Origin of the sequence: Lactobacillus sp. ESL0230 (assembly GCF_003692805.1) — a bacterium.
GTDB classification, from domain to species: Bacteria; Bacillota; Bacilli; order Lactobacillales; family Lactobacillaceae; genus Lactobacillus; species Lactobacillus bombicola.
Map to the genome: position 1 here is coordinate 628,313 of NZ_REHI01000006.1, position 230,686 is coordinate 858,998.

Consider the following 230,686-nt stretch of genomic DNA (forward strand, 5'->3'; position numbering starts at 1 on the left):
ACTGGAATGCGAATTGGCGAAATCATGGCTCTTGAATGGACTGATATTAATTTTAAGAAAAATACCATTTCAATCACTAAGACTTACGATTATATCAATAACAAACTTAAAGAACCCAAAACCCCTTCTTCTATTAGAACGATTAGAGTCAATGATAGTTTGCTAAATTTATTGCAACAGCTTAACACTAATAATCAAAAATTTGTCTTTGCAGACAAAAATGGTAAGCTTCCATCACCCGCTGGCATAAATAAAGTTTTGCGCATCCACTTAAAAGAATGCGATATTAATCGAAGTGGTTTCCATTTTCATAGTCTAAGACACACGCATGTGGCTATGCTTCTTTTTAAAGGAATTGATCTATATGCTATTTCTAAGCGTTTAGGACACTCAAATATGACTATAACAGCCAAAGCATATGCTTACATGTTAGAAGAATATAAGGCTCAGCAAGATGACAAAATTGAGAACATACTTAATGAGATATAAAAATGACCTATCTATTAATTTAGATAAGTCATTTTTATTACTTCGGCGAGCATTTGGCGAACATTTATATTTTAAATGCTGTTATATCAATGCTTTCAAGCACTGTATTAAGGAGAGTACAGGATTTGAACCTGCGCGCCAAGGAATACTTGGTTCGCCGGATTTCGAGTCCGGTGCATTACCACTCTGCCAACTCTCCACAACAACCATAATTATACATGATATTGGCAAAACTGCAAAATTAATTTTACAATTTTGCCAAATTTGTTCTTATAATTGTTGTCCATTTTAACTATGACTTCTTTGATTTTTGCCAAAATGGCTTACTATCGTTTTGCAACATTAACCGTTTATATGATTTGCCAACAAAAAATACTAGTAAACCAATGCATCCAATTAAAATAAGCAAAGAAAAGGCACTCTCCCAATTATTAGCCGTTTTAGTAATTAAGCGTAAGGGCATGAAAAACGATGAGAATCCAGGAATAAAGGATAAAAAAATTATAATAGGATTCTTTAGTGTACTGATATTGCTTGATGTTAATCCAATAAATAAGATAACAAATGAGAAGTAAGTAACTGGCTGTGCAGCTTTTGAAGCATCTTCTGTCCGTTTGACCACTGCTCCACAATATGCCGCTAAAATCATGAATAGAATTATTCCCAATAAAAGATATAATAGTTTAATTCCTAAAAGACTTTGGACAATAGCTCGGGCGTAAGCTAATAAATTAGTTTGCGCCATAAAAGGAGCAACTTGCGGTATATGTTTAATCATTTCTAGCCCAGTAGCTCCAATGATTAAATAAATCAATAATTGAAAAACTACCAGCCCTAAAATACCAGTAATTTTTCCAGTGAAATATTTAACGGCAGAAATGCTTGAAAAAATAACCTCAATTATCTTTGTCCCTTTATCAGCAGCAATTTCTTGTGCGGTAATATTAGTATAAATACCAACGATAACAAACATAATTCCAAATATAGTTGATAAAAATAGATAAGGATCTTCACCGAGATTAATGGTCATCTTCTGCAAGTGCTCGCTTAATACTGGAGTCAGATGAGTCTGAGATGAGTTTAGTTTAGAATCTTTCTTGCTACGCTCATTTTGAAGTTGTTTCAGGTATTTTACTAATCTCTTTTTAAACTTTGAATCAATTTTCTTAGTACCAAAGTAATCGGCTTGAATTTGACCACGTTTAACTTCAATATCAACATAACCGTCAATATCAACATTTTGTAAACTCTTTTTAGCAATTGAAACTGTTTTGATAGTGTCATCAACGTAATCTTCAACATTAGCTTTTACAAAAGGTTTACTTATCTCCGGATTATTGCTGACAACAGCATAAGTGTCACCCATGCTGTTAATAATGAAGTATTCGGTTCCAAATGTAACAGCTAAGAGCAAAAGTGGTACTGAAAATAACATCACGAAAGACCATGATTTTACTTGTTTGCAAAATGTGTGCCAAACAACAATAGCAAATTTACGCATTCTTCTCACTCGCTTTCATCCGAAAAATTTCAGCTAAAGTTGGTGCTTGCTGCTGATATTCTTCAATATACTGATCTTTTGTCAAAGCTGCAAAGACTTCTGGACCGCTTTTTTCGTCATCTATTCTTAATAAATAGCGATTATTTTTCCTCTGCTCAACAGTTTGAACATGTGGCAATTTAATTAGTTCTGCTAGCGGTGTAGCTGTTTTGACAAGAATTTCATTTTTAGAAAACGAATTTCGAATTTCTTCAACCGGACCTTTTAAAACTACCTGGCCTTTTCTGAGCATCAAAAGTGAATCGCAAATTTCCTCAACATTCACCATATCATGACTTGAATAAATAATAATAGCTCCATTATTCTTGGCGTCTAGAATTGCTGTTTTTAGTAATTCCGCATTAATTGGATCAAGCCCACTAAATGGTTCGTCTAAGATAATTAATTTTGGTTGATGAATTAAAGTACAAATCAGCTGTACTTTCTGCTGATTACCCTTTGATAAAGTCTTTATTTTGTCAGATTTATTTCCATTGACCTCAAAGCGATCTAGCCAAGCATCGATTTTACTTAAAATATCTTGCTTTTTCATCCCTTTGAGTTGAGCATAATAAATAATTTGATTTTGAAGCGTCAACTCTTTCATCAAACTGCGCTCTTCAGGTAAATAACCAATTTGATCAAAATTATCTTCATTTATCTGTTTATTTTCCCAGGAAATCTTACCGTCATAGCTAATAAAGTTCAAAATACTATGAAAAGTTGTAGTTTTACCAGCACCATTTTGACCAATTAGTCCTAAAATTTTACCTGGTTCAGCTACAAAACCAATATCATCTAGTGCGACCTTGTCGCCAAACTTTTTACTAAGATGTTCAATTTTCAGCATATACAACCGCCTTTTTAATTTTTTTCTAAATAATTGATTTATAAAATAAGATAGAGCGTTTTCTTTTTTTATTAGAATTGCTGCATCACCCTTCATGCCGTAGCGAATTATTTTCGCCTGCTTAGCTGATAATTTGGTTTGAGCCTCAACTAAATAAAGATTGTATTCATTGTAGCTATATAAATTAAAACTTCCTTTTAAATAGTCATTAATTTTAAAAATGTATCTCTTATTCCAGTTTGGTCAGAATTTTGGTTTTCCCATTTTAAAATGTGAGAAAATATATCTTTCAGAACTCCTATGATGCAATCTTAGTTTGTAATGAAAACACTTTACGCCAAATATTTTATGCTTGAAGCAAGTATTTTTTCAAGCTAAGTTTCTAAGACATAGTTCAAAAGACTCTATTTAGAAGGATTTTTTGATCATTTATAGTTAAGCAACATCTATTAACAATTTAAAGTAGACCTAACAACAGTCTATGAATAATTGGTAGTTAGTGCTAGGTACAAATTATTAAGACCAAATTGATTTTTAAATTTAGTTAAAAAATGGTTTAATATATATTTATATGTATATGAAATTTTGAAAAGGTGGTTTAAAAATGAAAATAGGTTTAAAAATTAAGTTTTATCGTACCAAAAACAGGCTTACTCAAGAGCAACTAGGCAATCAACTACTTGTATCAAGAAAAACAATTTCAAGCTGGGAAAATGATCGTAGTGTGCCTGATCTCGAAACCTTATTAAAATTAAGCGCCATTTTTAATATTACCTTGGATTACTTACTGCACCAAGATATTACTAAAACTCAAAATATTAAGACACAGTATTATATTGGTATATCCTCCACTCATTAACATAGCTTTGTCTGTCATCTATTTACTATTATTCAATGACTGGGCTCGTTTTCAGCAAAAAAAGAAACTAGTTTTATTACTAGTTTCTTTTTTCTTACTTTTTAATTCTGTCATTATAATATCCAATAATTATCTTATTGCCTCTTCCTCAAATATACCTTCACATAACCTGGAAACCTTATTTGATGCGAGGACCCTTGCCCTCACCCAGTCGAAAAGCAAGATGTCGACCCTTTAGATGCCGCCTAGATATGTTAGAATTAAGCAAGTTCTATGGTAACTTTTTATTTTCTAATCAGGGCAAATGTCCAACTTCATTCTATAATTTAGGAAAAAACATTTTGAAGATTTCTAATTAATTTTCCAATAGTAATTAAAAATCTATAGCATCATTGTCGCTCTTTTAACCCCACTATTAATTTTACCTAAATCTTTGTTATTGCAAATGTAAAATTTACTTTTATTTAACTTGTTCATTATTTGTTTCTCTCATATTCAATTTTTTACATACTTATCAAAAAACTAAGAATGGTGGTTAATAAACAATTTTTGAAGGCCGACACCTATCGCACTTGCTACAATCGCCAGCAGAACTACTAACCCTACATTTATTTTAACTTTTGCGAAAGACTGAATTACTTCTATTCCAGCTATTGCAATAACTAGTCCTCTTAAACCAGATACTATCATACTTGAATGTTTAATTTGTTGGGTATACATACCATTATCAATACTTTTTTTCAATAAGTGCTGATAAATAAAAATATCAGCAGAAGCTATAATTAGAGATACTAGGGCAATTAAACCACTTCTAAAATCATTTTTTTGTAAAAAAATTGCGTTTGGAATTGGAAAACAAAAAATTACAATCGCCAGTGGCAAGAGATTACCCTTTTTTAAAGCAGAGCTAGGATCTGACCATTCTTTCAGATGATGATAAATATCTTTTAACGCCTCAAAAACTGTTTCTTGTTTTTTCATCCTCTAATTCCTCCTAGTTTGAACTTCTAAGATTATAATATCTTATAATCAAAGTTGGCATTTTTTCAAGCTAAGTTTCTAAGATATGCATTAGAGCTTGATTTATTAAGTCATGTAGAAATTGCTTAATAAATTTTTTGAAAAACGGATTATTATTTGATGCAAAAGAATTTAAGCAAAGACAAACAATTATTATTAACATTTTTCTCGCGATTTTTGAAACTTATTCGAAAATTCAAAGTAACATTAATTTTCCCAACAGTTTTTCTTTATTAAAAAACAAACTTGAAGTCCATCTCCTATTAAGCTAGCTATTATTGAAAATATTAATACTGACCAAAGATTAAATTTCATTTTAGTATAAGTACAAATTGAAAGCATGATACTAACAATAATCAAGCTCATTCTTATAGATGTATTAATTAAAATCCATCTTTTCATTGAATCGTTGATATTATTAGCGTTAATTTCTTTAATGATAGCACATTGATAACAAAAGCCAGTCCATATTTCTGCAAATACATCAAAAACAAAAAGTGGGCCCATAACACTTACAGATTCGTTACCCCCATAATTAAAATTTAAATCTTGCAATACCATGAAAACACAGAACCATAAACGGGAATCGAATTTTAAAAAAGTATTTTTTTCTCTAATTTATCCATATTTAATCTTTTACTTAATGACATTGAACCCTTGTTTTGTCTAATTATACGTTGAAACGATAGATTGCCCCTCATCCGGAATTAATGTTTTGATGGCCCGACTAATCTTTTTACCTACTTGCTTTTGTTTAACAAAAATGTATTTTGAATCATTAGTAAGATTAAAATCTGAAAAAGCTACTGTCATGTCATGAGAATTTGTTTTATTCATTCTAGTTGTATAAATTTTCTTCCCATTATAATAAAAAATAAGAGTACTATTTTCATTGACATTCACGTCAAAATAAATTGCACCATTTTTTCGTTCAATCTCATTGATCATCGGTTTAGGTGAAGCATAATTTTTACTGCTTAGTTTTCGTCTAGTTACTATTTCTTTACCAGACTTATTTAAACCACATAAGATAACATCTTTATAGCCACTAAATTTCAAATTTGAAGAAAAGCGTCCTTTTTTACTAATATTAACTGTTTTAATTACATTTCTATTATATAGCACCTTTAACTTTTTAATACCTTTAGCTTTACCTTTTAGTTTAGCTTCATTGTCCTTCTTATTGAAAGTCAAAGTCGTTTTACTTATTTGAGGAACTGTTTTTGCATGAGATATTTGACTCCCAAAAATGCATAACCCTAATAATATTATACATCCTAATACTAATTTTTCTTTGCTCAGTCGCATATTATTTTCAACTCCCTTCTGAAACCAACATAAATTTACAACTTTAAAAATGTCCCTTAGTTAAATGCTTAATTAAGGGACAACGTGTGTAAAAGTAATTAAAAATCAATTAATCCATTACACTTACACTAACGATTGCTCTTTGGGACAATTTTCATATAAGTAGTAACAGTTATAATATCTCCTGAATCTCTCACGGAGAATAGGGCAGGTGTAGAATAGATTGCATTCATACCACGAACATCACAATCTTGAATACTATAAGATCTGTTAGCAGGGTTCATAACTGATATGCTGTCGGGCTCATTATGAGCAAGTCCAAGTGCATGTCCTAATTCATGTTCAGCGACATTAACACGTTCACTCTTTGAATAACCATAAGCTGTAAGTGCAGCTCTATTTAAAAGAACTTGATTACTAATGATTTGTCCAGTACTTTTATTATATTGCGTATTTGTTTTTCCGGCTATACTCAAATTATCGGATCCATCATAACTACTTAAAGTAGTTTTCGAACTATTTGAAGCTTCCTGCCAATAAAATCCGTTACTAATCCACGAATTAATCGCACTATTCCAAACATCTTGATAATAACTCGAAGTTGACAAGTCATAGTAATAAGCAGAATTATATTTGTACCTCCATGGCTCAGAAGGTGTAATGTAGTCAGTATCTGCCTTAATTTGATTTGCTTGAATAAAATTTGAGCCAGTAATTCCTACTCCAAATATAAGCAAGCTAATACATGCCAAAAGTTTTTTAAAAGTTTTCATACTATAGGCCTCTTTTTTGATCTGAAATTATTTTCAAATTACTTTTACAATCATCTTTTAACACACTTATTATTATGCAAGGAAAAATACTTATTTGTTGTTACTATTCACAGCCAAGCTCAAAAAACCCAGTATCTTTGTTCAATACTGGGTTTTCTGTACGTTAAATAAGCCTACTTTTGCAGTAGCTCTTTAACTTGATACGATTTGCTGGCCATTAATTTCTCTAAGGACTTAGTAGGATTCTTCTCATTGCGATAACTTGTTTCAATGTAACTGCGGATCGTCGCGTAATTCTTACTGCTGGTGATATTTTCAAACTGCCCAGCTACCTTCATTTTGCTCTTGACGCCGCGCAGACTTCGCTCACTCAAATTGTTGGAAAACGGTAAGGCAAAATTGGTTACCCAGGCAAAATATTGCGGGGTATAAGTCACTATTCGTTTGATTAAAGTATGTTCCATCAGTGCATAGTAAGAATTACCTGGCTGCTGCCATTCTTGATAACCTGGTAGCGACTGTGGAATACCGTATGCACCACTTTGGAGGTTGGTTGCTCTAGGGTTCCAACCTGACTCATGGCTGACTATGTAATTGATATAGCCGAAATCAGACGGTTTAAAACCTGCTTCCCCTAACCAATCTTTGTGTCCACCTGACGGTTGAGTGGTGTTATCTTCACTGGCACCAAACATTGAGCCAAGTTTTGAAATGAATTTGAAGAAACCAGTCCCGACTTCATTTTTGACAAAGTTCTGTAAGCCATTAGTTGCCTTGGTATCGTCCGTTGACTGGTGTAATCCTTTAACTCGCCCAAATTTAGGCGCTCCATATCCAACAACACTATCAAGTGTGTTCATATGGAAGCCTTGTGATGGTGATTCTGCTGAGAAATACTTTTTTCCCCCGCATATACACCAACGTGTTCACTACCCACCAGCACCCCAAAAGACTAGGTCACCTGAATGTGCCTGTGATTTCGAAATATGCTGACTCATCGCATATTGTGAACCAGAGAAGTGAGGGTAATTAATACCAAAAGCCTTTTTGAGTGCGTACATTACCAGTCCTGAACAGTCGAAACTGTCTGCACCAGTAGCACCCCAGACATGTGGCTTGCCTTCTCCGTACTTCTCAACCGCCTTGAGTAATGCTGAACTAGCTCCACCACCGTCTAAGTTGTTTGACGCCATACTCCACAGTGCTGACCTCCAGTTTTTGACGTTGTTCTCGACTTTTCCAAATGCGTCTTTACCAAGAGTAGCCATGGCACCAGCTACACCCTTAGGGTTTGACCAAGAAAACAGTGATTCAACATACTTGATTGGGTGAATAACAATTTTAGTCGCTAAGTCATAGTATTTTTTGAGATTTCCAGCGGTCTGTTTAACCCAATTGACTGCACCATTGAAAGCGGAGCCAACATTATTAGCAATACTGCCGAAAATGTTGCCAATTGTGCCACCTGCAAAGTGGTAATTACCCATCATGCCCATTAATAGCGCTGTATCACGGTCGTTAATAACATTGTCACCAGACATAAGCACGGCTTGAGTGTTTCTGCCCTGGATAATACCAGCTGAACCATCGGCATGGATTAGCATTTCTTTATTATCGGTCTGTGGTGAGTCATTACCGTCGTTTAGAGTTGCCATGATTGGTTTAGTTATTGGACTAGACAAGTTTTTAAATATGTCTGTGGTACCAGTAGCTAACTTGACATGACCTAACAGGCTAATGGTGTGTTCTTTACCACCGAAAGCGTGAATTACAGAATCGACTGCCTTTAATGCTTGAATGTCACTATGTATGTACACATGATTTAAATTTTTTAATAGAAAGTCATAAAGATGGAATTAGGAGACAAAATTAAACATTATCGTATTAAATATGGTCTTACACAAGAACAATTGGCTAAAAAATTACTAGTTTCTCGTAAAACAGTATCAAGCTGGGAAAATGATCGTAGTACACCAAATATTGAAATGCTTTCTAAACTTTGTAGTATATTTGAAATTTCACTTGATGAACTAGGTAGTATACAAGATACAAAATTAAAAAAAGACAATAATGTAAAAAAGAAAAATAAGCCGTTAACCGTTATACTATATTTATTATTATGTGCATTTGCCGTAATGACTTATCTGAGATTTTTTGGATTTAAATTGATTATTAAATATACTCCATTTATAGCTTTTATAATCAATATTGTTTATCTTAATTTTTATTCTGAATGGAGTAAATTTTCTAAACCAAAAGCACTTGTCTTTCTTTTATGTTCTATTTTTGTTTTTCTTATACTAAATTGCTGTTTATTATTTAAAAACAACTACCTTTTTTCTTCTTATTCGACAGATTATATAAATAATATTTTAGTTACTCTAGCTTCAATTACATATGTTTTGATTACCACATTTATTATTACAACAATAGTTTTTTTTAGTCCTTTTAATATAAAAAAACTCACAAAAAATAATTTCTAGCCTACTTCTCTCTTAGATTAATCAACTTTTTCATTAGACAATCTTTGCTATAAGTCTATAGATAGCAGTAATATGTTTTTATTAATTTTAAGTAGAACAAAATTATTTTTGATTATAATAAAAACCCTTTAGCTTTAATTTCTTTAGTCTTTGAGACTTCTGAAAAAACCCATGTATTTATGTATGTATTTATTTAATAAATTTGTTTCAGAATGTTTGCCTCCGCGTATTTCAATTAAATCCGCATTTTTTAGCAAATAAAATTGTATTTTTTTTGTTGCATTTTTCATAATTAATTCCTCTCTTAGATTAATATTATTTAAAAAAAGTTAACTAAATAATCTAAAAAATCGTACTTTCACAAAACTAAACAAAAACAAGTTAGAGTAATTCAGTAAAACTGTTTCTTGTTTTTTCATCCTCTAATTTCTCCTATGTTAAACTTTTAAGATTGTAATATCTTATTATTAAAGCTGGCACTTTTTCAAGCTAAGTTTCTAAGACATGTATTAGAGCTTGATTTAATAAGTCATGCAGAAATATTTTAATGAAGCAAAAAATATTTTTGCCTAGGAATATTCAATTAAATTTGACAAATTTTTAAAATTAATTGTTTATAATTCTAACTAAACCAATAACAAGTTAGTGACAAAAAGCATTTATAATTAGCAATTTTCTTAATTTTTACTCAAGAGTGTACTTTAAAGTATATTGAAACCTTGGTAACTGTTAAAATACAGTCAAATAAAGTTAAACTTTGATAGGTAGGGATTTATCTTGTATTTAAACATCTGGGTTGCAATTATGTCCGCTCTAATACTGGTACTACTTATTTTTAATGTTAGAAACTCACGTCGATTTAACCTGTTTGACCATTGGCTCCATCACAAATTAGTTGGGCAACATGATGGTTTTAGCTGGCAAATAATTACTTTCATCAATGATCCAAAACTCTTAGTAGTTTGGGATATTTTTTTGGCTAGTTTCTTAATTAATGAACAAAAGAATTTAGCCGCACTTTGGGTTTTATTTACTCTTGGTTTTACCGATTTAAGTGGGCTTCTATTAAAAAAGTGGATGCACCGCAAGCGTCCACTCATGCACTCCAGTCTTGAAGAAGGTTATAGTTTTCCTAGTGGTCATGTCTTAGGAACTACTAGTATGATCTTAATTATTTGGGAAATTTTTGGAACAAAATTTGGTAATGGGTTAATAATTACACTAGCTGTCATTTGGATAATGGTAGTGATATCAAGGATTAGTTTGAAAGCCCACTATCCTTCAGACGTTATTGGTGCAACTTCTTTAGCTGTCTTCTGTTTTACCTTATCACAGCAAATTTTTCTTGCTTTTTTATAAATACTAAATTATTAGAACAATAATACTATCTTAGCTAAATAGCATAAGACATATTTCATAGTATCGGATACGATTTATGGTTTACTTCTTAAGGTTTTACTCAAATTGGTCTTTTACTAATCGCCAAAATTACTATCAATGTATCTTAACCGTCATTTTTTTAAAGTGTAATAAAATAATTACCAAAAAAGCAGTTCACATCATCGTTATGTTGAACTGCTTTTCGCTATTTAAAAATTACTGCTCATCAAAACCAACCATTAAACTACCAGCTTCTGCGTAAAAAGCGCATAGGCCATGCATTGGTCGAATTATTATTTCTGCTTGCGGATATGATATGAGAATTTTTTCTTTAAGTACTTGCGCATCCTTTTCATTATTACACTGATCAATGATTACTCGCCCACCTTGATAGTTCATTTCATTCATCAATTTTAATATTTCATTTAAAGAACGCTTCATACCACGTACTTTAGCAATTGGTTCCAATTTCCCTTGCTCACTAGCTGTCCCAACAAGATTGATTTTTAACATTTTAGCTACTTTAGCTACTGCCATACTTACACGACCGTTTAAAGCTAAATTATGTAGGGATTGTAGCACAAACAATAAGTGCGTATGCGTTTTGTATTCCGAAATTTTTTGTTCTATATCTACAAACCTAGTTTGATCATCAACCAAGCGTTCAATTTCACGTTGAATCATTGAAACCTCTGGTCCAGCAGTTCTAGAATCAATAACGATGACCCGACTATTAGGATTATCTTTTTCATATATCTGCTTTGCTTGATAAGCTGAAGAAAAACTACCACTAAGTCCACTAGTAATTGTTAACATAATTGCTCGGCTACTACCTTCTAAGGCTTTAAGCCACTCATCGATACTTGGACAAGATGTCCTTCCCTCTTCGGTATTTTTCGCCATTGAATCAAGAAAATCAGCCATATTTAAATGTTCATCATCTATAAAGTCTTTACCTGAAATTGATATTGTTAAAGGAACGACTATCAGTCTTTCACTTATCTTTTCATTAGCACTAGAATCGATTATTAATTTTACTTCTTCCATTTATTGAATATCCTTATCAAAAATAAACCAATCAAAGTTAAGATTGTATAGTTAAATAATAATGCAAATCGACTAAAAAAGCGAATAAATGCTTATAAAATTTTTAATACTAGAAAACGGTTACAAATGTTTACATAATCACAAACTTAGGCTAAAATTTGTCATGTAGACTTGGAGCTCTGCTCCACTAATGTATGTACTAATTAGTACAGCATTTATTATTTAGGAGGTTTTTAGATGTTAAAATCAGTCATTGAAAATGTTCATGCACTGGAAATCTATGATTCACGTGGTAATCCAACTGTTGAGGCATTTGTTACGCTTTCAAATGGTGTTGTAGGCAAGGCCGAAGTTCCATCTGGTGCTTCAACAGGTGAAAACGAAGCTGTTGAATTGCGTGATGGTGATAATCGTGTTGGCGGTAAAGGTGTTGCCAAAGCCGTTGAAAACGTTAATACTAAGATTGCCGAAGCTTTAAAGGGTTTAGATCCTCACGATCAAGCAAATATTGACCGTGTTATGATTGAATTAGATGGTACCCCTAACAAGGCTAAGCTTGGTGCTAATGCAATTTTGGGTGTATCAATGGCTACTGCTGCTGCTGCTGCTAAAGATACTCATCAACCTTTATACCGTTACCTTGGTGGAACTGACCTTGAAATGCCTCAAACTTTCCACAACGTTATTAACGGTGGAGAGCACGCTGACAACGGTATCGATGTTCAAGAATTCATGATTACCCCAGTTAAAAAGACTTCATTCCGTGACGGTTTTGAAAAGATTGTTAACACTTACCACACATTAAAGAAGGTTCTTGAAGACATGGGTTACGAAACTGGTCTTGGTGACGAAGGTGGTTTCGCTCCTAACATGAAGAACTCTGAAGAAGCTTTGCAAGCTTTACACGATGCTATTGTTAAGGCCGGTTATAAGCCTGGTGAAGATATTGCAATTGCTTGTGACTGTGCTGCTTCATACTTCTACAACAAAGAAGATGGTAAGTACCACTTTGAAGGTAAAGTCTTTGACGACGATCAATTAGCTGAATACTACGACAAGTTACTTGATGAATTCCCTGAATTAATTTCAATTGAAGATCCATACGATGAAAATGATGTTGAAGGGATGATTAAATTTACTCAAACTCACAAAGACAGAATTCAAATCGTTTTAGATGACTTCATTTGTACTAATCCTCAACTTTTAGCTAAAGCTATTAAGGAAGGTGCTGGTAATGCATCATTAATTAAGTTGAATCAAATTGGTACTGTTACTGAAACTTTGGAAACTATTCGTCTTTCACGTAAGAATGGTTACAACACCATGATTTCTCACCGTTCAGGTGAAACTGGTGATACTTTCATTGCTGACTTCGCTGTTGCAATTAATGGTGGCCAATTGAAGACTGGTGCTCCAGCTCGTTCAGAACGTGTTGAGAAGTACAACCGTTTACTTGAAATCGAAGAAGAACTTGGTGCAGGTGAACGTTTAGCTACTTTCCCAGATAACGTTAACAAGGACTAATTAGTCTTATCATAAAAAGGCTTGCTTAATAAGCAAGCTTTTTTTTTGTGCCCTATTTGTTGTAAGTAAAACCATTCCGTTTTATTTGCTAGAAAACGGGGCATATTTATGCTAACTTAAATAAAGAATTACTTGTTAAGGAAGGAAAATTATGTCTGAAAAAATTGCTAGCTTAAGTCAAGCCGAAGCAGATGAATTACTAACAAAAAATGGGTTAAACGAAGTACCCGAACCTCAATTTAACTTTTTTAAAGAATTTTTAGCTAAATTATGGAATCTATCCGCCTGGATTTTAGAAGCTGCCTTACTTCTTGAGTGTCTCTTAGGCAAATGGATCCAATCTTTTTTCGTTTTATTAATGTTACTATTTGCTGCTTGGAATGGTGCTTCAAAGAAAAAACAATCTCGCCGTGTTTTAAACACTATTTCTCATAAATTAACCCCGCTGGTATCAGTTCAACGCGATGGAATTTGGAAAACTATTGATTCCAAATATTTAGTTCCAGGCGATTTGATTAGTATCCAATCTGGCGATGTGCTAGCGGCAGATGTTCAAATACTTGATAATCCAGTTTCTTTTGATGAAAGTTCTATTACGGGTGAAGCAAAAACCGTAAAAAAGAACATTACAGATATCGCCTTTGCGGGTACCACTGTAACCGAAGGAAGTTCCCTAGCTCGTGTAACCGCAACTGGGGCAAATTCACGTTCTGGGAAAACCATTAATTTAATTAATAATTCAGCTGCTCCAGGTCACTTGCAACAACTATTAACTAAAATTATTTATTATCTCTGTATCCTTGATGGAATTTTAACTTTAGTAATCGTGATTGCTTCCTTCTTTAAAGGTGGTGATTTGAAGAATTTAATTGATATGCTACCATTTTTGGCAATGATGTTTATTGCCTCCATACCTGTTGCGATGCCTTCAACCTTTGCCCTCTCCAATTCCTTTGAAGCTACTAGATTAAGCAAAGAGGGGGTTTTGACATCTGATTTAACCGGTATTCAAGATGCAGCTAATTTAAATTTGATTTTATTAGATAAAACTGGAACAATTACCGAAAATAAAACAGCTGTTTCTCAATGGACTAATTTTAGTGAGATGAGCAATGATACGGTATTAGAACTTGCTTCTGCCGCCATTGATCAAAGAAATAAAAAAATTATTGATACTGCGATTACCGATTATATTTCCAACTGCAACTTACAGATTAAAACTAGTAAGGACTTTACTCCTTTTACCTCTGCAAGAGGCTATTCAATGGCCAATGTTGATAACCATAATGTTAAATTAGGGTCATTCAAGCAATTATCTTTAATTGATTCAACTGCCCTAACCAAAGTTAAAGATGTTGATTTTAGTTCAGGACGGTCAGTTGCTGTGTTAATTGATGATATTTTAGCGGGAGTATTTATTTTAGAAGATAAAGTAAGATCTGACTCAAAAGCTGCTCTAGCTGAACTTAAAAAACGTGGTGTTCTGCCAATTATGCTAACTGGTGATAACCAAAAAACCGCTCAGTCTGTTGCAAAACAAGTTAACTTAAGCGGAAAAGTTATTTCTATTCATGATTTTAATGATCAAACTGATATTCAACATCTTGCTGGAATTGCTGACGTTTTACCAGAAGATAAATTACGAATGGTCAAATTTTTTCAAAAAAAAGGTTATATTGTAGGAATGACTGGGGATGGTGTCAATGATTCTCCTGCATTAAAACAAGCCGAGGTTGGAATCGCTGTTTCAAATGCAGCCGACGTTGCCAAACGATCCAGTAAGATGGTTCTTCTTGATGATGGCTTAACATCCATTGTTAAAATTCTAGACGCTGGACATCGGGTATATCAGCGAATGACTACCTGGTCGTTAACAAAATTAGCTAGAACTGCTCAACTCACTATGCTACTTACTTTTGGCTATTTATTTTTCGATTATATCCCTATGGCCTTAAATGCAATGGTTATTTATACCATTATGAATAACATGGTTACAATGATGATTGGTACTGATCGCACCCACATCACTTACCAACCAGAAAATTGGGATATGGCTAAGTTAGCTAAAATTGCTTTTTCACTAGCATTCGGCTGGACCCTAATTGGCATAGCAGGTATATGGTACTTAAATAACCATAACTTTAGTCATGGTACTATTTCAACTATGGTCTATGTATATCTAGTTTTAAGTGCAATGTTTATTATTTTAATAACTCGAACAAAGCATTACTTTTGGCAAGACTATCCTTCTAAAGCCGTTGGATTAACGCAAATGGGAGATATTATTCTAACAATTGTGCTTGCATTGAGCGGAATTGCGATGACTCAGATTAATTGGATAAATTTGCTAATTACTATTTTTATTAGTTTAATAGCAGCAATCTTAATTGATTTATTTTATCAACCAATTATGAAAAATAAATAACTAAAATTGAAGTAGATCGCTCCAAATATCTCTTGTGATAAGTTTGGGAGCGATTTTTATTGTCTCTCAAATATGAGCTGCTTCTTGTTGCCTCTTTAATAATTAAAAAAGCTGAGCACGCTATTTTGACGTACTCAGCTTTTAAAGATTATCAGGCGTTCCTGACTATCCTCGCCTAATAAAATATGTTTGTATATGTGTTTGTATATGTGTTTGGTTATAAAAATTAAAAATAGGAAAAAATATTTAATTAATCAGGAAATTTAATTAGTTTATTTAAAATTTGAATCATTAACATAAATCATAATATATCAATGACCCTCTAACCACCCCCTTAAAATTGTTGATTTTATCGAGTTATACGGTTTTAATTTAATAAGCTTTAACTGTTTTGTTTTTTGCAATAAATCAATATATAATTTGTGTTTTAGTAGTTATTGTTTAAACAGTTTATTTAAATATACTACAAAACTAGCTAAAAAAACAACAATAAATTAAAAAAGATTCCCAAAGTTAACGGAACCTTTTATTAATTATTGCTCTTTAATTCATACACATAAGATGTTTCATTTGATCTATATACACCATGCAAAGTACCTACTCGAGTAAAGCCCATCTTATTAATTAAATGTTGCATTGCCTTATTATCTTCGTGAGTATCAATGCGAATTGAATCAATATCTGTTCTATTATCGAGAATATAATTAATAACAGAACTTAATAATTCTGTTGCATAGCCCTTCCCTGCATAATTTGAATGGATTGCTACTCGATGAATGACTACATATTTACCAGTATTACATAACCACTGACCAACTAACTTATCGTAAGCATGATCAGGAGCGTTTACAATAGAAATTGCCCCAATTGTTTCATTATCTGCTGAAGAAGCTAGGTATGCTGAACCATGTTCAATATCCTCTTTAATTTGAGCTTTAGAAGGATAATCTCCTTGCCATTGATCAACTCCTCTTTCAGCTAACTGGTTAGCGCCATCTTTCAAAATCGTCATAATTTGGTCAAAATCAGCCATGGTTGCTTTTCTTAATTTCAAATTATTTATGCTCCTTTTTTTGAGATACCGTACCATTATAAATACTTGAACACTATTTGTAAAAAGATTTCGTTCTAAAATTAAAAAAAGTTTGCGATGATTACGTTCTGTTTAAGAAAATTAAGTTGATCCCTACTTTTAAATACCAGAGTCCTATAAATAAAAGGCTTGATACACTTGTGCATCAAGCCTTTTTTATTGTTCTTAAGCTCCATGATACTGAACAAGAGAAAAGACATCTAAGCCTGGCAACTTCTCTTTACCCTTTAAATCAGGTAGTTCAATATAAAAAGCAGCTCCTACTAGTTCGCCACCTAGTTCTTCAACAAGTTCCTTACATGCTCTTAAAGTTCCAGCCGTAGCAAGCAAATCATCACAGATGACTACTCGTTGTCCGGGTTTAATTGCATCTTTATGCATTTCCAAAATATTGGAACCATATTCTAAATCATAGGATGCGCGCTCAACTTCACGTGGTAGTTTCTGTGGCTTCCTGGCGGGAACAAAACCTAAGCCCAATTCAGTTGCTACTGGACAGCCAACAATAAAACCGCGTGCCTCAGGGCCTACAATTACATCAGCCGCTCTACTTTTAGCGTATTCCGCCAATTGGTGAGTAGCTTCTCGAAATAACTTCCCATCTTGCAAGATGGGTGTAATGTCGCGGAAAGTAATTCCTTTATTCGGGAAATCCTTGACACTTGCAATATGATCTTCAAAAACGTTTGCCATAAGAAGAAAAAAACCTCCAAATTCAATTGCTTGCTACAGCTTCTTTGACTTATCTATTCTACCAGACTTTTATCTTAAAAGCATTAAATGCTATTAATTATTGTTCTTTAATTGCTGATTAACATACATTAGCAACTTTTCACTTGGCATTTGTCGTAATTGTTGAATAAAATTAAGCTGTGATTGAATAGCACAAAAATACTTTGAAGCAGTCAAGGCTTTTTTTTCTGGATTTTTAATACCCCAAATTTTATTTTGCTTAATTGTAATAAATTTTAATTCATAAAAAACACGCATAATAAATAGTATATTCTGATAATCAATACCTAAAAATGGTGCCACCTGTCGATATTCATTAATTTCTAATCCTGGATGCTGGTATACATATTTAAGAAGCACTTCAAAATATTTCTTTGCCGGCATTAATTTAATTGGTAATTGATCTAGCAGAAAGCGTAAATAAAGCTGTTTATAATTTTTAGTCAAGGCTTGATCCAATTCAGCCTGATTATGAGGTGTATCAAGAAAGACCACAACTTCACGATCACTGTCATTATCATATTCATCAATTAGGGTGATTTTTTTAGAATCAATATCAAAACTATTATTTGCCACTTCTAAGTTTTGTTTGTCAAATAAAAGATAGCGATCAGCAAAGCCCATTACATGCTTTTCTTGACGCAAATCAATTACTGGAGTTGAAAACAAAAATTTAGGCGCTGAAAAAACAATTCCTTCGATTATTCCCTGTAATTTAACTTGATTACGATAATTATTTTCACCAAGTTGGATAAACAATTGGTTTATATATGGTAATAAACCTTTAGTTATGTATTTTTTATTAAAGCCCACTACCTCTAATTTATTATTTTTTTGGCTTAATGTTAATTTAATATGGTTCTTATCCTTACCCATAAAAAAGCAACTGCTGATTTCTAAATTAGAAATACTGAAAATTGGCTTTACATTGTCAGTTCCATAGGGTCCAACTTGATTAATTTGGTGCATAATATCAAGAGAAAGATGCGTAAATGGTAATTCAAAATCATAATACTTAACTATTGTACTTTCATGAATATCGTAACTAGCTTCAAATTCGGTTCTAAGGGTAGCAATTTTGCTTTCTTCCATTGATAGCCCACAAGCAAAGTCATGACCACCAAATTTAAGAAATAAATTTTGTTTTAAGCTATCTAACGCATTAAAAATATTAAAATTTGCAACTGAACGCCCTGAACCTTTGATAATTCCTGCTTTATTTTTAGTTAAAATAATTGTTGGTTTATGTAACTCTTCGGCAATTTTATTAGCTACCAGTCCTAAGACACCTTCGTGAAAGTCAGCTGAATAGATAACAAGTGTTTTTCTTGATTGCCAATTATTGACTTTTACTTGCTGTAAGCATGCCTTATATACTTTAGCTGTTAAATCTTTACGCTGTTCATTAAGGTTTTCAATCTTATCGGCTATTTTTTGCGCTTCAGCTTCACTTTCACACAACAATAGTTCAACTGCCAAACTAGCATTATCGAGTCTTCCCACTGCATTTAATCTGGGAGTAATATTAAAACCAACATCATTCTCATCAATTTGACCACTTTGCAATCCTGAATTTTTAATTAGTGCCTTCAGCCCAGGTCTATCGGTTTGATTTAGTACTTCTAAACCACGTTTGACAACAATGTGCCCCTCACCTGAAATTTTCACCATGTCGCCAATTGTGCCAATCATCGCAAGCTCTAATAATTCAGGCATCGGATCTTGCATCAATTCACGACAAATTGTATAAGCAACTCCCGCGCCACAATAATCATCAAACGGATATTTTTGTCCCGGATAGTTGCAGTGCACTAGGGCATAACAATCGGGTACATTTTCTTGCATTTTGTGATGATCCGTAATTATTGTATCAACACCCTTGTGCTTGGCATAAGCTACTTCTTCTACTCCAGTAATACCATTGTCAACGGTAATAATTAAATTAGTACCATTAGCAACTATTTTCTTATATGCCGCTAAATTGGGCCCATAACCATCTTCAAAACGATTAGGAATAAAATAGTGCACATCAGCCCCTAAAATTTCCAGTGTTTCCATCATAATAGCAGTAGCTGTTATTCCATCTGCATCATAATCGCCATAAATAGTTATTTTTTCATTATGCTCAATAGCTAAATTAATACGTGCGACTGCTTTAGCCATATCATGCATTAAATTAGGATCAGCTAAATCTTCTTCGGTAGCATTTAACCAATATTCTAATTTCTCTGCTGTATTTAGATTGCGTAATGCAAACAATTTTGCAGCAATGGGTTTTAGCTGATATTTTTCAACTAATTCAGGAGCTAATTCTTTACTAGTGCGCTCTTTCCACTTTATCATTTACTTAATTATGCCTTCTCTAAAATAGTAAAATTCCAAAGTTAAATATTGAGATGCTGGAACTTAAAAATTGTCACAGTACTATATTAAATCTTTGGAATTAAAATATCTTGTTAAAATTTATTTTGAGTTTAAATCATCGTCATTCATTCTTAAAACTGCCATAAACGCATCTTGGGGAACTTCAACTTGTCCAACAGCCTTCATTCTCTTTTTACCACGTTTTTGTTTTTCAAGTAACTTTGCCCGACGATCAGGGTCACCTGTATGAATTTTCCAAGTAACATCTTTACGATACGGCTTAATTGTTGCTCGCGAAATTATTTTTGCTCCAATTGCTCCTTGAATATCAACTTCAAAGTTTTGCCTTGGAATCAGCTTCTTTAGCATTGAAGTCATTTGTCTTGCTCTATTTTGTGATTCATCGCGATGAGCAATAAAGCTCAAGGCATCGATAACTTGTTTATTTAGCAAAATATCAATCTTGACTAAATCGGTTGCACGATAGCCAGTAATTTCATAGTCCAGTGAAGCGTATCCTTTAGTAGACGATTTTAAATCATCGAAGAAATCATAGATTATTTCCGCTAAAGGCATATTATAAATTACATTAACCCGGTATTTATCTAAATAATCCATTGTGACAAATTCACCGCGTTTACGTTGACAAAGTTCCATTACCGGACCTACAAAGTCATTTGGTACCATTACTTCTGCTTTAACATAAGGTTCTTGAACTTCACGATATTCTCCAGCTGAAGGCAAATCAGATGGATTGTCAATCACTTTTGTAGAGCCATCGTTCATAATTGCATGATAATCGACTGAAGGGGCTGTCATAATTAGATCTAAATTAAATTCTTGCTCTAATCTTTCTTGAACCACATCCATATGCAATAGACCTAAAAAGCCACAACGGAAACCAAATCCTAATGCAGTAGAAGTTTCTGGTTCAAATTCCAGTGCAGCATCATTTAATTGTAATTTTTGAAGTGCCTCTTTCAAATCGTCATATTTTGAGTTATCAACTGGATACATACCCGAATAAACCATTGGTGGGATTTGACGATAGCCAGGAAGTGGTTCAGCTGTCGCATTTTCGCTTGAAGTAATTGTATCTCCCACCCCAGTTTCACGAACTGACTTAATATTAGCTGTTAGATAGCCAACATCTCCAGCAATTAAAAGATCTTTTTTCACGGGATGCGGACTAGAAACACCAACCTCAGTTACTTCATACTCTTTTCCCGTATTCATGATTTTAATATGGTCACCAGGTTTAACCATTCCATCTTCGACTCTAATTGATAAGACGACTCCGCGATAGTCGTCATATTTTGAATCAAAAATCAAAGCCTTAAGTGGTGCCTCTAAATCACCATCCGGAGCAGGAATATCTTGTACAATTCTTTCTAATAAATCACCAATACCTTGCCCAGTTTTACCTGAAACTTCAGCCGCATTAGACGCATCTAATCCTAACATCTCGGTAATCTCTTCTTTTGCTTGCTCGGGATTTGCTGATGGTAAATCAATTTTATTAATAACCGGTAAAATTTCTAAATCATCATCAATAGCTAAATATGTATTGGCTAAGGTTTGTGCCTGTACACCTTGAGAAGCATCAACGACCAAAAGCGCTCCTTCACAAGCAGCTAGTGACCTTGAAACTTCATAAGAAAAATCAACATGACCTGGTGTATCAATAAGATGAAAAATATAATCTTCACCATTTTGAGCATGATATTTAATTTCAACTGAGTTCATTTTAATTGTAATTCCTCGTTGACGCTCAAGTGGCATATCATCTAGCATTTGATTCTTTAACTGCCGCTCTGAAACCGTATCGGTTAACTCTAAAATTCGATCAGCAATCGTTGATTTACCATGATCAATATGAGCAACAATTGAAAAGTTGCGAATATGTTTTTTATAATCTTCTAATTTTGTTAGATCCATAAATCATTTGCATCCTTTTGTTTTTTCTGTCATTGACCAATCAACGTTTTAATGCTGATTGATGCAATTTTTATTTCTTAATTACTTTCAGATTAATAATTATTTACTATATTATTGTGAAGACTACTTTCTTCTTTCTGTGTAAGACAATTATACCATACCCCCATATTGAAAAAATAACTGCACGTTAGACCTATGTTTCAGAATAAAGTCTTAACATTAACTTTTAAGTAATTATTACTACTAAAATCAATTAAATTAATTATCTAGCAAACATTTTTAAATGCTATGATTTTCATTGACAGTTTAGCAGAATAAAAAAACGCAATAACTAAATTGCGTTTTCTTAATTATTGCAGTTTTTCTTTTAATCTTTCAAAGAAACCTTTTTCTTGTGGGTTAATGGATCCCCCGCCAGCCTTAACAAAGTCAACCAAGGCTGCTCTTTGTTTTTCGTTAAGAGTTTTAGGAATTTGTACTTCGACTGTCGTTATCTGGTCACCACATGCATTACCACGTAAATATGGAACTCCCTCACCTCTTAATGTGAATTTTTTATTAGGCTGGGTACCAGCAGGAATTTTTAATTTTTGCTCCCCATGAACAGTTTTAACTGTAATTTCATCCCCAAGAGTAGCCTGAGCAAATGAAATTGGCACCGTTGTATAAATTGTATTGCCTTCTCGTTTAAAGTCCTTGGACTGTTTTATTCGATATGAAATATACAAATCACCATAAGGCCCACCGTTTTTACCAGCTTCCCCTTGACCTTCATAGCGTAACTGCTGACCATTGTCAATTCCGGCTGGAATATTAACTTCTATAGTGTTTTTACCATCTACAACACCATTTCCATGACACGTACCACAAGGATGTTCAATAATAATCCCTCGTCCATTACATTTGTCACAAACTGTTTGCCGTCGAATCATCCCAATCATCGATTTCTGTGTAACCGTCATATAACCTGTTCCATTACATTTGTCACAAGTAATTGGATGGGTACCCTTTTCAGCACCACTTCCCTTACATGTCCCACAAATTTCACTACGAGTATATGAAACTTGCGTTTTTTTACCAGTAATAGAATCCATGAAATCAATAGTTAGGGTATAGTCTAAATCTTCGCCGCGTGTTGGTGCAGTCGGATCTGCTCGTCGCTGTCCACTAGAAGCGCCACCAAAGAAATCGTTAAAAATATCACCAAAATCACCGAAACCACTAAAGTCACCGTAGCCTTGACCTGCACCACCAAAGCCAGCTTGGCCATTCACACCAGCTGCACCAAATTGATCGTACTGACTCTTCTTTTGTGGGTCATGAAGAACTTCATAAGCTTCATTTATTTTTTTGTATTTTTCCTCTGCACCTGGTTCATGATTGATATCAGGATGGTATTTCTTAGCTAATTTACGATAAGCAGAATTAATTTCTTTATCACTGGCATTTCGATCAACACCTAGCACACTATAATAATCTTCTTGTGCCATCTAAAAGCTCCTTACTTTCCAAAAGAAAAGAACTACTTTCATGGCAGTTCTTTTCTAATTTATTCAATTATAAACCCATTACTTGTCAGGGTCTACTTTATGAAATTCGCCATCGCTAGCTGAACCATCACCTGCATTGCCATTTTGACCATCAGCTTCAGCACCAGGTTGTCCTTGAGCTCCACCATTAGCTTGGTATAACTTAACCGCTAAGTCTTGAGCAACTTTTGATAGTGCATCTTTCTTAGTCTTCATTTCTTCCAAGTTATTGTCCTTTTGTGCCTGCTTCAATTCATCAAGCGCATCTTGAACCTTCTTAATGTCGTCTTCAGAAACTTTATCCTTAACTTCACCCAAAGTCTTTTCAGTTGAGAAAATTAATTGGTCAACTTCATTGCGTAAGTCAACTTCTTCTTTCTTCTTTTTATCTTCTTCGGCATGCTCTTCAGCTTCTTTTTGCATCTTTTGAATTTCTTCATCGGATAAACCAGATGAACTCTTAATGGTAATCTTTTGTTCTTTACCTGTACCCATATCTTTAGCCGAAACGTTTACAATTCCATTCTTATCGATATCAAAGGTTACTTGAATTTGTGGAACACCACGAGGTGCAGCAGGAATATCAGTCAGTTCAAAACGACCCAAGGTCTTATCATCAGCAGCCATTGGACGTTCACCTTGCAAAACGTGGACATCAACAGCAGGTTGATTATCAGCAGCAGTTGAAAAGATTTGACTCTTAGACGTTGGAATTGTGGTATTCTTTTCAATTAATTTAGTGAAGACACCACCCATGGTTTCAATACCAAGTGAAAGTGGAGTAACATCGAGTAAAACGACATCCTTAACATCACCTGAAATAACACCACCTTGAATAGCAGCACCTAAGGCAACAGCTTCATCAGGATTGATTGAGTGGTCAGGTTCTTTTCCAGACCACTTCTTAACTGCTTCTTGAACCGCTGGAATTCTAGTCGATCCACCATTTAAAATAACCTTATCAATATCATTAACAGTTAAGTCTGCATCTTTTAGTGCATTATCAAATGGAATCTTAGTTCGATCAACAAGATCAGCCGTTAATTCATCAAACTTCGCACGAGTCAAATCAGCTTCTAAGTGTAATGGACCGGCTTCACCAGCAGAAATAAATGGAAGTGAAATGTGAGTTGAAGATACACCAGATAGATCTTTCTTAGCTTTTTCAGCAGCATCTTTTAATCTCTGTAGTGCCATCTTATCAGTTGATAAGTCCACACCATTTTCATCTTTAAAGCCTTTAACAAGCCAGTCAATAATCTTATTATCAAAGTCATCACCACCAAGACGTGTATCACCATTAGTGGATAATACCTGAAAGACACCATCACCTAGTTGCAAAACAGAAACATCGAAAGTTCCACCACCAAGGTCATACACTAAAACTTTTTCATCTTCAGCATCTTTATCCAAACCATAAGCAAGTGATGAAGCGGTTGGTTCGTTAATAATCCGTTTTACTTCTAAACCAGCAATTTTACCAGCATCTTTAGTAGCTTGACGTTGAGCATCATTAAAGTAAGCTGGAACCGTAATAACTGCTTCAGTAACCTTCTCACCTAAATAGTCTTCTGAAAATTTCTTAATATATTGTAAAATCATTGCAGAAATTTCTTGTGGTGTATAGGCCTTATCCCCAATTTTGACTTTATAACCAGCCTCACCAATGTGACGCTTAATTGAAGAAATAGTATTAGGATTAGTAATTGCTTGCCGTTTAGCTACTTCACCAACTTGAATTTCACCATCCTTAAAGGCAACTACTGAAGGAGTAGTTCTGTTACCTTCTGGATTAGTAATAATTTTTGGTTCCTTACCTTCAAGAACTGCAACTGCAGAGTTAGTTGTTCCAAGATCAATACCGATAACTTTTGACATTAATAAAACTTCCTTTCAATTATTGTGCAACAACAACCATTGCTGGTCTTAATGTGCGATCCTTATATAAATAACCCTTTTGTAAAACCTGAACGATATAATTCTTCTGCTCATTATTTTCAGCAGCAACCGTTTGAACTGCCTGATGTAAGTTTGGATCAAATTCTACACCTTCAGCATCGATTTCACTAATTCCATGATCTTTCATCGCCTTAATTAAGGAGTCAAGAGTCATTTGAACACCCTTTTTAAGCTGCTTTGAAGCTTCATCATCTACTTCAATTGCTAAAGCTCTTTCTAAATTATCCATTGCCGGTAAAATGTCTTTAGCTAAAGACTGAGATTCATACTTAATCAATTGTGCACGTTCATTATTATAACGATTTTGCATATTTTGCATTTCTGCTTGACTACGTAAATATTTATCTTCTAAATCTTTATTTTGTTCCTGCACCCTAGTTAACTCTGATTTGATTTTATCTTTTTCAGATTCAGATGCTTGTTGATCATCTACTTGAGCTTCAAAATCTTTCGTTTCATCCGTTGCCGGTTGATTTTCTATAAAATCTTTTTCATTAGTCTGTTTTTCTTTACTCACAGTTAACCTCCTTTATTTAAATCTGCCATAATATTCCAGTAGCTTTTTAGCTAATTCATTTCTAAAATATTCTAGTAGGCCAATCACTTGCGAATACGGCATATTATTAGGACCAAGTAAAGCAATAATACCTTTACCATATGACCCTACACTGTACTCTGCAGTAAGAAGACTATAATCCTTCAATAAATCATTAGATAATTCCGAACCTAAACTAACTCTTATGGGTGAGTGACTATCACTTGAGTTCACTACATTAGTCATTAAATTCGAAACTAAATCTTCATGACCCAGTAATTCATAGAGCGATTTCAAACTTGAAGCATCGCTTAGTGAACTGTTATTTAAAAGATTTAGCTGCCCGTCAACATACATTTGCTCACTAGTAGCCTCTTTAACCACATCTTCAACCAATTCAATTAATTCAGTGATATGATGAAGACCAAATTTTTCACTTAAATCTTGACTCAATGAACTCGGGTTTATTTTGTTTAAAGTCTTACCTACCAATTCATTGTTTAGCATTCGCACAGCTTTTTCAACTTCATCGCCACCAATATTATAGGGTAAACGATAAACTTGACTGTGAACATTCCCATCACTGGTAACCAAAATAGCCATAACTTGCCTATTCACTAATGGAACAATTCGAAAACCAGTAATAGTTAAAGAATTACTCTCTGGTCCTTCAGCAAAAGCAGTATAATTAGTCAAATCAGATAAAATTTTGGCCGCCTCTTGAACAATTTCATTAACTTGATGAAATGGCTGGCTAAATTGTAGCATAATTCTATCATATACTGATGCTGGCAAACGTAATGGCTCAACTAAATTATCTAAATAGTACCGATAGCCATCAGTTGATGGTAAACGGCCACTAGATAAATGAGTTTTTTCAATTAAGCCCTTGTCTTCTAAAAGAGCCATTTCATTACGAATAGTTGCACTGGAAACTTTAATTGGCAGTTGGTTCATTACAGTTTTTGAACCGACAGGATCATGTGTCTGTGTAAAATTATTAATAATTGTTTTTAAAATTAATTCTTGACGTTCGGTCAACATAAATATCGCCCTCACTTTTAGCACTCTTATTTGCTTTGTGCTAACAATTATTATGATACTAGTATTTAGCAGAATGTCAAGCTGAGTGCTAATTATTTTAAAATAAATTTTTGCAACAATTTTAACTTATCTGTACTGCTCAAAATAGTCTGTAATCTTTAATTTATCCTGTTTCATTTGCTCTTTTAGTTGATTTAAATTAGCAAACTTTATTTCTCCGCGTGTATACTTATACCACTTAATTATTATCTTTTGGTCATAAGCCTCTTCACTAAAACCAAATAAGTTAGATTCAATATATATTTTTTGGGCACTGTTAATTGTTACATTATAGCCTACACTAGTCATTGATTCATACCACTTACCATTAATCATTGTCCTCGTAGCATAAACGCCAACTTTAGGAATCACCTTATTCTCATCCCAAACTAAATTAGCAGTTGGAAAGCCCAACTTGTGACCATTACGCAGTCCGTGCCCAATATAACCGGACATGACATAAGGTGTGCCAAGTAAGTCTTTAACTAAGTCCATTTTTCCATTTTTAATAGCTCTTTTAATCTCTGTTGAGCCAATTTTTTGGTCATTGTATGTTTGTTCCGGAACCGTAATAATCTCAAATCTGTTTTGCGCAAATTTAGGTAAATTCTGCATATTGGCAATATTTTTAGGTCCATAGGTATAATCAAAACCAGCAACAACAGTCTCAGTATTAAGTTTAACAATAATATTATCTACAAATTCTTGAGCACTTACTTTGCTAAATTGCTCATTAAAATGCATCACCAACAAATAATCTACTCCAAGCTGCCGCATTTTATATATCTTTTCATCTAGGGTATCAATATAACTCACTACTTGGTTTTGATAGACCTCCTTAGGATGCCGATCAAATGTCATTAGCACTAAGGGTAAGCCCTTACTATTGGCAGTGTTCTTTGCGACCTTTATTAACTGCTGATGTCCACGATGAACACCATCAAAAAAGCCGAGAGCCAATACAATTTTACCCGGGACAATATTCTTTTTAACTGGATAAGATAAATGAATAATTTGCACTGTTGAACCTTCATTTCATCTAATTATTTTGCAAAAGCATTAATTCAGGACGGTACATTGTACCTCTGGCTTGATAAATCGCCTTAACTTTATTATTGTACCTTAATGCAACTTTTTTTGCATTCGTTTTCAAAGCAATTGCTGCCCCATTTTTTACCTTCAGCCATTGATTTTCGTTCAAGTCAATTGTCTGATAATCTTTGAAAAATACTTCGATTGGTTGTATTGCTTTTTCAACTATAGCTGGATTGCCAATAATTTCATCTAGTTTAACAGCTTGACTGAGATTAAAGCCTGAGCTTGCTGTCCTTCGTAAGGTTTGCATTACTGCCGGAACACCTATATTTTCGCCTAGGTCATTGACAAGTGAACGCACATATGTGCCTTTACTACATTCAATTTCAAAATTAAAAGTTTCCTGTCCCTTTTCTAAGTCAAATTGAGGCTCATCAACCGCGTTGTATGCAAAAATTTTAACTGATCGCTTTGGTCGTTCAACCGCAATACCTTCGCGTGCATATTCATAAAGGTGCCTGCCATTTAAACGTACAGCTGAGTAAATTGGTGGAACCTGTTCTATTTTTCCAATAAACTCTTGCATCCTTGTTTGCAGAGTATCTTTACTAATTTTCGTTGTTAAACGTTTAGTTTCGAGCACTTTACCAGATGTGTCATAACTATCCGTGGCATAACCTAACAGGCCTGCACCACAATATTTTTTATTTTTTTGATGCATTAATTCAATCAATTTTGTTGCTTGTCCAATTGCAATCGGTAAAACTCCAGTTACATCAGGGTCTAAAGTTCCCGCATGGCCAATTTTTTTAATATGAAGTACTTTACGCAAATGGTAAACAACATCTGCACTCGTCATACCCTTTTCTTTATCAATTACTAATATTCCGTTAATCATTTCCCTACCTACTAAAAAAGCGCTAACCAGCGCTTTTCTTAATTATTGCGATCTGCATCTTGCTTTTTTACTTCTGCAATTAAACGATCAATCTTACTACCATATTTAACTGAATTATCCCGTTTAAAAATTAATTCTGGAACTTTATAAACAGTTAAAATTTGTCCTAAGAGATGACGCATCATTCCCTTAGCTTTTTCCAAACCAATAGCCGTTTCTTCTTCCTTTTTTGGATTTTCAGAAAGAATGCTGTAATAAACAGTAGCATAAGACAAATCATTGGTACATTCAACTGCTGTAATCGTTACATCTTTAACACGTGCATCACGAATATCTTTTCGTAAAATTTTAGTTAATTCACGCAGAATTTCGCCTTCAACACGACCAATTCTATGTTTCATACTTTGCTCCTAATCACACTATTTTTGTGGCTTAACTTCCTGTTGTTCAACTGCTTCCAGCTCATCGCCAATTTTAATGTCATTATAACCTTCGATTGTTAAACCACAGTCAAAGCCCTGCTTAACAATTTTGGTATCATCTTTAAACCGTTTTAATGAACCAACTTTACCAGTATAGATTACAACACCATTACGAATCAAATTAACATCCGCATCACGTGAGATATAGCCTGAATCAACAAAAGCTCCAGCAATAGTGCCGACTTTAGAAACTTTCCATGTCTCACGCACGGTCAAATTCCCGACAACTTTATCTTCATATGTTGGCTCAAGCATTCCTTGCATAGCGGCTTTAACATCATCAATTGCTTTATAAATAACACTATATAAACGTATGTCGACTCCGCCATCTGTTTCCGCCTGCGACTTAGCGGTTACAGTCGGACGAACATTAAAACCAATAATAAATGCGTTCGATGCGGCAGCTAATGTTACATCGGATTCATTAACTGCACCAACACCAGCGTGAATAATATTAACCCGGACACCCTCAACGTCAATTTTTTCAAATGATTGTTGTAAAGCTTCAACAGATCCTTGAACATCAGCTTTTAAGACAACACCAACTTCTTTCATATTCTCTTTCTTCATTGTATCGAAAAGATTATCAAGGGTTACATGTTGTACATTTTCCCTGGATTGCTGTAATGCTTGTTGCGCCCTCTGTTCGCCGACACTACGTGCTGTCTTTTCATCATCAAAGACAACTATCTTATCAGCAGATTCTGGCACATCATTTAGCCCAGTAATTTCAACTGGCATCGATGGGGTAGCTTTTTCAACTTGACGTCCACGATCATTGGTCATTACCCGAACGCGTCCAAAACGATTCCCCACAACAATCGGATCTCCAGTATGCAACGTACCTTGCTGAATTAATAAATCAGCAACTGGACCACGTCCCCGAGATAACCGAGCTTCAATTACTGTACCAATAGCCTTTTGCTTAGGATCAGCCTTTAGTTCCATTAAATCAGCTTGAAGTAAAATCATCTGCAAAAGCTCATCAACATTTTCACCAGTTTTAGCAGATATTTGAACATAAATGGTATCTCCACCATAATCTTCTGGTATTAAATTATATTTCATTAATTGTTCGGTAACATGTTCCGGATTAGCACCAGGCACATCCATTTTGTTAATTGCAACAATTATTGGTACTTTTGCACTTTTAGCATGATCAATTGCTTCAATAGTTTGTGGCATTACTCCATCGTCAGCTGCAACAACTAAAACAACAATATCTGTTATTTCTGCACCACGTTCACGCATATTTGAAAATGCCGCATGACCTGGAGTATCCAAAAACGTTATTGGCTTATTATCTATTTTAACTTGATAAGCTCCAATTTTTTGAGTAATACCACCAGCTTCGTGTGCTGAAACTTGTGTATGGCGTAAGCGATCTAATAAAGTTGTCTTACCGTGATCAACGTGTCCCATAATTGTAACGACTGGTGGGCGTTTAACTTGTAATTTCGAATTTTGCGAAGCTTCCATTTGTTTTTCATAAAGAGTATCAATGTCGGAAATATCTTCATGAATTTTTTCTTCAGCGTTAATCCCATATTCAGCCGCAATCAACTCAATTGCATCTTTATCTAATGATTGATTTTGATTGGTCATCACTCCAAGCATAAATAATTTTTTAACAATTTCTGCTGGCTCACGATGCAATAATTTACCCAAATCTTGAGCATTCATCCCGACTTCATAAACTAAAGTTTCTGGCAATGGGCGCTCTTTGCGTTGAGTTGGTTGTTTTTTAGGTAATTGTTCAAATTGCCGCTTTTTACCCTTATTTTTGCGTTTTTCTTGATGCTTTGAAAAATTATTGCCAGCGTAATTTTGGCTTTTTCCCTTACGGCCAGGCTTACCAGAATTGCGAGTATGACCATTACCACGCCGATTCTCATCTTTCACAGGCTCTATCGCGGTATTATCTTCAATAACTCGGTGCTTATTAACCGAAGAAGACGCCTGATTTTGTTTCATTCTTGCTGGCGAAGGCTTAATTATTTTAGGACCGACTGTCTTAGGAGTAACTGCTACTTTTTTAACAGTTTGCTTTTCATTTGAACTTATTTTTTTCACTTCTTCTATTTTTTTAGTTGGCTTTTCTTCATTTGACTTTTCAAAATCATGCCGACTAACCTGTTTTGTTTGCTGATTTAATGAATTTTCTTCAACTCGCTGTTTTTGCTTTAATTGCTTTAGCAAGTCTTGTGCTGCCGGCTTAGACGCTTTTTCATTATGATTTGTTTTGATCTTTTGCTTTTTGTTTGCTTGATCACGATGAACCTGATCATTTACACGATTAGTATTCCGCTTTTTGGTAGTCTTTTTTTCATCAACCTTTTTTTCGTTTTTACGAATTGAAGTTACAGAAACTTTGATTTTACTATTTTTCAAAGCGGATTTCTCTTCCTTTTTAGTGGGAGCGGGATTTTGAAAACTACCCTTTATCTGATTCACTTCTGAATCTTCCAATGATGACATATGATTCTTTACATCGAAGCCGAGTTCTTTCGCTTTATTAACCACAACTTTATTCTCGATGCCTAACTCTTTTGCAATTTCATAAATTCTTGTTCTAGTCATCCAATCACACTCCTTCATTAATCTTTTGTACTAATGCTTTATAAAAACCAATATCAGTAATACCTAATACTTTACGCTTTTTGCCAATTGCATGTGAAATTTCATCACTATTAAAAGCAGAAATAATACTTATCCCACTTTTGGTAGTAATTCTATTGATCTTTTCACTTGTACCTTCATGGCAGTCATTAGCCAAAATAACAACTTTGATTTTCTTTGCTTTGAGCCCCACAAGAACAAGTTCCTGACCTGAAATTATTTTCCCAGCTCGCTCCGCAAGACCTAGCAAATTCAACGCTTTTTGTCTACTTTGCAAATCTAACTATCACCAAATAATTCTTTTCTTGCCTTTTGATGATCGACATAAGCATATAACTCGTCATAGAATGCTGCTGAAATTTTAGTTCCGAGACTGCGATCTAACACGCCTTTTTCTTGTGCAGACTTAATTTTAGTAGGATCTAATGAAACATAAGCACCACGACCTGGCTTTTTACCAGTTGGGTCAACAAAAACATTTTTTTCTTTATCAATTACAATGCGAACTAACTCTTTTTTAGGTTGCATACTATTAGTTAATAAATCTTTTCGCATTGGAATCTTTCTTTTTTTCAAAAAAATTCCTCCTTGCCTTATTCATTATCAATATGCTCATTTATTTCTAAATTTTGCTTAGTCTCTTGTATATCACTCAATTGGTCTTCATGGTCAGTACCTGATTGCTTCTCATTTGATACAGAGTCAGTGCTTTCTTCTGTATTGTCATTTACTTCATCAACAAACTCAACTTCAGATTCTGGTCTAATGTCAATTTTATAGCCAGTTAAGCGTGCAGCTAAGCGAACATTCTGCCCCTTCTTACCAATAGCAAGTGATAATTGATAATCAGGTACAATTACCAATGCACTTTTTTCATCTGCTTCATCGCTAAATTGAACTGCAATAACTTCTGCAGGATTTAGGGCATTAGCAATAAAGTCTGACGGATCTTGCTCGTAATTGACAATATCAATATTTTCACCATCAAGTTCATTAACAACATTTTGCACACGTGTACCACGTTGACCAACACAGGTTCCAACAGGATCAATATTAGGATCATTTGATTTTACCGCGATTTTAGTTCTATCACCAGCTTCACGCGCAATAGAAATGATTTCAACCGTACCATCAAAAATTTCTGGGACTTCCTGTTCAAATAATCTTTTAACCATATCTGGTGCAGTTCGTGAAACTGTAATTTGAGCTCCTTTGGAATCAGAACCAACATGAGTTACTAGTACACGAATTTGATCTTGAGGATTATAAATTTCATTTGGCATTTGATCATTGCGCGGCATAACAGCTTCTACATTACCAATTTTAACATAGACAAAGCGATTATCACGTCTTTCAACTGTTCCAGTAATTAATTCATCTTCGTACTTTGAATATTCACTAATTATCTGATTTCTTTCAGCCTCACGTAAATGTTGCATGATAACTTGTTTGGCTGTTTGAGCTGCAATGCGACCGAAGTTCTTTGGTGCAACTTCAAAGCGAATTGTATCCCCTAATTCATATGCACGGTTGATTGCTAAAGCATCTTTTAAACTAATCTCTAGTCGATCATCATGAACTTCTTCCACAACAACCTTCTCAGTCATTAACCTAAAGTCGCCCTTACGTTCATCAAATTTAACTACAACATTAGTTGCTTGGTTATAATTCTTTTTATATGCTGCAACGAGGGCTGCTTCAATTGCTTCAACAATCACCTCTTGCTTAATACCTTTTGTTTCTTCTAAAGTAGCAAACGCCTCTAGCATTTCTTTAGACATAAGTTTTAATCAACCTTTCTAAAATTCAATTGCAAATCGAACATTTGCAACTAGTTTACGGGGAATAGTTAACTGCTTCCGCCTTGTTTTAATTTTAATTTCCAATTTTATCTCGTCATTAGTATACGACTTTAAAATACCTTCATATTCTTTTTGGTTATCGATTTTTTGATAAAGTGCAATGTGAATGTAATTATTCAAAGCCTTTTGCCAATCATTACTAGTTTTTATTGGTCGCTCAATACCAGGAGAAGAAACTTCTAAAATATAGGGGTCAGGAAATGGATCAGGCCTTAATTCATCTAACTTAGTAGAAATCAGCTCACTAAGACCAGCAATTTCATCCATATCAATTCCATCATCTCGATCCACATATATGCGTAAATAACTTTGTCCTTTTTCTTTCACGTATTCACTATCTACCAATTCATCTCCACGTGACTTTATAATTGGGATAATTTCTGCAAGAACAGCTTCTTTAACTTTCGCCAAGTACTTTCCTCCGTAATAAAAAGAGTGAGCAATCAATGCTCACTCCGAATCACTTATTCGAACTTCTTTGTTAATTATATCATATTTATACTAATACTGCAAAAATCAAAATAGTGATAGTTGATTTTGATCAGGCAAGCCCTCCAAAACACCATTTTCTTCTAAATAGTCCATGATTGTCTGCGATACTTTGCCTCTTTTTGCCAAATCTTCTTTTGATAAAAATTCTTGTTCTGCTCGTGCAGCAACAATTTGTTTTGCAGCATTTATCCCTAAGCCAGGAACGGCATTAAATGGCGCTAAAATTGTGTGTTGGTCAACAATTGTAAAATTAGTTGCTTCAGATTTATTAATATCAACCATTTTTATACTAATGCCACGTTCAAGACACTCATTGGCAATTTCTAACACAGTTAATAGACTTTTATCTTTAGCAGAAGCATCATTACCTTTGGCTTGAAGGTCACTCATTGCCTTTTTAACAGTATTTTTACCATGACTCATTGCTACTAAATCAAACAGATCAGCCCGAACTGAAAAATAAGCAGTGTAATATATTTCAGGATAGTAAACTTTAAACCAAGCAATTCTTAAGGCCATTAAAATATAAGCAGTAGCGTGGGCCTTCGGAAACATATATTTTATTTTCAAACAAGACTGAATATACCAACTAGGAATTTTATTATTTTCTTGTAAAACAGCCATGTCTTCCTCACTGATACCACGACCATGCCGAACCGATTCCATAGTCGAAAAGGCAACTTCAGGTTTAACACCCCAGTGAATAAGATCTGTCATAATATTATCACGACAACCAATTACATTTTTTAGTTTGCAAGTACCATTATTAATTAGTTCTTCTGCATTACCTAACCAGACATCCGTCCCATGAGAAAGACCAGAAATCTGTAATAGTTCGGAAAAAGTAGTTGGCTTAGTTTCTTCAAGCATACCACGAACAAATCTCGTCCCAAATTCTGGTACTCCTAAAGTTCCAGTTTTAGATTGTATTTGCTCTGGTGTCACTCCTAAGATATCAGGACTAGAAAATAATGACATAACACCGGGATCATCAGGTGGAATAGACAGTGGGTCTACTCCTGATAAGTCTTGAAGCATTCTAATCATCGTTGGATCATCATGCCCTAAAATATCAAATTTCAATATATTGTCATGAATCGAATGAAAATCAAAATGAGTTGTTTTCCATGTTGCATTAACATCATCTGCTGGGTATTGTACTGGAGTAAAATCATAAATATCCATATCATCCGGAACTACAACAATACCAGCTGGATGTTGCCCAGTTGTTCGTTTTACTCCGCTGACTCCTGCTGCTAAACGATCTAATTCTGCTCTTCGCAGATTTAACTCTTTTTCATCATCGTAATGTTTAGCATAACCATATGCTGTTTTATCTGCAACTGTCGCAATTGTCCCAGCTCGATAAGAATTTACGGGGCCAAACATCACCCGAATAAAATTATGTGCCACTGGTTGATAGTCACCAGAAAAGTTCAAATCAATATCTGGAACTTTATCTCCGTGAAAACCTAAAAAAGTGGCAAAAGGTATATCCTGGCCGTCTTTGACCAAATCTGTATCACATTTGGGACACTTTTTATCAGGTAAATCATAGCCAGAACCATATTCACCATTCTCAAAAAATTGGGAATATTTACATTTCGGACAACGATAATGCGGCGCTAGTGGATTAACTTCCGTAATTCCAGACATTGTTGCAACAAGACTAGAACCAACTGAACCACGTGAACCAACTAAATAGCCGTCTTTATTTGACTTAGCAACTAATCGTTGTGATATTAAGTAAATGACTGCATAGCCATTCGAAATAATCGAATGCAATTCCATATCAACACGATCTTGGACTAGCTTGGGTAGTGGATTGCCATAAAGCTCATGTGCTTTATCATACGTCAGCTTTTTCATTTCTTCATCAGCATTTTCAATATGTGGCGGATAAAGTCCATCTTTAATTGGTGCAATTTCTTCAACTGACTCAGCAATTTTATTTGGATTTGTAATAACAATTTCTTGAGCCGCTTCTTCACCTAAAAAGCTAAAAGCATCTAGCATTTCTTGAGTAGTATAAAAATGCAAATCAGGTTGTTTTTTATTTCGATCAGGGTTACCCCTTTGCGCAGAAATTAAAATTGTCCTGTAAATAGCGTCATGCGGTTCAACGTAATGGGCATCTCCAGTTGCAACAACGGGCTTATTTAATTCTTGCCCTAATTGATATATATTACTTAAAATTTCTTCTAATTCTGCTTCATCAGCAATTAAGTGATTGTCAATCATTGCGGCGTAATTTGCAGGTGGTTGAATTTCCAAATAATCATAAAATTCTGCCTTCTTGCGTGCTTCATCATAGCCTTTTTGCATCATTGCAGTAAAAACTTCACCTTCACCGCAGCCAGATCCATAAAGCAAGCCTTCATGGTTTTCAATTAAATCAGATTTAGGGGTACGTGGAATACGATAAAAGTCTTCAGTGCTCGCAATAGAAACTAAACGATACATATTTTTTAAGCCAGCTTGAGTTTGAGCCAATATAGACATATGTTGCGGTCGTGCTCTTTTAAACACTCGACCATGGGCAGCATAATCATTCATTTTTCCCAAATCGGCCTCACCAAATTTTTCAGTAAAGGCAGTAAGTAGTTTAAACATTAAATAACCCGTTGCTTCTGCATCTTGATTTGCTCTGTGATGATGTTCAAGTACAACATTGTATTTTTTAGCTAATGAATCGAGGGTGTGTCGCGTTTGTTCTGGATGAAGGAGCCTTGAAATTTCAAGGGTATCAACTACTGGCTGTGTAATTTCACTCAAATTTGCTCTTTTTAAAGCAGCATTTACAAAACCGACATCAAATTGAACATTATGACCACAAAGCGGCCTTGCACCATAAAAATCCTGAAACTGTTTAATTACAACGTCTTCATCATCAGCAGCCTTTACCATTTCATCAGTAATAGAAGTTAAGTTAATCGTTTGTTCACTTAGAGGGTGATGCGGATTTATAAATTTATCAAACCGATCAATTACTTCGCCATTTTTCATTTTTACGGCACCAATTTCGATAATAGTGTCATAAACTGACGATAATCCAGTTGTTTCAACATCAAAAATTACGAATTCTTGATCTTCATATTTCATTGGCGCAGGATTAAGGATCAATAACGCACGATCATCAATCATATTTGCTTCAAGACCATAAACAATCTTTATACCATTCTTCTTGCCAGCATTATAAGCTTCAGGAAAGGCCTGTACATCTGCATGATCTGTAATAGCAATCGCCTTTTGCCCAAATCGTTTAGCTGCTAAAACAAAATCAGTCGCTGTATTAGTTGCATCAAGCTGACTCATATTAGTATGCAAATGCAATTCAATACGCTTCTCTTCACCTTTATACTTTTCAATTCTCTCAGTATGTTCAACTACTTCAAAAGAAGAAATATTAAAAACAACGTCGTGGCTCCATTGATCTTCAGCTGCAGTACCCTGCATCTTAGCCCAAGTTCCCCGTTTCAATTTACTAATATTTTCTAGTTGATCATCATCCGAAATAAACTTTTTGAATGAAATTGAATCAGTATAATCAGTAATTTCTCCCATATAAATATGAGAGCCGTTTTTAAGTTCCCGTACATCAGTATTAAAAATGTTGCCCTCAATAACCACATTTCTGGTTCCGGCAATAACATCCTTAATTTGAGTTACCGTCATTTTTTTATCAAGTGTTCGGTTACCATAGCGCGTTTTTTTAGTTTGATAACTCGGTTTTTTAGAGTATTCCTTTGGTGGGGTTGCTAAATAAGCCTCTTGCATATTTTGCTCATGCTGTTCCTGTAATTGCTGTAAACTTGCCAAATTACTTTGTGAGCTGGCCTCATCGATTTCCGTTACAAACTTTAAATTGAAAAAGCCGTAATCTCTCATTTCAATTGCTAACTGGTCTAATACCTTTTGTTCCAATAACCCATCTACCACTAAATTGTCAACCGGAATAATCCACCGTCCATTTTCTTTTCGCGGTTGATGGCTTGCAATGAACTCTCGTGCAACTGGTTGCAATAGTTGCGAGGTTTGGACTGCATATTGCCAATAGTCAGTTAAATAATTATCATCTCCGTTTTCTGATCGCACAAACAAATGTGTTTTAACAAATGAAGAAAAGCTTGCCGTAATTGCCTTATTTAGAGCATCATAAGTGGCAAACTTTAACGGTGTAGCAAAAAGAACATGGATATCCCATCTATGCTCTTTAGCGTAAACATCCACGTTCTCAATTTGGCCCTTTTGCAGTATATCCTCATCTTCAAATTGTTTAGGGAAATTAATCTGCTCTAACAGGCGTAAGAAAAGTTCGTTTTTATTCGTCACGAAAATTATCCTAACTCTTTATTTACAAAATCTGCTAGTTCAGTAGTTGTCATCTCAGTAGCCACTTCATCACTTGGTCGCTTAACTTCAATAATTCCTTCACTAGCCTTTTTACCAATTGTAATACGAACGGTAGCACCAATCAAATCAGCATCAGCAAATTTAACACCGGGACGTTCATTGCGGTCATCGTATAAAACATCATAATTTTTACTGAACTCTGCTTCAAGTTGCTCAGCTAATCTAGTCTGTGCTTCATCTTTCATTTTCATTTGGACTATGTGCAAATTGAATGGAGCAATTTCTTTTGGCCATGCAATACCAAATTTCGTCAAATGCTGCTCAATTACAGCTGATAAAACACGTGTAACGCCAATACCGTATGAACCCATAATTACTGGTTGTGATTTTCCATTTTGATCTAAAAAATCAGCTCCCATTTTTTCAGTATAATATGTGCCAAGTTTAAAAATATGTCCTACTTCAATTGAAGTAGTAAATTTAAGCGGTAAATGATCGATTGGATCAGGTTCACCTTCATTGGCAACACGCAGATCACTGACTTGATCAATTTTAAGATCACGATCAAAATTAACGTTCTTTAATTGGTAACCATTTTGATTTGCGCCAACAACAGTATTGACTAAATTCTTAATTGTTTCATCAGCAATAATTTGATCAGCCCAGGTAGCATTTATTGGACCTACGCTTCCCTTTTTCAAGCCAGTAAGTTGGTATAGTTCATCATCACTAGCGACTCTTACTGAATCTGCATCAAGTAGATGAGTAAGCTTTACTTCATTAACTTGCTTATCACCACGAATTAAAACCAGTACATGATCTTTTTCATTAACTATATAAAGGATGCTTTTTACAATTTTAGTTGCTGGCACATTTAAAAATTTCGTTAAATCAGCAATGGTTTCTTGTCCTGGAGTGGCAACCTTAACAATTGCTTCTTCCTTTTCTTGACTAGGCTTGAAAGTATCAACACTAACCGCCATTTCTAAATTAGCAGAGTATGTATTAGTTTCGTTAGTGGCAATTGTATCTTCTCCAATAGCTGCCGGAGCTTGGAATTCAGTAGAATTTTTACCACCCATGGTACCAGAATCGGCAATTACTGCTGTCACATTAACTCCACAACGTTTGAAAATAGCTTCAAATGCCTTCTTTTCATCATTAAATTGTTCATCCAATTGTTCTCTAGTAGCAGCGAAACTATAGGCATCCAGCATAATGAATTCACGCGTTCTTAATAAACCAAACCGTGGCCGATTTTCATCACGAAATTTATTTTGAATTTGGTATAAAGCAATTGGCATTTGCTTATAGCTTTTGATGCTTTTAGCAACAATTTGCGTAAATGTTTCCTCATGAGTCGGTCCTAGTAAACTTTGCCGACCATGCCGATCATTTAATCTAAACATTTCTAAACCGTATTTTTGCCAACGCCCTGATTCTTCCCATAATGAAGCAGGTAGTAATTCTGGCATAGCCATTTCCGGCACATTGATTTGGGCCATTTCTTCTTTTATTATCTGTTCAACTTTGGTTAAGACGCGATAACCTAATGGTAAATATGCATAAACACCAGCAGTTACTTGCCGAACATAACCACCCCGAAGCATCAGCTTGTGACTAGCCGCAACTGCATCAGCTGGAGCCTCCTTTAAAGTAGGTATAAATAATTTAGATTGACGCATTAATTTCTCCCCCAAAATAACTTTTTAAAAAATTCTATTTAATAAAATAGCGATATATGTCATTGCCAGTCACTGCAATAATCAAAATAAGTAACAGTCCAAAACCGATTAGTTCTACTAACGACTCATGATCTTCTGAAATTGGTTTACCACGAACAATTTCAATTAAATTAAGCAAAAACTTTCCTCCATCTAAACCAGGAATTGGAATCATGTTTACAATCCCCAAGTTTATTGAAATCATCGCTAAAAATGCCAAAATATACGGTAACCCTAATTGTGATACTTGTGATGTTTGTGAATATATTCCAACTGGACCTGATAGTTTATTTAAACTAAAATGTCTGAACAATCCACCAACAGCATTAAAAATCATTCCAGTTGTTGATACGGCCATCTCCCATCCTCTTTGAGCCTTGGCCGAAATATGCTCATCACCTTGTGCATGGATTCCGATTTGATAGATAGTTTGACCTTGAACTTTAATTGATTTTGGCTTAACACTAGCTGTCCTTGTTTGACCATCTTTATTAATAAAGGAAACTTTAATATTTTTTCCCTTACTATGATTAATAAAGTCAGAAACCTCTTGAAAAGTAGTAATCTTGTAATTGTTAATTTTAATTAGTCTAGAGCCTGGTTCGATTTTCGCCAATTTAGCAGGTGAATTAGTATCGACATGACTAACAGTTGTTGTAGCTGGACCTGGAATTGTAAAGGTCCAAATCATAAAAACAACAAAGCCCAAAATAATATTCATTAATGGACCAGCGATATTAGTCGCTAATTTTTGCCAAACATTGGCTTCTTGAAATTGAGTATCACGCGGAGCAATAATTAATTCGGTTTTTGTTTGATCGATTATAGTAGCATCATGATTAACATGATAGGTTACTCGATCTGCCTCATTGCCATTTTCATATCCTGAAATAAATAACTCATCAACCAAATCAGCTTTTGTAATTAAGACTGGGATGCCCTCAATTGGCACATCTGATTTAGAAGCATCAATTTTGATAACTTCGTTTTGCTCATTTAACTGTAGAATCACTGTCATCCCGGGTTCAAGTGCTGTGTCGTCATCTTTACCTGCTAAACGAACATAGCCACCTAATGGCAACCAACGGATGGTATACGTGGTTGGATTACGACGCACTTGAAAAAGTTTTGGCCCCATTCCAATTGAAAATTCACGTACCAAAATACCACATTTTTTAGCAACAATGAAGTGCCCGAATTCATGGACAAAAACTAACAACCCAAATACAATTAAAAAAATTAGTATACCTTTCAAAAGAAATCTCCTAGTGGACAATACCTAATAAAGCAGCAAAAACTGGCAAAACAAACAGCATACTGTCGAATCTGTCTAAAATTCCACCATGACCAGGCAAAATTTTACCAGAATCTTTTACATTATAAAAACGCTTGTAGGCAGATTCAACTAGGTCCCCCATCTGGCCAACAATTGATAAGATTAAAGCAAAAATCACCAATTCAATTAAAGAATAACCTAATGGAACAAAATAGGCATAAATTGTTGCACAAATAACTGCGCAAATTGTTCCTCCAATTGAACCTTCCCAAGTTTTATTGGGACTAATCACTGGCCATAATTTATGTCGACCAATTTTTCGACCGATCATATAAGCCCCTGTGTCTGTTAACCAAACCACTACAAATACATAGCAAAGTAAAGCTAGTCCATGCGAACTATTTCTAATTCCTGCCATATAGTGAAAGCCAGTGCCAATATACAGTGATCCCAAAGTATAAACACCAATATCATCAAAATTTGTTTTATTCTTTGATAAAACAGTCCATGTTAACATTAACATGATTAACGCAAAATAGATGCCATACTTAGTCCAGTTAAATGGCATTGCCTTAATAAAGGTATCTGGAATTGCCCAAGTTATCGTTGCTAATAATGCTAATACAAAATTAACTGATACTAAAATTTGCTTTTTCATTAAAAATATTTCACTGATTCCAATTGCCGCAAAAGCTACAGTAAGCCAGTCCATCCAAAGCCCACCTGCCCAAACAATCGGAATAAACAAAATTAAAGCAATAATTGCTGTGATTACACGTTGTTTCATATATTTACCTAACTACCTTATTCATCAAGTTTACCAAATCGACGATGACGATTTTCAAAGTCGCTGACAAATTCTTGTAAATCATTTTTATTAAAATCCGGCCAATTTTTCGAACTAAAAGCTAATTCAGAATAAGCAAGTTGCCAAAGCATAAAATTAGAAATTCTTTGTTCGCCAGAAGTTCTAATTAACAAGTCTGGTTCTTGAAATTTACCAAAATTAGCGGTCATTAAATGTTGAGCAATCATTTTTTCATCAATCTGTGCACTAGATAATTGCCCCATTTCAATTAGAGACCCTAATTCTTGCATAGCTGTTAGAATCTCTCTTCTTGAGCCGTAATTAAAAGCAAAATTCAAGATTAATCCGGTATTATCAGCTGTTTCAGCCATTGCCTGTTGTACAACATCGTATGTTTTACTTGGCAATTCGTCAAGATAGCCCATAATGTTAACCTTAACATTATTTTCCATTAGCGTAGGCATAAACTTATCAAAAAAGCGTACTGGTAAATTCATTAAATACGCAACTTCTTCTTTGGGACGAGCCCAATTTTCAGTTGAGAAGGCGTACAATGATAGAACTCTAATTCCCAGTTCATTAGCGGCTAAGGTAATACGTTCGACATTATACATTCCTTCTCGATGCCCCATAATGCGTTTCTTACCTTGTTGTGTAGCCCATCGCCCGTTGCCATCCATAATAATGGCAAGATGGTTTAACTGATTCCTTTTTTCTACCATTACTTATCCTTGAGTAATTTCTTTTCGTTTTTTATCTGCTAACACATCGATGTTTTTAGTTGCTTCATCAGTAACCTTCTGAACCTGCTTTTCTAAGTTTCGCTGTTCATCTTCAGTTATTTCATCATCTTTTTGCAATTTTTTCAAACTATTCATTGCATCGCGACGCACATTTCTAACCGCAATCTTACCTTCTTCAGCCATCTTATTTACTTCTTTAGCAATTTCTTGACGCCTTTCTCCAGTCAACTGCGGAATTACTAACCGAATAACTTTACCATCATTGGCTGGGGTTAGCCCCAAGTTAGAGGCTAACAAAGCATGTTCGATATTATCAATACTAGTTTGATCATATGGTGTAATCAGTAGCACACGTGGTTCGGGAATTGTTACGCTAGACATTTGCGTTAAAGGCGTTGGGGCACCATAATAGTCAACTTTAATTCCATCTAAAATCGCTGCATTGGCAACCCCAGCTCTAACCGTGCCAAGATTCTTCTCAAAAACATGAATCGATTTATCCATATTTTCCTTTGCCTTATTAATAACTTCGTTACTCATTTTTTCCTCCTTCAATCATTGTACCAATATTTTCTCCCATGACAGCTCGCTTAATATTGCCTGCAGTATTAACGTTAAATACAATTAGAGGTATATTTGTATCCATTGAAAGTGAGCTTGCCGTTCGGTCCATAACTTTTAAGTTCTTTGAAATAACATCAAGTTGGGTCAACTCAGTATATTTAGTGGCATTAGGATCAATTTTGGGATCAGCAGTATAAACGCCATCAACACCGTTTTTGGCCATTAAAATTACATCTGCACCAATTTCTGCTGCCCGAAGTGCTGCCGTTGTATCAGTTGAAAAATATGGGTTACCAGTACCTCCACCCATAATAATTACGCGTCCTTTTTCTAAATGACGAATTGCTTTTCTTCTAATATATGGCTCAGCAATTTGTCTCATCTCAATTGAAGTTTGCAATCTAGTAGGAACACCTACATGTTCTAATCCATCTTGAAGCGCTAGACCGTTCATTATGGTAGCTAACATCCCCATATAATCAGCTTGAGAGCGTTCCATTCCTAGCTTAGCACCAGTTTCACCGCGCCACATATTGCCACCACCACAAACAATGCCAATTTCGACGCCTAAGTCGTGAACCGCCTTTATTTCTTGTGCTAAATGACTGATAACAGTAGGATCAATTCCCGTACCTTTAGTTCCAGCTAATGCTTCACCGGAAATTTTTAAAACGACTCGCTTATATTTAACTTCAGTCATGACAACCTCCTCTATTAACTTAAATTATTCTACCATATAAAGCATACAAATGTAGTACATCAAAACAGCCGGATTCAGTAACCAACCTTAACTAACTTATTTTAACAAAAAATCCATTCCTAAAGAATGGACTTTCACAATATTATTTTTCATTATTGACTTGCAACAATAGATTATAAAGCGCCCCATAAAGATTTGAATCATTTCTAAACTTGGCAGAAACGATATTAGGTTTGACCAAAGTTTGACCAATAATTGGGTTATCTATTGTAGTAAAACGGTCGTAGGCTGCATTAATTCCCTCGATTAAAATTGATTGTGCACTAATACCACCACCAATTGCTACTTTATTAATATCAATAACCGTTTGCAGATTTAAAATTAGAATTGCAATTTTTAAACAATACTCATTAAAAATTGCCACAGCTTCTGGAACTTGATTTTTTATTGCGGCAAAAGCATACTTACCATCAGTTTCATCTTGATAGTGCAGCACCTGGTTAACTTTTCTAACAAACTGCACAGCTGAGCCGCGATATGCCATACTACCCAGCATTGTCTTTGCCTGCGAACTATCACAAATCATAAAGCTCAATTCTCCAGCTTGTGCATGTACCCCAGATAATAAATGACCATCAATCATGATGCCTCCACCAACTGCCGTACCCAAAGTAATAGCGGCACAATTCTTTTCTCCTTTTAGATTGCCTAACCAACTTTCTGCTAAAATACTTGCTTTTCCATCGTTAATTACTGCTACTGGGAAATCATATTTATCGCCATATACTTGTGCAAAATCAATGCCATCTAAAAAGGGTAGCGCCCCACCAAAGCAAATTTTTGTTTTATCAATTTTACCAGGAGCGCAAACTCCCAGCCCCTTCAGGTTAGCTACATCTTGTTGGATTATCTTATCAAGACTGTTAAGAAAATCAACTTTATTTTTTAACGTTGCCATCTTACCCTTATCAATAATTTTCCCAGATGAACTTAAATGGGCGTACTTAACTTCAGTACCGCCGATATCAATGCTTAAATAGTTTTTCATAATTTTCTTTCATTTATAACTTTCTAACATCTTAATTAGATTCTATATTTTACAATAAAAAAAGTAAAAATAACAACTGAAAGAATAAACTTAATGGTAAAACTTTTCATGTTTCTTACCTTATAATTAGCTGTTTTCTTCAATTTTAACCATCCATTCAATGATTAACTCGACAAAAAGAGAAACTAACGACTGGATATCGAATTAAGCGTTATAGACAAATGACTTACCTGGCAAAACAATTAAATGCCTAAAGTGTTTTCTAAGACTAGCATCTGGATTAAAGGTAACTAAATAAGTTATGGCCAGACTTAGATTTTCACTTAGAGATATTACCAAAACAAATAAAAATGCTTTAGAAGATATTGATAAAATTCTAGTTGTTGTGTGTGCAGGTAAGCAATACATGATAATTTTAGGGTCAAACTTACTTCCAACTTATAGTGCAGTCGTTAAAGACTTTGACTTAACTACAGAAAAAACTGTCAATGAAAATCTTGATAACCCAGCAAATAATAAGTTAACCTAGCGAAACATTGGTAGTAAAACCATAGGGTTTATTCAAGCAGCCGTTACTCCAATGATTCCAGGACTTATTGCAGGGGGAATGTTCAAAGTAATTTTGATCTTAATTACTACATTTGTTAATCCAAATTTTGTTAAAACCTCTAGTTATATGCTACTTTCTGCTATCGGAGATGCCCCGTTTTACTTCATGCCAATTGTAGTCGCATATGGTGCTGCACCCAAATTAGGTGGAACGCCAACACTTTTTGGCCTACCGGTAATAATTTTGAATTATGGGATTTCCTTATGGAATTAGTGGGCTAAACAAGATTAAAGCTGAAGATATAACTACACTTAAAAATGGTCAATTGGATTTTATTGCCTTTAGCTATTACCGTTCGACCATTTCAAAAGCCGGTGATTCTTGGTTTAATGTCGGTGGATTACCTAATCCATATTTAAAAGTAACCAAATGGGGGTGGGGACTCGATCCTCTTGGCTTACGCTATACAATGAACATGATTTATGATCGAATTCAAAAACCAATCTTTATTGTAGAAAATGGCTTAGGATCTATTGATCAGCCAGACGAAAATAATTATGTAGAAGATAATTATCGAATTGACTACTTACAGAAACATCTTTCAGCAATGGCTGATGCAATTAATATTGACAAAGTTCCATGTATTGGCTATACCATGTGGGCTCCAATTGATTTGATTTCACTTTCAACCGGAGAAATGAAAAAAAGATATGGCTTTGTATATGTAGATATGGATGACTTAGGAAATGGTAGTTTAAAAAGAATTCCGAAAAAATCGTTTAAAAAATCGTTTAAATGGATAAAAAACATAATCAAAACTAATGGAAAAGCATTAGATAATTAGTTTAAATTAACCAATAATTGTAATAAATAAAAAGGGGGGTCTCTTTTAGAGACATCCCCTTTTTATTTATATCCGACTTACTTCATTTGTTCTTGTACTTCAGCCGCAAAATCTTCTTGTTTCTTTTCAATACCTTCGCCCACTTCGTAGCGAGTAAATGCAGCTACTTCACAACCTACTGATTTAGCGTACTCAGCAACTGTCATATCGCCATCTTTAACGTAAGGTTGATCAACCAAGCAAATTTCACTTAAGTACTTATTAACCCGACCTTCAACAATCTTAGGAATAATGTTAGCAGGCTTGCCTTCATTTTCAGTTTCCTTAGTAAAGACTTCTTTTTGACGATCAAAGTCAGCCTTTGGCACTGATTCTTTATTCAAATATTCAGGATTTATTGCTGCTACGTGCATTGCAATATTCTTAGCTGCTTCTTCGTTATCACCCTTTAAAGTAACAACAGCAACAATTGCACCACCGTTATGCTTGTATGCGCCAAAGACTTCATCATCATTCTTAGAAATCAAGTCAAATCTTCTTAAAGTAATCTTTTCACCAATAACAGCCGTTAAGTTAGTAATCTCATCACCAATAGTTGAGTCACCCATAGGTGCCTTCAATGCTTCTTCGACATTTGCTGGTTTAGCACTTAAAATTGCCTTAGTAACATCATCAACTAATTTAATAAACTTATCGTTTGATGAAACAAAATCAGTTTCGGAGTTAATCTCAACTAAAACAGCATCGTTGCCTTCAAATGCAAATTCAGCTAGACCTTCAGCTGCGATACGACCACTCTTTTTAGCAGCTTTAGCAACACCATTTTCTCTTAAGATATCAATTGCCTTTTCCACATCTCCGTTAGCTTCAACTAAAGCCTTCTTGGAGTCCATCATACCGGCACCAGTACGATCACGTAACTCTTTAACTTGTTTAGCAGTAATGTTAGCCATTAAAGTTTCCTTCCAAATAAAAACTAATTTTCATCTGAAACTTCTTCAGTTTCAGTAACTTCTTCGCTACTCTCAGTCAATTCAGTTTCAACTTTTTCTTCGTTATCATCTTGACCTTGCTTACCTTCAATAACAGCATCAGCCATTGCGCCTGAAATTAGACGGATAGCACGGATAGCATCATCATTTGAAGGGATAACAACATCGACTGGATCCGGATCAGTATTAGTATCAACCATAGCAACAACCGGAATACCTAAAATATTAGCTTCATGAACTGCAATCTTTTCCTTCTTAGGATCAACTACAAATAATACATCAGGAATTCTTGGCATATCTTCAATACCACCTAAGAATCTCTCTAATTTATCCATTTCTTTAGTAAGAAGTGAAGCTTCCTTCTTTGGTAATCTGTCAAAAGTACCATCTTCTGACATCTTCTTTAAGTCTTTAAGTCTTTGTACTCGGCTTTGGATTGTCTTCCAGTTAGTTAAAGTACCACCTAGCCAACGTTGGTTAACATAATATTGACCAGCACGAGTGGCTTCTTCAGCAATTGAATCTTGCGCTTGCTTCTTAGTACCAACAAATAAAATAACACCATTATTTTGAGCAACAGCTCTAATAAAGTCATGCGCATCATCTAGCATCTTGATTGTCTTTTGCAAATCAATAATGTAGATGCCATTTCTTTGCGTGAAGATGTATGGAGCCATCTTAGGATCCCATCTTCTAGTTTGGTGTCCAAAGTGAACACCAGCTTCAAGTAATTGTTTCATTGAAACTACTGACATAATAAATTCCTCCTATGGTTTTGTTCCTCTCAAGCGGTCATTTTAACGATTCACCAATGTCTGGCACCAAAACGTTAATCGCCCTTGATGTTTTATCCATGTACTTATAGCACACTAGAAAATGATACTAAATTTTTATTAAAGATGCAAGACTAAAAGTCAACACGGTGTTCCCTTAAAAAATCTTCCTTCCATTGTCTGGAGTGGTGTTTAAACCAGTATTCACGTTTAAGAGCCAACTTTTTATCAGCAAACTTTTCGTGGTAAATCAGCTTGACTGGTCGACGTGCCTTGGTATATTTAGCACCCTTACCATCATTATGTGCTGTTAAGCGTTTTTGTAAATCATCAGTAAACCCGCCATAAAAACTATTGTCATTACATAATAGAACATAAAAGTAATATTTTTTTTGTGCTCGCTTATCCTCTGAATTGGGATTTGGCTCATGAATAATATACTGGATTGCAGGCAAATAATTTCCTTGCTCATCATGTACCTCAATTGCATCTTTTAAAATCAACCCATCTGTCCCTGTATGTTTAACCGCTTCAATAACAATCAAGTTACTATTTTCACCGCGGTGAGAAACATATGGCTGAACCACTTTTATACTAAGGTCGTGTTTCATACAAAAATAAGCAATTTCATTTAAGCGCTCTGGGCGATGCACCATAAATAATTTGCCCTTCATTTTAAGCAAACTGCTAGCAGAAGAAATTATTTCTTCTAAATTAATTAATATCTCATGGCGAGCAATTGCCTTCTGTCGCTCAGGATTAATTTTATGATTTTCGACAACTTTAAAATAAGGTGGATTAACGACCACCAGATCATAAGAATCTTTAGGCAAGAAAACAGCTACATCTTTAACATTTTTTTGATAAACGGTTATGCGGTTTTCCATATGATTCAACTCAATTGAACGTCTAGCTTGAGAAACAATTTCAGGTTGAATTTCTACTGCATCGTATTTAGCTCGATTAAAATATGCCATATACATTGTTGCTGCACAATTACCAGCACAAAGATCGGCCACCTTAGATCGATCACGAATTGATTCTTTTGCCATTGCAGCTAATAATAACGTATCAAGTGAAAAACTAAAGGAACTTTTGTCCTGAATAATCTTTAAATTGTCACTATACATATAATCTATGCGCTCATTTTTTTCCAAATTTACCATAAAATTTTATCCTCTTCAAAAGCTTTGTTATAATATTTTACATCAAATGGAGGAAATTATGTTTTATCATTTTATTCGCGCCGTTGCCCGGTTTATTGTTTGGGTAATTAACGGTCACTTACACGTTAACCATAAAAATCGCATTCCTGAAGGAAACTATATTTTAGCTGCACCCCATCGAACATGGTGGGAACCAATTTTATTTGCTTTAGCTGCAAGCCCTGCGGAATTTATGTTCATGGCCAAAATTGAACTATTTAAATTCCCACCATTGCGCTTCATCCTTAAGCATGCTCACGCTTTTGCAGTAGATCGACAAAATCCCGGTCCCTCTGCAATCAAAACACCTATTAAGGGATTAAAAGAAAAAAATTATTCATTAATTATTTTTCCATCTGGTACACGCCATTCTTCCGAACTAAAAGGTGGCACAATTGCAATCGCCAAATTATCTGGTAAACCAATTGTTCCCGTCGTTTATCAAGGACCATTGACCTTTATAGGGGTATTGAAGCGGCAACCACTTGAAATTTGCTTTGGTGATCCTATTCGAATTGATCGTAAAATCAAATTAACTCATGAAAATGAAAAAATTTTAGATAACCAGTTACAAACTGCTTGGGAAAAGTTAGATTATGAACAAGATCCAGCTTTTCATTATCAACCAAAATAAAAGATAAAAGAGATCGAGTTCATAATGAATTCGATCTCTTTTTTTAGTGTTAGAATAAAAATAGTGACAACGAAATGGAGGTATTCGAAAATTGTTAGAAAAAACATTTTATCGAACAATGTTGAGCAAGTCTTTTCCCTTCCCTGTAAAAGTAACTTATTGGGACGGAAAAAGTGAAATTTATGGAAATGGCACGCCAAATATTGAAATTATTTTCAATGAAAAAATTCCTGTGTCTTCTATTACTAATAATGCTTCACTGGCTTTGGGTGAAGCCTATATGAATAAAAAAATTGAAATCAAAGGTAATATCCAACACTTGATTTGGGGAGCTTATGAAAGTGCTGGTAGTTTTATGCGTTCAAGTAAATTTCGTAAATTTTTACCACATGAAAAGCATACGGAAGCTCAAAGTGAAAAAGATGTTCAAAGCCATTATGATATTGGGAATGACTTTTATAAATTATGGTTAGATCCTACCCTTACTTATTCTTGTGCATATTTTGATGAAGACAATAAAGATGATTTAGAAAAAGCCCAAATAGCTAAAATCAATCATATTCTTGAAAAGTTACATCCCCAAAAAGGTAAAACGTTACTTGATATTGGCTGCGGCTGGGGAACCTTAATGCTGACCGCTGCTAAAAAATATGGTCTTAAGGTAACGGGAGTAACCTTAAGTGAAGAGCAATATAAATTCGTACAAAAGAAAATTTATGATCAAAATATGCAAGACATGGCTGAAGTTAAACTAGAAGATTATCGCGAATTAGGTAACCAAGAATGGGACTATATTACCTCCGTAGGTATGTTTGAACATGTTGGGCAAGAAAACTTAGGTCAATATTTTAACGATGTCGCTAAATATCTTAAAAAAGATGGCATTGCCTTAATTCATGGTATTACCCGTCAACAAGGTGGGGCAAAAAATGCTTGGATTAACAAATATATCTTTCCTGGTGGCTACGTTCCAGGTTTAGGCGAAAATATCAATCATATTGTGGCTAGTGGTTTACAAATTGATGACTTAGAAATGCTGCGCCGTCACTACCAACGAACATTAGAGATATGGGATGAAAATTTTAATAAACAACGTGATCTTATTCAAAAGAAAATGGGTGAGCGGTTTACTAGAATGTGGGATTTATACTTGCAAGCCTGTGCAGCCTCTTTTGAATCTGGCAATATTGATGTAGTCCAATATCTACTAACCAAAGGACCATCAGGTGAAAATCTACCGATGACTAGGAGATACATGATTAAATAACATTTATTTAAAAAAGGTATGGCTTAACCATACCTTTTTTGGTCTTTTCAAAGATTAAAAATCTTAGCTGGATTTAAAACGTTTTTCGGATCAAATAAGTTTTTAATTTGTCGTAATAAGTCAGTATATTCTTTACCATAAAAGTCTTCATAGTTATTAGCACGGGCAAAGCCGATACCATGTTCGCCGGACATATTACCATCATAAGATTTAGCAGTTTTATAAAGTTCAGAAATAACTTTAGCGTTTATTTTTTTATATTCATTATCGGTTAAGTTATCTGAACAAAGATAAATATGTAAGTTGCCATCACCTGCGTGACCGAAATTAGGGATACGAATTTTTAATTCACTTTCTAGCTCGGCGATTCGTTTTAAAACATCTGGAATATGATTAATTGGCACACAAATATCAATTTCATCCATTTTGGGAGTCGATTTTTGGATTGCAAGCAAAAGTTGTTCCCGACATTGCCAAATTTTTTGAGCTTCTTTTGAATCAGCTGCTAAAATTATTGCATCCTCAGCCTTAAAGTCTTTTACTACTGTTAGTGTTTGCTTTAATTGAGCTTGCCATTCTTCATCAGTAAATGAATCTAGACCGATAATAAGGAAGCCATCTCCATTTGAAATTGGAAATTGATCATTAGAATATTCCTCCCATAATTCTATTACTTTCCGCCCCATGAATTCAACTGTTGTCGGCACGACGCCTGATGCTAAAATTGCCGGAACGGACTTGATTGCATCATTTAATGTAGGATATGGAATGATGGCATTAATCGACTTACGTGGTTTAGGATAAAGTCTCATCGTAATTTCAGTTATAACACCCAACGTGCCTTCAGCACCAATAATTAAGTCTTTTAATGAATAACCCGATGAAGACTTTACTGCTTTTGAACCAAATTTATATAGCTGACCATTAGTTAAAACAACTTTTAACTCCCGAATATGTTCCCTAGTAACACCATACTTAATTGCTTTAAGTCCCCCAGCATTTGTCGATACATTACCTCCGAGTGTTGCCCAATGCATCGCTGGCGCTGGCATGTAAGTAAATGGCTTATCTGCAAGGTATTCTTCAATATCTTTTAGTCTAATACCAGCTTGAACTGTCATAGTCAATCCTTTCGGATCATATTCTAGAACCCGATTCATTTTAACCATATCTAAAGATATGCCACCCTTAACAGTTAAGTTGGCTCCCATTAAGCCAGTGGAGTTTCCCCTAGCTACAATAGGAATATTATTATCATTAGCATATTTAACAACGTTTATTACTTCTTCATTATTTACTGGCTGAATAACTAAATCAGGCATAGCCGTAATTGTTTTGAATTGATCATGATCCCAGTGCTGCGTTGGATTAGTAATAAATCGATCTGCTTCTGAGATAAATCTAGATAAATTAGCGCAATCAGCTTGAGTAATTTCATGGTACTTCATGGTATATTCCTTTTCATTTCTAAATTTACAAATTAACTTACCTAGTAAATTTATCTTTTTATGTAAGCGGTGTCAATAATAAAGAAATAAATTAAAATAGCCAATCTTATTTTTGCGTAAAGGTAAATACTATTTCATGACTTTTTGTTGTATTTGCTGGCAAAACAATATTACCAAAATCGTCATTATTAATTGCGTCAGGCAATGTTTGTGCTTCTAATGCCACTGCTTCACTAGGTTGAGCAAATTTACCTCCATCACGTATAAATTTAACCCCCGGTTGATTTTGCGACATAGTATATACAACTAAGCAATTACTATCGCTAGATATTGTTATTGCTCGACCACTTGTCTGTTCACTTAAAACTGCAACTGGTCGTAAATTAGTGCTTGCTTCATCAATGACAAAGGCATCGTCAAAGCCATTATTCTTACTTATGGCAGATTCAAGATTTTGAAAGTCACGAAAATCATAGGGAGTATTTTCAACCGCAAGCATATTTCCTGTTGGGATTAATTCCGTATCTAATTCTAAATATTGTGTACTATTAATTTTTAATTTATGTGAAGCTAAATTGGGCTGGTCACTCAAGTTAAAATACGCATGGCAAGTTGGGTTGAATAATGTCGATTCCGAACCACATTTAGCCGTATACAAAATCATTACTTGATTTTGATTATTTAGTGTATATTTAATCTCTACATCAAGATCTCCAGGAAACCCATCAATCTTTTCGCTGATTTTATTGCTAAAAATCGCGCTAACACTATTATGCTCTTTTTGGGTAGTTATCTTCCAATTCAAAAAACGGAAGCCATGATTACCACCATGTAAAGTATTGCCATTCTCATTAGGTAGCAATTGAACCTCTTGCTGATTTAACTTAAAATGTCCTTTTTTTATTCGCCCAGCGACCCGTCCAATTGATTGACAGCAACACAAGCCATTTGAATAATAGTCAGCACAGTGTGCAAAATTCATTATCAAATTGTGCTTATTTCCATCTTTGTCTGGTACTAAAAATTCATACCAAGTTGCCCCCATTGATAAACACGAAATTGCCACACCGCAATCGTTTTTTAGAGTAACTTTTTTAATTTCTTGAGCTTGATATTTTTCAAATTTTTGTGTAATAATTTCCATTTTTCTTCCTTACTAGCAAAATACACTACTCCAAAAAACATTGAAATAGTGTATTTATTTTTAATAATTGTCCTTACTTTATGCTACATAAATCAATACCATACATTGTAGCCAGATCACTAACTTGCTCTTCAGTTGCCGCAAATGAAAAGACTGTATGGTGTCCACCACCTGCTTGAATCCACTGCTTAGATCCCTTTTCTAAGCCGACTTTTGGTGTCCACATTTGTTTAGCAACTGGTAAATGTGGCGTTTCTTTTTCAGCTTTATGCGCATCAACTTCATAAGTAACTAACTTGAAGTTATTTCTAAAATCTGCCAGAGTAACATCAATTGCGTCACCTTCTGAACCTGAAAATACTAAACGGGCTGGGTCGGCTTTTCCACCAATATCTAGCGGATGAACTTCAACACGTGGTTTTTCTGAAGCAATAGAAGGATCTACTTCTAACATATGTGAACCCAGAATTGCTTTATGGCCCTCACGTAAATCAAGTGTATAGTCTTCCATGAAGGCCGTCTTTTGATTATGGGTCATAATCTTAAATGTTCTAAGTAAAGCTGCTGTTTTCCAATCACCTTCACCAGCAAAGCCATAACCATCACGCATTAACAGCTGAGCTGACAATCCTTCCAATTGCTCTAAACCATGAAGATCTTCAAAGTTACTAGTAAATGCAGTATAACCACCCCGTTCTAAGAACCGTTTTAAAGCAATGTATTGCTTCAACTGATAGCGAACCGTTTTTTCATATTCAGCTTCAGCCATATCGCCAGGAACTAAAGTATACTCATTTTTTAATTCAGCAAATTGCTCATCAATTTCTGATTCTTTCACCTTGTCCATCTCAGCAACTAAGTCACCGACACCATAATAGTCAACAGTCCAGCCCAATTGAATTTGAGCTTGAACTTTGTCTCCTTCAGTAACCCCAACGTCACGCATTGTATCCCCAAAGCGACAAACCTTTAGTTTGAATGATTCGTCATATGCTACTGCTACATCTTCCCAATCAGCAATTTGCTTCATCACTTTAGGGTCTTGCCAATAACCATAAATTATTTTATTGTGCTTTTGTAAACGGGCATTAATATAACCATATTCCCGATCACCATGGGCACTTTGATTTAAGTTCATATAATCAAAATCGATAGTGTCGTAAGGAATATAGTCTAAATATTGTGTTGCAAAATGTAATAACGGTTTTTGCAATAATTTTGTGCCCCGAATCCAGTTCTTTGCAGGTGAAAAAGTATGCATCCAAGTAATTACACCAGCAACATTATCCTGATAATTAGCTTCTTTCATAAACTTAGTAACTTCGTCAGCTGTAGTTAAAACAGCTTTAAAGACTATTTTATATGGAAGATTACCTTTTTCATTTAAACCTGCAACAATTTTCTTTGAATTTTCAGCTACTTCTTTTAATGTTTCTTCACCATACAAGTGTTGACTTCCAGCTGCAAACCAAAATTCATATTTAGGTACTTCTAACATTTTAAAAAATCTCCTTAATTTTAATAACTACTTCTTAATTTTTATTTTCTTTTCGCATGGGTCTGCGACTGGGCATTATTTTGCCCGTAATACGCTCCTTGACCATGTTTTCGATAGTAATGCTTATCTAATAAATACTGGGGCACATGACTATCTGCTCTAGTTAACATAAGGGTGTGGTAGTCTTCTTCTGCCACTACCTCTAAAACCTTAGCGTTATAGACTGCCTGGGCGGCCGTTTTCCCCCAACAAAATGGCCCATGTTGGCTTACTAGACTCCCGGGCGTTGCTTCATAATCTAAGTGCCGCTTTGCAAAGGTCTGCACAATGGTCTTGCCCGTATTGCCCTCATAGTCGGCTGTAATTTCGGCTTCAGTTAAAGCAGCCGCTGCTGGTATATCGGTATAAAAGGTATCGGCATGCGTTGTATTCAAAGCTGGTATGTCCATCTTAGCTGCCGCAAAGGCCACCGCCCAAGGTGAATGAGTATGGACAATCCCGCCAATCTTAGGAAAATGGTTGTACAAATAGGTGTGGGTAGGAGTATCGGAAGAAGGGTTTAACTGACCTTCAACTACTTCACCCTTAAGATTGACGACTACTAAGTCCGCTGGCGTTAATTCTTCATAACTAACACCTGACGGTTTAATCACATATAAGCCTTGCTGGCGGTCAATTCCAGAAACATTACCCCAGGTGAAGGTTACCAAGCCCAATTGGGGTAACTGCATATTTGCTTCATAAACTTCTTGTTTTAATTGTTCTAGCATTACTCATTCCTCATCTTTCAAGACAGTTGCTTGATTTTCCAAAGACAATGCCTTTCGAAAACGTGCAAGATATTTTTCAGCACCCTTTACACCTTCAGTTTCTGGGCTCAATGTCATAATTTCAGATTTAACAAATACTTTTGTATCCAAATAATCTGCAAGCGATTCCTGTGCACCAGATAACACATATTGAGCTAAAACTGCCATACCCCAAGGACCACCAGCACTAGCATTAGTCATAATCGAAATTGGTAAATTCAACATATTAGATAAGACTTGTTGCCCCACAACTGGTGTTTTAAAAAGACCACCTTGAGCAATCATCACATCAGTCGTGATTCCTTCTTCCTTAGTAAGAATATCCATGCCAATTCTAAGTGGAGCAAATGCTGAATACAGTTGAGCCAACATCAAATTTGCTAGAGTAAAATTACTACTTGGCGTTCTAAGCAAGAGCGGTCTGCCCTCTTGCGTTTGCGTAATTGGTTCACCTGAAAGATAACTGTAATTTACAAGACCACCAGCATCAGCATCAGCTTTGGTAGTATCTAAAAATAATTTACTATATAGCTGGTCTGCAGTGATATTTTTACCCAATCGAGCCGCAAATTCACTAAAGACCTGTGCCCAAGCATTAATATCAGATGAGCAATTATTAATATGGACCATAGCAACAGGTGCGCCAGTTGGTGTATTCACAATATCAATATCACGGTGTACTTTTTTCAGTGGCTTTTCCAAAACAACCATTGAAAATTCTGATGTTCCAACTGATATATTACCCGTTCGTAAGCGAACACTATTGGTACTAATCATCCCAGTTCCAGCGTCACCTTCTGGTGGTGCCATGACGCTACCAGGCTGCAAAGTCCCTGTTGGATCAAGCAGGTGAGCACCTTCATCACTCAAATGTCCAGCAATCTCACCGGCTTTTAAAACATGTGGTAGAATTTCTTCAATTTTCCATGGGTATTTTTGAACTTTTTTCAAAGTATTAAATTTTTTTAAGCAACTTTGATCAAATTGTCCAGCTGCATCAATTGGAAACATTCCAGAAGCATCGCCTACACCAATATTTTTTTCACCTGATAACTGCCAATGGACATAACCAGCTAATGTTGTTAAATATGCAATCTGCTTAACATGTTCTTCATCATGTAAAATTGCATGATATAAATGTGCAATACTCCAACGTAAAGGAATATTAAAATCAAATAAGTCAGTTAGTTCAGTAGCAGCATCGCTAGTGATTGTATTCCGCCATGTTCTAAACGGAACTAATAACTTACCTGCTTGATCAAATGGTAAATAGCCATGCATCATGGCACTAATTCCAATTGAAGCAAGCTTTTTAATCGGAACATGATATTTACTACTTACATTAGCAGCTAATTGTGCATAACTTTGCTTTAGCCCTGTTAAAATTTCTGTTTGCGAATATGTCCATATGCCATCTTGTAAACTGTTTTCCCATAAAAAACTACCAGAAGCGATTGGCTGAAAGTCTGGTGTAATTAACACAGCTTTAATCTGAGTTGAGCCAAATTCAACCCCTAACGTTGTTTGGCCACTTTCAATTAGTTGTGCTATTTTAGCAATATTCACTTCTATTTCACCTCTTAATTATTTTTGGCATGATTCATACCAATTGCTTCAATTTGTTCCAAGGTATATCCTTTTGTTTCTGGAACAAAGAATCGAACAAATAACACACCTAAAATACAAATAATTCCAAAAATTCCAAAAACCATTTCTTGTGACATAGAAGCCGTCATCATTGGAAAAAGTAAGCCCACAGCCCATGAACCAATCCAATTAAGAGAAGATGCTAAGCCAGATGCGCGACCACGAATTGCCAATGGAAAAATTTCGCCAACCAAAACCCAAGTCAATGGGGCCCATGTAAATGAATAAAATGCAACATAGATACATAAAAAAATTACAATCATTATTGGGTTAGTATGTGGAGCTACACTATTAATTACTGATGGTAGTAGAAATGAAAATCCCATAATTGTGCCACCAAGCATTAATAAAGTTCGTCGCTTACATTTTTCTGCAATTGCAATATAGATTAGCGACCCAATTACAAGAATTATTCCTTGTACAATTGGCCACATTAAAGCTGAACTTGCAGCACTACCTGTTGCTTTTTGAACTATTAAAGGAATATAGTAAAAAATTGCATTTGCGCCTTGAAACTGCTGAAAGGCTGCTACGCCTACCCCCGCAATTACCAAATACCGATATTTACCACTAAAAAGTGAGCCCCAAGTGGTTTTCTCAGCTGCAGTATTTTCCTTTTGTGAAGCTAGATTAATTTCATTAATTTCATTAGTTACATCTTGGTCACTTTTGCGTATACATGAAAGAACTTGCCTTGCTTGCTCTTCATCATTATTTTTAATTAAAAAACGAGGTGATTCTGGTAACCGAAGTACACCACAAAACAATATAATTGCTGGGACAGCTGCTAATCCTAGCATAATCCTCCATCCCCATGCTTGCGGCAAACCTTTCAATACATAATCCATGATATATGATAAAAGCATACCCGAAACAATCATTGTTTGGTTTAAACCTGAGAGACTCCCCCGAGCATTCGCTGGTGCCATTTCCGACATATATGCTGGCACTAATGCAGAAGCTGCACCTACTGCTAACCCTAGCAAAATACGTATAATAATTAAATATAAGGCTCCATTAGTAGGAGCTACCATCGAAAGTAATGAAAAAACTGCAAAAACAATTGCTGAAACTAAAATCATTTTACGACGACCAAATCGATCAGATAATTGTCCAGCAGCCGCACCACCAAAAATTGCCCCAAACATTACCGCTGATGTAATCCAGCCAACAATAGATGCATTAGTTAGGTTCCAGTCTTTTTGAAGAAATGGTAAGGCACCAGTCATGACACCAATGTCATAACCAAACAAAATTCCGCCAAATGAACCAAAAAAATAAATAAAACTACTAGGAATTTTCTTTCTGTCCTTTGTCACTAAAAATACCTCCCTTTATTTAAATTTTTCAAAAATCTATTGCCTTCTAGAAAGCACTTTCATAATATATTTTTTATTAATCGTATTCAATACCCTTAAAAATTCATTCGCATAATTTTTAACTATTGTATAGGTTATAATTATTGATATTACTTAATTTTTACTTCAGAAAATTTTTTATATGTTTTTTTCTAAAATATTAAAAAAAATTCATTGTTTACCCCAGTATGTCAATTAACTTAATTTTTACTTATATATCAGTATTTTGAGGTGAAAAATTTTGCGGTTTTTATTTATTCATGATATTATCTTAGTTAAAAAATAAAGATTATCTATTATTATCAAATATTTATTCGAATAAATATTGGGAGAATCAGTGTGAAAAGTGATTATATCGCTATTACGGAAACCCTCAGGAATGAAATAACTTTAGGGGGCTTCAAAACCAATCAAAAATTACCAACTGAAAATGAATTAATGCAACGTTTCCAATCCACACGTTATTCAGTACGGAAGGCTTTAATTGAACTACAAAACGAACATTTAATTTATAAAGTTCAAGGTAGCGGAATGTATATCCAAGATTGGAACAAAAAATGGCAAGCTAATCCAAAAAGTAAAATAATTGGGTTAATTTGCACCCATATAGCAGATTACATTTTTCCCAAAATCATCTCGCAAATTGATGCTGTAATTGAGCCTGCTGGTTATTCTTTGCTACTAGCTAATACTCATAATTATCCAGATAAAGAACGATTTAATTTAATAAAAATGCTCGATTCCCAAGTAGCTGGACTAATAGTTGAACCAAGTGAGAGTGCCAAACCTTGCCCAAATTCAGATATTTATAGACGAATTGCTAAAAGTAAAATCCCATTATTATTTATTAATGCTAAATATGCTGAGTTCGATTTTCCTGCCATTACTAATTCTGATCGAGCATCAGAAAAAGAGTTAATTACTTATTTACTTAAAAAGGGACACGAAAACATCCTTGGAATATTTCAAATTGATGATTGCCAAGGAGTTGAACGCATGCAAGGTTTTATTGCAGCATACCAATCTAGTAATATCAATTTAACTAATAGTAATCTAATTATGTATAACTCCCACGATTCCTTTTCAGTTATTAGTCAAAAAATTGATGTTTATCTTAAAAGTAAGCAAGTGCCAACAGCAATTGCCTGTTATAACGACGAACTTGCTGTCTTAGTTATTGATAAGTTAAAAAACAAAAATATCAAGATTCCGCAAGATATATCTGTTGTTGGTTTTGATAATTTCGATTCTGCAACTTATTTATCTCCTAGTTTAACCACCATGAATTATCAAAGAACTCTTGTCGGAAAAGAAGCTGGTAAGGGAATACTAACATTAATTAAAGGTAAAAAATTTTCCTCAATTGTGCATCAGCCACAATTACAAATACGTGATTCAGTTTGCACTCCTAAAAATAAGAAATCAAAAAGGCACTGATAAATTATCAGTGCCTTTTTGATTTTGAAACAGTTATTTAGTTTTGCTTATGTCTATTTTGTAACGTGTACAGATTATAATAGTAACCATGTTGATTAATTAATTCATCATGAGTACCACGTTCAACAATTTTGCCGTCGTCAAGTACAATTATTTGATTAGCATCAACAATTGTAGACAATCTATGAGCAATTGCTAAAGTAGTACGTCCTTGGCGTAAGCTTTTCAATCCCTTCTGAATCAAAGTTTCAGTTTCAGTATCAACATTTGCCGTTGCTTCATCCAAAACCAGAATTTTGGGATCTGTAACTAAAGTCCTAGCAAAAGATATTAGTTGTCTCTGCCCTTGACTAAATTCACTACCGCCTTCACCAACTTCTGCATGATATTCTCCACTTAATTTTTTAATAAAATCATCTGCTTGTACGGTTTTAGCCGCCTTTTTTATTTGGTCGTCTGTAATTTTATCATTATATAATCTAATATTTGAACTTATGTCACCATAAAACATGAACGGCTCTTGTAAAACAAGTCCAAGTTTCTGGCGAAGTTCGGCTTTAGGATACCTTCTAATATCTACACCATCAATTAAAATTTCACCTTGATAAAATTCATAAAAACGCATCATTACATTAATAATTGAACTTTTTCCTGATCCAGTATGCCCAACAATTCCTAAAGTTTCTCCGGGATTAACTGTGAAAGAAATATCATGTAAAATTTCATTTTGACCATCATAAGAAAAACTAACATGTTTAAATTCAATTTTCCCCTGCCTAATAGTCAGTCCTGATTGTTCATTTTGCGCAGGTTCATAATTAATATTATCTAAAATTTTGAAAATTCGTTTACCAGCAACTATTCCATCCTGAAAAAAGGTCATTTGATCCATTAAAGTTGCTATTGGATTGAAAAACTGTGAAATATATTGCGAAAATGCATAAACGACTCCCGCTGGAACAAAAGTCTCCCGCAATGGAAAGCCAAAATACATTAACGTCAATGCCAAGGCTAGTGAATATAATAAACTAGTCAATGGTGAAAGTAAGATTGAATTAAGAGTAATCATACTGAACCTAGTTCTCATCAAATTAGAATTTTCTTGTTCAAAATGATGGCTCATTCTCTCTTCCTGTTTGAACTGTTGAATAAGAGAAACACCTTCAATTGATTCATTTAAATTTGTATTAATCCTGCTTAAGCGTTCCCGATAATTACGATACAGCTTGGAACTTCTTTTTGAATACTGCCAAATGATCAATAATAAAATTGGTAGAAAAGCAAGGACAATAAAACCAGCTAATGTATTCGTCGAAAACATGGCAATTAAAGCAGAAATAATTGAAAAAAATGAAAGAACCACACTAGCTAAAACTGTCAGAAAGTTGCTCAAAGTCATTGTATCATTGGTTACGCGTGACACAATGGAGCCTGCAGGAGTTTGATCAAAATAACGCATTCCTAAAGTATGCAATTTTTGATAAAGATCTGTTCGTAAAGCTTCTAATGATTTTTCTGACCCTAAAGCAAAAAAATATTCATAAGTAAACTGCAATATTGCCTTAATGATAGAGCCTAAAGCGTATAATATACCAGCAAAAATAATCACCTGTGTTGTAACATCTGCTTTTACTAGATAGTTATCCAGAAAGAACTGTAATCCATAGGGTAACAACATATTAATTGCACTAACTAAAAAAGCACCAATCCCAGCAACAATAATTTCATTTTTAAAACGCCAAACAAAACCAAGTAATCGTTTTAATATTTTTAACTGTTCTTTAACCGGAATTTCTTGAGCCCAAACAGATTGATTCGTCTCTTGTTCGTCCACACTATTCACCAACCTTTTCTTCTAATTCTTGTTTTTGCCACATATCTGCATACCAACCATGAGCAGCTAATAACTGGTCATGAGTTCCACGCTCAACAATTTGACCATCTTTTAATACTAAAATCAGGTTAGCATGCATTACTGAAGTTAAGCGATGAGTTGCAATCACTGTTGTCTTGTCTTTGCGTTCTTGATTTAAAGACTTTAAAATTGCCATCTCAGTTCTGGCATCAACGGCCGATAAAGCATCATCCAAAATTAATATTTGACTTTTTTTAACCAAAGCACGTGCAATTGACATTCGTTGCTTTTGTCCTCCAGAAAGCGAAATACCATTTTCCCCTACCAAAGTTTGATAATCTCTTGGCATTTGCATAATATCTTCATGTAAATCACTCTTTTTTGCAGCCGAAATAATTTCTGCTTTTTGTGCGTTCGTTTTTGCAAAAGAAATATTATTTTTAATATTAGTTGAAAACAAATAATTATTCTGTGGAACGTAAGAAATTTGTTTTAATAAAAGTTCTAACGGAATTTGCCGAATATCTAAACCATTCAATGTAATTTGACCATCGTACTTATCAAAATCCCGTAAAAGCAGTTGAATGATTGAAGTTTTACCAGCTCCAACTTTACCGACTAAACCTAATGTTTGCCCAGTCTTTAAAGTGAAATTAATATGATGTAGTATGGGGAGATTAGGTTCATCAGGATAGGCAAAAGAATTAATATGATATACTAAATCGCCAGTAATATCAGTCGCAGATAAATTTGGGTCAGCCTTATCATCTGTAATCTCAGGCTTTTCAGCTAGTAATTTTTCAATCCGATCATAACTAGCACTGCCACGTTCTAAAATATTAAAAAGGTAGCCAATTGCAAACATGGGCCAAACCATATTGCCAATATAAGCAATAAAGGAAACTAGCTGACCAACTGATAATGAATGATTAACCACCATTAGTCCACCATAAATGATAGTTATGGCATAAGTTAAGCCAATCAATAAGGTACTTAAGGGATCAAACATTGAATCCCACTTAAATACTTGTTTATTAATTTGAATTGTATCAGCAACCATAGCATTAAATGCTGCCGCATCAGCTTTTCCTTGACCGAAAGTTTTTATTACTTTTATTCCAGAAACTGATTCTTGCGTCTTATTATTTAAACGGGAAAAAGCTGCTTGAGATTTATCAAACGAGTCATGTAGTTTATCACCTAACTTCCAAGCCCCGACAGCTAAAAATGGTAAGGGTAATAAAGCAACTATTGTCAAACGCCAGTTTACAAAAATCACCATAGCAACTATAGTAGATAAGCCCATGACCAAAGAATCGACTAGGGTCAGTACCCCCTCACCTGCTACTTCTTGCACTGCCGAAACATCATTAGTAGCATGAGCCATCAAATCACCAGTTCGATGTCTTTGATAAAAAGTCCGATCCATTTCCATAAAATGACGAAATAGCTTTGACCGTAATTGTAACTCGAGTTCTGCAGCACCACCCCAGATCTGCTTTCGCCAAAAGTAGCGAAAACTATATAATAATAAAGCAGCAATAATAATTGTCAAAATCAGTAAGGTATATTCACTCCAAGAAATATGTCCTTGATTTAATTGATCAGCCATTAAGCCTAAAATACGTGGTGGGACTAAATTGACAAAAGATGTTAGTATTAAAAATGTGATACCGATGAGATACCTTTTTTTCTCCTGTTTAAAGAACCAACTTAATTTATAAAATATACTCATTATTCACCTAACTTTATTTATACAAAAAGACGGAGATAAACCCCGTCTTTTTCAATCTAGTAAAATTATTTATTTTTGATGTTTCATCATGTTCATTACTTGGTTGACCTTCTTAGCCGAAGGTTTCTGTCCCATTTGTGACATCATGGCAACAATCATATCTTCACTGATTGGTGGATTATCTTTAAAATATTTCTTCATATAAGTTCTTGCACCATAGAAGCCTCCTACAAGACCAATTAGTAGTGCAATAATAATTAAAAAAATTTCTAACCCTAAATTCATAAAACAGTCACCTCAATTTGTCCAATAAATATATCTTACCTAAAAATCATTTAAAATTAAAGGCTAAAGTTAATTTTTTCTTAAAGCTTTTTTCCGTTGAATCGCTTTAGCTTTTTCAGAAGTAATTTCTTTACCATCTTTATCAAGTATTACCAAATTTTCAACATCTTGCTTAAAACTGGCCCGAAAGTTTTTGATAAATTCTTGGTGTAATTTTTCTCGTTCTTTTTCTTCCTCAGCAGTTAGACCCTCAGCCTTTTTCTTATGATAAAGTTCATTGATTCGGTCAACCATCTTTTTTTCTTTGTCTTTTGTCATTCTTTGCACCTCTCAATAAAAAAGTCTACCTTATTTTTAACTATAAAAAAAGTCTAAGCTTTTAGAACGTTTGTTTGCATATAGCTATAATATCTGCTAAAATAAACTTAACTTAAGATAATTGTCATTACTATAGGAGCGTATTTATGACTACCAAGCAAAATCCTAAACAACTGCAAATTCTCCAATATATCTATGATACTGTACAAAAGCGTGGCTTCCCACCTACTGTGCGCGAAATTTGCCATGAAGTAGGACTATCATCTACTTCAACTGTTCATGGTCACTTAACACGACTTGAACGAAAAGGACTTCTGCTTAAAGATGCTACTAAACCACGTGCCTTAGAAGTAACCGCTCAAGGCAAAAAAGTTTTGGGCATTAAATCTACTGAAATTCCAATAGTTGGTGTGGTAACCGCTGGTGAACCAATTTTAGCAGTTGAAGATATCGAAGATTATTTTCCTCTTCCGCCAGATTTGGCTAATGATTCAGATAACCTATTTATGCTAAAAATTCATGGTGAAAGTATGATTAATGCTGGCATTTTAAACGGTGACAATGTTATTGTTCGCAAGCAAAGTTCAGCAATTAATGGTGAAATAGTAGTTGCTATGACCGATGAAAATGAAGCAACCGTTAAACGCTTTTATAAAGAAAAAGATCATTATCGTCTTCAACCTGAAAATGACAATATGGCACCAATTATTTTAGATAAAGTGCAAATATTAGGTAAAGTGGTTGGACTTTATCGCAATAACATTTTCTAAATTGGCTAAAAAAGCCTGATTAATAACTTTTAACTACAAATATCTAACTGCAATTAAATTGATATTTGTAGTTTTTTTATAAAAAAGTCCGATAACAAAAAGCAATGCTAATTTTCCACATCTATTAGATTTATTCCATTCACAAAGTTTTGGCGTTATTTTTTTGATAAATGCTTTAATATCAACTTATTTATTTTATTTTGTGAAATACGTCAATGTTTCATATAGGTTTCACAACCATATTTTTCACAAAGTATGTTTAAACTTCAGCAATTATTTTAGCCGCTAAGGTGAGGGCGGTTTCATGAGTATCCAGCCCCCAGCCCCTATCATTGTGACATTCAATATTACTTAATGAATCTGCCGTAAATAAGATTTGCGCAAAATCAACTCGGCGAAATTGTGCACATGCAGCCATGGCTGCACACTCCATTTCAACACAAGCAGCACCAAGTTTTCTAAATTGTTGAACTTTTTGAGCAGTTTCTCTGAAAAAACCATCAGTTGTCCAGGTTAAAACTTTCTTAGCTTTTAAACCATTTCGTTTCATTAAAAATTCAATTCGGCTTAAATAAGCTGAGTTTAAGTCAACAAAGTTGCTGGCTTTTATATAATGAAATGAAGTACCTTCATCTCTAATTGCCTTAGTTGGTAATAAAAAATAACCTTCTGGCAGGTCAACCAATGTTCCAGCCGAGCCAATCGTTAATATTTGCTTAACCCCATAACTAATTAGCCAATCAAGTAATTCAGTGGCAGCTGCAGCACCAAGTTTGGCTTGACAAAATGTGATTTTCTCTTGACCAATTTCAACTTCATAAATGGGGGTTTTACCTTCAAAGCAATCAAATTGTCCTATTAAACGATGCGGATATACTATTAAAAATCGTTTTATTGCATCATTTGTAATAAATGCAAATAACAATTTTCGGTGAAAGTGATAATTCACTTTACTTCTTTCATGGTCTGGCTCTAATACTGCGTTTCGATTTGCGTCAAAATCTAATAAAAAAGGCCGTTGCACTTTAAAACCTCCTAGCTAAAATAAGATTGCTGGTATTTTAACATAAAAAAATAGAACTGTCCTTATTAAAAAGATAGTTCTACTTTTTATTTGTTTAACGACGCTTCTCAGCAATTCTTGCAGACTTACCATGACGTTCACGTAAGTAGTAAAGCTTAGCACGACGTACACGACCATGACGCAATACCTCAACTTTAGCCACACGTGGATCATTAACTGGGAAGGTACGTTCAACACCAACACCAGAAGCAATCTTACGAACAGTGTAAGCAGCTGCAATACCAGCGCCTTTACGCTTAATTACAACGCCTTCAAACATCTGAATACGTTCATGACTACCTTCAACAACACGTACATGAACACGGATAGTGTCACCTGCACGAAAATCAGGAATATCATCACGTAATTGCTCTTTAGTTAATTCTTGAATTAATGGATCCATTGTTTTTCTCCTTCTTCGGCATTCATTAACGTTACTTCCGCCAGCGGAACACCCCTAATTATTAGTGCCCGTATAGCACCTGAACTATCTTAGCAAATTCTTGATTGCAAATCAAGCTTTGTTAATTTCAGCTTTAATTTCACTTAACATCTTTTTTTCAGCTGTAGTCATAACATATTTTTCAAGCAAGTCCGGCCTTTTAAGATATGTCACTTTCAACGCTTCTTTATGCCGCCATTCAGCAATTTTTTGATGGTTACCAGAAGTTAAAACTGCCGGTACTTTCATGCCTTCAAAATTTTCAGGTCTGGTATATTGTGGGTACTCCAATAATCCATGAGAAAAACTTTCATCAATAGGTGAAGCAGCATTACCTAAAATACCAGGTAACAAGCGAATAGTTGCATCAATCATACTCATCGTTGGCAGTTCCCCACCAGTTAAAACATAGTCACCAATTGAAACAACTTCATCAGCCATATCATAAACCCGTTGATCAAAACCTTCATAATGACCACAAATAAAGGTCAAATTTTCTTCACGTGCCCAATTTTGAGCAACTTGTTGATTAAAAATCTTTCCTTGCGGAGCTGTAATGATTACTTTCCCTTTGTTTTTTAAGGAATCAAGTGCCCTTTTAATTGGCATAATCTGTAGGACCATTCCGGCGCCACCACCATATGGTGCATCATCAACATGATGGTGAACATCAGCTGTAAAATCACGAAAATTGACTAAATTTAATTGCCACTTATTGTCCTCAAGTCCGCGACCAAGCATCGAAGTTTGTAAAGGCGTGAACATATCTGGAAAAAGAGTCAATACGTTAATCTGCATCGCGCAAACCCTCCAGTAACTCAACATAAACTCTTTTATTGGTAATATCGACTTGTTTAACTACTTCATCAATATAAGGAAGCAGGTATTCATTCCCAGAATCTTCAGTAACTTCCCACACATCATTAGCACCAGGGGCTTCAATGCCAGTAATTTGCCCCAAATCATTACCAGTTAAATTATCAAGCACACGGCAACCTAAAATATCACGATAATAATATGTACCTGGAGGTAGTTGATGCTGATTAAGCTCACTCACTACCAATATTTTACCCATTAACTGCTTTGCGACTTCAATTGTATCAATTTCGGTAAATTGAACTAGCCAAAATTGCTTAAATGGTCTGGCAGTTTTAACAGTTAAAGTTCTATCAGTGTCATTTTTTAGGGATAATTTATTGCCCGCAACAAAACGTTCCTGCGGAAAATCGGTAATTAAAGCGATTTTAAGTTCTCCCGCTAAGCCATGGGTAGTTAAAATTTTTGCAACATCGTAAAATTGCATTTTTTCTCCTAACTCAAAAGAAAAAAGTTTGAAGCATAAGGGGCCTCAAACTTTTAACCGGCAAATTCATTACTTATTGAATTTTGAATCATGCAACTTCTTCATTAAACCGGCACTTGAAAGTAGTGAACGAACTGTGTCAGAAGGTTGTGCACCCTTCTTTAGCCATTCAAAAATCTTATCCTCGTCAAGTTTCAATTCTTTTGGTTCTGAAACAGGATTGTAGTAACCTACTTCTTCAATAAAACGGCCATCACGTGGCATTCTTGAATCTGCAACAACTATTCTATAAAAAGGCTTTCTTTTAGCACCCATACGGCGCATACGAATTTTAACTGACATAAATTTATTCCTCCTAAAAGTTACGGATTATAATATAGCACTTTTTTGAAAAAGTGTAAAGTGTTTTCCCTTAACATATTGATTAAGAATGGTAGCGCTTAACTTTCATTCGTTTCTTTTTATTTTTTTTAAACTTTTTACCCATGTGTCTCATAGCCATGCGTCCCATCGGTGAATTCATCCCAGGTAAATTTTCCATCCCTTTAAAATTACCATTAGTAATTTTACTCATCATCTCGCGAGCTTGTTTGAATTGCTTAATCATTCGATTTACTTCTACAATCGGACGACCAGAGCCGGCAGCAATTCTTCTTCTGCGACTGGGGTTAAGTAATTCTGGATTTTCACGTTCTGCTTGAGTCATTGAAGAAATAATTGCTTTAACATAAACAATTTGCTTCTTATCAAAATTCATATTCTTTAATTGCGGATTATTAGCCATTCCTGGAATCATTTTGACTATTTGATCAAGCGGCCCCATCTTTTCAACTTGCTCCAATTGATCAACAAAATCATTGAAATCAAAAGTATTTTCTTTCATTTTTGCTGCAACAGCTGCTGCTTTTTTGGCATCATAGTCTTGCTGGGCTTTCTCAATTAAAGTGAGCATATCACCCATTCCCAAGATTCGTGAGGCCATCCGATCTGGATAAAACTGTTCTAAATCAGTTAATTTTTCACCCTGTCCAGTATAAATAATCGGCTTACCAGTCACCGCTCTGATTGAAAGCGCCGCTCCACCTCGGGTATCTCCATCAAGCTTAGTTAAAATAATGCCGGTAATATCAAGCCGATTATCAAATCCGGCTGCCACATCAGTAGCAACTTGCCCCGTCATTGCATCGACAACTAGCAAAATATTATCTGGTTGGGCAATTTCTTTTACTTGTTCAAGCTCCTCCATTAAGGGCTCATCAATTTCCAACCTACCAGCAGTATCGATAATCACATAGTCGTTCTTGTTTTGCTCTGCTTGTTTCAATCCATTTGCGACAATTTGTGCTACATCTGATTGATCCTGTTCACTATAAACTGGTACTTTTAAATCAGCACCAATTTGTTGCAATTGTTCGATAGCTGCTGGACGGTAAATATCACCAGCAATGAGTAATGGCCGCGCTTTTTCTTTTTCAATTAGTTGATTAGCTAATTTACCAACCGTAGTTGTTTTACCAGTACCCTGTAAACCAACCATCATAATTATTGTAGGAATATGCTTTGATTTATTCAGAATAGTTGCACTTGAACCCATCATCTTGGTCAATTCATCATTAACTATTTTTATGACTTGTTGCCCTGGATTTAGACTCTCTTGAACTTCTTTACCTAGCGCTTCTTTTTTGATTTTTTTAATAAAATCTTTTACTACTTTAAAATTAACATCAGCTTCAAGTAAAGCTAGTCTAATCTCTCTACTCGCTGCATTAATGTCTTCTTCTGAAATTTTACCTTTACCGGTTAAATTACGTAATGCTTTTTGAATTCGTTCGCTTAAATTTTCAAAGGCCATGAATTATTCTCCTCTCATTTTTGCTAATAAATCATTGATTAAACTTAAAGCTTGGTCCTGCTTTTTTTGCTTAACAATCTCACTAAGATTAGCTAATGCCTGCTCAATTTCATTATATTCTTTTTGCATTTGCAATTTTTCTTCATAGTTAAACAAAAGCTTGCGACATCGCCGCAAATTATCATAAACTGCCTGGCGCGAAACCTGGTGGTTAGCCGCAATTTCACTCAAAGAAAGATCATTGTAATAATAATCTTCAAAATAATTCTGCTGACTTTTTGTTAAAAGCTTACCATAATAGGCATATAAATCACCTATTGTTTCGTTTTTTTCTAGTTCATCCATTACTTTTTCACCTTGAATTAGTATAGCAAAAATGCCGTTAAATGACGATCTTGAAAGTTATATTTAGTAAAGTCAAACTTGGCAAAACTTGATTTTCAAGCTAAATATAGGTATGATTACCACTAGTATAATTAGAGATTAATTTATTGATGGTGCTTAGTCATGCTGAACTTAGTACCCTTTTTTATTTATACAATTTGCAGTGCTAATACGCTTATTTCACTCGTAATAGTGCAGATATTGTTTTATTAAAATCAAGGAGAAATGAAATTGAATTTATGGAAAACAATGAACCGAAAAGAAGATCCTAGTATCTATCAACAAAAAGATGGCCAACTAGTTAGAACTTTAAAGGTACGCGATTTTCTTGCTCTTGGGGTAGGAACAATCGTATCAACTTCTATTTTTACTTTACCAGGAGAAGTAGCTGCTCTACATACAGGACCTGCTGTTGCTATTTCTTGCTTGTTAGCAGCCATTGTTGCTGGTTTAGTCGCTTTTGCTTACGCGGAAATGGCAGCAGCAATGCCTTTTGCAGGTTCTGTTTATTCATGGATTAATGTCATTTTTGGGGAATTCTGGGGGTGGATCTCAGGCTGGGCGCTCTTAGCAGAATACTTAATCGGTATGGCTTTTATTAGCTCGGGCCTATCAGCTAATTTACGCGCACTGGTTACTCCACTGGGCTGGAAATTACCTACTGCCTTAGCCAATCCACTAGGAGTTAAGGGTGGAATATTTGACTTAGTGGCTTTGGTTGCCATTTTGCTATCGGCTATTTTAGTTAGTTTTGGGGTATCAAAAGCATCAAAAGTCGAAAATGTCTTAGTAGTGGTTAAAGTACTGGCAATTTTATTATTTGTTTTTGTCGGTTTAACTGTGGTTAGAAAAGCTAATTTTATGCCATTTATTCCACATTATCGTATGACAGCTCATGGCCCATTTGGAGGTTGGCAAGGAATTTATGCTGGAGTATCAATGATCTATATATCTTTTTTGGGCTTTGATGCTATCGCTTCAAATTCCGCCGAAGCTGTTAATCCTCAAAAGACTATGCCTCGGGGTATCATTGGCTCCTTATTAATAGCAGTCGGGTTATTTATTGCTGTAAGTCTAGTATTAGTAGGAATGGTACCTTATCAGAAGTACTTAAACTCGGCCGAACCAGTCGGTTATGCCTTACGTCAAACTGGTCATACGACAATTGCCCTTATTGTGCAATCAATTGCAATTCTAGGGATGTTTACAGCTTTAATTGGTCTTTGCATGGCAAGTTCGCGGTTAGTATACTCTTTTGGCCGGGATGGAATGTTACCTAAAAAATTAGGAAAATTAAACAAAGATCATCGCCCTGCCAGTTCACTCTGGGTAGTATCGCTAGTAGCAATTATTATTTCTGCATTTATCCCATTTTCATTTTTAACACAGTTAGTTTCCGCTGGTACGTTAATTGCCTTTATGTTTGTTTCAATTGGTATCTATAAATTGCGACCAAGAGAAGGTCAAGATATTGCTGAACCATCTTTTAAGATGCCATTTTATCCCGTACTACCTTTTTTAGCATTTAGTGGCTCACTCGTTGTATTTTTGGGCTTAGATAATGAAGCAAAGCAATATATGCTGATTTGGACAGTTGTTGGTATATTAATCTACTACCTATATGGTATTCATCATTCAACTATTACCGCAAGAAAATAATTAGTAGCTCTAATCGTAAAGGTTAGAGCTTTTTTTAAATAAAAAAATAACCCAGAATAATCCTGGATTATTTAAATATCGTACTTAAGTTAGCAACAGCAGACTATTATAATTATTAAATTTCACCAATCTAATAAATCAATTATAAATTAGCATCCATATTAAAAGTCAATTTTGACATATTGATGGAATCAATCATCATTTGACCCCATAATTTTTCTGATTGCTTTCGCGTATAGGCAACTGTTTCTTGATTAGCCTTAGTCAAATAATCAGTTAATTCTACACCCTTTTTATTAGCTGCACCAATAATAACTTCATTAACACGACTGCGATAGTATTGATTCAATTCCTTCAAATAGTCAGTATCTAATTGAACAAATTGCGGATAGTGACTTTCTACTAATACTGCTAGAGATTTGTAATACCACCATGCATCATTCATGTTATATTCCATTGAAGTATTGCTATATGATGGATCCGTGTCATTCATATTCGCAAAGAATGGCACAAATGGTGTGAAAGTTGGTCCACCAATACATAGCCACATAATTGCTGCTTTATCAGCTGGGACATCATTTCTTATTTGTAAAATATGCGCGTTTTGGGTTCTATTTAACCCAATTGGACGAAAACGATGCTTTTCTTCTTCTGTTCCCTTACCAAAAGGATCAAAAGGTGTATTTTGATAATGACTCCCCAAAACAAATTCAATATCTTCACGCGTAATCTTTTTCGTAGCGCGACGAATAAATGGCAAATCACCATCTGTTGGATCTTGCTCAATTTCAGGATTAAAATACTTCTGTCCATACCAAACGCGGTTAGTGTTATAGTAGCGATCTTGTTGGCTGTATGTACCAAATATATGGCGGAAATTCCAACCCTCGTGATCAACATTTAAGTGGTATTTAGTAACAAAATCTTGGATGCCTTCACTCCACATAAAATTATCGGAATCATTAAAATCAACTTGTTCAATCGAAACACGGTTAGCAGCAACTGCATAAGCATCATCTGGAATTCTTTGGGCTACCCAATGGTGACCAGTAACAATTTCCATATACCAGATTTCATCTTTGTCACCAAATAAAACTGAGTTACCGGCTGGTGAGCCGTATTTTTTAATTAATTTACCTAAATATTCAACTCCATTTCTAGCAGAATGAATATAAGGTAAAACAACCGTTTGCATACAGTCTTCATCAAGACCATCCTTCACTAATGGATCAAAGGCTAGTGCGCGTTCGTTACCATAGGTTGATTCGGTACATGACATTGCCACATTTTCTTGGTTAATACCACTTTCATCATAATAGCCACGATTTTTATAATCCACGTTAGGAACTGCCGGAACAGCTTGAGCATCTTCTGGCAAATCCATTGCAAAATTATTAAGCCATGACTTAATCTTGCGTCCCTTTTCTTTTTTAGCAGCTGGTTCAATGATAAATTTCTGAGGGGTAATTGGCCTAAAAGTATCATCATTTCTAGCAATCATGGTTGATCCATCAACAGATGCCTTTTTACCAACTAAAATTGTTGTACAAGCGCTATATTCTTTCATAAAATATCTCCTTTTTTATTCTATCTTAAACTAAGTCATGGAAAAGTCCAACCGCATAATTAGCGGCATCAAAATCTGCTAAGTCACTAGCTTTTTCTCCTAGGCCAACTAGTTTAACCGGTAATTTCATTTCATTTCTAATTGCTAACACTACTCCCCCTTTAGATGAACCATCTAACTTAGTTAAAACTAAACCTGTTAATTTAGTCGTTTTATCAAAATCTTTTGCCTGCAAAAGTGCATTTTGTCCAGTTGAGCCATCTAAAACTAGTAAAGTTTCAGTTGGTTCATTAGGCGCCAACTTTTTTATAGTCCGTTCAATTTTTTCTAGCTCATTCATCAAATTTTTCTTATTTTGTAGACGACCAGCCGTATCAACCAACAAATAGTCTGCTTGCTCTTTAATTGCTTTTGCAGTTGCGTCAAAGACTACCGAAGCAGGATCAGCTTGCTCTTTACCAGTTACAACTGGCGCATCAACTCGTTTGCCCCATTCGACAAGTTGCTCAACAGCACCTGCCCTAAAAGTATCAGCAGCAGCTAGTACAACTGTTTTGCCCTCGTCTTTGAAGCGCTTAGCTAATTTACCAATGGTAGTAGTTTTTCCTGCACCATTTACACCAACAAAAAGATAAATGTTAAGTTGTCCATCATCGTGTACACGTAACTGCTCATTTTCGCTATCACCATTTTGGTCATAAAGATCGACTAACTTCTCAACAATTACTTTCTTTAAATCATCACGTGATTTAGCTTTTTGTAATTTTGCTTCATCACGCAACTCATTTGTTAGATTTTCAGCTGTTTCATAGCCCACATCCGATTCGATTAATAGTTCTTCTAAATCATCAAAAAAATCTTCATCTACAGTTCGAAATTGAGCAAAAAATTTATTTAACCGCGCACCAAAACCTTTGTTAGTCTTTTCAAGTCCCTTTTCGTATAAGTCAGCATTATTAGCAGCGTTATATTCACTTGCTGGTGCTTGTGCCGCGCTCGAATCAATATTTGCTTCAGCATCCGTTTTTGTTGTGATTGTACTCTCTTTTGCCGCTGAGTCTGAAATAGCAGTAGCTGTTTTAAAATCAGCTTCTTTTTTGGCATTTGCCTTTTTCTTTTCGTTATCAAGAGCTTGTTTAGCTTGATCATCATTCACAGATGACAAAGCATCATCAGCTTCAACATCTACTACCGTATTAGTCAGCTTTTCTTTATTTTTTTCGTCATCATTATTACCAAACAGTGACTTTTTGATTTTATTGAATAATCCCAATCCTAATTTACCTCATTTTTTAATTCTTTTAATGAAACTGACAAAACTTGTGAAACGCCAGATTCTTGCATTACAACTCCATATAATTGATCAGCACGTTCCATGGTACCACGCCGATGAGTAATAACAATAAATTGCGTGTGCATATCGTATTTTTCTAAAAACTGCGCAAAACGGGTCACATTGGCATCATCAAGTGCTGCTTCAACTTCATCTAATACACAAAAAGGAACCGGTTTAACCTTTAACATTGCAAATAGCAACGTAATAGCTGTTAAAGCTCGTTCTCCACCAGATAATAAGCTAAGTTGCTGTAATTTCTTACCTGGCGGCTGGGCTACTATTTCAACTCCAGTAGTTAATAAATCATCTGGGTTGGTTAAAACAAGCTTAGCATTTCCTCCCCCAAACACAACCGGAAAAAGAGTAGCAAAACTTTTAGCAACTGCTGTAAAGGTCTGATTAAACCTAGTTGAAACTTCTTGATCTAGTTCCGCCATTGATTGGCGCAAATTATCACGGCCCTTTAACAAATCATTTTGCTGATTATTAAGAAAATCATAACGTTTTTTAACTTCATCATATTCCTCAATAGATTTTAAATTAACTGGACCAATTTCTGCAATTGACATTTGATGAAGTTTAACACTTTTTTGCAGTTGTTCCCTAGTAGTTGCATCATTTTCACCTTCAGCTTGAGCCAATGCTGCTTCATAAGTTAAAGCATAATCCTCACTAAGCTGACTAAGACGCTGATCAATTTTACTATTTAATTGAGCGATTTGAACCGAAAGATCTTCTTGCTCTCCTGCCGCGTCTTTACGTAAGTCATAATTTCGGCTAGCTACTTGATCAAGTTGGTTAATTTTTGCATCAAATTGCCCCAAATGAGAACTCAAACTATTTAATTGCTCTTGCAGTTTAGTTTGCTGCAGAGTGCTCTGTTCCTTTTCAATTTTCATTTGCTGCTTTTTATCTTGATCTACTGCGCCACTTTGAATGATTGTCTCTAACTTTTTAGTTAATACGCTAATTTGCTTTTGGTGATGGGTTAAATCATGCTGCTTTTCTTCTTGTTGTTTAGATAAATTTTCTAACTTATTGCTAAAAACAGCGATTTGTGGATCTACTTCGGCTAGCTTAGCTTGAACTTCTTGATTTAATTCGGTAAAGTTTTTTATCTTGTCCTGAGTTTTTTCAATTTCAACTTTTTGTTGATCGATTTTTTTAATTAATTTTACCTTTTGCTTTTCGGCAATATTAAGCTTTTCTTTAATATCTATTCTTTGCTGTGCTCGTTCTTCTTGACGAGCTTCAAATAATTTTTTAGCCGCTTTAAGCCGCTTTACTTCCTTTTCTTGATTTTGATATGAAAGTACTGCTTCATTCAAGTCTTGACTACATTTTTGCTTTTGGGCCTCTAGCTGACTAATTTCTTGAGCTAAAGATTCATTTGTTACCGATAATACTGCAAAATCAGCTTGATTTTTTGCTAATTGCTCCTTCAACATATCCATTGTTACTTTTAACTGATTAAGTTCAGTAACCGTTTGTAAGGGGGAATTGCTTTTTTGATTGCGGGCTCCCCCAGTCATTGACCCACCAGGAGAAATCACATCTCCATCAAGGGTCACTATGCGATACCGCGAGATTTGTTGCCGCAATTGCATTGCGTGATCAATTGTATCTACAATTATTGTACTTGCTAAAAGATAATTAATTGCTGCACTAATATCTTGCTTGGTAGTACTTGTTACTAGCTCACTTGCTATTCCTTGAAAGCCAGTATATGATTCCATCAGCCTGACGGTTGAAGTTGGGATTGCATGATTATTTAGTCCGTCTAAAGGCAAAAATGTCGCCCGTCCCGCATGACTTCTTTTTAATTGATTAATTGCATCTCTTGCACTAACACTGGTCGTAGTCACAAGGTCCTGAACACCTCCCCCTAGAGCAGTTGCCATTGCTGCTTCTAATTCAGTTGGAAAAGAGATTAACTCACCTACTGCGCCAATAACACCAGGATACTTGTCTAAATTATTTAAAACATTTTTGACTCCAAAGTAATACCCTTCATGACGTTTACGAATATTTTCTAAAGCTTCATAGCGAGCACAAACTTGGCTGTATCGCTGACTGTTATCATTTAATACCTGGCGTAAACGCTCTAATTTACTTTTACTCTCAGCCTGTTGATCATTTAAAGCAGATAGTTGCTTTTGCGCCGCTTGAAGTTTTTCTTTTAAAGCTTTTCCTTCACTACTGAGTCTTTCTAGCTCACTTGTTCCCTTTATTAATTGATCAGTCACATCATCATTTTGATATGTACTATCATCGCTAGTTCTTTTTAATTCTGAATTAAGATAAACAATTTCATTATTATTTGAGGTTTGCTCTTGTAACAATTGAATGTATTGCGCACGCAATTGCTCTAAATCTTTATTCATTTGAGCTGGATCTTGCTGCAAGCGATATGTTAGTTCGGTCCTTTTAGCATTTAATTCCTTTAATTGTTGTTTCAAATCCTGTTCTGTTTTGCTTAAGTTCGCATAATCTACCTGACAACTTTTAACTGATTTTTTTAAATTTGCTAATTCAGACTGATATTCCTTTTTCGTTGCTTCAGTGTATTGTTTACTCTGTTCAGCCACTTGTAAATTAGTATTAATATCAGAAAGTTTCTTTGTCAAAGCCAGTAATTCATTTTGAATTTGTTCACGTTGATCATTAATTTGCTTATATTCATTTCTTTTAGCAGCTACAGCATTCTGAGATTCTTTTACTTCTCGGTCAAGCTTTGACAAAAGAACTTGATTTTGTTTAGCCTTTTTCTGAAGTAGATGTTTTTGACTATCGATATTTTCAATTTCAAAAGCTAGTAATGTTTTTAGTTCTTTATCGAGACCATTCTTTTGAAACTGATATTCTTTTGCAAGAGAACTTTGCTCTTCTAAAGGCTCAATTCTTTGCTCTAGCTCTTTAACCAAATCATTAATTCTAATTAAATTATCAGTTGTTTGCTCTAATTGAAGATTCGCTTGCTCTTTTTGCTTTTTAAAAGATAAAATACCAGCTGCTTCTTCAAACAAGCCACGCCGATTTTCGGGGCGCGAATTTAAAATTTGATCAACTCGTCCTTGAGAAATAATGGCTAAACTGTCTTGTGACACACCTAAGTCCATAAATAAATCACGGATATCGTGTTGACGTACATTACGTTTATTAATTAAATATTCACTATCACCTGAACGCAAAATTCTTCTGGTAACGATCACCCTATTTGCTTCAAAATTCAAATCATGCTGTTGATTATCAAAAATCAAGGAAACTTGAGCATAACTAGCTGATTTGCGAAACTCACTACCAGCAAAAATAACATCTTTCATATTAGAACCACGTAGTGATTTTGCACTTGTTTCACCCATTACCCAACGGATGGCCTCAGTAATATTACTTTTCCCACTGCCGTTAGGACCAACAATGCCAGTAATTCCCGTATCGAATTTAATCGTTGTTTTTTCGGCAAATGATTTAAAACCATCAATAATAAGTTCCGTTAATGGCACAAATTTATCCCCCTAATTAAGTCTAGCTAAAGCAACTCTTGCTGCATCCTGCTCGGCTGTTTTCTTATTATGCCCTTGCCCTTGCGATAAAATATGACCATCAGCTTTTAATTGAACAGTAAAGCGTGAGGGAGTTTGCTCTTCTCTTAGTACTGTATATTCAATTTTAACTGGTCCATCCTGTTGTAAAAATTCTTGCAAATCAGTTTTGTAATCGCGAGAAGCATCAAATTTGCCTGCATCAATTAACGGATAAACAGTTAAACTTAGAAAATGTTCTACAGCATCCATTCCTTGATCAAGAAAAAGTGCCCCATTAAAAGCTTCAAAAACATCTTCTAACAAGGTTTTGCGTGATCTGGCACCCGCTTTTTCTTCACCACGACCCAGATTTATTTCAGCAGGAAAGCCGAATTTATAGGCAAATTCAGCAAAGCCCTCGGTGTCTACAATGTTTGAACGCATTCGTGTTAATTCGCCCTCATTTAAACTTGTAAAATTACAATATAAGTAATTGGAAATAGCTAATTCTAATACTGCATCCCCTAAAAATTCTAATTTTTCATAATCCCGAATTCCACTTTCAGGATGCTCATTGGCATAGGATGAGTGTGTGAAAGCTTCTTCTAATAATTTTTTATTATCAAACTTAATTTTATATTTTTCTGCTAATTGATTAATAAATTTCGAACTGACCATCTTATAAATTCCTTTCTTTATAAATTATACCAGTTTTTAATACCTAAAATAAAAAAGAAAACTATTACAACATTTATGCAATAGTTTTCTTAATTAATAAATCGCTTTTTTAAATTAAAAAAATGCCCCAACTTTATTTACTTAACAAAACCTACATTGAACCACATTGGATGATCATAATTAATTTTTGACGGCTTTAATGAGTAACCTGTTAACTTGTTGTTTACTGCATCAATATTATATTGATTATAAGTTGGTACAACATAAGCTTGATCAACCATGTATTTTTGCCATTCATGGAATTTTTCCACCCGATATTTATGGTCGAAGGCCTTTTGTGAATCCATTTCTGCAATTAACTTGTTATTTTCCGGTGTAACAAATCTAGAATAATTTTGCATAGTTCCTTCACTATACAGCTGAGCCTGCGATGGTTCATCTGATAAAGTCCAACCCGCCATGTAAACATCAATTCCTGGGGCATCATGCTGTACTTTATCGTAGAAGGAATTGAACTCAGTTAAACGACCACCAACCAACTTAACATTCAAGCCAATCTTATTCCATTGTTGGATATAATTTTGCACAATTGGCTCTTGAATTGCATCACCAGACTTAGCTGCAAAATTAATAGTCAACGCTTTGCCATTTGGCATTGTGCGCCATTTGCCTTTCTTCTTATATCCAGCTTTATCTAAGATTTCATTAGCTTTCTTAATGTTATAAGTATAACCTTTATTATTTTTATCAAAGTAATCACCAAATTGGGCTGGTATTAAGGTAGGAATTTGGAAACTCAACCCATCTGTATAATGCTTATATACTTGATCCGTATTCATCGCATAAGCCATGGCCTGACGCAAGTTCTTATCACACATCTTGGCCTTTGGATTCATAACGTTCTTAGAATTTTTCGCATCCCATTTACCAACTTTAAAACCCAAATAGTAATATGCTAAAGGAATTTTGGCAATAAAGTTTACCTCTTTAGTATCTTTAACTTGCTTCCACTGGTTATTTACCACCCGCGCAATATCAAATTTATGACTTTTAATTGCTTGTGAAGCTGAATTAGGTGACACTACTTGATAGATAATCTTATCTAGCTTTGGTTTACCACGCCAATAGTACTTGTTCGGTACCCAAGTTACTGATTGACCACGCACAACTTTTTGGACTTGAAATGGCCCAAAAAGTAAAGGCCTTTTGCGAACTTCGTCGGAAGACTCTAATTTAGTAAATGGAATATCCTTTAAATAGTGATACGGGGCTGCATTTTCCCAGATATATCCATTACCTACATATGCCATTCCTGGTTTTAATTCCTTGCAATGAATAATAACAGTTCTTCCATTTTCACCATCAGGCATTTCAATTCCGGAAATTGTCTTTACCTTACCTTCGTGGTATTCTTTCAAGCCTTCAATTATATTAAATTGTGATGAGTACCTTTCAGATTTTGTACCCTTATTTGCAATAATCTCATAAGCATATTCAATGTCCTTAGCAGTAACTTGCTTGCCATCTGACCATTTTACGCCCTTTTTAACGGTGATTGTTACTGTCTTAGCTTTACGGTTCAGTCTTAAAGTCGCTGCTCCTTTGTCATTGATTTTATAATGATCATCAGTGTCAAACAAGGACTCTTGACCAGGACTCATTACATCAGCATCAGGCTGACTCATTTGTAATTCTTCATTAAAAATACCGGTAAATGGGGTGTCCATTTCCTCAGCCACTTTTAAGGTACCACCTTGCTTAGCATCCTTAATCGGTGTTTCTACCGGAAACTTACTCGCCGTTTTGGCCCCCTCACTATTAGTACCATTGCCCTTGCCACAAGCTACCAGAGTTAAGGTAGCAGTACTGATAAGTCCAATTGAACCTAATATTTTTATTTTGTTCATAATTGAAGTTACTCCTTAATTATTTAATATTTTATAACCTTTTAATTTAATATTATCACCTAATGTTAATTTTTCAACTTTTTATTATAATTTTGTAAACAAAAAAACTCGAGCATTGCTCGAGTTTCCTTTATTAATCGTAAATTACTTAGTATAAGCAACTTGGTACCATAATGGATGACCATTATTAGATTTTGATGGTTTCAGTGAGTAACCAGTTAATTTATTGTTTACTGCATCTATCTGGTATTCATTATAAGTTGGCACGACATAAGCTTGATCAACCATGTATTTTTGCCATTCATGGAATTTTTCCACCCGATATTTATGGTCGAAGGCCTTTTGTGAATCCATTTCTGCAATTAACTTGTTATTTTCCGGTGTAACAAATCTAGAATAGTTTGACATAGTTCCTTCACTATACATTTGATTTTGTGATGGTTCACTTGATAGACCCCAGCCAGCCATAAACATATCAACCTTAGGATCATCATGATGTACTTTATCGTAGAAGGAATTGAACTCAGTTAAACGACCACCAACTAACTTAACATTCAAGCCAATCTTATTCCATTGTTGGATATAATTTTGCACAATTGGCTCTTGAATTGCATTACCCGACATTGCCATAAAGTTAATGGTTAATGGTTTACCATTTGGCGTTGTACGCCATTTACCCTTCTTCTTATATCCAGCTTTATCCAAGATTTCATTGGCTTTCTTAAGGTTATAAGTATAACCTTTGTTACTCTTATCAAAGTAATCACCAAATTGGGCTGGTATTAAGGTTGGAATTTGGAAACTTAACCCATCTGTATAATGCTTATATACTTGATCCGTATTCATCGCATAAGCCATGGCCTGACGCAAGTTCTTATCACCCATCTTCGCCTTTGGATTCATAATGTTTTTAGATTTTTTAGCATCCCATTTACCAACTTTAAAAGCCACATACCGGTAGCCTAGCGGAACTTGGGCTACAAAATCTACGTCCTTAGTGTCTTTGACTTGTTTCCATTGACTGTTCACAACACGTGCTACATCAAATTTATGACTTTTAATTGCTTGTGAAGCTGAATTAGGTGACACTACTTGATAGATAATTTTATCTAGCTTTGGTTTACCACGCCAATAGTACTTGTTCGGTACCCAAGTTACTGATTGACCACGCACAATTTTTTGGACTTGAAATGGGCCGAAAAATAGTGGATTTTTTCTAATCTTATCAGAAGATTCTAATTTATCGAAAGGAATGTCTTTTAAATAGTGATATGGCGCTGCCGCTTCCCAAATAAAACCATTACCACTGTTAGTCATACCCGGTTTTAATTCTTTACAATGTAAAACTACAGTTCTTCCATTTTCACCATCAGGCATTTCAATTCCAGAAATTGTTTTTGCCTTACCTTCATGGTATTCAGCCATTCCATTGATAATATTAAATTGTGATGAATAACGCTGTGATTTAGTGCCCTTATTTGCAATAATCTCATAAGCATATTCAATGTCCTTAGCAGTAACTTGCTTGCCGTCTGACCATTTTACACCCTTTTTAACGGTAATTGTTACTGTCTTGGCTTGGCGGTTAAGTTTTAAAGTCGCTGCTCCTTTGTCATTGATTTTATAATGGTCATCAGTATCAAAGAGAGTTTCCGATCCAGGACTCATTACATCGGCATCAGGCTGACTCATTTGTAATTCTTCATTAAAAATTCCAGTAAATGGCGTATCCGTTTCTTCAGCTACCTTTAATGTGCCACCTTGCTTAGCATCCTTAACAGCCGTTTCTGCAGGAAACTTACTTGCTGTTTTAGCGCCTTCATTACTAGTATTATTGCCGCCTTTGCCACAAGCTACTAAAGTCAAAGCAGCGGCACTAACAAGTCCAATTGAACTTAAAATATTTCTTTTTTTCATAATAGACAACTCCTTCACATATAAAGTGATTGAAGTTTCTAGAACAAGTTAACGACTGAATTTTAACATTTTTACTTTAATATGCAAAGAAATATTTTATAAATTATTCATTAATCTATGAATTAAATCAAAATTTATTTTACATAACCAACATTATACCAAGCAGAATTGCCTTTTGAAGGTCTTAAAGAATAACCAGTTAACTTTTTATTTACAGCTGAAATATTATAAGAATTATTAGTTGGAATTACATAGGCTTGGTCAAACATGTATTTTTGCCATTCATGGAATTTCTCCACCCGATATTTGTGGTCAAAGGACTTTTGCGAATCAATCTCTTTCAATAATTTCGTATTTTCAGGAGTCACAAATCTTTCATTATTAAACGCTGCTCCTTCATCATAAAGTCCCGCAGGAGATGGTTCACTTGATAATGACCACCCGGCCATAAACATATCAACTGAAGGATCATCATGTTGAATTTTATCAAAGAATGAATTTGCTTCAGCCAAACGTCCACCTACTAGCCCAACATTTAAGCCAATTTTATGCCATTGTTGAATGTAATTTAAAATAATCGGTTCTCTTGAAGAATCACCTTGAGCTGCTAATAATTTGATTTTTAATGGCTTACCATTTGGTTGTACACGCCACTTACCTTTTTTCTTATAACCAGCCTTATCTAAAATCTGATTGGCTTTCTTTAAATCATATGAAAAGCCTTTAACATCTTTATTAAAGTAATCACCAAATTGAGCTGGAATTAAAGTTGGTACTTGGAAAGTCAAGCCACTTGTGTATCGTTTGTTGACTGCTTCAATATTCATAGCATAACCAATTGCTTGACGCAATGCCTTATTGTTCATTTTACTCTTAGGATTCATAACATTTTTACTGGTTTTAGCATCCCATTTACCAACTTTAAATCCTAAATAACTATAACTTAATGGCACCTTAGCAATAAAAGTTACATCCTTAGTATCTTTAACTTGCTTCCACTGTGTATTTATTACTTCTGCTATATCAAATTTATGACTCTTAATTGCTTGAGAAGTAGAATTGGTTGAAACTACTTGAGAAACAATTTTATCTAATTTGGGTTTGCCACGCCAATAATATTTATTTGGTACCCAAGTTACTGATTGACCACGCACAATTTTTTGAACTTGATATGGTCCAAAAAAGAGAGGATCTTTTCTAACTTTATCTGAAGATTCTAAATTTTTAAAAGGTACATCTTTTAAATAGTGATATGGTTCTGCGCATTCCCAAAAATAACCATTTCCACTATTATACATACCAGGCTTTAATTCAGTATAATGGATTACTACCTTAAGACCATTTTCACCATCTGGCATTTCAATACCTGAAATTGACTTTGCCTTGCCTTCGTGATATTCTTTCATGCCCTTAATAAATTCAAATTGACTGGTATATCTTTGCGATTTAGTAGCTTTATTACCCATAATTTCATAAGGATATTCAACGTCTTTAGCAATAACTTGCTTGCCATCTGACCATTTAACCCCCTTTTTAATGGTAATCGAAACTGTCTTATTTTTCTTATCAATTTTTAGTGAGGCAGGTCCCTTGTTAGTAATTTGGTAATTGTCATCGGTATCAAATAGTGACTCATTACCTGGCTCCATAACTTTAGCATCTGTGGCAGTTGTATATAATTCATTTGAAAAAATCCCTGTAAATGGTGAATCTGTTTCAATAGCATATTTCACAACTCCACCTTGTTTTGCTTCTTTTTCAGGCATTTCCTGCGGAAACTTGCTTGCTGTCTTAGCATCATTAGTGTCAGCATTATTACTATTTTTACCACAAGCAACCAAAGTTAGTGCCGCAGCACTTACAACCCCAATTGAACTAAATAATTTTGATTTTTTCATAAATAAACTCCTTAAAAATAAAGTAAATTTCAATTACAAATTAATAAAGAACAAGTTAATAAAGAGATTTTAACATTTATATTTTTAAAATCAAGATATTTGTTAATAAATAATTAATAAAAACAGCGCATTAATTTATTAATCTAATTAAACCATAATTTTTTGCAAATAAAAAAGCTCAGTTTTAAACTGAGCTTTTTCACATATTTTTATTTACTAAAGCCAACTTTGCCCCATAATTGGTGCCCATTTGAATTATCGACTGGCTTAGTTGAATAACCTGTCAATTTTTGATTAACAGCTGTTAGTATGTATGAATTATCCATTGGAACTACGTAAGCCTGATTATTCATATAATCTTGCCATTCATGAATTTTTTGAACACGATATTCATGATTAAATGACTTTTCAGAATCAATTTGGTTTAGTAGTTTATTGTTTTCTGAAGTAACAAATCGCGTATAATTCATTGGCGAAGATTCACCGTATAAGGAGGCAGGTGATGGTTCACTTGCTAAACTCCAGCCGGCTATAAAAACATCTACTTCTGGATCATCATTTTGAATTTTATCAGAAAATGAATTAAATTCAGTTAGTCTGCCACTCACTAATTTGACATTTAAGCCAATCTTTTGCCACTGTTGGAGATAGTTTTGGATTGTTGGTTCTTGAACAGAACTTCCTGTCTTTGCTAAAAGATGAATTGTTAATGGTTTACCATTAGGCTGAACTCGCCATTTACCCTTCTTTTTATAACCAGCTTTATCTAATAGAGTATTTGCCTTTTTAAGATTATAATCATATTTTTGAGAATTTTTATTGAAATAATCACCAAATTGTTGCGGAATAAGAGTAGGAATAGGAAAACTTAATCCCGAGGTATATTGTTGATCAACAGAACCAATGTTCATAGCAAAAGCCATTGCTTGACGTAAAGACTTATTATTCATTTTTGCCTGTGCATTCATGACATTTTTGCCCTCCTTATTATCCCACTTACCAACTTTAAAACCCAAATAATTATATGAAAGTGGAATTTGCGCTACAAAGTTAACTCCCTTTGTATCCTTTACTTGATTCCATTGTGAATTAATTACTTGTGCTACATCAAACTTTTGATTTTTAATTGCTTCTGAAGTTGAGTTAGGTGAAATTACTTGAGCGGTAATTTTATCTAGCTTTGGTTTACCGCGCCAGTAATATTTATTAGGCACCCAAGTTACTGCTTCCCCCCGAACAATTTTTTGAACTTGAAATGGACCAAAAAATAATGGTTTTTTTCTAATTTCATCAGCCGATTGTAATTTATCAAATGCAATATTTTTTAAATAGTGATAAGGGGCAGCACTTTCCCAAAAATATCCATTTCCGCTATATAACATTCCTGGCTTCAACGCTTTAAAGTGAATTATCACTGTACGTCCATTATCACCATCAGGCATTTCAATTCCTGAAATTGTATTAGCCTTGCCTTCATGATATTCCTTCATACCAACGATTTCTTCAAATTGACTACTATATCTTTGTGACTTAGTTTTTTTATTGGCTAAAATCTCGTAAGGGTATTCTATATCTTTGGCATTAACCTGCTTACCATCTGACCATTTAACCCCTTCTTTGACCGTAATCGTTATTGTTTTAGTCGTGCGATTAATTTTTAGAATTGCTGGGCCTTTATCAGTAATTTTAAAATTGTTATCTGTATCAAATAGTGCTTCTTCACCTGGTGCTGCTACAGCACCATCAATTGAAGTTGTAGAAAGCTCATCAGAAAAAATTCCTGTAAATGGTGTATCAGTTTCTACTGCATATTTTACCGTACCGCCTTGCCTGGTTTTTTTAACTGGAACAGCTTGCGGAAATTTACTTACTAGCTTTGCATTTTCATTATTGATAGAATTACTATCACTTTTGCCACACGCAGCTAAGGTTAAGGCAACAGTTGCGATGAGACCTGTAAAGCTAATAATTCTTGTTTTGTACATATTATAGAACTCCTATCTAGTCTGGCTAATTATAATTTTTTATATTTGTTATAATAAGACATTGTTTATATTCTAACACAGCGCCCAATAACTGACTAATCACAGGTTTCACTATAAAAAGCAATATAAAAAAGCCTTGCCAAAGCAAAGCTTTTTTATAGTTTATTTAATTTTCTCTTTGTCTTGCGTCACCTGCACGTTGGAGTGCTCGACCTACATAGTTAATGCTTAATGATATTGCTAATAACATAACAGTAGCTGGTAACCACAACCAAGGACGGTTAACGACATTAACCGGATCGTTGGCAAAACCAATTAAAGTTCCTAGAGAAGGCGTTGTTGGTGGTAAACCATAACCAATAAATGACAAAGTAGTTTCAATACCGATATTACCAGCAATTGTTAACACAACATCAATAATTAACATTGACGTAATATTCGGTAATACTTCACGAAACATAATTTTTAGATCTGATGAACCAGAAGTCTTAGATGCAAGAACATAGTCGCGATCGCGTTGTGATAAAACAAAGGCCCTAAAATATCTTGCAGTATTGGTCCATCCAAATACCGAAATAATCCAAACCAAACTCCACGCACTGTAATGCGGAATAACTGTAACTAAAACAATTTCAATTGGCATTCTCGGTAAAACTTGCACAAAGTCAACAATTCTCATAATAATGGCATCAATGTAACCACCATAATAGCCAGATACTAATCCAACCACTAGCCCCACTAGTTCACAGACAGCAGTAACACCGAGTCCAATTAAAATTGAATTGCGGCCACCCATAATTAAGAGATTAACAATGTCACGGCCACCATCATCTGTACCAAATAAGTGACCATTAACTCCCCAACCGTTATAGGCATCGATAATGTTAATCTCAGTAACTTTGCTAGAATCTAAGAATAAAGATCCACCAAAAGTAAACAACAAAATTAAAACAATAATAATAAATGCAGTTAAAGCAACTTTGTCTTTAACAATTTCCCGCACAACCACTTTAAAACTTGAGGCAGGAGAAGAAATTTTTGCTTTTTTTACTTCTGTTTTTGAAGCATTCTTTTTCTTATCAGACATTCCTCTTCCTCCTTACTTAATTCTTATTCTTGGATCAACAATACTCATAATGATATCGGACAATAAATTACCAAGTAAAGTTAAAGTACCAAAAATTAAAATTAATGCCGTTAAAGTAGTATAATCACGCTGACCAATCGAATCTAGGAATAATTTTCCCATTCCTGGGTAACTGAAAACCATTTCAACCACCATTGAGCCACTCAATAACCCAGTAATTACTGTACCGAATGAAGATGCAATTGGTAGTAATGAGTTACGCAAAATATGTTTATTAAAAACAACATTATCCGGAACACCTTTACTGTGTGCTGTACGAACATAATCTTCAACTTTATTGTCAACAATACCAGTTCTAAGGTATTGCACAATCGAGGTTGTAGTAATTAATGCTGATAAAATTGCTGGTAAGAGGATATGATACAGTTGACTACCCAAAGTGCCCCAAAATCCTGAAGCATTTGGTGAGACTGAACCTGAAATAGGGAACCAACCCAAAGTAAAACCAAACAACCAAATTCCTAAAATGAAAAATACAAACGCTGGCACAGCAAAAGTTATATAGTTAAAAATTTGAACTGTTTGATCTTGCCACTCATCTTGATGACGACCAGCAGTCACACCTAAAGGAATAGATATTGCATAACAAATAATTGTCGTTAATAGTGATAGCCAAAATGTATTTACAGCTCGATCAGCAATTAGTGAAGTTACAGGAACATGCTGGATATAACTGGTACCCATATCACCCTTGAACAAATTACCCACCCAACGAGCATATTGTACTGGAGCTGGATCATTCAAACCTGCTGCTTGCTTTAAAGCGGCAAGTTGCTTGGGATCCGTATTAGGATTTATTTGTCCACTAAACGGGTCACCGGGCATCATTTTAGCCAAGAAGAAGACTAAAATACTCAAAATGATCAATTGTGGGATCATGATTAATATACGTCTTAAGACTGTTTTCCACATGATTAGTCTCTCCCCTTTTCATTTAATTCTTCTTGTATTACTTCATCTTTAGGCAAGGCTACCCAGTGATTACCAGAAACTTGTTGTAAAGGATAGACACAACCATTTTTGTCATACCACTTACTTTGATCGTTTTGAAATTCCAATTCAACTTCTTGCCGATGCTTTTTATGTTCTGTTCTATTTTCAACATCAACCACTGGAATCGCCGATAATAGTCGCTTGGTATAAATGTGCATTGGATGATTATAAATATCTGCTCTACTGCCAATCTCTACCAAACGTCCACGGTGCATAATTGCTAAGTTTTCAGACATATGCTTAACAACACCCAGGTCGTGTGAAATAAACAAATAAGCAATGTTATATTGTTGTTGAATATGCTTCATAAAATTCAATACTTGAGCTTGAACCGATAAGTCTAAGGCACTAGTTGGTTCATCCGCAACAATTAATCTTGGATTAGTTGCAACTGCGCGCGCAACACCAATTCTTTGTCTTTGACCGCCCGAAAATTCATGTGGAAACTTATAAATTGCGTCACTAGGCATCCCAACAATATCTAATAACTCTTGTACTCGAGTACGTTCTTGATCAGTAGTCAGATTTTCAAAATTGCGAATTGGCTCGGCAATAATATCTTCAATTCTTTTTCGTGGATTCAAACTTGACATTGAATCTTGAAAGATCATTTGAACGTCTTTATTGTAGTTAAGTTTACGCCGATTACTTGGCTTTGTCACATCAACATCTTTATAAATAATTTGTCCACTAGTAACTGGTTCAACGCCAACAATTGCTTTACCAGTCGTTGATTTACCTGAACCGGATTCACCAATTAAACCGTATGTTTCACCTTCGTTAATTGTAAGACTCACATCATCAACAGCACGAACATAATCTGTTATACGATTCCAAAAACCTGATCTAATCGGATAATGAACCTTTAAATTCTTAACTTGAATAATTTCTTTAGCCATAAAACTACTCCCCACCTACTTCATCTTGAAAGTGGAACGTTTTCCAGCAAGTACATCTTACCCAGTGATTAGGTCCAACTTCATGCATTATTGGCTCTTGTTCATGAGCACTTGCAGGAATCCAAGGAATTCTTGCGGCAAAGCGGTCACCTTCATGAGGCATATTTTGTAATGATGGAACTGTTCCTTGAATAACATGTAAATCTTCATCTTCATCTTCAGATTGCGGCATTGAATTCAAAAGAGAACGAGTATAAGGATGCAAAGGATTTTCAAAAATAGTTTTTACATCTGCTTTTTCGACTACCTGTCCAGCATACATGACAGCAACTTGGTCAGCTGTTTCGGCAACAACGCCTAAGTCATGTGTAATTAGGATAATACCAGAATGAGATTGACGCTGAATATCTTCTAGTAAATCTAAAATTTGGGCTTGGATAGTAACATCTAAAGCAGTTGTTGGCTCATCAGCAATAATTACTTCTGGTTTGCAGGCAATTGCCATTGCAATAACAATTCGCTGACGCAAACCACCTGAAAGCTCAAAGGGATACATGGCATAAGTTGACTCGGGTTTTGGCATCCCTACTTGATTGAACAACTCAATTACACGATTGTGCCGCTCTTGTTCATTCATATCAGTATGATAATAGAGTGTTTCAGCTACTTGGTCTCCAACTCTCATTAACGGATTAAGACTTGCAAGCGGATCTTGAAAAATCATTCCAATTTTATTTCCTCGAATCTTATCAAATAAGGATTCGTTCAAACCTACAAGATTTAATTCATTGTACATAATATCGCCAGTTACTTTTGTATTTTTATGGTCATATAAACCAATAATACTTGCAGCAATTGTACTCTTACCACAACCAGATTCACCTACAACTGATAAAATCTCATCACGCTTCAATGTTATATTAATATCATCAGCAGCATCATAAAATTTTCCTTGTAAACGGTAAGCAGTATGCAAATGCTGGATGTCTAGCAAGAGATCACTTTGTTTTTCCAAAGGTCATTTCCCCTCTCAAATTTTCAAAGAATTTATTAAAGATATTTAATAAATTTATTTAATTTCTAATTATATACATTAAATCGACTACATGCAAATTACAAGACGACTTTTTTAAAATTATTTTTGATGAGAAGTAATGTAATTGACTGCATCACCAACAGTTTTGATTTTTTCTGCATCCTCATCAGAAATTTCTGAGCCAAACTCATCTTCTAATTGCAAAATAAACTCAACTAAGTCTATAGAATCAGCATCAAGATCATTAGTAAAATCAGTATTTAAGGTGATTTTATCTTTATCAACCTCTAAGTTATCAGCTAAAATATCACGAATTTTGATAAAAATTTCTTCTTCAGTCATCATTTTCTCCTTTTTACCCTAACTTTAAATTATTTTTTATGATCAAATTCCTGTCTAAATTGATCAATTATTTTTTCACTTAAAATTTTATCTATTTGCTTAATCGTATAATAAACTGCACGCTTATCAGAACGACCATGCGTTTTAACTACTGGCGCATCTGTTCCCAGTAAAACTGCCCCACCATATTTATCAACATCGAATTTTGATATAAGTCCTTTTAAAGCACTTTTAATCATTAATGCACCTATTTTGGTGATTGGTCCATTGTTTAGCAGACTATCCTTTAACAAATGAATTAAAACGCTTGAAGTTCCTTCAATGTTTTTAAGAACTGCATTCCCAGTAAAGCCATCAGTTGCAACAACATCTGCTTTACCGTCCAGCAACTCGTTGCCTTCAATATTACCAATAAAGTTAAGATTACTTTTACGTAATAACTCGTATGCCTGCTGATGCAGGTCATCGCCTTTATCACTTTCAGCCCCATTATTCAGCAGAGCAACTTTAGGATTTTTAATTCCTCTGATTTTTTCAGCATAATATGCAGCCATTTTTGCCCAATCAAGGAGATACTCCGGGCGGCTCTTAGCATTCGCTCCTACATCAATCATATTGAATCCATCATCAGAATTTTTAACCGGTAATGTTGGCATAAATCCAGGGCGCGCTACTCCCTTAATTCGTCCAATAATAAAAATCCCACAGGCTAAGATTGAGCCTGTATTTCCTAAGGAAAGAAGTGCATCTGCTTTTTTTTGTTTAACATACTGTGCAGCGACCACTAGGGAAGAATCTTTCATAGTACGAATTGCTTTAACCGGCTCATCTTCATCCTTAATCACCTGAGTGGTTGCCACAATTGCTATTCTTTCTTTATCCTGGCCAATTAAATTAGTTATTTTTTCTTCGTCACCAAAAAGAATAAACCTTGTATTCTTTAGTTCAGCTTTTGCTTGTAAAACAGCTTGGACGATTGCCTCTGGGGCATTTTCTCCGCCCATTGCATCAATTGCAATTGTTTTCATTTTTACCAATCTTTTCTAAGTTCTTTCTTGCTGTAATTGTTTATATTCTAGTACCTGCTTAAGGTTTTTATGTATTGACTGTTGTAAATCTGGATCCTGTGTTATGACATCTCTAGCTACTTGTTGTGCCACTACTAGTGTCTCATAGTTATTAACGACATTGCCAACTTGAAACTCGGGTAAACCTGACTGTGCTTTACCAAATAAATCACCTGCACCCCGCATTTTCAAATCTGCCTTTGCAAGTTTAAAGCCATCTGTTGTTGCTGAGACTGTCTGCATCCTTGTTTTACCAATTTCTGTTTTCGGATCAGCTAAAAAAACACAATAGCTTTGAGTTTTTCCTCTACCAATCCTACCACGTAATTGATGCAACTGGCTCATACCAAAGCGATCAGCATTATAGATTATCATCATATTAGCATTAGCCACATCTACGCCAACTTCAATTACACTAGTTGCTACTAAAATATCAATTTCTCCTGTAGCAAAAGCCATCATAATTTCGTCTTTTTTAGCTCCGGGCATTTGTCCATGTAATAAAACTACCTTTTGTTTAGGAAAATCATGAGATAGTTTCTCAAAAAGTTGTTCAGAAGTTTTTAAATCTAACGATTCAGATTCTGTAATTAATGGTGTCACTGCATAAATTTGGAAACCCTGGTTTAATTGTTTCTGCATCAATTTGTACACATCATTTATTTGACTACTAGTTTTCCAAACAGAAATAATCTGTTTTCGGCCCGCTGGCAGATGTCGTATTTCAGAAATTGCGGTATTCCCGTATATTGTTAAAGCAAGAGTACGCGGGATAGGCGTAGCTGTCATCGTCAATACATCTGGCCGATCACCCTTATTAATTAAGGTTTGCCTTTGACCTACACCAAAGCGATGCTGCTCATCAATAATTACTAAACCTAATTTTTTAAAAATAACTTTAGCTTGAATTATAGCATGGGTACCAACCACAATATTAAGTGTCCCATCAGCCAATTCCTTATATATTTCTCGTCGTTCCAGTGTTTTGGTTGTACCCGTTAAGAGAGCTGTTTTTATCCCAAATGGACTTAGTAATTCATCAATTTTTTTAAAATGTTGCGTAGCCAAAATTTCTGTAGGTACCATTAAAGCCACTTGATAACCAGCTGTAACTGCTGCAAACATTACATAAACAGCAACAATTGTTTTTCCCGATCCAACATCTCCTTGTAATAAACGATTCATTTGTCGATTAGAATGTAAATCAGCAAAAATCTCATTAATCACTTGCTTTTGATCCGCCGAAAGTTCAAATGGCAACATGCTATTTAATTTTGTTACTTCAGTTAAATCATATTTTTTAGCAAATCCAATACTTTTAGCATTAAAGTTATTTAAAAATGCCAGTTCAATTTCAAAAATAAAAAATTCACGAAAAATTGCACTTCTTTTAGCAATCATAGCTTCTTTACCATTTTTAGGATGATGCATCTTTACTATTATCTCTTGTTCATCTAATAGTCGATACTTCTTACGTATAGCAGAGGGTACCACGTCACCTATTTCTGGTAAAAAATCTGCTATAGCCAGGTCAATTAAATCCGTCAATTTTTTCTGTCTAAGATGCCGATTAACTGAATAAATTGGTGCCATACCGCTATCATTTGCTTTTGCTGCTACAAATTTAAAAGCTGACAAACTTTGCTTGGCCAAATTATATTTACCATATATTGCTACTTCTTGACCAATTACAATTTTTTCTTTAAGCCAAGGTTGATTAAAAAAATTGACCATGACAACATCATGGTCAATCATTAATTTGAAACTCAAACGGCTTTTTTTATAGCCAAATCTACTTACAAAAGCTTCCGTAGCAACGATTCCCTTTAGCATTACTTTTTGACCATCCATGATCTGATCAAGAGGAATTGTTTGTAATTCATCATAGCGAAAAGGAAAATAAAAAAGTAAATCGTAAATACTATAAATTCCAAGGCTTCCAAGTATTGCAGCAGTTTTTGTCCCTACTCCTTTTAAATCAGTTACGGGAGCAAATACCTTACTTGCATCCATTTTTATTCCACAGAAATTAAGAAATTATACACTGGTTGACCACCATCATGAACTTCAAATTCCAAGTCATCATGCTTTGCTTCAAGAGCGGCTATAATTTGATCTGCTTGCTCTTTATTGGAATCACGGCCATACATTACCGTAATAATTTCTGAATCTTCATCTAACATCTTCTCAATCATATTTACAGTTGAGTTAATTAAATCAACTGTTGCCACTTGAATGTCACCATCAATAATACCAAGATAGTCATCTTTATGGATATCAATCCCATTAATGTTAGTATCCCGGTTAGCCTGAGTAACTTCGCCAGAAACAACTGTTTCAAGTGCCATTGTCATGCTTTCAATATTGTCTTCAAGACTAGCATCTTGATCAAACGATAACATTGCTGTTAATCCTTGAGAAATCGTCTTAGTTGGAACAATTCCAACTGGAATATCACTAACTTCTGCTGCCTGCTTAGCTGCCATCACAATGTTGCCATTATTTGGCAATACAATCGCTTGCTTAGCACCAGATTTTTTAATTGCATCAATAATATCCTGAGTTGAAGGATTCATTGTTTGTCCACCAGAAATAATTCGGTTGACTCCTTCACTTTCAAACAGCTTTCTAATCCCATTTCCAGACGCAACTGCAATCACAGCAAAATCAACACTTTCCTGATTTTCTTCATTACTGTTGACAATTGTTTCATGTTGTATCCGCATGTTATCAATTTTTATTTTGCCTAATTGACCAAATTGACTACCATAAGTAAAGATTTCACCCGGATGCTCTGTATGAATATGTACTTTAGCAACTTCATCGTCTGAAACGGCTAGTAATGAATCACCTAATTTTGAAAGATAACTTCTAAACTCTTCCAGATTAAAGGCTTTTTTATTAGGAATATCGGCAGTTAAATCAACCATAATTTCCGTACAATAACCATGATCTATATCCTGAGTAGAAAGCTGGGATTGAACTGATTGATGATGCATTGCATTAATCATTTCATCCATTTCACCTTCATCTGGTTGATAGCGATCGGCAAAGCTTTCTCCTAAAAGTCCTTCTAAAAAGCCCTCATAAATAAATAGTAAGCCTTGACCACCAGAATCAACTACACCTACTTGCTTTAATACCGGTAATAAGTCGGGGGTTGTTTTTAATGCTCTTTTTGCACCTTCAACAATGGCCTTCATTACTTCTTCAACATCATCAGTTTCATTAGCTTTATTAACACCATCTTGAGCTGCCACGCGAGCAACCGTTAAAATAGTACCTTCAACTGGTTTCATTACAGCTTTATATGCTGTAGCTACACCATTAGAAAAAGCATTAGCCAATTCTTGTGCATTTAAAGTCTGCATCCCCTGGGTAGCTTTATAAATACCTCTAAATAATTGTGAAGAAATAACACCACTATTTCCCCGTGCCCCCATTAACATACCTTTAGCTAGACTTTCAGTCAAATCACCAACGCTTGAGCTAGTGTTTTCACTAACAGCTTTAGCTCCGCTTTCAATAGTCAAATTCATATTTGTGCCAGTGTCACCATCTGGTACAGGAAAAACATTCAACGAGTTAATAAACTCTGCATTACGACCTAATCTATGGGTTGCAACACGAACCATATCCCTAAATTTTTTACTATCTATTTCCTTTAAAACCAATATCCTAAACCTCCGCTTGAATTATTCGTCAAGCACTTTAACACTTTGAACGATGACATTAACAGCCTTAGTATCAATTCCAAGCTGATTTTTCAAGTTAAATTTTACGCTGTCTTGTACATTACGACTTACTTCTGAAATTTTCAATCCATAACCTACAATAATATAAACATCAACTGTAATCATATTATCTTCTGACTTGACAACTACACCACGTTTATAATTTGCACGGTTAAGAATTCCATCAAATCCATCACGAATTGCATTCTTTGATGCCATTCCAACAACTCCGTAGTTGGATGTAGCTGCGCTACCAACGACAGTTGCAATTACTCCGTTTGAAATATCAATCAAACCATCTTTTGTTTTGATTTTTACAGCCATATTTATCCTCCATATCATTGTTCTCGATATTATGAATCTATTTTATCATAGTAATCAAGTATTAAGGGAAAATCCTATTCATAAAAAATACTTTTTAGAGTTGCAATGATTTTTAAATTATGCTATCTTAATTGAGTATGAAAACACAAATAAAGGAGGTTTAGCAAATGGCAAAAGATTATTTAACTGGTAAAAAGACCACTTTTGGTAATACACGTTCACACGCATTGAATTCGTCACGTCGTACATGGAAGCCAAACCTTCAAAAAGTTCGCATTCTTGTTGATGGTAAACCAAAACGTGTTTGGATTTCAACTAAGACTTTAAAGTCTGGTAAAGTTACTCGCGTATAATAAAAAAGCTGACGACTAATAATTGCCGCCAGTTTTTTTTATTTTAAATTAAAACCATTTTCTGTCTAATTATTATAGAAAATGGTTTTTTAAATTTTCTGAAATCGATTGATATCTTTCGACTGTATCACAGCAACAACGCCTTCATTGAAAGATAAATTGACTAAGTTATGTTGTACAAATTCATTTGAGCTAAAAGATATTGGGTATGAATTAAAGTAACTAGATAAATTATATTTTGCGCCATTAATATTTAAATTTTTTACTTCTGATAGTGTAACTATTCCAAAATATGTATAACCTGGCCGTCTTTTTATTGTATGATTACCAGGATTATAAAATTTAACTAGATTTTGCCGATCAATAATTTCTATTTTTTCAGCCCAAGCATTAAACTCAGGTTTAAGCATCATTAACATGTTCGTCATAAAGTGATCAAGTCGCCCGCCAGTAGCTCCTAAAAGTGTTAAAAAATTTATCTGATAATCTTCAAAAGCATATTTTAACATCAATTCAGTATCAGTTAAATCTTTTTCTGGTACCGAATAGCGCATGTCAGGAATATATTGTTCAATAATATTTAATTCATTTTTTTTAAGCGAATCAAAGTCGCCCACAGCTAAATCTGGTACTAATCCTAATTCCGCTAAAAGTATACTCCCTCGGTCAACACCAATTAGTAAGGAGTCTCTTTTTTTTGCCGCAAAAATTGGTTTTTTCATAAAGGCTGGCCACTGTGATTTAGGACCGCCTAATAATGCAACAGCCTTCATTTTAAGATCCTATCCAATTCGTTAATTTGCGCTACAACACTTTCTTGACAAAATAAATATGACCCCGCAACAAAAATCTCTGCCCCGGCTTCCTGGGCTAATTTTGCAGTTTGCCTATTTATTCCACCATCGACCTCAACTGGAATCTTGCTTGCTAACATAACTTTGGCTTGGCGAATTTTTTCACACGATTCAGCAATAAATTTCTGCCCGCCAAAGCCGGGATAAACTGTCATAATTAATAATTGATCAATTTTTGGTATAAAGGGGGGTAAAACCGTTAAAGGGGTATCAGGATTAAGTACAAGACCGACTCTAACTTGATGTTGCTTTAAGTAGTCAATCCATTTATTCAATTCAGCAGTATCCATTGCTTCATAATGCAACAACATTAAATCAGCCCCCGCTTTAACAAAAGCTGGAACCATTATTTCTGGTTTATTACTCATTAAGTGTACTTCAGCTTCAAGCTTAGGAAAAGTCTTCTTAAAATCACTTACTACTTGTGGTCCAAAAGATAGATTAGGAACAAAATGTCCATCCATAATATCAATATGGAATCTTTTGATTCCTGCTTGAGCTGCTACTTGAATATCATTTTTTAAATCTAGATTATTAATATTTAAAATTGAAGGTGCTATCATCATTTTTTCTTTCTTCTTACTTTAAGTATTCTGGAAGCCGCCCATGTTCAATTTCTGTTCTCATAAGCAAGTAATTATCATAGCGACTTTGCTTTATTTGTTTTTTTTCAATTAAATTTTTAACTTCGCACTTAGGCTCTTTAAGGTGTTGACAACCACGAAATTTACAACTACCACTCACTCGTTTAAATTCGACAAAGTAATTACACAACTCGTTTATTTTAATTGGTGTAAAGTCAATTGCAGAAAAGCCGGGCGTATCAGCTAAATATCCATGACCTATGCGGAAAAGTTGGACCATTCTTGTTGTATGCTTGCCTCGATTTAAACTAGAAGATATGGCCGCCGTTTTTTGCTTTAAGCTCTTTTTAAGATGATTAATTAATGTCGACTTTCCTGCCCCCGATTGCCCAGCCAGGGTCCAAATCTGGTTGGGCTTAATAATAGTAGCCAAATTTTGCGCAAAATCTTCCCAATTATAAATAACTTGATAACCAAGTTGGGTATAATAATTGAGATTTTGCTTAATTTCAGTCAATTGTGGTGCACTAACTAAATCAGTCTTAGAAAGATAAATACTAACTGCAACCTTTTGCCAAGAAAAAAATGTTAAATAGCGATCAAGTAATTGCAAAGAAAATTCGGGTTCCACAGCAGAAATAACCAATAAAACTTGATCAACATTTGCGACTGCAGGTCGTCCGATTAAATTTGTTCGCGCATAAACTTCAACTAAATAATTCATTCCATGTTCATCAAGTTGTATTTTTACTCGATCACCTACGGTCGGCTTTTGTTTATTTTTACGAAAAATTCCGCGCGCTCTTGTACGCTCAATCCCGTTGCTTGTTTGAACATCATAAAATCCTGCAATTGAACTGACAATAATTCCTTCTACCTGCTTATTCATTTATGAACCTTTTCATTTAAAATCGTTTGTCCATCACGAACAACCTTTAATATACCCGAATTATTTTTTAGTACAAAAGGTATTGAAAAATTGACATCTCGTTTAATATACAAATCACGATAAATATTTTTTACGGAGTGACTATCATCACTTATATATATTTGAACATGGTTTTGCTTGCTATCAGTAGCTCCCTCATTGTTTTCATAATTGACAGTGAAAGTCTTGATAACCGTAAAGTCTTGTTCCTTTTTGGGGCCTTCAGAAACACTAACGATAACAGTACTACCACGTTGAACTGCTGTTCCAGCGGAAGGACTCATAGAAATAATCATACCTTTTTTGACCTTATTTGAATAAGTTGGACTAACTTGCAAAATCAAATTATGCCTATGTGCATATATCTGCGCACTCTTCAAAGAATATGTACTTAAATCAGGTAATTTAACCAGATTATGATCAATATGATCATTTCGACCTTTAGAAACACTAAGTGTAATCGTTGTTTGGGCCGGCTTAACCTCTACATCTGCTGCAATACTTTGAGAAATAACATTCTCTGGCGCAACACTATTTGAAAATTGATTTGCTCGTAGAACTTGAAAACCCATGCTTTCAAGTTTATTTACTGCCACTTGATAATTTTCACCTGTTACATCGGGAACACGAATCATTTTTGCACCATCAGAAACATAGAGATTAACATAGCGCCCTTGCTTAATATTTTTTCCAGCAGGTGGTGAGGTTTTAATAATCTTACCTTCTTCAACGCTATTAGAATTTTTATGCTTTATGCTACCTATTTTTAATCCTAAATTCTCCAGACGACTACGTGCCCTACTTTCAGTTAAATTCGTTACATTAGGAACACGAACTTCATTATTGTTCCTACCAAAAAGCACAAAAAACATTAAACCAACTACTGTTATGGCTGCTAATCCAACAAAAATCCACCACCATTTATATTTACGCAAATTCTGAAAAAAAATAGGACTTTTCTTTTGCTTACCTTTAGCTATACTTTTTTTTGCTTGTTCTGTTGTCGCATTCGTTCTATTCGCTTTAAAGTTTGGTAATACAATTGTTTCATCATTATTTAAACCATTACTAGCTGAAAATGGGGGTTCATTTGCCCGCTGTTTTTCTAAACTTGTATCTAAATCAACTTGCATTTCATAAGCTGACGCGTATCTAAGACGTGGATCCTTAGCTGTTGCCCTTAAAACCACATTTTCTAAAGACTGCGGCACTTTTTCATCTTTTTCTTTAATTGAAGGAATCGGCTCTTGAGCATGTTTTAATGCAATAGCAACGGCCGAGTCACCATTAAAGGGCACTGAACCTGTAATTAATTCATAAAGAATTATGCCTAAAGAATAAATATCGGATTGCTTAGTAACTAAGCCACCTCGAGTTTGCTCGGGTGACATATAGTGAACAGAACCAACAGCTGAGTTAGTTTGTGTAACAGAATTTTGATTTAAGGCAACGGCAATGCCAAAATCAGCAATCTTAATATTGCCTCTTTTATCCATTAAAATATTTTGTGGTTTTAAATCACGATGGATCACATTATGTTTATGAGCTAGTGTCATTGCACTTAAAATTTGATCCATTATACGGATCACATCATGTAAATCAAGAGGCGTATTTTTTCTAATATAATCTTTTAAATCTGGTCCATCAACATATTCCATGACCATGTATGGTAAGCCATAGTCCGTGCCTACATCTAAAACCATAACGATATTGGGATGACTAAGTTCACTAGTAGCTAACGCTTCACGCTGAAAACGAGCTAAAATTTGCGGTTCTTTTTGTAAATCCATGCGTAGAATCTTAACAGCAACTTTTCGTTGTAAAATAATATCCTCAGCCAGATATACATTAGACATTCCGCCTTCGCCTAGAGTATCTATAATACGATAACGATCACCTAGCAAATAGCCCCTATTTATCATTATTTTTCACCGCCTTCATCCAAAATTAGGCAAACAGTGATATTATCTCCCCCACCTAAGCGATTTGCTTCATCAATTAATTTTTGACACCGCTCTTTAAGGGACAAGTCTTTAGTTGCTAAAACTTGTTGGATTTGCGGATCACTCAAGGAATTAGTTAAACCGTCGGTACATAATAAAATAAGATCATGCTTTTTTAAATTGATTTGACAAAATTCTGGATCAATTGTGCTAGAAACACCTAATGATTGCGTAATAATATTTTTTTGCGGATGGTTTTTCGCCTGCTGCTTAGTAATTTGTCCCATTTTTACTAACTCATTAACGAGGGAGTGATCTTCTACTAATTGAGTAAATTTACCTTCCGTGTAGCCATATGCACGTGAATCACCTAAATGTGCAATTATTGCTTCAGTGTTAAAGACAATTGCTAAAACAATCGTAGTACCCATACCATTAAGATCTGGAAATCGATCTGCAGTATGTAAGATTGTATCATTTTCTACTTTAAGCTGAACATCTAGCCACTTATGGGCACTAGAGCAATCATTAAAGTCAGTCATACTGAAGCTATGCCCTAAATGGCTTACAGCCATTGTTGAAGCAACATCCCCACCTTGATGACCACCCATTCCATCACAAACAATGGCCATTACTGCATTATTCTTATTTTTAAAAACCTGTACAAAATCTTGATTACTTTTTCGTATTTTTCCAATACTCGAAGCAAAAGCTGTTCTTATCAAAACGTTAACCTCGTACTACAAATTTAGAAATGAAAAATCCATCGCTACCATAACCATCTGGCAAAATTTTTAGCATCCCATTAGGTGCTTGCATTTTAGCTGCTTTAAATGGTTTTAATTCAAATTCCGGATGTTTTTTAAGAAAAATTTTTACCACATCTTCATCTTCTTCTTGTGTAATTGTACAAGTAGAATATACTAATTCGCCACCACTTCTTAGCAATGAACACACATGATCCAGTATTTGCAATTGGATTTTTTGCAAGTCAGTTAAATCAGTCAACTTCTTATTATAACGAATTTCCGGCTTGCGGCGAATTAAACCTAATCCTGAACATGGTGCATCAACTAAAACTTTATCAAATTTACCGGCTGCAAAAGTTTGATCAGCATTTCTAGCATCTAGAGCCTTAGTTGTTACTCGCTTACTGACTTTCATCCTTTGACAATTTTGTTCAACTAAATGCAATTTATTTTCATGAATATCTAACGCAATAACATTCCCCTGTGGAATATTTTCTGCTATTTGCACTGTTTTTCCACCAGGAGCACTACAAGCGTCTAATACTTGCTCATTACCAACAAAATCAAAAGCTTGTACTGCTAAACTAGCTGCCTCATCTTGAATAGTTATTTCACCATTTTTAAATAAACTAGTTTTACTAATTCCACCATGACTTACAATTAATTCATTCAAATTTAATATCGATTCTTGTGGATTAAAACCCAATTGATTCATCTCTGAAATCACATTAGCCAAATTAGTAGTTTGCGAAACACGGACTATATTTTTAGCAGGTTCATTAATGCTAGAAAGAATACTCGCTGTACGTTCTGCTCCCCAATGTTTTAACAAATATTCAACTAACCATTCAGGTACGCTCTCTTTTACACTTAAATAAAATGGCAAATTATCTATAGTAGGTAAAATTGGCTGACGACGAATTAAAGCACGCAAAACACCATTAACTATTCTAAAACCGTTAGAATTAACTTTGCCAAATTGCTTAGCTAATTTATTTGCTTCATTTAAAACCGCCCGATTTGGTACCTTATCCATAAAGATAATCTGATAAGCAGACATCAATAATAGCGGTCTTAAATAAATTTCTTTTAACTTAGTTTTTATTAAATCGTGTAATTGATATTCTAAATAAATTTTATATTGAATAGTACCATAAACTATACGCGTAGCAAAATTTGAATCATTCGCAGATAAATGTGCTTTTTGCAACTCATTATTCAAACTAATATTTGAATATGAATCCTTCTCTAAAACACGAATCAATGTATCTAAGGCAACTGCACGGGCACTTCTATTCGTCAATAATCTTTTCTCCCACTTTAAATTTATCACCTTGACCATTTAAAAAGTTCTTGATGGGCATTCTTTTCTTGCCTGCAGGCTGTACCTCTGTCAAATCTAACACACTTCCACTCGCCATAGTAATAGCAAAGCGACCTTTGTTATTAGCTAAACTTCCTGCTGGTAAAACTGATTTTTCTGAGCTAACTCGTGCTTGCCAAACTTTAAAGCGCTTGCCATTTACCTTTAAGTACGCTCCAGGATTGGGATTAAGACCACGAATTAAATTATTTGCTTCTTGTGCAGTCATATTGAGCTTAATTTGCTCTTGTTCCTTACTAATATTAGGTGAAAAAGTAACCCCAGCAGAGTCTTGTGGCGCTTTTATATTCGGATGAGCAATGATTTGAGGTAAAGTTTTAAGTAATAAATCACGCCCAACAATTGCTAATTTATTAAAAACTGTACCCGCAGTATCTGTAGCAGCTATTTTTATTGCTTCTTGCGCATAGATGTCGCCGGCATCCATTTCTTTTACCATTTCCATAATGGTTACACCAGTTTCAGTATCACCATTAATTATTGAATATTGAATTGGTGCTCCTCCGCGATATTTAGGTAAAAGTGAGCCATGAACATTAACAGCTGCTATTTTTACTGAATTTAAAAATTTACTTGGTAAAAATTGACCATAAGCTGCAGTTATAATTAAATCAGCATGTAAATTAATTAAAGCTTCTAATTCTTGTGACTTTGGTAATTTAATTGGTTGAAAAATAGGTAAATTAAGCTCTTCGGCTACTATTTTTACTGGCGTTTTTTTAAGGCTTTGTTTACGACCAACTTTTTTATCAGGTTGAGTTACCACAGCCTTAATTTCATAACCGTTTTCAACCAGGCCTTTCAAAATTGGCACTCCAAAATTAGGCGTACCCATAAAAATTACAGATGTCATTTACATATCCCCTTTATATAATGTGTTCAGGCTCGTTATCAATATATATATTTAAACCATATTTTTTTATTTTTTGTGCAGAATCTTGAATTTGATGTAACAACTGATTTAAATTAGCCTCTTTTTTATATTTTACCAGTATTTGATAATAATACTGATTTTTTAGACGTGAAACTGCACTGGGCGCAGGTCCTAAAATAATAGTAGTGCGTTGCAGACGTTGTTGCAACCAATTTTTTATTTTAAATGCTTCTCTAGCAACATTTTGTTCATTCTTAGCAGCTATAGAAATTAATACTGTATAAAAGTAGGGTGAATAATTTCCTGCATGTCGCATACGCATTTCATACGCATAAAAACGTTCATAATCTTGAGTCTGAGCAAATTTTATTGCATAGTGATCAGGATTAAAAGTTTGAATAATAACTTCGCCCTTTTTCTCTGCCCGACCTGCCCGACCTGCAACTTGTGTCAACAATTCAAACGTCCGTTCAGACGCATTATAGTCAGGTAACCAAAGTCCTGTATCAGCATTAATGACACCCACTAAAGTGACATTGGGAAAATCTAGTCCCTTGGCAATCATTTGTGTACCCAATAAAATATCAGCTTCATGATGACCAAATGAATCAAGAATTTTTTTAAATGCACCTTTACGTCTAGTTGTATCAACATCCATGCGCAACATTCGAGCAGCAGGTAAAAGCGTTTCTAACTCCTGCATAACTTTTTGCGTTCCTGTACCTAAAAAACGAATCTTTAAACTCTGACAATTAAGACATTTTTGCGGAATTGCGGTTGCATAGCCACAATAATGACACTGCATTTTCGCGGTATCCTTGTGCATAGTTAGAGAAAGATCACAGTTAGGACATTTCATAACATAACCGCAATCTCTACAGAGCATAAAACTTGAATAACCTCGACGATTAAGCAATAAAATAACTTGTTCTTTTTTAGCGATTCTAGTTTTTATTGCCTCAAGCAATTGAGCGGATAAATCTAGTTGATCTCCAATAAAGTTAGTTTGCTTCAAATCAATAATCTTAACTTTAGGTAAGCTCTTTTTGTTAGCCCTTTCTGGTAATTTTAAAAGCTGATAAACTCCCTTTTGAGCACGTGCTCGACTAACTAATGAAGGAGTTGCACTACCCAATATCAGAGGACAAGAATTATAATTACTGCGCCAAATAGCAACATCTCGTGCATGGTAACGCGGAGTATCTTCTTGCTTATATGAAGACTCGTGTTCTTCGTCAATAACAATCAACCCAATATTTTTTAATGGTGCAAAAATGGCACTGCGTGCTCCGACAACCACGTGCACCTCACCGCGGCGAATCCTACGCCATTCATCATAAAGTTCACCTTCTGACAATCCACTATGTAAGACAGCAATTTGCTGTCCAAAGCGTTGCTTTACCTGGGCTACCATCTGTGGCGTTAGTGAAATTTCCGGAACTAACATCAGCGCATTTTTGTCATTTGTTAACGCTTGGCTAATTGCATTTAAATATACTTCAGTTTTCCCACTACCAGTTACACCTTCTAATAAAAAGGTTTGTGCAGTTTGATTATCAATTGCACGGTTTATTTTGGCCAGAGCCTCATCTTGTGCTGGAGTCAGTTTGATACTTTGCTGTGATTTTGAAGTGGTAACATCAATTAGCGGATCACGGTATACCTCAGTAAGTTCTTTTTTTAACCACCCTTTTTTTACAGCAGAAGTCAAAGTAGCTATTTTAACTCCAGAATTCTGTTCTAAATCTACTTGCCTTTGTGGAAATTTGGTGAAATTTTTAATAATATATATTAAAAGCTGCTTTTGCTTTTGGGCATTTTGCCTAAGCGTTTCATAAATTTTGATATATTCATTTTTACTTAGTAAAAGTGAATAGTTATTCTGCATTTTAACTTGGGCGCGATTTTCGACTAAATACTCAATTTTGGCATCATGATGTCGCAGTAATTTATGGATAAAAGAAACTTCCTTAGCATCATCTATTTTAGTTAAATCAATTAATCCCCTTTTAAAAAGCGGCATTCTTTTAGCTTTATCTGAAATTGGCGTTAAGATTTTACGATAATTTGCTCGCATCACCCGAGGGAGCATTGCTTTTAAAATAGAAATTCGATAAGAAAAATTTTCATTTGCTAGTGTTTTAGATAAATCAACTAATTCAGTAGTTAGTGGTGGTTGTTCATCTACTACTAAAAGAAGGTCCTTAAGTTTCCCTTGAAACTTGCTTGTCTGACTTAACCCAACGACAAATCCTTGCAATTTGCGTGAACCAAAAGGGACGAATACTCGAGAACCTACTGCAACTTCTTTGAGCTCATTAGGAATATGATATTCAAAAATACGATCTGTCTGTTTAGCTGCTATGTCAACGATTATTTGCGCAATCATTATAACAATCACCTTCAAAAATGGCCTCCATCTCTTTATAGATGGAGGCCATAAAATTTTTAACTAAACTATTAGTTAACCTTGTGATTTAGAATCAACGGTAACCTTACCAGCTTCAATCTCTTCAAGGGCTCTACCAACGGGTTTTAATGCTTTGTAATTTTTAAGCGCTTCTGGTTCACCCGCTTCTAATTCATGTGCTCGCTTGGCAGCTAGCACAGATAATGAATAGCGTGAATCTACACGATCTAATAATTTATCGATTGATGGATATGTAACTCTCATCTTAATCCTCCCTGACCATTTTACGATATGTGTCAATAACTCGCTTTACACTAACATGCTCAGCATCAACAATTGCCTTAATATGATCTACAGCGTTGGCAACTGTATCATTAACAACGGCATAATCATAATCTTGCATGACTAATATTTCTTGACGTGCTTGATTAATTCGTCCTAGAATCACATCTTCTGACTCAGTGCCACGATTTTCCAGGCGTAAATGCAATGTATGTAAATCTGGCGGCGTCAAAAAGATAAATACACCATCGGGCATTTTTTCTCTAACAGTTTTTGCGCCATTGACATCAATTTCAAGTAAAACATCTTTACCTTCATCTAACATCTTTTTAACTGGCGCAAATGGTGTTCCGTAATAATTATTTACATATTTATTATATTCTAAAAGTTCACCCTGCTTAATAGCTTCCCCAAACTTCTCTTCGCTAACAAAATAATAATCTTGCCCGTCAACTTCACCTGGTCTCGGCTTTCTAGTTGTCATCGAAACTGAATATTCAAACGGAAAAACTTTATTTTCAACGATTGCACTTTTAACGGTTCCTTTTCCAACTCCAGAAGGTCCCGAAAGGACAAGTAACAAACCTTTTTCTGTCATGCCATACTCCCCTATAAAAAGCTATTATATCTAGTTTGCACTAAAAGAAGGATATTTTCAAGTTAAGATGTTTTTTAATTTTATGAATTAAAGACTTGTTTTTTTAAACAAATGTTCTTATAATAAATATATCAAACAAATGTTCGCATAGATGATGAGAGGAGCAAAAATGAAGAATTCACTAAAAAAAATTTATCATTACTTATTTGATTACGATAATAACAAACCCGATGGTACGAATCAGTATAGCAGTGAGATTTTAACTTTACTTACAATGGCCATGCATAATCAAAAATATGTATTAGTGACTTTTCAAGATGGACAAAGTGAAATCGGACAAGTAAACCAGCAACTTTCAGCTCAAAAATTTATTTTGCGTTCAACTAATCAAAAACTCTTACACATTGTTGACATTAATTACCTTCTAAGAGTTGATCTGGCCTAAATAATTCTTTAACTAAAAATACGGATTGATGTCCGTATTTTTAGTTAATTCTATTTTTTCAAATAAACATTTTCACTTTTTATTTCAAATCCTGCCGCTAAATATGCCTTGATGGCGGGAATATTATTAACATCTACATCAAGTACAAATTCTTTTACGCCTTTTTTTCTCAAATGGTACATTATTTCTTTAATAAAAAATGTACCAAAACCTCGATTGCAATACTTGTGCGCAATAAATAAGCCAAAAAAATAAGCATACTTACTAATATCAGCTGCACAATAACCTATAATTTGATTATGATACAGTAAAACAAAACTAAATTGATTTAGATTTCGTAATCCCTGAGTAAGGTAATTAAGTGACATTGTTAAATCATTTTCAAAGGCTGCACTGTGCAATACTGCAGTTTCTTTAACTTTATCCTTTGTTAACAAACATAGGCTTAAATCTTGCTTTAATCGACTATCACTTGCATTAGCAAGCGGATTTTGGGTCCGCATATTATATTCTTCATCCACTATTTTTAATTTTGTTTTACCTAAAAATTGGGGATGCTCATCTAAAAATCTTTGCTCAGATGCATAATTAAAATTACTGTAGCCGTATTTATTCAAAATTATTTTAGCCCGGTTAATCAAAGCCGTAGCTATTTTTCTTTGTCGAAATCTTGGCAAAACATATATATATAAATCAATTTCTTCATCCGGTTTATCATCTGCATAAATCATCAGAAAGCCCACCAGCAAATCGTTTTGATAGGCCAAAATAAAAGCAGGCATGTCTGAAAAATAATTGTATTCGTTACTTAAATACGGATCTGAATATGTATGATCATGAGTATGAATTTCATTCATTAATGTTTTAACCTGTTTAATTTCTTCATTCGCTAAAACTTTTTTCGCAATAATTTCCATAATTAATTCCGCTCTTTAAAACTTTTCAGCAAATCTTTTGCATTTTGCTTGGCAGCCTGAGTTACATTACTCCCAGCCATCATTTCAGCGATTGCAGTTACTGTTTCCTCTTGAGTAAGTGGCCCAATTTGGGTATAAGTTGCCCCGTCTTTTACTTCTTTGGCCACTAAGTATTTTTGATCACTGGCCGCTGCCACCTGAGGAGAATGAGTTATTGCAATAACCTGTTTATTTTTCCCAATTGAGTGTAATTTTTTCCCAATTGCGGCTGATACTCGGCCTGAAACTCCCGTATCGACTTCATCAAAAATCATGGTTCCGACTGGCTCTACCTGACTAAAAATTGATTTTAGCGCTAAAATCAAACGTGACTGTTCACCCCCAGAAACAATTTTAACTAATGGCATTAATTCTTCACCTGGATTAGGCGAGATTAAAAACACAACTGCATCAGTTCCTGTACTAGTGAATGTTTTAGTGGTTTTCAAGTCTATTACAAATCTAGCCTTGGCCATATAAAGATCTGCCAATTCGTGTTTAATCTTTTCTTCAAGTACATTTACAACTTTTTCTCTTAATTGATGTAATTCAGTAGCTTCTTTGGTTAATTTACGTTCAATCTCTATTACCTGTTGTTCTAGGTGATTTTCATCTAAACCACCTGTTTCAAATTGATTTAGTTCTTTTTGCACTTTTTTATAAAAAGCAAACACATTAGTCAAACTAGGACCATATTTTTTCTTTAGCGAATTTAGTAAGTCTATCCGGTTAGATACATATTGATATCTTTCTGCGTCAAAATCTAGTCCATCAAGAACATTGGAAAGCTCACTCCTTGCATCACTTAAAGCAAAAACTCCATCATCAATAGTTTTAGCAATATCTTTAAATTTAGCCCCGTATTCAGTTAATTCTTGCGCTGCATTCTGAGCATTTCCTAATAATTCTTCAATTCCATGTTCGTCATCATCAAATAATTGGATTAAATAATTGGCAGTATCAACTATTTTCTGATAATTATTCAGTTCATTATATTCTTCTTCTAATTGCTCGTCTTCATTTGGATCAGTTAAGTTTGCGGCCCTTAACTCCTCATTTTGAAAAGATAATATATCTTGCTTTTGTGCCAATTCTTGAGCATCATTACGTAAATGATTTAAGCGCGTAGTCAATTTTTGCCATGTTTTAAAATCAATTTGGTATTGAGCTAATTTTTCTTTAAAATCTGCGGAAGCATAATCATCCACTAAATCTATTTGGCGGTCTTGATTCATTAAAATTTGTTGATCATTTTGACCATGAATATCTACTAAATAATTGCCTAATTCACGTAAAACGTTAATTGTAGTCAATTGCCCATTTATCCGAACAACATTGCGCCCTTTAACAGCCAATTCACGACTAATAATTAGTTGTCCTTCTGAATCTGGCAACCCGTACTTATCACAGATTTGCGCAATTTGCCTAGATTGACCAACTTCAAATAGCCCCGTAATCACTGCCTTAGTTTCGCCACTACGCACCATCTCTTTTTGACTACGACCACCCATTAGTAGTGAAACTGCATCAATAATAATCGATTTTCCAGCACCCGTTTCACCAATTAAAGCTGTCATATTTTCTTGAAAGCGAACCTTTAAAGCCTTAATAATGGCAAAGTTTTTAATATCCAGTTCAACTAACATGCTTTTTCTCCTAAAGTCCTTTTACTGCTCGTTCAACAATCTCTGCGGGCGTATTTGGCCAAATTAATTTACCGCCATCTCTTTCATTTTTTTGTAAATGAATTAAAAACTCTATGTTTCCCTTTCCCCCTTTAATCGGTGAATAGTCAACTGCTAACACATTAAAGCCAATTGCTAAAGCTTGCTCAATCGTATGCTTTATTACCGCACAATGAACGTGATGATCATTTACTATACCATGCTTACCAACGTTTTCTGGACCAGCTTCAAATTGTGGCTTAATTAAGCAAACTGCCTCACACTGATCTTTTAAAATTTGATACATAGGTGGCATAATTAAATCAAGAGATATAAAAGATACATCGGTCATAGCAAAGTCAGGCAAACCCTTAGTAAAGTCTTCTGGTTTACTATAGCGAAAATTTTGTTTTTCCATAACTTCTACACGCAAGTCATCACGTAATTGCCAGGCTAACTGGTTATAACCAACATCAAGAGCATAGACTAATTTCGCCCTATTTTGTAATGCCACATCAGTAAAGCCGCCAGTTGAAGCACCAATATCTAGACAAATCTTATCGGTCAAATCAATATTGAAAACTTTTAAAGCTTTTTCTAACTTTAAACCACCGCGTGAGACATATTTTTTTCCTGAATCTTTAATAAAAAATTGCTCATCACTGGGAAAACTTGTACCACTTTTATCAATTCGTTGATGATTATGATCGCAAACCAGTCCGGCCATAATTGCACGTTGTGCTTGCGTTCGTGAATTAAATAATCCTTGTTTAGCTAGTAAAATATCTGCTCTTTCTTTTGTCATTTATAGTACCTTTTGATACAAATCAAGAAATCCTACTAAAACTGAATCATCGAAATTTGCTAAATTAGACTTTGCCCGTTTAATTAGTTCTTTCAATTCTTGACGACTTTTTTCAGCTCCAAGTAAAGTTAAAGTATTATTTTTACCACTTGCTTGGTCTTTATGAGTTGCTTTCCCAGCTTCTTGGGTTGTCTCAACAATATCAACTAAATCATCATAAATTTGATATGCACGACCAAAATCTTTGGCAAAAGCAACAAGTTGTTTACTACTTTGACTACTTGCCTTACCATGAATTGTTGCCATTTCAACACTTGCTTGTATTAGGCAACCTGTCTTTTGCCACTCCATTTTATCAATGAAATTAGCATCATTAGCAACACTTTTGTTATTTGTTGAATCAATGTCTAGATATTGGCCACCAACCATGCCATTTGCACCAATTGCAGCGGTAATAATTTTAACCAACTTTGGCTCATTACTGCCTTCAACAATCCACTGAATCCCCATCGGAAGTAATGCATCTCCAGCCAAAATAGCTTCAGCTTCGCCCCATCTTTTATGACTAGTTAGTTCTCCTCTACGGTAGTCATCATTATCCATTGCCGGCAAATCATCATGAATTAGCGAGTATGTATGGATTAGTTCTATTCCACAAGCAATTCTAACTTCTTTTTCAGAAATCTCTTTATTCAATGACGAATAAGTTGCTAAAAACAATAAGGGTCGTAATCTTTTACCTCCTGCCATTACTGAGTAAGCCATAATCTCGCTTAATTTTGCATTGTTTACTTCTAATTTTAAGTGACTAGCTAAATAATTATCAATTATTGGTGTCCATTTTATTTTAAAATCATTAAAAGTCATTTTTTTATTCTTCCGGTGCAGCACTACTATTAGGATCAATTTTATGTTCTGAACCGTCGCTTTCAATTAGCTTAGCGACAGTTTGCTCGGCAGCGGTCAGTTTTTGATTTAAATCTCGACTTAACTTAACACCGGTTTGAAACTCATTTAAAGCATCCTCTAGGGCCACATTACCATTTTCCAAATTAGCTACAATTTGCTGTAATTTAGCTAATTCTTCTTCAAAATTATTTTTCTTCGTTACCATTCTTAATTCTCCTTGTATATTTTATAACTGCTACTGCTTTACCGTCTTTGAAATTAAGGTTGACTTTATTATTTGGCTTAAGCTGCGTAACTGAACTGATTGTCTGCTTTTGCTCATTAACTACATAAACATAACCGCGATCAAGAGTTTTAAGTGGGCTATAATCATCTAATTGTTGCCCAATTTTAGCTAAACCATGTCTTTTTTCCTGTAAAATATTTTTTACATTAGTATCCAATTTTTGTCGATAAAAACTAGCCCTTTCTTCGTATTGTTTTACTCTATCTTTAGGGCTCTTAGCTAATAATTGTTGCCTTGTTAATTGATACTTTTGTTGCGCAAGCTCTAAGAGTCGCACCATGTTCCGCCTAAGTTGCTCTTTTAAGAAATCCAAAGTCTGAGCTTGTTCATCATAAAGTCGTGTGGGTTCACGCATAATAACCGAATTATCAATCCGCTTTAAAGCTTCTCGGCGGGCATGAATAATATTTTGCATACTGGCAAGCATACTACTTTGGAGTTGATGAATATTAGCTAATTCATTGGTCAAATTAGGAGTGGCATATTCTGCCGCCGCTGTTGGTGTTGCCGCCCGAACATCAGCTACTAAATCACATAATGTAGTATCAGTTTCATGACCTACAGAAGAAATTACTGGCACTGGCATCTCATATATTTGCCGAACAACTCGTTCTTCATTAAACGGCCATAAATCTTCAAGTGAGCCCCCACCACGACCAATAATCATTACATCATATTTATCTTTAATAGCCATTATTTGTTTCATTGCATTAACTAATGAGTCAGCCGCTTGATCTCCTTGAACTTGGGCTGGAAATAAGTCAACTTGTGCATGCGGAAAGCGGCGATTAACCGTAACCAATATATCATGAATTACAGCTCCAGATGCACTAGTAACAACCGCTATTCGATCAGGAAAATGTGGTAAAGGTTGCTTGTGTTCTTGGTTAAATAATCCCTCTTGCGCTAATTTATGTTGAAGCTGTTGCAATTGCTCATATAAGGCACCTAAGCCTGCCGGTTCCATTGTTTCGGCATAAAATTGATAAGTTCCCTGTGGTCCATAAACGCTAACATAGCCAGTAATATAAACTTTCATCCCCTCTTCAGGCTTAAAGTTAACTTTGTCAAAATAGGTCCGAAACATGACAACATTTAGTTTAGACTTCTCATCTTTTAATGAAAAGTATTGGTGTGAATTACGTCGATACCGAAAATTAGATAGTTCACCTTGTAAAAAAACTTTATGTAAATACGGATCATTTTTAAATTTTTGCGTAATATAATAATTTAAATCAGTTACGGAAAGATACTTATCATCTGCCATTTTTTCTCCTTGCTAATTTCACTACTTGTTCCATTAGTGATTCAACTGTAAGTGGACCAATCCCACCAGGTACAGGGGTAATATAACTAACTTTAGGTGCTACATTTTGGAAATCAACGTCACCAACTATCTGATTGCCAATACGATTAATCCCTACATCAATCACTATTGCATTGTCCTTAACCATTTTTTCCGTTATTAGTCCCAGTTGTCCAGCTGCAGACACCAATATATCAGCTTCTTTAGTGTATTTAGCGAGATTATTAGTTTTCGTATGCAAAACAGAAACTGTCGCATCTTGCTCTAGCATCAATGCTGCTAGTGGTTTGCCAACAATGCTACTACGCCCAATGATTACTACATGCTTACCACTAGGGTCAATCTGATAGTGCTTTAATAAAGCCAAAATACCATGAGCAGTTGCTGGTTCAACAAAATGATTACCTTGCCACAAACGGCCCACATTACTTGGTGTTAAACAATCTACATCCTTTTCCGGATCAATTAAAGAGAGAGCTTCATTTAAGTTAATCTGGCTTGGAACTGGCAACTGAATCATAATTCCATTAACCTGACTTTCAGAGTTTAATCTAGCAATCAAGCTCAATAGCTCGGCTTGACTAGTAGCAGAATCTAATTGAAAAATTTTTTGTTTAATTCCAATTTTAGTAGCTAGCTTTTTTTTACTTTTAAGATAAATTTTACTGCTAATATCATCACCAATATTAATTACGGTAAAAAAAGGTTGAACACCTTGCTTTTTTAATTCATCTACTTGCTTTTTAAGTTTAGTTGCCCGAATATTTGCTAGCTTTTGCCCATCTAAAAGTTGTGCCATCCATAATTCCTTTTCTACTAAAAATAGCCGGCTATTCAGCCGACTACTAGTTATTTTTTAATAAAATTCGCCAAAATACCATTAATAAAAGGCTTATTTTTGGGATCGGCAAATTCATCACATAAGTTTAAAGCCTCATTAATTGCTGCCCTAGGCTCTATGTCCATACTGTACTTAATCTCATATAAAGCAACTTCTAAAATAGCAAGTAAAATCTGACTAATTCGATCGATTCGCCAGTTTTCTTTTAAACAACTGGCAAGATTAGCTTTAATTTCCTCCCGCTTTTCAATCACGCCTTCAATAATATTTTTTGAATAAGCAGAAAGTTCCTTTAGATTAAGTGTAGCAACCGTTTTAGCTTCAACTTCAGAAGCAGTATACGTTGGTTCTTGGTTTGCCAAATACACTGCTTGCATTGCTACTCTACGACTCTGGTGTTGATTCATTTTTACTCTTTTCATCAATGTCAGAAAATAGCTGAGAGGTTCCCCTATTATCCTGCTGCTCTTCTGGGTCATCCGGAAATACTAAGCCCGTCACGTGAACATTAATTTCTTTCAAAACCAAGTCAGTCATTTGTAGGACTTGCTGTCTTAAAGATTTTTGCAAATCCATTGCAACTTTAGGCACATAACTGCCAGCTTCAAAACTTACATAAACGTCGGCAATCAAATTGTAATCATCGTCAAGCTTGATTGCAATTCCTTTACCTCGATTTTCTCGTCCCAAAACGCGATTGATTCCAGATTTAACATTACCGTGCATTGCGGCAACTCCGTCAACTTTTTCGGCAGCAATGCCCATGATAACTTCAAGAACACTAGAATCTATTTCGATTTCTTCACCGTTATTTTTATCATCTAAGACAATCTTTGAACTATCTGCCATTTTATTTACCTCAAAAAACTACTTATTTGCACGAGATACGTAAGTACCATCTACAGTATTAATTATTAATGCATCGCCTTCATTAATAAAGAAAGGTACGTTAACTACTAGCCCAGTTTCCATAGTTGCAGGTTTACCACCACCAGAGGAAGTATCACCTTTAATATTTGGCTCAGTCTTAGCAACTATCAATTCAACTGTGTTTGGCAATTGGATTCCTAGAGTTTTACCTTCATGCATAATTACGCTAACATCCATATTTTCCTTCAGATACTTAGCTTCTTCTTCAACTTGTGAATTAGGAATAGCTAATTGATCATAGGTTGTCGTATCCATGAAAACATAGTTTGATCCATCATTGTATAAATATTGCATTGCTTTCGTTTGAATTTCTGCTGTGTCAACCTTAGCAGTAGAACGAAATGTATATTCTTGTACTGCACCAGTATTCAGACTCTTTAACTTTGATCTAACAAATGCACTACCCTTACCAGGCTTAACATGTTGAAACTCAACAATGCGCCATAAATCATTGTTATACTTAATGGTTAAACCATTTTTAAACTCATTAACTGAAATCATTGTCATATTAACTACCTCATCTCCATAATAATATCTTACCAATTCAGACATGATTTTACTATAAATAATATTTAAAAATATTATCTTTTATAAAGAAATTAACTCAGCTTTAGGCAAGGTTGATAGTGTTTCCGGACTTTGTCCATGAATTAAAATATCGTCCTCAATCCTTACGCCACCTTTTTGAGGTAAATAAATTCCTGGTTCAACCGTATGAACCATATTATTAACCAGTTCTTGCTTACCAAACGGTAAGGCCGGCTGACATAATTCATGAATTTCTAGTCCTATGCCGTGACCAATACCATGACCAAAGTATTGACCATATCCTTGTTCATTAATATAATCGCGCGCTGCTCGATCAACATCATTTCCATGATTACCGACAATAGCTGCTGCAATACCACGACGTTGTGCCTCATAAACAATGTTATAAATTTTACTTAATTCAGTATCAACTTTCCCTACAGCCATAGTGCGTGTAATATCAGCTGCATAGCCATGATAAAAGGCGCCAAAGTCAACTACTACCAAGTCACCTTCTTCAATTGCTTTATCACTTGCTACACCATGAGCCCAGGCTGATCGAACACCCGATGCAATAATCGTAGCAAAACTGGGGCCATCGCCACCATTTAACTTAAAAAGATAGTCAAGCTTAGCACCAATATTACGTTCAATTTCACCAGGTTTAATCATCGGTAAAATTTCATTAAAACTACTCATTGAGATATTAATTGCTTGACGCAAAGTGGCAATTTCTAAATCATCTTTAACATTGCGCACACGCTCAACTAATTCTTCTACAATTTGAAACTCAATTTGTGGATTTAACTTTTGCAAATTGGCAAATTCTACTGCAGAAACAAATTCACCTTCCACTAAGACCTTATGTAAATTGGCATGTTGCAACTGCCGACTAATTTCTTCATCCTGATTACCACGTTTCATGACAACTGACATTTCACCTGGTGCCTCAGCTTTAATTTGGTTATCAAAGCGGGAATCAGACAATAAAATCCGATCACCCTGATTAGTTACTATCAATTGCGCTTCTTCACCAGTAAAATTAGTTAAATAACGATAATTAGCTTGATTAAAAATCAAAAAGCCATCCGCACCTTGATCTGTAATCAACTTACCTACTTGGGCAATCCGCTTATTTAGAAGTGTTAATAAGTCATTTGTTTCATTCATTTCAGTATCTCCAAATTCGACCATAAAATTAGTACTAATTAGCACTAGCGTTAATTAATCAGTTCCAACTAAAAATATTATCTATAGTAAAGTCATAAATATAAAAAAGACGAGAAGCACATGCTTTTCGTCTTCTTATTAAGAACTAAATTACTTAGCTTCTTCTTCGACAGGAATAACAGAAACTTGTTTTCTGTACTTGTCTTTACGCTCAAATTTAACTACACCATTTACTAATGCAAATAAAGTGTCGTCTCCACCTTGGCCAACATTCTTGCCTGGGTGAATCTTAGTACCACGTTGACGATAAATAATCGTTCCTGCGTGAATAGTTTGACCATCAGCAGCCTTGGCACCTAAACGGCGACCAGCTGAATCACGACCATTGGCAGTTGAACCTCCACCCTTGTGGTGGGCAAATAATTTAAGATTTAAAATATTCATAATCACTTCACCTCTAGCTTAATTCAATCTTTTCAACTTCAACCTTAGTATAAGGTTGACGATGACCATATTTTGAATGTGAGTGCTTCTTTGGTTTGTATTTGAAAGTTACAACTTTCTTCTCTTTACCATGTTTTTCAACTTTGGCAACAACTTTGGCACCCTTAACTAATGGTGTACCAACTTTAACGTCTTTACCATCAGAAACAAGAATTACCTCATCAAAGGTAACTTCCTTACCTTCTTCAATGTCAAGTTTTTCTACGAAAATACTGTCGCCTTCAGCAACTTTATATTGCTTACCGCCAGTCTTAATAATTGCGTACATTACTGCCCTCCAAAAAATACTTAGACTCGCCAATAAGGGTGCTTTTATAAATAAAAGTCTTCTTACCCCTATTTGTGCGGTTGCAGATGTGAAGGTCTCCACAAATACAACTACTGTATGATACTACTATTGGTAAGAATTAGCAAGATTAAAACAAGTTAGCAATCATGTTTAATTAAAATTACATTTGCCATTTTCCACCATGAACTTTAGCAATATTTTCTGTCACTATAAAAGCCTCTGGGTCAATTTCACGTGCTTTTGCTACTAACTGACCGTATTCATTAGTATCAACGATAATTACCAATTGTTGCTTATCTTTATCACTATAACCACCAATAACATTATAGACAGTTAATCCGTCATAATCGCGTTGTAACATATTTTTGATTTGCTCCAATTGTTGATTACTCATAATGCGAACTTGAAACTTCTTATCAAACCCAGTCTCAGTATAGTGCATAGTTAAGGTCGTTATAATTTGTGAAAAAGCAGCGAGTAAAAAGGCCTCAGTACCGTCAACAAAAATATTCAAAAAAATAATTGACATATCAATTATCATTAAGGATATAGCTGGATCGATAAAAAAATATTTTTTAATAATTAGTGGCGGAATTGTAGTGCCACCTGATGAAGCATTTATGCGATAGAGCATCGAGACGCCAATTCCCATAAGCACACCACCATAGATTACTGCCAGCATATTATTGGAAGTTAGTTTTAAACTTGGGGTAATTTCCATTAAAATTGGTAAAAGCAGACTACCAATTGCCACTTTTTTTAATGTTTGTCGACCTAAAAAAATTGCCGCCATAATCAGCATTAATGAATTAATAATGAAAACTGTCAGTGAGCGATTGATTCCCCAAACTGCATCAACTAAGATTGCAATTCCAGTTGATCCTCCTGCCGCAACATTGATTGGCGCATAAAACAAATTAATTGCAACGGTAATTATTTCTAATCCTGACAAGAAGAAAAGCCAATACTGCCAAGTATGTCCATGTTTTTCTTTCCCCATCTCATCTTCCTTTCATAAAAAACTTTGGTCTATATTGTACTCAAGACTGACCTGTTTATTCAATAAATATGCAAAAATACAAATAATTCTTAATTATTTGTATTTTTATTAAAAGCCTTAATTTGCTTTTTTATATTCAATTGTCTGATTGCCTTCATAAGCAGGTAAGCCCATTTCTGCTCGGTAGAGAGCACGTTCAAAAGCTTGATATCCTTTACTAGAACTAACTGCAAATTTAACATTATATTTGCTAGTAAATTCGCTGATATTCCATGTACTATCATGAGCAGCAAAAGCGGTAACAAGAATAACAATATCTAAATTTTTTATCTGCTGTTCAATTATTTTTTTCTTTCCCTGAAAGGCATCAATTGCTATGGGAATTCCATTATAGCGTTTGACGATTCCTTCAAGCAGTGCTTCATTTTGGTTATTGCCAATTGCAATGCCAACACGTTGATAATGTAAATTTAATGCCAATTTTGGCATTTCCGTAGCTTGATCTGTTTGTTTGACTTTTTTCTTTTTTAATTTAGACATGGTGGCAGGCTGATCCAGTTCATAAATCCACCGAATTTCAATAGCTTCGGTAGGATTTTTCTTTAAACGGATATCGCCATCATACCAAGCTAGATCAACAATTGAGCCATCAGTTAATGGGATATTTTTCTCTTCAAATTTGCTTTCATCAACAGATAAAGTAATGGATTTACCACGAATACGTAGCTTTTGCCCTTTAATATTATGACTGATAGTTAAATGACCGGAATTTCCTTGTACTACCGCATATTTAAATGTAGAAATTTGATCAACTTCCATTCGCGAAAGCTGACGAAAGCCTACGACCCTTAATATTTCTGCTTCGTAATTACGATTATCTTCTACTGGTAATGCTTCAACAATATCTCCACTTTTCAAATTTAAAGAATGGATTTGTGATTCTTTTAATGTAAAAACACATCGCTTACTGTCATTAATTAAGTCACAGCCTGACAGTAGTCGAACAACTACATAACGCTTACCTTTGCGATAATCCACTTTAGGCATTATCTTTTTTTGTAGTGCTTGTTCAAAAACCTTTTTGTTGATAGTTTCTTTGGTTGTTTGCGAAGCTTTAACTGCCTGGCTTAGATCGATTAAAGTTTGACGCAACCCAGGTTCAAGCTTTGGCGTTAACAATATTTGCCGAATTGCCTTCAAAGTATTATTTTTTGCGTGATTATCACCTGGATTTTTAATTAAAGCTATTAACCCCCTCAAAAAGAGGTTTACTTGTTTATAGTCAACCTGAGTACTAGTTATTTGAGCACCTAATGCCTCATCAGCCATACCCAAGATTAACTTGATTGCAGCTAGTCCATTACTTAGGCTTTTTTCATCGCCAGCTGTTTGGTTTAAAATTCTTTTTAAGTTATTACGATAATCAAACATTATTTTTCACTTTTCTAATTCAGTAAATTAAGTATAACAAGAAAAAAGCCAACTTAAAACTGAGCTTTTTCAAAAATAAATTATTAAAATGCACCTCCACCAGAGCCACCGCCAAAGCCACCTGAGGTACCGCTAGAAAAGTCGCCTGATGTACCTCCAATCGAACAAACCGATCCTAAGCTACTATTAAAACTTTCATAAAATCCTTTGCTATTGAAATTATAAATTGGCTCATGAATATAAAAGTCACTTTGTTGCCATTCATCAGTAGTAAATTCAATTTTTAACTCTTTTAAAACTTTTTTAGCTAGGTCAAAAGTCACTGCATAAGGCATAATATCTTCCCAAAGAACTAAGTCACCAACATCACGCATTTCAAAGCTACCAATGTCTTCTAGCATATGCTTAAACCCACGAATTTGATTAGTAATTTCAGCTCCTTTTTGAGAATAAAAACTAATCATATTATTACTGTGAACTAAGGCATTGATGCCAAAAAACAATAAAATAGTTTCCACAACTAACATTACAATTCTAAATTCAGAAAATTTAAAAAAGAATATTAGTGCTCCCCCAAAGCTAAGAAACAATAGGGAACAAATGATTGTTTGATTAGTATTTCTTTTATGAATCAACTTCTCTGCTAACAAGCCTTGATTTACAACTTCATTATAAGACTTTATACGCCAATCAATGTAACAATGGTTAACTTTTTGGCTAACTTTTTTTCCACGAGAATTTTTGATTTCTTCAGTCGTTACAGTTTGACCATTACCTATATCATTGAATAAAGCTGCTAAAAGTGGATCCTGACTAATTAAATGCATATCCTTTAAAGTTATTCTATAAAAAGTGGTCCCATCTTTTTGATAGTCCTCAATTAGTACTTTCTTTTTCACCGCTAGTTCCATTAAATACGCTGTAAATGCTCTAATATCTGGCATATCAACTTTGTCCATAATCTGGGCCACTACAGCGTTAACAGAGGGGCATTCATAATTATGGGGAATAAAATTAGAGTTATGGACTGTTCCACCTTGTTTTTTCACCGTAAATCCTAGCACAGTTGCACTAGTGGCACTTAACACAATTATAAGTACTAACCCAATTTCAGAAATAAAAATTTTCTTTCTCTTACGATTAGTCTCTTGGCTCAATTTTTTTTCTTGTTTCAAAACAAATGCTCGATGAGTTCGATCAACTATATTTTTATTTTTAGATGTAACACTTAACGGGAAAATTGTATGAACTTCTATTCCTACATGACCATCAAGATTACTGGCCGTCATCGTAATCTTACCCTTCTTTTTGTCAATTTTAAGATAACCATTAAGTGGTCCATGAGCCCAAGCTTTTATATTTTTCACTGGACCCGGAAAAAGTACAACTGCCTTTGCATGATCTAAATCTTTGTCCCAATTATCACCAATAATCATAAAATTCAATTCAGCTATATCACGATAATTTGTAATAGCTTGAGTAATTTTGTAAAAATAAGTTACAGTGCATCTAGAGTTAGGTTTAACATGATTATAGACTGTAAAGTGGTATCCTGAATTCACTTTTTGCAAACTAAAATTATGCGAATAACGTCCTATTTGATTTTCATTTTGAATTTTAACTTTCGCATCAACTAAACTTTGTGTAGGAGTAAGATTTTGCTGATAAAAAACTCCCTTACTTTGACTTTTGAATCTATAAGTAATTTGCTTTTTAATTGCAAGCGATCCATCTTCTTTAATAGAAGCTGTCGTTACATTATTTTCAATTCGATAGTCAACTTCTGCGCTAACATTTTTTACGTATAAAAATAATAGTAATAAAGTGGTTATGTATGGCATAACGTTCTTAAGCTTAATTTTCATAATGTAATCCTCAAAAATAATTATTTTCAATTATACATACTTTATTAAAATAATGGTATATAATTTAACAAAAAATAAATATTAAGTAATGAACAATTTAAGATTGTTGCTACCATAGTTAGATGATAACTTTACACTTTACTGTTCATTCTTTTTTGGCCCTAATTAAAAAATTGATTTTATGGTTGCAATTAGCAAAACTTTTCTCTATAATAATTAATGTTCTTGTTAGAGCAATGGTCTGGTAGCTCAGCTGGATAGAGCAACGGTCTTCTAAACCGTGGGTCGTGAGTTCGAATCTCACCCGGATCATTTATAGTAGATTAAACCTTAAGGATTGAAAACCTAAGAAGTTTAAAAGTTGGCTAACATTTTTCAATAAAAACCGCTCTAATTATAAATAGAGCGGTTTTTTTGAAGCCTTGTGTTACTAATTATTATGCTTCTGATTGCTTATTAAAAAATGGATTGCATTCAAAATCTGAATAATGGTAATTCTTTAATTGCTTAGCTAATTTTTGTGACCGGTAATAATATTCCGCCCCAAATTCCTGAATCTTTGGCTATAGTTAAAACTTGGTAATCATTGAGCTTAGAAATATTAAAGTATAAATAGCACCTGCAGTTTGATATCAGCCTCGCAAAGCAAGCCAATTACGACCATGAGCTTTTGCTTTATTTGAAAAGAAGACCCAATTTAACTTCTTTTTGTTCCTATCAAAATAATTAATTAAACAAAAAATCCTCAGAAACTTTAGATTCTGAGGATTTTTGCTTAGTTATATTATATAAAAGAGCTCAAGATTAAGCTATAACCTTAAACAACAAAGCTGCTAGCAAGCCACCTACTATGGGACCAACTACTGGTACCCAGCTATAAGCCCAATCCGACTTACCTTTATTAGCAATCGGTAAAAGCTGATGGGCTAATCTAGGACCAAAATCACGAGCAGGATTAATTGCATAACCTGTAATTCCCCCAACTGAGAAAACGCAACCAGCAATTAACAATCCTGCAAGAATTGGATTCAAATTAGCAGGAATATTAGCTTTAGTAAAAGCTAACAAGCCGTAAACAAAGATAAAAGTACCCACTACTTCCGCAAAGAAATTCCAAAAGTAATTTCTAATTGCCGGTTCAGTACTAAACGTTCCTAAAATCAATTCTTGATCAGTAGTCTCGGCCCAATGAGGATAATATGTTAACCAGACCATTACTGCACCAACAAAAGCACCTGCTACTTGGGCAATAATATAAGGCAAAACCGACGACCAAGCAAACTTACCTGCTGTAGCCATGGCAATTGTGACTGCTGGGTTAAAATGCCCTGGACTTAACCAGCTTACAAAATATACGCTAAGTGTCACAGCTAGCCCCCAGCCTAAAGCAATTGCAATCCAGCCTGCACCATTTGCTTTTGACTTTTTCAAGTTAACAGCTGCACATACTCCATCACCAAATAGTACAACAAAAGCTGTTCCTATAAACTCACCTATGAGTTGCATCATTAAACTATTATGCATAATTTTCCCTTTTCTATTTTAGAATGTGTTAATTATACCCTAAGCACGATGCAAATAACAATTTAAAGTTTTACTGATTCTTAATATTTAAAGGTGCTAATTGCTGTTCAATCTCAGTTAGCCCAACACCAGCCTGGATAAGTGAGGCTGCAGTGTATGCTCCTTCAACAAAAGCAACATCATACAAATGAATTTTTTTATTAGTCATTTCAGTAGCCATTTCTAAATTCATTTTTGCACTGCCTAAATCATAAAAAGCCAAAATTTCTTCAGCTTGATTAGTTGAAAAAGCCGTTAAAATTTTATCCATGCTTGTTCCAATTTCATCACTGCTGTTCCCACCTGCGCTTGTAATTGAAACATCACTTGCTACTTGAGCGAGTAACTTATCTAATCCTATAACAAGTTCAGGAACGTGCGAGACTAATGTAATACCTAATTTCATAATAAACCTTCAGTTTCTAATAAAGCAGTAAATAGATATGCGCTTGATTGTGCCCCTGGATCAACATGACCCTTGGCTCTTTCACCTAGATATGAGGCACGTCCCTTTTTAGCAACTAAATCTTTAGTAGCTTCAACTGCACTAGCAATTTTATTCTCCGTGAGCGTGTGCGCTTTAATTTCTGGAATTACTGCTTGCCAAACGTCCACCATCGTTTTATCACCCGGCTCAGCTCCACCACGTTTTTCAATACCATTTAAAGCAGCTGTTAGTAGATCAACTAGATCAGTGGTAGTGCTACTTTTTTTTGCCATTTCTAAAAAAGCAGTACCGTAAAGCGGACCTGAAGCACCGCCAACCGTAGAAATTAGTGTCATAGCAATAACTTTAAAGGTTTCTGGCAAACTTGATGGTTTTGTTTTTAATTTGGCCATGACGGCTTGCATCCCGCGATCCATATTAAAGCCGTGATCACTATCACCAATTGGAGTATCTAAATCGCTTAAGAATTGCTTATTAACTGCTATTTTATCAGCAAACTTAGCCATCCATATTATCAAATTATTAACCGTTAATGTCATTTTTATCTCCTATTACCAACCAATAGTTTCAACTGGCTCATTTAAATACTCTAACCACTGTTTTGCTTGTAATTCAAAAACCGTAAGCGAAATTCCTGCCATATCGATTGAGGTCATATAATTGCCAACTTTCATCCAAACTGGCTTTATCTGCTTTTGCGCTAAATTATTTAGCAAGTCATTACTAAATATATATTGTTCCATTAATGGTGTTGCTCCTAAGCCATTGACTAAAACCGCATATTGCTTTTGAGGGTCAAAATGTATTTCTTGATCAATTTTGCTAACAAGTTCAGTCACTAATGCTTGAGATGATTTTATTTTTTCCCGACGATAGCCTGGCTCTGAATGAATACCAACACCATATTCAATTTCATCGTTTTTTAATTCAAAACCTGGTTTCCCTGTTTCGGGATTAGTAGCAGCAGATAGAGCAACTGCAACAGTTTTAATATTTGGCAAAATTTCTTGCGCTAGCTGACTAATTTCTGGCAAGGAAGCTCCTGCTTGCGCAGCTGCACCCAAAACCTTATGAACTAAAATTGTTCCGGCAACTCCACGACGACCTTGCGTGTACATACTATTTTCTACTGCAATATCATCGTCAACTATAACTGAGTCAACTTTAATTCCATCCATTTCAGCCATATCTTTAGCCATTTCAAAGTTCATTACATCACCAGAGTAATTTTTTATAACTAAAAAGACCCCACGTCCTTGATCAGCTGCTTTAATTGTTTCATAAATCTGATCAGGTGTTGGAGAAGTAAAAATTTGACCACAAACTGCACCTGTGAGCATCCCCTTGCCGACAAAGCCAGCATGAGCCGGCTCATGACCTGAACCTCCACCACTGACAAGTCCAACTTTATTTACCATAGAAGCTTGATCTGAGCGTATTACAGCTGCAGTTTTTGGGATGGAGGTAATAATTTGCGGATACGCCTTAGTCAGTCCAGACAACATTTCTGAAACAACATCAGCTGGATTATTAATTATTTTTTTCATGATAAACTTTCCCTTTAATAATTTTGATTACAATACTAAGTATAGCAGAAAACGTTTTCAATATCTGTGATAATGATATATTATAAAAAAATTAATAACTTTACATTGATAGCTAAGCTATTTTTTAAATTACTTCTTAAGATTTAACTTGAAATCTTCTCTGTAATTTAGTATGATACTGATTAAATATTTATGAAAGGTTAACGATTATGACGACTAGCAACGTAACTGATCAACCACAAGTTAAATATTATTTTTGGTATTTTGTTTTTTTAAACTAAATGCCTAGTTTGTCATTTATTTGACACACTGGCCTACGGCAATTGTGTCAAAGTCTTAAGTGTTTACTTCTTAATAAAGAACTCACACAATTGTCGTCAGTTGTGTGAGTTTTATTTTTAGGAGAAATTTATGAAAACTATCAAAAAAATCACTTTTGATACATTAAATGGTTTATCAATCGGTATTGTTGTAGCCCTAATTCCAGGAGCTTTAATTGGGCAATTAATTAAAGCACTTTTACCAACTTGGCCCCAACTCAATTTTATCTTAGTATTAACCGCCTTTGCTGCAGCACTTTTACCCGTAATTAGTGCTGTGTGTGTCGGAATGACTGGTAACTTAACCCCGATTCAAACTGCTTCAATTGCCCTGGCTGCAGTCGCTGGAGCCGGTAATTTTATGATGAAAAATGGAAAGATTATGGTTATTGGTAATGGGGATGTCGTTAATACTACAATCACAATCATGCTAGCTTATGGCCTGGTTTTATTTTTAGGACAAAAACTTAAAGCTTACACCATTTTACTAGTCCCTTTAATTGTTTTAGTGGTTGCTGGTGGAATTGGGTGTTTAACTAGAGGTCCAATTGGCCAACTAACTGCGCTTATTGGCGTGGGGGTTGAACATTTAACTAATTTACAACCAATAATTATGGGTATTTTAATGGGCATTGTATTTGCTCTGTTAATTGTTTCGCCAATTTCTTCTGTCGGGATTGCTACAGCAATTAGTATTTCTGGAATTGCTGCAGGTTCTGCTAATCTAGGAATCACAGCGGCTAGTTTTGCTTTAGCCATTTTTGGCTGGAAAGCTAACTCTTTTGGTACTTCAATTGCACATTTTTTAGGTTCACCAAAAATGCAAATGGCAAATTTAATCACGCAACCTAAACTACTGGTCCCTTTAATGATTAACGCAGGAATTATGGGCGGCTTGGGCGCAATTTTCAAAATTGCTGGTACCCCAATGAGTGCAGGCTTTGGCTTTTCTGGATTGATTGGCCCGATTGCAGCAATGACAGGCAGGACAAATGATTTTGGTTCAATAATTTTAATTACGATTCTCTTCTTTATTCTACCAATTGCTCTTGGTCTAATTGCTAACTATATCTGTAATAACAGGTTGCATTTCTTTAGTAGTCAAGACTTTGAACTAGACTTTAAATAAAAACCTCTAGTCAAAAAGAGCCTCAGTGTGCTTGCTTAACATTGGTAGTTGGTAGTTGGTAATTGGTAATTGGTATAATTAATTATCATTCAAATAAAAGAAGGTTATTAAAATGATTAAGTTTTATGGTTACAAGCGTTGCTCAACATCGCGTAGTGCACAAAAATGGTTAACTGACCATCATGTCAAAATTGACTTTCAAGACTTGGTTGAACAGCCACCAACAAAAAATGAGCTGATTAAATGGCTAACTAAGTATCAAGATCGCGGTTTAAAGTATTTCTTCAATACACACGGTCAAGATTATCGGCGACTGCATCTTAAAGATAAAGTTAGTACGCTGTCGATTTCGGAAGCCGCCGAGATGATGTCCCAAAATGGCAAATTAATTAAGCGTCCGCTTGTAGTTAGCAAACAGAATTTAACATGTGGATTTAATGAAGATCTTTATCAAAAGACTTGGCTAAATGAGCAGGCATGATTGCCTGCTTTTATTTTGAAATGCTTCTTTCATAACTTAATTAGAACATGTAAAATAGATAAATAAAAAGGAGAATTATATGAAATATAATCAATACGCTTATATTGAAACTGACTATAAAACTCAAGTCAAAGAACTTCTTAAAATCAAATTCTTGCCAGCAAATTTTGAACAGCTAACTTTTAGTGAATTATTGACTACAATGGTTGCCAATGTTCTAGCTGAAGTTAATCCACAAGATGAACTCGCCCGTAAAGCTAAATTAACTGAATTTGCCGTATCGAGTAACCAAACCTTGACAGATTTTCTAACTAATAAGCCGGAAAAAATTTCCCCTACGCAATTTTACAACTTTGCATTACAATTATTGGGTTATCACGTTCAATACGATTATGATTTAGCTAACCCAGTAAAATTTATGAAAAAGCAAGCCTTACCAACTGTAAGTCAAATTGATAATTCCGTCGACTTGATTGCAGCTTTTTATCGGTTGCTAAATACTCGTACTAAAAATGGGCAAATATTACTTGATGTAATGGCTGGCAAGGGCTATTTCTTTGACCGGCGAGACGAATTACCGCAAAATGAATTTGTTTTATTCAATGGCAAAAGTCAACCAGTCTTTGATACCAGTAAAGTCATTCGCGAAGTAGTCTATGTTGAATGTGATCTCGACACAGATGATGATGGTCACCCCGACTTATTACAAACCACCATTTTTAGACCTAGTGAAAGTGCTAAAATGCCCGTCCCTGCACTTTATACTGCCGATCCTTATTTTGGTGGTGTAATTGCTAATGAAAAGCGTAACCATAGTGTTGATGAAAACTTAACTGATGCAACTATATGGTCTAATCCTCAGTACCAGCCCGCCAATCATATCAAGGCTAAAGCACCCACTAGTAGCAATACTGACGCAAATCCAGCAACTGAACGAGCATTAAATAAAGCACCTTATACTTTAAATGAATATATGCTTGCTCGCGGCTTTGCTAGCGTTGTGGCTGGAGCAATTGGTACTCGTGGTAGCGACGGCTTGCGCATTACAGGAGGGCCTGAAGAAACTGAAAGTGCTAAAGCTGTTATCGAATGGCTACACGGTGATCGAATTGCTTATACCGACCGCACTCGAAAGCACGAAACTAAAGCTAATTGGTGCAATGGTAACATCGGAATGACTGGACGGTCATACTTAGGGACTTTACAAATTGCACTAGCGACAACTGGAGTAGCTGGACTCAAAACGATTGTTTCAGAAGCCGCCATTTCTTCTTGGTACGACTACTACCGTGAACATGGTTTAGTAATTGCACCCGAAGCTTGTCAAGGAGAAGACTTAGATATGCTAGCTGAAACTTGTCAGTCTAATCTCTGGGATGCCGGTGACTATCTCAAAATCAAGCCCAAATATGACGAAATGCAAAAAACTCTGTTGGCAAAAGCCGATCGCCTAACGGGGCAATATTCTGACTTTTGGGATGTTCGTAATTACCGCCATCATACTGACCAAATTAAATGCTCATGGATTAGTGTGCACGGCTTAAATGACTGGAATGTTAAACCCAAAAATGTTTATAAAATCTGGCAAAAAGTTAAAAATTTACCAATTGAACACCACCTCTTTTTACATCAAGGCCCACACTACAATATGAATAACTTGGTTTCAATTGATTTTACTGACTTGATGAACTTATGGTTCGTGCATGAATTGTTAGGTATTGAAAATCAGGCGTATAAACAATGGCCACAGGTAATGATTCAGGATAACTTAGAAGCTGACACATGGCATCAAGAACAAGACTGGAGTAATGATTGCGGTCATGAATCAACTTACTACCCAACCGATGATGGTCAATTGCAAAAAGACGGCAATGGTCAAAAGCAGCTTGCCTTTACCGATGTTGGAGGAAAGGAATTTAAAAAGGCTAAAATTTCTGAAAGCGATTGGCAAAATCAATTTATTAGTGGTACTAAAAAGTGGGCCAAAGCCAGTTTACGTTTTACTACTGAAGAATTTATTCACCCGGTAACTATAGTGGGACGACCAACGGTAAAAATGCGAGTTTCATCTAATCTTAATAAGGGGCAATTATCAGTTGCCCTCGTAGAATTAGGCAAGCGTAAGCGATTAACTCCCACTCCCCGTTTGATTATGCCTGGAGGGCAAGAATTAGGCTATCGTTTTGGAACCGATACTTTGCAAGAATTTATGCCCGATAAAGTAACTCCCGCTAAATTAATCACTAAGGGGCACATGAACTTACAAAATTATGCTGATTTGAAAAAGCCAAGGGCGATTGAGGCAAACCAATTTTATGACTTGGAATTTCAATTGCAGCCAACTTACTACAAATTACCAGTTCAAAGTCGCTTATGTCTGATAATTTATTCAACTGATCAAGGCATGACCAAGCGGCCACTTGAAGACACAACTTACACAGTTGATTTAACGCAAACTGAAATTAGGTTTAATCAACAATCATAATAGTTCTTGATTAAATTAATTTTAATAACCGTTAGCTTTTATGGCTAACGGTTATTCTTCTTTTCTCTTATTTTTACGTGCTAGTAATGTATTTAAATTAATATTGATTAACTTTAAATTTCAGCAATACCAAAATAAATAGAGCATCTTACGTAAAGCAAAGACTAAAAACATTAACTAGTGCCACAAAAATACAAGCATTACCTGCATAACTTTAAAAAGTGCTACCAATATTTAATTGACAACTAGCAATAAATATAGCAATATAAACGCATAAAGCGCTTTAATTTTAGAAATAATTGAAAGGATAAAATTATGTATAAAGAAATTGGTTACATCGTCCTGATATTTTTACTTTATGTCCTAGCAAAAAAATTTAATAATTGGCCAATTTTTAAATTCGCTAAAAAAAACCGAGGCGGCTTAATCTTAACATTTTCGATAATAGGACTGCTTTATACTTTAATCGCGTACAAATTTAAATTCAATCATATCATGCCAAGTTTGATAAGTATTTTAGTTGTTATTATGCTAATTGGTCTATTCTACATTTTCAAAGATCATTCAGCCCAAAAATAAATAATAAAACCTCGAAGTTAAAGCAATTTCGAGGTTTTACTATTGATATCCTAAAATTTTTTAGTTAAGTTAATGAATTCATATATGCCATCATTTGATTTTTGCATTTTAGAACCTTCTTTTTTAAATCCTGCTCTCTGATAAACTTTAATGGCACGTTTATTGAAGCTAGCCACTGACAGAAGAATCATTTTATAATTGAAATTTTTTTGTACAAATGCTTCGATTTCTTTTACAAAATTTAATCCTAAGCCTTGTCCAGTTAAATCCGGTCTCAATCCTAAACCAATTTCCACCTTTTTTTCTGACAATCTTTCTAAGCAAAAATACCCCACAAGTTCATCTTTATCATCTAAAACCTGATAATACTTATTTCCTCGTAACCTTGAAGTGATTATTTCTTCAAAATCTTCTGGGTCATTTTCCATATTATAAAAATCATACTGGCCACTGTAATGCCATTTTCTAGCAATCTGGTCTGCATTTGCTTGAGTTAGTTGTGTTATTTTTTTATATTTCATTTTTTCACCTTCTGCTTTTTGTTGTAAAGTCTATTAAATATTAATAATTTTAATTATATTTTTAATTATATTATCAATAATATATAACTTACAAGCCAATAATTTTACCTTATACTAAGCTCCATCATCTACTAGTAAGATAGAAATTTTTTGCCTAACCCTGAAGTCAGGTTATTTGCCTTTAGTACCCGTGTGCAAAAAATCAAATCTCAAAGATATTCTCTGGCTTCTTGATTTAAGCCTAAATATTTCGCTAATGCTAAACTATGATATGATTGCCTATATAATAATCTCAACAGCTTTAGTAAAAAGCATTAATTTGGAATCTTGCCTTTCTATAATTTTCCTGAATTAATTAGTTCGAGTTGTTACATTTTACATATGAACTAATTTAAGAAAAAGGAAATTAAGGTATAAACGAGTTACCTATGCTTCAATTAAAGCACTTGCGTAAATTTTATCATGTAGGGGATACAGTCACTCATCCCTTGATAATGAAAACTATGAAACTGCACTCTTAGCACATTTCATCTCAAAAACGGCATAGAAATGTGATAAACAAATTGGTATTTTTGAAACTTCCAGACCGCTATTATCGTTCTTCGAATGAACAAACTGAAATTTTACAAGAAAAAGTAATTAAACGAGGATTAATATGCAAAAATCTGATTATGCTACCTTAATAGATAAAGCAGTGGCTCATCTTCCTTTTTATGTAAAAGAATTTAATATAAATAAAAATCTTTCTTTAGCTACGAAATATCAGTATCTAACTGAATTAGGAGTTTTTTGACTGGTTAGGATCTTCTGGCATAGCTAATGTCCAAACTAATAAAGATATATTATTGAACTTGCTTGAGAGATTTAAAATGTGAAGATGTTATGCTTTGTATTGATTATCTGAAGAATACTAAAAACTCACATGGTACGTATAACAACCCTACTACGATAAATCGTACTATTAATTTTTTACGTTCGTTATATACTTATCTTACAATTACAGCAGATAATAACAATGGAGAGCCGTATTTTTATCGTAATGTAATGAAAAAAATAGAATCTCTCCCCAACTACCAGACGCTTAATTACCGAGAACATGAAATTGAGCGTAAAATATATCAAGAAAATCTTAAACATGAATTTTTAGATTTCTTGAATACTAAATATGAAACTCAAGTTAATAGTTATATTAGCGGCAATTTTAAAATTCATAAAAAGCGAGATATAGCAATCATTACCCTTTTACTAGGAACAGGTATACGTATTTCAGAGGCTACCAATACTAATGTGAATGATCTCAATATTGATGATGAAATGCTTAATGTTTCTCGCAAAGGTGGCCAGAGAGATGCTGTACCAATTGCTGAATGGACAATAAAATTATATTCGTCCTTATTATGAAGATAGAATTTTTATATACAAAAAAATAGGAAAGAAAAAAGTTTGTTTCTAACTAAATATCGCGAAAATTACAAGCGTATAACGTCTGTTACCATTGAACGTTTTGTTGAAAAATATTCAACAACGTTGGGACGACCAATTACACCGCATAAGTTACGTCACACACTTGCTTCAGAATTATATCAAGAGACTAAAGATCAAGTTCTTGTATCACAGCAATTGGGGCAGAAAGGTACTAGTGCAACAGATTTATACACGCATATTGGCCAATCAAAACAAAAAGAAGCATTAAATAAAATTAAGTAGCATTAAGTTCCTTGGATTGCAAGCAAGTGTCTAATCTAACTTTCGAGTCTCATTTCAATCAGTTATTCCAAAACCCTACCTTCCTTTTCCCCGAAGCGGTAATTAGATTCTGATCATTTTGAAAGAGCAACTTACTTTCTGCCTTCCATTCTTTTGGATTACCAACAAATCGCTAAGCTATTGAATAACTTAGCGATTTGTTTCATCCTAATACTCCTAAGATGACTAGAAAAGTTAAGTTGATAGATAGGGATTATAAGATGAGCCTACCTAAATTGTTCAACGCAAATTCAACAGCTATCTGGAGAAAGCCAACTTTAAGTAAACAGAAAAAGCAGATAAAAGTATTGTCACACTTTTATCTGCCGCCTATTTTAGGATGTTTGACAAAGAATCTCAGAATCGATAATCAATTGTTCTGGAACAACAATATCTTTGGTGTACTATGAGACTGGGCTACCTATTGAATATTCTTTTATTAATTAATAAAAGCTAACTTTTTGACAAACTTTCCACCTTTTACTATATAGTACTTTTTATTTAAGTAACCTGTAATCTGTAGTCCATATGTCATTACTTTAGTGTTCTTTTTTAGCTTTTTTAATTTTCCACCATCTGGGAAAATAACATACGCATCTTTCTTTAATTTACGTCTTTTTCCTTTTAGGTTAGTAGCCACAATAAACTTACCATCTGAAATTTCATCAAAACAACGACCATTTGAAATTACAGAAGAAAGCAAATTTACTTTTGTTCCTTTTGCTACCTTTCCTTTTGTAGGCATATATGCAGCTATTTTTTCATTTGGCAAGTATATAGTAGACTTTTTTGCAACAACGGATGTATTATTATTTACTTTTGCAAACGTTGTAGTTATTGATCCAAAACTTATGCAAAATAAAAGTAAAGTGCTTAATAGCAAACTTGCATTAAATCTTTTTTGTTTCATTATTTTTCTCCTAACTATTATCAACTGAATTAAATTATTTACTAATTTAGTCGATAAGCATAACCATGTCGAACAAGGCTCTTCCTAAAATCAATTCTATTTCATCCAAAGGCGATTGCATCCAACATTTGCTCTCTGGCTCCTAATTTAGACCCAAGTATTCTAGAGATATTTTTTCCGAGGAATGGTTCAATAGTTTCATTACTAAGGCTATATTATGATGGTACTTGTTTATAAACACTATTTTCCGCATGGTGTGTGTACCAAAATAATTGATATCCAATAGCGCTCCTACTCTATGCATTATCATATAATATCTTCGCTCATTAATACGCTTATTAGAATTTCACATTGATAGAAAAAGCCATTTACTATTGAAAGCACTTTGATTTAGATAATCCTTCTCATACTCTTCTAGACCAATCATAGTAATCTTCCAAATCACGTTCAATCGGATGTAAATACAATAGGGGATACTTTTTAGCTTTTTATAAATTGGGTATGCGTTCCTTTTAACACACCATTCATGTAATTTTGGGTTACCGATTTTATTAATTATAGTTCACATTTAAGTTTACCCATATTATCTTTTAGAAATATTTAACTGGATGTTTTTTTGCTTTAGCTAAACTACGATATTCGTTCCAACTTGGACCATTCATACCTTTTACAATATGATCCCCACTCCTATTAATATACCATTCGTCTACTTGTGGGTAACCAAATACAATATGATTTCCTTGTTTAGAACCAAGCATAAATTTTTTCTCAGTCCAACCATATTTGTCAAGTAATGGGTTTAATTTAGGTGAATTTTTATAAACTTTAATACAGTTAAAAGTATGCTTGGTAAACCTATCTATACCAACTTTACCCTTTTTACTTACAAAGTACCACTTACCTCTGATGTTTTTAGGGAAGGTAAACAATGGATACTTCTTACTAGCTTGGACTTCGCATACATTTGTATTCATTGCTACTGTTCCTACAGCGGGTAATACTAACATTGTGCTTATGACTATACGTTTAATTATTCTAAATTTCACTGGAATTTCTCCTTTCTTACTAAGACTATTCAATTAGACTACAAAAAATCGATAACTACACTAGCTACTAGTTCTATTAATTACACTTTACATTTAAATATAATTAAATATCAAAAATGCTTGAAACAATTTTTCACAATTTATCCATTAGCTCACTGCCTTTACAATGACCAACTATTTCCCCATTACGATAACGATATGAATACATTAGTACCTGATTTAAAATTAAATTTCCATTTAATTTACTATCGAGATCAACAAACCGACATCGCCAAGGGATATCATCTCTATGAACATATGAAATCGCTATTGCACAAACTCTACCTGTATCATTAGTCTACCTCCTAATAATACTAAATAATGTTAACACTGTTAATACATTAGTAAATAAAATTTTTTGGTACTATTTAATTGAAAAATTCATATATTAAAGAGCGTACTTTTTTATTATATCTTCAATAATTCCATAAATTTCATTTTTACATTTAACATACTTTTCCTTCAAAAATTACAAACAAAAAGGAACACGCCAATACACGATTTAGGTAAAATAAACAATATCAAAATTCTAGTCAAGCTGAAGTCTTTTAATAATTTAAAAGCAAGACCAGCTTATTATATTCTTAAAGAAGCTATCAAGGCCGGAAATATTAATAGAGATACAATTGTTGTAGAGTCTTCATCTGGTAATTTTGCGATTTTACTAGCAGCACTTTGTAATCAAATTGGGCTCAAATTTGTGCCTGTTATTGATCCAAACATCAATCCTTCTTACGAAAATTTGCTGCATACTCTTTGTTCAACAGTAATAAAAGTATCACAACGAGATAACACTGGGGGCTTTTTAAAAACCAGATTAGCTACAATGAAAAAATTTTTAGATAAACATCCTAACTCATATTGGACAAATCAGTATAATAACCCAAATAACTTTAAAGTACATTACCTAAGTTTAGGGGAAGAAATAATAAAATCTGGCTTTAATTTTGACTACATATTTATTGCGGTAAGTGCACTAGAAACAATCACTGGCGTCTCAAAACGAATTAAGGAAAGTCAGGCAAATTGCAAAACAATTGCTGCTGACGTTAATGGAAGTTCCATATTAACTCTCCAGCCCATGCTCATTATATTCCTAGTATTGGTTCTAGCATTCATCCCGCGTTTTTGAATACAGCCCTTATTAATGATCATATTTAGGAAAGAAAAAAGTTTGTTTCTAAACTAAATATCGCGGAAATTACAAGCGTATAACGTCTGCTGCCATTGAACGTTTTGTTGAAAAATATTCAACAGCGTTTGGACGACCAATTACACCCCATAAGTTACGTCACACACTTGCTTCAGAACTATAAAGAGACTAAAGATCAAGTTCTTGTATCACAACAATTGGGACAGAAAGGTACCAGTATAACGGATTTATACACGCATATTGGTTAATCAAAGCAAAAAGAAGCATTAAATAAAATTAAGTAGGATGAAAATATAGGTAAAATAAAAAGCCAAAATTAAATAAGCTTAAAGTATGTTTTCACTTATTTTTTATAACAGTCCTTTTAAGCCGTTAACAAAAAAACTGTGTGACCAATTCTATGATCACCACAGCCTATATCATAATTTAATTATTTGGATATTAGTGCTATTTTTTCTTCTTTTGTCTTAATTCAATAAGTAAACAACTCGAAGATTTAAACGTTAAGAAAATATCATCAAAGCATAGACTTAGTCTATCTTTTTTATTTTCCCCAAATTCGACACATAAAAATAATTCTTTAAGAATTGGATAAATCAGCACTTATTAAAGATTAAACTTATTTTCCCAACATAAAACTGCCAAAATCTACTTTTGTAGCATTTGTGTAGCAAGAACAAAAAATTAAAAACACAAAAGCAACCTATTATCAAGATAGTTATAGAACCTCGACAATAAACTTTTTAAAGCTAAATTATAAAAAGTTATGCTGACTAGAAACTAATTCCGATATTTTGATAAAATTAGCGCTTATCTAAAATTTGATATGCTCTAGATAGCAAGTTATCCAAATCTTTGTCACTAACATGCCCAACAATTTTACCGTGTCGACCAAAAAAATCATAATTAGGCATGTAAAAAGTAATTACACTACCAGATATTCCACTGTTGATATCAGCAATATGATAGTATAGCTCACCATTATCTTTATTAAGATCATGCGTAAGAGGCATACAGACAACTAATCCCGTTTTTTGATTATATGCATTATTTGATATAACAATCGCTGGTCTTTGAATATTACCAGATTGGAAACTATGCCCGCCTTCTTCTCGTCCTGCATGAGGTTCAGCATCTATCCAAATAATATCTCCTTGTTTGGGGGCTACCACGGAATATTCTCCTTACCAACCTGCATAGTATCAGGATTACCTACTTTTTCAATTTCTTTTTTAAAGTCAATATCGTCATATTCGCCATTAAACCATGGATTAGAGTCAATAGTCTTATAGATTAAAGTGTCATTATCTTCTTGAATCAATTCAAATCGTTGACCAAGTTTAACACCCGCCTTACTCGGAACCGTGAGAGCTGTAGAATTACCAACTTTTCTAGCAACAAAGTTACCTAATTTCTTTTGCATTAATATCAACTCCCTAACTATGTTAGTACAAGTATACACTGTTATTAAGAAGGTTTCAATTATATCTCTCCACAATTTAGGTGATATTGATTTTAATCAGCAATCCGGTCTTAATAGTTATTTAGATGATTTATTAGAATCTATAATAGAATCTATTTGTTTATATTGTTTTTTAATTAAAGCCTTTTCTATTTTTATTTGATTTGCTCTATCTATTAGGATTAAGTCATTTTCTTTACAACAAATAATAAATTGGCATCCAACCTCTTTATCTCTATTAATATAATTACCTTCTTCATCTCTTATAAATATAGTAAAATATTCGTTATATCTCCAATTTTTTTGACGTCTTACTAGATATTTATTTTTAAATAAGTAGAATCTATAATTTCTTTGTGCTTCGTACAAACTTTTAGATGGGAATTCAGCAAGTGAACAACTCAATATTCTTGATCCCTTATTATTATTGCATTTCTCACATGTGACAAGTAAGTTATCAATTTCGCCATTGCCCCCTGCCCATATTGGAATAACGTGATCTATTTGACCGCTATTTGTAAGTTGATTATGGCAATAAGCACAGAATTTTTTTTTAAAATTATTATTATTTTTATTATCATTTTTTCTAGCATTATTTTTTATTTTATATCCAAATCTCTTACAATATGAATTAATTGAAACAAAGGCACTACTGGAAAATTTATTGATTAAGCATTTCGGATTTGATTGTAAATCGCCATTTTTTAGATCTTTAATGCTTTGTGAAAAGACAAAGATATATTTTTTATTTTGTGAATTTATTTCTTTTAATGCTTCTTTTAGCGCTTCTATCTCCGCCTCTTTTCGTCCATCAAATCTTTTTGGAGTAGTCTTTAATCGGGTATTTTTAATTTTTTGAAGGTCATTTATACTTATAAATTTATATTTTCCCTTATATTTATTATTACTGCTTTCGTTCCATATGTATATAAAAGAGTCGTATTTTGACAAATTAATATCATTAATATTCATATCAATATTAGTATTAGTATCCATATATATCTACCATTCATTGTAATAAATCACGTCATTAAAAACTATACAAATATAATTATATTATATTTATAAAGTAGTGGTCAAAAATTATTTAACTATATTTGGTAGTATCTTCCAAAATTTTACCTGCCTTGAATGCTGGAATTTTAGTTACAGGGATAATAATCTTCTCTCCTATTTGCAGATTATGCACCTTACATTCAGCATGTTGACATACTTTAAATATTTCCAAATCTTCAATGTTTGCTAAAAATGCCTTAATGGTTTCCATTAAGGCATTTTTAAAGCTATTTAAAATTTATCCATATTTATTGACTTAGGATGAAAAATAATTGTAGTTATTAGCTACATATTTTTCTTCAACCATATTTTGTGTAATTATTTGGGTTAATTGTTCTACCTGTAGTAATGCATCATATTCTTTACCAAAAACTTTCCGCAATTGCTCTAATGCAACTTTCATTTTGGTATTTTCATCAACTTCAATGTAGTCGTCCATGATTTTGCGCAGAAATGATTGACTTTTAATATCACGTCTTTTAGCAGGACGACCTTTTTTATCAATCGTGTCTACCAATGTCGCATGCGCTTCCCAAATTTTAGGTCGTCCTTCAATAAAAATTGAAATAAGACTCTTATCATTACTAATCTGATCTAATTGTATATCAATTGCTGCCATTGTTGTCTCCTTATAGGTACCTCCTCGAACTTGTGAGAGGAGGTTTTATTTTTATTTAAGCTGTAGTAACTAATTACTTTCAGTGTGATTTTATCCAAACTTCTTGCATGTACTTTTCATTAACTGTGTTATAACTATGTTTATCTAAGCGAAAAACAGGTGTTACATGTACATCTAGTTTATCTAATTGATTCGCATTTAAATTAGCTGCATTAAATACATATAACTTCTTGCTCTCTAAGCCGTGTTCTAGTAATAATTTAGGTAATACACTTTTGCAACGAGAACATCCCTGCCGGTAAATAATCGTTAAGTGGTATGGATCATTCAAAGCTTGTTGATAACTACTGGTAGTTTCTGCATATTTGAACTTTCCAAATACAAAAGCCGGATAAGCGATAGCCAATACAGCTCCTATAAGCGTGCTAATTATTACCTTTTTTATTTTTTTTATTTCTATCATTGTTTTTGATATTTATAGAATAACTCAATTAATTAAAAGCGAATTCTTTACTCATAAAGTTTGAATATCCATGTCTAAGTTTAAGGCCTTTAATTTGGCGACCCATATCTGTCAAAACACCAATAATAATTAACAAACTAGATCCACTTAATCCAATTTGCAAACTGGAAGAAATAGTATTTGCAGCAATTAATGGAATTACCGAGATAAAGACTAAGAACATAGAACCCGGCAAGCCTAAGTCAAAAAGAATATTCTTAATATACAAAGCTGTTGGATCACCTGGAATTACTTCTGGTATATATGCATCTTGTTTTCCTAAGTTAACAGCCAATTTATCAGGTTCAATTTGTACTAATGAATATAAATAAGTAAATAAAACAATGAGAAGCGCATATAAAGTAGTTCCAATAGTACTATTTAATGAAAAAATATCATTAACCATTCTATAAACAGAACTATCTTGTTTATTTTGAAAAAATAATAGGATTGTTTGCGGAATCGTCAAAATTGAACTAGCAAAAATAACTGGTACAACTCCAGGAACTAAAAGTTTGAGTGGCAAATAGCTATCAGCAGTAGTTTTATTTTCTCGTCTTGTATATTGAATTTGAATACGATATTCAGAGCAATTAAACCAAACAATTAATGTAGTTAGAGCTAATATAATCACTACAGTGAGAATAACTAAGTCCCATTTAACTTCTCCAAAAGTAGTACTTACACTTAACATGAATTGGTTAGTCAAGCTAGGTAATCTTTTAATAATACCTGCAGCAATAATAATTGAAATGCCATTACCAAGTCCGTATTGTGTAATTTGATCACCTAACCAGATTGCAATAAAACCACCAGCAGTCATTAAAAGAGCAATAACAAAGTAATTCCACCATGAATCATTAACAATAAAGCCATATTGTGACAATTCATTAATACCAGCAATAACACCAACGGCTTGAGTAAAACCTAGAATTATCGTCAAAATTCGTGTAAATTGAGTTAACTTTTCACGCCCAACTTGACCTTGCTTTCCCCATTCTGTCAACTTAGGAACAACCCCTGATTGCAGCAACTGAGTAATAATTTGTGCACTAATAAATGCACTAACTCCTAGTGATAGTAAAGATAAGTTTTGGAAACCACCTCCACTAAACGTACTCATCATAGTTAAAGTTGGATTATTTTTTAACTTAACTAATGCATTAGCATCAATACCAGGGATGGTAACATAAGTTAGCAAGTCATAAAAAAACAAAATTCCAATCGTAATACCTACCCTTTGCCAGATATTTTTACGATTTTCTTTTTTTAGCATCTTTTCTTTCATCTATCTATCTCCTCCATCACGGATTTCGGCTCTCAAGAAATATTTACTAACATCTTTTTCAATTTCCTCAATCATATTGTTGTACATAACGTGAGCTGAATTTTGATATTCAATAAGAGGATTGTATTGAGCATAACCTCGTAAGGTAATTGATTGCCTTAATTGCTCCATACGGTCGATATTATTTTTCCAATTATAGTCAATAGCCTTAAGAATCATTATCTTTTCAAACTCTCGTAAATCAGCAGGTATTTCAAGTAATTCTGCTTTAGCGTTAACTTCTTTCAGTGCTTGATTAAATAGATATTCTTTAAGTTCAACCTTTTTCAGTTGTTTAATCCTATCAATAGGGATACTATCGTAAGCCTCATTCTTTTGGATAATTCGGGTCAGATTACGTCTATACCCATCCCCACGAATAGTTGTTTCTAAGTCCTTTTTTGTTGCTTCAGGGTCAAGGTCAATATCTAATGCATCTCTTATATATGTAATCATTTTTGAATAATTAATATTTGTTGAAGTAATGTAATAATTGTCTACGATACGATTAATAGTTCGGTTAATCATTGCTTGAAGATATGGAGTTAGTGACTCGAAACTATCGATAACTTCCTGTCGTTGTGTATAAAGGGCTGTCCTTTCATCATTCATCACATCATCGTAAGCTAAAGTATCTTTACGTTGATCAAAATTATTACCTTCTACACGTTTTTGCGAAGATGTTACGCTGGAATTAAAGATGCGACTATTTTCGATAGGTTCAAACTCATTACCATTAGCAACCAGCTTATCCTTAATTTTTTGAATTTTTTTCCCGCCAAACCGCCTAATCAAATCATCTTCTAATGACATGTAAAAGACTGTAATGCCAGGATCACCTTGCCGACCAGAACGTCCACGAAGTTGATTATCAATTCTTCTTGATTCGTGCTTTTCTGTTCCTAAAACGTATAAACCACCTAATTCCTTCACCCCGGGTCCTAATTTAATATCAGTTCCACGACCAGCCATATTAGTAGCAATTGTAATAGCTCCAGCTTGACCAGCTTGTGCAATAATACCTGCTTCTTCAGCATTATTTTTAGCATTTAATGTAGAATGACCAATACCTTGTTCATCTAACATATCTGAAAGCATTTCTGAGTGTTCTACTGATGCAGTACCAACTAAAATAGGTTGATGTGTATTATGTACTTTAATAATTTTTTGAAGGACAGCTTTAAATTTTGCTCGTTCAGTTGTATATAAAATATCTGGTAAATCTTTTCTTTGACTGGGTCTGTTAGTAGGAATTGTCACTACTTGCATTCCAAAGGTTTCGTAAAATTCTTTGCTTTCAGTAGAAGCAGTACCACTCATTCCTGATAGTTTTTTATACATTCTAAAAAAATTTTGATAAGTTATACTTGCTTCTGTACGATTCGCATCATTAATAGTTACGCCTTCTTTGGTTTCTAATGCTTGATGTAAACCATCTGAAAATCTTCTACCATCCATAATACGTCCAGTAAATGTATCAACAATAAGAACCTGATCATCTTGTACGATGTAGTCCTTATCCTTTTCCATCGTGTAATTAGCTTTCATAGCTTCATCAACATAGTGGGCTAAAAGGAAAGTATCTTTTCCATATAAATTTTTAATTCCAAGCTTTTCGTTAGCCTTTTCTACCCCTGAAAGCTTTAAAGTGATAGTTTTACTTTCTTCATCGTAGTCATAATCAGCTTTAGTCATGCTTTTGGCTACTTGATCTGCTTGACGATAAAGTTCTTTATAACTATTGGCGTTATCTGAAATAATTAGTGGTGTTCTTGCTTCATCAATTAAAATAGAATCTACTTCATCTACAATCACATAATTAAGTCCTCTTTGAACTTGGTCTTGCTTAAAAAGAGCCATGTTATCTTTTAAATAATCAAAAGCTAATGAGTCATTAGTTGAGTAAGTTATATCGCAGGCATATGCCTCTTTCTTCTGTTCAAGGGATGTATCTTCACCATTTTGACCAATAGTCATCCCCATAAATTCAAAAACTGGACCCATTTCTTCAAAGTCACGTTTTGATAAATAATCATTAACTGTTACTACATGGACACCTTTACCACTTAACGCATTTAAATACACAGGCATGGTTTCTGTTAAAGTCTTACCTTCGCCTGTACGCATTTCGGCTAAATTTGCTTGATGTAATACAATACCTCCCATAAGTTGAACATCATAAGGGTATAATCCTAGAACACGCTTATCAGCTTCTCTAATGGCTGCGAATGCTTCAGGTAGTATTGCGTTCATGCTATAACCATCTACTAGCATTTGTTTTAATTTAGGTGTTTCTGCTTTCAATTCATTATCGCTCATTTGAGCGAATGTATCAGAATAATCATTAATCTGGTTAACGATTTTTTGCAATTTTTTAACTTTGTACTTATTGTTCTCAATTAGAGTTTTTAAACTCATTAGATTCGCTCCTTTATAATTTAGAAATAAAATTAGTAATTAAGAAATCAATAATCCAATACCCGCCATAGGCTCCAAACAAAACAAGCAAGATGTAAGCCATGTATTTTAGGGAAATAAGGATTTTTTCCCAATAAATATGGTTCAAGGTTTTAAAAACACGTACTAAATAGCTCATTTCTACTCCTAACTAATTCGATTCATAAGAATAAGGACTACAGCTAACATAATTGTCAAAATTTCAGTCGAACGTACTAAAAATAACGCATAACCTCTTGGTTTGGGCATACTATTTTCATCGGTTAAAGCCTTAGTCATGTCTTCTGATTTATTCGGTTGCATAAAGATAGTTGCTATTAATAGACCTGATATTAGAATTAAGATAATACCCCACCCCAAATTAATGTTTATGATATGTGTTTTAAATGGCTTCTTTTTTAAATTCTGGATATTATTCTTTGAATCACTATTCTTATTATTTTTGGTAATAGTTTTAGCTTGCATAACCGCATCATTTTGAACAATTGAAGTTACTAAGCTTTTAGTCTTTTTATCAGATTTTTCAGACGCAATTTTAATTGCTGATGTAGCGGTCTTATGATATGCCTTAGTTTGAGTTTTTACGCTCTTATCATTAATTACTGTTTTAATGTAATTCAACACATCAACACTGTAATCTTGTACATTTTCTGGATAGCCACTAAACTTTTTGCTATCTTGTAGAGTCTTAACAGATTGGTCTACTTTCTTTTGTTCTGCCTTAGCATCCCTATTAAATCTTTTTATAAAAGCTTCAGTATTTTTCTTTCCTTTAGCCTGTTCCTTCTCGGCAGCAATTTGTCTCACTTTTAATAAACTGACAGTATTATTATTAAATTCCTTAGTTAATTTTACTTCTGTAAAAGGGGTTTTAATGCTACAACCAGAAAGTACAAGAATTGCTGCGACCAAGAATGTAATAAAAAATAGGTTTGTTGATTTTTTATTCATTTACTACATCTTCCTCTTTAATAATTTGATTAAATTGTTTATCAAACTGAGTTAGAAAATCTTCCAAAATACGTTTCTGTGCTTGTATATTTCCAACAAACAATTCTGCTTCTTTATGATACCTTGGATTGCTCAAATTCTTACTATCTAATAATGCTTTTAACGTCAAGAATACTACCTCAAAGGGTGATAATACACTGCCTGTTTCTTCGTAAAAATCATTTGCAGTATCCATTAATTCATTGACTACATCACTAGTACCCTGAGTAGAATTAATGATCTTACCATTAATATGGTTAGAGATATAAAAGTCTGTAATAAAAGATCTAAAAGCTTGGGCGTGCAGTATTAATGGCAGCGATTCAAATGCTTGCCTTAAACGTTGGGTATCTGCTCCACGATGGGACTTATCTTTCATTTGCAATAAACTATTGTAGATAATCTCAACTACACTCGTTTTATTTTTTCGATCTTTTAATGCAATCTGTTTACCGTAATCAAGTAACACATGCTTCAGGACATAAACATTATTCTGTAATCTATCTAATTTCTGACTAGCCATAAGTTCCTCCGTTTCTTTTATTACATGATTAATACTAAAAAAAATAAAAGCACTTTTGTTAATTACTATTTTTTTAGAAAAATATCGCTTATCTTAAATTTGGTTATTTCGAGAAAAATGATTTTTTTATTTAACTTGGTAGATAATAAATTTGAATACAAGAGAAAGTATTTATATCGATCTGAACCTTGTATTTGATTATGTTTACTTTGACTTAAATAGAATTACGATTGTTTAACTATTTGTTCCATTGCTATTTAGCAATTCCCCCCTCTTAACATTTAAACAATTTAAATCTAATTAAAGTCACTTGTGAAATTTAAAAAGACTGAAAGGCTTAAGCTTTCACATTTTTGCAAAAATGGCTTATTGTCGTAAGACAGAAAGGATGATTCAATGAAGACCACAAGCAAGCCACATTTCAATACTATAAAACTTACACTTGCTTTAATTAGTGGTGGTGTAGCAAGTGCTGCTGTTTCTACTTCAGTTGCAAATGCTGATACTATTACCACTGTAAAAACTGGAGATACTCTTAAATCAATTTCTAAAGATAATCACATTACTGTTAAGGATTTAGCTAAAGCAAATGACTTAAGTGTCAAGGATGATTTACAAGCTAATCAAAAAATCACTATCCCTGACACTCCAAAAAAGCATACTGTTCAAGCTGGCGAGAGTGTATCTACTATTGCTCATAAATATGGCTTAGATACAGAAGATGTATTAAAATGGAATAATTTATCTTGGGATAAATCAACTATATATATTGGGGATGAACTATATCTACAAGATTCAAATGATTCTCAAGCTAAGGCTAAAATCACTGATGATAAGTTGATTGGTAATACTCAATCTGAACAAATAGTTAACCTTGCAATTAAATATGCACATATGAACATCCCTTATGTTTGGGGTGGCTCCACTCTAGCAGGATTCGATTGCTCTGGTTTAACTCAATATATATATCATCAAGTTGGTGTCCAATTAGGTAGAACTACTATTGAGCAAGAATCCAATGTAACTACTACTGATATTTCTGATGCATCTCAAGTTTCACAAATTGCTCGTCCAGGAGACTTGCTATTTTGGGGTAGTCACGGAGCTTCATACCACGTTGCTATTTATATCGGTAACAACCAATACGTTGCGGCTCCACAACCAGGACAAAACGTAGATATTGAAACTATTTCAAATTACTTTATGCCTTCATTTGTAGGACATGTAGTATGTTAAATTTATAAAAAAGGCTACTAGACCATATAATTGATCCAGTAGCCTTTTTTATAAAATTGATTTTTTTAAAAGTTGCTCCAACTTAGCATATACTTTTTCATCATATCCTTGCCATGTCTTCTTGCCAGGAAGAAGCTGCCATTTATTAATGATTTCAACTAAAAATATAAAGATACTAATAGTCCTTTGTGAATCTATTTCATACTCTATTTCATGAATATTATTTTCTATAATAAACCTAGTATTACCTTTTATTGCTCTAACTTTGAAGCTTTTTCCCTGTTGGACTTCACTTATTAGATACAATACTATATTTTGCACTAGCAAGAGATTATTAGATTTATTTAATAGCATTAAAAGATTTTTTTCGGCTTCTTGAATATTATCAATGTGTTGCCTGTTAATCAATAAGTATTTCATTATTAATCCTTTCTATAATTATTGATTAATTTTAGCTAAGCACATTATATTTTTTTAAAATCTCTATATTCTAAAAAGTATAACAAGAAATATAATGATCATCCATCAACTGAAATCTTATTAACAACTCTGGGGGGACATACATTAAACTGTTAAAATCGTTTCTAGATAAAGTCAAGTTATGCTTTTTTAATTCTGCCTTATCAAAAAGTGAAACATAAACCTTGTACAATTGATCGTCTAATTTAGCTTGTATGTTTCTATCGATAGTATTAAAATCCAAATTTTGGTCTTTTATATCGTGTTGTAAAGAATATATTTTTAATAGTTGCAGCTTTTCTGTTTGTAAAAAATCTATTAAATTAACAATCCACCGATCAAATTGTCTATCTGCTTCTTTAATTTCCTCTGTATCTACATTTGTGAAATATTTGTTTTTCTTCATTTTCCCGTTACACCCAGTATTTTTACCGTCTAGTTACCATTTTTAAATATAATTCTTTATTATTTGTTTTACTTTGAGATTTAGTTCAAAATTATTTTTTGTATTTTTTATTATTTTGATAGCAAAGAAGAAATCGTTGATATACGAGCTAATTCCTAAAATTGGAAGTTAACATTATTTCATTTTGCTGATGCGTATTCCGATATTTAATCGGGATGCGACCTTTTAACTTATGTTTAATTGTAGTATTTGATTAACTTTTCCATTGCCTTTGCAATGCCTTCTTGGTGAGATAGGATATAATCCAGTTTAACTTTCACAAACGGTATTGTCATAACAGGTGGTCCGACGCTACATGCAGTAAAGTAGTTTAGGTCACAGCTGGCCAAAACCTGTTTGAATCCGTTACTTACTTTGTTTGCGGCCGCTGGTTAATGATTTCACCATTATAAAGGTATTTTAAAAGGTGAGAAACAAATTGGTTCACTTATGCTCTTATTGCCTGGGCACTGTATCTTTTCCACCTGCCACACAGGTTATACTTTGGCTAGAAAGCTATAGTGCAGTTGCTAACAATGCTCATGCCTTAGCTTTTGGATGGTGGTCCATTCTTCTTGCATTGAACGTCTTTACACCCAACTAGGATTTCATTTTTTAGGTAGTTGTTCTCAATGTGGAGATGACAATTTTATATGCTTAGGTGCTCTAACTAAAATAACTCACTACTGGAATATTTAACTGATTTTTAGGTGATTTTTTTCATCGATGGTCGTACTCATTTGATAAGGAGTGCATCAAGTCCGCCTTCATCAAAACTTTTTTTACCAATGTAGAATTAAGCTAGGCGTAGCAATTTTAAAGTGGCCAGAAGTATTTTTGATAGGTCGCATTATGTTCTTTTCTCAAGTTTAAAACTCGCATCTTAAATTGACCATGAAAATTTTGGTGCGTGTGCTTAATTCTTAAGCCTTATATCCTCAAATATTGGTACTGCATAATTATCCCTGTCAATTATTTGAGGGATGCCCTAGCCCCAATTATCTTAGCCACATAACGGCTGACGTAACCTATTTTAAACAAGTTAAGCTCCTGTAATTTCTGTGTAATAGTAAAAACCTCTAGATTTAGGTCCAATCTAGAGGGTTAACTTCATTATTAACTATTGTCAATAATAATCTTTTCTAGCAAACTTATGTCGAACATAATATAGGCATTATTTTTTTGCAGAGATAAGATGTTTATATATACATTTCCAAGTCCATCATTGCCTCTAATATTAATAAATCTCAATATAAATAGCCATTTTGTTAGATCTAATTTATTTACCAGTAGCCAATCATCGTTATATTGTCGATAAACGTGCAGCTCCCTATAAATAGTTCCTTCAAGCACATGAAATTTAGCGCAAATAAATAGCTATACTAACAATAATTTTAGGATTAATAAAAAAAGAAAAGCAGGGTATTTCGATTAGCGACCTTTTATTAGAAACATTCATATATATTTAAAGTCAATAGGGTTCTAATATTAGAAATGAAATACCTAAAATTACTTGTAATGATGATTAGAGAGATACCGTACAATTATTGAAGAAGCATTAAGTTATCTTTTATTCCTTATTTATTAGGACATAATCTATATGTATACTAAAATAGTTTATTTCTAACTCAATATCATGAAAATTATAAACGTATAATATTTGCTGTCATTTAGCCTTTTGTTGAAAAATATTCAACAGCACTTGAACAACCAATTACATAGCATACGTTACACATATCACACAGTTATCACATTTTTTAAAGTCTGACTGTTCTATTCGGGCTAGAAAGAGCAAAAAAATCGTCAGTTATTTCCTTAACTGGCGATAACAACTATTATATATACAAGTAATAGAATATTACTATGCTAATGAAGTTTTAATAACAAACTTACGACCTTCATCTGGATTAATTATAACACCATATTTATAAATCCAATTATTCCACATAAAAGTATAACCATGCTTTATTTCTTCAATATTTTCAGTGCTCAGGTCAAGATTAGGCTTATAGCAAATACCATTTTCAGAAACCGAAATATTTCTCATAATAAGCACTCCTCCTAAACTAACGATAAAACTATGCTAAACTTGAAACAAACTCAAAATTACGTCCTATTGTAGGTGAATCTTTCCTCTCACTACCTATAATAAAATTATGTTTGTACCAACTTACCATATACCATTTATTAACACTGCCATCAGTAAAATCAATGGTTTTAATGGGAATATACATGCCCTTTGTCATCTTACTCACCTCCCTTCTATGAAGGTTTTCATATAACGCTTATAAAACGCCTACATATGTATATATACTATTTCTACTAATCCATTCTAAAATGTTTTTCTTTTTATTATTATCCTTCAGAGGATTAATTATCCCTATTGAACCGTCGTCATTCTGCATAAATGAAAGGTATTCAATAAAATCTTTACTATCATAATCTTCAGAATTCTTTTCTAATCCTAAGTTTATTAATACTGATAGAGGTATATCAGTATTCTGAGACGTGTACATAAGTAATCCTTCCAGTATAGGTGACAAAGTCTTACTATTTTCTTTATTAATAGAAGCAAGAGTATAGAAAACCTTGTCACTTACTTCATTAATATACCAAAACTTCTCTAGAGAAAAATCAAAATAGGCTATACTATTATTTAGACTATTCAAATAGCCTAAATAATAGGTCGATTCCTTATTAAAAACGCTATCATTTTTAACTATATTATATACATTCTTACTCTTGTTTTCAATATTGCAAGAAAGATTCTCTTTTAAAACAATATCTTTAAAATTAGTTTTTATCCAGTATGTTAGTTTTTCCTCAAATGACATTTTTATATTTTTCCTTGCTAATTATTAAATATTTATATTTTTAATTAAATCCATGCCAATCATATCTGAAATAGATTCTAAACTCACACATTCTTGTTTTAGACTTGAAATTAAAAAAGTAGTTGGAAAAAGTAATGTTAATATAATTGCTGTAGATAACTTTCCACATAATATTAAATAAGTCCCTATTTGATTAATTTTTTGCTTATTAATATTTGCCAAAAAATTATTATTATACATAATAAAGTTATGTAAATTCCCTGCATCTGCCCAATTTATTAACTTTATAAATCTTTCTGAGTCTCTCTTAACAAATTTTGTCCAGTTTTCTCTTTCATTTTTGGCAATATTTAAGTTTAAATTATCAATTAATGTCAATTTCATCTCTATTGGAAATTCATTGGGTAAAATAATATTGCTCTTTGCTAATTTTATGACATCTTCTCTAAAGCACAAAGCTTTTTTGTCGTTTACATCATAATCATTAATATACTTCGCAATCCATGATAGTTTTATCAATATAAAAGGATTTGTAAATACTAGATTTTCAAAAGGATATGTCATGTTACATAGAGAAGTTATCATATCTCTTACTAAAATATGATAATCATCTTTTTGTTTATTATTTATTATATTATTATCAAAACATTCTATTTCCATGGCAGAAATTGATATTTCATCAATTATTTGTTGATCAAATTTTGAATTTGATAATTTTTCTATTATTTTTTGTATATTATCTCTGCATTGCATAAGCAACCCCTAGGTTTACTAACGTGGTATGGTAATTATCAAAGAATAATTCTTCTTTTGTTAATTGTTCTTCTTTATTATCACTAGGTGAATGAATAAAGCCAGATTTACTTTGTCTATTTCTTATACAATTTAAAGCAAACAAAATCAAATTCCAGTCTTGTTCATTAAAAGTATTATTATTTCCGGTTAAATATGACATTCCTAAAACACATTCCCCCATTATATCAACATTGTTTTGCATAGAATAAAAAATTATCATTTTCCTTAATGTTCTAAAAATAAATGGATAATTAAGATACGATGGATGTTTTCTGCCCATATCTGTAGCATAAAAGATAGTATGTGTTACAGAATACGCACTATTGTCTGATAGATATAAATAATTAAAGTTTTCATTAGATAGTACTGTTAAGTTATATAGTAAATCTATATCTTCTGCATTATTATTTATTTCTGCTTTAGTCATTGAATATGCAGAGTCGAGAATTCTATAGGGAGTTTTTCTTGCTAATAATTCAAAATCGCTAGATACTATTTTTTGAAATCTTTCTCTTTCTTTATATGTTCTATTAAGATAGTTTTTGAAGAAAATAATCATTTCTTCATCACCTGCTACTAATGCTGAATTTGTAAGAAAATATTCTGTAAAATTAACCTCTTTTTCTACCTTCTCACTCAAACAGTATATTTTTTTCATCAAATTTTTTGAGAATATTTTATCTGGATAAAACATATCTACCGTAAACAGTAGTTCTATAAAAGCCTTAAACTGAAGTTCATCACTTATTACATTAGATCCTTTAGTTATATCGAAAAAGTTAAAATTATTATTCAACCATATTTCTGAGTTTTTTTTAATTTCTTTTGTAATTACATTTATCTTACTCTGTATATTCATTATTAACCCACTAGATTCATATAATTTAACTTAATAATTCTTTTCCAAAAAATCACAATCAAACTTGATATAACAGAAGTAATTATGTTCAATAAATAGCTAAAATTTGTCATTATCTTTATCGCTGTAGCCGACTCTCCAAAAAAGCTGTACGGTAAAACATTTAAGTATACAACAAATATATCTGAACTGGGTGAAGTTATCCCTAAAATAAAATGAACTATTCTAGATTTTTCTACATTCCAAAAAAGCAAAATTTCACAAACAATCACTAAAAAGGTTGCAAATATTATCAATGATTCTCCCAAGGCAGCTTTTCTCACATTTTTAAATATTGTACAAAAAGCTAGAAGCAACATATAAAAACTAAATAATGATAAAAATTTATCACCGAAATACTGAATGATATTAAATTTCACACCCGATTTATATATGTTAATCAACTGGTATATTGTGCCAAAAATCGTAGTTGCCAAGACATATATTAGTAATTCAATAAAAGTTAAAAGTTCATTAGAATACGGCAATATATTTATTAGCTCATCATTTCCGACATAATAAATCTTGATTAATTGATATGTTGTAACAAATAATATAATTGCTGCAGCTGCTGCATACCACAATCCATGAAATTCTGATGCCGTGCTGTTATGTATATTATTCATTCTAATTAAGAAAAATATTACTTCAATACCAATGGGTATAATAAATAATGGTGATATTTTTTTTAGTCTTAAATATAAATATTCTTTCATTTTCCTATCTCCTTAAAATAAGCATCTTCAAGACTATTATACTTGTTTAATAAATTAGCCTTTGAATCACTCAAAAGTATGCTACCACTTCGCATAAAAATGATACTATCAAACATACTGCCTAAGTCTCTAAGTAAATGAGTAACGATTATAACTGAACTTCCTTTTTTTCGATAATTCTTGATAGCATTTATAAAAATTTCACGATTTATTGGATCGATAGAAGACAGAGGTTCATCCATTACGTAAAAGTCTGTGTTTCTAGATAAAATTAAGGCTAGGTGAATTTCTTCATGATTACCTTTCGATCCATCATGTATTTTCATGTTTGGGTCAATAGAAAAATGTTTAAGTATTTCTAATGAGCGATCTTCATCAAAATCATCAAATGATTCTTTAAACAATTTTATTGCTTGTTTAACTCGCATATTTTCATATAAAAAAAACCTATCGGGCATATATGAAATACTTTCATTAATATCTCTTATTCCTTTAAATGTATTCAATCTGCCCAGTATCACATTCATTAAAGTGGTTTTACCTGCACCGTTCTCACCCAGAATACCAATAATTTTGCCGCTGTTTTTCAGTTCTAAATTTATATTATTTATCGAAATCTTATTACCATATCTAACTGTTAAATTGCTTAATTTCATTTTTGCTTTTCACTCTCAATCTAATATAATAATATAAAATACTAAAAATCCGCTTACATAACAAAGTAACACTTTAAATAATTTTAATCAAATAATTTTTAATGGAAGTATAGGCAAACAATGAAATTTAAGAATATTAGATCTATAGATTTTGCATTAGGCATTTTTTTATCGTTATTATCCTCTTTAATAGGTATACTTATACCTCTATTTGTAAAAGCACTTATTGATAATTTTAATGCTAGTAACATTATTAAACTTGCATTGGGGTTTATTGTAGAATGCTTACTATCTTCTATATCTATTTATACTCTATCAATTTATGGAAATAAAAAAGCTTCTATTCTTCGTTCTAATATTTACAAACATTTAATATTAGAAAATGAAGCTAATCTAAATAATTTGAATAGTGGGAAGACAGTTGGATTAATAATTAACTCAACGAATACCCTATCTGATTATTATTCATTAAGTATGCCCAGTTTTATCAGTAGTATTTTTACCATTATAGGAACTCTTACAGCATTAATAATTATGGATTGGAGATTAACCCTATTAATGTTTGTAACTCTACCATTACTTGGTATTATTATAATTCCAATTGAAAGAATATCAACTAAATATGAAGGAAGATTACAAACAACATTAAGCAAACTATCAGGTTATATGACCGAATCATTACAAAATAATGCCTTAATAAAAATATATGTAGCTGAAAAAAATTCTATAGAGAATAATGATAAGCTAATTGAAAAAACTTTTGATAATTCAAAAAACTTAAATATCATCACATCAATAACTTCTCCATTAGTATTTTTATTTATTTTTGGCATTATTTCGGTAATATTTATCTATGGTGGTCTACGCGTTGCACATGGATTTATGAAAATATCAACTTTAGTCTCTTTCTTGATATATCTCTTTCAAATTTTAAATCCAATAAGCTATTTTACTAATTATTTTTCAGAAAAAGGAAAAAAAGAAGCTGCACTAATACAAATAAACGATTTAATGAATAAAGAAATAGAAAAGAGCGGATATATAAAAATAGAAATAAAAAATAAAGATATAACCTTTCACGACTTAACTTTTGCTTATCCTGACTCCAATAATAATACATTAAATAAAATAAGCATTACATTTGAAGCAGGTAAAAAAACTGCATTAGTAGGACCAACTGGATCTGGAAAATCCACTATAGTTAATCTCATTTCAGGATTATATCAAAACTTTAATAACGGATTTATAACCATAGGTAATATACCTATTCAACAAATTGATTTAAAATATTATCGGAAGCAAATTGGTTTTGTTACACAAGATACCTATTTATTAGATGGAACTATATATGATAATTTGATTTTCGGACTATCTGAAGTACCATCTAAGCAAAAAATTTATTCTGCACTTAAAAAGGCAACATTATATAAAGAAATTTCTAACCTCAAGGATGGAATTTATACCAAAATTGGTGAACGTGGAATTAAGCTTTCTGGGGGACAACGTCAGCGACTACAAATTGCACGGATATTTTTAAGAGAACCAAAAGTTTTAATTTTAGATGAAGCAACTGCAAATCTTGATAGTGAAGCAGAATCAGAAGTGACAATAGCACTTCAAAAATTAATGAAGGATAGAACAACTATTACAATTGCCCATAGATTAGCTACAATAAAGAAAAGTGACTTAATTTATTTTATTGAAAAAGGTACAATTACTGGACAAGGAACTCATGAAGAATTATATAAAAACCACAATAAATATCGTACTTATGTTGATCAGCAGACACTTTAAAAAAATAATTAATAAGTGATTATATATTTTAAATAATAAAAACAATGACAATACAACGTCAGTCTTTATCATGTTGAGTCTTATAATACATTTAAAAATCTGCATTATTGTAACTCACTCTAACAACAGATTACTTGAGAGTTTAATGACATTTTATTTCTTAGACTCGTAGCTTACAGAGCTGTTTATTTTTCAGTATTTTATCGTCTGTTTGACATTTTTAAATATAGCTCTCTATTATTTGTTTTATTTTTTACCGTATAAATCATCTGGTAATTCTTTTATATTCAGTTTTCAAAATTATTCCATGGAATTAATTTCACTAAAAAGTTTTTCCTCATGTTTTTTAGTAGTTATACTATATTTTTATTATTTATAATTTTTTACTTTAATAGCCAAGAAAAAACATTGATATATACCATATCAATGTTTTTTACAATTACCTAATCTCTTTATTTACATTGTTTTTATCTTCGAGATATCCATCATTCTCAAGTTGCTGAGCAATAATTGTAGATAATGATTCAGCTTCTTCTTTATATGGTAAAACAGCAATATCTAGGTAATCTTTAAGTATCTTACCTACAAGTATGTCCATAGGGATACCATTTTCAGACTCTAATTTTTGTAGAGCCGGTAGCAACCCATCATTATCATCTACTAACCATCCTACCATTACTTTGGTTGCACGAGACTGTAACGTAATAGCACCATTATTTTCTCTCCTGAAATTAATTGGTGAATTAGATGTTAACTCTTTTATATCGCTTTTTAGCTGTTTTAAATCTGGATTATCATACAGTAAGCTATATTCTTTTTGACACTTTTTAGTAAAATTATTAGTAATCTTATATTCAGTTATATTAATTCTCACTGTTTCTGTTATAAGCTCAATATATGGATTTTTATAAGTGCCAGCACACCTAACTGTACAACCTACCTGATTCTTCTTAATTGTATCAATAAGGATGTTTAATGTGTGAAAATAATGAAACTTATTTGCTGAATCCTGCTCATCATTTAAAAAGTCATTTATTTTTATGGTAAAAATTATTGGCTGCTTTTCAGGGTCCCGTCTTATAAAAGGTATACTTTGCCCCTCTTTTGGAAACATTTTGACCTTTGGAACGACTTGAATTGTTCCTTTACGGTATGCAACAATAGGTAATACAGGGCTCCCTTTACGTATATAAAAGCCTACTATAATACCTTTACGCCATGTTTCGTCTTGAACAGAGTCTAATAATGTAACTCTAATGAAGTTATTTGATACTCCCTCTGATTTATCGAAAGTGGGAACTAAACTTGATGTCAACACGTTTAGAGAGATTTTATATTTCAAGAATTCACTTACAAAATCCTCTACTGCTGTTCTTCTAACACCATCACTCTCACTTTTCACAAAAATATTTGGCTCCAAAAAATGAAACCACTCGTTTCTGTCAATTTTCTTGCAAAATTTCTGTAATTCTTTTAAGTGCAGATAATTAGTAGCAGCGATTTGAGATAAAGAAACTAGATTCTTACTTGCTTCTCATTGTCCAAGTACGAAGTGATACAACTGTAATGATATAGTTTTTTCTTTTGAAAAATATTTAATTACGTCATTTACTTCTTTAATTGACACAATATTAGTATATAACGCAATGTTTCGACTTTTCAAACGAGTAAAAACAGGTTGTAATTTTCTGAAATGAACATTTATTTCATCTGCAAGATTTCCTATTGTAACCAATTTTTCATTGTTGTCGGTAGCTGATAAATTATTACTCTTTATATTCATCATTTTTTAGGATATTTGAATTACAGTAATAAATTTTCTCGTGAAAAATATGCTCAACCTGTAATTGCAGGAAGCGAGCACTCAATGGATACGATTTTGCAGATGATTAAATATATTAGACAATCTCAGGAAAATGATATATTTGTTCCCCCATTGATTGTTTACCCTACTAGAAAGCATCCTATATCAGTTATTACACTTAAGTCCTTTAAAAATCAATTTAAATTAGTAACAGATCACTGGCGGATTGATATACCTGTACTATTACAACCATTACAAGCTATTGATAACAATGTTGAATTGCATAAAGAATTGCGTTGGTTAATCAAACACAATGCTACTGGTATTTATAATTATTTTGTTTATGGAGCATTAAATAAAAGTGCTTTGAAACATCATCCTGATTATGGGAATGAATACGTGCAAAATTTAAAATGGACTGTCAATAAACAGTCACGTACATATGAAGAATTACACAAGCTGGCAACTACTATGTCTAAGGACAATTTTTTTGCTCAAATAAAAACTAATGAAGTGCCACTAGCTATATATAAAGCCCTAATCAATCGTTGGGCTAAGGGAGCTTATACTGTGCCTATAATTAATAATCTTCCATATACAAGTGATTATATAGATTACCGTAAAGAAAAATATAATATTTTAGATTATCTATATGCAACGGATGCTGTTGTGCCTGATTCACGAACTTTGTTGCGCATACCTAATAATCGATAACCAGTTATTTTTGTATGTTTTTCCGTTTCTTACGTTATTTCAACCGCCTAATTTATTTTTTGTTTTATTCAAACAAACTTAAGCCATAAAAATTTATTTAAAAAATTATTTTTTATTATAAATAGTTATAATATAACTATTAAGTCCAATAGCATCCACTTTAGGAAATGGCATCTTTACTGCCCAAATAGTACATGCAGATACTATTACAACGGTGCCAACAAAGCATTAATACCATTATCAACAAAGAAGTTTTCAATAATTTGGAAGCAAAGGGTTATAATGTTAAATCTATCTTAAGTGAAAAAGAATATCAAGCAGCTTTAATACAAGATATGTTGCGCCGGGGTGGAACTTATATTAAAACCAATAAACATGGATTCACTCTTTACATAAACAGTGCCCTTACTAAATTGATTATTGCTAGTGGCTCTGTTGCAGTAACTGTTGGATTGGGATTACTCTTAGCTAGTGCAGGTCTTGACAAGCAAGCCATTGATAATGCCAAAATTGTCATCTCTCCTTACTGCTTAAAGATAATTGATTATTTCTATATATAAGTTTAATAAATAGACAATTAGCATTATTGAAGATTCAAAAAAGACCTAACTTTTGTTAGGTCTTTTTTATACTTGTTAATGTAACAAAAACGGCTCCGAAATTACTACAAAGTTTGATTGTAATTTTTTAGGTATTCTAATGCCTTTATTATTTAACAATTTAAGTGTTGACACAGTAGCAAATTCTTTGCCTTTTTCATATCCCATATCAAAACATTCACCAGCGACGTGAGTTTGGCTACTGAGAGTGTTCCCTGGTTTTAGGACATAAAACCAAATATGACCAGGTCTTTTAACCTTATATGAACGCATAACCCGTAAATTCATAATTATCCAGATTAAGGATAAGACAGTTACCAGCGGCATGGCGGCTTGTAAAGCCTTACGCAGCTAATACTAGGAACACTGTAACGAAGTCTTTAAGACCATTCCCACCGATAATGGTTCTGAGTTTGCGAATTTAGCCCAACCCCTACACCCCGTGTGAGCAGTACGGGGGTGAACGCCACAACCGCTTAATTCGGTGCTTCATCCTAAGGGGCAAGTACATCAAGGATTATGACTTAATGCAAATCTACGGCATTGAGGACTAGTGCAATAACCTGCCCTGCAGGATCTTAGCCTACCACACACCCGATGAATTGTATGAAAGAAGATTAGATTGCATCTATCAAATCAAATAGTGTGTTCAACTTGAAATTGCAATTTTCGAGATTAGCTTAATTGAATTTCACTTATATTTTTAGCAAAATTTTAGTCTTATGGTAAGAAAGTAAATAGATGGCCCCATAAGCAATAAAAAATAATAAGCAAGTTACAGCTATTGGTTTTCCAATCATCGTAAAAACACCTAAGAATTTAATAACATCTGCAGCCAAAAATTCAAAACAAAAACCTGCAAAAGCTACTAAACCATTAAGTAGCCCTATGATTACTGGGGGAGCAAAAATCAACAAATTATCGGCTATAGCTATTTTTTGTAATTGCTTTCTACTATAGCCAATGTCGCTTAAGAACTCAAATTCTTCCGTAACATCTACATTTTCCATAAGAATAGTAAAGTAAAGAATACACCCAATGAAGACAAAAAACAAAATAGCGACAAATGTTACCATTAAGAGTGCAGCACTATTGTTCTTTACTGCATCTTTATTAGTTTTATAAGCACTTAAAAACTTAACTTTCAATTTTTTGATTTTTTGATAAAGTTGCTCATTATTCCGTAATTGAGGGCCATTAATTGTGTATACCATCTGACCGGTACTGTGTTGCCTTAACTTCTTATATATCTGATTGCTAATGACTATATAAGCATGCATACCTTGGGCATATGTAGGCCAAAGATGGGTTTCCTTCAATTTGATATTATAATCGCCAACTTTTACTGTACCACGAGTACCTTTAATTGTATAAAGTGTAAAAAGATAGGCTGTTGTTTTTGCTAAATCAATGTTTGATTGCTGGCCATTATCTTGCTGTTCTAATAGCTCTGTATAATCCTGTTTGCTAATAACTCTTACATTATTTGAAGACGCAGTTTTAATTATCGTTATTGGATGATTAGAAACGGTATTAACTATTTTTATTGCCTTAAATTTGCCGCCATATTTTTTAGCTATTTTCTTTACCTTAATAACTTTATCTGGAGTTAACTTTTGATCAATCTCAATAGCTGAAGGAACCGTTTTCATCAATGAGGCATTCTGATAATTCATAAGCATAAAACTTGATGTCGTAAGGGCGATAATAGCCGAGATAATCAGCGATAATACAATTAATAAGTTTGATTTAGTTTTTAACTTGAACAAGGATTCGGGAAGAAAAACAATATTAGTTGGCTTATATAATTGTCGATGATCATTAATTCTATGGTAAATAATATAAGCGAATGTACTCTTGATGATCAATATTGTTCCCAAAATTACCAAGGTTAATGTAACTATCGCCAATGGAGCAAATCCTAATTTGCTCCATAAAGATTGAGTATGCTTAATCAAATTTAATATTAAAAGATATGCTATCACTAAAGAAATTATACCTAAATAGGCTGACAGAGCTCTAGGTCTATCAGATGTCTTTTCACCCGTTTGAGTTAAATTGGAAATATTTAAGATAGACAGATGCTTAATTGTGTAGTGGTTATCAAGAAAAATAACTAATAGCATGAAAAATACGAGTAGCAACGTAATTAAAAATGGTGAGATGATCAGCGGGGTTAAAACAGAAATATTAAGCTTTAAAGCTGTTATCAAAGCTATTTTAATCAGAGTATATAATATAATGCTTGAAACAGCTCCCGATAAAAAAGCAAAGGTAATAATGATTGTATTTTCCATCATTAAAATTGACGCAATTTGATTTTTTGACATGCCCAGCATCGAATAGATTCCCAATTCTTCTGAACGCTGTTTTAAAAAGAAATGGTTAAAATATATAATAAAAAAGACAGTAAACAGGGTAAATAAAACAGATGTAACATACGACATGAATTCTACCTTGCTTGATTCAGATAAGGCATCAGTAATTACTGTGTCTTTAGCAAAGATTTGTAGCGTTCCAAATAACGTTATAATTAAAGAAATAGAGACAAAGTAATTTTTGTATAGTCCAAAAGCATTTTTGATATTATTCTTTGCTATAACTTTGAAATCCATATTTGTTCTCCCTCATCAAGATTCCACCTTTGCTAATTTTCGCGCTAAAAGTTGTTGAAAGGCCTCATTGCTATCTTGTTTAACAATTTGATCGGCAATCTTTCCATCTTTTAGAAAAATAACTTCGCTGGCATAGCTTGCTGCTAGACTATCATGTGTAACCATTAGAATTGAAGTGCCAAATTCACGGTTAACATTTACTAAGTATTTCATAATCAACTTAGCTGATTGTGAATCTAATGCGCCTGTTGGCTCGTCTGCCAACAATAATGCAGGATTTTTAATAATAGCCCTAATTATCGCCACACGTTGTTTCTGTCCACCAGATAAAGCAACTGGATATTTTTCAAGCTGGTCACTTAATTTGAAATACTCAGCTAATTTATTAATCTTTTGGTCAACTTCTTGGTCACTTTTACCAATTAATGACATTGGTACTGCAATATTCTGTCTTACTGTTAGGCTTTTTAATAAACGATAATTCTGAAAAACAAAGCCTAATTTTTCTTTTCGAAAACTGGCAGCCTCTTCGTCAGACAAACCGGAAACATCATGACCATCTATATAAATTTGTCCACTAGACACTGTATCTAATGTTGAAATCATATTTAGTAACGTTGTTTTCCCTGATCCAGAAGCACCCATAATTGCGGTAAATCTGCTCTTTTGTATATTCAAAGACAAATTGTCTATTACATTAGTTTCGCCTTTATTATATTTTTTATAAACTGATTCAATCTTAATAATTTGTTCTTCCATAAACTTACACCTTGTTAAGTTCTAATAATAATATTGAGGGAACTTTCTTTGGATATAGAATTCTCATCAATTCATATGCCATTCCAGATAAACCTGTCATCATACCAAATACTGTTATTTTTTGTGGTATACCTGATACCCAGTCCTTTTTTGAGCAGAGATCAGTTGCTATTTTCCGAGCAATATCAAGACTTTGTAAATTATTATTGGTTAAATAATCTAGTACAAATAAATCTAAATTACCTAGACTTCCATGGCAAAGACAATCGCTACCCCCAATTCCCTTTTCCAGAGTCCCTAATTTTGCCAATTCAGTATCTTGCTTGGTATCAAATACTTTATTTAAAATTATTCTCGACAATCCTATACCAGGTGCACCATGACACCAGTGTACTGGATCAGGGAACCCCTTTTCTATTCTGTTTGCTCTACTTCTCAAGTCTATCCAATTTTTATCTTCAATACCATTATTTTCAATTTGGATTGCCTTCTCAATCATTAAATCAAGATTTGGATTTTTACTAAAATTCCTTGCCTTATATAAAGCGTAAATAATTCCACTAATTCCATGAGACATGCCATTTAAATGATGATCGGGATCTATATCTGACTTCCATGCTTCTTTGTTATCCCAATTTTCAACAATTTTATCTATAATACTATTAATACTCTTGTTCAAATCTAAATCAGGAAAATTATTTTCAAGTTCACATAAAACAGCTAATACTCCTGATGCACCATCTATAAAGTCTAGATTCGTAATACTATCAATATTCTTTTGCAAAGATTTAAGATAAAATATCCCTTTTTTAAAATATTTTTCTTCATGTAATAAAGAATATAAATAAAAGTAAAAATAAATCAGGGATCCTATACCATTAAACATAGAATAGTTTTTAAAATCTTCATCTATTTGTTTTTCAAGTGAATCAATTTCTTTTAAGCATTTGTTTAAAACATCTAAATATTTATTATTATCGGTGAGACTATACGCTACGGCAAATGTTATTCCAATTCCTGTTATTCCATCATATAAAGAAAAATCGCTTGGACCTATAATCCAATTGTTATTTTCTGAAATTTTTATATTTTTCCAATTAATAGTATTTTTATATCTAATGCCATTACTAATAATTCTTTCTAAAATAGCACTTATTTGGTCATTAATCAATTTATTATTATAAGAAATAACTCTTAGTTTATCAACAGTATATCTATCTTTTTTTCCTAAATCCCAATTTTTAATAGGAGTTGCCATGGCTATTTTAATAAGGGCTATTTGTTTTTCAATATCCTTACTTGAAAATCTGCAAATCTTAGTTTTATAGGCATCTATTCCATTAAAAACAGTTGACGAGTATATCTTTTTGTTATTCGAATTATAGACTACTAATCCATTTGATTTTTTATAAAAATATGGTATATCACCATTACGGATATCAGCAACTTCTGACGAAAAAATATTATAAATGGATGTGTTGTTATTATTACCAGACTTTAACAAGTTCAAAAGATGGTTAACATTGATTTCGCTTTGTGAATATTTAGGGCTATTTATAGTATTCAAAATTGCGCTATATGCACTTGTATTTTTGAAAATAATCCGATAAACACCTTTATTAAAATTGTCCCATATATCATGATCCATAAGAAATTTTTTTTTGTTTTTTAAAATAGTAGAAAAGGCATCTTTAAATCCATCTACTATATCTTGTGTATAATTTTTAGGGTTTATTTTTTTGTGTATATCATCTATGTAAGGAATGTTTTTTTCATCACTATTTATGTAGTCAATTTTTCTTAAGAGGATCTTACTAGTAAACAAATTTTCTATTTTGGATAATTTGTGTTTAAATAATTGTCCTCCATGACCAGTTATTCCTGAAATATCTGGAGTATTTTTATCAGAAAACAACAAAGCTGGAAATAGGTTTGTCATTAATACAGACTGCCGCATATCTTTATAAATAATATCTTTAGCAGTTTCTTCTTCAGAACTAGTAATAAAGCTATCTTGCAATATCGTTTCTGCATCAACCAAATATAAATGTCCGTTACTTGTAATAACATTTTCCATATGTAAATCAGATAAATTAAATATATATGAGATTGCTGCTAAAGTTCCAAATTGATAGTAAATTGAATTTATTTTATTTTTATCGGTACTCAAATAATTGATTCCTTGTACCCAGCTATAATTTTTATATACCAAACACTGAGGTACATCAAAAGAATCAATTCCGTAGCTTTGTAGCCACTTACTTATACTTTTAATTGCAACATCTCCATAAGAATTCCTAGGTTTATAAAAAATTGATTTATTTTCAAATTTTATTTCCAGTACAGTGCGATGTCCCCTGTGAGGGTCACCTAAACCTAACAAAATATCTTGAATTTCACCTTTTATTCCAAAATACATATAAACTTTTTTATAGTCCTTTTGCAATCTTTCTAGGAACTCTATATAAAAATTAATAATATTGTGGACAGACTCTCTTACCTCAGTCATTAAAATCGGATATTTCGAAGACAAATTTGTTAATAAATTATGATCTGTAACGAATTCATTATATTGCTCGTTAGAATCTTTAGAAATAAATTCATTATTAATTCTTCTAATGTTGATTTCTACAATTAATACCTTAGATATTCTATGATCTATATACTCTAGTATAGAAGTATTCATTTTTTTCTTGACAAAGTTACTAACATAGCTAGTAATATTAGTAATTTTTTCTTTATCTTCATATTTCAGTATTTCTTGATATAATTTTTTATCTATGTTAGGAAATAATAATTTTACTGAACTAAGCATAAATCAACCTCTACAATAATAATACAAGTGAAAACTTATACAAATTATAATGAAAAGGGGAACAGTTTTAATCTGTTCCCCAAACAATTTAAATGATTAACAACAACCGAACCAAGAAGTTGGGCAGTCTTTTGTAAATGTACATAAATAGCCACAACCAGGTTTCTTTTTCGCACCTGAAATTTCTTCAAGTTCTGATTCTGACAATTCTTCTACAAACTCTTCAGCTTTCATGGTATCACCTCCTTTCAGATAGAAATAGGCAATTACCTGCATTGATAAAAACGCTTACATGAGTATAATAGAACTAGAAATATGATAAGTCAATGGAAATTAGAAATAAATATTATTAAAATCAAGCTTTGTATACGTTTCCACTTCCCTTTGATTTTAACTGACAATTTTATTGGTTTCCGAAAATGAAATATATAATCATCAGCATTTTATATAAGCGCTTACGCAATTGTTATAAAACTTTAATTTAATAAAGGTAGTGATAAATAAAATGAAATATATTGAACAAGCCTCTTATTCAGAATGTGGTCTTTGTTGTCTGGCCATGATATGCTCTAGCTTTGATATGAATGTTTCTATAACATCTCTAAGACAACAATGGGACGTTGGAAAAAACGGGCTTTCATTTATGGATATAAAAAGATTATCAAAAAAATTAAAACTAGAGGCGAAAGGATTTAAAACTAAAGATTTGAGCAAAATCCCTACTCCATTTATTTTGTTTATAAATAATAATCATTTTGTCTGTATAGATAAAGTATCAACTTCAAAAAAAAAGATAACCGTTTATGATCCTGCTCATGGGGTATATAAGCAAGATATAAGCGAATTAAAAGAACCTTTTTTGATATTAAAAATTTATCCATCTAAAGAGTTGCAAAACAAAATTCCTAAATTTGACAATATCAAGAAACTTTTTCATGAATATTATATTACAGTTAGTGGAAATATCGGTTTTATAACTATCCTGGCGATATTATCAATTGTAGTCCAGCTGCTAACCGTATCTATTCCCATATTTTTAAAAAGCGTTATAAATATTTATATAAACAACAAAAAAATAAATATATATATCGTATTAATAATAAGCTTATTAATAATTAGTATATATGGGGTCGCTTTTTTATTAAGATCACGTTTAGCAGTTAAATTACAAGTGATCTTTAATGACAAACTAACAGAAAATTTCGTCAAAAAGTTGTTTTCTTTACCCTATAAATTTTTTTCGATTATGGATTCTTCCGATCTTACACATAGATATAGTGGAAATGCTGTTGTTAGAAGTTTATTTTCAGAAAAATTAATCAATATTTGGTTAGATTTTGGCACTGTCATCTTTTCCTTAATATATATTTTCTTTCAAAACATTTTTATAGGAGAATTTATATTAGGAATGGGCATATTACAAGTAATGATTTCACTTTTTGCTGTTAAGCAAAAGCAATACTTAGTAGGACGGGAAATCTTGGAACAGTCGAATTCATTATCAGATTTTATGGATTCTCTAACTTTGATGCCTTATATTAAATTTAAAAATCTTGAAAAAACTAGTTTTAATAGATGGTATTCAGCCCAAAAAAAATACTCTGATAGTATGACACGTGAAGGGAATTTTACAACTATTTTTTCTACTTTAAATTCCACGATAAACTTTTTAACTCCTTTCATTGCTACTATCCTAGCTTTAACTTTACCAATTGTAGGCAATTTGAATATTGGTAACATATTTGCGATATTTCTTTTATCTTCCTCAGTAATAGCTCCACTATCTCAAGTCATTAATTCTTTTGATGACATATTGTATGCTAATAAATATTTTGAACGTATGATTGAAATTCAATATAATAAGTCAGAAAATGTAACTACGGGGCTTGACTTAAGTGAAAATTCTCGCCTAGATATACAAACAGAAAATGTAAACTTTAAGTATAGTTTCAATGATAGACAAAATATTTTAACTAACATAAATGTTAAAATACCAGAAAAATCTTTTGTTGGAATAACCGGTAAAACAGGTAGTGGAAAATCTACTCTCGGACTAGTTTTAATGGGCCAATTACCTATTTCTTCTGGGGTAATTACCGTGGGTAAAATCAATTTAAAACAGATTAAAAAATCTTCTTTTAGAAAGAAATGTAGCATAGTCACACAGACTCCCATATTTAGTGATGACTCAATTATTAATAATATTACTATGTGGAGACACACAGATATTGATCGAGTACAATTTGTTTGTAAAATAGCCTGCGTTTGGGAGGATATACAATTACTACCAATGGGTTTGGAGACGATTCTTTCTAAAGACAATGATGTTCTATCTGGCGGACAATTACAAAGAATTTCAATAGCTAGAGCCTTATACGATAATCCTAAAATAATCTTATTAGATGAAGCAACTTCGGCTTTAGATGCTAATACCGAAAGCCAGGTTATGCAAAATATAAGCAAATTAAATTGTACTCGAATAATGATTACTCATAGATTGAATACTATTAAAAATGCGGATAACATTATTTTCTTAGAAAATGGCCATATTAGAAACCAAGGAACACAAAAATATTTACTTTCACACGACGGAAAATATAAAAAATTGTATTCTCAATTTTTAAATAGTAATCAAAATTAGGCAAAAAATATTGCATATAAACCGCTTACAATATAAAATAAATTGAAAGGAGATATATATTATGAAGAAAGCAAAAAAAGCAAGTCTAATAGTTATTATTTTATTTTTTATAAGTATTTTTAGGTCTTTTGATTCGGAATTAGTTAAAGCCGCAAATACTAATACTATTGAATATAGCCAACAGGAAGATGAAATACCATCAATTCAGGAATATGAATACAATATTCAAAAAACCGTACCTATTACTCCTATAGAATTAATTTCTAAGACACAAGCTGGTCAAACACTTATTGTTTTCATAGGTTTTAAAGAATGCCCAGCTTGTCGAGCTTTTTCGCCTACATTAAAAAGTTTTTTAGATAATAGTAATAGAAAATTATATTATTTTAACCTTGATATTATTTCAAAAGATGATTTAACTCCAGAATTAAATAATATTATCAAAAACATAATAAAGTTAAAAGGAACCCCAACAATAGCTCTTCTTAAGCACGGAAAGCTAATCCATGAATATTTAGGATCAAATGTGACAGAAGAGCAATTACACACTTTAACCAAATACAAATTGAATTAACTGTATCAAGAGTTCAGATTTACTATAGGAGTTAGAGAATATTCTTTAAATTTAAAGTGTAAATAAGATTAAGCTGAATATACTTAAATTAGTGATGAATCATTTATTCGACGAATTAAGTGACTTATCACTTTTATTTTACTTTAAGATATAAGTGAGGTTAAAGTCAACATGTCTGTACCCTTCTGATACTTTGATGCCCTACATTAAACTAGCATTCTGCTTATAAAATGGAGCTGTACGTAAACTCTAGACAGTTTACTATGTTATTATGCCGTCCGTCTATTGGAGCTTGATGACCAATACAAGCAAGTGTTCACTAAAATGGCTGCTGGGGCATACAGACTGCCTCATCAATAGTTAGACATTAATCTGACTATTAGGAGCACTTTTTTCATGACTAAATATTCGACTGCTTTGAAAATTTAAATTTGCAGTAAATACTTATCTCACCAAACTTCTTTAACTAAACTAGAACGGGATCGCAAACATAGTTTAGTCGCCTTAAAGATTTAAACACGCTTAGCAAGCTTATCCCTCTGAATTCAAGCAAAAACCACCTGAGACAGTCCAGCCTATCCTGCATTCAGACCAGGGCTTTCAATACCGCCATAGTGGCCTATCAGGTCAAACTAAGGCAAATGAAGATTAAGCAAAGCATGTCGCACTAGGACAACTGCCACGATAATGCATCGGCAAAACCATCTTCAACCTGATGAAGCAAGAGAAGCTCAAACGCATTAAAACCAGTTCATTAACAGAAATGCGGACAGTACTGCGCTATTACGTTTACTGGTTCAACCACATCAGAAGATCAAACAAACAAAAATGTACGACTCCGATTAAATATCGGAATCGTACATTGGGCCTTGCATAATGATAAGATATCTACCTTTTTAGCTAGATACATAGTCTATCCAAGAGATGATGATACAGGCTAAAGGATTTAATGCCAGTTAAACATCTGCATCAAGCCCTAGCAAAATATTATTTATATAATAGTTTATTCAATAATATTTAATTGCAAATTTGTTGGCATTTGACTTGTACTCCTTAATTACCTTTGTCATTATTTCATTGTCCAAATATTCATTTGAATTTATTTGGTGAATTTTCGATAATATAGTTTTTATTGATAAATCTTGGTATTCTCTACTATTGTTTGACGGTTTGAAATAATCTATAACTGCCGCAATGGAATCCCAGACCCACCTGTTACTATCTACTGATTTTTCACCACTATCTATTACATTAGTATGTTTTCTTATCTCTTCAACTATATTTGACGGTAGATACTTTGAAAACTCGTCAGGATAAATATGTCCTAATATTTCAACAGACATTGATGTATTGCCAACAAGTATATCCTGCTTGTATGTTGTTAAATATATCTGTTTTGAAGCATATGTAACTTGTTGCGCATTATGATATTGATCTAGAAATATAAATTTTTTTAGAATATCGTCATTTTTAATATGAATCACTTTAGGAGTTGACCATATATTAATATCCTTTGGTATATCAGTAGCTTTAACATTTGTTACAAATAAGTTTAAGAAAACTATCAAACTACATATTTCAATAATCATTTTATTTAAACGAATCTTTTGCTTCATTTTCGATAGCCTTTCTTTTTAATTTACCATTATCAATATATTCTTCACTACCAAATTAGTAACGTTCTATGTTTAATTATAGCACCTTAATGTTGATCAAGATCATAATATTTGAAGCCAAAAGATTTAAACGATATATCCCCTACTACTTAATTTTTCCAGACTAGCTTAATTAAGCTAGTCTGGAAACTATCATATTATAATCAAATATATTCCTATTTGGAAAGACTACCAAGCTAACAATAGAGCTATCTATTCTAGTTGGCAAGGAGTGCGGCATAATTATCATGGTACACAGTATAGGACAATACAAGAAGCTGTTAAAGCTCATGTACAATCAAACGAAGAAACTGCACGGCAATTACAGAGAGAAATACCATTAGTAGATTATAGTTTGACCAAGATCACTAATATCAAAGTTTCTTATTATGATAATTTAAAAAAAGCCAGATTGCAGTATAATCGACAAAAATTAAAAAGTGATGGTATCAAATATATGGAAAGATTAGTTAAACGTAGCAAGAATTATGTCTATAAAAATAATTAGTTTTCCATGTATTTCGATATTTTTATCATCTAAGCCCTAATTTTATGCAAGAAATTTTTGTCTGATATTTTATAAGAAATTGTCAAATTCATTTTTTTACAAGTTTTATATGTAAGATTTAAATAATTATATTACATGTATGAAAGTTGGTATCAAATGGAAAATAAATCTGACGATGAATTACAAAATGTCGAAGATATTAGAAGAAATCGACACCACAAAGATATACGAGCTAGTCATATAATTATCAAAATCTCATCATGGTCTTTGATATTATTCGGATTGTTGCTTACAACTGGTATAGGTATTTTTGTTTATTATGCTAAAGATGCGCCTAAAATAAGTAAAACTAAGATGCAATCTGCCGGTTCTTCAGCACTATATACACGGAATGAAAAATTACTTTTAATACTGGAAGATCCTTAATCCAAAAAAGATATCTATGACCAATCACCAGCATTATTAATGACCAATGATAAAGAGGTATTGTTGTTAAACAAATCCAAATTAATATCATTAGCGCTAAGGTGGTTAAAGAAAGTCCGAGATTACTATTAGTAATGGCAAATGTATGAACTATTAGGTAACCTGCAAGATACGGCCATCCTAACGGGAAGAGCATTTTAAAGAGTGTTAATATTTTGGGTTTACGAATCTCAATCTCGTTCTTAAGCGAATCGACCTCATTTCGAGGCAAAATGATAGAAACATAATCAAAAATCATCACATTAATACAAAGTAGCGCAAACTTAAGTGGCGTACTAATCCAACCAAAACTAAGTTGCCAGAGTTGCTCATCGGGGAGTTCTGACCAACTTTGTCTAGCTAAAAAGATTAAGAATGTACAAATTGCTGTATATAGCAAAAAAATGTATTTCTTATTCATCATTAAGAACTCCGGCTTGCAACTTCAAACGACGATCATAATTAATTTCATCTACTTTATCATGACTTGCCACAATAACTGTCTTATTATTCTGCTTTAGTTGCTTTAATAACGTAACGAATTGATTAATACTATCTTGGTCAATTCCTCTAGTTGGTTCATCTAACAAAATGATATTTTGATTTTCCATGATTGCTTGAATAATACCCACTTTTTGGCGCATACCAACCGAATACTTGGCAATTGCTTGTTTGTCATCAGGATCTAGTTAAAATTCAGTAAGTAACTGTCTCACCTTAATTTCATCATAACGGTGGTTAAGGTGAGCTAAAAATTTCAAATTAGTCAATGCTGATTCATATTCTAAAAATCCCGGATTCTCAATTAGTGCTCCAACTACGTCAGTTGGACTAATTTTCACTGTCCCACTATCTGCCTTTAACAAGCCCGTAATAATTTTAAAAATGGTAGACTTGCCAGAACCGTTAATACCTGAAATATGAATTAACTCGCCTGACATTGCTTTAAATGATACATCTTGTAAAACAACTTTTTTACCAAATGATTTTTTTATTTTTTCGATTTGTAACATAATCTTTCTCCATTAGTAACCGCCATAAATATGGTGCACCGCCCGATACAGTGGATCATATAACGGTCTATATAAAATTAAGAGCTTTTTTTCAATAATAAAATGATATATTAGATCTAAAACTATTACTAAAAATAATAAAAAATAAGGATGACGCAATTGATAGCCACCTACCAAAAGCCAAGACAAAAAAAGCAAGACAAAAACATGTAATAATAAAGTCATGCCTAAGACTGGGCTACCATTTTTAAAAAAAGGATAATTAGTTCCCAAATATGGCACGAATAATCCTAATAAAAATATTAAACAATAAAAGGTAGCTATTCCTAAGAGAATGGCTATTATCTGATTGTCCTTTTTGCGCACACCAACAAATAGCCGAATTTTACGTAGTGCTAAGACCTGTGAGTAAAAGAGGGTTAACATTATTGGTTGCAAGTACAAAGATACCAAATTAGCATTAAGATATATATTCAATAATTCCATAGTACTAGGGTCACTTCTTCTGATAAGAAACTGCCCAGCCCACAAACCAATAAACGTGATCAATAATCCGTTTAAGATAAAACGATAACTAAAGCGCTTAGTCTTCATAATTATCCCCTCTTTGTTTTTTGTTTGTACCATACACTGATTAAAACCGCTGCAATCGTTAAATAGATTAATGCCGCACTAATAAAGGCAAAAATCGACTTAATCGGAGTAGCTTGGCTAACAAAAGTATATTGTCCTGGTGCCACCCAAACTAAATAAAAACCAAACATATGAGAAAGTGCGCCAAATTAGGTCATTCATATTACCTAATGTTGGCAATAAAATCAGAATTAACCCTAAAAGCGGTCCAATTATTGGATAGAAAGCATTTTTGCGGATATAAAGTCCCACGCTAAAAACTAAAATGGCAAAAATGCCCCAGCCAATAGCTGATAGAAAAATGAATAGCAATATTTCTGGCATATCATCTGCTAAAATATTAGCTGACCGAATTGCATGCAAATACACTCGATCATTTGTCTTATACATAAAAGGAAAATAAAACCAATTAATTAAAAACATTTCATATAAATTAGTTGCTAGAGATAAGATAGCGGCTGCTCCAAAAGTATTTTTAAGACTTTGTTTTAAAAAAGCAGCCGAACCAATTCTTTGTTGCACATTAGAAAATATATTATTATTTTTCAAATAAACAAAGAAAGCAGAACCGATAATTGTTAACAAAGACATTTGTAAAATGTCTACTAATATATTAGAGCTTCCTCCTCCAGATTGTAATGCAAAGAAAAGCCCAACTGAAATATTTCCCTTGGCGCTAAGTAGACCACTTGCGCCATGAATACCAAGAAAAACATAGACTGTAATTAGTACAAAATAAAGCATTAAAATAAACACAATAATCTTTTTAGTATTTTTAAGTTTCATCAATTTTTCCTTTACAAAATGGTATGATATCTACACCCCCAGAATTATTTTGAAATTCTTTTTTAAAAAAAGATTTACGTAATCATCTAAATTTCTAATATATTTAACTGTACAATAACGGGTCAATTATGTAAACGCTATTTTTATCAAAAAACCAAAGCAAATAAATTACTGCTTATTATTATCCTTCACTAAAAAATGCTTTAAATATAAACCTTAGCTTAGGAATAATATTTAAAGCATTATTTTAATTTAAACTAGTAGTCAAAAATGAACGATTCTCTAAAGCAATAAGCAGTGCACGCGCTGTATCAAAACTAGTAATTAATGGAATATTCTGATTGATTGCCGCTTGGCGAATAATAAAACCGTCAGAATTCTTGGCCACATCGTGCCCCATCGTATTGATTACTAAATCGATTTTACCATTTTTAAATTCAGTCAAGATATTATCATCAGTTTTTGCATGAATTTTATTTACTACAGTTGCATTTAAATTATGTTGCTTAAGATAGCTAGCGGTGCCACTAGTAGCAAAAATACGATACCCAATCTGGGCAAAACGACTAGCAATTGGCAAAACTTCTTTTTTATCACGATCTTCAATAGTCAATAAAACATTGCCGCTATCTGGAATTTCCATATTAGCACCAGCAAAAGCCTTATATAAAGCCTTAGGAAAACTTAAATCGCTACCCATAACTTCACCAGTTGATTTCATTTCAGGACCTAAATAACTATCGACATCGGTTAACTTACTAAAGGAAAAGACCGGTGCCTTGACACTAATCATCTTGGGTTCAGGTGCTAAACCGTCAGTATAGCCTTGCGCTTGCAAACTTTGCCCCATAATTACTCGAGTTGCCACTTGCGCCATTTCAATCCCTGTAATTTTACTTAAAAATGGGACTGTTCGACTGGCACGTGGATTAACTTCAATAATATAAATTTCACCATTGCGCTCAATCAACTGCAGATTCATAATCCCATGACAGTTAAGTTTTAAGGCTAATTTTTTAGTTACTTCAGCAATTTTTTGTTTAATCTCAGGTGAAAAAGTTTGGGCTGGATAGACCGCCATCGAGTCACCTGAATGTACGCCTGCATGTTCAATATGTTCCATAATACCTGGAATTAGCACGTTTTGACCATCACAAATTGCATCAACATCACATTCACGCCCATCAAGATAATCATCAACTAAAATTGGATGACTAGCAGCAATATCAACATGGTTTTGCAAATAATCCGTTAATTCTGCAGGAGTATAAACAATTTCCATTGCTTTACCCCCCAGAACATAACTCGGCCGTACTAATACTGGATAGCCTAACTGCTCTGCTGCTTGTATCACACCTTCATGAGTAGTTGCTGTAATTCCTTGTGGCTGCTTTAACTGCAGTTCTTTAACTGCTTGATCAAACAACTCACGATCTTCTGCGCGATTTAAATTAGCAACACTAGTTCCTAATATCTTAATACCATTTTTTTCAAGTCCTGCAGCTAAATTAATTGCCGTTTGTCCACCAAACTGAATAATTACCCCTTCCGGTTGTTCTAAATCGCAAACATTTAGCACATCTTCTAAGGTTAATGGCTCAAAGTATAATTTATCTGAAATCGAAAAATCAGTTGAAACCGTTTCCGGATTAGAATTAATAACAATTGCTTCGTAACCCATCTTTTGCAAGGCTTTAACACAGTGAACGGTGGCATAATCGAATTCAACCCCTTGACCGATTCTAATTGGTCCCGAGCCAACCACTAAAGCTGATTTTCGAGTAGTTGTTTGACTTTCATTTTCGGTATCATAAGTTGAATAAAAGTATGGCGTTTGCGAAGCAAACTCTGCCGCACAAGTATCAACCATCTTATAAACCGGAACAATCCCCTTTGCTTTACGCAATTGACGAATGCTGCTTTCATCTTCTTGCCAAAGATTAGCAATTGTCTGATCACTAAAACCGTATTTTTTGGCTAACTTGAGAGTTGCAATCTCTTTAGGATGAGCCTGAATGGTTTGTTCTAATTCAACAAGATGCTTTACAATGTCTAAAAAGTAAAAATTAATCTTAGTTAATTCATGTAGATCAGAAATAGAATAATTTCGGCGAAAGGCCTCTGCTAAATAAAAAAGGCGATCATCCTGTACCTTGACTAATTTTTGTTCTAATTCTTCATCACTTGCTTGATGCGCTTGTGGCGCAAAAAAGTCTTTTTGATCAATTTCTAAAGAACGCACAGCTTTTTGAAAGGCTTCTTCACCAGTACGTCCAATTGCCATGACTTCACCTGTCGCCTTCATTTGGGTACCTAAGGTCCGATCAGCCTTAGTAAATTTGTCAAATGGCCACCGTGGAATCTTGCAAACCACATAATCAAGAGCTGGTTCAAATTCAGCATAAGTTGTCCCCGTTACTGGATTTTTGATTTCATCTAGTGTCATCCCAATTGCTATCTTTGCTGCCATTTTGGCAATGGGATAACCCGTTGCTTTCGATGCCAAGGCAGACGAGCGTGAAACTCGTGGATTAACTTCAATCACATCATACGCAAAGCTGTTTGGGTCTAGAGCCAGTTGAACGTTACAGCCACCTTCAATTTTCAAAGCTCTAATCAGCCGTAATGCGCAATCACGTAGTAATTGATATTCCTTATCTGATAGAGTTTGAGCAGGTGAAAAAACAATTGAATCGCCAGTATGAATTCCTACTGGATCAAAATTTTCCATACAACAAACAATCATGGCATGGTCATCGTGATCACGCATAACTTCAAATTCAATTTCCTTATAACCAGCGATTGAGCGTTCAATCAAACATTCGCCTACTGGCGATAATTCTAGACCATTTTTAGCAACTTGGGCTAATTCAGTTGGATCATTACAGATGCCACCACCTGTTCCCCCCATTGTAAAAGCCGGTCGTACAATAATCGGATAACCACATTTTTCACCAAAAGCTAAAGCAGCTTCAACGGTTTTAACACTCTCTGATGCTGGAACAGGTTCACCTAACTTTTGACAAAGCTCTTTAAATTGTTCCCGATCTTCTGCCTGCTCAATTGACTCTAATTTAGTTCCCAACAATTCAATGTTCAATTCAGCTAAAATACCACTTTTTGCTAGCGAAAGTGCCATATTTAACCCCACTTGCCCACCAAGTGTTGGCAAAATTGCATCAGGATATTCCCGCCGGATGATACGCGAAATAGCTGTGACAGTTAGTGGTTCTAAATAAACTTTATCTGCAATAGTTGTATCCGTCATAATCGTTGCCGGATTGGAATTAACTAAAATAACTTCATATCCTTCTTCGCGCAAGGCCAAACACGCTTGCGTACCTGAATAATCGAATTCCGCGGCTTGACCAATAATAATCGGGCCTGACCCAATAACCATAATTTTGTGAATATCTGTTCTTTTAGGCATGAAGTTCGTTTTCCTTTCTTTGATCAATCATTTGCATAAAATAATCAAAAATTCCTTCTTCGTCATGGGGACCTGGAGTTGCATCAGGATGAAACTGTACTGAAAAGGCAGGATATTTTTTATGTTGTAACCCTTCAATTGTACCGTCATTAATCTCAACATGGGTCACTAACAATTGACTTGCATCGATTGAACTTGCTTTAACTGCGTAACCATGATTTTGCGAAGTAAAACCAATATTTCCTGTAGCAATTTCGCGGACCGGATGGTTAAAACCCCGATGACCAAATCTCATCTTATAAGTTTTAGCCCCATTGGCTAGAGCAAAAATCTGATGTCCGAGGCAAATACCCATTAAAGGAATTTGCTGCTCAACTTGCTGAACCATTTTTATCGCATCTTGCATTTCCAGTGGATCACCCGGTCCATTGGAAAGCAAAACTCCATCGGGATGAAGGGCTAAAATTTTTTCAGCAGAAGTTGTGTAAGGTACTACAATACAATTACAGTCACGTTTACTAAGTTCACGTAAAATACTATTTTTCAAGCCAAAGTCAACCACTACAATATTACGCTTAGAGCCTGGAACTGGATAAGACTTTGTCGTAGCCACCCGCTTTACTACCCCGGCAGTCACATTAGTCGCACGTAGCTTAGCTATGACTTTGGCAGCATCCTTTTGACTATTGCAAATTTGACCTTTCATCGTCCCAAATTGGCGTAATTTTTTGACCAACATACGAGTATCAATTCCTTGAATTCCCGGAATATCAAGTTGCTCTAAAAAATGCGGTAGCGTAGTTTGCATGCGCCAATTATCGGGATAACGCGCTAACTGATGGCAAATTACCCCTTTAATGCCAGGCTCAAGCGATTCATAATCAGCCAAGGTAATACCATAATTACCAATTAGCGGATTAGTAAAAACCAAAATTTGGTCAGCATATGATTGATCAGTAATTGCTTCTTGGTAACCTGTCATCCCTGTAGTAAACACAACCTCACCCTGTGTCTCACAATTACTACCAAAACCTTCACCTGCATAGATACTGCCATCTTCTAAAATTAAGTATTTCATTTAATTGCCTTTCTTTTGGTAAACTATCTGACCATTAACCATGGTTAGTTCAGTTTGTCCATAAACTGTTTGTCCAGTAAATGGTGTATTTTTCCCTTTAGATTGGTAGTTGGTTTCATTAATTACACTAGCATTTTTTAAATCAAAAATTGCTAAGTCAGCTGGTTGATTTAGACCAATACGGCCAGTATTTTTTAGTTCAAAAGCTTGAGCAGGTTTTAGAGTAAGCCAATTGAGTAATTGCTCAAGCGTAAAAATATTAGTTCTAACAAAATGTGTATATAACTGACTAAAGACCGTCTCGCTACCTGTAATGCCAAAAGCTGCTTTAGCAAAGCCCCCACTTTTATCTTGTTTTGTATGCGGTGCATGATCTGTAGCGATTAGATCTATCGTACCGTCTAATAAACCGCCAATCAAAGCTGCTTGATCTTCTGGTCTACGTAACGGCGGATTCATTTTATAATTGCCATTGTTACTCATAATATCTTGTTCATTTAAAAGTAAATGGTGTGGCGTAACTTCACAAGTAACATGAATCCCTTGCTTTTTGGCCCAACGAACTAGTTCTACACTAGTTGCCGTTGATACATGACAAAGATGATAATGAACTCCTGTTTTTTGCGCTAGTAATAAATCACGCGCAATCTGTGTTGTTTCCGCCAATTCAGTAATTGGACGCAAACTCCAAGCCTTGGCTTTTTCACCTTCATTAATTACACCTAGATTGAACAAACTATCATCTTGAGCATGCTCAGCAATAATCAAATCATTAGCTTTAGCTTTTTGCATTGCAAGATACATTGTTTGGGCATCTTGCACGCCGTGCCCATCATTACTTAGAGCAAAGCAGCCAGCTTTTTTAAGTGCGGCATAATCAGGAAGTACGTCAGTTGTTTCGTTGACGGTAATTGGGCCATATTGCAAAATATGAACTACTCCGTTTGCTTTATTATTAGTGACCATTTGTGTCATTAAATCAGCATCATTAGGTACAGGAACAACATTAGGCATTGCCCCAACAGTGGTGAAACCACCGTGAGCTGCAGCTAAAGAACCAGTTTGAACATTTTCTTTTGCAGTTTGGCCCGGATCACGATAATGAACATGAAGATCAATTAACCCTGGACTAACTAATTTGTCTGTAGCATCTATTACCTGATCTGCGGTTAAATTATGGCCAATAGTTGAGATTAAACCATGATTGATTAATAAATCGCCTTGCTCTAAGTGACCATTAACAAAAATCGTACCATTTTTAATGACAAGCGCCATTATTCTAGCCCTCCTAGTTTGCGTCCGCGCATCACCGCTTCAAGCATCGCCATACGCATGAAAACTCCATTTTGCATCTGCCGATAAAACATACTTTTAGGTGCTTCAACTAATTCATCAGCTAGTTCAACCCCACGATTAATTGGACCGGGATGCATAATAATGGTTTGCTCTTTTAGGTCAGCGTAACGACGCTGGTTAATTCCATAATCTTCATGATATTTTTTTGCATCAAATTTTTGTTCATTTGGATCACCTTCGTGGCGTTCATGTTGCACCCGCAAGAGCATCATCACGTCAACTTGGTTCACTAATTGATCAAGCTCTTGATATTCACCATATTGATCAAATTCACTATCATACCAATAACTTGGACCCGAAAAGTAAACCTGCGCCCCCAAACGTGTTAATAGTTCCATATCACTTTTTGCAACGCGGGAATTGCTAATATCACCTACGATTGCCACTTTTAAGTCTTTAAAATGACCAAAATGCTCATGAATAGTCATCATATCAAGCATACATTGTGATGGGTGCTGACCGCTACCATCTCCACCATTAATTACTCCAATTTGCAAGTGATGCTCGTTATCTGGGTGAATCAATTCTTGATAATATTCATTTTGCGGATGGCGAATAACTTCTAAATCAACTCCTAGCGCAGCCATAGTCAAGGAAGTATCATAGAGGGTTTCACCTTTCTTAGTTGAACTATGTTCTGAATCAAATGGAATTACGGTTAAGCCTAATTTGCGCTCCGCCATTTCGAAACTTGTTCTTGTTCGACTAGAATTTTCTAAAAAAATATTTGTTGCATATACCGGTTGGCTTAATTTTGGCGTAGCGCCACCATTTTTAAAATATTCTGCCCGTTCAATAAGAGCTAAAACTTCAGCTGTTGATAGATTTTCTACATTAACAAAGTGTGATAGAGTGACAAAATTTTTAGTTTCCATAATTTAGACGCTTTCTTAAAAAAATAAACCTGAAGCTAATTTATGCTTCAGGTTTAGCAAAAGGGTTTTAAGCTGGCTAAATTTCAGTATACAAGCAGCTAAAAACTCAAACCCTTCTGACCCTCTCTGAAGTCAATTAAATGGTTGAATTATAATAATTTATGACAGTGGTTTTAACTCTACACTATCTTTATGATCAATTTCTTCCACATTTACTGCAACTTGTTCATGGGAAGACGTCGGGATATTTTTACCGACAAAATCTGCTCGAATAGGCAATTCACGGTGCCCGCGATCAACTAGTACGGCCACCGCAATTGAACTTGGACGACCCAAATCCATAATCGCATCCATGGCTGAGCGAATAGTACGACCAGTAAAAATAACATCGTCAACTAAAACAACATTTTTATTGGTAACATCAACATCGATTGCAGTTGAATTGACAACTGGCTCTTGTGGTAAAGATGCATCATGGCGATCATCACGATAAAGTGTAATATCCAACTGACCTAGAGGAACATCGACTCCTTCTAATTTTTGAATTCGCTCATGAATTCGTTGAGCTAAATAAACTCCCCGAGTCTTAATACCAACTAATACTAAATTTTCAGTCCCTTTATTGTGCTCAATTATTTCATAAGTAATTCGCGTTAAAGCCCGTTTCATCGTTAACGCATCCCAAATTTCTTTTGCCATGTTTTCTCCTATCTATTTTGCCTTAAAAAAGCACCTAATCTACCTTGAGACTAGGTGCTTACTAGAAAGTTAATACTTAATTAAGCTTGCCTTGTTAGCCTCACGGGACTAATTTTAAGGACGATATATATTTATAATATACGTGCGAAAATTTAGATTGTCAACCAAAAGCAAGAGTGAGCTTTTAGTTAAATTTTACCTGACCAACCAAATCATTGATATCACTAACGCCCAAATCATCAAGTACTCGAGGAAGAGCTTGAATAATCTCGGGACAAACTAACGGATTATGAAAATGAGCGCTACCAACTTCAACCGCATTTGCCCCAGCTAGCATAAACTCAACTACATCACTAGCTGTTTCAATGCCCCCCATACCAATAATTGGCAACTGCGTAGCCACTCGAACTTGATGTATCAAATAAAGGGCAATAGGCTTAATGCCACGACCAGAATAACCGCCAATATTATTCCCAAGTAATGGTTTGCGCGAAGCAATATCAATGCGCATGCCCATAACTGTATTGATAAGAACTAATCCATCTGCGCCACCATCTTCGGCAGCACGAGCAATTTCCTGAATATTAGTCACATTCGGTGTTAATTTAATATAAATTGGTAACTCAACTTTTTGTTTAATAGCTGAGGTTATCCGCGCTACCATTTTAGGATGAACACCAAAAGTCATTCCTCCTTGGGCAACATTAGGACAAGATAGATTTATTTCTAAAGCATCAACTAAGCGAGCTTGACTTAGTTGATTGGCCACCGTTAAATAACCCGCTTCATCTTCAGCTCCAACACTAGCAATAATTGGTAAATTTGGATAGAGTTTCTTTAGCGCTACTAATTTTTCATTAATTACTTGCTCTACGCCTGGATTAGTTAAACCAACCGAATTTAAAACTCCATCATCTAAAACCGCAATTTGTGGTTGCGGATTACCTACACGCTTGTTAGGTGTTGTCGTTTTAATTACCAGTGCCCCTAACTTGTTTAAATCATATTTTTGGGCAGCAGCTACGTCGCCAAAACCAAAGGTCCCACTTGCTGGCATAACTGGGTTTTTTAATTTGAGACCGGGTAATTTAACATTAAGATTGACCATATTTTCCTCCAAAATGAATGCTCTCTGTCATTACAATTATTTCGGGGCTTATTTTACACCTTTTTTTGATTTTTACTAGCTAAAAATCTGTTGTATTTTGTCCAATAAGGTGGTAAGCTCGGTATTAGTAAACTTTAAACGGTACAGTGAGACCGCAAGTTCAACATGACTTAATTACTATAAAAGTCTATTTTGATGCGCACTGTACCAAAATAGGCTTTTTTTGATGGAGGTTTGCAATGGAAAAAGCAGTATTTATTGCTTTAGATTACGATCGAGAAGAAGATGCTCAAAATTTACTTGTGAAATTAGGCTCAGCTGACAAAACTTATTTAAAGATTGGAATGGAACTTTTTTATCATTCTGGTTCGCATTTTGTTAAACAATTAGTGGAGCAAGGTTATCACATTTTTTTAGACTTAAAACTACATGATATTCCTAATACAGTTTATCATGCGGCTAAACAATTAGCTCAACTCGGTGTATTCTGTATTACTATTCATGCATTAGGCGGTAGTGAAATGATTATGGCGGCCAAAAAAGGGTTAGTTGCGGGCACACCTAAGGGTATGAAGCCACCCAAATTATTAGCAGTCACTGAGCTAACTTCAATTTCAGATGATATTTTACAAAATGAGCAGAACTGTTCTTTATCAATGACCAAACAAGTAGTTAGTCTCGCTCAAACAGCTAAAAAAGCCGGTGCTGATGGCGTCATTTGTTCTCCACTTGAAGTAACAAGCTTACAAAAAATTATTGGTACTGATTTTCTCTACGTAACGCCGGGAATTCGTTTAGCCAATAATCAAAATGGTGACCAAAAAAGGGTTGCTACGCCAAAGCAAGCCAAAGATTATGGCGCAAGTGCAATTGTAGTTGGCAGACCTATCACTACTGCTACAGATCCAGCGTCTATTTATCAAATCATTAAAAAGGAGTTTAACTGATGTACCAAGAAAAAATTATTACAAATTTAGTTGATCACAAAATTATTACTATTTCTCCTAATAAGCCTTTTACCTATGCTAGTGGGATGCTTTCACCGATATACACCGACCTACGTCTAACTGTCGCTTACCCCGACCTGCGCGATTGGATTGCTAGCGATTTAGCTGCCTTAATTAAAGAAAAGTATCCTGATGTTTCAATTATTGGTGGGGTTGCTACTGCAGGCATTCCACATGCTGCATGGGTAGCCAGCAAACTTAATTTACCAATGATTTACGTTCGCCCAAAACCCAAAGACCATGGAAAGGGAAAACAAATCGAGGGAATTTTTACTACTAATGATAAAATTGTTTTAATTGACGATTTAATTACTACCGGTGGTTCAGTGTTAAACGCTGTCGCCGCTACTAAAAAAGAAGGTGGCAATGTTCTAGGGGTTGCATCAATTTTCACCTATTTTTTGAATGATACTAAGAAAAACTTTAACGATGCTGCAGTTGATTTTATATCATTATTAACATACCCCGAATTATTAAAGAAAGAAAAAGAATTAAATTATATAACTGCTTCTGAATATGATGCCCTAAAAAGTTGGCATCAAGACCCATGGAAATGGGGAGAAAAATTTAATTAGCCAATTTAATACCTCATTTTTGGGTAACAATAGCTTTAACAGTAAAAAATAATAAAAAGCAACGAATTACTTTTGTAATTCGTTGCTTTTTAAATATTATTAACCACTAAAGGCTTAATAACCCATATACCGATTTCTTTCCCAATCAGAAACAGTTTGTGTATATTGCGACCATTCTAATTCTTTAGAACTAATAAAACTTTGTGTCAAATGATCACCCAAAGCAGCTTGAATCAGCTGATCGTCCTTAAACGCTTTAAGCGCATTGTGTAATGTAGAAGGTAAAGGTTTAATTCCTAATTCATCTCGTTGCTGTTGACTTAATTCAAATAAATTGCAATCAACAGGATCCATTGGCATTTTTTCCGCTTTAATACCTGATAGTCCCGCACTTAAACACGCTGCTAAAAGCAAATATGGATTAGCAGTTGGATCAGCCGAACGCATTTCTAAACGAGTATTAATTTCTTCTGCCGAAGGTACCCTTACCATTGGTGAGCGATTTTTAGAAGCCCAAGATATGTAAACAGGTGCCTCATAACCCGGAATTAATCTCTTATATGAATTAACAGTTGGATTACCTACAGCAGTAATAGCTCGCGCATGCTCTAAAATTCCATTTAAAAAGTAAAGTGCTGTATTTGATAAATGGAATTTATTATTATTATCATAAAAAGCATTCTTATTGCCCTTAAATAAAGACATATTAGTATGCATTCCATTACCTGCTTCACCTTGAAGTGGCTTTGCCATAAATGTTGCATATAAACCGTGCTTTTTAGCAATTTCACGGACAATCATTTTAAACATTTGCACACGGTCTGCAGTCGTTAAAGCATCATCAAATTTAAAATCAATTTCTTGTTGTCCCACGCCAACTTCATGGTGGGCAGCTTCAACTTCAAAACCAATGCTTTCTAACGTTTCAACAATATCTCTACGGCAACTGGCACTTTCATCATTAGAAGTCAAATCAAAGTACGAGGCATGATCAGGAACTTCCGTAGTCCAATTTCCATTACTGTCAAGTTTAAGTAAATGAAATTCTGCTTCAAAGCCAATATCAAACGCTGAAAAGCCCATCTCTTTCATTTCATTAAGGACACGTTTCAAATTATTACGCGGATCACCAGTAAATGGCTGACCATCGGTTGTATGAACAGAGCAAATTAGGCTACCGATCTTTCCGCCTCGACTGTCAGTCCACGGTAAAACTGACCACGTTGAAAAATCAGGATATAAAACCATATCACTTTCTTCTAACCGAACAAAGCCATCAATTGAAGAACCATCAAAACGAATATCATTTTCTAAGACTTTTTCAAGTTGACTATTTGGAACTTCAACTGCTTTTAACGTTCCATTAATGTCAGTAAACATTAATCGTAAAAATCGAACATCGTTATCAGCGACACTTTTTCTAATATCATCTTCTGAAATCTTATTTGTCATGCTTTTCCCCTAAAAATATAAACCACTAACAATTGGTATAGTTTACAAAAGTCCTTGACCTTTATACTAAACTTTGATTAATAGATTAACAAATCATTAGATAAAAGTCAAAATGGTATAACTATTTTGAGATAAATTTTATCAAAGCTTTACTTCTGACTTACTTTAATTACTGATTAAAAATTATTAATTAAAAAATAATTCATTTACGGCATTGGTAATTGCTAGTTTAACATGCGCATATGTCAATCCACCTTGCATATAAATTGCATACGGTGGTCGAATTGGTCCATCTCCGGAAAATTCAATACTGGCACCCTCAATAAATGAGCCGTCGGCCATAATAACCTTATCTTCATAGCCGGCATCATTACTCGGAACTGGATCAACAAAAGAATTAATGGGGGAATTTGACTGAATAATCTTAGCAAAATTAATCATTTTTTCTTGATCATTAAAAATTACAGCTTGAATTAAATCCGTCCGCTCAGCATTCCATTTAGGTGAAACTGCAAGCCCCATTCGTTCTAATATCGCTGAAGTATAAATAGCACCCTTAATGGCATTGCCAGTTACGCTTGGTGCAATAAATAGGCCTTCAAAATAGTCAAGATTATTATTTAGACTTGCACCTTCAAAGCGGCCAATTCCGCCAGCTGTTAAACGATGAGCCGCATTTTCAATTAATTCATGTTTACCTACAATATAACCACCGACTTTTGCCAAGCCGCCACCAGCATTTTTAATCAATGAACCAGCCATTAAATCTGCCCCATATTCAGTTGGTTCATGCTTTTGGGAAAACTCCCCATAACAATTATCAATAAAAATAATACTGTTAGGACTTGCTGCCCGAATCATCGTAATCATCGGCCTAATTTTTTCAACGGTAAAGCTTTGGCGCGTATCATAACCACGTGAACGTTGAATCACGACCATTTTAGGTTGATGAGCAGTTAACAATTTTTCACATGCTGCAAAATCAACTTCACCGTTTTTTAAATCAACATGAGAAAATTTAACACCATATGACATTAAACTCCCACGCCCATCGCCAGCAATGCCAATCACCTGTTGCAGTGTATCGTATGGCATTCCAGTTATATAGGTTAGTTCATCCCCAGGTAACAAGTTACCTGCCATAGCTGTGGCCAAGGTATGCGTGCCCGAAACAAATTGTGAACGAACTAGAGCATCTTCTGTGCCAAAAATTTCTGCATACATGCGGTCAAGTTTATCTCTACCACTGTCATCAGAACCATAGCCAGTACTGCCAATTAGGTCAGCTTCAGCAACCTCTTCCTTTTTAAAAGCTTGTAATACCTTATTCTGATTGCAGAGTATAATATCATCAATCTTTGCTAATTGTGGTGCAATCTGCAGATCAATTTCACTAACAAGATGCTGTAATTCTTTGGGCCAATTATTCATTTAACCATGCCTCTACTTTCTGTTTAATTTCTTTTGTACAATTATTGTTTTTTAATGGGTCTACCCAATTAACTGGTAATTGATGGCGAAAATAGGTCAACTGTCTTTTAGCATAACGTCTTGAAGCAGTTTTTAAATCAACTACACATTCTGCCAATTTTTTTTCACCGGTAAAATAAGGAAAAAATTCTTTGTACCCGATTGCCTGCAATACTTGATATTCCTGCTCTCTATTTTGAAAAATAAATTCTGCTTCTTTAAGTAAACCTTGCTCCATCATCTGGTCAACCCGCAGATTAATTCGCCGATATATTTCTTGACGATCCGCATTTAAACCAATTATTAAATAATTATAGCGTGGCGGGATTTCTTCTTGCTGCTGTGAAAATTTTTTCCCCGTTCGCTCAATTACCGTCAAGGCACGTAACACACGCCGTGAATTATTGGGTGAAATTTTACAAGCAGCTGCAAAATCTTGAGCAGCTAGTTGTTGCCAAAGTTGTGCAGCCCCATTTTGCTTTAAATACATATTCCATTTTTCAGCGATTGCACTTTCTTGGCTATTTTTTTCGCCAAGCTGCATTTGGTTAAGAAAAGCATTAACATAAAAGCCCGTTCCCCCTACAAGGATTGGCAATTTGTTTTTTTTAGTAATTTCTTGAGCGGCATTTTTAGCATCATGAACAAAATCAACGACTGAATACGGTGCAAAAATTGATTGTGTATCAACTAAATAATGTTTAACAGCTTGTCTTTCTGAATAAGTTGGTTTAGCTGTTCCGACTGCAACTTCTTGATAGACTTGCATTGAATCGCCAGAAATAATTTCACCAGACAGCTCTTGCGCCAAAGAGATTGCCATACTAGTTTTACCAATAGCAGTTGGTCCAACAATTGCTAATATTTTTTGCATTTTCACTTTCCTTAATATTATATAGAAAAAAACACGTTTGAATAGTCACAAACATGTTTTTAAAATTAGTATTTAGCGGACTTAGTTCTGCCATTCCATTCATCAAAGCCATTTTTTAACCATTTGATTTTTGAAAAATTATTTTTTTGTAAAAACCTAGCAGCCCGCAAGGTAACCGAAACGGAATCAGAATATAAGTACACAGGTAAATCAGTCCTTAATTCAGCATATTGGTACTTTAACATTGTATACGGAATATTTCTGGCACCATCAATATGCTTTCTTTTGAAGGGCTCTTTTTCACGTAAATCAACGATTTGAGCTTTTCGCATTCCTTGTTTAAATTCATCGTTTGACAAGTCGCCATTACCTAGACGCTTAGCTTGAACTTTATTCCACAGCCATACAAATACAAAAGCAAGTATAATTACAACTAAAACAATGTCTATAATAATCAATAGAGTTGACATAAATTATTCTCTCCTCTAACTTTTATAAATAATATACTCCTAAATTCAGTTAAGAGCTATGTTTATCCTTTTCTATTTGCTCTTCATACTCATGTTCATGACGCAAAATCATTTTAGCTATTAGATAGTCGTGTTGGCTAATTAAATGAGAACGATTAATGTTATCAAGTTCAAGTGCCATTAACTCAATATCCCATATCCGTTTACCAACATGAACAAGCACACCATATTTTTTTAAAAGTTGTTGTACATCGTATAGAGTTTTCATTATATTTTTATAATCATACCTGTTCTAATAGTTGCTAGTACATAGATAAGTAATAAGCAACTAGCAATTGCACGCCATTTAAAGGAATAACGCTTCATTGTCTTATCACCAATAATTATTGCAAGTAAAAAGCCAGCAATAAAGCCGCCAATATGACCCTGAATATCAATATTTGGTACAAATAAATCTAAGCCAATATTAATTAAGGCAAGCCAAAATGACTGCTTACCAAGATAAGTAAGAATTGGATTGGTTCGATTTCGCAAGGCGATTGCAGTCATGGCACCAAAAATTCCAAATAAGGCAGTAGATGCTCCTGCACTGATTGCTTGATCACTGCCCAAGGCTAAACTTAATAAATTACCACCTACGCCAGATAATATATATAAAATCAAAAAACGCCAATGTCCAATAATTTCTTCCAAATACATGCCTAAATAATAGATCATTACAGCATTAGAAATAAGGTGCATCATCCCGATATGCAAAAATTGAGCAGTAAGCAGGCGCCACCACTGTCCCGCAGCAACAATCGCATAATTATTCATTGCCCCCATTTTGACAAGTACATATGTGCTTTCTGAACCACCCAAAGCCACTTCAATTATATAAACAAGTAGCAGCGCTATTAATATTAGCACCGTCATATAGCAATTACGCAAATTCTGTCTTTGATTCATTATAACCTCTAATTATTTTCAAATTTCATGTGGTGTAATAATAATTTTTAGCGGGATATCGGTTTTTTCAGCTTGCCAACTCATATGCGCAAAAATCATTTTTGTATTAGCAAGAGCAATAGTTGGTGTATGGGGATGTTTAGCTAAAAAACGATCATAATAGCCACCACCAAAACCAATCCTCTGTTTTGAATCGAGGGCAAAGGCAACACCTGGAACAATAATCAAATCAAGTTCATTATTGACTTTAGCATTAGTATCTACTACTTCCTCAACACCAAACTTTGATCTAGCAACCTTACTATTGTAATTATAGGCGACAAAATCTTGCGTATGTTCACGATTATTATATGAACGAGCTAAATAAACCTCCTTGCCTTGTTCCCATAAATTAGCTATCAAGTTAGATGTATCGACTTCATATGGCAAAGACGAAGTAACACCGATTCTTTGGCTATGTTGTAATAATTTTAAATTCATTAATTTTTCAAGCAAAATTAAATCATCAAGCTCTTTTGCTGCAGTAGCTGCATAATTTTTCAAACACTCAATTTGTTTTTGTCGAAGTTCTTTTTTATTCATAATCATTTCATACAAAAAATAGCAGGAGCATAGGCCCTTGCTATATTAGTTTATTACTTAGTTTCACGATGAAGAGTTGCCTGTCTTTCAACTGGGCAATACTTCTTCAAACTTAAACGTTCCGGATGCTTACGCTTGTTTTTCTTAGATAAGTAACTTCTATCGCCACATTCGGTGCATTCCAAAATGATGTTATCTGCCATTTCTTTCACCACCTAAATTTATTCTGACTGAATTAGTTTAGCATTTTCCACAACTTTTTGCCAGTATTATTTATTAATTTCTATTTTTTATGTAACTTAAAATAATCTTCAACCATTGCTTTAGTCATTTGTAGGGTATAGGAACCCTCTAAATCAGGGTCAAGTCCAGGAAAAATAACTGCTGTGGCAATTTCAGGTTTATCTGACGGAGCATAACCAACAAAGGTAGCATTAACTAATTCAGGTGGATTCTTTTGCCGCGGATGCTCTGGATCAAAATAAAAAGTTTGAGCTGTTCCCGACTTACCTGAAATAGCTGGCTTGACATCCTTTAACTTATGCGCTGTTCCCCAGGAATTGGTTCCATGAACAACCCGCCACATTCCCTGCCGAACAACATCTAGCTCATCAGTTGTCCAAGGAATCCGTAATTGAACATTAGGCTTTTTATTATAGTCGACATAGACCCTTTTGCCATCATTAGCTGTATGCCCAATTGACTGTACAACATAAGGCTGTATCCGATAACCTCCATTAGCAATGGTGGAAATATATTGCACCATTTGGATAGGAGTATAAGCATCGTAATTACCATAAGACAAGTCTAAAACTGAACCGGACAAAATTTGACCTTGTTCATTAAATGACCGGCCTTGAATACCAGCAATTTCTCCTGGTAAATCAACGCCAGTCTTTTGCCCCAACCCAAACATATTGAAATTATGACGCAAAGTATCAAAAGCCGTTGCTGGCATACTAATTTTTGTCTTGGGTACATAGTCAGCATGAATCCAATTCATAGCCAGATGCATCATATAAATATTACTAGAAACTTCAAGTGCTGTTGCAGCATCAAGTGCCCCAAATGTTCCAACTGGATACACTGATTTTTTAATTGGCGTACCTGGTAAATAGACTGGCGTATCGGGTAAAGTATTATTGGTAGGCGTAATTACTTTATTGATTAAACCGCCACCAACCATCGCTCCTTTAACCACTGACCCCATAACAAAAGACTGATTAATAACACCTAATGCATTGTTCGTCGTCTTATTTTTATTGGGATCTCTACTAATACCAGCGATCGCTAACAATGCACCAGTTTTAGGATTCATTGCTACTGCATAGGCACCATTTGAATAATGTGCTGCACCAGAAGCTAGAGCTGAAGCATAAATTTGCTCAAGTGATTTTTGTACTTCTTTTTGGTACTTAGCATCTAGTGTAAGAATTAAACTTGAACCAGCTTGACCTGAATAAACTGATTTGGATTGTTCAATTCCACCAGCTGTTTTGGTCCAAATCTTACTGGTTGCCTTAGTTCCCCTTAAAAGTGGTTCATATTCTTCTTCTAAATATGATGTTCCTACACGATCATTGCGTGAATAGCCGTTAGTCAAATAATATTGTAAGTTGTCACTAGGTAAGCCAGCTTTTTCAGTAGAAACTGAACCAATAATACTTCTAATAGATGAGCCGTTAGGATAAGATCTTTGCCAATCAGTACCAATTCCGACCCCAGGCAATTCTGAAAGATGCTCACCTATTTCAGCTATTTCCTTATCGGTTAAATCATTATTTTTGATATAAATTGTTGATAAGGTATAGGCGCCAGAAATTTTATTGAAAATTATTGCCGCGGTTTTTTGCCGTTCAGTTAGCTTAATATGTTCTTTTAGTACTTGACTTTTGATTCGCGCGTTAATGAGATTATCATCTTGTGTTTCACGAATAGATTTAGGTACTTTAGCCGCCTCTTGGGTACTATTTTTTTTATTAGCTAAATAGTAATCAACAACCTGCTGACTAGTGGGCTTTTCATCCTTTATTTGTAAGTACTGGCTAAGTAAATTAGAAATTTTATATATATCATCAGCCGTTGTAGAGACACTTTTAGTATAAGTAATTGCATTTTTAGCCTTGTTACCAACCAAGACACGTCCTTTATTATCATACATGACACCTCTTGGGACTTGACTAGAAACTACCGCGGAATTAGATTTTTGAACTTCTGCCTTAAAGCGGGAGCCATAACCTATCTGCAAATATGCTAGTTGTCCAACCAAAGTAGCAAAAAGAATAAAAATAATTCCTAAAATTAGCTTCATTCTAATTGGTGTTGAAGACTGCTTTTTCGAGTTTGTAGTTTCTCGATTTTTTTTAGAAAATTTCACTTAATTAAAACCTCACTAAACTAGCGTAATTCTATCAAAAAAAAAGCTATAATTCTATCTATTCCCTCTATCTTTGCTAATATTTTAACAAATAAACAAGCTTTAACTATTATAAGTTGTTACTTTTATTCAAAATTAAGTCATTTTTATGAATGAAACGTTTTCAAAAAACTTCTTTAATTATAGTTTTTGTAATAAAATTAATAGATGAAAGATTAAAATTTTAGATAAAGGAAGATTAAGATGATACTTAAATACCAAATTGGGGTTGATGCTGGTGGCACACATACAACTGCTATTGCATACGATGAAAAAGGAGCCGAACTAAAACGAATAGAATCAGGTCCTGGACAAATTAATACCGATTATACCAGAGGAATTGAAAATATAACTAATGCAATTAACCAATTAATTAACCAAATTAATGGTGATTGCCAACGAATTTTATGTGGAATTGCTGGCTTGTCAGTAATTGGACGGGCAACTGAAGTCGCCGGCGAAATTTCAGCAAAAGTTAGTAATTTACCAGTTAGAGCTATAACTGATTCTTTACTTGCTCTTTATAACGGTCTTGAAGGTGATGATGGCGGATTGGTAATCGCTGGCACAGGCTCAGTTTTTAATGGATTACAAAATGGACATATCATTACTACTGGCGGTTATGGTGCAATTTTAGGTGATGAGGGTTCTGGATATGCCATTGCTCTTTCTGCATTCAAACAGGCCCTATTAAGCTGGGATAAACGCGAAAATAACCAATTAATTGACCTGTTTAACCAACTCTTTCATGTAGATAATTTAGTTGATGCAACTGCTAAATTTTATAAATTGAGTAATCCAGAAATTGCAGCAATGGCCGTTAGTGTAGCACAACTTGCAGATGCAGGAGATACAAATGCAATAGCTGTTATTAAAGAACAAGCAGAATTACTTGCCCGAGATATTATTATTGGAATTGATCGTTATGTTGAACCCAAACCAATGAAAGTTGCTTTGACTGGTTCAGTTTTAGCCAACAATAAAATGCTACGTGATTTTTTAGAAGATAAGGTTCACACTAAATATCCTGATATAATTTTTTCTATTTCAAATGGCGAAAATGCGCGCGGAGTAATATTTGATAAAAGTAAAGATTATCGCTACTTTTCTAATCATTGATTACCTTAAGAAAAAAAGACTAAAATGTTAACATTTTAGTCTTTTTTACTTAATTTTAAAATTAGCCGAATATAATTGATAAACTAATCTTCTACTTTATCAATTATAGCGTCAAATTTACCACCTGGTGTAGCAATTGTAACTTTTTGACCCTTTTTTTTGCCTAAAATTGCTTGAGCAATTGGTGAATCGTTAGAAATCTTCCCATTTAATGGGTCAGATTCATCACTACCAACAATTGTATAGGTTTCTGAATCATTTTCTCCTACTTCAGTGTAAGTAACTGTCTTACCGACAGCAACTTCATCAGGGTCAGTCGAGGTCGCATCAACCACTTGCGCGTATTTTAACATTTCTTCGACCACATTAATTCGGTCTTCCAGATGACTTTGCTCGTCTTTTGCTGCATCATATTCTGAGTTTTCAGATAAATCACCATAAGAACGAGCAACTTTAATACGCTCAATTACTTCCGGACGCTTAACTACTTTTAAATTTTTCAATTCTGCTTCAAGCTTTTCTTTTCCTTCAGCAGTCATCGGATATGATTTCTCAGGCATAAAATTTTCTACTCCTTAAAGTTAAAATCTTTTTTCGCACGGGTTTATAATATTGATTTCCTAACTTAAAGTCAACCTTTAACGAATTTCTACTTTTAAGCTTTCTTTTAAATGCTGTATAACTGAATCCATTGACCTAGTAACAACTTCATCAGTTAAGGTATCCCTATTATTTAGGAAAGTTAGCCGATAAGCTAGACTCTTTTTGCTTTGGTCAATATGCGGCCCTTGATAGATGTCAATAACCTGTAATTTAATTAAATATTTACCACCATTTTGATTGATAATATCTGCAATGGCTTGGTTCGTTACAGTTTTATCAACCAAAATAGATAAATCCCGCTCAATTGCTGGGAATTTTGGTGTGGCTTGGGCAATTGTCTTTGGCTTGCAAATCAAATCAAAAATTTTATCAAGATCTAATTCATAACCATAAATCTCACTGCCATTCATTGCCTTATTAGCTTGCGTAACTGAATGGCTAATCATGCCAATTAAACCCACATTTTGCTTTTTAATATAGATTCCAGCTGTACGGGTAGGATGCATATCAGTTATAGTTTCTGCACGATATTCTACTTCACTTAAGTTAATCCCAATAGCTGCTAATAAATTGGTTAATTGTCCTTTAACATAGTAAAAATCAATTTTTTCATCATCATGCTGCCAGTTTTCAAAATAAACTTTACCAGAATATAACGCAGCAAGGTGTTCATGCTCGTTATAGATATTGTCTTCAAAATCGTAAACACGTCCTTGCTCATACAAAGCCAATTGATTTTGTTTACGGGCCATATTGTAACTAGCAGCGTCAACTAGACCGGTAAGCAAATTTTGTCTTAAAGTTGAGCGACTTGAATTAAGTGGCATTTGCACCTTAATTGGTTTTTTGGCTTCTTTAGTATAAGCAGTTGCTTTCTGTGGTAAAGTTAAAGAATATGAAATAGCTTCCATCAAACCTTGGCCTTGAACAAAATTCTTTATTCGTCTAATAGCCTCTTCTTTTTTAGAATAACCACCATGAGTTTCCGCTAAAACCGGTTGGGTTGATTCGATATTGTCATAACCATATAAGCGACCAATTTCCTCAACTAAATCAGCGGGAATTGTAATATCCCATCGTCTAGCTGGAACATGGACAGTTAAATCATCTTTTGCAAGTGTAGTTTCAAAATTTAGCCTTTCAAATAGATGTAACATTTCTTTTGCAGCTATTTTTGTACCTAAAGTCTTGTTAATGTATGAAACTGTAGTCTTAATTATTGTTGGTTGCTGAGCTTTATCTATTGCACAGATAGTTCCTTCATTAATAGTTCCGCAGGCATTATTACGTAATAGTAGTGCGGCCATTGCCAAAGCTCGTTGAGTTGCTTCACGATTTATTCCCTTTTCATAGCGACTTGACGCTTCAGTTCGATTGGCATGGCGTAAAGCAGATTTCCTAATTAAAGTAGAATCAAAAATAGCAGCTTCTAAAATCACATCAGTAGTATCAACTTCTATTTCTGAGTTTAAACCTCCCATAACACCAGCCATCATTACCACCTGGTCGCCATTAGTAATTACGATGTCTTCAGGATTAAGGCTGACCTCTTTATTGTTAAGTAGAGTTAATTGTTCCCCTTCATTAGCTTTGCGCACAACTAATTTATTATTTGCAAAAGCTCTAGCATCGTAGGCATGTAATGGTTGCCCAGTTAAAAGCATGACATAGTTTGTTACATCAACTACATTGTTGATTGGTCTAATTCCAGCATTCCATAAACGTCTTTGCATCCATAGTGGGCTAGCAGCTATTTTAACATTAGTGATTTTTCGCAAATAAAATTTGGAGGTTAAATCAGAATCAACCGAAACAGCAAAACTGTCTGTCCATGCCTCTCCATCAGCTTTGATAGTTACATTTTCTACTTTAACGGGTTCATCAACAATTGCCCCGACCTCATAAGCAGAGCCTTCCATGGACAGTGTATCAGCACGATTAGGAGTAATATCAAAATCAAAAATATAATCATCCATTCCTAAAGGTTCAAATACTGTTTGACCCGGTTTAATGTCAGCATCTTTAGGAAAAACGTAAATACCAGCAGCATATTTTTCAGGAACTACACTATCTGAAAATCCAATTTCTTGTAAACTACAAATCATACCATTGGATTCATATCCACGCAGTTTTCCCTTTTTTATTTTAGTATTGTCAATAATTCTGGCACCGGGTAAGGCTACAATAACATCTTGACCAGCCGCTACATTAGGGGCACCACAAACTATTTGATGTGGTTCATCCTCACCAACATCAACATGTGTAATATTTAAATGGGTACCTTCAATTGGCGTACAATCAATAATATGACCTACAACAATTTTTTTCAAACCAGCTTGTGGATGCTTTACCTCTGCAACTTCCACGCCAGTTCGCGTAATTTTTTCTGCTAATTTTTCAGGATCTTGGTCTAACTTTAGAAAATCTTGGAGCCATCTATAAGAAACTAACACTATCTTTCCTCCTTGCTAAATTGTTCTAAGAACCGAACATCATTAGTATAAAAGTCGCGAATATCATCAATACCATATTTAAGAATAGCAAATCGATCAAGCCCTACACCAAAAGCAAATCCACCATAAGTATTTGAATCAACACCAGCATTTTCTAAGACATTGGGATGCACCATACCAGCTCCTAGAACTTCAATCCAACCAGTATATTTGCAAATTGAACATCCCTTGCCATCACAATTAAAGCAAGAAACATCCATCTCAACCGAAGGCTCAGTAAATGGGAAATAACTTGGACGTAGCCTTGTTTTACGATCTTGACCAAAGACATGTCTGGTCATCATTTCTAAGGTTCCTTTTAAATCACCCATGGTAATATTTTTATCTACTACTAGACCTTCCATTTGCATGAATTGATGAGAGTGAGTTGCATCATCATCATCACGGCGATATACCTTACCGGGGCCCACCATCTTTAATGGTCCCTTAGTAAAGTCAAATTTTTCTAAAACTCGCGCTTGATCACCCGAAGTCTGTGAACGTAATAGATCTTCGGCATCAATATAAAAAGTATCTTGCATATCACGTGCTGGATGATCTTTAGGCAAGTTCATCATTTCAAAGCAATAATGATCTGTTTCAATTTCTGGTCCTTGAACAACTTCGTAACCCATACCAATAAAATATTTTTCTAAATCATCTAAAATAATATTAATTGGATGCTTTACACCTAAATGAGACTTTCGTCCTGGTAAAGTTACATCAATTTTTTCTTGTTCAAGTTGTTCTTTTTCGATAGTCTTAAGAATTTTAGCTTTTGCTTCATCTAATTTTTCATTAAATAAATCACGTAATTCATTTACTTTTTGTCCAATTTCACGCCGATTTTTTGGTTCAACATTCTTCATTGAATGCAAAATTTCAGTCAGTTCACTCTTGCGACCAACTAACTTAATCCGCACCTGGTTTAGCGCTGTTTCATTTTTTGCTTGTTTGATTTCAGTTAATCCTTGCTCACATAGCTGATTCAGCCTGTCAAATAAGTCCATAATTTTCCCTCTCAGATAAAAAAGCTCCGCCCCAAAAAGGGACGAAGCTTCGCGGTACCACCCTAGTTTAAGCCCAAATAAGAACTTACACTTAAGTTTTCGATAACGGTGAATACCGGAATTGATTAGATTCTACTAGTAAGATGAAATTCACAGAATCATTTAAACTTTTCTCCCAGCTTAATAAAAAGTCTCTCTAAGTAAACAATTTCTGTTACTAGTCTTACATTGCGTAATTACATAATAGAATAATGCTTTTTGAAATAACTTTCAAGTAGTTAGATTATTTTACTCCCATTTATCGGCCCAACCATGAATTTGATCGAAAACAGGTCTGAGCTCTTCACCCTTTTTGGTTAAACTATAAGAAATTATTTTTGTTTTTTCATCAACTAATCTTTTGATTATATTTTCTCTTTCTAATTCTTTAAGACGTTCAACTAATACACGATCAGAACATGCTTCTACACAGCTAGCTAAGTCTTTAAAACGCATATACTCGCCATCACATAAGGAACTAATAATTAGGCCATTCCATTTTTTACCAATGATATTAAATGCATTAATAAAATGTTGACACTGTTCATAGTCAATAGCTTTACAACCCACTTTAATTTTATTTTTAACACTCTGAGCCATGGTACTTCCTCTCACATCAAAGTAATATCTGACTTATTATAAAAAAACCACTTACTAAAAACAAGTGAATTACTAAGCAAAATAATAAATCATAATACCAGCAGCAACTGCTGCATTTAACGACTCTGCCTTTCCTTTAATTGGAATATATAATTTTTGGTCACTAATTTGCGCAACGGCAGAACTAACACCATGCGCCTCATTGCCAATTACCAACCCTAATTGCAAGACGGAATTAAACTCTTGCAGCTGCTTAGCTGAAGAATCTAATACACTGGAATATATTGGGATTGAATTATTTTTAAATATTTCAATTACCGTTAACAAATCTTGGACAATTAGTTTAATATGAAATTGGCTACCTTGCATTGCTCGTTGCGTTTTGGGATTATAAAGATCTACACTTTCTGGTGACAAAATAACACCATCAAAGCCAGCAGCATCAGCTGTTCTGATAATAGTACCCACATTCCCTGGATCAGACAAATGATCTAGCAAAACCCACTTTCCATAATTAAATGAATAAACTTTGGGTTGAGAAATTTTTAATACCATAAAAATTTCTTGCGAACTTTTTGTACTTGATAAGTGACGAGCAATTGCTGAATTAATAATAATATTTTTAGAAGATGTATAATCAAGTTGGTATTTTTGCTCTACTTGAACTATGGTCTCTTCTGTACCTAATAAATAAATATATCCGTGAGAGGCTTTGAAAGCTTCTTCAACTAAATGAAATCCTTCAACTATATATAGACCAGTTTCTTCACGATATTTTTTTTGCTTTAATTTTACTAAGTCTTTAATTAACTTATTGTTTACTGAACTTATTTGTTGCATCGGTTAAACATCTTCTTTCAAATTTTATTATAACCCAGGATTAAATGGATTAAATGTTAAAATCAAAATCGTAGCTACAGAAAGGAAAAATTATGCGATTATTTAAAAAACAGCAACCAGCTAAATCAAGTAGTTCACCAACTGAAACTTGGTGTCTAACAGTCTCAGGTATCGTTCAAGGCGTAGGCTTTCGTTGGAGTGTTTTAAATTTAGCTCAAAAAATGAAAATTAATGGTACAGTATGTAATAATAGTGATCAAACTGTAACCATCATTTTGCAAACAACACTTGACCAAGTCAATCAATTTTGTTTTGCACTTCCGCAAAATATTTCCCAATTTGCACATATTACAAAAATTAAAAAAGAAAAAATGACAAATATAGCCAAAATGAATGATTTTCATGTATTATATTAGATATTGACTAAAAAAAATACTATGGTGAATTTAATGAAAAAATATCGTAAATATATCAGTTTGATTGTCCTTTGCTTGGCAGTCATGTTAATTGTCACTGCATGTTCGCAAACTACAAAATCATCTACTCTACCACCTCGGGGTGGCTTCTATGGCTGGATTTTCAACTTGATTGGTCAGCCTTTACAAAATATTATGCTACGTTGTTCTACGCTGATTGGTGGTGCTAATGGAGCTGGTTGGGCTATTATTTTAATGACTTTTATAGTCAGAATGGTGTTATTGCCACTAATGCTTAACCAACAAAAGAAAGCTACTACGCAACAAGAAAAAATGGCTCGGGTCCAACCACAAATGAAATTAATTCAAGAAGCGATGAAACGCAAGGATTTGACCCAAGAACAGCAGATGACTCTAGCAGGCTGGCAAAGAGAATTGTATTCGAAAAACAACCTCTCTTTAACTGGCGGAATGGGTTGCTTACCGCTGATTATTCAGTTTCCAATTATGATAGGAATTTATCAAGCAGTTATGTTTTCTAGCACATTAGCTCATTCAACTTTCTTTGGTATTTCCTTAAGTGAGCGTTCGCTATTAGTAACAATTATGGCTACTATTTTTGCATTCCTACAAGGATACCTTTCATTAATCGGTATTCCACCAGAGCAAAAAAAGCAAATGCAATACATGATTCTAATGAACCCATTGATGACTTTGTTTATTTCACTTTCTGTATCTGGTTCTGTTGCTTTATATTGGGCTGCCGGTAACTTTTTCTCAGTTATTCAACAGATAATTGTAACTTTTATTATTATGCCAAAAGTTAAACAAGAAGTTGATACTGAATTACAAAACGAACCGATAAAAGAAATTGTTACTAAGGATAAAATTGCTAATTTGCTAAGTTCTCCAACCACTAGCTCACAGAAAAATGAGCAAACGAATCAGTTACATCAAAATTTACGTAACCGCAATAAAGGCAAACAACAAAAGCATCATAAAGACTAAAAAATGCATGATTTTATTTAATAATGAAATCATGCATTTTTATAATATAAATTTTAACAGTAAGTGATTATAAGTAGATTATAAGTATAGCAATTTCGCTTTATTTAATAATCGAAAACTACTACCAAAGCGCTTTAATTTACTTATTTTTTTGCTTACTTTGTTCACGTTGACGTAATTTTTGAGCTTGGGCCTTACTCAATACAGGAAAAATCATAATAAATTGACTTCCCTGTCCTTCAACAGATTCAACGCTAATCGTACCATGATAGCTAGTTACCAGTTTTTGAGCAATTGAAAGCCCTAGACCATTGCCACCTTTTTCTCTTGTTCTAGCTTTATCTACACGATAAAAACGATTAAAGATTTTACTTTGCTCAGACTTTGAAATTCCTTCCCCATAATCTTGAACAATAATATGGACTTCATTTTGATCTAGCCCAGCTGAAATATTTAATTCCTTACGGTCAGTAGAATATTTAATGCCATTATCAATCAGCACAACAAGCAATTGTTCTAAGTGACCCTGATATATTTGAATTTCCGTCTCGAGCGGTAAATCGTCCATATCAAGGCTAATTGTAAAGTCAGTATGAACCATTGCCATATTTCCGGTCACACGACGCAAAACATCTGCTACACGAGAAACTGCATTAGGATATTGCACATTAATTTGTTCAGCCCGTGTTAAATCAAGCATTTCTTGAATCAAGTGTTGCATTCTTTTCGCTTCTTGCAAGGAAGCATTAATTGATTCAGCTAAGATTTCAGGATCATCTTTACCCCAGCGCTCTAGCATATTTAAATGTCCTTCGATGACTGCAACTGGTGTACGCAATTCATGTGAAACATCACCAACAAATTCTTTTTGTTGATCAATATATCTTTGCATGCGATCTAACATTTGATTAAAGGAGACGGCTAATTCTTGTAATTCATCGTGACGATGAAAATCTTTGATTCTAACAGTACTATTAGGATCATCATTAACTTCTCTAGCAACTTTAGACATCTCTTTAACGGGCTTAACAATGCCTAACACAATTATCAGAGAAATAATTATAAATAAAATAATTGCTATAACCGAGATGCGTACCATCCATTTGAGAAGTTTCTGCATTAATCCGTTATAATACGTCATTTTGTTTGCTACAACAATATAGCCCGTAATTTTACCTGTTTGAATCGATCTAACTTTTTGATAGGTCACTAACTGCCGATGGTGATTTTGATAGACTTTTTCCATTAGGTAGTCACCTTGGAAATTTTTAAACTTAGGAATATTGCTACCATTATCAAAAACGTCTTCTTTTTCCAGATTATAGACCACTACATTTAAATCTGGATTAGTTAAAGATGACAAAAGGTCATCATTAAATGCATTTGTACTATGATCATTATCACTAATTGCAGGATTTCCTTGTAAAATATTACGGATAGATGGGGTCAATGATGGTACAACATTAGAAATCTGCAATTCATGTGGGATACGCGTAAGATTTTCATTTAGCTTGATCATCATTTCTTCAGACGTTTCTCTTTGTTGCGTCATTGATTGCTGGTCAACGATAGAATAAATAATTACTGAAAATACAATAAAAGAGACCATAATCGTTAATGCAACGACACTTACCCAATGGACGATTAAGGACGAGTGTTTGGTCTCTTTTATATTTTTTTGATTATTTTTTTTCATCGTCCTCATCTCTTACCATATATCCGGTACCGCGAACGGTCTTAATATATGATTGTTGTCCAGGAACATCAATCTTATTACGTAAATAGCGTACATAGACTTCAACAACATTTGTTTCAATATTTGAACCTGGTCCCCAAATTTTTGATAACAATTGATCACGACTAACTACGTTATTCTTATTTTTGATTAAGGTCATCAAAAGATTGTATTCACGCTTGGTCAAATCAACAGCTTTACCATCACCACGACGAACAATTCGATTTGCAGTTTCAATAGTCATATCCTTAAACTTAATGACTTTCTTTTCAATTGTGCCATCCGATGCTTCTTTTTCGATTTTAACCCGACGCAAAACTGCGCGCAAACGAGCCAAAAGTTCTTCAATTGCAAAGGGCTTCACAATATAGTCATCCGCACCATGATCTAAACCTGATACGCGATCAATCACTGAATCCCTAGCAGTCATCATAATAATAGGTGTACTCTTAGCTTGACGAACGCGACGCGCAATTTCCAAGCCATTTAAATCAGGCAACATTAAATCTAACAAAATTGCATCAAAATCTTCTTTTAATGCAAGCTCTAAGCTTTTACGACCATTACTTTCAACTACTGTATCGTAATTTTCATGTTTAAGTTCTAACTCAACAAAGCGTGCTAAGTTCTTTTCATCTTCAACAATTAAAATTCTTGCCATTTTTTCTTCCTTTTCATAATTATTAAATACAAACCAGCATTATAACCTAATTATAAGTTAAGCATACTTTAAAAATGCTTTTAAAACAAGATAAAAAAATCAGGTTAAGACTAACTCTGATTTGATTTTGATTTTTATTTTTAATTACTCTGCATCCTGATTATCATTTTTCTGATTAAATAAATTTTTTAGTTTGGCAAAAGCCGGATTTATCTGGTTTGATTTACCCTTATTAAATTCTGCTTCTGAAATGACAGTCCAACCATTACCTTGAGGATAAATATTATCTTTTTCTTCCTCAGGTGTCAAAATAGTGACGGGTATATGCAGTAAAATATTGTCTTCAATCGCAGTTTGTAAATCTATATTGTCATCTTCGATTTTGACAATTGGTATATCACTTTCATCGAGCTCTTCTTTAGGTATATCAGTAGTAGTATAACTTTCACTATACCTGAAATTTTCATAATATTCTACTGGTTCTAAACTCCGACTGGAAGGAACAACTAAATTAGCTGTAACTTGAAAATTGCCTGTTACATAGGGCTCGCTATAAAACACATCACCAACAAACTGAACATTTTCAACTTTATAAAGTAACTTTTGACTACGCTGTAAAAATTCTGGTCTTACATTTACAGCACATTCAATATGGGTCAAAGGAGCTGAACTCTTTACTATTTGTGAAAAACTAAGTGATAACATTTTATACCTCCAAAGGACGACGCCCAAAGTTTTGATCAGTCTGCATAACCTGCTCGAATAGCCGATCAACTCGCTTTTGCAAATGCAACGAACCAGTCTTAGTATTTTTTTGGTCGACCTTAGATACAATATTAGCCGATGTTTCTTTTCTAATCTGTTTCAAATATTTTTGACCTATCTTACTATAACCAAGTAGCAGAATCGCCTCATTATTAAAACTGGCAATTATATCATCTTGTGTAACATTTAGCAAAGTATATAAACTCAAGCGTCGTAGCCGTGAATATGTATACCTTTTAGATTTGATTCGCCGTAAAAATTCTGTAAAAGTTTGAGCTAAATGAATTTCATGTTTCATCTTATATTCAAGCCCTTCACTCATTTGATAAATTTGTCGCAATTCTGTGTATGTCGCTGATTCAAGCCGATACTTTAAAAATGGAAATAAAATATTCCAATTTGGATACACTTTTTGTTGCTGTAAATTTTCAACTTCTTTTTCAGGTAACCATTGATTAAGGTCAATATTTGCTCCATTATGCAAAATAATATTCCTAATAGCACTGCCACTTTGGACTACTCCACTGTCATGCAATAAATCATCATGCCCTGCACCAATACGACTAATTGGATGCAAACTTAATGGTTCACCAAGATTGTGATTAGCAACTGCATATGCTAGAGCTAAAATAGCGTTTGGTTCATTAACCTCATGGCCAACTTCACGGGCAACCATTTGATTATACTGCGTCGAATATGTTTGACTATAATCATTAAAATCCATATGACTTTGGGGAATCTCAGCAATTCTACCACCCAAATAAGCAAAATTTTGGCTAGCATCTTCAACCCCAAAAACTAAGTCGCTAACCCCTAGTTTAACTAACTGATCAATACTACCTAACGAAAAAAGGTCCGCTGGCTGGACTGACGTAGAAAATGGCAATTCAAAAACCAAATCAGCACCACTTTCTAATGCAGCCTGTGCTCTTGCCCATTTATCAATAATCGCCATCTCGCCTCTTTGAACATAGTTACCCGACATAATGACGACAATTGGATCTCTACTACCAGCAAGATAACGTGCTTGATTCATTAAAAACTCATGTCCACTATGGAAGGGATTATATTCTGCAATGATCCCAACAACACTCATATTCAGCTAGTCTTCCTTTATTTCTATTTTTTTACCATCAGTCCATAATTTTTCAACGTTGTAAAAATCACGAGCTTCTTCTGTAAATACATTAACCACAACATCACCTAAGTCAAGTAATAACCAATTTGACTCGCTAGATCCTTCAACGCGATAATCGTTAAAGTTAGCCAGATGTGCTGCATCAATAATTGCATTGGCAATTGCATGTAGTTGACGATTAGAACCTGCACTTGTTGCAACATAGTAATCAGCCAGAATACTATAGCCTTGCATATCATAGGCAACAGTATTTTCACCATGGCGATCACTAATTGCCTTTAATGTAAATGTTAAAATATCTTTACTAGTCAATTTTTCTCCTCATTATTTTCCTTAGTACTCCACACATTATACGCATCTAGAGTACGGGGGTAAATTTTATCTCTCTTTTTTATCAAAAATTCAAGAGTATGTGCTAGTTGGTAAGCCACACCCGAATCTAAGTTATTACACGTAACCTCTTGTGCTTCCTCAACTCCAGCAAAAGTCCTTCCCGGCTCAATATAATCAGCCATAAAAACAATTTTATCTAACAGGGTCATTTCGACGTCAGCTGTTGTATGACGCTTTATAGCATTGAGAATTTCCGAATCTATAATTTTTAAGTCGCGTTGCACAAAATATGCTCCTACCATACCATGCCAAATAGCTGGACCCCAATTTAAAAGGTCATGGTCCATCTTTTGTTCCTTAATTACTTTACGAAATTCATCAGCTGGAATTTGTTTAGCATAATCATGAACAAAACCGGTTAAAGCTGCTTTATTTTCATCATAGTGATTCAATTTGGCTAATTTTCTTGCTGTTTCACTGACTCTAACACAGTGATTAAACCGACTTTGATCCATATTATTTTTTTCTTTAGTTATTATTTCATTGCTAGATAATGGTGAATAAGTATTTTCAAAAAACAAATCACTCATAATATAATCCCTTTTTTTGAATATAATTTAAAACTGTTTCTGGTACTAAGTATCTAATTGAACCACCCACTGCAATAGTTTGCCGAACTAAGGTTGAGCTTACATCAATGCCTGGTACATCTACCCAAATCATTGGTAACCTTGCCTTTTGGGGATAGCCGGCACGCTGTATCCCAACTAAAGTGGCCAATTGGGCTAATTTAGTTGGCTCTTTCCATTCAAATAATTGATTAACTTGATCACTACCCATAATTAAATAATAACGATTCTCGGGGTAGATTTCATGTAAATAACGTAAGGTATCTACAGTGTATGAGACGCCACCACGAAATAATTCAAACAACTTAACCTGAAACCGCGCATTATTTTGCGTAGCCAATTCTAGCATATTTGCTCGATCTTGAGCGGAAACAATTGGCGTATTTTTTAACGGAGGTATATTGGTCGGAATAAACCAAATTTCATCTAAATGCAGCTTACTTAATACTTGTTCTGCTACAAGCAAGTGTCCAATGTGAACTGGATTAAATGTGCCACCAAAAATACCAATTTGCTTACCATCATGTGCCTTTAATTTTTCTGCTTTAACCTCTACTACAGAGTTATTTTTTAAATCTTTTGCAATCGCAACCATTTTTTCCTCTATATTAAAGCACGTCTAATTCCTAATCCAATGCGGTTAGGTGTGTATATTTTAACTAAGCAATTTGCCGGTACCGTAATAAAACCAATACCACCAAATAATAAGTCACTTTTGACACTAGTATGAAACTCTTGCCCCTTAAGTGCAGGTAAATCAGTAGTGTCTGCTGGCGGGACAAGCAATTCACCTAAATGCTTTAGATAAAATTCATCAGCATTTTCCGTCTTAGTACGATGAACATATAAATCACGTGCAACATACACAGTAAAACTTGTAGGTTCACCTTTTAAGTAGTCGATTCTACCTAAACCAGCTAAAAATAATGTATTGCCGGGCCGTAATTGATATGTTGCTGGCTTCATTGGCTTTTGCGGCGAAATTACCGCTAAATCTCTTGCATTCAAACGCGTAGCCAGTTGATTTTCAGACATTATTCCAGGAGTATCAACTAAGAAATGACCATTTTCCAAAGGAATTTCAATTTTGTCAAGTGTTGTACCAGGAAAGCGTGAAGTTGTAATTAGATCCTTAATATCGCCCATTTGATTAATGATTGCATTAATTAAAGTTGACTTGCCGACATTAGTCATACCCACAAAATATACGTCTTGCTCTTGAGAACGCTTGTCTAGATATGAAATTAAATTAGCTAAATTTTTTTGCTTTTTGGCACTGACTAAAAATATTTTTTTAGGGAATAAGCCAACGCGATTTGCCTCTTGTCTCATCCAGTCTTTAATTTTACTTTGACGTGAGTTTTTAGGAAATAAATCAAATTTGTTACCAACTAAAATAAAATCATTATCCCCAATAAAACGAGTTAGAGAAGATAATAATGAATTCGTGAAGTCAAACAAATCTACCACATTAACAATTAATGATTTTTTTTCAGCTAAAGAATTAAGTAGTGCTAAAAAGTCATCGTTATCAATGGCAACTGGCATAATTTCATTATAATGTCGCAAACGAAAACATCTTTGACAATAGATATCATTATCTTCGGTATCAATAGCATCTTTTAATCGCTTAGCTGGCAAGTATCCTGCTTCATTAATTTCATCAGATTGCAACACAGCGCCACAACCGATACAAATAATTTTGTCATCCATTTTTTAATGTCTCCTTAAAAGTTATCGGCTGGGAAAGTGCTAAAAAGAAAAAAATTAATTTTTCTAAAAAACGATTAATACGCGTATTCCACTTATCGGTCTTAACCAATGGCTTGACTAAAACTGATTTAACGCCAGCAAAATTTCCTGCCTGTATATCAGTAATCAACTGATCGCCAACCATCATTACCTGATTAGATGCTAAACCCATTTTTTCCCTTTTTCTTGTAATTGCAAATGGTAAGGGTTTCCTTGACTTAGCGATAAATTCAATATGGTAGGGGGTAAGGACCTTGCTAATTCGTTTGGCATTATTATTTGAAATTACCACCAATTTAATCCCAGCATTTTTTAAACGCTGATTTAACATGTCCATTTCCTTGGCTGTTTCAAACTTATCCCAAGCCAAAAGAGTATTATCTAGATCTGAAAATACCGCTTTAATACCCATTTGATGAAGTACATTGGTATCTAAATGATAAATTGTATCAATTGTATAACATGGTCTAAATAACATTTAACTTTCCCTTCATTAACATGTCCATAGTCTAATATATCAGAGAATAAGCTTCAAGTGATAAATTTTGACATAAAAAAACGGCGCAACCGCGCCATTCTTTAACTTATTTTAAAGCATTTTTAGCAGTTTCAGCTAATTGTGCAAAAGTCTTTGAATCACTATATGCAATATCGGCTAACATTTTACGGTTGATATCAATACCCGCAACTTTCAAGCCGTGCATTAACTTAGAATATGAAAGATCATTTTGTCTTGCTGCAGCATTAATTCTCGCAATCCATAACTTTCTAAAGTCACTCTTACGTCTTCTACGATCACGGAATGCATATCTGTAAGATACGAATAATTGTGTACTTGCAGCTTTAAATTGCATATGCTTTGCGCCCCGGTAACCCTTAGCGAGCTTCATAATCTTTTTACGACGTTTACGTGTTACTGTTCCACCCTTAACTCTTGGCATCTAAAATTCCTCCTAAATATCGCTGTTACTTTAATAATTAACGCATTTGTGAGAGCATCTGCTTGATGCGCTTCAAGTCGCTACGCGAAACTAAAGTAGCCTTTCTCAAATGACGACGTTGTTTCTTAGTCTTACCGTGGAAACGGTGACCAGTAAAAGCGTGATGACGCTTTAATTGACCAGAAGCAGTTCTTTTAAAACGCTTTGCTGAAGCGCGGTGGGTTTTCATTTTAGGCATTTCTAATTCCTCCAAATTAACTATTTATTTTTATCACTCTTGGGAGCAAGTATTAAGAACATTGAACGACCTTCCATCTTTGGCTTGCTTACAACAGTAGCAATGTCCGCAGTGGCTTCTGCCATTTTTTCTAGCACATCACGTCCTAATTCTTTATGAGTAATAGCTCGACCCCTGAATCTAATTGAAACACGAACATTAGCTCCTTCTTTAGTAAGAAACTTTTGCGCATGCTTTAATTTAGTGTTAAAATCATTGCCTTCAATTGTTGGACTTAGGCGTATTTCCTTCACACTAACTGTCTTTGACTTTTTGCGTGATTCTTTAACCTTCTTTTGTTGTTCAAAACGGTATTTACCGTAGTCCATTATACGAGCAACTGGTGGTTTGGCATTAGGCGAAATTAGAACTAAATCTAAATTTGCAACACTTGCTTGGCGTAAAGCCTCAGCTTTGGTTACAACACCAACTTGTTCACCATCTTCATTAATTAAACGAACTTCGCGTGAGCGAATTTGGTCGTTTAATATCAAATTCCTTGGTATAATTCTTCACCTCCATAGTTAACTTGAGGACAAGAAAAGAGCGGGTAATAAGTAACCCGCTCTTAATCAACAGAAAATATCGATTAGCCCAGAGGTCAACTTAACTTAGGCGAGAAGCGGGAAGCTTCTTCTTGTTCTCAACTAATATGATTATACACGTCTTCTACTAACTAGTCAAATTGTTTTAATAAATAAAGTATTATATTTATTAAAGTAATATCAAAATTGTAGCTAATCAATTTAATTATAAAGAGTTTTATAATTAAATCCAGGAACTCGACCAAACCATTTTTTAATTAAACGATTATATTGGCCATCATGTTGCATTTTTACAATTGCCCGATTAATAGCACGCTCGAATTTTTCTTGATGCTTGTTAATGGCAATTCCATAGGGTTCATGGGTAAAGGTCCCTCCGCGCACCTCTAATGTCGGGCTTTCAACCGCAAGACCATATAAAACACCGTTATCACTGGAAAGGGCATCCCCCTGACCAGCTTTTAATGCAACAACTGCTTGACCATAGTCTTGCATTTGCACCACCTTAGCTTGCGGGGCTATTTTTTTAATTACTTCAACTGAATTATCACCAATAATTCCAATAACGGTTTTCCCTTTTAAATCATGAACATTTTTTATTTTAGAATCTTTTCTAACTAGCAAAGACTGCCCCGCAGCAAAATATGGACGTGAAAAGTTTACCAGTTTCTTGCGCTGCGGCGTAATAGTCATTGTGGCAATTACAGCATCCACATTACCATTTTTAAGAAGTGGAATTCTTGACTGAGCAGTTGCTAAAACAAATTTAGCTTGACCACGTGAGCCTAAAATTTCTTTCGTTACAGCTTTAGCCACATCAACGTCAAAACCTTTTTCCCGATAATCTCTAACATCTGTTAAACTGAATAGCCTGACATCACTTTCAATTCCCCATGTAATTGTTTTAGAAGCTTGTGCATTCTTTAAAACATCTTGATCAGAAACTTGCTGACTGCAACCTGCTAACAAAAATAGACTGATTAATACCGGAACTAGGTCAAAAATTTTCTTCATATTGACTCTCCCAATAATAAAACAACGGCTGCTCAACAAATTTCAAAGTAGCTCTTAATTACTTATTTTTTGCGTGAATAAGATTTAACATCTTGATCAATTTCTTGAATAAATTGGTCTAAACCTTTGGCTACTTCTTCCTCCGTTCCATAGCGCCGAACATTAACACCATTTGCTTTCATTTCATTGTCACCTAAAACTAAGGTATAAGGAACTTTTTGTGTCTGCGATTCACGAATTTTATAACCTAATTTTTCATTACGTAAATCTGCTTCTGCTCTAAAACCACGCTTATTTAATTCATCACGAACCTTTTTAGCATAATCAGAATGCGCATCAAGATTAACAGGAATTACTTCAACTTGAACTGGAGCAAGCCACGTTGGAAAGGCACCTTTATAAATTTCAATTAAATAAGCAATAAAGCGTTCCATTGTGCCTACAATTCCGCGGTGCATCATCACTGGGCGATGCTCTTCCCCATCTTGCCCAATATAAGTCAAATTAAATCTTTCTGGTAACATAAAGTCGAGTTGAATTGTTGACATTGTTTCGTCAGCACCCAGAGCTGTTTTAGTTTGAATGTCTAACTTCGGACCATAAAAAGCAGCTTCACCTTCTGCTTCAACATAGTCAAGTCCCATGTCATCCATCGCTTTTTTAAGCATTGATTGACTTCTTTCCCACATTTCATCATTAGCAAAATACTTTTCTGTATTCTTCGGATCACGATATGACAGTCTGAAATAGTAATCAGTAATATCAAAGTCCTTATAAACGTCCATAATTAATTTCAAAATCTTAGAAAATTCTGCTTGTACTTGGTCAAGCGTAACAAAAGTATGACCATCATTTAAAGTCATCTCACGTACTCGTTGCAAACCTGACAAAGCACCAGATTTTTCATATCTGTGCATCATTCCCAATTCAGCAATTCTAATAGGCAATTCACGATATGAACGGATATGATGCTTATAAATTTGAATGTGTGACGGACAATTCATTGGGCGAATTTCAAGCATTTCACCATCGCCCATGTCCATTGGAGGAAACATATCATCACGATAATGTGCCCAATGACCTGAGGTCTTATACGCATCTACATTTAAAAGAACGGGGGTATATACATGTTGATAACCATCAGCAACTTCACGATCAATAATATAACGCTCAACTACGCGCCTAATAGTTGCTCCTTTTGGCATCCAGTATGGTAATCCTGCACCAACTTTAGGATCAACAAAGAATAAATCAAGATCACGCCCAATTGTACGGTGATCACGTTCTTTAATTTCTTCACGTCGCTTTAAATCAGCCTCAAGATCAGCCTTTTTGAAGAAAGCCGTTCCAGAAATTCTTTGTAGCATTGGATTAGATGACTGCCCCTGCCAATAAGCACCCGCAACTGACAATAATTTAAATTGCTTAATTTTACCAGTATTTGATACCAAAATATCAAAGCCAAAATCAATAAAGTCACCTAACCTATATGCTGTAATTTCATCGCTTGCTTCAGCTTGCAGTAAATCAAGTTTAAAAGCATTATCTCTGAAAATTTCTTGAAGTTCTGCCCGTGACATTGTCACTGCTTCAATTTTTTCACCAGCCTTAATTAAATGCTTAACTGCTTTTTCAAGTTCAGGTAATTCACTAATCTTGATTTGGTTTTCTTTGTCAGTATCAACAAAGAACCCATCTGTCTCAGTCCCATGTTCACCTAAGCGTAACTCTGGATAAGCTTTCTTCGCTGCTGCTTCAAAAATAAAAGCTGCACTAGCTCTTAAAATATTTAAACCTTCTTCATCCCGATCAGTAATAATCGCAACCTCAGCATCTTGATTTAATTCATATTCTACTGGATGAAGTTGTCCGTTAACTCTACCAGCAAGTGCTGCTTTGCCAAGAGAAGTTGAAATGCTGTGTGCTAATTCATTAATAGTGACTGTTTGTTCAAAAGCTCGTTTTGATCCATCTGGTAAAATAATTGAAAAGCTCATATTTCCTCCAAATAATAAAAAAAGTCCCAGTGCATTATGCACTGGGACGTATTTAGCGTGGTTCCACCCAATTTAGGCTAGTTCTGTCTAGCCCACTCTTTCTGAATCGATAGTGGAATTCACCCAATTATTTACTCTTTAACAATGAATAAGTGGGGTGTCGACTCTAATAAAAAACTTCCAGAATACCGTCTTTCTCTCTGATACGAGCAACATCATGTTCATTCATTTAATACAATTATACATATTTAACATTTAATTGCAATAATTTTTTAAAAAGCAAAAAAATCCACCAATATTTATTAAATTAACTACGCCGATTGGGTCCGGATACAATTATTTCAGTTGCGAGTGTCTTTACACGCTCCATCAGTCGCGCTGCTTTTACTGGGTCAATTGCATTTTTGGTTTCCTTAAAATGTTCTTCTAAATCTGCCATTGCAAAATTAGAAGAGAAAAAGGTCGGCAGTTCATTGTCCATTCGTGCCTGAAGAATTATGCCCAAAACTTCATCTCTTGACCATTGACTTAATGTTTCAGCACCAACATCATCTAAAATCAATAAGTCACAGTGAGCTATGCGCTGGACTTCATTTGTTAAACTGTTGTCGCCAAAATGACTCGCTAAGTTAGCAATAAAAGTTGGTAAATGCAAAAAAATAACCTGTTTATTCATCGCTGCTATCGAATTAGCAAGACCAGCTAGTAAATAAGTCTTGCCTACGCCAAAATCGCCTGATAAATACAAACCCTTTTGATAAACATTTGTTTTATATAGACTCAAAAATTCTTGAATTTTAGCAATAGCTGTTCTGCGTCCTGCAGTCACTTCCACTTGACTTAAACGTACGTTATGCAAATTTAGTGGTAAATTAATTAAACGAACATGCTTTTTGATACTATGATCTCTATCTTGAGCTAATTTGCTTTCTTCAGGAACATATTTAAGTGTGATGGCATTGCTACTTAACATCAATTCTGGACGATAGCCAACAATTACTGGATCTTTATGATGCTGCGAGATATAAAATTCGTATAAACTAGAGAGGCTCGCATTAATCATTTCATCCGTTATTTTATCTCGGTAAACATTAATAAATTTTTGAATTTTAGGATCAGCTAAAATTTGCTTGCGAATCTCGTCAAAATTATTTTTCTTAGTTAGTTTTGAATTGTTTTTAATTATTAGCTGATTTATTGTACGCATTTTTTACCTACTTCATACCATTTTCACTTTCAAAATTCTTAAAGAAGTTCTTTAAATCATCTGCTGAAACATCAGTTTCATTCTTTGCCTGACGTTTACTCCAATCGGTACCTTTTTCTATTGATTTTTTACTATAGTTACGATAATGATTAACTTTATTCTTTTGCTTAGTCTGTTTTCTTTTAGCAATATATTCTAAGGCTTGTTCTCCTGAATGTACCCCATGTTGCAGCCAATCATGTAAAATCGTATTAGTTAAATTATAAGAAAGTTTAGGGCTACTTTGCAGACAAACATACGTTAATATATTAAGCAAGTCTGCTGAAATGCCTTTCTGGTTATATAAATTATCAAGTAATTGATATTCACTTGCATCAACAAAATCATGACTCTCATTTTTTAAGTAATAGATAAATTGCGCCGGAGTTTTTTCATGTGCTAATTGCAAAATTTCCTGTTCTTTTTTACTAAATTGCTTATCATTAAAAGTTGAATTTGCTTGCAGCGTCCGTTTTTGATTCTGTTGCTGCGTATCTGTACCATGAATGGTGTTTGCAATCGTTCGCTTAATTAATGGCATGTTCAATTGATATTCACCGTGCAAACAAGATAAAGTTTCATCAACAAATTCTTGTTCGGCTAGACCATATGTCCGCATTAGACCGCGAATTGCTTCACGATTTTTATCAATTTCACTATTTGGGATTTGATATATTTCAAATTGCTGTTTCATAAAATCCCAATCAATACTGTCTTGTTGATTGATACTTGCTTGTTGATTTTGACCAACCTGGTTTTCACGCACTGCTTGTTTGACTTCTGGTGAAGGATCGATTGCCTCTGCTTTTGGCAAACTAAAAACATCCATAAATGAAGCGGATATATCTTGCGCATTAGCCAATCCGGTCACAGTATTTTTATTTTGCTTATTCTCATGTGCAAAATCACTACTTAGCTTTTGAAAAACTGTAACACCAACTTTTTCTTTTAATAAACTAGCTAATAGTGTTGTGGCAAAAAATTCACTACTACTGGGTACTTCTGCCAAACGAAAAGTTAAAACTTGACCCATAATTTTATTATCGATTAATTTTGTTTGAACTAATCCGACAGCTTCCAACTTATGTAATGCGATAAACAAGCTTTTGAGGTCGCAGTCTAGTTGTTCTTGTAAACTATACAGTCCATGTGCATCTGACAGAATCATTTGTGGACGGTAATCCTCATTTAAGCTTAAATATAAAGCTAGCGCTAACGAGCCAATTAATGGTTGATATAACTTAACTAGAATACGCAGTGCAGTTATAGAAATTTCTACCCGATTAATAATTAAAAAAGGCTGTTTAGGATTGGGCGTCATAAACATGACTAATTACCCTTCTCTCTTTTGGCCATCATATCTTCCATTGTCTTCATAAAACTAGACATATCCTTAAATTCACGATAAATTGATGCAAACCGAATATAGGCAACATCATCTAATTCAGCTAATTCATCCATAACCAATTTTCCAATTTTTTTAGATGAAATCTCACTAATTCCTTGTTGTCTAATTTTATTTTCTACATGATCAACTAATTGTTCAAATTGAGAACTAGTAATGGGCCGTTTTTGTCCAGCAGCCATTACACCATGAAGTATTTTTTTGCGGTTAAATGGTTCCCGTGTACCATCATTTTTAATTACTAATAAAGGTGTTGTCTCAATTCGTTCAAAAGTAGTAAACCGAAAACCACAATTTTCACATTCTCTTCGCCGTCTTATTGATCTATTTTCATCACTAGGTCGTGAATCAATGACACGAGATGCATTTTGTCGACAATTAGGACATTCCATACTCTGACTCCTTAATTATTTTACTAATCAATTTATCTAATTTAGTTTCTAAAACTTTTATTGTACTGGTATTTAAAATTACATAATCAGCCAACTTTGCTTTTTGGGCTAACGACATCTGGCTATTAATTCGAGCTATCGCATCTTTTTCAGTTAAATTGTCTCGTACCATTAAACGCTTGATTTGCTCACCCTCTGGTAAAGCAATTAAAATACTGCAATCACATAAATTTCGAGCTTTAGATTCAAAAAGTAGTGGTGCATCAAGAACAACAATCAGCTCACCTAGCTTTTTATATCGAGTAATTTTAGCCTGAATTTCTTTTAAAATCAATGGATGTGTAATAGCATTCAGCTTTTCCAATTGCTGCTTATCACTAAAAACTATTTGCCCAAGTTTTGCACGATTAATTGATTTATCTGAATTTAAAATATTACATCCAAATTCTGTCACTACAACTTTATAGCCTGCATGATCTATATTTAAAAGCTCATGAGCGATTCTGTCACTATCAATAACTGGTATCTTCTTTTTATGAAAGAATGCATCTGCCGTACTCTTCCCGCTAGCAATTCCACCAGTTAAGCCTATCACGATAGTCACTTATAAATCACCTGACAATCGGGACAAAATGTAGTACCACGTCCTGATACCTTGATTTTTTCTAATAAAACCCCACAGCGTGGGCAAGGCTCACCTTTATGTCCATATACCTTCAGTAATTTTTGAAAATCGCCCGTATCACCGTTTGCATCAAGATAAGTATGTATGGTTGTGCCGTGCTTTTTTATGGCCAAGTCAATTAGTTCATTAATATTGTCGTGCAATTGATGTCCTTGAAACTGCGGAATTTGATTGGCTAAACTTAGTGGGTGAATTTTTGTCTGCCACAATACCTCATCAACGTAAATATTACCAAGTCCAGCAACAATTGTTTGGTCAAGCAGTACATTTTTTATATTCTTTTTTTTGCGACTAAGTGCATTTATCAAGTACTGTGTAGTGAATTCAGATGAATTAGGTTCGCAGCCCAATTTACTAATACCGGTTACTTCCTTTTCTGTACCAGTCTTAACCAATTGCATGCGTCCAAATTTACGGACATCATTATAACGTAATGCTGTTTTGTCTGTAAAAGCTATTTGAACATGATCGTGCTTATCTTTAGGTATATTAGCCTCTACTAAACGATATTTACCTTCCATCCGCAAATGAGAAACAATAGTTAATTGACCACTTAAACGAATTAGTAAATATTTTGCATAACGATCTATCGTTTCGATTTTCTTACCTACTAATTGCTGAATAAATTGCTCAGAATCACTAGCAATAATTTTAGGATACCACACCGTAACTGCTTGAATCGTTTTTCCTTTAACCAAAGGAAGAAGAGTTCGGCGAACTGTTTCTACTTCTGGCATTTCTGGCATTGATCTATCTCCTTACTTTGCATCAAACCAATCATGACCATAGCCTGAATCAGCAACCAATGGAATATCTAAATGTACTGCTGATTGCATCACTGCAGGAACAATCTCTTTGATAGTTGCTAACTCATCTTTAGGAACATCAAAAATCAATTCATCATGAACTTGAACAACCATTTTTGTTTTTAAATGAAGTTCATCTAACTTGCGTTGCATATTAATCATCGCAATTTTAATAATATCTGCTGCAGATCCTTGAATTGGCGAATTAATTGCAGTACGTTCAGCAAATGATCGAATATTAAAGTTTTTAGCGTGAATATCTGGTAAATAACGCCGGCGATGCATAATAGTTTCAGCATAACCCTTTTCACGAGCTATTTGAACCGCTTTATCCATGTATTCTTTAATTTGGGAGTATTGTTCAAAGTAATTATCGATAAATTCTTGAGCTTGCTTACGACTGATATTCAAATTTTTGGATAGCCCATAATCTGAAATGCCATAAACAATACCAAAATTAACTGCTTTGGCTCTGCGCCTCATTAATGGGGTTACTTCTGCTGGAGATTTCAATTTGAAAATTTTCATAGCAGTATGCGCATGAATATCATAGCCAGTTCTAAAAGCTTCTTGCATTTGCTCATCACCAGAAACTTGAGCTAAAATCCGTAATTCTATTTGAGAATAATCGCAAGAAAAAATGTAACCAGCTGGATCACTTGGTACAAAGGCTTTTCTAATCTGCTTACCTTCCTGTGTCCGAGTAGGAATATTTTGTAAATTCGGATCAACAGAGGATAAACGCCCAGTTGCTGTTAAAGTCTGTAGATAGCGAGTATGAACTCGTCCATCTTGCTTAATTACATCAAGTAACCCATTAACATAGGTTGACTGAATTTTGGCAGTTTGCCGATAAGTTAAAATATCAGCAATAATGGGACTTTGATCTTGCAATTGTGTTAAAACATCAACTGAAGTTGAATAACCGGTTTTTGTTTTTTTAATAGCAGGCAACCCCAACTTTTCAAATAAAATATGACCTAATTGCTTCGGTGAATTAATATTAAACTCTTCGCCGGCCTCTTCATATATTTTTCTTTCTAAATTTTTGAGTTCAACGGCAAACTCTTGCTGCAAATCAGTTAAAGTATGGGCTTGAACTTTAATCCCGTTAATCTCCATAATTGCTAATACTCGAGCTACAGGCAGTTCAATACTTGCATATAAGTCATCTTGTTCATGGTCTTTAAGTTTACTCAAGAGCGATTCTTTTAAGCTAGCAATAGCTTCAACTTTGGTAGCAAGATGATTATACAGCAACTGATCATCAGCAGGTATTTGTTGACTTTTACCCTTACCGTATACCTCATGATCATGTTTTACTGAATTATCACCATACATGTTGCAAATTTCCGCCATATCATCAGAATTATTTTCATTATTAATCAGATATGAAGCTAAGAGCATATCGTATTCGATTCCTTGAACTTGAATACCTAAACGTCTTAAACCAACCATTGTTCTTTTTAAATCAAAAACATTTTTTTTGATTTTTTCATTCTCTAGGATACTTTTTAGTTCGTTATTCTTTAAAAGATTTACATCGCGACTAAGATAAACTTGCTTATCAATCGCAAAAGCAAAACCAACAAAAGTAGCTGAATGATAATTTGCCCCCAGCATTCCTAAATAAAAGCTAATCGTCTCAGCTTCCTTGACCTTTAAGGCGAGGTTTTTATCGGTTAATTCAGTAAATTCAACATTAGATGCTTGATAAGCACTGTCATTTGGCTCCAATAATTTAGGCGACGGTTCTAAATCATTTAGAAATTTACGAAAATTCATTTTTTCATAAAAATGACGTAATGCATCATAATCAGCACTTCTCTTTTTCAAATCAGCAAGACCAATCGTCACCGGTGTACTGCAATTGATTGTAGCAAGCTTCTTAGCCAAAAAGGCCTTATCCTTATCCTTTATTAAATTTTCTTTTAATTTTGACTTTTTTAATTCATCAACATGTTCATATAAGCTTTCAATTGAACCATATTCTTGAATAAGCTGTGCAGCAGTCTTAGGTCCAACCTTAGTCACACCAGGATAATTATCTGAATTATCTCCCATTAGAGCTTTCATATCAATAAACTCAGTAGGTGTTACTCCATTAACCTCTTTCATATGTTCTGGCGTATATGCTTCCAGGTTCAGTACACCTGATTTAGTCACCATTACTGTTACTTTATCTGATGCTAATTGTGTTAAATCCTTATCCCCAGTTACTATGGTTACTTCAAAATTGTTTTTTTCACCAATTTTTGAAAAAGTACCAATTATATCATCTGCTTCATAATCAGTTAATTCATACGTAGCAATCCCCAAATCATGTAATAGTTCATGAATATATGGTAATTGCTCAGACAGTTCAGGCGGGGTTTTTTGCCTGCCACCTTTATAATCACTATACATGGCAGTTCTAAAAGTGGTTTTACCAGCATCAAACGCAACCAAAATATGGTCAGGCTGAACATCACTAAGTAAAACATCGAGCATATTTTTAAAAGTATAAATGGCATTAGTATGTAAACCATCTGCGTTTTTAAAATTTTCAAGTTGACGGTACAGGGCATAAAACGCCCGAAATGCAATCGAATTACCATCAATTAAAAGTAATTTTTGATTAGCCATTGAATCTCCTCACAAGTAAAGCTATAGTTTCTTTTATTCTAACAGTTTTTTTTACTTCTTGCAGAATGCAATCCTTTCCAAGAAAAAAATGACCAAACCAAAATAATAGGCAGTCAATTTGAAAATCTAAAACTTCAAAATAAAAAAGCAAATAATATAATTACTTGCTCATTTAATTAAACTAATTTATCAATCTTTACTATAATTAATCAAACACTTCTAAGTTAGAGCAATTTTTCAAAAGCAGCTTCATACTTTTGAATATCGCCAGCTCCCATAAAGACAATTACACAATCCTTAATTTTGGTTAAATCAGCAATGTTATCAAAATCAATCACTTCAGCATTAGGAATCTTTGCCACCAAGTCCTCACTGGAAATTGCTCCACCACTTTCTCTAGCTGAAGCATAAATTGGCGTTATATATGCTTTATCAACGCCACACAAAATATCAATAAATTCATTAGCGTATTTTTTTGTTCTTGTGAAGGTATGCGGTTGAAAAACAACAACTAAATTCTTATCAGGAAACTTTTGCCGAGTAGCTTGAATGGTTGCCCGCATTTCCGTTGGATGGTGGGCATAGTCATCAATTATACTAAATCCACCTAAATCTTTTTCAGAAAAACGCCGTTTTGCTCCCTTATATGTTAATAAACCTTTTTGAATCGCTGCTAATGGAATATTCTCTGTAAATGCAACAGCAATTACTGCTGTTGCATTTAGAATGTTATGATCACCATACAAATGAATAGAAAATTGACCAATTTTTTCTCCATGGTGCATAACACTAAAACTGGACCCAGCAGTAGACCGCCTAATATCTACTGCTTGAAAATCATCATTTCTATTAAAACCGTATGTATATTTATGGGCATTAGTATGTAATTTTTGTAAACGCTCATCTGCTCCCCAAACAAATAACCCCTTTTGCGTTTGATCAGCTGCTGTTTGAAAGGCAGCAGTATAATCCGCTTGATCTTTAAAATAATCAGGATGATCAAAATCAATATTGGTCATTATTTGATAATCAGGATGATAAGCCAAAAAATGCCGGCGATATTCATCAGCCTCATAAGCAAAAAAGCGTGAGTCTTTAACGCCTTTCCCTTCACCGTCACCAATCAAATAAGAGGTAGGCGCTGCCGTTTTTAAAACTTGAGCCAGCAAGCCAGTAGTCGATGTTTTACCGTGAGTACCAGAGACGCCAATACTGGTATGTAATTTAATGATTTCTTCAACTGTATCAGGATAACTTTGCCAAGATAGATTTTTCTCTTGACAAGTACTTACTTCAATATTGTCGTCTTTAAAAGCATTTCCTTTAACGATTACTTGACCGGTATCTTTAATATTATTGGCCGCAAATTTAGTGACTTTGATACCAGCTTCTGCTAAAGGAGTTTGCGTAAAAGTGTATTTTTCGATATCACTTCCCGCAACGTTATAGCCTAAATCATTAAGCAATAAAGCCAACGAAGCCATTCCTGTACCTTTAATTCCAATAAACCAAATTTGTTTATTCTTATCTAACATATTTTAAGCTCCAAAATTTCATTTAACACTGGTTATCATTCTACCATTATTTTTATCAAAAAAGCAGCACAGACTAATATTTCAGCATTAAAAAAGCCTCAAAAGTTAACTAACTTTTAGACTTATTTTTATACTATTTGCTAATTACAAACCAATCTTTCCGCTTGCTAATAATTCATCACATTCAGCAGGATCAAATGCTGCACCTACTGGAAAATCATCGGGTACAACTAGTATTCCTCGTTTTTGGGGAGCATGAGCAAGTCCTAGCTCGCGTGCTGAGCATATCATTCCATATGAATCAACATGCCGCAATGCCCCAGGCCAAATTTGTTGCCCATTAGGCATTAAGGTACCAGGAAGAGCTACCACAACCTCTTGTCCTTGAGCAATATTAGGAGCTCCACAAACAATTTGATATTCTTCATTATCGCCTACATCAACAGTTGTAACATGTAAATGATCAGAATCGGGATGCTTTTCACATGTCTTCACATAGCCATAGACTAAAGTCGGTTTACCATAGGTAAGCTGATCAGTAAAACCAACTTCTGCTAATTTTTGATTTAAAGCCACCAAATCAGTTTCAGAAAGCTTAACTTGTCCATCAGATAAACTATTATAATCAATTAATTGATCAACATTAAAAAAGTTATAACCAATCACATTGCCTTGTTCATCAATAATCTGGGTAACATCGTTCTTTTCGTTATATTCACTCTTACCATGGTCTTGACCCAAAATCACAATTAAAGTCTTGGGATAACTACGCTTATTAATACTAGTAATCATTTAGCAAAATCCTCTTTCATTAGTCCAATGACCGCAAAAAATTTTCAACTTCTTCTTTGGTTTTACGATCCTTATTAACTAGTCTACCAATTTCTTGACCATCTTGGTAGACAACAAAAGATGGAATTCCCATAATATCCATTTCTTTAGCCAGGTCGACAGCTCCATCGCGGTCAATCTGATAAAATTTGCTATCAGCAAAATCTTTTTCAATTGCTGGTAAAAATTGATCCAAAAAACGGCAATCAGGACACCAATCGGCAGAAAATTCCAGAATTACTCGTCCACTTTTTGTTATTTCAGTTAATTTATCTTTGTCAAATGCTTTAATTTGTTCCATCTTTAAAACCTCACGTCTTCATAAAGTACTTAATTATTTTACCCCAAAATTAGCGTGCAGAGCATAAATTGGATTACCCTTGGCCGCAAATTTATGTTCATATTCAGTTTCAATATTGTTTGCAATAATTTCGTGAACCTCATTATGCAAATCAACTGAAACAAAATCAAAGTTCATACCATAATTATTCATACTTTGTACAGAATACGCAAATAATCCAGCATTATCCGTTTTAAATTCAAGGTGACCATGCGGTGTAATTATTTTTTGATATTTCTGTAAAAATGATTTATAAGTCAGACGCCGCTTTTCATGGCGACTTTTTGGCCAAGGATCACTAAAATTCAAATATAATACATCAGCGCTGTCAGGTGCAAAATAACAATCGATATTAGCTGCATCAGCACATAAAATTTGCAAATTATTTAAATTTTTTGCTAGCTTCGAACGTAAAATCATTCCCGCCGCTGAAATTTGTAACTCAACTGCCACAAAATTTTTTTCAGGGTGTTGCTCAGCCAAGGTCGTAATAAACTGCCCCTTCCCTGAACCAATTTCAATTTCAAGTGGTTTAGTATCGTTAGCAAAACGATCAGCCCAATTTATTGTATTTTGTGGATCCGGTCGATCTAAAACACTCTCTGGATGTTGATTAACTAAACTAACGGCCCACGGCTTGTTACGTAACCTCATTGATTATATCTTCCTTTGCTTAACTTTCCACGGTAAATACCAATGAGCAATTAGCCAGCTAAATAATAGTAAAAAGCTACTTGCTTCAAATAATTGCAAATTAACTGGTAGAATAAGTAACCAAAAAATGCTAATTATCACCCACTGCATAAATAAAGCTAAGGACAAGACTTTTAAAAGATCCTGTCCTCTTTTAATGTGCTCAATCGGATATACCTGATACATAATATTATTATCAAATTCGTTTGCCATTGGCAATAATTGATAAACCGTTAAAAAAACTACTAATGAGCATAAGGTCAAGGCCCATAGCCAATTTTGAACAAGCAAAGAAATTAAGCCAGCAAAAGCAGTCATTCTAACTAATAAATTCAAATTTTCTGGGTTGCGTAGTAAAGCCCGCCGATAAAGAAATTTATTAGGATTTTCGTTTCTGAGTGAGTTAGGAAGTAAAAAGTCTAAGTATTTACGTCGTCTAATTTTTACTTTTCGCTCTTTAACATCCGTAAACATGCTAAATACGCCATATACTTGATTTTTACGTCTTTGCTCTAGCTCTACTGCATATTGCCAATCAAACAAGGCAGCATTTTGTGGTTTAAAAGTTGCTCCACTAATAATTATCGCTAATAGAATAACTACGAGAAACATCGTCTTCGGCCACATCATCAATACTGCAAAAGTAATAAAAAATAACGTATTTACCAAAAAAAGGGATATTTTTTTATTATAAAACAAATTATATTCCATTACTTTTAGTTGGGCAATTTTGGCAAGGAAAACCGCTAAAACTGCTAAGCAATATGATAATATGGAAATTTTGGCTTTAATTAAGGCAAATGGAAATAAGATTCCAGCAATTAATACTAAACATATTAGAGGAACCAATAAACTATAACTGCGCATCATTTTTAAATATGCGCGCATATTTTTATCCTGAGGTAATAGAAATTGGATATCTGCAGCTTGAAGCAAGGTTACTAATTTGCCTATAAGTAAGGGCATACTTAAGATAAGGCCAACTAAGGGTTTATAAAAATACAAATTCGGTGGCATTTTTTTCATACTTTGAGCATACCAAAACATTAATGCGCCAAGCAAAAAAATTATGGCTAAAATAAAAAAATCGTTAAAAACCAGGATCAAATATTTAAGAGATTGCTGTAAATTTTTCTGCAATCTATTTTTAGCTAAATCTTGCATGCTGTTGCTCCTGATTAAGAATTTGATATATCTTATCAAATGAATCTGTCGCGGTTAAACCATAATGTAGCCGAATATCTGATATACTACCAATTACTTCAATCTCACCATTATTTAAAACTGCATAATTAGAAATTACCTGTTCCGCATCAGCCAAAATATGGGTAGACATTAACACCATTTTTCCAGTTGCAATCGCCTCTTTAATTAGATCAATCAAATTAGTTACGGCTAACGGATCAAGCCCTGTAAAGGGTTCATCAATCACTAAAAGATCGGTATCAGCCAAAAAAGCTGCTACAATCATGACCTTCTGCTTCATTCCTTTTGAAAAGTGAACTGGTAACCAATCCAATTTATCTTCGAGCCTAAATAATTGTAGCAGTTGCTGTGCTCTGACCCAGGCTTTTTCTTCATTTAATTGATAGCTAAGAATAATTAACGCTAAATGCTCTTTCAAAGTTAGTTCTGGATATAAAACAGGCACTTCTGGAATATAGGCAACCTGTCTTTTAAAAGCAGTTGGTTGTTTATTTAACGAAACTTCATTTAAAGTGATTTTTCCCTTTTGTGGTCGCAAAAGCCCTAAAATGTGCTTGATTGTGGTCGATTTTCCTGCACCATTTAGCCCAATAATACCTAATGCTTGACCTGACTTAATTGTCAAATTTATATCTTTAATTACTGGAACGCCTGCATAGCCGCCAGTTAAATGTTCAATTTTTAGAACCATAATCCCTATCTTTCTTTTAATGAATTTACTCAATATATATGATAGCATGATATTAAAAGAAACTAAATTTTGAAATTAAGAGGTTGAAAGATGGACGAATTAGAACAAGACTGCCTATTTTGTAAAATCATTCGTGGTGAAGTACCAAGCTACACTATATTTGAAAATGAAGATGTTTATGCTTTTTTAGATTTATCACAAGTAAATCCAGGGCATAGCCTAATGATACCTAAAAAACATATGGTTAACCTATTTGACTATACTCCTAATGAGGCCCAAAAATATTTACAATACATTCCTACTATTGCTAATGCGATTAAGCAATTTGATTCAAAGATAACTGGAATGAATATTACTACTAATAATGGAACTAGTGCTGGACAAGTGATTATGCACTCACACATTCATTTTATTCCTCGTTTTGAAGGTGATGGCTTGACTACAGCTACACGAAATAACGAAAAAAAGTATACTAAAGCTGACTATCAAAAGATTGCCACTCAAATTAAAAGCAACTTTTAAGGAGAAATTATGAAACACTTTAATTTTAGTGTAGGACTAGTAATCGGTGCCGCAACGGGGACAATTTTGTCATTAATCCGTTTTAAAAATGGTCAACGCCTAGGTCAACCATTACAAGATCAATCTCAAGCTACTCAAAATGATATTAATAATCTCAAAGAAGCCCTTAACAACTTCCAAGAAGCTAAGCAAAAGTTAAATGATGCTTTACCAGCTGGTAAAAAAACTAGCGTTGAATTAGAAAATGATTTTAAATACTACCAGATGAAAGTTGATCGTATCCTTAAAAATCTAGCTACAAGCCAGCAGAAGTTAAGTAGAAATTTTAGTAATAATAAAGAATAAATGGTAAAGAAAGTTTGAATTTTTTGATGAAAATTGGCAAATTAAAAACGTAAATTTCTAGTTTATGTTATATTAGTTGCTGATGACTTAATTTATTAAGGATGTGGAGAGTTTATTTTATGAAAAAATATTTTAAAACATTTGCTACAGTTGCTGCTGTAGCCGGAATTGCATTGTCAACTACTGCTTGTTCTAATGGTGGAAAGGCTGTTGCTTCATATAAAGGCGGGAAAATTACTCAACAAGAGTATTACGATGAAATGAAGAAGTCACAAGCTGGTCAAACCGCTTTAGCAAATATGATTATCAATCATGTTTTGGATGAACAATATGGCAGTAAAGTTTCAAAGAAACAAGTTGATAAGCAATTTGATAATTACAAAAAACAATATGGTGCGCAGTTTAGTGCTGTCTTGCAGCAAAATGGGATGACTGTTTCAAGTTTTAAGCAAAATTTAAAAACTAACCTACTTACCGAGGAAGCTTTAAAAGATATTAAGAAAATTTCTAAGAGTCAAGAAGATAAGGCTTGGAAATCATACCAGCCTAAAGTAACTGTACAACATATTTTGGTGGCTAAAAAATCACAAGCGGAAAATATTATTAGTGAATTAAATGATGGTAAAAGTTTTAGTAGCCTCGTTAAAAAATATTCACTTGATACTGGCACTAAGTCAAAAGCAGGAAAATTACCTGCCTTTGACTCAACCGATTCAAGTTTAGATCCTGCTTTTAAAAATGCAGCATTTAAATTAAAAACCGGTCAGACAACTAAAGAACCAGTAAAATCACAATCAGGTTATCACGTAATTAAAATGATTAACCATCCGGCTAAAGGGACATTTGCTTCTCATAAAAAAGCTATTGATGAAGAGATTTATCATTCAATGTCACAAGATCAAGAAACAATGCGTAGTGTAATTGCGACAGTTTTGAAGAAAGCTGATATTCAAATTAAAGATAACGATTTGAAGAATGTTTTATCTTCATACGTAAGTGCCGGTGACATCAATAAAAAGTAGTTAGATAAACTACTTAATTGAGGCTTATTGCAATATTAATTGCAATAAGCCTTTATTGTTAGCTAACAATAAACGGATAATTTATCCGTAACCAAATAAAAAATACTGTTAATGGTTTAACATAAATTCAACCACTAGCAGTATTTTTATTTTATCAATTATAGTTATTCCAGCTTCTGGGATTCTGCCAACGCCTGATCTTCCTTAGGGCGATAAAATTTTCTCCCTCCTTGACTCATAATATTTGCAGTAAAATTCCCTGGCTTAGTTTGCTGTAAGGCATTAGTTATTGCATATATCGATGCATCTAAATCGTCAATTCGATGGAGCAACTCTGCTTCCAATAATGCTGGTAATTTAGGTGAGCCATATTCATATTTCCCATGATGAGATAATACCATGTGGCGCAATAATAACAAGTCTTCCGATTCCGGACTAATTTTAAGCTCACGCGCGGCTAACATTATCTGCTCATCAATTAAAACGAGATGCCCAATAAGATTACCCTCTGTAGTATATTGCGTTGCAGCGGGACCTGTTAATTCTAAAACTTTACCCATGTCATGCAAAATACACCCCGCATAAAGAAGTGAACGATTAACTTGGGGATAATTAGCAGTAAGCGCTTTAGCATCACGCAGCATCGAGACTGTATGATATGCTAATCCACTACGTACAGCATGATGGTTACTTTTTCCAGCTGGATAATCAAAGAACGGCTGATTCCATTTTTTTAATAGATATTGAACAATTTTACTCCATGTTGAATTTATAATCTCCGAAGCATAATTATAAATTTCTGCCTTCATTACAGAAATTGTTTCAGGCGCAGCCTTAATAAACTGATCTAAATCATAACCCTCTTCAGGACCAACTACTCGCAAACTATATATTTTTAGTTGCGGCTGATTTTGGTACTCTTCCCGTTTACCATCTACTTCAACAATAGTTCCTTCACTATAACTAGCTGCATCCTGACTACCAGCGTCCCAGTAGTTGCCACGAATCTCACCCGAAGCATCACAAAAAGTTAAGGCCAAATACAATTTGCCTTTTTTAGTATGTAGTAACTGTGAACTTTTTATCAATAAAACTAATTCTAATTCTTCGCCATCATTATAATCCAGCAAGCGCTTGTACATTTTAGTTTCCTCTCGTAAAAGTTAATGGTTGATGTTGCAATTTAGTAGCCAAATTAGCTTGCGCCGTAAAAATCAAAACTTGATTACTTTGTGCAACTTTATTTAATAACTGCGTAATTTGCTCAGTTCGTTGCTCATCAAAATTTACAAATGAATCATCAATTAAAATTGGCATATTAATTTGGTCCTTGATTTGCTCAATAAATGCTAACTTAAGAGCAAAATAAAGCTGTTCTGAAGTTCCGCGTGACAAATACTGCACTTTGATTTTTTTGCCATCATAGCGATTGACTGCTAATTTTTTTTCAATTTGAATATCATTATACCGATTATTAGTTAATAGCTGCAAATATTCTTTAGCCGTAATCAGCATTTTAGGAAAACGTTCATTAGAGGCAAGGTTAAGTGCCTGACTAATCCACTTAGCAGCACTTAAATTTGATAAGTATTCTGCTGATAAATTTTTAAACTGTGCTTGTGTGTTGGCTAGTTCTTGTTGCGCCGAAAAAACTGCTGTTGAGCTAGCCAAAGTAGCCATTTTTACTTTAATTTCAGCAATCTTATTTTGGCTAGCACTAATTTTATTTTGCTCTTTAGCTATTTTTTGCGATAAAGTCGTTAGTTGGTCCGTAAAAGCTTGTACATTTTGCGTCAATTCCTTTAACTTTGCTATATCTGACTTAAGATTATTATTTAAAAGGTCGATTTTTATTTTAAGTGCAGTTTGTTGCTCATTTTTTACTTGCTGGTTAGCATATTCAGTCATATTTTCAACTTGCGCCTGTGTAAATTCAGTTTGTAGCAGTGCGTTAGTTTTAGCCAATAACTCATTATTTTCGATTAAATTAGACTGCAAGTCAGCTTTTACTTCTGAGTAATGATTAATTTTTGCTATCTTTTCTTCTAATTGATTCAATGCCTCGCTAACAACAGAAAAATTGTATTCAACTGGTGCACCTAAGTTTTTACTTATTTGATCTGCCAGATGTTGCATTTTACCTAATAATTCTGCCTCTTGCTGTACAATAGTTGCTTTTTTTTGCTTTTGTAATTGCAATTGCCGCCAGGCACTGAGTAATCCTGTTAAATCTAGCTGAGTACTACTTAAACCATATTTTTGATAGAAAGCCTCATGTTGCTGTTTGATGGCATTTACATTATTTGCTTCGTGGACTTTTGCTACCCTTTGTTCTCGTTGCTGCTTTTGCTGCCATCCCATCAGCAAAATTGCCGCAATTAATATTAACCCACCAAATATTTTTGAGTTAGTAACAAATAAAATCAAACCTAAAATTATTAAAAAAATACCTAAGAATAAGAAATTATGGTTTTGCGCTTCCCCTTTTTCACTTACTTGATCAATACTTGGTAATTTTTGATAGTCCCTTTGTAAATTTATAACTTCAGCTTGGTTAAAATTAGCAATTTTATTCAATTCTGGACTGATAGCTAATAACTCTTGTTGATCTTCTTGTAAACGATACTCTTCCTGCTTGCAATTCTTATATTCAGACTGCCATTGTAATAATTCTGGCCTTTCTTGTAATATACGCTTAGATTCAGGCGCAAGATCGGCTACCTTTCCCAGTTGATCTATTCTTTGCTGTAAATTTTCTTTATGTTCTTGTAAATTTTGAATTTTTAAAGCTAAAGTTTGCGCTACATGATACTTTTTTTCATCAAAATTGACGGGCTTAACTTGATCCTTTAATTCCATCAATTCCCTATAACTAGGAATAAGATTTTCTAAGCGTTCTAATTGACTATACTCTTTTTGCAAATCAAAGAGGTCTGCCTCGTAAGCATTTTGTTGCTCTTGTAAGTTCGTATACTCTTTAGCTAAGTTTTGATAAATAATAAATTCATCCTCAGCTTTATTTACGTTGATTCTTTTTTCTTGTAACTCTTTGAGTAGACGATTAAGTGGTGGAACAGTTCCTGCCTTTTTAAATAAGTTACTTGCCTTTTTAGCAAAATCATTCCGCAAATCAATTAATTTGTCACTATTAGCTGCTCCTAAATAGTAAATGTGCTCTAACAAATCGGACTGTTGAATTTTATCTATTTTACCCAGCATATCTTGATTAAAGATAAAACTATCAGCATAAAAGTCACCGTCAATATTTTTTATTTGATCAAAAAAAATATTTTCTGGTACTACTTGATTATTACGTTTGACTATTAGCGTACCTGTTTTTGAACCCCTACCACTCACATATAAGCGTTCTAGTTCATAATCATTTTGTTGATCGTCTTTAAAAAAGAGCGCACCACCCATCGGACTTACGTGTGCAAGTGGCTTATAATCTTCAAAAAAGTCACTCGCATGTTTGGCTAAATGAAACCCAAACAAAATTTGCTTAATAAAAGCAACAATTGTACTTTTGCCTGCTTCGTTGACACCATAAAAAGCATTGAGATGGGAATTTGGCAATTCAACTGTAAAATTTGAAAATTGGCCAAAATTGACAATTTTAAGTTTAACTAATTTCATCGCTAATTCCTTTCAGCTTATTATTCAATTCAACTTCAGTCAGTTGTACAACCTCCTGTAAAAAATTTTCATCCTCAATGAGCTGACTAGCAAACTCATCCTTTTGAACCCAGTCTTTACAAAAGGCTAAAAAGTTATTTTCGTCAAAAACATCTTTTTTAGCCTGATTAAAATAGGTTAAATCATTACTTGCAACTTCAAGTTGGCTATTGGAAGAGAAACGGACATCAACTAATTGTGAATTATAATCTAATTTAATAGAAATCATTTGCCAAAACTGGCTATCTTGAATTAAATCACGTTCTTTTTCATTTAAAAATTCTGCTCCATTAATCTGTAAGCTATAATACGTAGTTGCCTTAGCTTTAGTTGCTGTTAAAATTTGCTTTTGTAAATCAGTTGGACTAATTGGGGTATTTAACTTAATATCGACTTGTTGCCAAATAATTGGACTAGTCTGCAAGAAGCTAATTTTTGTTTCTTTTGTGCGTTCGTCTATTTCGCCAAAATAACATCCCTTTGCGCCCTTCTCATTAATATGGCGCCCTTGAATATTACCCGGATAAGCAATCAATGGCTTCTCAGATAATATTTGCCGTAAATGAATATGACCTAAAGCAAAATAGTCATAATTTAGCTCCTTTAATTCAGTTAAATTAAAAGGAGCATATACATTTTGGTTACTTTTTCCTGATTTTTCTTGTGCGTGCATAATGCCAAAGTTATAATTGGCATTCTTTGGCGGAAAGGCTGCCACTTTATCAATTGTAATATGGTTATTAAGATACGAAAAGCCCGTAACGCTGTATTTAAAGCCGCTGTCAGTTTGTCGATTGATAGTTTCAATTTTTTCGCCATTACCGAGCAACTTAAAATAAGGACTATCAGGAACTAACAAGTCGGTTTCTTGCATATGGTCATGATTACCAAAAATCATTACAACTTGAATCTTTGCTTTAGTTAAGCGTTCAACTTCACTTGCAAAAAATAATTGGCTACTTGGATTAGGGCGGGGACTATCAAATGTATCACCAGCAATTAGTACAAGGTCCACTTTTTCTTTTATTGCTACATTAACAATTTGCG

Annotated in this window: 216 protein-coding genes, 2 tRNA genes, 6 pseudogenes and 3 other annotated features (2 of these 227 cut by a window edge); of the genes and pseudogenes, 41 read left to right on the top strand and 183 right to left on the bottom strand. The window is 34.0% G+C overall.

Annotated features, from left to right (window positions below; all coding sequences use genetic code 11):
- Window positions 1-489: the 3' portion of a tyrosine-type recombinase/integrase gene (locus F5ESL0230_RS04845; protein ID WP_122021827.1), read on the top strand. Its footprint begins 597 nt before the window's first position; 489 of the gene's 1,086 nt are visible here — the last part of the coding sequence; the start codon falls outside the window, past its left edge; its stop codon occupies window positions 487-489.
- Between the two features lie 110 nt (window positions 490-599).
- On the opposite strand, the gene F5ESL0230_RS04850 is transcribed toward F5ESL0230_RS04845, so the two are convergent.
- From F5ESL0230_RS04850 to F5ESL0230_RS04860, 3 genes are all read right to left on the bottom strand, one after another.
- Window positions 600-688: transfer RNA gene (locus tag F5ESL0230_RS04850), tRNA-Ser, on the bottom strand.
- A 93-nt stretch (window positions 689-781) separates the two neighbouring features.
- Window positions 782-1,990: an ABC transporter permease gene (locus F5ESL0230_RS04855; protein WP_122021828.1), complete on the bottom strand. Its 1,209-nt coding sequence runs from the start codon at window positions 1,988-1,990 to the stop codon at window positions 782-784.
- A complete protein-coding gene (locus tag F5ESL0230_RS04860) occupies window positions 1,983-2,879 on the bottom strand; it encodes an ABC transporter ATP-binding protein (RefSeq protein WP_122021829.1) in 897 nt (298 codons plus the stop codon). Before F5ESL0230_RS04860 ends, F5ESL0230_RS04855 begins: the two co-directional genes overlap by 8 nt.
- 604 nt (window positions 2,880-3,483) lie before the next feature.
- Here F5ESL0230_RS04860 and F5ESL0230_RS04865 point away from each other — a divergent pair.
- The gene (locus F5ESL0230_RS04865; protein WP_122021830.1) at window positions 3,484-3,738 is read left to right on the top strand and encodes a helix-turn-helix domain-containing protein; all 255 of its coding nucleotides are present in this window, start codon (window positions 3,484-3,486) and stop codon (window positions 3,736-3,738) included.
- Window positions 3,739-4,260: 522 nt separating this feature from the next.
- Here the strand turns inward: F5ESL0230_RS04865 and F5ESL0230_RS04870 are convergent.
- The 6 genes from F5ESL0230_RS04870 to F5ESL0230_RS04895 form a co-directional block, all read right to left on the bottom strand.
- Entirely contained in the window at window positions 4,261-4,719 is a 459-nt protein-coding gene (locus F5ESL0230_RS04870) for a hypothetical protein (protein ID WP_122021831.1), read from the bottom strand.
- A 246-nt stretch (window positions 4,720-4,965) separates the two neighbouring features.
- A complete protein-coding gene (locus F5ESL0230_RS04875; protein ID WP_147440871.1) occupies window positions 4,966-5,319 on the bottom strand; it encodes a hypothetical protein in 354 nt (117 codons plus the stop codon).
- Window positions 5,320-5,424: 105 nt separating this feature from the next.
- Window positions 5,425-6,066, bottom strand: coding sequence for a hypothetical protein (locus tag F5ESL0230_RS04880; protein WP_122021833.1), 642 nt, complete (start codon window positions 6,064-6,066; stop codon window positions 5,425-5,427).
- Window positions 6,067-6,194: 128 nt separating this feature from the next.
- Window positions 6,195-6,839 carry a matrixin family metalloprotease gene (locus tag F5ESL0230_RS04885; protein ID WP_122021834.1) on the bottom strand — a complete coding sequence of 215 codons (645 nt, stop codon included), beginning with the start codon at window positions 6,837-6,839 and terminating at the stop codon, window positions 6,195-6,197.
- Between the two features lie 173 nt (window positions 6,840-7,012).
- Window positions 7,013-7,699 carry a hypothetical protein gene (locus F5ESL0230_RS08495; protein ID WP_199692499.1) on the bottom strand — a complete coding sequence of 229 codons (687 nt, stop codon included), beginning with the start codon at window positions 7,697-7,699 and terminating at the stop codon, window positions 7,013-7,015.
- A gap of 69 nt (window positions 7,700-7,768) precedes the next feature.
- Window positions 7,769-8,656 (bottom strand): C40 family peptidase, encoded by an 888-nt coding sequence (locus F5ESL0230_RS04895; protein ID WP_122021835.1) that lies wholly within the window; start codon window positions 8,654-8,656, stop codon window positions 7,769-7,771.
- A 33-nt stretch (window positions 8,657-8,689) separates the two neighbouring features.
- On the opposite strand from F5ESL0230_RS04895, the gene F5ESL0230_RS04900 reads away from it, so the two are divergent.
- The gene (locus F5ESL0230_RS04900; RefSeq protein ID WP_090092160.1) at window positions 8,690-9,322 is read left to right on the top strand and encodes a helix-turn-helix transcriptional regulator; all 633 of its coding nucleotides are present in this window, start codon (window positions 8,690-8,692) and stop codon (window positions 9,320-9,322) included.
- A gap of 143 nt (window positions 9,323-9,465) precedes the next feature.
- Here F5ESL0230_RS04900 and F5ESL0230_RS08565 read toward each other — a convergent pair whose 3' ends face one another.
- On the bottom strand, window positions 9,466-9,612 hold the full coding sequence (locus F5ESL0230_RS08565) for a hypothetical protein (RefSeq protein WP_158592493.1): 147 nt from the start codon (window positions 9,610-9,612) through the stop codon (window positions 9,466-9,468).
- Between the two features lie 514 nt (window positions 9,613-10,126).
- Between F5ESL0230_RS08565 and F5ESL0230_RS04905 the strand changes: the two genes are divergently transcribed.
- A complete protein-coding gene (locus F5ESL0230_RS04905) occupies window positions 10,127-10,681 on the top strand; it encodes a phosphatase PAP2 family protein (protein ID WP_122022047.1) in 555 nt (184 codons plus the stop codon).
- Window positions 10,682-10,918: 237 nt separating this feature from the next.
- Here the strand turns inward: F5ESL0230_RS04905 and F5ESL0230_RS04910 are convergent, their stop codons facing one another.
- Window positions 10,919-11,749 (bottom strand): DegV family protein, encoded by an 831-nt coding sequence (locus F5ESL0230_RS04910; RefSeq protein WP_122021836.1) that lies wholly within the window; start codon window positions 11,747-11,749, stop codon window positions 10,919-10,921.
- 237 nt (window positions 11,750-11,986) lie between these two features.
- On the opposite strand from F5ESL0230_RS04910, the gene eno reads away from it, so the two are divergent.
- Together eno and F5ESL0230_RS04920 are read left to right on the top strand one after the other, a co-directional pair.
- Complete coding sequence (gene eno, locus F5ESL0230_RS04915; protein WP_118897025.1) at window positions 11,987-13,273, top strand: phosphopyruvate hydratase; 1,287 nt, start codon at window positions 11,987-11,989, stop codon at window positions 13,271-13,273.
- 151 nt (window positions 13,274-13,424) lie between these two features.
- Window positions 13,425-15,698 carry an HAD-IC family P-type ATPase gene (locus F5ESL0230_RS04920; RefSeq protein ID WP_122021837.1) on the top strand — a complete coding sequence of 758 codons (2,274 nt, stop codon included), beginning with the start codon at window positions 13,425-13,427 and terminating at the stop codon, window positions 15,696-15,698.
- Between the two features lie 529 nt (window positions 15,699-16,227).
- Here the strand turns inward: F5ESL0230_RS04920 and F5ESL0230_RS04925 are convergent.
- From F5ESL0230_RS04925 to F5ESL0230_RS05040, 24 genes are all read right to left on the bottom strand, one after another.
- The gene (locus tag F5ESL0230_RS04925; RefSeq protein ID WP_122021838.1) at window positions 16,228-16,788 is read right to left on the bottom strand and encodes a GNAT family N-acetyltransferase; all 561 of its coding nucleotides are present in this window, start codon (window positions 16,786-16,788) and stop codon (window positions 16,228-16,230) included.
- Window positions 16,789-16,956: 168 nt separating this feature from the next.
- Window positions 16,957-17,484 (bottom strand): adenine phosphoribosyltransferase, encoded by a 528-nt coding sequence (locus tag F5ESL0230_RS04930; RefSeq protein ID WP_090092169.1) that lies wholly within the window; start codon window positions 17,482-17,484, stop codon window positions 16,957-16,959.
- Between the two features lie 93 nt (window positions 17,485-17,577).
- Window positions 17,578-19,863 (bottom strand): single-stranded-DNA-specific exonuclease RecJ, encoded by a 2,286-nt coding sequence (recJ, locus tag F5ESL0230_RS04935; protein ID WP_122022048.1) that lies wholly within the window; start codon window positions 19,861-19,863, stop codon window positions 17,578-17,580.
- Window positions 19,864-19,986: 123 nt separating this feature from the next.
- Window positions 19,987-21,825 (bottom strand): translation elongation factor 4, encoded by a 1,839-nt coding sequence (gene lepA / locus F5ESL0230_RS04940; RefSeq protein WP_122021839.1) that lies wholly within the window; start codon window positions 21,823-21,825, stop codon window positions 19,987-19,989.
- 350 nt (window positions 21,826-22,175) lie between these two features.
- Entirely contained in the window at window positions 22,176-23,315 is a 1,140-nt protein-coding gene (gene dnaJ, locus F5ESL0230_RS04945; protein ID WP_122021840.1) for a molecular chaperone DnaJ, read from the bottom strand.
- 78 nt (window positions 23,316-23,393) lie between these two features.
- A complete protein-coding gene (gene dnaK / locus F5ESL0230_RS04950) occupies window positions 23,394-25,232 on the bottom strand; it encodes a molecular chaperone DnaK (protein WP_090092174.1) in 1,839 nt (612 codons plus the stop codon).
- A 19-nt stretch (window positions 25,233-25,251) separates the two neighbouring features.
- Entirely contained in the window at window positions 25,252-25,830 is a 579-nt protein-coding gene (gene grpE, locus F5ESL0230_RS04955; protein ID WP_122021841.1) for a nucleotide exchange factor GrpE, read from the bottom strand.
- Between the two features lie 12 nt (window positions 25,831-25,842).
- Window positions 25,843-26,892, bottom strand: a complete 1,050-nt coding sequence (gene hrcA / locus F5ESL0230_RS04960) for a heat-inducible transcriptional repressor HrcA (RefSeq protein WP_122021842.1) — start codon at window positions 26,890-26,892, stop codon at window positions 25,843-25,845.
- Window positions 26,893-27,018: 126 nt separating this feature from the next.
- Entirely contained in the window at window positions 27,019-27,951 is a 933-nt protein-coding gene (gene ribF / locus F5ESL0230_RS04965; RefSeq protein WP_122021843.1) for a riboflavin biosynthesis protein RibF, read from the bottom strand.
- A 19-nt stretch (window positions 27,952-27,970) separates the two neighbouring features.
- Window positions 27,971-28,864 (bottom strand): tRNA pseudouridine(55) synthase TruB, encoded by an 894-nt coding sequence (truB, locus tag F5ESL0230_RS04970; RefSeq protein WP_122021844.1) that lies wholly within the window; start codon window positions 28,862-28,864, stop codon window positions 27,971-27,973.
- A gap of 38 nt (window positions 28,865-28,902) precedes the next feature.
- A complete protein-coding gene (locus F5ESL0230_RS04975; RefSeq protein WP_090092181.1) occupies window positions 28,903-29,265 on the bottom strand; it encodes a ribosome-binding factor A in 363 nt (120 codons plus the stop codon).
- 18 nt (window positions 29,266-29,283) lie between these two features.
- A complete protein-coding gene (gene infB, locus F5ESL0230_RS04980) occupies window positions 29,284-31,926 on the bottom strand; it encodes a translation initiation factor IF-2 (protein WP_122021845.1) in 2,643 nt (880 codons plus the stop codon).
- 4 nt (window positions 31,927-31,930) lie between these two features.
- Window positions 31,931-32,242 (bottom strand): ribosomal L7Ae/L30e/S12e/Gadd45 family protein, encoded by a 312-nt coding sequence (locus tag F5ESL0230_RS04985; protein WP_122021846.1) that lies wholly within the window; start codon window positions 32,240-32,242, stop codon window positions 31,931-31,933.
- Window positions 32,243-32,244: 2 nt separating this feature from the next.
- Entirely contained in the window at window positions 32,245-32,541 is a 297-nt protein-coding gene (gene rnpM / locus F5ESL0230_RS04990; RefSeq protein WP_090092186.1) for an RNase P modulator RnpM, read from the bottom strand.
- A gap of 17 nt (window positions 32,542-32,558) precedes the next feature.
- Window positions 32,559-33,746, bottom strand: coding sequence for a transcription termination factor NusA (nusA, locus tag F5ESL0230_RS04995; protein WP_122021847.1), 1,188 nt, complete (start codon window positions 33,744-33,746; stop codon window positions 32,559-32,561).
- 18 nt (window positions 33,747-33,764) lie between these two features.
- The gene (gene rimP / locus F5ESL0230_RS05000) at window positions 33,765-34,238 is read right to left on the bottom strand and encodes a ribosome maturation factor RimP (RefSeq protein ID WP_122021848.1); all 474 of its coding nucleotides are present in this window, start codon (window positions 34,236-34,238) and stop codon (window positions 33,765-33,767) included.
- Window positions 34,239-34,343: 105 nt separating this feature from the next.
- Entirely contained in the window at window positions 34,344-38,651 is a 4,308-nt protein-coding gene (locus tag F5ESL0230_RS05005; RefSeq protein ID WP_122021849.1) for a PolC-type DNA polymerase III, read from the bottom strand.
- Window positions 38,652-38,656: 5 nt separating this feature from the next.
- A complete protein-coding gene (locus F5ESL0230_RS05010) occupies window positions 38,657-40,357 on the bottom strand; it encodes a proline--tRNA ligase (protein ID WP_122021850.1) in 1,701 nt (566 codons plus the stop codon).
- A 34-nt stretch (window positions 40,358-40,391) separates the two neighbouring features.
- Complete coding sequence (gene rseP / locus F5ESL0230_RS05015) at window positions 40,392-41,651, bottom strand: RIP metalloprotease RseP (protein ID WP_122021851.1); 1,260 nt, start codon at window positions 41,649-41,651, stop codon at window positions 40,392-40,394.
- A 10-nt stretch (window positions 41,652-41,661) separates the two neighbouring features.
- Window positions 41,662-42,459, bottom strand: a complete 798-nt coding sequence (locus F5ESL0230_RS05020) for a phosphatidate cytidylyltransferase (protein ID WP_090092196.1) — start codon at window positions 42,457-42,459, stop codon at window positions 41,662-41,664.
- Between the two features lie 17 nt (window positions 42,460-42,476).
- Window positions 42,477-43,202 carry an isoprenyl transferase gene (locus tag F5ESL0230_RS05025; protein WP_122021852.1) on the bottom strand — a complete coding sequence of 242 codons (726 nt, stop codon included), beginning with the start codon at window positions 43,200-43,202 and terminating at the stop codon, window positions 42,477-42,479.
- 3 nt (window positions 43,203-43,205) lie between these two features.
- A complete protein-coding gene (frr, locus tag F5ESL0230_RS05030; RefSeq protein WP_090092199.1) occupies window positions 43,206-43,763 on the bottom strand; it encodes a ribosome recycling factor in 558 nt (185 codons plus the stop codon).
- Window positions 43,756-44,487, bottom strand: coding sequence for a UMP kinase (gene pyrH, locus F5ESL0230_RS05035; RefSeq protein ID WP_122021853.1), 732 nt, complete (start codon window positions 44,485-44,487; stop codon window positions 43,756-43,758). Before pyrH ends, frr begins: the two co-directional genes overlap by 8 nt.
- 142 nt (window positions 44,488-44,629) lie before the next feature.
- On the bottom strand, window positions 44,630-45,535 hold the full coding sequence (locus tag F5ESL0230_RS05040; protein ID WP_122021854.1) for an ROK family protein: 906 nt from the start codon (window positions 45,533-45,535) through the stop codon (window positions 44,630-44,632).
- 301 nt (window positions 45,536-45,836) lie between these two features.
- Between F5ESL0230_RS05040 and F5ESL0230_RS08425 the strand changes: the two genes are divergently transcribed.
- The 3 genes and pseudogenes from F5ESL0230_RS08425 to F5ESL0230_RS05050 all read left to right on the top strand — a co-directional run.
- Window positions 45,837-46,064: a hypothetical protein gene (locus tag F5ESL0230_RS08425; protein WP_158593067.1), complete on the top strand. Its 228-nt coding sequence runs from the start codon at window positions 45,837-45,839 to the stop codon at window positions 46,062-46,064.
- Window positions 46,065-46,115: 51 nt separating this feature from the next.
- Window positions 46,116-46,358, top strand: a complete 243-nt coding sequence (locus tag F5ESL0230_RS08430; RefSeq protein ID WP_158593068.1) for a hypothetical protein — start codon at window positions 46,116-46,118, stop codon at window positions 46,356-46,358.
- 37 nt (window positions 46,359-46,395) lie between these two features.
- Window positions 46,396-46,929, top strand: a pseudogene (locus F5ESL0230_RS05050) (family 1 glycosylhydrolase); the annotation flags it as partial.
- 77 nt (window positions 46,930-47,006) lie between these two features.
- On the opposite strand, the gene tsf reads toward F5ESL0230_RS05050, so the two are convergent.
- The 3 genes from tsf to F5ESL0230_RS05065 all read right to left on the bottom strand — a co-directional run bounded on the left by tsf (window position 47,007) and on the right by F5ESL0230_RS05065 (window position 49,860).
- Window positions 47,007-47,882, bottom strand: a complete 876-nt coding sequence (gene tsf, locus F5ESL0230_RS05055) for a translation elongation factor Ts (RefSeq protein WP_118897009.1) — start codon at window positions 47,880-47,882, stop codon at window positions 47,007-47,009.
- 23 nt (window positions 47,883-47,905) lie between these two features.
- The gene (rpsB, locus tag F5ESL0230_RS05060) at window positions 47,906-48,676 is read right to left on the bottom strand and encodes a 30S ribosomal protein S2 (protein ID WP_165777865.1); all 771 of its coding nucleotides are present in this window, start codon (window positions 48,674-48,676) and stop codon (window positions 47,906-47,908) included.
- 152 nt (window positions 48,677-48,828) lie between these two features.
- Entirely contained in the window at window positions 48,829-49,860 is a 1,032-nt protein-coding gene (locus F5ESL0230_RS05065) for a GIY-YIG nuclease family protein (protein ID WP_122021856.1), read from the bottom strand.
- Between the two features lie 58 nt (window positions 49,861-49,918).
- Between F5ESL0230_RS05065 and F5ESL0230_RS05070 the strand changes: the two genes are divergently transcribed.
- Window positions 49,919-50,533, top strand: coding sequence for a 1-acyl-sn-glycerol-3-phosphate acyltransferase (locus F5ESL0230_RS05070; protein WP_122021857.1), 615 nt, complete (start codon window positions 49,919-49,921; stop codon window positions 50,531-50,533).
- 91 nt (window positions 50,534-50,624) lie between these two features.
- Entirely contained in the window at window positions 50,625-51,800 is a 1,176-nt protein-coding gene (locus F5ESL0230_RS05075) for a cyclopropane-fatty-acyl-phospholipid synthase family protein (protein ID WP_122021858.1), read from the top strand.
- A 47-nt stretch (window positions 51,801-51,847) separates the two neighbouring features.
- Here the strand turns inward: F5ESL0230_RS05075 and F5ESL0230_RS05080 are convergent, their stop codons facing one another.
- From F5ESL0230_RS05080 to F5ESL0230_RS05105, 6 genes are all read right to left on the bottom strand, one after another.
- The gene (locus tag F5ESL0230_RS05080; RefSeq protein ID WP_122021859.1) at window positions 51,848-53,248 is read right to left on the bottom strand and encodes an FAD-binding oxidoreductase; all 1,401 of its coding nucleotides are present in this window, start codon (window positions 53,246-53,248) and stop codon (window positions 51,848-51,850) included.
- A gap of 106 nt (window positions 53,249-53,354) precedes the next feature.
- Window positions 53,355-54,392, bottom strand: coding sequence for an aldose epimerase family protein (locus F5ESL0230_RS05085; protein WP_122021860.1), 1,038 nt, complete (start codon window positions 54,390-54,392; stop codon window positions 53,355-53,357).
- Between the two features lie 73 nt (window positions 54,393-54,465).
- Window positions 54,466-55,890: an L-arabinose isomerase gene (gene araA / locus F5ESL0230_RS05090; protein WP_090092218.1), complete on the bottom strand. Its 1,425-nt coding sequence runs from the start codon at window positions 55,888-55,890 to the stop codon at window positions 54,466-54,468.
- Between the two features lie 41 nt (window positions 55,891-55,931).
- Window positions 55,932-56,660, bottom strand: coding sequence for an L-ribulose-5-phosphate 4-epimerase (locus F5ESL0230_RS05095; RefSeq protein WP_122021861.1), 729 nt, complete (start codon window positions 56,658-56,660; stop codon window positions 55,932-55,934).
- 3 nt (window positions 56,661-56,663) lie between these two features.
- Window positions 56,664-58,265, bottom strand: a complete 1,602-nt coding sequence (locus tag F5ESL0230_RS05100; protein ID WP_122021862.1) for a xylulokinase — start codon at window positions 58,263-58,265, stop codon at window positions 56,664-56,666.
- Window positions 58,266-58,279: 14 nt separating this feature from the next.
- Window positions 58,280-59,665 (bottom strand): sugar porter family MFS transporter, encoded by a 1,386-nt coding sequence (locus F5ESL0230_RS05105; RefSeq protein WP_122021863.1) that lies wholly within the window; start codon window positions 59,663-59,665, stop codon window positions 58,280-58,282.
- 378 nt (window positions 59,666-60,043) lie between these two features.
- On the opposite strand from F5ESL0230_RS05105, the gene F5ESL0230_RS05110 reads away from it, so the two are divergent.
- Window positions 60,044-61,141, top strand: coding sequence for a GntR family transcriptional regulator (locus tag F5ESL0230_RS05110; RefSeq protein WP_122021864.1), 1,098 nt, complete (start codon window positions 60,044-60,046; stop codon window positions 61,139-61,141).
- A gap of 37 nt (window positions 61,142-61,178) precedes the next feature.
- Here the strand turns inward: F5ESL0230_RS05110 and F5ESL0230_RS05115 are convergent, their stop codons facing one another.
- The 4 genes from F5ESL0230_RS05115 to F5ESL0230_RS05130 all read right to left on the bottom strand — a co-directional run bounded on the left by F5ESL0230_RS05115 (window position 61,179) and on the right by F5ESL0230_RS05130 (window position 65,334).
- Window positions 61,179-62,975, bottom strand: a complete 1,797-nt coding sequence (locus F5ESL0230_RS05115; protein WP_122022049.1) for an ABC transporter ATP-binding protein — start codon at window positions 62,973-62,975, stop codon at window positions 61,179-61,181.
- A 1-nt stretch (window position 62,976) separates the two neighbouring features.
- Entirely contained in the window at window positions 62,977-64,731 is a 1,755-nt protein-coding gene (locus F5ESL0230_RS05120) for an ABC transporter ATP-binding protein (protein ID WP_122021865.1), read from the bottom strand.
- A gap of 69 nt (window positions 64,732-64,800) precedes the next feature.
- Window positions 64,801-65,016 (bottom strand): YneF family protein, encoded by a 216-nt coding sequence (locus tag F5ESL0230_RS05125; RefSeq protein WP_090092700.1) that lies wholly within the window; start codon window positions 65,014-65,016, stop codon window positions 64,801-64,803.
- A gap of 69 nt (window positions 65,017-65,085) precedes the next feature.
- Window positions 65,086-65,334 carry a DUF896 domain-containing protein gene (locus F5ESL0230_RS05130; RefSeq protein ID WP_122021866.1) on the bottom strand — a complete coding sequence of 83 codons (249 nt, stop codon included), beginning with the start codon at window positions 65,332-65,334 and terminating at the stop codon, window positions 65,086-65,088.
- Between the two features lie 146 nt (window positions 65,335-65,480).
- Between F5ESL0230_RS05130 and lexA the strand changes: the two genes are divergently transcribed.
- Complete coding sequence (gene lexA, locus F5ESL0230_RS05135; protein WP_122021867.1) at window positions 65,481-66,104, top strand: transcriptional repressor LexA; 624 nt, start codon at window positions 65,481-65,483, stop codon at window positions 66,102-66,104.
- Between the two features lie 259 nt (window positions 66,105-66,363).
- Here lexA and F5ESL0230_RS05140 read toward each other — a convergent pair whose 3' ends face one another.
- From F5ESL0230_RS05140 to ylxM, 7 genes are all read right to left on the bottom strand, one after another.
- Window positions 66,364-67,128 (bottom strand): nucleoside phosphorylase, encoded by a 765-nt coding sequence (locus tag F5ESL0230_RS05140; protein ID WP_122021868.1) that lies wholly within the window; start codon window positions 67,126-67,128, stop codon window positions 66,364-66,366.
- Window positions 67,129-67,222: 94 nt separating this feature from the next.
- On the bottom strand, window positions 67,223-67,570 hold the full coding sequence (rplS, locus tag F5ESL0230_RS05145; protein WP_090092706.1) for a 50S ribosomal protein L19: 348 nt from the start codon (window positions 67,568-67,570) through the stop codon (window positions 67,223-67,225).
- A gap of 111 nt (window positions 67,571-67,681) precedes the next feature.
- Window positions 67,682-68,407: a tRNA (guanosine(37)-N1)-methyltransferase TrmD gene (gene trmD / locus F5ESL0230_RS05150; RefSeq protein ID WP_118896262.1), complete on the bottom strand. Its 726-nt coding sequence runs from the start codon at window positions 68,405-68,407 to the stop codon at window positions 67,682-67,684.
- Window positions 68,397-68,912: a ribosome maturation factor RimM gene (gene rimM, locus F5ESL0230_RS05155; protein ID WP_122021869.1), complete on the bottom strand. Its 516-nt coding sequence runs from the start codon at window positions 68,910-68,912 to the stop codon at window positions 68,397-68,399. Before rimM ends, trmD begins: the two co-directional genes overlap by 11 nt.
- A gap of 69 nt (window positions 68,913-68,981) precedes the next feature.
- Window positions 68,982-69,254 (bottom strand): 30S ribosomal protein S16, encoded by a 273-nt coding sequence (gene rpsP, locus F5ESL0230_RS05160; protein ID WP_090092711.1) that lies wholly within the window; start codon window positions 69,252-69,254, stop codon window positions 68,982-68,984.
- Between the two features lie 82 nt (window positions 69,255-69,336).
- On the bottom strand, window positions 69,337-70,764 hold the full coding sequence (gene ffh / locus F5ESL0230_RS05165; RefSeq protein ID WP_122021870.1) for a signal recognition particle protein: 1,428 nt from the start codon (window positions 70,762-70,764) through the stop codon (window positions 69,337-69,339).
- A gap of 3 nt (window positions 70,765-70,767) precedes the next feature.
- Window positions 70,768-71,109 carry a YlxM family DNA-binding protein gene (gene ylxM, locus F5ESL0230_RS05170; protein ID WP_122021871.1) on the bottom strand — a complete coding sequence of 114 codons (342 nt, stop codon included), beginning with the start codon at window positions 71,107-71,109 and terminating at the stop codon, window positions 70,768-70,770.
- 270 nt (window positions 71,110-71,379) lie between these two features.
- Here ylxM and F5ESL0230_RS05175 point away from each other — a divergent pair, with 270 nt between their 5' ends.
- Window positions 71,380-72,807 (top strand): APC family permease, encoded by a 1,428-nt coding sequence (locus F5ESL0230_RS05175; protein WP_199692502.1) that lies wholly within the window; start codon window positions 71,380-71,382, stop codon window positions 72,805-72,807.
- Window positions 72,808-72,949: 142 nt separating this feature from the next.
- Here the strand turns inward: F5ESL0230_RS05175 and F5ESL0230_RS05180 are convergent, their stop codons facing one another.
- From F5ESL0230_RS05180 to F5ESL0230_RS05260, 17 genes are all read right to left on the bottom strand, one after another.
- Window positions 72,950-74,374, bottom strand: a complete 1,425-nt coding sequence (locus tag F5ESL0230_RS05180; protein ID WP_122021872.1) for a C69 family dipeptidase — start codon at window positions 74,372-74,374, stop codon at window positions 72,950-72,952.
- A 25-nt stretch (window positions 74,375-74,399) separates the two neighbouring features.
- Complete coding sequence (ftsY, locus tag F5ESL0230_RS05185; RefSeq protein WP_122021873.1) at window positions 74,400-75,647, bottom strand: signal recognition particle-docking protein FtsY; 1,248 nt, start codon at window positions 75,645-75,647, stop codon at window positions 74,400-74,402.
- A 2-nt stretch (window positions 75,648-75,649) separates the two neighbouring features.
- Window positions 75,650-79,213 carry a chromosome segregation protein SMC gene (gene smc / locus F5ESL0230_RS05190; protein ID WP_122021874.1) on the bottom strand — a complete coding sequence of 1,188 codons (3,564 nt, stop codon included), beginning with the start codon at window positions 79,211-79,213 and terminating at the stop codon, window positions 75,650-75,652.
- A 12-nt stretch (window positions 79,214-79,225) separates the two neighbouring features.
- Window positions 79,226-79,912, bottom strand: coding sequence for a ribonuclease III (gene rnc, locus F5ESL0230_RS05195; protein WP_122021875.1), 687 nt, complete (start codon window positions 79,910-79,912; stop codon window positions 79,226-79,228).
- Window positions 79,913-80,049: 137 nt separating this feature from the next.
- On the bottom strand, window positions 80,050-81,819 hold the full coding sequence (locus tag F5ESL0230_RS05200) for an oligopeptide ABC transporter substrate-binding protein (RefSeq protein WP_122021876.1): 1,770 nt from the start codon (window positions 81,817-81,819) through the stop codon (window positions 80,050-80,052).
- Between the two features lie 144 nt (window positions 81,820-81,963).
- Entirely contained in the window at window positions 81,964-83,736 is a 1,773-nt protein-coding gene (locus tag F5ESL0230_RS05205) for an oligopeptide ABC transporter substrate-binding protein (RefSeq protein ID WP_122021877.1), read from the bottom strand.
- Between the two features lie 134 nt (window positions 83,737-83,870).
- Window positions 83,871-85,634 carry an oligopeptide ABC transporter substrate-binding protein gene (locus F5ESL0230_RS05210; RefSeq protein ID WP_090092728.1) on the bottom strand — a complete coding sequence of 588 codons (1,764 nt, stop codon included), beginning with the start codon at window positions 85,632-85,634 and terminating at the stop codon, window positions 83,871-83,873.
- Window positions 85,635-85,843: 209 nt separating this feature from the next.
- The gene (locus F5ESL0230_RS05215; protein WP_122021878.1) at window positions 85,844-87,619 is read right to left on the bottom strand and encodes an oligopeptide ABC transporter substrate-binding protein; all 1,776 of its coding nucleotides are present in this window, start codon (window positions 87,617-87,619) and stop codon (window positions 85,844-85,846) included.
- Window positions 87,620-87,785: 166 nt separating this feature from the next.
- On the bottom strand, window positions 87,786-88,706 hold the full coding sequence (locus F5ESL0230_RS05220) for an ABC transporter permease (RefSeq protein ID WP_090092731.1): 921 nt from the start codon (window positions 88,704-88,706) through the stop codon (window positions 87,786-87,788).
- Window positions 88,707-88,718: 12 nt separating this feature from the next.
- Complete coding sequence (gene opp4B / locus F5ESL0230_RS05225) at window positions 88,719-89,678, bottom strand: oligopeptide ABC transporter permease (protein ID WP_090092732.1); 960 nt, start codon at window positions 89,676-89,678, stop codon at window positions 88,719-88,721.
- 2 nt (window positions 89,679-89,680) lie between these two features.
- Window positions 89,681-90,658, bottom strand: coding sequence for an ATP-binding cassette domain-containing protein (locus F5ESL0230_RS05230; protein ID WP_122021879.1), 978 nt, complete (start codon window positions 90,656-90,658; stop codon window positions 89,681-89,683).
- Window positions 90,659-90,662: 4 nt separating this feature from the next.
- Window positions 90,663-91,673, bottom strand: a complete 1,011-nt coding sequence (locus tag F5ESL0230_RS05235) for an ABC transporter ATP-binding protein (RefSeq protein WP_122021880.1) — start codon at window positions 91,671-91,673, stop codon at window positions 90,663-90,665.
- 120 nt (window positions 91,674-91,793) lie between these two features.
- The gene (gene acpP, locus F5ESL0230_RS05240; protein ID WP_122021881.1) at window positions 91,794-92,036 is read right to left on the bottom strand and encodes an acyl carrier protein; all 243 of its coding nucleotides are present in this window, start codon (window positions 92,034-92,036) and stop codon (window positions 91,794-91,796) included.
- Between the two features lie 29 nt (window positions 92,037-92,065).
- Window positions 92,066-93,064, bottom strand: coding sequence for a phosphate acyltransferase PlsX (plsX, locus tag F5ESL0230_RS05245; RefSeq protein ID WP_122021882.1), 999 nt, complete (start codon window positions 93,062-93,064; stop codon window positions 92,066-92,068).
- 15 nt (window positions 93,065-93,079) lie between these two features.
- Window positions 93,080-95,116 carry an ATP-dependent DNA helicase RecG gene (gene recG / locus F5ESL0230_RS05250; RefSeq protein WP_122021883.1) on the bottom strand — a complete coding sequence of 679 codons (2,037 nt, stop codon included), beginning with the start codon at window positions 95,114-95,116 and terminating at the stop codon, window positions 93,080-93,082.
- 2 nt (window positions 95,117-95,118) lie between these two features.
- Window positions 95,119-96,777 (bottom strand): DAK2 domain-containing protein, encoded by a 1,659-nt coding sequence (locus F5ESL0230_RS05255; RefSeq protein WP_122021884.1) that lies wholly within the window; start codon window positions 96,775-96,777, stop codon window positions 95,119-95,121.
- Window positions 96,778-96,798: 21 nt separating this feature from the next.
- On the bottom strand, window positions 96,799-97,161 hold the full coding sequence (locus F5ESL0230_RS05260; protein WP_090092743.1) for an Asp23/Gls24 family envelope stress response protein: 363 nt from the start codon (window positions 97,159-97,161) through the stop codon (window positions 96,799-96,801).
- 167 nt (window positions 97,162-97,328) lie between these two features.
- Here F5ESL0230_RS05260 and rpmB point away from each other — a divergent pair, with 167 nt between their 5' ends.
- Window positions 97,329-97,514: a 50S ribosomal protein L28 gene (gene rpmB / locus F5ESL0230_RS05265; RefSeq protein WP_122021885.1), complete on the top strand. Its 186-nt coding sequence runs from the start codon at window positions 97,329-97,331 to the stop codon at window positions 97,512-97,514.
- An 89-nt stretch (window positions 97,515-97,603) separates the two neighbouring features.
- Here the strand turns inward: rpmB and F5ESL0230_RS05270 are convergent, their stop codons facing one another.
- From F5ESL0230_RS05270 to gmk, 10 genes are all read right to left on the bottom strand, one after another.
- Window positions 97,604-98,287, bottom strand: coding sequence for a thiamine diphosphokinase (locus F5ESL0230_RS05270; RefSeq protein ID WP_122021886.1), 684 nt, complete (start codon window positions 98,285-98,287; stop codon window positions 97,604-97,606).
- Window positions 98,284-98,934: a ribulose-phosphate 3-epimerase gene (gene rpe, locus F5ESL0230_RS05275; protein ID WP_122021887.1), complete on the bottom strand. Its 651-nt coding sequence runs from the start codon at window positions 98,932-98,934 to the stop codon at window positions 98,284-98,286. Before rpe ends, F5ESL0230_RS05270 begins: the two co-directional genes overlap by 4 nt.
- 13 nt (window positions 98,935-98,947) lie before the next feature.
- On the bottom strand, window positions 98,948-99,841 hold the full coding sequence (rsgA, locus tag F5ESL0230_RS05280) for a ribosome small subunit-dependent GTPase A (RefSeq protein ID WP_122021888.1): 894 nt from the start codon (window positions 99,839-99,841) through the stop codon (window positions 98,948-98,950).
- On the bottom strand, window positions 99,838-101,802 hold the full coding sequence (gene pknB / locus F5ESL0230_RS05285; protein ID WP_122021889.1) for a Stk1 family PASTA domain-containing Ser/Thr kinase: 1,965 nt from the start codon (window positions 101,800-101,802) through the stop codon (window positions 99,838-99,840). The genes rsgA and pknB overlap by 4 nt, the downstream gene beginning before the upstream one ends.
- Complete coding sequence (locus F5ESL0230_RS05290) at window positions 101,802-102,548, bottom strand: Stp1/IreP family PP2C-type Ser/Thr phosphatase (protein ID WP_122021890.1); 747 nt, start codon at window positions 102,546-102,548, stop codon at window positions 101,802-101,804. The genes pknB and F5ESL0230_RS05290 overlap by 1 nt, the downstream gene beginning before the upstream one ends.
- Before the next feature lie 4 nt (window positions 102,549-102,552).
- On the bottom strand, window positions 102,553-103,914 hold the full coding sequence (gene rsmB, locus F5ESL0230_RS05295; RefSeq protein WP_122021891.1) for a 16S rRNA (cytosine(967)-C(5))-methyltransferase RsmB: 1,362 nt from the start codon (window positions 103,912-103,914) through the stop codon (window positions 102,553-102,555).
- A complete protein-coding gene (fmt, locus tag F5ESL0230_RS05300) occupies window positions 103,865-104,809 on the bottom strand; it encodes a methionyl-tRNA formyltransferase (RefSeq protein WP_122021892.1) in 945 nt (314 codons plus the stop codon). Before fmt ends, rsmB begins: the two co-directional genes overlap by 50 nt.
- 13 nt (window positions 104,810-104,822) lie before the next feature.
- The gene (priA, locus tag F5ESL0230_RS05305; protein WP_122022051.1) at window positions 104,823-107,219 is read right to left on the bottom strand and encodes a primosomal protein N'; all 2,397 of its coding nucleotides are present in this window, start codon (window positions 107,217-107,219) and stop codon (window positions 104,823-104,825) included.
- Between the two features lie 75 nt (window positions 107,220-107,294).
- The gene (gene rpoZ, locus F5ESL0230_RS05310) at window positions 107,295-107,504 is read right to left on the bottom strand and encodes a DNA-directed RNA polymerase subunit omega (protein ID WP_118896282.1); all 210 of its coding nucleotides are present in this window, start codon (window positions 107,502-107,504) and stop codon (window positions 107,295-107,297) included.
- A 1-nt stretch (window position 107,505) separates the two neighbouring features.
- Window positions 107,506-108,120, bottom strand: a complete 615-nt coding sequence (gene gmk / locus F5ESL0230_RS05315; RefSeq protein WP_090092757.1) for a guanylate kinase — start codon at window positions 108,118-108,120, stop codon at window positions 107,506-107,508.
- Window positions 108,121-108,289: 169 nt separating this feature from the next.
- Between gmk and F5ESL0230_RS05320 the strand changes: the two genes are divergently transcribed.
- Window positions 108,290-108,565, top strand: a complete 276-nt coding sequence (locus F5ESL0230_RS05320) for a hypothetical protein (RefSeq protein WP_122021893.1) — start codon at window positions 108,290-108,292, stop codon at window positions 108,563-108,565.
- Between the two features lie 50 nt (window positions 108,566-108,615).
- Here the strand turns inward: F5ESL0230_RS05320 and F5ESL0230_RS05325 are convergent, their stop codons facing one another.
- The 16 genes from F5ESL0230_RS05325 to F5ESL0230_RS05400 form a co-directional block, all read right to left on the bottom strand.
- Complete coding sequence (locus tag F5ESL0230_RS05325) at window positions 108,616-109,482, bottom strand: GNAT family N-acetyltransferase (protein WP_122021894.1); 867 nt, start codon at window positions 109,480-109,482, stop codon at window positions 108,616-108,618.
- A 2-nt stretch (window positions 109,483-109,484) separates the two neighbouring features.
- A complete protein-coding gene (gene recN / locus F5ESL0230_RS05330) occupies window positions 109,485-111,167 on the bottom strand; it encodes a DNA repair protein RecN (RefSeq protein WP_122021895.1) in 1,683 nt (560 codons plus the stop codon).
- A 10-nt stretch (window positions 111,168-111,177) separates the two neighbouring features.
- Complete coding sequence (locus F5ESL0230_RS05335) at window positions 111,178-111,990, bottom strand: TlyA family RNA methyltransferase (protein ID WP_122021896.1); 813 nt, start codon at window positions 111,988-111,990, stop codon at window positions 111,178-111,180.
- Window positions 111,991-112,857 carry a polyprenyl synthetase family protein gene (locus F5ESL0230_RS05340; RefSeq protein WP_122021897.1) on the bottom strand — a complete coding sequence of 289 codons (867 nt, stop codon included), beginning with the start codon at window positions 112,855-112,857 and terminating at the stop codon, window positions 111,991-111,993. It abuts the gene before it with no gap.
- A gap of 4 nt (window positions 112,858-112,861) precedes the next feature.
- Window positions 112,862-113,104 (bottom strand): exodeoxyribonuclease VII small subunit, encoded by a 243-nt coding sequence (locus F5ESL0230_RS05345; protein WP_122021898.1) that lies wholly within the window; start codon window positions 113,102-113,104, stop codon window positions 112,862-112,864.
- The gene (gene xseA, locus F5ESL0230_RS05350) at window positions 113,085-114,452 is read right to left on the bottom strand and encodes an exodeoxyribonuclease VII large subunit (RefSeq protein WP_122021899.1); all 1,368 of its coding nucleotides are present in this window, start codon (window positions 114,450-114,452) and stop codon (window positions 113,085-113,087) included. Before xseA ends, F5ESL0230_RS05345 begins: the two co-directional genes overlap by 20 nt.
- Window positions 114,442-115,290 carry a tetrahydrofolate dehydrogenase/cyclohydrolase catalytic domain-containing protein gene (locus F5ESL0230_RS05355; protein ID WP_122021900.1) on the bottom strand — a complete coding sequence of 283 codons (849 nt, stop codon included), beginning with the start codon at window positions 115,288-115,290 and terminating at the stop codon, window positions 114,442-114,444. The genes xseA and F5ESL0230_RS05355 overlap by 11 nt, the downstream gene beginning before the upstream one ends.
- 50 nt (window positions 115,291-115,340) lie before the next feature.
- The gene (gene nusB / locus F5ESL0230_RS05360) at window positions 115,341-115,739 is read right to left on the bottom strand and encodes a transcription antitermination factor NusB (protein ID WP_122021901.1); all 399 of its coding nucleotides are present in this window, start codon (window positions 115,737-115,739) and stop codon (window positions 115,341-115,343) included.
- Entirely contained in the window at window positions 115,717-116,181 is a 465-nt protein-coding gene (locus F5ESL0230_RS05365) for an Asp23/Gls24 family envelope stress response protein (RefSeq protein WP_122021902.1), read from the bottom strand. The genes nusB and F5ESL0230_RS05365 overlap by 23 nt, the downstream gene beginning before the upstream one ends.
- Before the next feature lie 18 nt (window positions 116,182-116,199).
- The gene (gene efp / locus F5ESL0230_RS05370; RefSeq protein ID WP_090092775.1) at window positions 116,200-116,769 is read right to left on the bottom strand and encodes an elongation factor P; all 570 of its coding nucleotides are present in this window, start codon (window positions 116,767-116,769) and stop codon (window positions 116,200-116,202) included.
- Between the two features lie 81 nt (window positions 116,770-116,850).
- Window positions 116,851-117,960, bottom strand: a complete 1,110-nt coding sequence (locus F5ESL0230_RS05375; protein ID WP_122021903.1) for a Xaa-Pro peptidase family protein — start codon at window positions 117,958-117,960, stop codon at window positions 116,851-116,853.
- Window positions 117,961-118,110: 150 nt separating this feature from the next.
- A complete protein-coding gene (rpmA, locus tag F5ESL0230_RS05380) occupies window positions 118,111-118,404 on the bottom strand; it encodes a 50S ribosomal protein L27 (RefSeq protein ID WP_046307181.1) in 294 nt (97 codons plus the stop codon).
- A gap of 13 nt (window positions 118,405-118,417) precedes the next feature.
- Entirely contained in the window at window positions 118,418-118,732 is a 315-nt protein-coding gene (rplU, locus tag F5ESL0230_RS05385) for a 50S ribosomal protein L21 (protein ID WP_090092778.1), read from the bottom strand.
- 12 nt (window positions 118,733-118,744) lie between these two features.
- Window positions 118,745-118,824 (bottom strand) — a sequence feature (ribosomal protein L21 leader region).
- Between the two features lie 89 nt (window positions 118,825-118,913).
- Entirely contained in the window at window positions 118,914-119,753 is an 840-nt protein-coding gene (locus F5ESL0230_RS05390; RefSeq protein WP_090092780.1) for a YitT family protein, read from the bottom strand.
- A gap of 117 nt (window positions 119,754-119,870) precedes the next feature.
- On the bottom strand, window positions 119,871-121,184 hold the full coding sequence (locus F5ESL0230_RS05395; RefSeq protein WP_122021904.1) for a DUF2325 domain-containing protein: 1,314 nt from the start codon (window positions 121,182-121,184) through the stop codon (window positions 119,871-119,873).
- An 83-nt stretch (window positions 121,185-121,267) separates the two neighbouring features.
- The gene (locus F5ESL0230_RS05400) at window positions 121,268-123,049 is read right to left on the bottom strand and encodes a DUF2207 domain-containing protein (protein ID WP_122021905.1); all 1,782 of its coding nucleotides are present in this window, start codon (window positions 123,047-123,049) and stop codon (window positions 121,268-121,270) included.
- A gap of 238 nt (window positions 123,050-123,287) precedes the next feature.
- Here F5ESL0230_RS05400 and F5ESL0230_RS05405 point away from each other — a divergent pair.
- A tRNA-Arg gene (locus F5ESL0230_RS05405) sits at window positions 123,288-123,361 on the top strand.
- 492 nt (window positions 123,362-123,853) lie between these two features.
- Here the strand turns inward: F5ESL0230_RS05405 and F5ESL0230_RS05410 are convergent.
- From F5ESL0230_RS05410 to dhaK, 4 genes are all read right to left on the bottom strand, one after another.
- Complete coding sequence (locus F5ESL0230_RS05410; protein ID WP_122021906.1) at window positions 123,854-124,573, bottom strand: MIP/aquaporin family protein; 720 nt, start codon at window positions 124,571-124,573, stop codon at window positions 123,854-123,856.
- Between the two features lie 70 nt (window positions 124,574-124,643).
- Window positions 124,644-125,018 carry a dihydroxyacetone kinase phosphoryl donor subunit DhaM gene (dhaM, locus tag F5ESL0230_RS05415; RefSeq protein WP_122021907.1) on the bottom strand — a complete coding sequence of 125 codons (375 nt, stop codon included), beginning with the start codon at window positions 125,016-125,018 and terminating at the stop codon, window positions 124,644-124,646.
- On the bottom strand, window positions 125,015-125,599 hold the full coding sequence (gene dhaL / locus F5ESL0230_RS05420) for a dihydroxyacetone kinase subunit DhaL (protein ID WP_090092791.1): 585 nt from the start codon (window positions 125,597-125,599) through the stop codon (window positions 125,015-125,017). The genes dhaM and dhaL overlap by 4 nt, the downstream gene beginning before the upstream one ends.
- Window positions 125,600-125,611: 12 nt before the next feature.
- Entirely contained in the window at window positions 125,612-126,607 is a 996-nt protein-coding gene (gene dhaK, locus F5ESL0230_RS05425) for a dihydroxyacetone kinase subunit DhaK (RefSeq protein WP_122021908.1), read from the bottom strand.
- Window positions 126,608-127,018: 411 nt separating this feature from the next.
- Between dhaK and F5ESL0230_RS05430 the strand changes: the two genes are divergently transcribed.
- The 3 genes from F5ESL0230_RS05430 to F5ESL0230_RS05440 all read left to right on the top strand — a co-directional run bounded on the left by F5ESL0230_RS05430 (window position 127,019) and on the right by F5ESL0230_RS05440 (window position 131,022).
- Entirely contained in the window at window positions 127,019-128,056 is a 1,038-nt protein-coding gene (locus tag F5ESL0230_RS05430) for a PTS sugar transporter subunit IIC (protein WP_122021909.1), read from the top strand.
- A gap of 112 nt (window positions 128,057-128,168) precedes the next feature.
- A complete protein-coding gene (locus F5ESL0230_RS05435) occupies window positions 128,169-128,537 on the top strand; it encodes an arsenate reductase family protein (protein ID WP_122021910.1) in 369 nt (122 codons plus the stop codon).
- A 79-nt stretch (window positions 128,538-128,616) separates the two neighbouring features.
- Window positions 128,617-131,022: a Xaa-Pro dipeptidyl-peptidase gene (locus F5ESL0230_RS05440; protein WP_122021911.1), complete on the top strand. Its 2,406-nt coding sequence runs from the start codon at window positions 128,617-128,619 to the stop codon at window positions 131,020-131,022.
- A 629-nt stretch (window positions 131,023-131,651) separates the two neighbouring features.
- Here the strand turns inward: F5ESL0230_RS05440 and F5ESL0230_RS05450 are convergent.
- Window positions 131,652-132,122 (bottom strand): GNAT family N-acetyltransferase, encoded by a 471-nt coding sequence (locus F5ESL0230_RS05450; RefSeq protein ID WP_122021912.1) that lies wholly within the window; start codon window positions 132,120-132,122, stop codon window positions 131,652-131,654.
- A gap of 655 nt (window positions 132,123-132,777) precedes the next feature.
- Here F5ESL0230_RS05450 and F5ESL0230_RS08705 point away from each other — a divergent pair.
- Window positions 132,778-132,915 (top strand): hypothetical protein, encoded by a 138-nt coding sequence (locus tag F5ESL0230_RS08705; protein ID WP_369931592.1) that lies wholly within the window; start codon window positions 132,778-132,780, stop codon window positions 132,913-132,915.
- Between the two features lie 251 nt (window positions 132,916-133,166).
- A pseudogene (locus F5ESL0230_RS08710) lies at window positions 133,167-133,829 on the top strand (tyrosine-type recombinase/integrase).
- A 478-nt stretch (window positions 133,830-134,307) separates the two neighbouring features.
- On the opposite strand, the gene F5ESL0230_RS05460 reads toward F5ESL0230_RS08710, so the two are convergent.
- Together F5ESL0230_RS05460 and F5ESL0230_RS05470 are read right to left on the bottom strand one after the other, a co-directional pair.
- On the bottom strand, window positions 134,308-134,778 hold the full coding sequence (locus F5ESL0230_RS05460) for an SLAP domain-containing protein (protein WP_122021913.1): 471 nt from the start codon (window positions 134,776-134,778) through the stop codon (window positions 134,308-134,310).
- A 590-nt stretch (window positions 134,779-135,368) separates the two neighbouring features.
- The gene (locus F5ESL0230_RS05470) at window positions 135,369-135,785 is read right to left on the bottom strand and encodes a hypothetical protein (protein WP_233551648.1); all 417 of its coding nucleotides are present in this window, start codon (window positions 135,783-135,785) and stop codon (window positions 135,369-135,371) included.
- A 529-nt stretch (window positions 135,786-136,314) separates the two neighbouring features.
- Between F5ESL0230_RS05470 and F5ESL0230_RS05475 the strand changes: the two genes are divergently transcribed.
- Both F5ESL0230_RS05475 and F5ESL0230_RS08570 read left to right on the top strand, forming a co-directional pair.
- Window positions 136,315-136,995 carry a pyridoxal-phosphate dependent enzyme gene (locus F5ESL0230_RS05475; protein ID WP_255409281.1) on the top strand — a complete coding sequence of 227 codons (681 nt, stop codon included), beginning with the start codon at window positions 136,315-136,317 and terminating at the stop codon, window positions 136,993-136,995.
- A gap of 82 nt (window positions 136,996-137,077) precedes the next feature.
- A pseudogene (locus F5ESL0230_RS08570) lies at window positions 137,078-137,264 on the top strand (tyrosine-type recombinase/integrase); the annotation flags it as partial.
- Window positions 137,265-137,819: 555 nt separating this feature from the next.
- On the opposite strand, the gene F5ESL0230_RS05485 reads toward F5ESL0230_RS08570, so the two are convergent.
- The 10 genes from F5ESL0230_RS05485 to F5ESL0230_RS05530 form a co-directional block, all read right to left on the bottom strand.
- The gene (locus tag F5ESL0230_RS05485; RefSeq protein WP_122021916.1) at window positions 137,820-138,188 is read right to left on the bottom strand and encodes a type II toxin-antitoxin system PemK/MazF family toxin; all 369 of its coding nucleotides are present in this window, start codon (window positions 138,186-138,188) and stop codon (window positions 137,820-137,822) included.
- Window positions 138,182-138,439, bottom strand: a complete 258-nt coding sequence (locus tag F5ESL0230_RS05490) for a hypothetical protein (protein ID WP_122021917.1) — start codon at window positions 138,437-138,439, stop codon at window positions 138,182-138,184. Before F5ESL0230_RS05490 ends, F5ESL0230_RS05485 begins: the two co-directional genes overlap by 7 nt.
- 117 nt (window positions 138,440-138,556) lie before the next feature.
- Window positions 138,557-139,474 (bottom strand): HNH endonuclease, encoded by a 918-nt coding sequence (locus F5ESL0230_RS05495; protein WP_122021918.1) that lies wholly within the window; start codon window positions 139,472-139,474, stop codon window positions 138,557-138,559.
- Between the two features lie 91 nt (window positions 139,475-139,565).
- Window positions 139,566-139,745, bottom strand: coding sequence for an HU family DNA-binding protein (locus tag F5ESL0230_RS05500; protein ID WP_122021919.1), 180 nt, complete (start codon window positions 139,743-139,745; stop codon window positions 139,566-139,568).
- A 45-nt stretch (window positions 139,746-139,790) separates the two neighbouring features.
- Window positions 139,791-140,153, bottom strand: coding sequence for a hypothetical protein (locus F5ESL0230_RS05505; protein ID WP_122021920.1), 363 nt, complete (start codon window positions 140,151-140,153; stop codon window positions 139,791-139,793).
- A 79-nt stretch (window positions 140,154-140,232) separates the two neighbouring features.
- Window positions 140,233-140,559 (bottom strand): hypothetical protein, encoded by a 327-nt coding sequence (locus F5ESL0230_RS05510; protein WP_122021921.1) that lies wholly within the window; start codon window positions 140,557-140,559, stop codon window positions 140,233-140,235.
- An 85-nt stretch (window positions 140,560-140,644) separates the two neighbouring features.
- Complete coding sequence (gene secY, locus F5ESL0230_RS05515) at window positions 140,645-141,943, bottom strand: preprotein translocase subunit SecY (RefSeq protein ID WP_233551649.1); 1,299 nt, start codon at window positions 141,941-141,943, stop codon at window positions 140,645-140,647.
- Complete coding sequence (gene secA, locus F5ESL0230_RS05520; protein ID WP_122021922.1) at window positions 141,944-144,400, bottom strand: preprotein translocase subunit SecA; 2,457 nt, start codon at window positions 144,398-144,400, stop codon at window positions 141,944-141,946. It abuts the gene before it with no gap.
- Between the two features lie 186 nt (window positions 144,401-144,586).
- Window positions 144,587-145,390, bottom strand: a complete 804-nt coding sequence (gene secG / locus F5ESL0230_RS05525; RefSeq protein WP_122021923.1) for a preprotein translocase subunit SecG — start codon at window positions 145,388-145,390, stop codon at window positions 144,587-144,589.
- Window positions 145,383-145,952 (bottom strand): hypothetical protein, encoded by a 570-nt coding sequence (locus tag F5ESL0230_RS05530; protein ID WP_122021924.1) that lies wholly within the window; start codon window positions 145,950-145,952, stop codon window positions 145,383-145,385. Before F5ESL0230_RS05530 ends, secG begins: the two co-directional genes overlap by 8 nt.
- Window positions 145,953-146,348: 396 nt before the next feature.
- On the opposite strand from F5ESL0230_RS05530, the gene F5ESL0230_RS05535 reads away from it, so the two are divergent.
- Complete coding sequence (locus tag F5ESL0230_RS05535; protein WP_122021925.1) at window positions 146,349-147,188, top strand: C40 family peptidase; 840 nt, start codon at window positions 146,349-146,351, stop codon at window positions 147,186-147,188.
- Window positions 147,189-147,236: 48 nt separating this feature from the next.
- Here the strand turns inward: F5ESL0230_RS05535 and F5ESL0230_RS05540 are convergent, their stop codons facing one another.
- The 9 genes from F5ESL0230_RS05540 to F5ESL0230_RS05575 all read right to left on the bottom strand — a co-directional run bounded on the left by F5ESL0230_RS05540 (window position 147,237) and on the right by F5ESL0230_RS05575 (window position 153,991).
- Entirely contained in the window at window positions 147,237-147,608 is a 372-nt protein-coding gene (locus F5ESL0230_RS05540; protein ID WP_122021926.1) for a hypothetical protein, read from the bottom strand.
- A 70-nt stretch (window positions 147,609-147,678) separates the two neighbouring features.
- Window positions 147,679-148,053 carry a hypothetical protein gene (locus F5ESL0230_RS05545; RefSeq protein WP_122021927.1) on the bottom strand — a complete coding sequence of 125 codons (375 nt, stop codon included), beginning with the start codon at window positions 148,051-148,053 and terminating at the stop codon, window positions 147,679-147,681.
- Window positions 148,054-149,953: 1,900 nt separating this feature from the next.
- The gene (locus F5ESL0230_RS05550; RefSeq protein WP_122021928.1) at window positions 149,954-150,139 is read right to left on the bottom strand and encodes a hypothetical protein; all 186 of its coding nucleotides are present in this window, start codon (window positions 150,137-150,139) and stop codon (window positions 149,954-149,956) included.
- Window positions 150,140-150,170: 31 nt separating this feature from the next.
- Window positions 150,171-150,338, bottom strand: a complete 168-nt coding sequence (locus F5ESL0230_RS08435) for a hypothetical protein (protein ID WP_158593069.1) — start codon at window positions 150,336-150,338, stop codon at window positions 150,171-150,173.
- Window positions 150,339-150,377: 39 nt separating this feature from the next.
- Window positions 150,378-150,926, bottom strand: a complete 549-nt coding sequence (locus F5ESL0230_RS05555) for a hypothetical protein (protein ID WP_122021929.1) — start codon at window positions 150,924-150,926, stop codon at window positions 150,378-150,380.
- A 24-nt stretch (window positions 150,927-150,950) separates the two neighbouring features.
- Window positions 150,951-151,679: a hypothetical protein gene (locus tag F5ESL0230_RS05560; RefSeq protein WP_122021930.1), complete on the bottom strand. Its 729-nt coding sequence runs from the start codon at window positions 151,677-151,679 to the stop codon at window positions 150,951-150,953.
- On the bottom strand, window positions 151,663-152,580 hold the full coding sequence (locus F5ESL0230_RS05565) for a hypothetical protein (protein WP_122021931.1): 918 nt from the start codon (window positions 152,578-152,580) through the stop codon (window positions 151,663-151,665). The genes F5ESL0230_RS05560 and F5ESL0230_RS05565 overlap by 17 nt, the downstream gene beginning before the upstream one ends.
- A 2-nt stretch (window positions 152,581-152,582) precedes the next feature.
- Entirely contained in the window at window positions 152,583-153,335 is a 753-nt protein-coding gene (locus F5ESL0230_RS05570) for a hypothetical protein (protein ID WP_122021932.1), read from the bottom strand.
- Entirely contained in the window at window positions 153,332-153,991 is a 660-nt protein-coding gene (locus F5ESL0230_RS05575; RefSeq protein WP_122021933.1) for an ATP-binding cassette domain-containing protein, read from the bottom strand. Before F5ESL0230_RS05575 ends, F5ESL0230_RS05570 begins: the two co-directional genes overlap by 4 nt.
- Window positions 153,992-154,111: 120 nt before the next feature.
- Here F5ESL0230_RS05575 and F5ESL0230_RS05580 point away from each other — a divergent pair, with 120 nt between their 5' ends.
- Entirely contained in the window at window positions 154,112-155,785 is a 1,674-nt protein-coding gene (locus F5ESL0230_RS05580) for an ABC transporter ATP-binding protein (RefSeq protein WP_122021934.1), read from the top strand.
- Between the two features lie 439 nt (window positions 155,786-156,224).
- Here the strand turns inward: F5ESL0230_RS05580 and F5ESL0230_RS05585 are convergent, their stop codons facing one another.
- The gene (locus tag F5ESL0230_RS05585) at window positions 156,225-157,205 is read right to left on the bottom strand and encodes a hypothetical protein (protein ID WP_158593070.1); all 981 of its coding nucleotides are present in this window, start codon (window positions 157,203-157,205) and stop codon (window positions 156,225-156,227) included.
- 447 nt (window positions 157,206-157,652) lie between these two features.
- Here F5ESL0230_RS05585 and F5ESL0230_RS05595 point away from each other — a divergent pair, with 447 nt between their 5' ends.
- The 3 genes and pseudogenes from F5ESL0230_RS05595 to F5ESL0230_RS08715 all read left to right on the top strand — a co-directional run.
- A complete protein-coding gene (locus F5ESL0230_RS05595; RefSeq protein WP_122021937.1) occupies window positions 157,653-158,303 on the top strand; it encodes a hypothetical protein in 651 nt (216 codons plus the stop codon).
- A 194-nt stretch (window positions 158,304-158,497) separates the two neighbouring features.
- Window positions 158,498-158,863, top strand: a complete 366-nt coding sequence (locus F5ESL0230_RS05600; RefSeq protein WP_122021938.1) for a hypothetical protein — start codon at window positions 158,498-158,500, stop codon at window positions 158,861-158,863.
- 209 nt (window positions 158,864-159,072) lie between these two features.
- Window positions 159,073-159,546, top strand: a pseudogene (locus tag F5ESL0230_RS08715) (IS30 family transposase); the annotation flags it as partial.
- Window positions 159,547-159,597: 51 nt separating this feature from the next.
- On the opposite strand, the gene F5ESL0230_RS05610 reads toward F5ESL0230_RS08715, so the two are convergent.
- From F5ESL0230_RS05610 to F5ESL0230_RS05625, 4 genes are all read right to left on the bottom strand, one after another.
- Window positions 159,598-161,517: an ABC transporter permease gene (locus tag F5ESL0230_RS05610; RefSeq protein WP_122021940.1), complete on the bottom strand. Its 1,920-nt coding sequence runs from the start codon at window positions 161,515-161,517 to the stop codon at window positions 159,598-159,600.
- A 15-nt stretch (window positions 161,518-161,532) separates the two neighbouring features.
- The gene (locus F5ESL0230_RS05615) at window positions 161,533-162,276 is read right to left on the bottom strand and encodes an ABC transporter ATP-binding protein (RefSeq protein WP_122021941.1); all 744 of its coding nucleotides are present in this window, start codon (window positions 162,274-162,276) and stop codon (window positions 161,533-161,535) included.
- A gap of 4 nt (window positions 162,277-162,280) precedes the next feature.
- A complete protein-coding gene (locus F5ESL0230_RS05620; protein WP_122021942.1) occupies window positions 162,281-165,091 on the bottom strand; it encodes a type 2 lanthipeptide synthetase LanM family protein in 2,811 nt (936 codons plus the stop codon).
- 96 nt (window positions 165,092-165,187) lie between these two features.
- Window positions 165,188-165,325 carry a type A2 lanthipeptide gene (locus tag F5ESL0230_RS05625; RefSeq protein WP_122021943.1) on the bottom strand — a complete coding sequence of 46 codons (138 nt, stop codon included), beginning with the start codon at window positions 165,323-165,325 and terminating at the stop codon, window positions 165,188-165,190.
- Window positions 165,326-165,596: 271 nt separating this feature from the next.
- On the opposite strand from F5ESL0230_RS05625, the gene F5ESL0230_RS05630 reads away from it, so the two are divergent.
- From F5ESL0230_RS05630 to F5ESL0230_RS08575, 3 genes and pseudogenes are all read left to right on the top strand, one after another.
- Window positions 165,597-167,732, top strand: coding sequence for a peptidase domain-containing ABC transporter (locus F5ESL0230_RS05630; protein ID WP_122021944.1), 2,136 nt, complete (start codon window positions 165,597-165,599; stop codon window positions 167,730-167,732).
- A gap of 61 nt (window positions 167,733-167,793) precedes the next feature.
- Window positions 167,794-168,306, top strand: a complete 513-nt coding sequence (locus F5ESL0230_RS05635; RefSeq protein WP_122021945.1) for a Pediocin PA-1 biosynthesis protein pedC — start codon at window positions 167,794-167,796, stop codon at window positions 168,304-168,306.
- Between the two features lie 568 nt (window positions 168,307-168,874).
- Window positions 168,875-169,183 (top strand): annotated as a pseudogene (locus tag F5ESL0230_RS08575) (IS3 family transposase); the annotation flags it as partial.
- 130 nt (window positions 169,184-169,313) lie between these two features.
- Here F5ESL0230_RS08575 and F5ESL0230_RS05645 read toward each other — a convergent pair.
- The gene (locus F5ESL0230_RS05645) at window positions 169,314-169,922 is read right to left on the bottom strand and encodes a hypothetical protein (RefSeq protein WP_122021947.1); all 609 of its coding nucleotides are present in this window, start codon (window positions 169,920-169,922) and stop codon (window positions 169,314-169,316) included.
- Window positions 169,923-170,193: 271 nt separating this feature from the next.
- On the opposite strand from F5ESL0230_RS05645, the gene F5ESL0230_RS05650 reads away from it, so the two are divergent.
- Window positions 170,194-170,469, top strand: coding sequence for a hypothetical protein (locus F5ESL0230_RS05650; RefSeq protein ID WP_122021948.1), 276 nt, complete (start codon window positions 170,194-170,196; stop codon window positions 170,467-170,469).
- A gap of 349 nt (window positions 170,470-170,818) precedes the next feature.
- Here the strand turns inward: F5ESL0230_RS05650 and F5ESL0230_RS05655 are convergent, their stop codons facing one another.
- The 10 genes and pseudogenes from F5ESL0230_RS05655 to F5ESL0230_RS05700 form a co-directional block, all read right to left on the bottom strand.
- Entirely contained in the window at window positions 170,819-171,358 is a 540-nt protein-coding gene (locus tag F5ESL0230_RS05655) for a hypothetical protein (protein ID WP_147440874.1), read from the bottom strand.
- Window positions 171,348-171,947, bottom strand: a pseudogene (locus tag F5ESL0230_RS05660) (ATP-binding cassette domain-containing protein). Before F5ESL0230_RS05660 ends, F5ESL0230_RS05655 begins: the two are co-directional and overlap by 11 nt.
- Before the next feature lie 12 nt (window positions 171,948-171,959).
- The gene (locus F5ESL0230_RS05665) at window positions 171,960-172,541 is read right to left on the bottom strand and encodes a hypothetical protein (protein WP_122021950.1); all 582 of its coding nucleotides are present in this window, start codon (window positions 172,539-172,541) and stop codon (window positions 171,960-171,962) included.
- 117 nt (window positions 172,542-172,658) lie between these two features.
- Window positions 172,659-173,366: a hypothetical protein gene (locus F5ESL0230_RS05670; protein ID WP_122021951.1), complete on the bottom strand. Its 708-nt coding sequence runs from the start codon at window positions 173,364-173,366 to the stop codon at window positions 172,659-172,661.
- A gap of 247 nt (window positions 173,367-173,613) precedes the next feature.
- Complete coding sequence (gene carB, locus F5ESL0230_RS05675; RefSeq protein WP_122021952.1) at window positions 173,614-176,796, bottom strand: carbamoyl-phosphate synthase large subunit; 3,183 nt, start codon at window positions 176,794-176,796, stop codon at window positions 173,614-173,616.
- On the bottom strand, window positions 176,789-177,874 hold the full coding sequence (locus tag F5ESL0230_RS05680; RefSeq protein WP_122021953.1) for a carbamoyl phosphate synthase small subunit: 1,086 nt from the start codon (window positions 177,872-177,874) through the stop codon (window positions 176,789-176,791). The genes carB and F5ESL0230_RS05680 overlap by 8 nt, the downstream gene beginning before the upstream one ends.
- Entirely contained in the window at window positions 177,875-179,149 is a 1,275-nt protein-coding gene (locus tag F5ESL0230_RS05685; protein ID WP_122021954.1) for a dihydroorotase, read from the bottom strand.
- Window positions 179,149-180,105 (bottom strand): aspartate carbamoyltransferase catalytic subunit, encoded by a 957-nt coding sequence (locus tag F5ESL0230_RS05690; RefSeq protein WP_122021955.1) that lies wholly within the window; start codon window positions 180,103-180,105, stop codon window positions 179,149-179,151. The genes F5ESL0230_RS05685 and F5ESL0230_RS05690 overlap by 1 nt, the downstream gene beginning before the upstream one ends.
- A 159-nt stretch (window positions 180,106-180,264) precedes the next feature.
- Window positions 180,265-180,804, bottom strand: a complete 540-nt coding sequence (gene pyrR / locus F5ESL0230_RS05695; RefSeq protein WP_118896318.1) for a bifunctional pyr operon transcriptional regulator/uracil phosphoribosyltransferase PyrR — start codon at window positions 180,802-180,804, stop codon at window positions 180,265-180,267.
- A 184-nt stretch (window positions 180,805-180,988) separates the two neighbouring features.
- Complete coding sequence (locus tag F5ESL0230_RS05700) at window positions 180,989-181,912, bottom strand: dihydroorotate dehydrogenase (RefSeq protein WP_122021956.1); 924 nt, start codon at window positions 181,910-181,912, stop codon at window positions 180,989-180,991.
- A 239-nt stretch (window positions 181,913-182,151) separates the two neighbouring features.
- Between F5ESL0230_RS05700 and pyrF the strand changes: the two genes are divergently transcribed.
- Complete coding sequence (gene pyrF, locus F5ESL0230_RS05705; RefSeq protein ID WP_122021957.1) at window positions 182,152-182,859, top strand: orotidine-5'-phosphate decarboxylase; 708 nt, start codon at window positions 182,152-182,154, stop codon at window positions 182,857-182,859.
- Window positions 182,859-183,494, top strand: a complete 636-nt coding sequence (gene pyrE, locus F5ESL0230_RS05710) for an orotate phosphoribosyltransferase (protein WP_122021958.1) — start codon at window positions 182,859-182,861, stop codon at window positions 183,492-183,494. The genes pyrF and pyrE overlap by 1 nt, the downstream gene beginning before the upstream one ends.
- Before the next feature lie 114 nt (window positions 183,495-183,608).
- Here the strand turns inward: pyrE and glnA are convergent, their stop codons facing one another.
- The 9 genes from glnA to F5ESL0230_RS05755 form a co-directional block, all read right to left on the bottom strand.
- Window positions 183,609-184,946: a type I glutamate--ammonia ligase gene (glnA, locus tag F5ESL0230_RS05715; RefSeq protein WP_122021959.1), complete on the bottom strand. Its 1,338-nt coding sequence runs from the start codon at window positions 184,944-184,946 to the stop codon at window positions 183,609-183,611.
- Between the two features lie 186 nt (window positions 184,947-185,132).
- Window positions 185,133-186,377 carry a methionine gamma-lyase family protein gene (locus F5ESL0230_RS05720; RefSeq protein WP_122021960.1) on the bottom strand — a complete coding sequence of 415 codons (1,245 nt, stop codon included), beginning with the start codon at window positions 186,375-186,377 and terminating at the stop codon, window positions 185,133-185,135.
- Window positions 186,370-187,290: a tRNA (adenosine(37)-N6)-dimethylallyltransferase MiaA gene (gene miaA / locus F5ESL0230_RS05725; protein WP_122021961.1), complete on the bottom strand. Its 921-nt coding sequence runs from the start codon at window positions 187,288-187,290 to the stop codon at window positions 186,370-186,372. Before miaA ends, F5ESL0230_RS05720 begins: the two co-directional genes overlap by 8 nt.
- A gap of 65 nt (window positions 187,291-187,355) precedes the next feature.
- Complete coding sequence (locus tag F5ESL0230_RS05730) at window positions 187,356-187,760, bottom strand: rhodanese-like domain-containing protein (RefSeq protein WP_090092854.1); 405 nt, start codon at window positions 187,758-187,760, stop codon at window positions 187,356-187,358.
- 49 nt (window positions 187,761-187,809) lie between these two features.
- On the bottom strand, window positions 187,810-188,028 hold the full coding sequence (locus tag F5ESL0230_RS05735; protein ID WP_090092855.1) for a YqgQ family protein: 219 nt from the start codon (window positions 188,026-188,028) through the stop codon (window positions 187,810-187,812).
- Window positions 188,028-188,708: a rhomboid family intramembrane serine protease gene (locus F5ESL0230_RS05740; protein ID WP_122021962.1), complete on the bottom strand. Its 681-nt coding sequence runs from the start codon at window positions 188,706-188,708 to the stop codon at window positions 188,028-188,030. Before F5ESL0230_RS05740 ends, F5ESL0230_RS05735 begins: the two co-directional genes overlap by 1 nt.
- 18 nt (window positions 188,709-188,726) lie before the next feature.
- Window positions 188,727-189,290 (bottom strand): 5-formyltetrahydrofolate cyclo-ligase, encoded by a 564-nt coding sequence (locus tag F5ESL0230_RS05745; protein WP_122021963.1) that lies wholly within the window; start codon window positions 189,288-189,290, stop codon window positions 188,727-188,729.
- 53 nt (window positions 189,291-189,343) lie between these two features.
- Window positions 189,344-189,493 carry a 50S ribosomal protein L33 gene (gene rpmG / locus F5ESL0230_RS05750; RefSeq protein ID WP_090092858.1) on the bottom strand — a complete coding sequence of 50 codons (150 nt, stop codon included), beginning with the start codon at window positions 189,491-189,493 and terminating at the stop codon, window positions 189,344-189,346.
- Window positions 189,494-189,573: 80 nt separating this feature from the next.
- Entirely contained in the window at window positions 189,574-191,601 is a 2,028-nt protein-coding gene (locus F5ESL0230_RS05755; RefSeq protein WP_122022053.1) for a penicillin-binding protein 2, read from the bottom strand.
- A gap of 309 nt (window positions 191,602-191,910) precedes the next feature.
- Between F5ESL0230_RS05755 and F5ESL0230_RS05760 the strand changes: the two genes are divergently transcribed.
- Window positions 191,911-192,825, top strand: coding sequence for an N-acetylglucosamine kinase (locus F5ESL0230_RS05760; RefSeq protein WP_122021964.1), 915 nt, complete (start codon window positions 191,911-191,913; stop codon window positions 192,823-192,825).
- 83 nt (window positions 192,826-192,908) lie between these two features.
- Here F5ESL0230_RS05760 and greA read toward each other — a convergent pair whose 3' ends face one another.
- From greA to F5ESL0230_RS05785, 5 genes are all read right to left on the bottom strand, one after another.
- On the bottom strand, window positions 192,909-193,385 hold the full coding sequence (gene greA, locus F5ESL0230_RS05765) for a transcription elongation factor GreA (protein ID WP_122021965.1): 477 nt from the start codon (window positions 193,383-193,385) through the stop codon (window positions 192,909-192,911).
- Window positions 193,386-193,463: 78 nt separating this feature from the next.
- Window positions 193,464-195,881: a phenylalanine--tRNA ligase subunit beta gene (pheT, locus tag F5ESL0230_RS05770; RefSeq protein WP_122021966.1), complete on the bottom strand. Its 2,418-nt coding sequence runs from the start codon at window positions 195,879-195,881 to the stop codon at window positions 193,464-193,466.
- Window positions 195,881-196,930 carry a phenylalanine--tRNA ligase subunit alpha gene (gene pheS, locus F5ESL0230_RS05775; protein ID WP_122021967.1) on the bottom strand — a complete coding sequence of 350 codons (1,050 nt, stop codon included), beginning with the start codon at window positions 196,928-196,930 and terminating at the stop codon, window positions 195,881-195,883. The genes pheT and pheS overlap by 1 nt, the downstream gene beginning before the upstream one ends.
- 34 nt (window positions 196,931-196,964) lie before the next feature.
- Window positions 196,965-197,170, bottom strand: a binding site (T-box leader).
- A gap of 48 nt (window positions 197,171-197,218) precedes the next feature.
- Window positions 197,219-197,569 (bottom strand): helix-turn-helix domain-containing protein, encoded by a 351-nt coding sequence (locus F5ESL0230_RS05780; RefSeq protein WP_090092867.1) that lies wholly within the window; start codon window positions 197,567-197,569, stop codon window positions 197,219-197,221.
- A 72-nt stretch (window positions 197,570-197,641) separates the two neighbouring features.
- On the bottom strand, window positions 197,642-198,409 hold the full coding sequence (locus tag F5ESL0230_RS05785; RefSeq protein ID WP_122021968.1) for an RNA methyltransferase: 768 nt from the start codon (window positions 198,407-198,409) through the stop codon (window positions 197,642-197,644).
- Window positions 198,410-198,501: 92 nt separating this feature from the next.
- Between F5ESL0230_RS05785 and F5ESL0230_RS05790 the strand changes: the two genes are divergently transcribed.
- The gene (locus tag F5ESL0230_RS05790) at window positions 198,502-198,825 is read left to right on the top strand and encodes an acylphosphatase (protein ID WP_122021969.1); all 324 of its coding nucleotides are present in this window, start codon (window positions 198,502-198,504) and stop codon (window positions 198,823-198,825) included.
- A gap of 33 nt (window positions 198,826-198,858) precedes the next feature.
- On the top strand, window positions 198,859-199,833 hold the full coding sequence (yidC, locus tag F5ESL0230_RS05795; protein WP_122021970.1) for a membrane protein insertase YidC: 975 nt from the start codon (window positions 198,859-198,861) through the stop codon (window positions 199,831-199,833).
- Window positions 199,834-199,972: 139 nt separating this feature from the next.
- Here the strand turns inward: yidC and F5ESL0230_RS05800 are convergent, their stop codons facing one another.
- The 26 genes from F5ESL0230_RS05800 to F5ESL0230_RS05925 all read right to left on the bottom strand — a co-directional run bounded on the left by F5ESL0230_RS05800 (window position 199,973) and on the right by F5ESL0230_RS05925 (window position 224,075).
- On the bottom strand, window positions 199,973-201,538 hold the full coding sequence (locus tag F5ESL0230_RS05800; RefSeq protein ID WP_122021971.1) for a HAMP domain-containing histidine kinase: 1,566 nt from the start codon (window positions 201,536-201,538) through the stop codon (window positions 199,973-199,975).
- The gene (locus tag F5ESL0230_RS05805; protein WP_090092872.1) at window positions 201,516-202,229 is read right to left on the bottom strand and encodes a response regulator transcription factor; all 714 of its coding nucleotides are present in this window, start codon (window positions 202,227-202,229) and stop codon (window positions 201,516-201,518) included. The genes F5ESL0230_RS05800 and F5ESL0230_RS05805 overlap by 23 nt, the downstream gene beginning before the upstream one ends.
- A 144-nt stretch (window positions 202,230-202,373) precedes the next feature.
- A complete protein-coding gene (locus tag F5ESL0230_RS05810) occupies window positions 202,374-202,934 on the bottom strand; it encodes a DUF177 domain-containing protein (protein ID WP_122021972.1) in 561 nt (186 codons plus the stop codon).
- Between the two features lies 1 nt (window position 202,935).
- A complete protein-coding gene (locus F5ESL0230_RS05815) occupies window positions 202,936-204,090 on the bottom strand; it encodes a nucleotidyltransferase (RefSeq protein WP_122021973.1) in 1,155 nt (384 codons plus the stop codon).
- Window positions 204,091-204,096: 6 nt separating this feature from the next.
- On the bottom strand, window positions 204,097-204,444 hold the full coding sequence (gene rsfS / locus F5ESL0230_RS05820) for a ribosome silencing factor (RefSeq protein ID WP_090092877.1): 348 nt from the start codon (window positions 204,442-204,444) through the stop codon (window positions 204,097-204,099).
- Window positions 204,441-205,055, bottom strand: coding sequence for a bis(5'-nucleosyl)-tetraphosphatase (symmetrical) YqeK (gene yqeK, locus F5ESL0230_RS05825; RefSeq protein WP_122021974.1), 615 nt, complete (start codon window positions 205,053-205,055; stop codon window positions 204,441-204,443). Before yqeK ends, rsfS begins: the two co-directional genes overlap by 4 nt.
- A complete protein-coding gene (locus F5ESL0230_RS05830) occupies window positions 205,048-205,689 on the bottom strand; it encodes a nicotinate-nucleotide adenylyltransferase (protein WP_122021975.1) in 642 nt (213 codons plus the stop codon). The genes yqeK and F5ESL0230_RS05830 overlap by 8 nt, the downstream gene beginning before the upstream one ends.
- Before the next feature lie 8 nt (window positions 205,690-205,697).
- Entirely contained in the window at window positions 205,698-206,807 is a 1,110-nt protein-coding gene (gene yqeH / locus F5ESL0230_RS05835) for a ribosome biogenesis GTPase YqeH (protein ID WP_122021976.1), read from the bottom strand.
- Window positions 206,800-207,324, bottom strand: a complete 525-nt coding sequence (locus F5ESL0230_RS05840; protein WP_122021977.1) for a YqeG family HAD IIIA-type phosphatase — start codon at window positions 207,322-207,324, stop codon at window positions 206,800-206,802. Before F5ESL0230_RS05840 ends, yqeH begins: the two co-directional genes overlap by 8 nt.
- A gap of 106 nt (window positions 207,325-207,430) precedes the next feature.
- Window positions 207,431-207,787: a 50S ribosomal protein L20 gene (gene rplT, locus F5ESL0230_RS05845; RefSeq protein WP_090092885.1), complete on the bottom strand. Its 357-nt coding sequence runs from the start codon at window positions 207,785-207,787 to the stop codon at window positions 207,431-207,433.
- A gap of 37 nt (window positions 207,788-207,824) precedes the next feature.
- Window positions 207,825-208,025, bottom strand: coding sequence for a 50S ribosomal protein L35 (gene rpmI, locus F5ESL0230_RS05850; RefSeq protein ID WP_090092886.1), 201 nt, complete (start codon window positions 208,023-208,025; stop codon window positions 207,825-207,827).
- A gap of 20 nt (window positions 208,026-208,045) precedes the next feature.
- Window positions 208,046-208,558 carry a translation initiation factor IF-3 gene (infC, locus tag F5ESL0230_RS05855; protein ID WP_090092887.1) on the bottom strand — a complete coding sequence of 171 codons (513 nt, stop codon included), beginning with the start codon at window positions 208,556-208,558 and terminating at the stop codon, window positions 208,046-208,048.
- A 38-nt stretch (window positions 208,559-208,596) separates the two neighbouring features.
- Window positions 208,597-208,709: a sequence feature (ribosomal protein L20 leader region), on the bottom strand.
- 101 nt (window positions 208,710-208,810) lie between these two features.
- The gene (locus tag F5ESL0230_RS05860; protein WP_122021978.1) at window positions 208,811-209,623 is read right to left on the bottom strand and encodes a transporter substrate-binding domain-containing protein; all 813 of its coding nucleotides are present in this window, start codon (window positions 209,621-209,623) and stop codon (window positions 208,811-208,813) included.
- Window positions 209,624-209,685: 62 nt separating this feature from the next.
- On the bottom strand, window positions 209,686-211,620 hold the full coding sequence (thrS, locus tag F5ESL0230_RS05865) for a threonine--tRNA ligase (RefSeq protein WP_122021979.1): 1,935 nt from the start codon (window positions 211,618-211,620) through the stop codon (window positions 209,686-209,688).
- A gap of 307 nt (window positions 211,621-211,927) precedes the next feature.
- A complete protein-coding gene (gene dnaI / locus F5ESL0230_RS05870) occupies window positions 211,928-212,827 on the bottom strand; it encodes a primosomal protein DnaI (protein WP_122021980.1) in 900 nt (299 codons plus the stop codon).
- A gap of 7 nt (window positions 212,828-212,834) precedes the next feature.
- The gene (locus F5ESL0230_RS05875; protein ID WP_122021981.1) at window positions 212,835-214,193 is read right to left on the bottom strand and encodes a DnaD domain protein; all 1,359 of its coding nucleotides are present in this window, start codon (window positions 214,191-214,193) and stop codon (window positions 212,835-212,837) included.
- Window positions 214,194-214,195: 2 nt separating this feature from the next.
- The gene (nrdR, locus tag F5ESL0230_RS05880) at window positions 214,196-214,663 is read right to left on the bottom strand and encodes a transcriptional regulator NrdR (protein ID WP_090092894.1); all 468 of its coding nucleotides are present in this window, start codon (window positions 214,661-214,663) and stop codon (window positions 214,196-214,198) included.
- Window positions 214,650-215,267 carry a dephospho-CoA kinase gene (gene coaE, locus F5ESL0230_RS05885; protein ID WP_122021982.1) on the bottom strand — a complete coding sequence of 206 codons (618 nt, stop codon included), beginning with the start codon at window positions 215,265-215,267 and terminating at the stop codon, window positions 214,650-214,652. The genes nrdR and coaE overlap by 14 nt, the downstream gene beginning before the upstream one ends.
- Window positions 215,264-216,094 (bottom strand): bifunctional DNA-formamidopyrimidine glycosylase/DNA-(apurinic or apyrimidinic site) lyase, encoded by an 831-nt coding sequence (mutM, locus tag F5ESL0230_RS05890; protein ID WP_122021983.1) that lies wholly within the window; start codon window positions 216,092-216,094, stop codon window positions 215,264-215,266. Before mutM ends, coaE begins: the two co-directional genes overlap by 4 nt.
- 12 nt (window positions 216,095-216,106) lie before the next feature.
- Window positions 216,107-218,779: a DNA polymerase I gene (gene polA / locus F5ESL0230_RS05895; RefSeq protein WP_122021984.1), complete on the bottom strand. Its 2,673-nt coding sequence runs from the start codon at window positions 218,777-218,779 to the stop codon at window positions 216,107-216,109.
- Between the two features lie 224 nt (window positions 218,780-219,003).
- On the bottom strand, window positions 219,004-220,314 hold the full coding sequence (gene murC / locus F5ESL0230_RS05900; RefSeq protein ID WP_122021985.1) for a UDP-N-acetylmuramate--L-alanine ligase: 1,311 nt from the start codon (window positions 220,312-220,314) through the stop codon (window positions 219,004-219,006).
- A 144-nt stretch (window positions 220,315-220,458) separates the two neighbouring features.
- Window positions 220,459-221,106, bottom strand: a complete 648-nt coding sequence (gene ytpR, locus F5ESL0230_RS05905) for a YtpR family tRNA-binding protein (RefSeq protein WP_122021986.1) — start codon at window positions 221,104-221,106, stop codon at window positions 220,459-220,461.
- A gap of 19 nt (window positions 221,107-221,125) precedes the next feature.
- A complete protein-coding gene (locus F5ESL0230_RS05910; RefSeq protein ID WP_090092903.1) occupies window positions 221,126-221,446 on the bottom strand; it encodes a thioredoxin family protein in 321 nt (106 codons plus the stop codon).
- A 33-nt stretch (window positions 221,447-221,479) separates the two neighbouring features.
- The gene (gene trmB, locus F5ESL0230_RS05915) at window positions 221,480-222,139 is read right to left on the bottom strand and encodes a tRNA (guanosine(46)-N7)-methyltransferase TrmB (protein WP_122021987.1); all 660 of its coding nucleotides are present in this window, start codon (window positions 222,137-222,139) and stop codon (window positions 221,480-221,482) included.
- Window positions 222,140-222,142: 3 nt separating this feature from the next.
- Window positions 222,143-223,342 carry an ABC transporter permease gene (locus tag F5ESL0230_RS05920; protein WP_122021988.1) on the bottom strand — a complete coding sequence of 400 codons (1,200 nt, stop codon included), beginning with the start codon at window positions 223,340-223,342 and terminating at the stop codon, window positions 222,143-222,145.
- Window positions 223,326-224,075: an ABC transporter ATP-binding protein gene (locus F5ESL0230_RS05925; RefSeq protein ID WP_122021989.1), complete on the bottom strand. Its 750-nt coding sequence runs from the start codon at window positions 224,073-224,075 to the stop codon at window positions 223,326-223,328. The genes F5ESL0230_RS05920 and F5ESL0230_RS05925 overlap by 17 nt, the downstream gene beginning before the upstream one ends.
- Before the next feature lie 90 nt (window positions 224,076-224,165).
- Between F5ESL0230_RS05925 and F5ESL0230_RS05930 the strand changes: the two genes are divergently transcribed.
- The 3 genes from F5ESL0230_RS05930 (at window position 224,166) to F5ESL0230_RS05940 (ending at window position 225,964) form a co-directional block, all read left to right on the top strand.
- Window positions 224,166-224,597 (top strand): HIT family protein, encoded by a 432-nt coding sequence (locus tag F5ESL0230_RS05930; protein WP_122021990.1) that lies wholly within the window; start codon window positions 224,166-224,168, stop codon window positions 224,595-224,597.
- A gap of 9 nt (window positions 224,598-224,606) precedes the next feature.
- Window positions 224,607-224,942, top strand: a complete 336-nt coding sequence (locus tag F5ESL0230_RS05935; RefSeq protein WP_122021991.1) for a hypothetical protein — start codon at window positions 224,607-224,609, stop codon at window positions 224,940-224,942.
- A gap of 119 nt (window positions 224,943-225,061) precedes the next feature.
- Window positions 225,062-225,964, top strand: coding sequence for a peptidylprolyl isomerase PrsA (locus F5ESL0230_RS05940; RefSeq protein ID WP_122021992.1), 903 nt, complete (start codon window positions 225,062-225,064; stop codon window positions 225,962-225,964).
- Between the two features lie 164 nt (window positions 225,965-226,128).
- Here the strand turns inward: F5ESL0230_RS05940 and F5ESL0230_RS05945 are convergent, their stop codons facing one another.
- The 3 genes in view from F5ESL0230_RS05945 to F5ESL0230_RS05955 are tightly spaced (at most 1 nt apart) and all read right to left on the bottom strand, a layout consistent with a single transcriptional unit that may run on beyond the window.
- On the bottom strand, window positions 226,129-227,106 hold the full coding sequence (locus tag F5ESL0230_RS05945) for a 3'-5' exoribonuclease YhaM family protein (RefSeq protein WP_122021993.1): 978 nt from the start codon (window positions 227,104-227,106) through the stop codon (window positions 226,129-226,131).
- A 1-nt stretch (window position 227,107) separates the two neighbouring features.
- Window positions 227,108-229,600, bottom strand: a complete 2,493-nt coding sequence (locus F5ESL0230_RS05950) for an AAA family ATPase (RefSeq protein ID WP_122021994.1) — start codon at window positions 229,598-229,600, stop codon at window positions 227,108-227,110.
- A protein-coding gene (locus F5ESL0230_RS05955; protein WP_122022054.1) for a DNA repair exonuclease crosses the window boundary here: on the bottom strand, window positions 229,587-230,686 show its 3' portion. Its footprint extends 112 nt past the window's final position; 1,100 of the gene's 1,212 nt are visible here — the last part of the coding sequence; the start codon falls outside the window, past its right edge; the stop codon is at window positions 229,587-229,589. The genes F5ESL0230_RS05950 and F5ESL0230_RS05955 overlap by 14 nt, the downstream gene beginning before the upstream one ends.

Coding starts and splice junctions, on each gene's coding strand:
- F5ESL0230_RS05645 (WP_122021947.1), bottom strand. CDS start 169,922: ATGAAGCAAAAGATTCGTTTAAATAAAATGATTATTGAAATATGTAGT.
- F5ESL0230_RS05410 (WP_122021906.1), bottom strand. CDS start 124,573: ATGCATAATAGTTTAATGATGCAACTCATAGGTGAGTTTATAGGAACA.
- F5ESL0230_RS05930 (WP_122021990.1), top strand. CDS start 224,166: ATGGACGAATTAGAACAAGACTGCCTATTTTGTAAAATCATTCGTGGT.
- efp (WP_090092775.1), bottom strand. CDS start 116,769: ATGACAATGATTTCAGTTAATGAGTTTAAAAATGGTTTAACCATTAAG.
- F5ESL0230_RS05550 (WP_122021928.1), bottom strand. CDS start 150,139: ATGAGAAATATTTCGGTTTCTGAAAATGGTATTTGCTATAAGCCTAAT.
- rsmB (WP_122021891.1), bottom strand. CDS start 103,914: ATGGTCAAGGTGATAAATTTAAAGTGGGAGAAAAGATTATTGACGAAT.
- F5ESL0230_RS05760 (WP_122021964.1), top strand. CDS start 191,911: ATGATACTTAAATACCAAATTGGGGTTGATGCTGGTGGCACACATACA.
- F5ESL0230_RS05560 (WP_122021930.1), bottom strand. CDS start 151,679: ATGCAATGCAGAGATAATATACAAAAAATAATAGAAAAATTATCAAAT.
- F5ESL0230_RS05610 (WP_122021940.1), bottom strand. CDS start 161,517: ATGGATTTCAAAGTTATAGCAAAGAATAATATCAAAAATGCTTTTGGA.
- F5ESL0230_RS05025 (WP_122021852.1), bottom strand. CDS start 43,202: ATGGTAGAAAAAAGGAATCAGTTAAACCATCTTGCCATTATTATGGAT.
- F5ESL0230_RS05530 (WP_122021924.1), bottom strand. CDS start 145,952: ATGGCTAGTCAGAAATTAGATAGATTACAGAATAATGTTTATGTCCTG.
- ffh (WP_122021870.1), bottom strand. CDS start 70,764: ATGGCCTTTGAAAATTTAAGCGAACGAATTCAAAAAGCATTACGTAAT.
- F5ESL0230_RS05230 (WP_122021879.1), bottom strand. CDS start 90,658: ATGGCTAAAGAAATTATTCAAGTTAAGAATTTAAAGGTTCATTATCCG.
- pyrR (WP_118896318.1), bottom strand. CDS start 180,804: ATGGCAAAAGAAATTTGGGATGCGTTAACGATGAAACGGGCTTTAACG.
- recN (WP_122021895.1), bottom strand. CDS start 111,167: ATGTTAGTTGAACTGGATATTAAAAACTTTGCCATTATTAAGGCTTTA.
- F5ESL0230_RS04855 (WP_122021828.1), bottom strand. CDS start 1,990: ATGCGTAAATTTGCTATTGTTGTTTGGCACACATTTTGCAAACAAGTA.
- nrdR (WP_090092894.1), bottom strand. CDS start 214,663: ATGGAATGTCCTAATTGTCGACAAAATGCATCTCGTGTCATTGATTCA.
- F5ESL0230_RS05755 (WP_122022053.1), bottom strand. CDS start 191,601: ATGAAGCTAATTTTAGGAATTATTTTTATTCTTTTTGCTACTTTGGTT.
- yqeK (WP_122021974.1), bottom strand. CDS start 205,055: ATGAGTGATTTGTTTTTTGAAAATACTTATTCACCATTATCTAGCAAT.
- F5ESL0230_RS05690 (WP_122021955.1), bottom strand. CDS start 180,105: ATGGAAACTAAAAATTTTGTCACTCTATCACACTTTGTTAATGTAGAA.
- F5ESL0230_RS04925 (WP_122021838.1), bottom strand. CDS start 16,788: ATGGTACGGTATCTCAAAAAAAGGAGCATAAATAATTTGAAATTAAGA.
- carB (WP_122021952.1), bottom strand. CDS start 176,796: ATGCCTAAAAGAACAGATATTCACAAAATTATGGTTATTGGGTCAGGC.
- dnaI (WP_122021980.1), bottom strand. CDS start 212,827: ATGCGTACAATAAATCAGCTAATAATTAAAAACAATTCAAAACTAACT.
- F5ESL0230_RS05500 (WP_122021919.1), bottom strand. CDS start 139,745: ATGGAAACCATTAAGGCATTTTTAGCAAACATTGAAGATTTGGAAATA.
- dhaM (WP_122021907.1), bottom strand. CDS start 125,018: ATGAAATTAGGTATTACATTAGTCTCGCACGTTCCTGAACTTGTTATA.
- F5ESL0230_RS05215 (WP_122021878.1), bottom strand. CDS start 87,619: ATGTACAAAACAAGAATTATTAGCTTTACAGGTCTCATCGCAACTGTT.
- F5ESL0230_RS08705 (WP_369931592.1), top strand. CDS start 132,778: ATGCAAAAATCTGATTATGCTACCTTAATAGATAAAGCAGTGGCTCAT.
- F5ESL0230_RS05860 (WP_122021978.1), bottom strand. CDS start 209,623: ATGAAGAAAATTTTTGACCTAGTTCCGGTATTAATCAGTCTATTTTTG.
- opp4B (WP_090092732.1), bottom strand. CDS start 89,678: ATGTGGAAAACAGTCTTAAGACGTATATTAATCATGATCCCACAATTG.
- F5ESL0230_RS05430 (WP_122021909.1), top strand. CDS start 127,019: ATGAAAACTATCAAAAAAATCACTTTTGATACATTAAATGGTTTATCA.
- F5ESL0230_RS04875 (WP_147440871.1), bottom strand. CDS start 5,319: ATGGTATTGCAAGATTTAAATTTTAATTATGGGGGTAACGAATCTGTA.
- F5ESL0230_RS05460 (WP_122021913.1), bottom strand. CDS start 134,778: ATGAAACAAAAAAGATTTAATGCAAGTTTGCTATTAAGCACTTTACTT.
- miaA (WP_122021961.1), bottom strand. CDS start 187,290: ATGCAAAAAATATTAGCAATTGTTGGACCAACTGCTATTGGTAAAACT.
- F5ESL0230_RS04905 (WP_122022047.1), top strand. CDS start 10,127: ATGTCCGCTCTAATACTGGTACTACTTATTTTTAATGTTAGAAACTCA.
- rpe (WP_122021887.1), bottom strand. CDS start 98,934: ATGATGATAGCACCTTCAATTTTAAATATTAATAATCTAGATTTAAAA.
- F5ESL0230_RS05435 (WP_122021910.1), top strand. CDS start 128,169: ATGATTAAGTTTTATGGTTACAAGCGTTGCTCAACATCGCGTAGTGCA.
- lexA (WP_122021867.1), top strand. CDS start 65,481: ATGACTACCAAGCAAAATCCTAAACAACTGCAAATTCTCCAATATATC.
- F5ESL0230_RS05345 (WP_122021898.1), bottom strand. CDS start 113,104: ATGGTAACGAAGAAAAATAATTTTGAAGAAGAATTAGCTAAATTACAG.
- F5ESL0230_RS05400 (WP_122021905.1), bottom strand. CDS start 123,049: ATGAAAATTAAGCTTAAGAACGTTATGCCATACATAACCACTTTATTA.
- F5ESL0230_RS04900 (WP_090092160.1), top strand. CDS start 8,690: ATGGAATTAGGAGACAAAATTAAACATTATCGTATTAAATATGGTCTT.
- F5ESL0230_RS05440 (WP_122021911.1), top strand. CDS start 128,617: ATGAAATATAATCAATACGCTTATATTGAAACTGACTATAAAACTCAA.
- F5ESL0230_RS05785 (WP_122021968.1), bottom strand. CDS start 198,409: ATGCAACAAATAAGTTCAGTAAACAATAAGTTAATTAAAGACTTAGTA.
- F5ESL0230_RS05700 (WP_122021956.1), bottom strand. CDS start 181,912: ATGGTCAATCTTAATGTTAAATTACCCGGTCTCAAATTAAAAAACCCA.
- F5ESL0230_RS05040 (WP_122021854.1), bottom strand. CDS start 45,535: ATGAAAAACTATTTAAGCATTGATATCGGCGGTACTGAAGTTAAGTAC.
- tsf (WP_118897009.1), bottom strand. CDS start 47,882: ATGGCTAACATTACTGCTAAACAAGTTAAAGAGTTACGTGATCGTACT.
- F5ESL0230_RS05810 (WP_122021972.1), bottom strand. CDS start 202,934: ATGTTATCACTTAGTTTTTCACAAATAGTAAAGAGTTCAGCTCCTTTG.
- glnA (WP_122021959.1), bottom strand. CDS start 184,946: ATGACAAATAAGATTTCAGAAGATGATATTAGAAAAAGTGTCGCTGAT.
- F5ESL0230_RS05125 (WP_090092700.1), bottom strand. CDS start 65,016: ATGAATTTAGGGTTAGAAATTTTTTTAATTATTATTGCACTACTAATT.
- F5ESL0230_RS05655 (WP_147440874.1), bottom strand. CDS start 171,358: ATGATGAATAAGAAATACATTTTTTTGCTATATACAGCAATTTGTACA.
- rpmA (WP_046307181.1), bottom strand. CDS start 118,404: ATGAATATTTTAAATCTTAAATTATTTGCCCACCACAAGGGTGGAGGT.
- F5ESL0230_RS08430 (WP_158593068.1), top strand. CDS start 46,116: ATGATTCCAGGACTTATTGCAGGGGGAATGTTCAAAGTAATTTTGATC.
- F5ESL0230_RS05685 (WP_122021954.1), bottom strand. CDS start 179,149: ATGGCGCTTGTCATTAAAAATGGTACGATTTTTGTTAATGGTCACTTA.
- F5ESL0230_RS05840 (WP_122021977.1), bottom strand. CDS start 207,324: ATGTTATTTAGACCATGTTATACAATTGATACAATTTATCATTTAGAT.
- pyrE (WP_122021958.1), top strand. CDS start 182,859: ATGTACCAAGAAAAAATTATTACAAATTTAGTTGATCACAAAATTATT.
- F5ESL0230_RS05095 (WP_122021861.1), bottom strand. CDS start 56,660: ATGCTAGAACAATTAAAACAAGAAGTTTATGAAGCAAATATGCAGTTA.
- dhaL (WP_090092791.1), bottom strand. CDS start 125,599: ATGACATTAACGGTTAATAATTTGATAATATGGATGGCTAAGTTTGCT.
- F5ESL0230_RS05085 (WP_122021860.1), bottom strand. CDS start 54,392: ATGGAAATTATTACACAAAAATTTGAAAAATATCAAGCTCAAGAAATT.
- F5ESL0230_RS05540 (WP_122021926.1), bottom strand. CDS start 147,608: ATGAAATACTTATTGATTAACAGGCAACACATTGATAATATTCAAGAA.
- frr (WP_090092199.1), bottom strand. CDS start 43,763: ATGAGTAACGAAGTTATTAATAAGGCAAAGGAAAATATGGATAAATCG.
- F5ESL0230_RS05450 (WP_122021912.1), bottom strand. CDS start 132,122: ATGAAATATAAAAAAATAACACAACTAACTCAAGCAAATGCAGACCAG.
- yidC (WP_122021970.1), top strand. CDS start 198,859: ATGAAAAAATATCGTAAATATATCAGTTTGATTGTCCTTTGCTTGGCA.
- F5ESL0230_RS05805 (WP_090092872.1), bottom strand. CDS start 202,229: ATGGCAAGAATTTTAATTGTTGAAGATGAAAAGAACTTAGCACGCTTT.
- priA (WP_122022051.1), bottom strand. CDS start 107,219: ATGATTGCGCAAATAATCGTTGACATAGCAGCTAAACAGACAGATCGT.
- F5ESL0230_RS05940 (WP_122021992.1), top strand. CDS start 225,062: ATGAAAAAATATTTTAAAACATTTGCTACAGTTGCTGCTGTAGCCGGA.
- F5ESL0230_RS05790 (WP_122021969.1), top strand. CDS start 198,502: ATGCGATTATTTAAAAAACAGCAACCAGCTAAATCAAGTAGTTCACCA.
- F5ESL0230_RS08435 (WP_158593069.1), bottom strand. CDS start 150,338: ATGACAAAGGGCATGTATATTCCCATTAAAACCATTGATTTTACTGAT.
- dnaK (WP_090092174.1), bottom strand. CDS start 25,232: ATGTCAAAAGTTATCGGTATTGATCTTGGAACAACTAACTCTGCAGTT.
- rimM (WP_122021869.1), bottom strand. CDS start 68,912: ATGCAATTTTACGATGTTGCAAAAATTTTAACTACCCATGGCTTAGCG.
- pheS (WP_122021967.1), bottom strand. CDS start 196,930: ATGGACTTATTTGACAGGCTGAATCAGCTATGTGAGCAAGGATTAACT.
- F5ESL0230_RS05365 (WP_122021902.1), bottom strand. CDS start 116,181: ATGGCAGATAGTTCAAAGATTGTCTTAGATGATAAAAATAACGGTGAA.
- nusA (WP_122021847.1), bottom strand. CDS start 33,746: ATGTCTAAAGAAATGCTAGAGGCGTTTGCTACTTTAGAAGAAACAAAA.
- F5ESL0230_RS05545 (WP_122021927.1), bottom strand. CDS start 148,053: ATGAAGAAAAACAAATATTTCACAAATGTAGATACAGAGGAAATTAAA.
- thrS (WP_122021979.1), bottom strand. CDS start 211,620: ATGAGCTTTTCAATTATTTTACCAGATGGATCAAAACGAGCTTTTGAA.
- plsX (WP_122021882.1), bottom strand. CDS start 93,064: ATGAAAACAATTGCAATTGATGCAATGGGCGGAGAAAATGCCCCAGAG.
- ytpR (WP_122021986.1), bottom strand. CDS start 221,106: ATGATTACTAGTATTAATAAGCGTAGTTATCCCAAGACTTTAATTGTG.
- F5ESL0230_RS05355 (WP_122021900.1), bottom strand. CDS start 115,290: ATGGCACAACTTTTAGATGGGCAAAAGCTAGCAAATATTCGGGCAACT.
- F5ESL0230_RS05935 (WP_122021991.1), top strand. CDS start 224,607: ATGAAACACTTTAATTTTAGTGTAGGACTAGTAATCGGTGCCGCAACG.
- F5ESL0230_RS05570 (WP_122021932.1), bottom strand. CDS start 153,335: ATGAAAGAATATTTATATTTAAGACTAAAAAAAATATCACCATTATTT.
- secY (WP_233551649.1), bottom strand. CDS start 141,943: ATGAAAGAAAAGATGCTAAAAAAAGAAAATCGTAAAAATATCTGGCAA.
- F5ESL0230_RS05020 (WP_090092196.1), bottom strand. CDS start 42,459: ATGAAACAACGTGTAATCACAGCAATTATTGCTTTAATTTTGTTTATT.
- F5ESL0230_RS05555 (WP_122021929.1), bottom strand. CDS start 150,926: ATGTCATTTGAGGAAAAACTAACATACTGGATAAAAACTAATTTTAAA.
- F5ESL0230_RS05945 (WP_122021993.1), bottom strand. CDS start 227,106: ATGTACAAGCGCTTGCTGGATTATAATGATGGCGAAGAATTAGAATTA.
- eno (WP_118897025.1), top strand. CDS start 11,987: ATGTTAAAATCAGTCATTGAAAATGTTCATGCACTGGAAATCTATGAT.
- pyrH (WP_122021853.1), bottom strand. CDS start 44,487: ATGACTGAAGTTAAATATAAGCGAGTCGTTTTAAAAATTTCCGGTGAA.
- F5ESL0230_RS05205 (WP_122021877.1), bottom strand. CDS start 83,736: ATGAAAAAAAGAAATATTTTAAGTTCAATTGGACTTGTTAGTGCCGCT.
- F5ESL0230_RS05200 (WP_122021876.1), bottom strand. CDS start 81,819: ATGAACAAAATAAAAATATTAGGTTCAATTGGACTTATCAGTACTGCT.
- F5ESL0230_RS05340 (WP_122021897.1), bottom strand. CDS start 112,857: ATGACTTTTAATGATTTTAAAATAAAATGGACACCAATAATTGATAAT.
- F5ESL0230_RS05325 (WP_122021894.1), bottom strand. CDS start 109,482: ATGGAAATTATTGCGAAAAAAGTTTTAGCGAATGAAGAAATTAAACAG.
- rnc (WP_122021875.1), bottom strand. CDS start 79,912: ATGGTCAGTTCGAAATTTATTAATCAATTAGCAGAAAAATATAAAATT.
- F5ESL0230_RS05320 (WP_122021893.1), top strand. CDS start 108,290: ATGAAGAATTCACTAAAAAAAATTTATCATTACTTATTTGATTACGAT.
- trmD (WP_118896262.1), bottom strand. CDS start 68,407: ATGCAGATTAACGTATTGACTCTTTTTCCAGATATGTTCACGCCTTTA.
- xseA (WP_122021899.1), bottom strand. CDS start 114,452: ATGGCAGATGATAAGTATCTTTCCGTAACTGATTTAAATTATTATATT.
- F5ESL0230_RS05815 (WP_122021973.1), bottom strand. CDS start 204,090: ATGAGTGTTGTTGGGATCATTGCAGAATATAATCCCTTCCATAGTGGA.
- rpmB (WP_122021885.1), top strand. CDS start 97,329: ATGGCAAAAGATTATTTAACTGGTAAAAAGACCACTTTTGGTAATACA.
- F5ESL0230_RS05730 (WP_090092854.1), bottom strand. CDS start 187,760: ATGTCAACTCTATTGATTATTATAGACATTGTTTTAGTTGTAATTATA.
- F5ESL0230_RS05625 (WP_122021943.1), bottom strand. CDS start 165,325: ATGAAAGCTGAAGAGTTTGTAGAAGAATTGTCAGAATCAGAACTTGAA.
- polA (WP_122021984.1), bottom strand. CDS start 218,779: ATGGCTAATCAAAAATTACTTTTAATTGATGGTAATTCGATTGCATTT.
- mutM (WP_122021983.1), bottom strand. CDS start 216,094: ATGCCAGAAATGCCAGAAGTAGAAACAGTTCGCCGAACTCTTCTTCCT.
- truB (WP_122021844.1), bottom strand. CDS start 28,864: ATGATTAACGGAATATTAGTAATTGATAAAGAAAAGGGTATGACGAGT.
- secG (WP_122021923.1), bottom strand. CDS start 145,390: ATGAATAAAAAATCAACAAACCTATTTTTTATTACATTCTTGGTCGCA.
- gmk (WP_090092757.1), bottom strand. CDS start 108,120: ATGACAGAAAAAGGTTTGTTACTTGTCCTTTCGGGACCTTCTGGAGTT.
- F5ESL0230_RS05680 (WP_122021953.1), bottom strand. CDS start 177,874: ATGAAATACTTAATTTTAGAAGATGGCAGTATCTATGCAGGTGAAGGT.
- F5ESL0230_RS04860 (WP_122021829.1), bottom strand. CDS start 2,879: ATGCTGAAAATTGAACATCTTAGTAAAAAGTTTGGCGACAAGGTCGCA.
- F5ESL0230_RS05920 (WP_122021988.1), bottom strand. CDS start 223,342: ATGCAAGATTTAGCTAAAAATAGATTGCAGAAAAATTTACAGCAATCT.
- F5ESL0230_RS04930 (WP_090092169.1), bottom strand. CDS start 17,484: ATGGCAAACGTTTTTGAAGATCATATTGCAAGTGTCAAGGATTTCCCG.
- F5ESL0230_RS05210 (WP_090092728.1), bottom strand. CDS start 85,634: ATGAAAAAATCAAAATTATTTAGTTCAATTGGGGTTGTAAGTGCTGCG.
- F5ESL0230_RS05745 (WP_122021963.1), bottom strand. CDS start 189,290: ATGAATAAAAAAGAACTTCGACAAAAACAAATTGAGTGTTTGAAAAAT.
- F5ESL0230_RS08495 (WP_199692499.1), bottom strand. CDS start 7,699: ATGAACACACTTGATAGTGTTGTTGGATATGGAGCGCCTAAATTTGGG.
- F5ESL0230_RS05665 (WP_122021950.1), bottom strand. CDS start 172,541: ATGAAGACTAAGCGCTTTAGTTATCGTTTTATCTTAAACGGATTATTG.
- F5ESL0230_RS05630 (WP_122021944.1), top strand. CDS start 165,597: ATGAAATATATTGAACAAGCCTCTTATTCAGAATGTGGTCTTTGTTGT.
- F5ESL0230_RS05490 (WP_122021917.1), bottom strand. CDS start 138,439: ATGCAAAAGAAATTAGGTAACTTTGTTGCTAGAAAAGTTGGTAATTCT.
- F5ESL0230_RS05600 (WP_122021938.1), top strand. CDS start 158,498: ATGCAGATACTATTACAACGGTGCCAACAAAGCATTAATACCATTATC.
- F5ESL0230_RS08565 (WP_158592493.1), bottom strand. CDS start 9,612: ATGAAAAATGCAACAAAAAAAATACAATTTTATTTGCTAAAAAATGCG.
- ylxM (WP_122021871.1), bottom strand. CDS start 71,109: ATGGATGAACTAGAAAAAAACGAAACAATAGGTGATTTATATGCCTAT.
- F5ESL0230_RS05505 (WP_122021920.1), bottom strand. CDS start 140,153: ATGGCAGCAATTGATATACAATTAGATCAGATTAGTAATGATAAGAGT.
- F5ESL0230_RS05390 (WP_090092780.1), bottom strand. CDS start 119,753: ATGGGGAAAGAAAAACATGGACATACTTGGCAGTATTGGCTTTTCTTC.
- rpsP (WP_090092711.1), bottom strand. CDS start 69,254: ATGTCAGTTAAAATTCGTATGCGCCGTATGGGTGCTAAAAGAAAGCCT.
- F5ESL0230_RS05130 (WP_122021866.1), bottom strand. CDS start 65,334: ATGACAAAAGACAAAGAAAAAAAGATGGTTGACCGAATCAATGAACTT.
- F5ESL0230_RS04910 (WP_122021836.1), bottom strand. CDS start 11,749: ATGGAAGAAGTAAAATTAATAATCGATTCTAGTGCTAATGAAAAGATA.
- F5ESL0230_RS05335 (WP_122021896.1), bottom strand. CDS start 111,990: ATGACAAAAGAAAGAGCAGATATTTTACTAGCTAAACAAGGATTATTT.
- F5ESL0230_RS05010 (WP_122021850.1), bottom strand. CDS start 40,357: ATGCGTCAATCTAAATTATTTATACCTACTTTAAAGGAGGCTCCAGCT.
- F5ESL0230_RS05220 (WP_090092731.1), bottom strand. CDS start 88,706: ATGTCTGATAAGAAAAAGAATGCTTCAAAAACAGAAGTAAAAAAAGCA.
- fmt (WP_122021892.1), bottom strand. CDS start 104,809: ATGACATCTGTAATTTTTATGGGTACGCCTAATTTTGGAGTGCCAATT.
- nusB (WP_122021901.1), bottom strand. CDS start 115,739: ATGAATCAACACCAGAGTCGTAGAGTAGCAATGCAAGCAGTGTATTTG.
- F5ESL0230_RS05910 (WP_090092903.1), bottom strand. CDS start 221,446: ATGGAACAAATTAAAGCATTTGACAAAGATAAATTAACTGAAATAACA.
- F5ESL0230_RS04865 (WP_122021830.1), top strand. CDS start 3,484: ATGAAAATAGGTTTAAAAATTAAGTTTTATCGTACCAAAAACAGGCTT.
- pknB (WP_122021889.1), bottom strand. CDS start 101,802: ATGATAAATAGGGGCTATTTGCTAGGTGATCGTTATCGTATTATAGAT.
- rpsB (WP_165777865.1), bottom strand. CDS start 48,676: ATGTCAGTAGTTTCAATGAAACAATTACTTGAAGCTGGTGTTCACTTT.
- F5ESL0230_RS05375 (WP_122021903.1), bottom strand. CDS start 117,960: ATGAATGAAACAAATGACTTATTAACACTTCTAAATAAGCGGATTGCC.
- F5ESL0230_RS05635 (WP_122021945.1), top strand. CDS start 167,794: ATGAAGAAAGCAAAAAAAGCAAGTCTAATAGTTATTATTTTATTTTTT.
- trmB (WP_122021987.1), bottom strand. CDS start 222,139: ATGAGGTTACGTAACAAGCCGTGGGCCGTTAGTTTAGTTAATCAACAT.
- hrcA (WP_122021842.1), bottom strand. CDS start 26,892: ATGTTGACCGAACGTCAAGAATTAATTTTAAAAACAATTATTAATAAT.
- rpoZ (WP_118896282.1), bottom strand. CDS start 107,504: ATGAGAGTTACATATCCATCAATCGATAAATTATTAGATCGTGTAGAT.
- F5ESL0230_RS05260 (WP_090092743.1), bottom strand. CDS start 97,161: ATGGCTGTAAAAATCAAAACAAAAGATGGTTTGATTGATATTTCAAAC.
- F5ESL0230_RS05735 (WP_090092855.1), bottom strand. CDS start 188,028: ATGAAAACTCTATACGATGTACAACAACTTTTAAAAAAATATGGTGTG.
- F5ESL0230_RS08425 (WP_158593067.1), top strand. CDS start 45,837: ATGGCCAGACTTAGATTTTCACTTAGAGATATTACCAAAACAAATAAA.
- rpmG (WP_090092858.1), bottom strand. CDS start 189,493: ATGGCAGATAACATCATTTTGGAATGCACCGAATGTGGCGATAGAAGT.
- pyrF (WP_122021957.1), top strand. CDS start 182,152: ATGGAAAAAGCAGTATTTATTGCTTTAGATTACGATCGAGAAGAAGAT.
- F5ESL0230_RS05670 (WP_122021951.1), bottom strand. CDS start 173,366: ATGAAACTTAAAAATACTAAAAAGATTATTGTGTTTATTTTAATGCTT.
- dhaK (WP_122021908.1), bottom strand. CDS start 126,607: ATGAAAAAAATAATTAATAATCCAGCTGATGTTGTTTCAGAAATGTTG.
- rplU (WP_090092778.1), bottom strand. CDS start 118,732: ATGTACGCAATTATTAAGACTGGCGGTAAGCAATATAAAGTTGCTGAA.
- F5ESL0230_RS05495 (WP_122021918.1), bottom strand. CDS start 139,474: ATGGATACTAATACTAATATTGATATGAATATTAATGATATTAATTTG.
- F5ESL0230_RS05925 (WP_122021989.1), bottom strand. CDS start 224,075: ATGGTTCTAAAAATTGAACATTTAACTGGCGGCTATGCAGGCGTTCCA.
- F5ESL0230_RS05535 (WP_122021925.1), top strand. CDS start 146,349: ATGAAGACCACAAGCAAGCCACATTTCAATACTATAAAACTTACACTT.
- F5ESL0230_RS05720 (WP_122021960.1), bottom strand. CDS start 186,377: ATGAATAATTGGCCCAAAGAATTACAGCATCTTGTTAGTGAAATTGAT.
- F5ESL0230_RS05470 (WP_233551648.1), bottom strand. CDS start 135,785: ATGTTAGTATTACCCGCTGTAGGAACAGTAGCAATGAATACAAATGTA.
- F5ESL0230_RS05395 (WP_122021904.1), bottom strand. CDS start 121,184: ATGTTTGATTATCGTAATAACTTAAAAAGAATTTTAAACCAAACAGCT.
- F5ESL0230_RS05875 (WP_122021981.1), bottom strand. CDS start 214,193: ATGTTTATGACGCCCAATCCTAAACAGCCTTTTTTAATTATTAATCGG.
- F5ESL0230_RS05270 (WP_122021886.1), bottom strand. CDS start 98,287: ATGAAGGCTGTTGCATTATTAGGCGGTCCTAAATCACAGTGGCCAGCC.
- infB (WP_122021845.1), bottom strand. CDS start 31,926: ATGACTAGAACAAGAATTTATGAAATTGCAAAAGAGTTAGGCATCGAG.
- rplS (WP_090092706.1), bottom strand. CDS start 67,570: ATGGATCCATTAATTCAAGAATTAACTAAAGAGCAATTACGTGATGAT.
- F5ESL0230_RS04920 (WP_122021837.1), top strand. CDS start 13,425: ATGTCTGAAAAAATTGCTAGCTTAAGTCAAGCCGAAGCAGATGAATTA.
- F5ESL0230_RS05575 (WP_122021933.1), bottom strand. CDS start 153,991: ATGAAATTAAGCAATTTAACAGTTAGATATGGTAATAAGATTTCGATA.
- recG (WP_122021883.1), bottom strand. CDS start 95,116: ATGGATGCAAGTAAGGTATTTGCTCCCGTAACTGATTTAAAAGGAGTA.
- greA (WP_122021965.1), bottom strand. CDS start 193,385: ATGCCTGAGAAATCATATCCGATGACTGCTGAAGGAAAAGAAAAGCTT.
- lepA (WP_122021839.1), bottom strand. CDS start 21,825: ATGGATCTAACAAAATTAGAAGATTATAAAAAACATATTCGCAACTTT.
- F5ESL0230_RS05070 (WP_122021857.1), top strand. CDS start 49,919: ATGTTTTATCATTTTATTCGCGCCGTTGCCCGGTTTATTGTTTGGGTA.
- F5ESL0230_RS05615 (WP_122021941.1), bottom strand. CDS start 162,276: ATGGAAGAACAAATTATTAAGATTGAATCAGTTTATAAAAAATATAAT.
- F5ESL0230_RS04870 (WP_122021831.1), bottom strand. CDS start 4,719: ATGAAAAAACAAGAAACAGTTTTTGAGGCGTTAAAAGATATTTATCAT.
- rsgA (WP_122021888.1), bottom strand. CDS start 99,841: ATGAATAAGCAGGTAGAAGGAATTATTGTCAGTTCAATTGCAGGATTT.
- acpP (WP_122021881.1), bottom strand. CDS start 92,036: ATGACTGAAGAAGAAATTTTTATCAAAATTCGTGATATTTTAGCTGAT.
- F5ESL0230_RS05595 (WP_122021937.1), top strand. CDS start 157,653: ATGGATACGATTTTGCAGATGATTAAATATATTAGACAATCTCAGGAA.
- F5ESL0230_RS05950 (WP_122021994.1), bottom strand. CDS start 229,600: ATGAAATTAGTTAAACTTAAAATTGTCAATTTTGGCCAATTTTCAAAT.
- F5ESL0230_RS05565 (WP_122021931.1), bottom strand. CDS start 152,580: ATGAATATACAGAGTAAGATAAATGTAATTACAAAAGAAATTAAAAAA.
- F5ESL0230_RS05780 (WP_090092867.1), bottom strand. CDS start 197,569: ATGGCTCAGAGTGTTAAAAATAAAATTAAAGTGGGTTGTAAAGCTATT.
- F5ESL0230_RS04880 (WP_122021833.1), bottom strand. CDS start 6,066: ATGCGACTGAGCAAAGAAAAATTAGTATTAGGATGTATAATATTATTA.
- F5ESL0230_RS05830 (WP_122021975.1), bottom strand. CDS start 205,689: ATGGTTGCGATTGCAAAAGATTTAAAAAATAACTCTGTAGTAGAGGTT.
- murC (WP_122021985.1), bottom strand. CDS start 220,314: ATGTTAGATAAGAATAAACAAATTTGGTTTATTGGAATTAAAGGTACA.
- F5ESL0230_RS05080 (WP_122021859.1), bottom strand. CDS start 53,248: ATGAAGTACCATGAAATTACTCAAGCTGATTGCGCTAATTTATCTAGA.
- yqeH (WP_122021976.1), bottom strand. CDS start 206,807: ATGGATGACAAAATTATTTGTATCGGTTGTGGCGCTGTGTTGCAATCT.
- rplT (WP_090092885.1), bottom strand. CDS start 207,787: ATGCCAAGAGTTAAGGGTGGAACAGTAACACGTAAACGTCGTAAAAAG.
- F5ESL0230_RS05620 (WP_122021942.1), bottom strand. CDS start 165,091: ATGCTTAGTTCAGTAAAATTATTATTTCCTAACATAGATAAAAAATTA.
- rpmI (WP_090092886.1), bottom strand. CDS start 208,025: ATGCCTAAAATGAAAACCCACCGCGCTTCAGCAAAGCGTTTTAAAAGA.
- araA (WP_090092218.1), bottom strand. CDS start 55,890: ATGTTAGAAGTACCTAAATATGAATTTTGGTTTGCAGCTGGAAGTCAA.
- F5ESL0230_RS04975 (WP_090092181.1), bottom strand. CDS start 29,265: ATGAAACATAGAATTGGTCGTGTTGAAGGCGAAATTCTGCGTGAATTA.
- F5ESL0230_RS05180 (WP_122021872.1), bottom strand. CDS start 74,374: ATGAAAGAATATAGCGCTTGTACAACAATTTTAGTTGGTAAAAAGGCA.
- F5ESL0230_RS04885 (WP_122021834.1), bottom strand. CDS start 6,839: ATGAAAACTTTTAAAAAACTTTTGGCATGTATTAGCTTGCTTATATTT.
- F5ESL0230_RS05800 (WP_122021971.1), bottom strand. CDS start 201,538: ATGAGGACGATGAAAAAAAATAATCAAAAAAATATAAAAGAGACCAAA.
- F5ESL0230_RS05580 (WP_122021934.1), top strand. CDS start 154,112: ATGAAATTTAAGAATATTAGATCTATAGATTTTGCATTAGGCATTTTT.
- F5ESL0230_RS05120 (WP_122021865.1), bottom strand. CDS start 64,731: ATGAGTATATTTTATAAATTAAGTTGGTTCTTTAAACAGGAGAAAAAA.
- secA (WP_122021922.1), bottom strand. CDS start 144,400: ATGAGTTTAAAAACTCTAATTGAGAACAATAAGTACAAAGTTAAAAAA.
- F5ESL0230_RS05065 (WP_122021856.1), bottom strand. CDS start 49,860: ATGGTAAATTTGGAAAAAAATGAGCGCATAGATTATATGTATAGTGAC.
- F5ESL0230_RS05740 (WP_122021962.1), bottom strand. CDS start 188,708: ATGAATCAAAGACAGAATTTGCGTAATTGCTATATGACGGTGCTAATA.
- dnaJ (WP_122021840.1), bottom strand. CDS start 23,315: ATGGCACAAGAAGATTATTATAGTGTGCTAGGTGTTGATCGAAATGCC.